This is a genomic window from Asticcacaulis sp. P2_B1, assembly GCF_056404915.1.
Window position 1 is genome coordinate 1 of sequence record NZ_JBFUDD010000002.1, and the last position, 230,686, is coordinate 230,686.

Annotated in this window: 202 protein-coding genes (1 of these 202 cut by a window edge); 107 read left to right on the forward strand and 95 right to left on the reverse strand. The window is 61.5% G+C overall.

Annotated elements, in window-relative coordinates; all coding sequences use genetic code 11:
• The first annotated feature begins 117 nt into the window (after positions 1 to 117).
• Both AC1DX3_RS04440 and AC1DX3_RS04445 read left to right on the forward strand, forming a co-directional pair.
• On the forward strand, positions 118 to 603 hold the full coding sequence (locus tag AC1DX3_RS04440; protein ID WP_476988034.1) for an RrF2 family transcriptional regulator: 486 nt from the start codon (positions 118 to 120) through the stop codon (positions 601 to 603).
• Between the two features lies 1 nt (position 604).
• Entirely contained in the window at positions 605 to 1,240 is a 636-nt protein-coding gene (locus AC1DX3_RS04445) for an FMN-binding negative transcriptional regulator (protein ID WP_476988035.1), read from the forward strand.
• Here AC1DX3_RS04445 and AC1DX3_RS04450 read toward each other — a convergent pair.
• Complete coding sequence (locus tag AC1DX3_RS04450; protein WP_476988036.1) at positions 1,235 to 1,762, reverse strand: helix-turn-helix transcriptional regulator; 528 nt, start codon at positions 1,760 to 1,762, stop codon at positions 1,235 to 1,237. The two genes, AC1DX3_RS04445 and AC1DX3_RS04450, sit on opposite strands and share 6 nt — an antisense overlap.
• Positions 1,763 to 1,773: 11 nt before the next feature.
• The gene (locus AC1DX3_RS04455) at positions 1,774 to 2,670 is read right to left on the reverse strand and encodes a S1C family serine protease (protein WP_476988037.1); all 897 of its coding nucleotides are present in this window, start codon (positions 2,668 to 2,670) and stop codon (positions 1,774 to 1,776) included.
• A gap of 62 nt (positions 2,671 to 2,732) precedes the next feature.
• Here AC1DX3_RS04455 and AC1DX3_RS04460 point away from each other — a divergent pair, with 62 nt between their 5' ends.
• A complete protein-coding gene (locus tag AC1DX3_RS04460; protein WP_476988038.1) occupies positions 2,733 to 3,737 on the forward strand; it encodes a S1C family serine protease in 1,005 nt (334 codons plus the stop codon).
• 19 nt (positions 3,738 to 3,756) lie between these two features.
• Here the strand turns inward: AC1DX3_RS04460 and AC1DX3_RS04465 are convergent, their stop codons facing one another.
• From AC1DX3_RS04465 to AC1DX3_RS04475, 3 genes are all read right to left on the reverse strand, one after another.
• The gene (locus AC1DX3_RS04465) at positions 3,757 to 4,704 is read right to left on the reverse strand and encodes a glucokinase (protein WP_476988039.1); all 948 of its coding nucleotides are present in this window, start codon (positions 4,702 to 4,704) and stop codon (positions 3,757 to 3,759) included.
• Positions 4,705 to 4,788: 84 nt separating this feature from the next.
• Positions 4,789 to 5,748, reverse strand: coding sequence for a glucokinase (locus AC1DX3_RS04470; protein WP_476988040.1), 960 nt, complete (start codon positions 5,746 to 5,748; stop codon positions 4,789 to 4,791).
• Between the two features lie 55 nt (positions 5,749 to 5,803).
• Entirely contained in the window at positions 5,804 to 7,123 is a 1,320-nt protein-coding gene (locus tag AC1DX3_RS04475; protein WP_476988041.1) for a hypothetical protein, read from the reverse strand.
• 204 nt (positions 7,124 to 7,327) lie between these two features.
• On the opposite strand from AC1DX3_RS04475, the gene AC1DX3_RS04480 reads away from it, so the two are divergent.
• Positions 7,328 to 8,188 (forward strand): aldo/keto reductase family oxidoreductase, encoded by an 861-nt coding sequence (locus AC1DX3_RS04480; protein WP_476988042.1) that lies wholly within the window; start codon positions 7,328 to 7,330, stop codon positions 8,186 to 8,188.
• On the opposite strand, the gene AC1DX3_RS04485 is transcribed toward AC1DX3_RS04480, so the two are convergent.
• Positions 8,185 to 8,508: a DUF4031 domain-containing protein gene (locus AC1DX3_RS04485; protein ID WP_476988043.1), complete on the reverse strand. Its 324-nt coding sequence runs from the start codon at positions 8,506 to 8,508 to the stop codon at positions 8,185 to 8,187. The two genes, AC1DX3_RS04480 and AC1DX3_RS04485, sit on opposite strands and share 4 nt — an antisense overlap.
• 31 nt (positions 8,509 to 8,539) lie before the next feature.
• Complete coding sequence (locus tag AC1DX3_RS04490) at positions 8,540 to 9,535, reverse strand: cupin-like domain-containing protein (protein WP_476988044.1); 996 nt, start codon at positions 9,533 to 9,535, stop codon at positions 8,540 to 8,542.
• A 388-nt stretch (positions 9,536 to 9,923) separates the two neighbouring features.
• Between AC1DX3_RS04490 and AC1DX3_RS04495 the strand changes: the two genes are divergently transcribed.
• Entirely contained in the window at positions 9,924 to 12,842 is a 2,919-nt protein-coding gene (locus tag AC1DX3_RS04495; protein ID WP_476988045.1) for a TonB-dependent receptor domain-containing protein, read from the forward strand.
• Between the two features lie 165 nt (positions 12,843 to 13,007).
• On the forward strand, positions 13,008 to 15,713 hold the full coding sequence (locus tag AC1DX3_RS04500) for a glycoside hydrolase family 3 C-terminal domain-containing protein (RefSeq protein ID WP_476988046.1): 2,706 nt from the start codon (positions 13,008 to 13,010) through the stop codon (positions 15,711 to 15,713).
• On the opposite strand, the gene AC1DX3_RS04505 is transcribed toward AC1DX3_RS04500, so the two are convergent.
• The 7 genes from AC1DX3_RS04505 to AC1DX3_RS04535 all read right to left on the reverse strand — a co-directional run bounded on the left by AC1DX3_RS04505 (position 15,714) and on the right by AC1DX3_RS04535 (position 22,640).
• A complete protein-coding gene (locus tag AC1DX3_RS04505) occupies positions 15,714 to 16,118 on the reverse strand; it encodes a nuclear transport factor 2 family protein (RefSeq protein ID WP_476988047.1) in 405 nt (134 codons plus the stop codon).
• A 101-nt stretch (positions 16,119 to 16,219) separates the two neighbouring features.
• Positions 16,220 to 16,477, reverse strand: a complete 258-nt coding sequence (locus tag AC1DX3_RS04510; protein ID WP_476988048.1) for a DUF2171 domain-containing protein — start codon at positions 16,475 to 16,477, stop codon at positions 16,220 to 16,222.
• Positions 16,478 to 16,621: 144 nt separating this feature from the next.
• Entirely contained in the window at positions 16,622 to 17,101 is a 480-nt protein-coding gene (locus tag AC1DX3_RS04515; RefSeq protein WP_476988049.1) for a VOC family protein, read from the reverse strand.
• A 239-nt stretch (positions 17,102 to 17,340) separates the two neighbouring features.
• Positions 17,341 to 18,690, reverse strand: a complete 1,350-nt coding sequence (locus AC1DX3_RS04520) for an alpha-L-fucosidase (RefSeq protein WP_476988050.1) — start codon at positions 18,688 to 18,690, stop codon at positions 17,341 to 17,343.
• Between the two features lie 204 nt (positions 18,691 to 18,894).
• The gene (locus tag AC1DX3_RS04525) at positions 18,895 to 19,203 is read right to left on the reverse strand and encodes a hypothetical protein (protein ID WP_476988051.1); all 309 of its coding nucleotides are present in this window, start codon (positions 19,201 to 19,203) and stop codon (positions 18,895 to 18,897) included.
• Between the two features lie 101 nt (positions 19,204 to 19,304).
• Positions 19,305 to 19,877, reverse strand: a complete 573-nt coding sequence (locus AC1DX3_RS04530) for a hypothetical protein (protein WP_476988052.1) — start codon at positions 19,875 to 19,877, stop codon at positions 19,305 to 19,307.
• 564 nt (positions 19,878 to 20,441) lie between these two features.
• A complete protein-coding gene (locus tag AC1DX3_RS04535; RefSeq protein WP_476988053.1) occupies positions 20,442 to 22,640 on the reverse strand; it encodes a hypothetical protein in 2,199 nt (732 codons plus the stop codon).
• Between the two features lie 421 nt (positions 22,641 to 23,061).
• Here AC1DX3_RS04535 and AC1DX3_RS04540 point away from each other — a divergent pair, with 421 nt between their 5' ends.
• The 3 genes from AC1DX3_RS04540 to AC1DX3_RS04550 all read left to right on the forward strand — a co-directional run bounded on the left by AC1DX3_RS04540 (position 23,062) and on the right by AC1DX3_RS04550 (position 26,134).
• On the forward strand, positions 23,062 to 23,598 hold the full coding sequence (locus AC1DX3_RS04540; protein ID WP_476988054.1) for a hypothetical protein: 537 nt from the start codon (positions 23,062 to 23,064) through the stop codon (positions 23,596 to 23,598).
• A complete protein-coding gene (locus AC1DX3_RS04545; protein ID WP_476988055.1) occupies positions 23,595 to 24,707 on the forward strand; it encodes a hypothetical protein in 1,113 nt (370 codons plus the stop codon). The genes AC1DX3_RS04540 and AC1DX3_RS04545 overlap by 4 nt, the downstream gene beginning before the upstream one ends.
• 590 nt (positions 24,708 to 25,297) lie before the next feature.
• The gene (locus AC1DX3_RS04550; RefSeq protein WP_476988056.1) at positions 25,298 to 26,134 is read left to right on the forward strand and encodes a hypothetical protein; all 837 of its coding nucleotides are present in this window, start codon (positions 25,298 to 25,300) and stop codon (positions 26,132 to 26,134) included.
• Positions 26,135 to 26,293: 159 nt separating this feature from the next.
• Here the strand turns inward: AC1DX3_RS04550 and AC1DX3_RS04555 are convergent, their stop codons facing one another.
• The 5 genes from AC1DX3_RS04555 to AC1DX3_RS04575 form a co-directional block, all read right to left on the reverse strand.
• Positions 26,294 to 26,848 (reverse strand): hypothetical protein, encoded by a 555-nt coding sequence (locus AC1DX3_RS04555; protein WP_476988057.1) that lies wholly within the window; start codon positions 26,846 to 26,848, stop codon positions 26,294 to 26,296.
• 390 nt (positions 26,849 to 27,238) lie between these two features.
• A complete protein-coding gene (gene tuf / locus AC1DX3_RS04560; protein ID WP_476988058.1) occupies positions 27,239 to 28,423 on the reverse strand; it encodes an elongation factor Tu in 1,185 nt (394 codons plus the stop codon).
• A 589-nt stretch (positions 28,424 to 29,012) separates the two neighbouring features.
• Complete coding sequence (locus AC1DX3_RS04565) at positions 29,013 to 29,984, reverse strand: hypothetical protein (protein WP_476988059.1); 972 nt, start codon at positions 29,982 to 29,984, stop codon at positions 29,013 to 29,015.
• Between the two features lie 168 nt (positions 29,985 to 30,152).
• The gene (locus tag AC1DX3_RS04570) at positions 30,153 to 31,634 is read right to left on the reverse strand and encodes a class I SAM-dependent methyltransferase (RefSeq protein WP_476988060.1); all 1,482 of its coding nucleotides are present in this window, start codon (positions 31,632 to 31,634) and stop codon (positions 30,153 to 30,155) included.
• A gap of 114 nt (positions 31,635 to 31,748) precedes the next feature.
• Positions 31,749 to 36,365 carry a beta strand repeat-containing protein gene (locus AC1DX3_RS04575; protein WP_476988061.1) on the reverse strand — a complete coding sequence of 1,539 codons (4,617 nt, stop codon included), beginning with the start codon at positions 36,363 to 36,365 and terminating at the stop codon, positions 31,749 to 31,751.
• A 397-nt stretch (positions 36,366 to 36,762) separates the two neighbouring features.
• On the opposite strand from AC1DX3_RS04575, the gene AC1DX3_RS04580 reads away from it, so the two are divergent.
• The 9 genes from AC1DX3_RS04580 (at position 36,763) to AC1DX3_RS04620 (ending at position 49,733) form a co-directional block, all read left to right on the forward strand.
• Entirely contained in the window at positions 36,763 to 38,055 is a 1,293-nt protein-coding gene (locus AC1DX3_RS04580; RefSeq protein ID WP_476988062.1) for a glycoside hydrolase family 5 protein, read from the forward strand.
• 172 nt (positions 38,056 to 38,227) lie between these two features.
• The gene (locus tag AC1DX3_RS04585; protein ID WP_476988063.1) at positions 38,228 to 39,217 is read left to right on the forward strand and encodes an alpha/beta hydrolase; all 990 of its coding nucleotides are present in this window, start codon (positions 38,228 to 38,230) and stop codon (positions 39,215 to 39,217) included.
• An 82-nt stretch (positions 39,218 to 39,299) separates the two neighbouring features.
• On the forward strand, positions 39,300 to 41,222 hold the full coding sequence (locus AC1DX3_RS04590; RefSeq protein ID WP_476988064.1) for an NPCBM/NEW2 domain-containing protein: 1,923 nt from the start codon (positions 39,300 to 39,302) through the stop codon (positions 41,220 to 41,222).
• A 553-nt stretch (positions 41,223 to 41,775) separates the two neighbouring features.
• Positions 41,776 to 44,064 carry a TonB-dependent receptor domain-containing protein gene (locus AC1DX3_RS04595; RefSeq protein ID WP_476988065.1) on the forward strand — a complete coding sequence of 763 codons (2,289 nt, stop codon included), beginning with the start codon at positions 41,776 to 41,778 and terminating at the stop codon, positions 44,062 to 44,064.
• A gap of 260 nt (positions 44,065 to 44,324) precedes the next feature.
• Complete coding sequence (gene treF, locus AC1DX3_RS04600) at positions 44,325 to 45,866, forward strand: alpha,alpha-trehalase TreF (protein WP_476988066.1); 1,542 nt, start codon at positions 44,325 to 44,327, stop codon at positions 45,864 to 45,866.
• Positions 45,863 to 47,098, forward strand: coding sequence for an MFS transporter (locus AC1DX3_RS04605; RefSeq protein ID WP_476988067.1), 1,236 nt, complete (start codon positions 45,863 to 45,865; stop codon positions 47,096 to 47,098). Before treF ends, AC1DX3_RS04605 begins: the two co-directional genes overlap by 4 nt.
• 47 nt (positions 47,099 to 47,145) lie before the next feature.
• Complete coding sequence (locus tag AC1DX3_RS04610; RefSeq protein WP_476988068.1) at positions 47,146 to 48,126, forward strand: LacI family DNA-binding transcriptional regulator; 981 nt, start codon at positions 47,146 to 47,148, stop codon at positions 48,124 to 48,126.
• 24 nt (positions 48,127 to 48,150) lie between these two features.
• Positions 48,151 to 48,489, forward strand: a complete 339-nt coding sequence (locus AC1DX3_RS04615; protein ID WP_476988069.1) for a hypothetical protein — start codon at positions 48,151 to 48,153, stop codon at positions 48,487 to 48,489.
• A 350-nt stretch (positions 48,490 to 48,839) separates the two neighbouring features.
• The gene (locus tag AC1DX3_RS04620; protein WP_476988070.1) at positions 48,840 to 49,733 is read left to right on the forward strand and encodes an NAD(P)/FAD-dependent oxidoreductase; all 894 of its coding nucleotides are present in this window, start codon (positions 48,840 to 48,842) and stop codon (positions 49,731 to 49,733) included.
• Between the two features lie 58 nt (positions 49,734 to 49,791).
• Here AC1DX3_RS04620 and AC1DX3_RS04625 read toward each other — a convergent pair whose 3' ends face one another.
• Complete coding sequence (locus AC1DX3_RS04625; protein WP_476988071.1) at positions 49,792 to 50,439, reverse strand: TetR/AcrR family transcriptional regulator; 648 nt, start codon at positions 50,437 to 50,439, stop codon at positions 49,792 to 49,794.
• A gap of 89 nt (positions 50,440 to 50,528) precedes the next feature.
• On the opposite strand from AC1DX3_RS04625, the gene AC1DX3_RS04630 reads away from it, so the two are divergent.
• The 3 genes from AC1DX3_RS04630 to AC1DX3_RS04640 are packed head-to-tail and all read left to right on the forward strand — an operon-like array spanning position 50,529 to position 56,024.
• Complete coding sequence (locus tag AC1DX3_RS04630; protein WP_476988072.1) at positions 50,529 to 51,620, forward strand: efflux RND transporter periplasmic adaptor subunit; 1,092 nt, start codon at positions 50,529 to 50,531, stop codon at positions 51,618 to 51,620.
• Positions 51,617 to 54,685 (forward strand): efflux RND transporter permease subunit, encoded by a 3,069-nt coding sequence (locus tag AC1DX3_RS04635; RefSeq protein WP_476988073.1) that lies wholly within the window; start codon positions 51,617 to 51,619, stop codon positions 54,683 to 54,685. The genes AC1DX3_RS04630 and AC1DX3_RS04635 overlap by 4 nt, the downstream gene beginning before the upstream one ends.
• The gene (locus AC1DX3_RS04640) at positions 54,678 to 56,024 is read left to right on the forward strand and encodes an efflux transporter outer membrane subunit (RefSeq protein WP_476988074.1); all 1,347 of its coding nucleotides are present in this window, start codon (positions 54,678 to 54,680) and stop codon (positions 56,022 to 56,024) included. The genes AC1DX3_RS04635 and AC1DX3_RS04640 overlap by 8 nt, the downstream gene beginning before the upstream one ends.
• 91 nt (positions 56,025 to 56,115) lie before the next feature.
• Here the strand turns inward: AC1DX3_RS04640 and AC1DX3_RS04645 are convergent, their stop codons facing one another.
• Positions 56,116 to 56,286, reverse strand: a complete 171-nt coding sequence (locus tag AC1DX3_RS04645; RefSeq protein ID WP_476988075.1) for a hypothetical protein — start codon at positions 56,284 to 56,286, stop codon at positions 56,116 to 56,118.
• A gap of 87 nt (positions 56,287 to 56,373) precedes the next feature.
• Here AC1DX3_RS04645 and AC1DX3_RS04650 point away from each other — a divergent pair, with 87 nt between their 5' ends.
• Complete coding sequence (locus AC1DX3_RS04650; RefSeq protein ID WP_476988076.1) at positions 56,374 to 57,810, forward strand: GH1 family beta-glucosidase; 1,437 nt, start codon at positions 56,374 to 56,376, stop codon at positions 57,808 to 57,810.
• A 4-nt stretch (positions 57,811 to 57,814) separates the two neighbouring features.
• On the opposite strand, the gene AC1DX3_RS04655 is transcribed toward AC1DX3_RS04650, so the two are convergent.
• Complete coding sequence (locus AC1DX3_RS04655; protein WP_476988077.1) at positions 57,815 to 58,732, reverse strand: LysR family transcriptional regulator; 918 nt, start codon at positions 58,730 to 58,732, stop codon at positions 57,815 to 57,817.
• 106 nt (positions 58,733 to 58,838) lie between these two features.
• On the opposite strand from AC1DX3_RS04655, the gene AC1DX3_RS04660 reads away from it, so the two are divergent.
• A complete protein-coding gene (locus tag AC1DX3_RS04660) occupies positions 58,839 to 59,537 on the forward strand; it encodes a pirin family protein (protein WP_476988078.1) in 699 nt (232 codons plus the stop codon).
• A gap of 34 nt (positions 59,538 to 59,571) precedes the next feature.
• The gene (locus AC1DX3_RS04665; RefSeq protein WP_476988079.1) at positions 59,572 to 60,405 is read left to right on the forward strand and encodes an alpha/beta fold hydrolase; all 834 of its coding nucleotides are present in this window, start codon (positions 59,572 to 59,574) and stop codon (positions 60,403 to 60,405) included.
• Positions 60,406 to 60,440: 35 nt separating this feature from the next.
• Here the strand turns inward: AC1DX3_RS04665 and AC1DX3_RS04670 are convergent, their stop codons facing one another.
• The 3 genes from AC1DX3_RS04670 to AC1DX3_RS04680 all read right to left on the reverse strand — a co-directional run bounded on the left by AC1DX3_RS04670 (position 60,441) and on the right by AC1DX3_RS04680 (position 62,322).
• On the reverse strand, positions 60,441 to 60,695 hold the full coding sequence (locus tag AC1DX3_RS04670; RefSeq protein ID WP_476988080.1) for a GlsB/YeaQ/YmgE family stress response membrane protein: 255 nt from the start codon (positions 60,693 to 60,695) through the stop codon (positions 60,441 to 60,443).
• A gap of 179 nt (positions 60,696 to 60,874) precedes the next feature.
• On the reverse strand, positions 60,875 to 61,300 hold the full coding sequence (locus AC1DX3_RS04675; RefSeq protein WP_476988081.1) for a hypothetical protein: 426 nt from the start codon (positions 61,298 to 61,300) through the stop codon (positions 60,875 to 60,877).
• Between the two features lie 23 nt (positions 61,301 to 61,323).
• The gene (locus AC1DX3_RS04680) at positions 61,324 to 62,322 is read right to left on the reverse strand and encodes a YncE family protein (RefSeq protein WP_476988082.1); all 999 of its coding nucleotides are present in this window, start codon (positions 62,320 to 62,322) and stop codon (positions 61,324 to 61,326) included.
• A gap of 217 nt (positions 62,323 to 62,539) precedes the next feature.
• Between AC1DX3_RS04680 and AC1DX3_RS04685 the strand changes: the two genes are divergently transcribed.
• On the forward strand, positions 62,540 to 63,604 hold the full coding sequence (locus tag AC1DX3_RS04685; RefSeq protein WP_476988083.1) for a hypothetical protein: 1,065 nt from the start codon (positions 62,540 to 62,542) through the stop codon (positions 63,602 to 63,604).
• Positions 63,605 to 63,612: 8 nt separating this feature from the next.
• On the opposite strand, the gene AC1DX3_RS04690 is transcribed toward AC1DX3_RS04685, so the two are convergent.
• The gene (locus tag AC1DX3_RS04690) at positions 63,613 to 64,110 is read right to left on the reverse strand and encodes a DUF3617 domain-containing protein (protein WP_476988084.1); all 498 of its coding nucleotides are present in this window, start codon (positions 64,108 to 64,110) and stop codon (positions 63,613 to 63,615) included.
• Between the two features lie 182 nt (positions 64,111 to 64,292).
• Here AC1DX3_RS04690 and AC1DX3_RS04695 point away from each other — a divergent pair, with 182 nt between their 5' ends.
• From AC1DX3_RS04695 to AC1DX3_RS04705, 3 genes are all read left to right on the forward strand, one after another.
• Entirely contained in the window at positions 64,293 to 65,024 is a 732-nt protein-coding gene (locus tag AC1DX3_RS04695) for a proteasome-type protease (RefSeq protein WP_476988085.1), read from the forward strand.
• Between the two features lie 19 nt (positions 65,025 to 65,043).
• On the forward strand, positions 65,044 to 66,984 hold the full coding sequence (locus tag AC1DX3_RS04700; protein WP_476988086.1) for a M61 family metallopeptidase: 1,941 nt from the start codon (positions 65,044 to 65,046) through the stop codon (positions 66,982 to 66,984).
• A gap of 152 nt (positions 66,985 to 67,136) precedes the next feature.
• Positions 67,137 to 69,125, forward strand: coding sequence for a putative bifunctional diguanylate cyclase/phosphodiesterase (locus tag AC1DX3_RS04705; RefSeq protein ID WP_476988087.1), 1,989 nt, complete (start codon positions 67,137 to 67,139; stop codon positions 69,123 to 69,125).
• A 13-nt stretch (positions 69,126 to 69,138) separates the two neighbouring features.
• On the opposite strand, the gene AC1DX3_RS04710 is transcribed toward AC1DX3_RS04705, so the two are convergent.
• Positions 69,139 to 69,519, reverse strand: coding sequence for a hypothetical protein (locus AC1DX3_RS04710; protein ID WP_476988088.1), 381 nt, complete (start codon positions 69,517 to 69,519; stop codon positions 69,139 to 69,141).
• Between the two features lie 136 nt (positions 69,520 to 69,655).
• On the opposite strand from AC1DX3_RS04710, the gene AC1DX3_RS04715 reads away from it, so the two are divergent.
• Together AC1DX3_RS04715 and AC1DX3_RS04720 are read left to right on the forward strand one after the other, a co-directional pair.
• Complete coding sequence (locus tag AC1DX3_RS04715; RefSeq protein ID WP_476988089.1) at positions 69,656 to 69,973, forward strand: autorepressor SdpR family transcription factor; 318 nt, start codon at positions 69,656 to 69,658, stop codon at positions 69,971 to 69,973.
• Positions 69,970 to 70,590, forward strand: coding sequence for a hypothetical protein (locus AC1DX3_RS04720; RefSeq protein WP_476988090.1), 621 nt, complete (start codon positions 69,970 to 69,972; stop codon positions 70,588 to 70,590). The genes AC1DX3_RS04715 and AC1DX3_RS04720 overlap by 4 nt, the downstream gene beginning before the upstream one ends.
• Here the strand turns inward: AC1DX3_RS04720 and AC1DX3_RS04725 are convergent, their stop codons facing one another.
• Positions 70,591 to 70,971 carry a hypothetical protein gene (locus AC1DX3_RS04725; protein ID WP_476988091.1) on the reverse strand — a complete coding sequence of 127 codons (381 nt, stop codon included), beginning with the start codon at positions 70,969 to 70,971 and terminating at the stop codon, positions 70,591 to 70,593.
• A 700-nt stretch (positions 70,972 to 71,671) separates the two neighbouring features.
• Here AC1DX3_RS04725 and AC1DX3_RS04730 point away from each other — a divergent pair.
• The 3 genes from AC1DX3_RS04730 to AC1DX3_RS04740 all read left to right on the forward strand — a co-directional run bounded on the left by AC1DX3_RS04730 (position 71,672) and on the right by AC1DX3_RS04740 (position 72,813).
• On the forward strand, positions 71,672 to 71,923 hold the full coding sequence (locus AC1DX3_RS04730) for a hypothetical protein (RefSeq protein WP_476988092.1): 252 nt from the start codon (positions 71,672 to 71,674) through the stop codon (positions 71,921 to 71,923).
• 10 nt (positions 71,924 to 71,933) lie between these two features.
• Complete coding sequence (locus AC1DX3_RS04735) at positions 71,934 to 72,533, forward strand: TetR/AcrR family transcriptional regulator C-terminal ligand-binding domain-containing protein (RefSeq protein WP_476988093.1); 600 nt, start codon at positions 71,934 to 71,936, stop codon at positions 72,531 to 72,533.
• A gap of 97 nt (positions 72,534 to 72,630) precedes the next feature.
• Positions 72,631 to 72,813, forward strand: a complete 183-nt coding sequence (locus AC1DX3_RS04740) for a hypothetical protein (protein ID WP_476988094.1) — start codon at positions 72,631 to 72,633, stop codon at positions 72,811 to 72,813.
• Here AC1DX3_RS04740 and AC1DX3_RS04745 read toward each other — a convergent pair.
• The 4 genes from AC1DX3_RS04745 to AC1DX3_RS04760 form a co-directional block, all read right to left on the reverse strand.
• Positions 72,804 to 73,790 carry a GlxA family transcriptional regulator gene (locus tag AC1DX3_RS04745; protein ID WP_476988095.1) on the reverse strand — a complete coding sequence of 329 codons (987 nt, stop codon included), beginning with the start codon at positions 73,788 to 73,790 and terminating at the stop codon, positions 72,804 to 72,806. The two genes, AC1DX3_RS04740 and AC1DX3_RS04745, sit on opposite strands and share 10 nt — an antisense overlap.
• Positions 73,787 to 74,353 (reverse strand): isochorismatase family protein, encoded by a 567-nt coding sequence (locus tag AC1DX3_RS04750; RefSeq protein WP_476988096.1) that lies wholly within the window; start codon positions 74,351 to 74,353, stop codon positions 73,787 to 73,789. Before AC1DX3_RS04750 ends, AC1DX3_RS04745 begins: the two co-directional genes overlap by 4 nt.
• 163 nt (positions 74,354 to 74,516) lie before the next feature.
• Entirely contained in the window at positions 74,517 to 75,938 is a 1,422-nt protein-coding gene (locus tag AC1DX3_RS04755) for a DUF6880 family protein (protein WP_476988097.1), read from the reverse strand.
• Between the two features lie 30 nt (positions 75,939 to 75,968).
• Positions 75,969 to 76,445: a MarR family winged helix-turn-helix transcriptional regulator gene (locus AC1DX3_RS04760; RefSeq protein ID WP_476988098.1), complete on the reverse strand. Its 477-nt coding sequence runs from the start codon at positions 76,443 to 76,445 to the stop codon at positions 75,969 to 75,971.
• 150 nt (positions 76,446 to 76,595) lie between these two features.
• Between AC1DX3_RS04760 and AC1DX3_RS04765 the strand changes: the two genes are divergently transcribed.
• Positions 76,596 to 77,021, forward strand: coding sequence for an organic hydroperoxide resistance protein (locus AC1DX3_RS04765; RefSeq protein ID WP_476988099.1), 426 nt, complete (start codon positions 76,596 to 76,598; stop codon positions 77,019 to 77,021).
• Between the two features lie 86 nt (positions 77,022 to 77,107).
• Here the strand turns inward: AC1DX3_RS04765 and AC1DX3_RS04770 are convergent, their stop codons facing one another.
• From AC1DX3_RS04770 to AC1DX3_RS04785, 4 genes are read right to left on the reverse strand one after another with little or no spacing between them, the layout of a single operon-like run.
• A complete protein-coding gene (locus tag AC1DX3_RS04770) occupies positions 77,108 to 79,015 on the reverse strand; it encodes a DUF3604 domain-containing protein (RefSeq protein ID WP_476988100.1) in 1,908 nt (635 codons plus the stop codon).
• Positions 79,016 to 79,029: 14 nt separating this feature from the next.
• Entirely contained in the window at positions 79,030 to 80,031 is a 1,002-nt protein-coding gene (locus AC1DX3_RS04775; protein ID WP_476988101.1) for a HupE/UreJ family protein, read from the reverse strand.
• Positions 80,028 to 80,948, reverse strand: coding sequence for a peptidyl-prolyl cis-trans isomerase (locus tag AC1DX3_RS04780; protein WP_476988102.1), 921 nt, complete (start codon positions 80,946 to 80,948; stop codon positions 80,028 to 80,030). Before AC1DX3_RS04780 ends, AC1DX3_RS04775 begins: the two co-directional genes overlap by 4 nt.
• A gap of 10 nt (positions 80,949 to 80,958) precedes the next feature.
• Complete coding sequence (locus AC1DX3_RS04785) at positions 80,959 to 83,385, reverse strand: TonB-dependent receptor (RefSeq protein WP_476988103.1); 2,427 nt, start codon at positions 83,383 to 83,385, stop codon at positions 80,959 to 80,961.
• Positions 83,386 to 83,689: 304 nt separating this feature from the next.
• On the opposite strand from AC1DX3_RS04785, the gene AC1DX3_RS04790 reads away from it, so the two are divergent.
• Both AC1DX3_RS04790 and AC1DX3_RS04795 read left to right on the forward strand, forming a co-directional pair.
• Positions 83,690 to 85,039: a DUF1254 domain-containing protein gene (locus AC1DX3_RS04790; protein WP_476988104.1), complete on the forward strand. Its 1,350-nt coding sequence runs from the start codon at positions 83,690 to 83,692 to the stop codon at positions 85,037 to 85,039.
• A 26-nt stretch (positions 85,040 to 85,065) separates the two neighbouring features.
• The gene (locus AC1DX3_RS04795) at positions 85,066 to 85,359 is read left to right on the forward strand and encodes a LysR family transcriptional regulator (protein ID WP_476988105.1); all 294 of its coding nucleotides are present in this window, start codon (positions 85,066 to 85,068) and stop codon (positions 85,357 to 85,359) included.
• 9 nt (positions 85,360 to 85,368) lie between these two features.
• Here AC1DX3_RS04795 and AC1DX3_RS04800 read toward each other — a convergent pair whose 3' ends face one another.
• Together AC1DX3_RS04800 and AC1DX3_RS04805 are read right to left on the reverse strand one after the other, a co-directional pair.
• Positions 85,369 to 85,965 carry a response regulator gene (locus tag AC1DX3_RS04800; RefSeq protein WP_476988106.1) on the reverse strand — a complete coding sequence of 199 codons (597 nt, stop codon included), beginning with the start codon at positions 85,963 to 85,965 and terminating at the stop codon, positions 85,369 to 85,371.
• A gap of 152 nt (positions 85,966 to 86,117) precedes the next feature.
• Positions 86,118 to 86,864, reverse strand: coding sequence for an alpha/beta hydrolase (locus AC1DX3_RS04805; protein WP_476988107.1), 747 nt, complete (start codon positions 86,862 to 86,864; stop codon positions 86,118 to 86,120).
• Positions 86,865 to 87,031: 167 nt separating this feature from the next.
• On the opposite strand from AC1DX3_RS04805, the gene AC1DX3_RS04810 reads away from it, so the two are divergent.
• A complete protein-coding gene (locus tag AC1DX3_RS04810; RefSeq protein WP_476988108.1) occupies positions 87,032 to 87,718 on the forward strand; it encodes an SURF1 family protein in 687 nt (228 codons plus the stop codon).
• A gap of 57 nt (positions 87,719 to 87,775) precedes the next feature.
• On the opposite strand, the gene AC1DX3_RS04815 is transcribed toward AC1DX3_RS04810, so the two are convergent.
• Positions 87,776 to 88,219 carry a hypothetical protein gene (locus AC1DX3_RS04815; RefSeq protein WP_476988109.1) on the reverse strand — a complete coding sequence of 148 codons (444 nt, stop codon included), beginning with the start codon at positions 88,217 to 88,219 and terminating at the stop codon, positions 87,776 to 87,778.
• A 317-nt stretch (positions 88,220 to 88,536) separates the two neighbouring features.
• Between AC1DX3_RS04815 and cyoA the strand changes: the two genes are divergently transcribed.
• The 7 genes from cyoA (at position 88,537) to AC1DX3_RS04850 (ending at position 95,647) form a co-directional block, all read left to right on the forward strand.
• Complete coding sequence (cyoA, locus tag AC1DX3_RS04820) at positions 88,537 to 89,622, forward strand: ubiquinol oxidase subunit II (RefSeq protein ID WP_476988110.1); 1,086 nt, start codon at positions 88,537 to 88,539, stop codon at positions 89,620 to 89,622.
• Between the two features lie 5 nt (positions 89,623 to 89,627).
• Positions 89,628 to 91,640, forward strand: coding sequence for a cytochrome o ubiquinol oxidase subunit I (gene cyoB, locus AC1DX3_RS04825; protein ID WP_476988111.1), 2,013 nt, complete (start codon positions 89,628 to 89,630; stop codon positions 91,638 to 91,640).
• Between the two features lie 2 nt (positions 91,641 to 91,642).
• Positions 91,643 to 92,302 (forward strand): cytochrome o ubiquinol oxidase subunit III, encoded by a 660-nt coding sequence (gene cyoC / locus AC1DX3_RS04830; protein ID WP_476988112.1) that lies wholly within the window; start codon positions 91,643 to 91,645, stop codon positions 92,300 to 92,302.
• Positions 92,299 to 92,730, forward strand: a complete 432-nt coding sequence (cyoD, locus tag AC1DX3_RS04835; RefSeq protein WP_476988113.1) for a cytochrome o ubiquinol oxidase subunit IV — start codon at positions 92,299 to 92,301, stop codon at positions 92,728 to 92,730. Before cyoC ends, cyoD begins: the two co-directional genes overlap by 4 nt.
• A 76-nt stretch (positions 92,731 to 92,806) precedes the next feature.
• Positions 92,807 to 93,745 (forward strand): class I SAM-dependent methyltransferase, encoded by a 939-nt coding sequence (locus tag AC1DX3_RS04840; protein WP_476988114.1) that lies wholly within the window; start codon positions 92,807 to 92,809, stop codon positions 93,743 to 93,745.
• 54 nt (positions 93,746 to 93,799) lie between these two features.
• A complete protein-coding gene (locus AC1DX3_RS04845) occupies positions 93,800 to 94,708 on the forward strand; it encodes a hypothetical protein (RefSeq protein WP_476988115.1) in 909 nt (302 codons plus the stop codon).
• Positions 94,709 to 94,762: 54 nt separating this feature from the next.
• On the forward strand, positions 94,763 to 95,647 hold the full coding sequence (locus tag AC1DX3_RS04850; protein ID WP_476988116.1) for a hypothetical protein: 885 nt from the start codon (positions 94,763 to 94,765) through the stop codon (positions 95,645 to 95,647).
• Between the two features lie 9 nt (positions 95,648 to 95,656).
• Here the strand turns inward: AC1DX3_RS04850 and AC1DX3_RS04855 are convergent, their stop codons facing one another.
• Complete coding sequence (locus AC1DX3_RS04855; RefSeq protein WP_476988117.1) at positions 95,657 to 96,139, reverse strand: response regulator; 483 nt, start codon at positions 96,137 to 96,139, stop codon at positions 95,657 to 95,659.
• Between the two features lie 157 nt (positions 96,140 to 96,296).
• Positions 96,297 to 96,608, reverse strand: a complete 312-nt coding sequence (locus tag AC1DX3_RS04860) for a hypothetical protein (RefSeq protein ID WP_476988118.1) — start codon at positions 96,606 to 96,608, stop codon at positions 96,297 to 96,299.
• 350 nt (positions 96,609 to 96,958) lie between these two features.
• Between AC1DX3_RS04860 and AC1DX3_RS04865 the strand changes: the two genes are divergently transcribed.
• Complete coding sequence (locus AC1DX3_RS04865; protein WP_476988119.1) at positions 96,959 to 97,228, forward strand: hypothetical protein; 270 nt, start codon at positions 96,959 to 96,961, stop codon at positions 97,226 to 97,228.
• Here AC1DX3_RS04865 and AC1DX3_RS04870 read toward each other — a convergent pair.
• Positions 97,210 to 98,643: a nitrilase-related carbon-nitrogen hydrolase gene (locus AC1DX3_RS04870; RefSeq protein WP_476988120.1), complete on the reverse strand. Its 1,434-nt coding sequence runs from the start codon at positions 98,641 to 98,643 to the stop codon at positions 97,210 to 97,212. The two genes, AC1DX3_RS04865 and AC1DX3_RS04870, sit on opposite strands and share 19 nt — an antisense overlap.
• Positions 98,644 to 98,769: 126 nt before the next feature.
• On the opposite strand from AC1DX3_RS04870, the gene AC1DX3_RS04875 reads away from it, so the two are divergent.
• Entirely contained in the window at positions 98,770 to 99,558 is a 789-nt protein-coding gene (locus tag AC1DX3_RS04875) for a LytTR family DNA-binding domain-containing protein (RefSeq protein ID WP_476988121.1), read from the forward strand.
• The gene (locus AC1DX3_RS04880) at positions 99,555 to 100,193 is read left to right on the forward strand and encodes a DUF6968 family protein (protein WP_476988122.1); all 639 of its coding nucleotides are present in this window, start codon (positions 99,555 to 99,557) and stop codon (positions 100,191 to 100,193) included. The genes AC1DX3_RS04875 and AC1DX3_RS04880 overlap by 4 nt, the downstream gene beginning before the upstream one ends.
• Here the strand turns inward: AC1DX3_RS04880 and AC1DX3_RS04885 are convergent.
• Together AC1DX3_RS04885 and AC1DX3_RS04890 are read right to left on the reverse strand one after the other, a co-directional pair.
• Complete coding sequence (locus tag AC1DX3_RS04885; protein WP_476988123.1) at positions 100,190 to 102,847, reverse strand: beta-mannosidase; 2,658 nt, start codon at positions 102,845 to 102,847, stop codon at positions 100,190 to 100,192. The two genes, AC1DX3_RS04880 and AC1DX3_RS04885, sit on opposite strands and share 4 nt — an antisense overlap.
• A gap of 184 nt (positions 102,848 to 103,031) precedes the next feature.
• Entirely contained in the window at positions 103,032 to 103,505 is a 474-nt protein-coding gene (locus tag AC1DX3_RS04890) for an OsmC family protein (RefSeq protein ID WP_476988124.1), read from the reverse strand.
• Between the two features lie 135 nt (positions 103,506 to 103,640).
• On the opposite strand from AC1DX3_RS04890, the gene AC1DX3_RS04895 reads away from it, so the two are divergent.
• Positions 103,641 to 105,737: an AsmA family protein gene (locus tag AC1DX3_RS04895; RefSeq protein ID WP_476988125.1), complete on the forward strand. Its 2,097-nt coding sequence runs from the start codon at positions 103,641 to 103,643 to the stop codon at positions 105,735 to 105,737.
• A gap of 99 nt (positions 105,738 to 105,836) precedes the next feature.
• On the opposite strand, the gene AC1DX3_RS04900 is transcribed toward AC1DX3_RS04895, so the two are convergent.
• Positions 105,837 to 107,087, reverse strand: coding sequence for an esterase-like activity of phytase family protein (locus AC1DX3_RS04900; RefSeq protein WP_476988126.1), 1,251 nt, complete (start codon positions 107,085 to 107,087; stop codon positions 105,837 to 105,839).
• A 133-nt stretch (positions 107,088 to 107,220) separates the two neighbouring features.
• On the opposite strand from AC1DX3_RS04900, the gene AC1DX3_RS04905 reads away from it, so the two are divergent.
• From AC1DX3_RS04905 to AC1DX3_RS04940, 8 genes are all read left to right on the forward strand, one after another.
• The gene (locus tag AC1DX3_RS04905) at positions 107,221 to 107,937 is read left to right on the forward strand and encodes a FadR/GntR family transcriptional regulator (RefSeq protein WP_476988945.1); all 717 of its coding nucleotides are present in this window, start codon (positions 107,221 to 107,223) and stop codon (positions 107,935 to 107,937) included.
• An 86-nt stretch (positions 107,938 to 108,023) separates the two neighbouring features.
• Complete coding sequence (locus AC1DX3_RS04910; RefSeq protein ID WP_476988127.1) at positions 108,024 to 109,664, forward strand: serine hydrolase domain-containing protein; 1,641 nt, start codon at positions 108,024 to 108,026, stop codon at positions 109,662 to 109,664.
• 30 nt (positions 109,665 to 109,694) lie between these two features.
• Positions 109,695 to 111,977 (forward strand): serine hydrolase, encoded by a 2,283-nt coding sequence (locus AC1DX3_RS04915; protein ID WP_476988128.1) that lies wholly within the window; start codon positions 109,695 to 109,697, stop codon positions 111,975 to 111,977.
• On the forward strand, positions 111,974 to 113,542 hold the full coding sequence (locus AC1DX3_RS04920) for a serine hydrolase (protein WP_476988129.1): 1,569 nt from the start codon (positions 111,974 to 111,976) through the stop codon (positions 113,540 to 113,542). Before AC1DX3_RS04915 ends, AC1DX3_RS04920 begins: the two co-directional genes overlap by 4 nt.
• A 1,308-nt stretch (positions 113,543 to 114,850) precedes the next feature.
• Positions 114,851 to 118,099, forward strand: coding sequence for a TonB-dependent receptor (locus tag AC1DX3_RS04925; RefSeq protein ID WP_476988130.1), 3,249 nt, complete (start codon positions 114,851 to 114,853; stop codon positions 118,097 to 118,099).
• 87 nt (positions 118,100 to 118,186) lie between these two features.
• Positions 118,187 to 118,915, forward strand: coding sequence for a SapC family protein (locus AC1DX3_RS04930; RefSeq protein WP_476988131.1), 729 nt, complete (start codon positions 118,187 to 118,189; stop codon positions 118,913 to 118,915).
• A 9-nt stretch (positions 118,916 to 118,924) separates the two neighbouring features.
• Positions 118,925 to 119,950 carry a cupin-like domain-containing protein gene (locus AC1DX3_RS04935; RefSeq protein ID WP_476988132.1) on the forward strand — a complete coding sequence of 342 codons (1,026 nt, stop codon included), beginning with the start codon at positions 118,925 to 118,927 and terminating at the stop codon, positions 119,948 to 119,950.
• Positions 119,951 to 119,968: 18 nt separating this feature from the next.
• Positions 119,969 to 121,459, forward strand: coding sequence for a tryptophan halogenase family protein (locus AC1DX3_RS04940; protein WP_476988133.1), 1,491 nt, complete (start codon positions 119,969 to 119,971; stop codon positions 121,457 to 121,459).
• 140 nt (positions 121,460 to 121,599) lie between these two features.
• On the opposite strand, the gene AC1DX3_RS04945 is transcribed toward AC1DX3_RS04940, so the two are convergent.
• Together AC1DX3_RS04945 and AC1DX3_RS04950 are read right to left on the reverse strand one after the other, a co-directional pair.
• Positions 121,600 to 122,751 carry a chitobiase/beta-hexosaminidase C-terminal domain-containing protein gene (locus AC1DX3_RS04945; protein ID WP_476988134.1) on the reverse strand — a complete coding sequence of 384 codons (1,152 nt, stop codon included), beginning with the start codon at positions 122,749 to 122,751 and terminating at the stop codon, positions 121,600 to 121,602.
• Positions 122,752 to 122,936: 185 nt separating this feature from the next.
• Entirely contained in the window at positions 122,937 to 123,941 is a 1,005-nt protein-coding gene (locus AC1DX3_RS04950; RefSeq protein ID WP_476988135.1) for a LacI family DNA-binding transcriptional regulator, read from the reverse strand.
• A 237-nt stretch (positions 123,942 to 124,178) separates the two neighbouring features.
• Between AC1DX3_RS04950 and AC1DX3_RS04955 the strand changes: the two genes are divergently transcribed.
• The gene (locus tag AC1DX3_RS04955) at positions 124,179 to 125,144 is read left to right on the forward strand and encodes a Kelch repeat-containing protein (protein WP_476988136.1); all 966 of its coding nucleotides are present in this window, start codon (positions 124,179 to 124,181) and stop codon (positions 125,142 to 125,144) included.
• A 313-nt stretch (positions 125,145 to 125,457) separates the two neighbouring features.
• Here the strand turns inward: AC1DX3_RS04955 and AC1DX3_RS04960 are convergent, their stop codons facing one another.
• Complete coding sequence (locus AC1DX3_RS04960; protein WP_476988137.1) at positions 125,458 to 126,474, reverse strand: PDDEXK nuclease domain-containing protein; 1,017 nt, start codon at positions 126,472 to 126,474, stop codon at positions 125,458 to 125,460.
• 253 nt (positions 126,475 to 126,727) lie between these two features.
• On the opposite strand from AC1DX3_RS04960, the gene AC1DX3_RS04965 reads away from it, so the two are divergent.
• The 7 genes from AC1DX3_RS04965 (at position 126,728) to AC1DX3_RS04995 (ending at position 134,583) form a co-directional block, all read left to right on the forward strand.
• Entirely contained in the window at positions 126,728 to 127,042 is a 315-nt protein-coding gene (locus AC1DX3_RS04965; protein ID WP_476988138.1) for a DUF2089 family protein, read from the forward strand.
• Positions 127,039 to 127,392, forward strand: a complete 354-nt coding sequence (locus AC1DX3_RS04970) for a hypothetical protein (protein ID WP_476988139.1) — start codon at positions 127,039 to 127,041, stop codon at positions 127,390 to 127,392. The genes AC1DX3_RS04965 and AC1DX3_RS04970 overlap by 4 nt, the downstream gene beginning before the upstream one ends.
• 172 nt (positions 127,393 to 127,564) lie before the next feature.
• Positions 127,565 to 129,307 (forward strand): gamma-glutamyltransferase, encoded by a 1,743-nt coding sequence (locus AC1DX3_RS04975; RefSeq protein ID WP_476988140.1) that lies wholly within the window; start codon positions 127,565 to 127,567, stop codon positions 129,305 to 129,307.
• A gap of 185 nt (positions 129,308 to 129,492) precedes the next feature.
• On the forward strand, positions 129,493 to 130,839 hold the full coding sequence (chrA, locus tag AC1DX3_RS04980) for a chromate efflux transporter (protein ID WP_476988141.1): 1,347 nt from the start codon (positions 129,493 to 129,495) through the stop codon (positions 130,837 to 130,839).
• Between the two features lie 227 nt (positions 130,840 to 131,066).
• The gene (locus AC1DX3_RS04985; protein WP_476988142.1) at positions 131,067 to 132,827 is read left to right on the forward strand and encodes an ABC transporter permease; all 1,761 of its coding nucleotides are present in this window, start codon (positions 131,067 to 131,069) and stop codon (positions 132,825 to 132,827) included.
• A gap of 18 nt (positions 132,828 to 132,845) precedes the next feature.
• Positions 132,846 to 134,150: an ABC transporter ATP-binding protein gene (locus AC1DX3_RS04990; RefSeq protein ID WP_476988143.1), complete on the forward strand. Its 1,305-nt coding sequence runs from the start codon at positions 132,846 to 132,848 to the stop codon at positions 134,148 to 134,150.
• A 136-nt stretch (positions 134,151 to 134,286) separates the two neighbouring features.
• Entirely contained in the window at positions 134,287 to 134,583 is a 297-nt protein-coding gene (locus AC1DX3_RS04995; RefSeq protein WP_476988144.1) for a hypothetical protein, read from the forward strand.
• A gap of 11 nt (positions 134,584 to 134,594) precedes the next feature.
• Here the strand turns inward: AC1DX3_RS04995 and AC1DX3_RS05000 are convergent, their stop codons facing one another.
• Positions 134,595 to 134,942 (reverse strand): hypothetical protein, encoded by a 348-nt coding sequence (locus AC1DX3_RS05000; RefSeq protein WP_476988145.1) that lies wholly within the window; start codon positions 134,940 to 134,942, stop codon positions 134,595 to 134,597.
• Positions 134,943 to 135,196: 254 nt separating this feature from the next.
• On the opposite strand from AC1DX3_RS05000, the gene AC1DX3_RS05005 reads away from it, so the two are divergent.
• Together AC1DX3_RS05005 and AC1DX3_RS05010 are read left to right on the forward strand one after the other, a co-directional pair.
• Positions 135,197 to 135,619, forward strand: a complete 423-nt coding sequence (locus AC1DX3_RS05005) for a response regulator (RefSeq protein ID WP_476988146.1) — start codon at positions 135,197 to 135,199, stop codon at positions 135,617 to 135,619.
• Positions 135,620 to 135,630: 11 nt separating this feature from the next.
• Positions 135,631 to 136,299 (forward strand): protein phosphatase CheZ, encoded by a 669-nt coding sequence (locus tag AC1DX3_RS05010; RefSeq protein ID WP_476988147.1) that lies wholly within the window; start codon positions 135,631 to 135,633, stop codon positions 136,297 to 136,299.
• Here AC1DX3_RS05010 and AC1DX3_RS05015 read toward each other — a convergent pair whose 3' ends face one another.
• Complete coding sequence (locus AC1DX3_RS05015) at positions 136,300 to 137,229, reverse strand: rhamnogalacturonan acetylesterase (RefSeq protein WP_476988148.1); 930 nt, start codon at positions 137,227 to 137,229, stop codon at positions 136,300 to 136,302.
• A 161-nt stretch (positions 137,230 to 137,390) separates the two neighbouring features.
• Here AC1DX3_RS05015 and AC1DX3_RS05020 point away from each other — a divergent pair, with 161 nt between their 5' ends.
• Both AC1DX3_RS05020 and AC1DX3_RS05025 read left to right on the forward strand, forming a co-directional pair.
• The gene (locus AC1DX3_RS05020) at positions 137,391 to 138,533 is read left to right on the forward strand and encodes an acyltransferase family protein (RefSeq protein ID WP_476988149.1); all 1,143 of its coding nucleotides are present in this window, start codon (positions 137,391 to 137,393) and stop codon (positions 138,531 to 138,533) included.
• Positions 138,534 to 138,751: 218 nt separating this feature from the next.
• Positions 138,752 to 141,754, forward strand: coding sequence for a TonB-dependent receptor domain-containing protein (locus AC1DX3_RS05025; RefSeq protein ID WP_476988150.1), 3,003 nt, complete (start codon positions 138,752 to 138,754; stop codon positions 141,752 to 141,754).
• Between the two features lie 21 nt (positions 141,755 to 141,775).
• On the opposite strand, the gene AC1DX3_RS05030 is transcribed toward AC1DX3_RS05025, so the two are convergent.
• A complete protein-coding gene (locus AC1DX3_RS05030; protein WP_476988151.1) occupies positions 141,776 to 142,498 on the reverse strand; it encodes a response regulator in 723 nt (240 codons plus the stop codon).
• 194 nt (positions 142,499 to 142,692) lie between these two features.
• Here AC1DX3_RS05030 and AC1DX3_RS05035 point away from each other — a divergent pair, with 194 nt between their 5' ends.
• The 5 genes from AC1DX3_RS05035 to AC1DX3_RS05055 all read left to right on the forward strand — a co-directional run bounded on the left by AC1DX3_RS05035 (position 142,693) and on the right by AC1DX3_RS05055 (position 148,915).
• Positions 142,693 to 144,594 (forward strand): methyl-accepting chemotaxis protein, encoded by a 1,902-nt coding sequence (locus tag AC1DX3_RS05035; protein ID WP_476988152.1) that lies wholly within the window; start codon positions 142,693 to 142,695, stop codon positions 144,592 to 144,594.
• 99 nt (positions 144,595 to 144,693) lie between these two features.
• Complete coding sequence (locus AC1DX3_RS05040; RefSeq protein ID WP_476988153.1) at positions 144,694 to 147,135, forward strand: PAS domain-containing protein; 2,442 nt, start codon at positions 144,694 to 144,696, stop codon at positions 147,133 to 147,135.
• A gap of 2 nt (positions 147,136 to 147,137) precedes the next feature.
• Entirely contained in the window at positions 147,138 to 147,566 is a 429-nt protein-coding gene (locus AC1DX3_RS05045; protein WP_476988154.1) for a response regulator transcription factor, read from the forward strand.
• A gap of 31 nt (positions 147,567 to 147,597) precedes the next feature.
• Complete coding sequence (locus AC1DX3_RS05050) at positions 147,598 to 147,996, forward strand: helix-turn-helix domain-containing protein (protein ID WP_476988155.1); 399 nt, start codon at positions 147,598 to 147,600, stop codon at positions 147,994 to 147,996.
• Positions 147,997 to 148,486: 490 nt separating this feature from the next.
• Complete coding sequence (locus tag AC1DX3_RS05055) at positions 148,487 to 148,915, forward strand: hypothetical protein (RefSeq protein ID WP_476988156.1); 429 nt, start codon at positions 148,487 to 148,489, stop codon at positions 148,913 to 148,915.
• Positions 148,916 to 149,004: 89 nt separating this feature from the next.
• Here AC1DX3_RS05055 and AC1DX3_RS05060 read toward each other — a convergent pair whose 3' ends face one another.
• On the reverse strand, positions 149,005 to 149,547 hold the full coding sequence (locus AC1DX3_RS05060) for a hypothetical protein (protein WP_476988157.1): 543 nt from the start codon (positions 149,545 to 149,547) through the stop codon (positions 149,005 to 149,007).
• A 223-nt stretch (positions 149,548 to 149,770) separates the two neighbouring features.
• Here AC1DX3_RS05060 and AC1DX3_RS05065 point away from each other — a divergent pair, with 223 nt between their 5' ends.
• Both AC1DX3_RS05065 and AC1DX3_RS05070 read left to right on the forward strand, forming a co-directional pair.
• On the forward strand, positions 149,771 to 154,264 hold the full coding sequence (locus tag AC1DX3_RS05065) for an RHS repeat-associated core domain-containing protein (RefSeq protein WP_476988158.1): 4,494 nt from the start codon (positions 149,771 to 149,773) through the stop codon (positions 154,262 to 154,264).
• Between the two features lie 120 nt (positions 154,265 to 154,384).
• Positions 154,385 to 154,759 carry a hypothetical protein gene (locus AC1DX3_RS05070; RefSeq protein WP_476988159.1) on the forward strand — a complete coding sequence of 125 codons (375 nt, stop codon included), beginning with the start codon at positions 154,385 to 154,387 and terminating at the stop codon, positions 154,757 to 154,759.
• A 53-nt stretch (positions 154,760 to 154,812) separates the two neighbouring features.
• On the opposite strand, the gene AC1DX3_RS05075 is transcribed toward AC1DX3_RS05070, so the two are convergent.
• On the reverse strand, positions 154,813 to 155,436 hold the full coding sequence (locus AC1DX3_RS05075; RefSeq protein WP_476988160.1) for a hypothetical protein: 624 nt from the start codon (positions 155,434 to 155,436) through the stop codon (positions 154,813 to 154,815).
• A 179-nt stretch (positions 155,437 to 155,615) separates the two neighbouring features.
• Positions 155,616 to 156,224 carry a hypothetical protein gene (locus AC1DX3_RS05080; RefSeq protein ID WP_476988161.1) on the reverse strand — a complete coding sequence of 203 codons (609 nt, stop codon included), beginning with the start codon at positions 156,222 to 156,224 and terminating at the stop codon, positions 155,616 to 155,618.
• 312 nt (positions 156,225 to 156,536) lie between these two features.
• On the opposite strand from AC1DX3_RS05080, the gene AC1DX3_RS05085 reads away from it, so the two are divergent.
• Positions 156,537 to 157,226, forward strand: a complete 690-nt coding sequence (locus tag AC1DX3_RS05085) for a LexA family transcriptional regulator (RefSeq protein WP_476988162.1) — start codon at positions 156,537 to 156,539, stop codon at positions 157,224 to 157,226.
• 149 nt (positions 157,227 to 157,375) lie between these two features.
• Here AC1DX3_RS05085 and AC1DX3_RS05090 read toward each other — a convergent pair whose 3' ends face one another.
• Positions 157,376 to 158,323, reverse strand: a complete 948-nt coding sequence (locus tag AC1DX3_RS05090; RefSeq protein WP_476988163.1) for a glucokinase — start codon at positions 158,321 to 158,323, stop codon at positions 157,376 to 157,378.
• A gap of 133 nt (positions 158,324 to 158,456) precedes the next feature.
• On the opposite strand from AC1DX3_RS05090, the gene AC1DX3_RS05095 reads away from it, so the two are divergent.
• On the forward strand, positions 158,457 to 159,053 hold the full coding sequence (locus tag AC1DX3_RS05095) for a hypothetical protein (protein WP_476988164.1): 597 nt from the start codon (positions 158,457 to 158,459) through the stop codon (positions 159,051 to 159,053).
• A 30-nt stretch (positions 159,054 to 159,083) separates the two neighbouring features.
• Entirely contained in the window at positions 159,084 to 159,863 is a 780-nt protein-coding gene (locus AC1DX3_RS05100) for an SDR family NAD(P)-dependent oxidoreductase (protein WP_476988165.1), read from the forward strand.
• 3 nt (positions 159,864 to 159,866) lie between these two features.
• On the opposite strand, the gene AC1DX3_RS05105 is transcribed toward AC1DX3_RS05100, so the two are convergent.
• From AC1DX3_RS05105 to AC1DX3_RS05130, 6 genes are all read right to left on the reverse strand, one after another.
• Complete coding sequence (locus AC1DX3_RS05105) at positions 159,867 to 162,728, reverse strand: MGH1-like glycoside hydrolase domain-containing protein (protein ID WP_476988166.1); 2,862 nt, start codon at positions 162,726 to 162,728, stop codon at positions 159,867 to 159,869.
• A gap of 106 nt (positions 162,729 to 162,834) precedes the next feature.
• A complete protein-coding gene (locus AC1DX3_RS05110; protein WP_476988946.1) occupies positions 162,835 to 163,050 on the reverse strand; it encodes a zinc-binding dehydrogenase in 216 nt (71 codons plus the stop codon).
• Positions 163,051 to 163,066: 16 nt separating this feature from the next.
• Positions 163,067 to 164,692 (reverse strand): tetratricopeptide repeat protein, encoded by a 1,626-nt coding sequence (locus tag AC1DX3_RS05115; protein WP_476988167.1) that lies wholly within the window; start codon positions 164,690 to 164,692, stop codon positions 163,067 to 163,069.
• A 124-nt stretch (positions 164,693 to 164,816) separates the two neighbouring features.
• Positions 164,817 to 165,821: an NADP-dependent oxidoreductase gene (locus AC1DX3_RS05120; RefSeq protein WP_476988168.1), complete on the reverse strand. Its 1,005-nt coding sequence runs from the start codon at positions 165,819 to 165,821 to the stop codon at positions 164,817 to 164,819.
• Positions 165,822 to 165,845: 24 nt separating this feature from the next.
• Positions 165,846 to 166,709, reverse strand: a complete 864-nt coding sequence (locus tag AC1DX3_RS05125; protein WP_476988169.1) for an alpha/beta fold hydrolase — start codon at positions 166,707 to 166,709, stop codon at positions 165,846 to 165,848.
• Between the two features lie 41 nt (positions 166,710 to 166,750).
• Positions 166,751 to 166,876 (reverse strand): hypothetical protein, encoded by a 126-nt coding sequence (locus AC1DX3_RS05130; protein ID WP_476988170.1) that lies wholly within the window; start codon positions 166,874 to 166,876, stop codon positions 166,751 to 166,753.
• A gap of 218 nt (positions 166,877 to 167,094) precedes the next feature.
• Between AC1DX3_RS05130 and AC1DX3_RS05135 the strand changes: the two genes are divergently transcribed.
• The gene (locus tag AC1DX3_RS05135; RefSeq protein ID WP_476988171.1) at positions 167,095 to 167,682 is read left to right on the forward strand and encodes a TetR/AcrR family transcriptional regulator; all 588 of its coding nucleotides are present in this window, start codon (positions 167,095 to 167,097) and stop codon (positions 167,680 to 167,682) included.
• 33 nt (positions 167,683 to 167,715) lie between these two features.
• Here AC1DX3_RS05135 and AC1DX3_RS05140 read toward each other — a convergent pair whose 3' ends face one another.
• From AC1DX3_RS05140 to AC1DX3_RS05150, 3 genes are all read right to left on the reverse strand, one after another.
• A complete protein-coding gene (locus AC1DX3_RS05140; RefSeq protein ID WP_476988172.1) occupies positions 167,716 to 168,192 on the reverse strand; it encodes a hypothetical protein in 477 nt (158 codons plus the stop codon).
• Positions 168,193 to 168,252: 60 nt separating this feature from the next.
• Positions 168,253 to 170,592 (reverse strand): glycoside hydrolase family 31 protein, encoded by a 2,340-nt coding sequence (locus AC1DX3_RS05145; RefSeq protein WP_476988173.1) that lies wholly within the window; start codon positions 170,590 to 170,592, stop codon positions 168,253 to 168,255.
• A 98-nt stretch (positions 170,593 to 170,690) separates the two neighbouring features.
• A complete protein-coding gene (locus AC1DX3_RS05150) occupies positions 170,691 to 171,473 on the reverse strand; it encodes an SDR family oxidoreductase (RefSeq protein ID WP_476988174.1) in 783 nt (260 codons plus the stop codon).
• Positions 171,474 to 171,667: 194 nt separating this feature from the next.
• On the opposite strand from AC1DX3_RS05150, the gene AC1DX3_RS05155 reads away from it, so the two are divergent.
• Together AC1DX3_RS05155 and AC1DX3_RS05160 are read left to right on the forward strand one after the other, a co-directional pair.
• The gene (locus AC1DX3_RS05155; protein ID WP_476988175.1) at positions 171,668 to 171,955 is read left to right on the forward strand and encodes a hypothetical protein; all 288 of its coding nucleotides are present in this window, start codon (positions 171,668 to 171,670) and stop codon (positions 171,953 to 171,955) included.
• On the forward strand, positions 171,948 to 172,340 hold the full coding sequence (locus tag AC1DX3_RS05160) for a response regulator (protein WP_476988176.1): 393 nt from the start codon (positions 171,948 to 171,950) through the stop codon (positions 172,338 to 172,340). Before AC1DX3_RS05155 ends, AC1DX3_RS05160 begins: the two co-directional genes overlap by 8 nt.
• A gap of 33 nt (positions 172,341 to 172,373) precedes the next feature.
• Here AC1DX3_RS05160 and AC1DX3_RS05165 read toward each other — a convergent pair whose 3' ends face one another.
• The 3 genes from AC1DX3_RS05165 to AC1DX3_RS05175 all read right to left on the reverse strand — a co-directional run bounded on the left by AC1DX3_RS05165 (position 172,374) and on the right by AC1DX3_RS05175 (position 173,954).
• On the reverse strand, positions 172,374 to 172,781 hold the full coding sequence (locus AC1DX3_RS05165) for a response regulator (protein WP_476988177.1): 408 nt from the start codon (positions 172,779 to 172,781) through the stop codon (positions 172,374 to 172,376).
• 133 nt (positions 172,782 to 172,914) lie between these two features.
• Positions 172,915 to 173,313: a glyoxalase superfamily protein gene (locus AC1DX3_RS05170; RefSeq protein WP_476988178.1), complete on the reverse strand. Its 399-nt coding sequence runs from the start codon at positions 173,311 to 173,313 to the stop codon at positions 172,915 to 172,917.
• A 113-nt stretch (positions 173,314 to 173,426) separates the two neighbouring features.
• Positions 173,427 to 173,954 carry a DUF4282 domain-containing protein gene (locus AC1DX3_RS05175; protein WP_476988179.1) on the reverse strand — a complete coding sequence of 176 codons (528 nt, stop codon included), beginning with the start codon at positions 173,952 to 173,954 and terminating at the stop codon, positions 173,427 to 173,429.
• Positions 173,955 to 174,094: 140 nt separating this feature from the next.
• Between AC1DX3_RS05175 and AC1DX3_RS05180 the strand changes: the two genes are divergently transcribed.
• Positions 174,095 to 174,469 (forward strand): hypothetical protein, encoded by a 375-nt coding sequence (locus tag AC1DX3_RS05180; RefSeq protein WP_476988180.1) that lies wholly within the window; start codon positions 174,095 to 174,097, stop codon positions 174,467 to 174,469.
• Here AC1DX3_RS05180 and AC1DX3_RS05185 read toward each other — a convergent pair.
• The 6 genes from AC1DX3_RS05185 to AC1DX3_RS05210 form a co-directional block, all read right to left on the reverse strand.
• Positions 174,466 to 175,686 carry a type II toxin-antitoxin system HipA family toxin gene (locus AC1DX3_RS05185; RefSeq protein ID WP_476988181.1) on the reverse strand — a complete coding sequence of 407 codons (1,221 nt, stop codon included), beginning with the start codon at positions 175,684 to 175,686 and terminating at the stop codon, positions 174,466 to 174,468. The two genes, AC1DX3_RS05180 and AC1DX3_RS05185, sit on opposite strands and share 4 nt — an antisense overlap.
• Positions 175,683 to 176,000 carry a helix-turn-helix domain-containing protein gene (locus AC1DX3_RS05190; RefSeq protein WP_476988182.1) on the reverse strand — a complete coding sequence of 106 codons (318 nt, stop codon included), beginning with the start codon at positions 175,998 to 176,000 and terminating at the stop codon, positions 175,683 to 175,685. The genes AC1DX3_RS05185 and AC1DX3_RS05190 overlap by 4 nt, the downstream gene beginning before the upstream one ends.
• A 59-nt stretch (positions 176,001 to 176,059) precedes the next feature.
• Positions 176,060 to 178,132, reverse strand: coding sequence for a flagellar biosynthesis protein FlhA (gene flhA / locus AC1DX3_RS05195; protein ID WP_476988947.1), 2,073 nt, complete (start codon positions 178,130 to 178,132; stop codon positions 176,060 to 176,062).
• Positions 178,133 to 178,261: 129 nt separating this feature from the next.
• Entirely contained in the window at positions 178,262 to 178,735 is a 474-nt protein-coding gene (locus AC1DX3_RS05200; protein ID WP_476988183.1) for an SRPBCC family protein, read from the reverse strand.
• Positions 178,732 to 179,067 (reverse strand): ArsR/SmtB family transcription factor, encoded by a 336-nt coding sequence (locus AC1DX3_RS05205; RefSeq protein ID WP_476988184.1) that lies wholly within the window; start codon positions 179,065 to 179,067, stop codon positions 178,732 to 178,734. The genes AC1DX3_RS05200 and AC1DX3_RS05205 overlap by 4 nt, the downstream gene beginning before the upstream one ends.
• A 105-nt stretch (positions 179,068 to 179,172) precedes the next feature.
• A complete protein-coding gene (locus tag AC1DX3_RS05210; protein ID WP_476988185.1) occupies positions 179,173 to 182,184 on the reverse strand; it encodes a TonB-dependent receptor plug domain-containing protein in 3,012 nt (1,003 codons plus the stop codon).
• Positions 182,185 to 182,372: 188 nt separating this feature from the next.
• On the opposite strand from AC1DX3_RS05210, the gene AC1DX3_RS05215 reads away from it, so the two are divergent.
• From AC1DX3_RS05215 to AC1DX3_RS05235, 5 genes are all read left to right on the forward strand, one after another.
• Positions 182,373 to 182,735 carry a hypothetical protein gene (locus tag AC1DX3_RS05215; RefSeq protein ID WP_476988186.1) on the forward strand — a complete coding sequence of 121 codons (363 nt, stop codon included), beginning with the start codon at positions 182,373 to 182,375 and terminating at the stop codon, positions 182,733 to 182,735.
• A 500-nt stretch (positions 182,736 to 183,235) separates the two neighbouring features.
• On the forward strand, positions 183,236 to 185,914 hold the full coding sequence (locus AC1DX3_RS05220; RefSeq protein ID WP_476988187.1) for a type I restriction endonuclease subunit R: 2,679 nt from the start codon (positions 183,236 to 183,238) through the stop codon (positions 185,912 to 185,914).
• 11 nt (positions 185,915 to 185,925) lie between these two features.
• Positions 185,926 to 187,368, forward strand: a complete 1,443-nt coding sequence (locus tag AC1DX3_RS05225; RefSeq protein WP_476988188.1) for a restriction endonuclease subunit S — start codon at positions 185,926 to 185,928, stop codon at positions 187,366 to 187,368.
• On the forward strand, positions 187,365 to 188,831 hold the full coding sequence (locus tag AC1DX3_RS05230; protein WP_476988189.1) for a class I SAM-dependent DNA methyltransferase: 1,467 nt from the start codon (positions 187,365 to 187,367) through the stop codon (positions 188,829 to 188,831). The genes AC1DX3_RS05225 and AC1DX3_RS05230 overlap by 4 nt, the downstream gene beginning before the upstream one ends.
• 492 nt (positions 188,832 to 189,323) lie before the next feature.
• Positions 189,324 to 189,716, forward strand: a complete 393-nt coding sequence (locus AC1DX3_RS05235) for a ribosomal maturation YjgA family protein (protein WP_476988190.1) — start codon at positions 189,324 to 189,326, stop codon at positions 189,714 to 189,716.
• Here AC1DX3_RS05235 and flbD read toward each other — a convergent pair.
• The 6 genes from flbD to AC1DX3_RS05265 form a co-directional block, all read right to left on the reverse strand.
• Entirely contained in the window at positions 189,676 to 191,046 is a 1,371-nt protein-coding gene (gene flbD / locus AC1DX3_RS05240; RefSeq protein ID WP_476988191.1) for a sigma-54-dependent transcriptional regulator FlbD, read from the reverse strand. The genes AC1DX3_RS05235 and flbD overlap by 41 nt on opposite strands.
• Before the next feature lies 1 nt (position 191,047).
• Positions 191,048 to 191,374 carry a flagellar motor switch protein FliN gene (fliN, locus tag AC1DX3_RS05245; protein WP_476988192.1) on the reverse strand — a complete coding sequence of 109 codons (327 nt, stop codon included), beginning with the start codon at positions 191,372 to 191,374 and terminating at the stop codon, positions 191,048 to 191,050.
• 17 nt (positions 191,375 to 191,391) lie between these two features.
• Positions 191,392 to 192,051, reverse strand: a complete 660-nt coding sequence (locus tag AC1DX3_RS05250; RefSeq protein ID WP_476988193.1) for a FliH/SctL family protein — start codon at positions 192,049 to 192,051, stop codon at positions 191,392 to 191,394.
• 39 nt (positions 192,052 to 192,090) lie between these two features.
• Positions 192,091 to 193,113, reverse strand: a complete 1,023-nt coding sequence (gene fliG / locus AC1DX3_RS05255) for a flagellar motor switch protein FliG (protein WP_476988194.1) — start codon at positions 193,111 to 193,113, stop codon at positions 192,091 to 192,093.
• A gap of 8 nt (positions 193,114 to 193,121) precedes the next feature.
• Positions 193,122 to 194,795, reverse strand: a complete 1,674-nt coding sequence (fliF, locus tag AC1DX3_RS05260; RefSeq protein WP_476988195.1) for a flagellar basal-body MS-ring/collar protein FliF — start codon at positions 194,793 to 194,795, stop codon at positions 193,122 to 193,124.
• A 284-nt stretch (positions 194,796 to 195,079) separates the two neighbouring features.
• On the reverse strand, positions 195,080 to 195,280 hold the full coding sequence (locus AC1DX3_RS05265; RefSeq protein WP_476988196.1) for a hypothetical protein: 201 nt from the start codon (positions 195,278 to 195,280) through the stop codon (positions 195,080 to 195,082).
• Between the two features lie 131 nt (positions 195,281 to 195,411).
• Here AC1DX3_RS05265 and AC1DX3_RS05270 point away from each other — a divergent pair, with 131 nt between their 5' ends.
• Positions 195,412 to 196,977: a M24 family metallopeptidase gene (locus AC1DX3_RS05270; protein ID WP_476988197.1), complete on the forward strand. Its 1,566-nt coding sequence runs from the start codon at positions 195,412 to 195,414 to the stop codon at positions 196,975 to 196,977.
• Positions 196,978 to 197,008: 31 nt separating this feature from the next.
• Here AC1DX3_RS05270 and AC1DX3_RS05275 read toward each other — a convergent pair whose 3' ends face one another.
• The 3 genes from AC1DX3_RS05275 to AC1DX3_RS05285 all read right to left on the reverse strand — a co-directional run bounded on the left by AC1DX3_RS05275 (position 197,009) and on the right by AC1DX3_RS05285 (position 199,506).
• Complete coding sequence (locus AC1DX3_RS05275; protein ID WP_476988198.1) at positions 197,009 to 197,719, reverse strand: peptidylprolyl isomerase; 711 nt, start codon at positions 197,717 to 197,719, stop codon at positions 197,009 to 197,011.
• A gap of 49 nt (positions 197,720 to 197,768) precedes the next feature.
• Positions 197,769 to 198,896: an FAD-dependent oxidoreductase gene (locus AC1DX3_RS05280; RefSeq protein WP_476988199.1), complete on the reverse strand. Its 1,128-nt coding sequence runs from the start codon at positions 198,894 to 198,896 to the stop codon at positions 197,769 to 197,771.
• 70 nt (positions 198,897 to 198,966) lie between these two features.
• Positions 198,967 to 199,506 carry a hypothetical protein gene (locus AC1DX3_RS05285; protein WP_476988200.1) on the reverse strand — a complete coding sequence of 180 codons (540 nt, stop codon included), beginning with the start codon at positions 199,504 to 199,506 and terminating at the stop codon, positions 198,967 to 198,969.
• Between the two features lie 196 nt (positions 199,507 to 199,702).
• Here AC1DX3_RS05285 and greA point away from each other — a divergent pair, with 196 nt between their 5' ends.
• From greA to AC1DX3_RS05300, 3 genes are all read left to right on the forward strand, one after another.
• Positions 199,703 to 200,182 (forward strand): transcription elongation factor GreA, encoded by a 480-nt coding sequence (gene greA / locus AC1DX3_RS05290; protein ID WP_476988201.1) that lies wholly within the window; start codon positions 199,703 to 199,705, stop codon positions 200,180 to 200,182.
• Between the two features lie 119 nt (positions 200,183 to 200,301).
• Positions 200,302 to 200,676, forward strand: coding sequence for a hypothetical protein (locus tag AC1DX3_RS05295; RefSeq protein WP_476988202.1), 375 nt, complete (start codon positions 200,302 to 200,304; stop codon positions 200,674 to 200,676).
• A 77-nt stretch (positions 200,677 to 200,753) separates the two neighbouring features.
• Positions 200,754 to 201,182, forward strand: a complete 429-nt coding sequence (locus AC1DX3_RS05300; protein ID WP_476988203.1) for a hypothetical protein — start codon at positions 200,754 to 200,756, stop codon at positions 201,180 to 201,182.
• On the opposite strand, the gene AC1DX3_RS05305 is transcribed toward AC1DX3_RS05300, so the two are convergent.
• Positions 201,179 to 201,829, reverse strand: a complete 651-nt coding sequence (locus AC1DX3_RS05305) for a DUF6629 family protein (RefSeq protein WP_476988204.1) — start codon at positions 201,827 to 201,829, stop codon at positions 201,179 to 201,181. The two genes, AC1DX3_RS05300 and AC1DX3_RS05305, sit on opposite strands and share 4 nt — an antisense overlap.
• Positions 201,830 to 202,074: 245 nt before the next feature.
• Here AC1DX3_RS05305 and AC1DX3_RS05310 point away from each other — a divergent pair, with 245 nt between their 5' ends.
• Positions 202,075 to 202,791, forward strand: coding sequence for a DUF899 family protein (locus AC1DX3_RS05310; RefSeq protein WP_476988205.1), 717 nt, complete (start codon positions 202,075 to 202,077; stop codon positions 202,789 to 202,791).
• On the opposite strand, the gene AC1DX3_RS05315 is transcribed toward AC1DX3_RS05310, so the two are convergent.
• Complete coding sequence (locus AC1DX3_RS05315; protein ID WP_476988206.1) at positions 202,785 to 204,350, reverse strand: alpha-amylase family glycosyl hydrolase; 1,566 nt, start codon at positions 204,348 to 204,350, stop codon at positions 202,785 to 202,787. The two genes, AC1DX3_RS05310 and AC1DX3_RS05315, sit on opposite strands and share 7 nt — an antisense overlap.
• Positions 204,351 to 204,760: 410 nt before the next feature.
• A complete protein-coding gene (locus tag AC1DX3_RS05320; protein WP_476988207.1) occupies positions 204,761 to 204,922 on the reverse strand; it encodes a hypothetical protein in 162 nt (53 codons plus the stop codon).
• Between the two features lie 163 nt (positions 204,923 to 205,085).
• Here AC1DX3_RS05320 and AC1DX3_RS05325 point away from each other — a divergent pair, with 163 nt between their 5' ends.
• Entirely contained in the window at positions 205,086 to 205,778 is a 693-nt protein-coding gene (locus AC1DX3_RS05325) for a hypothetical protein (RefSeq protein WP_476988208.1), read from the forward strand.
• A 360-nt stretch (positions 205,779 to 206,138) separates the two neighbouring features.
• On the opposite strand, the gene AC1DX3_RS05330 is transcribed toward AC1DX3_RS05325, so the two are convergent.
• The 4 genes from AC1DX3_RS05330 to AC1DX3_RS05345 form a co-directional block, all read right to left on the reverse strand.
• Positions 206,139 to 206,576 (reverse strand): SRPBCC family protein, encoded by a 438-nt coding sequence (locus AC1DX3_RS05330; RefSeq protein WP_476988209.1) that lies wholly within the window; start codon positions 206,574 to 206,576, stop codon positions 206,139 to 206,141.
• Positions 206,577 to 206,977: 401 nt separating this feature from the next.
• Positions 206,978 to 208,630, reverse strand: a complete 1,653-nt coding sequence (gene groL, locus AC1DX3_RS05335) for a chaperonin GroEL (RefSeq protein ID WP_476988210.1) — start codon at positions 208,628 to 208,630, stop codon at positions 206,978 to 206,980.
• A 74-nt stretch (positions 208,631 to 208,704) separates the two neighbouring features.
• Complete coding sequence (gene groES, locus AC1DX3_RS05340; protein ID WP_476988211.1) at positions 208,705 to 208,995, reverse strand: co-chaperone GroES; 291 nt, start codon at positions 208,993 to 208,995, stop codon at positions 208,705 to 208,707.
• A 282-nt stretch (positions 208,996 to 209,277) separates the two neighbouring features.
• Positions 209,278 to 210,654: a serine hydrolase domain-containing protein gene (locus AC1DX3_RS05345; RefSeq protein WP_476988212.1), complete on the reverse strand. Its 1,377-nt coding sequence runs from the start codon at positions 210,652 to 210,654 to the stop codon at positions 209,278 to 209,280.
• Positions 210,655 to 210,816: 162 nt separating this feature from the next.
• Between AC1DX3_RS05345 and AC1DX3_RS05350 the strand changes: the two genes are divergently transcribed.
• The 9 genes from AC1DX3_RS05350 to AC1DX3_RS05390 all read left to right on the forward strand — a co-directional run bounded on the left by AC1DX3_RS05350 (position 210,817) and on the right by AC1DX3_RS05390 (position 217,199).
• Positions 210,817 to 211,362, forward strand: a complete 546-nt coding sequence (locus AC1DX3_RS05350; protein ID WP_476988213.1) for a hemerythrin domain-containing protein — start codon at positions 210,817 to 210,819, stop codon at positions 211,360 to 211,362.
• 93 nt (positions 211,363 to 211,455) lie between these two features.
• On the forward strand, positions 211,456 to 211,755 hold the full coding sequence (locus AC1DX3_RS05355) for a hypothetical protein (RefSeq protein ID WP_476988214.1): 300 nt from the start codon (positions 211,456 to 211,458) through the stop codon (positions 211,753 to 211,755).
• Between the two features lie 190 nt (positions 211,756 to 211,945).
• Positions 211,946 to 212,317 (forward strand): hypothetical protein, encoded by a 372-nt coding sequence (locus AC1DX3_RS05360; RefSeq protein ID WP_476988215.1) that lies wholly within the window; start codon positions 211,946 to 211,948, stop codon positions 212,315 to 212,317.
• 80 nt (positions 212,318 to 212,397) lie between these two features.
• Positions 212,398 to 213,084, forward strand: a complete 687-nt coding sequence (locus AC1DX3_RS05365; RefSeq protein ID WP_476988216.1) for a DUF1349 domain-containing protein — start codon at positions 212,398 to 212,400, stop codon at positions 213,082 to 213,084.
• Positions 213,081 to 214,061, forward strand: a complete 981-nt coding sequence (locus AC1DX3_RS05370) for a DNA polymerase beta superfamily protein (RefSeq protein ID WP_476988217.1) — start codon at positions 213,081 to 213,083, stop codon at positions 214,059 to 214,061. Before AC1DX3_RS05365 ends, AC1DX3_RS05370 begins: the two co-directional genes overlap by 4 nt.
• A gap of 102 nt (positions 214,062 to 214,163) precedes the next feature.
• Positions 214,164 to 214,583: a hypothetical protein gene (locus AC1DX3_RS05375; RefSeq protein WP_476988218.1), complete on the forward strand. Its 420-nt coding sequence runs from the start codon at positions 214,164 to 214,166 to the stop codon at positions 214,581 to 214,583.
• Between the two features lie 108 nt (positions 214,584 to 214,691).
• Positions 214,692 to 215,579: a bifunctional helix-turn-helix transcriptional regulator/GNAT family N-acetyltransferase gene (locus AC1DX3_RS05380; protein WP_476988219.1), complete on the forward strand. Its 888-nt coding sequence runs from the start codon at positions 214,692 to 214,694 to the stop codon at positions 215,577 to 215,579.
• Positions 215,580 to 215,804: 225 nt separating this feature from the next.
• A complete protein-coding gene (locus AC1DX3_RS05385; RefSeq protein WP_476988220.1) occupies positions 215,805 to 216,275 on the forward strand; it encodes a GNAT family N-acetyltransferase in 471 nt (156 codons plus the stop codon).
• A gap of 123 nt (positions 216,276 to 216,398) precedes the next feature.
• Positions 216,399 to 217,199: a PhzF family phenazine biosynthesis protein gene (locus AC1DX3_RS05390; RefSeq protein WP_476988221.1), complete on the forward strand. Its 801-nt coding sequence runs from the start codon at positions 216,399 to 216,401 to the stop codon at positions 217,197 to 217,199.
• A gap of 35 nt (positions 217,200 to 217,234) precedes the next feature.
• Here AC1DX3_RS05390 and AC1DX3_RS05395 read toward each other — a convergent pair whose 3' ends face one another.
• Both AC1DX3_RS05395 and AC1DX3_RS05400 read right to left on the reverse strand, forming a co-directional pair.
• Positions 217,235 to 218,569, reverse strand: coding sequence for a GGDEF domain-containing protein (locus tag AC1DX3_RS05395; RefSeq protein ID WP_476988948.1), 1,335 nt, complete (start codon positions 218,567 to 218,569; stop codon positions 217,235 to 217,237).
• A 192-nt stretch (positions 218,570 to 218,761) separates the two neighbouring features.
• The gene (locus AC1DX3_RS05400) at positions 218,762 to 219,637 is read right to left on the reverse strand and encodes an alpha/beta hydrolase (RefSeq protein ID WP_476988222.1); all 876 of its coding nucleotides are present in this window, start codon (positions 219,635 to 219,637) and stop codon (positions 218,762 to 218,764) included.
• A gap of 418 nt (positions 219,638 to 220,055) precedes the next feature.
• On the opposite strand from AC1DX3_RS05400, the gene AC1DX3_RS05405 reads away from it, so the two are divergent.
• Both AC1DX3_RS05405 and AC1DX3_RS05410 read left to right on the forward strand, forming a co-directional pair.
• Complete coding sequence (locus tag AC1DX3_RS05405) at positions 220,056 to 222,158, forward strand: family 43 glycosylhydrolase (RefSeq protein ID WP_476988223.1); 2,103 nt, start codon at positions 220,056 to 220,058, stop codon at positions 222,156 to 222,158.
• Positions 222,159 to 222,196: 38 nt separating this feature from the next.
• Positions 222,197 to 222,367: a hypothetical protein gene (locus AC1DX3_RS05410; RefSeq protein WP_476988224.1), complete on the forward strand. Its 171-nt coding sequence runs from the start codon at positions 222,197 to 222,199 to the stop codon at positions 222,365 to 222,367.
• Positions 222,368 to 222,506: 139 nt separating this feature from the next.
• Here the strand turns inward: AC1DX3_RS05410 and AC1DX3_RS05415 are convergent, their stop codons facing one another.
• On the reverse strand, positions 222,507 to 225,635 hold the full coding sequence (locus tag AC1DX3_RS05415) for an NACHT domain-containing protein (RefSeq protein ID WP_476988225.1): 3,129 nt from the start codon (positions 225,633 to 225,635) through the stop codon (positions 222,507 to 222,509).
• A 218-nt stretch (positions 225,636 to 225,853) separates the two neighbouring features.
• Here AC1DX3_RS05415 and AC1DX3_RS05420 point away from each other — a divergent pair, with 218 nt between their 5' ends.
• Positions 225,854 to 226,810, forward strand: a complete 957-nt coding sequence (locus tag AC1DX3_RS05420; RefSeq protein WP_476988226.1) for an alpha/beta hydrolase family protein — start codon at positions 225,854 to 225,856, stop codon at positions 226,808 to 226,810.
• Between the two features lie 205 nt (positions 226,811 to 227,015).
• Here AC1DX3_RS05420 and AC1DX3_RS05425 read toward each other — a convergent pair whose 3' ends face one another.
• The 3 genes from AC1DX3_RS05425 to AC1DX3_RS05435 all read right to left on the reverse strand — a co-directional run bounded on the left by AC1DX3_RS05425 (position 227,016) and on the right by AC1DX3_RS05435 (position 228,718).
• A complete protein-coding gene (locus tag AC1DX3_RS05425; RefSeq protein WP_476988227.1) occupies positions 227,016 to 227,312 on the reverse strand; it encodes a hypothetical protein in 297 nt (98 codons plus the stop codon).
• A 92-nt stretch (positions 227,313 to 227,404) separates the two neighbouring features.
• On the reverse strand, positions 227,405 to 227,866 hold the full coding sequence (locus AC1DX3_RS05430; RefSeq protein WP_476988228.1) for a hypothetical protein: 462 nt from the start codon (positions 227,864 to 227,866) through the stop codon (positions 227,405 to 227,407).
• Between the two features lie 48 nt (positions 227,867 to 227,914).
• Positions 227,915 to 228,718, reverse strand: a complete 804-nt coding sequence (locus AC1DX3_RS05435) for a DoxX family membrane protein (RefSeq protein ID WP_476988229.1) — start codon at positions 228,716 to 228,718, stop codon at positions 227,915 to 227,917.
• Between the two features lie 176 nt (positions 228,719 to 228,894).
• Between AC1DX3_RS05435 and pdxR the strand changes: the two genes are divergently transcribed.
• Together pdxR and AC1DX3_RS05445 are read left to right on the forward strand one after the other, a co-directional pair.
• Positions 228,895 to 230,376, forward strand: coding sequence for a MocR-like pyridoxine biosynthesis transcription factor PdxR (gene pdxR, locus AC1DX3_RS05440; RefSeq protein WP_476988230.1), 1,482 nt, complete (start codon positions 228,895 to 228,897; stop codon positions 230,374 to 230,376).
• Positions 230,373 to 230,686 carry the 5' portion of a hypothetical protein gene (locus tag AC1DX3_RS05445; protein WP_476988231.1) on the forward strand. Its footprint extends 298 nt past the window's final position, so 314 of the gene's 612 nt are visible here — the first part of the coding sequence; its start codon is at positions 230,373 to 230,375; its stop codon lies beyond the right edge, outside the window. The genes pdxR and AC1DX3_RS05445 overlap by 4 nt, the downstream gene beginning before the upstream one ends.

Sequence of the window (230,686 nt, forward strand, 5' to 3'; positions counted from 1 at the left end):
CCTCCCCGCTTGCCGGGGAGGGGGACCGCACGACGAAAGCGCAGCTTTCTAGATGCGGTGGTGGGGCGTCTCGTTTCGAACTCGCGTGAGAGGTCCTAGACGTGAAAGGCTTAGGCGATGATTCTACGAAATCAGGTTGAATGGGCGCTGCACTGCTGCTCCATTCTGTCCGGCCTGCCGCCCGAGCGCTATCTGGCGACCAAGACCCTGGCGGAGTTCCATGGCGTGCCCAAGGAATATCTATCCAAAGCCTTACAAGGGCTGTCGACGGCCGGTCTTGTGATCAGTACTTTAGGTCCAAGCGGCGGGTATCGGCTGGCCAAACCGGCCGCGGAGATCAGCTTTCTCGATGTCGTCGAGGCCGTCGAAGGCAAGAGTTCGACCTTTTTTTGCACCAATATCCGCTTCAACAATCCCTGCCTGCCGGCCGGTTATTGCGACGACAAGCCGTGTGGCATCGCCCGCATCATGTGGCAGGCCGACGAAGCCTGGCGCGCCAAGCTGCGCAGCGTAACCCTGGCTGATTTGCACGTTATCCTGACGGAGAACGTCCCGGCGGAGATTTTACAGGACAATTACTCCTGGCTGTTGAACAGGCCCTGACATGTATAACCCAGCCCATTTCCGCGATGATGATGCCAAAACCCTGATGACTGCGGGCGGCCTGTGCAGCTTCGTCACTGCGACGGCCGACGGTCTCGTCGCCAATCCGATACCCATGTACCTGGCGCCCGACGAGGGCGAACACGGCGTCCTTTACGGCCATGTCGCCCGTGCCAATCCGCAATGGCAAAGCCAGCCCACTGCCGAGGCCCTCGCCATTTTTATGGGCCCGGACGCCTATATTTCGCCGTCCTGGTACCCCAACAAGGCCGTCGACGGCAAGGTCGTGCCGACATGGAACTACCTTGCCGTCCATGCGTACGGGCCCGTCGAATATTTCGACGACAGCGAACGCCTGCTCGCGGTCATCACTCGCCTGACGCAGCTTCACGAAGGATCGCGAGCAGAGCCCTGGGCGGTCAGCGACGCGCCGCCGGACTATATTGCCTTGCTACTGCGCCGGATCGTCGGCGTGCGATTGACCATCACCCGTATCGACGCCAAAAAGAAGATGAGCCAAAACCGCAGTCTTGAAGATCGCGACAATGTCGTCAAAGGCTTGCAGGATAGCGACCGAGAAAGCGATCGCGTGGTTGGTCGAATGGTGGCGGACACGGCCGTCACTAAACCCCTATAATCGAACCGTTTGGTTGGCCTGCCGTTTCAGGCCCTTGGCGACGGCCTCGGCGCGAGAATGGGCATCGAGTTTGCGAAAGATGGCCTCGACATAGAATTTGACCGTGTGCAGCGATATGCCGAGCTGGCGCGCGATGGTCTTGTTGCTGCCACCCTGCCCCATGGCCGCCAGAACCTCGACCTCGCGCGGCGTCAGCAGGTCGGCCGTCGTCGGCTCATTCAGCGGGCCGAAGCCTGTGCCGCGGTCGGGCATGTGGACGATCAAACCCGCGGCGGCGGCGCGCAGGGCGGCTTCGATCTGTTCGAGGGCGGCATGGCGCGCCAGTTGCCCGGCGCCGGTCTTGCCGCCCAGGGTCACTACGGGTACATCGCTGCCCGGTAAGCCCTCTGGACCCGCCAACACCACGTCGGCGGCGTCGATCCGTTCGACCACGACCATGTCCGCATCCGCCAACCACGCGCGCACGGCGCCGTCGACATCGGACGTGATATGGACGGCAATCATGCGGGCTGATTGAGACACGGACAGGGGGTTCATTCGGCGGGGCGTTCGGTAACGGTGACGGTGATGGTCTGGACGTTGCCGCCGCGCAGGACGCTGAGTTCCAGCGGTTTGCCGATGCTGTCGGGGCCGAGATGCGAGGCCAGTCGCGCCACGCGCCCAACCGGCTGGCCGGCAAAGGCGACCAGGATATCGCCGGGCACCAGGCCGCCCATGGCCGCCGGCGCACCGTCGCTAACCGACATCACCATAAAGCCGCGCGCCGGTCCTTTTCCGTCCGTTTCCGGAACCGCCACGGGCTGCAAGGCCGCGCCCAGCCAGCCGCGCGCCACCCGGCCGCCCTTTAACAAATCGGGGATAACCCGCTCGATCGTGGCGTGCGGAATGACCATGACCTGGCCACGCGGTCCGAAGGTCGACATGCCGACGATACCGCCATCGGGCGCCACGACCGGGCCGCCCTCTTCCGAATAGGCCATGCCGAGGTCGAGCTTGATATGGGCGTCGATCTTGCCGCCGTGGGAGCTGTGCCAGGCCGGGCCGACCTGATTGACGACGCCGAGGCAGGCCGTCGCCGCGCCATCCTTGCGTGCCCCGACCGCCAGAGCCAGGCCGCCGGTGCGCAGGGTGCCTGCCGCTGGCGTCGTCAGCGCTATCGCGGTCGACAGGCGCAGCAGGGCGATATTGCTGCCGTCGTCGCGACCCAACAGGGTGGCTTCACCTTCGCTGCCATCGCTCAGCACGACCGGGAACGTCTCACGCTGCGGCAGGGCTTGCTCCGAGGCAATGATCAGGTCATCGCGCCATAGGGTGGCGGTCAGGTGACGTCCGTGGCGCATCTGCAAGGCAACGACGCGCGGCGCGGCCAGAGCGACGTTGTCGGCCAGACTATCGGAGAGATCGGCAAAGAGATTGGGGTTCGTGGACATCATAGTGCTCCTTAAGATGGGGATACTTATCGCCTTTGCACGCCCCGCCGGATATCGGCTGTATGGCCGGGTCGCCTACCGGTCAAATGACCGGGTTGTCCTGCACCGCCCGGGTTTTCACCTGTAATGGCATGACCCAGCCCCTTTACGTTCCCGATGATGACCTGCCGCTCGATCCCTATTCCGAGGCCGTATCGCGCGCCTTCGACCGCGTCGGTCCCGCCGTCGCCAAGGTCAATGCCCTGAGCGGCGACGGCCGGCCCATGGGCCACGGTTCCGCCGTTCTGTTCACACCCGACGGCTATCTCATGACCAACAGCCACGTCGTCAGCAAAGCCAAGGCATTGCGTGTGTCGCTAACCGACGGCCGTGATCTCGAAGCTTCTCTGGTCGGCGACGATCCGGAAAGCGACCTGGCCGTGCTGCGCGTCAGCGGCAATGATCTGATCCACGCCGAACTGGGGCGGTCGTCGGCCTTGCGCGTCGGCCAGCTGGCCATCGCCGTCGGCAATCCGCTCGGCTATCAGGCCACCGTCACCGCCGGCATTGTCAGCGCGCTGGGCCGCACCCTGCGATCGCAGTCGGGCCGCCTGATCGACAGCGTCATTCAGACCGACGCCCCGCTTAATCCGGGCAATTCCGGCGGCCCCTTGGTCGACAGCCACGGCCGCGTCATCGGCATCAATACCGCCATGGCCGGCGGCGCCCAGGGCATCTGTTTCGCCATCGGCATCGATACGGCTTTCGATGTCGCCATGCGGCTGATGCGTGACGGCCGGGTGCGGCGGTCGCGACTGGGTATCGCGGCACAGACCATCATGCTGGACCGCCGGGTGCAACGCGCTACCGGTCATCCCCATGCCAGCGCCGTCATGATCAGCGAGGCGGCGCATTCCCTGACCCTGCACGCCGGCGATATCGTGTTGCGCTGGGACGAGACCTATATTTCCGGCGTCGACGCCCTGCATAAACAACTCACCGAGGAAGCGGCTTTACGCGATGCGCACCTGACGCTGATCCGCCGCGGCAAACTCATCGAGGCCAATGTGCGGCCGGTGGTGGCGTGAGAGCGAGCCGTTCACGGTCTCAGCCGAACAGGGTGCTCAAACCGACGATTTCCTCGTCCTCGGCGGTCACCTTGAAGACCGGAATGTCGCGGACAAAGCTGGATACGCGGCCCTTGGCATGGAAACGGTCCGAAAACACGTTGTGATCGAACAGGTCGCCGAGCAGTTCTAGCAAGTCCCCGCTGAGATAGACGCCGCCGCGCGCCCCAGTAATCAGGGCAAAGTCAGATGCCGTGCCAGCGAAGATTTCGGTTTGGACGCGGATCGTCCGCACGGCGCGGTCCTGCTCGGCATAGGCCAGGGCGACGATTTCCTCGGCGCTGAGGTCGTCAACCTCGTCGCCGTCGATCTGCGCCAAACATTGGTAGAGTTCGACGAGGCCGGGGATCGACACGGCGCGTTCACGGGACACATGGCCGTATTTCGCCATCAGTAGCTTGAGGATCTCGACTTCGAGCAGATTACCCGGTGGGAAATCCGCGTGGCCGCCCTCACAGTGCGAGGCCGTCCATCGCCCCATGCCATCGGGCGCCAACAAGGCGCCGCCGAAGCCGACGGTCGGCCCCAATATGACGATGACCTGCTCGGGCTTGGCTTCACCGCCACAGACCTGGACGCGTTCATGCTCACCCAGGGTCGGAATGGCCAGCGCCCGGCCGACGAATTCGTTGACGATATTGACGCGCGACACATTGAGCAGGTCGCGCAGACCACCGCGGCTGAGACGAAAACCGTAGTGAACCAGATCGACTTCGCCGTCGACTTCCCATCCCGAGGTGGAGAAGGCGGCGCCAGTCAGTTTGGGATGATCGTTGTCGTGCAGGAACCGCAGCACCGCCTCGTTGAAATCGCTGAGACTGGTGCAGGCATAGCGGCTGATGGTTTCGGGGCGCTGTCCGGGCTCGGCCAGAGCCAGGCTGACGAAGGTGCCGTTGCTGATGGCACACAGAAGTGCTTTGGTTGTCATAGACGGCCCCGGAAAGACAAGCGGCATTGAGACAATGGGTTTACCATGAAAACCTTTACGAACCGCTTCAGATAGCTGGCGTTTTCAGCCGAACAGAGTACTCAGGCCAACGATTTCTTCCTCCTCGGCGGTCACCTTGAAGACCGGGATGTCGCGGACAAAACTGGATACGCGGCCCTTGGCGTGGAACCGGTCCGAAAACACATTGTGATCGAACAGGTCGCCGAGCAGTTCCAGCAGGTCCCCGCTGAGATAGACTCCGCCGCGCGCCCCAGTAATGAGGGCAAAGTCCGACGCCGTGCCGGCGAAGATTTCGGTTTGGACACGGATCGCCCGCAGGGCGCGGTCCTGCTCGGCATAGGCCAGGGCGACGATTTCCTCGGCGCTAATGTTCGTTACCTCGTCGCCGTCAATCTGGGTCAGGCATTGGTAGAGTTCGACGAGGCCGGGGATGGACACGGCGCGTTCACGCGACACATGACCGTATTTCGCCATCAACAGCTTCAGGATCTCGACTTCGAGCAGGTTGCCGGGTGCGAAATCGGCATGGCCGCCTTCGCAGTGCGACGCCGTCCATCGGCCCATGCCGTCAGGCGCCAGCAGGGCGCCACCGAAGCCGACATTCGGCCCCAGTATGACGATGACCTGCTCGGGCTTGACTTCACCGCCGCAGACCTGGACACGTTCATGGTCGCGGAGGGTCGGAATGGCCAGGGCCCTGGCGACGAACTTATTGACGATATTGGCGCGCGATACGTTGAGCAGGTCGCGCAGACCGCTGCGGCTGACGCGAAAGCCGTAATGGACCAGGTCGACCTCGCCGTCGACCTCCCAACCCGACGTAGCGAAGGCTGCTCCGGTCAGTTCGGGCCGGTCGTGGTCGTCCAGGAATCTGAGCGCGGCTTCGTTGAAATCGGCGAGACCGGTGCAGGCATAACGATTGATGGTCTGCGGGCGCTGCCCGGGTTCGGCCAGGGCCAGGCTGACATAGGCGCCATTGCTGATGGCGCAAAGTAGGGCTTTGGGTTGCGCTTTGGATGTCATGGGCGGTCTCGGAAAGGTAAGCGGTACTAAAAGAATGAGCTTGGCATGCGAGGTTTTACGAACCGCTTCCGGTCGCCAGAAGGGCCGATGTTTTCACGCTGGCATGGCTGACACCGGCCAGACGGGCGACGGCCAGTTGGCGCAGATTATCGAAACCTTGCATCATGCAGGCGCCGGCGGCGGCCTTGGCGGCGGTGCTGAGCTCCTTCAGATGCTCTTGAAGCGCGGCCTGATCGCGCACGACGCCGTCATAGGTCAGGCAAACGCCGGAAAAGCCGGATTGACGCACGGCATCGATCGAGCGCCGGTCAGAGGCGACGTGACCGACAACCGTCATGCAGTAGGGCTTGATCAGCGAAACGATTTCCATGATGCGGTGAGCGGGCACGCCCCCCAGACCGCGGATTTCGTACAGCACCTTCATACCCATTTCGGCGGCGGCTTTCGATACGGCGCCCGTCGCCTGGCTGCGGCCGCGCACCGAGGCCATGGTGGAAAAGGCGACCGGAACGACGATCAGTATCTTGCGCTGACCGGGCGAGCGGGCACGCAACAGGCGCAGGCCCTCCTCGATATTGGCCAGGTCGACCTTTTCGCGATCGACCCAATCCATGCTTTTCAGGGCCTTGCTGTCGAGGTGGACATTACCAGTCCGGTCGATAACCAGCGGTTCCAGCCGGTGGCCGATCATGCTGAGATTTTTGAGTTCGAAGACCGGCTCGACGGCGCAGGCGACCTGGAGGTCACGCCCGGCGATGACGACCGGTGCGCTGGTCATGGTTGGACGCTGGATCGGCGTCATGGTGCCGACGGAGAGGTTGGGGCGCGGGGCCGCCGCCGGCTCGGGCCCGGCGATCTGGGGCCGCACAGCGCTACGGGCACCGAAATCGTCGCCACGATCGTAATAGGTATTCAGGTCGATCAAGCGGAGTTTAAGCCGGTCGGCGGCTTCGACCACGACCTCGAACAGGGGCAGTTCGGCATCGGACAGGTCGCCGACAAAAAACTCGCCGGTTTCTTTCCATATCTCGGCGCATTTCAGCGCGCCGGTGCGGGCGGTGGCCGTGATGGCCACGCCCAGCCAGGCGTTTTCCAGTATCTGGGCGCACCAGTTGGGTTCCTGAAAACGATGGCCGAAATTGGTTTTGAGGTGCTCGCGCACCAGGGCCTGTTTGGCTTCCCAGCGGGGGCCGAGCCGGACAATGATCTGATCGAGATTGAGCAGGAAGGCGCGGCCGAGGACATCACCTTGAGTCTCACGCAGGCGCGCGATGATCTCGATGCCTTCGGATTCGCTGACCGTCAACGTGTGGAAGCCGCTTTTGCCGACCTGCACGATGCCGGATGTAGTCATCTCCTGATCAAGGGCCTGCATGGTCGTCCTACTCAAACGCACGCCACATACGAAGTTGTGCCGCACACTTGACCATAACTACTTTCGATTGAAAATGGGTTAATCCTTGTACACAGTGTTTGTGAACGTGGCGGGGCTTGGGTTGAGTCCGTATTGCGCGGGCAAGGCCTACCGAGCGCCGGCTTCATACCCATATAGAGGATTATCGTCCGCAGGAGCGCCCGCATGACCACAGCCAGCAGCTTTACCCCGGCCGGTACCGGCCTCGATCTCAACCGCATGGGCTACGGTGCCATGCAATTGGCCGGGCCGCATGTCTGGGGCCCGCCGCGCGACCATGCCGCTGCCCTGGCCGTCTTGCGCGAAGCTATCGCACTCGGCATCAATCACATCGACACGTCGGACTTTTACGGTCCACGTGTCACCAACCGGCTCATCAAGGAAGCCCTGCACCCGTATCCCGATGATTTGACGATTGTCACCAAGGTCGGCTTCAAACGCGGCGACGATGCGTCATGGCTGCCGGCGGCCTCGGCCCAAGACCTGACCGCGGCTGTTCACGATAATTTGCGCAATCTCGGTCTCGAGCGGCTCGATGTCGTCAATCTGCGCCTCGGCGGCGCGGCCGGACCGGTCGATACGTCGCTCGAAGCGCCCCTGACCGTCCTGGCCGAGTTGCAACACAGGGGCTTGATCCGTCATATCGGCCTGAGCACCGTAACACCCGGCCAATTTGCCGAAGGCATGAAGATCGCACCAATCGTCTGTGTACAGAACCAGTACAACCTAGCGCATCGTGGCGACGATGCCTTTATCGACGATTTGGCGGTGCAGCAGGTCGCCTATGTTCCCTACTTTCCACTTGGTGGCTTTTCGCCGTTACAGTCCCAGGCCCTGGCCGACGCGGCGACAGCCCTCGGCGCCACGCCCATGCAGGTCGCCCTGGCCTGGCTGCTGCAGCGCTCGCCCAACATCCTGCTTATCCCGGGAACGTCGTCGGTCGCTCACCTGCGCGACAATGTGCGGGCCGCAGACTTGCATCTTCCGGTAGAGATACTGGCTGCGTTCGATACGGTTGACGCCTAAGTCTCTTTGCGCTGCGCCAGCCAGCCGGCATACCAGGCTGACGCTTCTTCCGGTCGGCCGCAGCGGCCTTCGACGATAAGGCGACGGCGCATCATGCCGCATTGGCGATAGGTGATAACGACCGCGCCGACGGCAATGGCCTGATCGCGACGCGTCAGGGGCACATCGTAGTGATCGCCCTGGTACCATTCACGCTTCATGCCGATACGCGCCGCGACGGCGTGCAGTTCGGTCGCGCTGTCGGCGATCATATGCGACATCTGCATGCCGCGAAATTGGCCGATGGCGTAGCGATACATGTCATCGATATAGACGGTCATAGTTTAGGCGTACCAAACCGGGGCCGCGCGCTCAACGACTCAGGGTGCCGATAATCCACTTTTTAAGATTGCCGACGAGACCCGGCGTCAGGGGCCCCAGCCAACCGCGATCCACAGGTTTGAGATGGGCGACCGGATCGCCGTGAGCGCCAAAGATATAATAGTCATAGAGAGAACGCCACAGGCGCCGGTGGTCTTCGGGCATGTCGCGCAGGGCCAAAATGCCGTGGAACAGTGCTTCATAGGGCGGCGTCGTGGCCGGCGCATCGTCCCACCAGTAATTGACCAGGACATTGAAGGGTGACAGCGAATGGACTTGGTGCCACCAGCCATAGGGAATATAGAGGGCATCGCCGGGTTCGAGATCGGCCGTCAGCATGACCTTTTGTGCCTCGGCAAACCGCGGGTAGGCATTGAGATCGGGGTTGTCGGCGTCGACCATGCTGACCGGCACGCCACCGATGGTGCGATCGAACGGGCCGGGATAGAGATTGACCAGTTGTTCAGGCGGAAAGAGCAGGAAGCGCCGGCGGCCGGCGACGACGCAGGCGATGTTGTGATTGAGGTCATAATGGGCGCGGGTGACGGCGGCGTTGCCGATCCATATGCGCGGTTCCACCTTGGCCGGCAAAAGGTCGAGCCGGTTGTCGGCTTTGAACCCCGGCATGTGTTGCGAGATCAGGGTCGACTGGACATAGACGGCATGCGGTTGCGCCGCCTCGCGCTCCTCAAGCAGGCGGTCGAGCGCTTGCGGGATCGGCGCCGGACCATGACGGTAATTGCGGCTGTGGGTGTCGGCACCGTAGAAGAAGCGGCCGGCAATCTCCGGAGGGCCGACATAGACGCCCGCGACCTGGCCATTATCGTGGCCCTTGAGATAGTCGATCAGGGCTTCGTCGGATTGCAGCCCCAGCTTGACCGCCGGCCAAGGAGCCACCGCCCCTTTCAGAACGGCGGGACGGCCGCCGGCGCGGACTTCGGCAAAACGCTCGGCCGTGACCGACTCAACAATCGCAATGACGGGCATGGCTGAACTCAGACAGATAATGGAGACTGTCAGATTATACATTATACGCTAAAATTGCACTTAATTCCGTGACTTATCGCTTTTTTTACGATCAAAACGCATTCATTTGTATATATTATACACATTGCCGTGATCGTTAAACCGACCTTCCCTTCGCGGCAAAATTTCGCTTTTCGGGTATAAAACGCCAAAATAGCCAATGATTTGGCGGGTATTCTCCAAAAATCAGGCTGATAAAAAAGTAACACATCGTTACGAACCGGACACATTGCGACAAAATCGTATAATTTATATTTGACACTAAATGTCCGACATGATGTCCTCCCGCCAGTTGCGTTCGACCACAAAAAAACACCATGGCGATGCCGTGCTCCGGGAAGGATCTCACATGCGTAAGAATTTCAAACGTTTCATCTTTATGTCGGGGGCGGCCAGCGCCGCCTTGATTACAGGTCTGATGACCTGTCAGGCGCAGGCACAAACAGCGCCAGCGCCGGCCGCGGCGGACGACAGTGTCGAGGTTGTTATCACCGGCACGCGCATCCACCGTCCGAACCTGAAGAGCAACAGCCCGATCACCACGATCGATGCGCAGGAAATCAAGCTCCAGGGCGTCAACTCGGTGGAAGCCGTGCTGAACCGCCTGCCGCAATTCGTCGCCGACGCCAATGAAAACGTCTCCAACGGTTCCGACGGCACCGCCAATATCAATTTGCGCGGCCTTGGCTCCAACCGCAATCTCGTCCTGATCGACGGTCAGCGCATGTTGCCGACCCTGGCGGTCGACGTGAACTTCATCCCGTCCTCGATGGTCGACCGCATCGACGTCCTGAGCGGCGGCGCCTCGGCCGTCTACGGCTCCGACGCCATTTCCGGTGTCGTCAACTTCGTCATGCTGAAACACCTGAACGGCATCCGTTTCGACTCGCAGGTCAGTGTTTATCAACACGACAATGACGACGAGAGCTTGCGCGCCGTCCAGGCCGCGAAAGGTTTCCCGTCGGCCAAGTCGCACGTCACCGACGGCACCAAGTACAATTTCAATGTCGCCATCGGCAGCGACCTGGCCGATCATCGCGGCAATGTCTCGGCCTATTTCGGCTTCCGCCGCACCGAGCCGGTGACCCAGGACTCGCGCGATTATTCGGCGTGCGCCCTCAATGAAGACGTCGGCGCCGGCGTCTTCCTCTGCGGCGGTTCGGGCAATCATGCCTATGGCCGCTTCGACCCCCTGGACGGCCCCAGCGCCGGGCTGGACCTGTCTAACGCCAAGGACGGCAGCAAGACCTGGGTGCCCAATGACGCCAGCTTCCAGTACAATTACGCGCCGACCAACTATATCCAGCGCGAAGACAAGCGGATGACCACCGGCGCCTTCTTCAATTACAAGTTCACCGACAACGTCGAAGCCTATGGCAGCTTCATGATGATGGACGACCATACCTTCTCGCAGGCGGCTCCCAGCGCCATCTGGCTCGGCACCAATTTCGCCATCAACTGCGACAACCCGCTGATGAGCGACTCGCAAAAGATGGCCTTGTGCGGCTCGACGACCTCGACCGCCGACGCCCATACCCTGGTCGGTTACCGCGTCGCCAAGGGCGCCCCCCGCCGCGATGACCTGCGTCACACCGATTACCGCTTCCAGGCCGGCCTGCGCGGCAATTTCAACGACCACATCTCGTTCGACGTCAACGCCACCCAGTCGCAGATGGTGTTCGATGAAAACTATCAGAACGACGTCAACCAGGCCGCGGCCGGCAAGGCCATGCAGGTCGTGTCGGTCGGCGGCGTCCCGACCTGTAAATCGGTCGTCGACGGCACGGATGCGGCCTGTAAGCCAATCGATATCTTCAGCTCGAACGGTTTCAGCGCCGAAGGCTACAAATATATCTATCAGAATACCTTCACCCACGGCGAACAGAAGCTGACTCAGGTCACCGGCACGATCAATGCCGATCTCGGCGCCTATGGCGTGACCTCGCCCTGGGCCGATGACGGCCTGGCCGCGGTGGTCGGCTTCGAACACCGGGTCGAGACCTTGCTGTTCAAGGCCGACGCCCTGGCCCAGGCCAACGGCACCAACAATGCCGACGGCTATGTCAAGAGCGAGGAACTGTTCACCGAACTGGATTTCCCCATCGTTCAGGACAAGCCCGGCATCTACGCATTGGGAATCAATGCCGGCTATCGCGCCACGCAATATAGCTCGCATTCCCAGGCGACCACGGGCGACAAGAAGGACTTCTCGACCTTCAAGGTCGACGGCTATTACGCGCCGACTCGGGATATCCGCTTCCGCGCCAGCTATAACGAAGCCGTCCGCGCGCCGAATATTTCGGAACTGTTCGCCAGCCAGGGCCTTGGCAATGTCGCCGCCCAGGATCCGTGCTCGGGCCATACGCCGGTCGCTTCGGCCGCGGCGTGCGCCGTGTCCGGCGTGACGGCGGCCGAATACGGTCACATCACCGAATGCCCGGCCGATGTCTGCGTCCAGCAATATGGCGGCAATCCCGGCCTGGAACCGGAAAAGGCCAAGACCCTGACCCTGGGCTTCGTCGCTACGCCGAGCTTCGTGCATAACCTTCAGGTATCGCTCGACTATTTCAACATCGAGGTCGACGGCTATATCTCGACGGTCGATCCGGCGCTGATCATCGACCAGTGCGTCAGCAACGGCACGCCGTTCTTCTGCTCGCAGTTTCACCGCGACCACACCGCCGGCGGCATCCTGTTCGGGCCAAAGGGCTATATCATCTCGACCAGCGTCAATACCGGCTTCCTCAAGACCAACGGCTACGACCTGAGCGCCAATTACCGCATCGACACCGACAATCACGGCAAGATCGACCTCAGCCTGTTGGGTACCTACCTGACCAAGGCCGAAACCCAGCCCCTGCCCGGCCTGCCCAGCTATGACTGCAAGGGCCTCTACGGTCCGACTTGCGGCCAGCCGCAGCCGAAATGGCGCCATAATGCCCGCGCCACCTGGACGGCAGCGACCCTGCCGATGTCCTTGTCCGTCAACTGGCGCTATTTCGGCGGTGTCGACCTGTCGACCAAGGTCAGCGGTGCCGAAAGCAAGATCACGCCGACGCTCAAGGCCTATAACTATATCGACCTGGCCGGCACCTACGACATCGGCCACGGCATGGTCGTCCGCGCTGGTTTGAACAATGTCTTCGACCTGGCGCCGCCCGCCATCTCCGCCGGCCTGCTCAGCTCGTTCGGCAACGGCAACACCTATCCGGGCATCTACGATCCGATGGGCCGCATGGCCTTCCTCGGCCTATCGGCGAAGTTCTGATAAAACCCGATTTTTCTCCGAGGTGACTTGAGGTGCAGCGGCTTCCCCAGCCGCTGCACCTTTTTTTGTGTTTTGTTGACGAGAGAGCGCTTTCAATGTTACCGCTACCAGGTGAAACCACCGCCAGATGTGGTCCGGCTGATGAAATACCCAGGGAGACTCATAATGAACATTCGTGCACCCCATCGTCTTTCGGCATCCTGCGCCCCATTGGCGTTAATGCTGGCTATTGCCTTCGCGCCCCTGGCAAGCCATGCGGCAACGCCCGTGGCGTGTGGCGATGCGCCCTGCCCCTATCTCGACAAGAGCCTGACGCCTGAAGCGCGCGCGAAGGACCTGGTCGGACGCATGACGCTGGACGAAAAAGCCGCCCAGATGCAGGACAATGCCTCGGCGATTCCGCGGCTGGGGCTTAAGCGCTATGGCTGGTGGAACGAAGTGCTGCACGGCCTGGCGCGCGCCGGCCATGCCACCGTCTATCCCCAGGCGATCGGCCTGGCCGCCACCTGGGATACCGGGCTGATGCAGGATATCGGCGACGCCATCGCCGTCGAAGGCCGCGCCAATTACAACGCGTCCCTCCTGCGCGATCCGACCGGCACCGACCGCTATCACGGCGTCAATTACTGGTCGCCCAATATCAATATCTTCCGCGATCCGCGCTGGGGCCGCGGCCAGGAAACCTATGGCGAGGACCCGTTCCTGACCGGCCATATGGCGGTGGCTTTCATTCACGGCATCCAGGGCGACGATCCGTTATATTATAAGGGTGTCGCCACCCCTAAGCACTTCGTCGTCCATTCCGGTCCGGAGCCGCTGCGTCACGGTTTCAATGTCGACGTCTCGCCTTTCGATCTGGAAGACACCTATACGCCGGCCTTCCGGTCGGCGATCGTTGACGGCAAGGCGGATTCCTTGATGTGCGCCTATAACGCCATCGACGGTTATCCGGCCTGCGGTAGCCCGCTGCTGCGCGACCGGTTGCGCGGCGCCTGGGGCTTCAAGGGCTTCGTCGTCACCGATTGCGACTCGGTCGACGACATGGTCACGGGCCACAAAAAGTATCCAGACGGCGCGGCCGCTTCGGCGGCGGCGGTCAAGGCTGGCGCCGATCTCGACTGCGGCACGACCTATAAGGCCTTGCCAGAGGCGGTGAAGCGCGGCCTGATCAGCGAGAGCGAGATCGATGTGTCGCTGGAGCGCTTGATGGCGGCGCGCATCCGCATGGCCTTGATTGACGGCGGCCAATATGACGCCATCCCGGCCAGCGAGATCGACTCAGCGGCGCACCGGGCCCTGGCGCTAAAGACCGCCGAGGAAGCCATCGTCCTGCTGGCCAACACCAAGAATACCTTGCCGCTCAAGGGCAGTGAGCGCATCGCTGTTATCGGGCCGAACGCGCAACTGCTGCAAAGCCTTGAGGGCAATTATACCGGCGTGCCGGTCGATCCGTCCCTGCCGCTGGATGCCTTGCGCGCCACGTTCGGGGCCGACCATGTCGCCTATGCCGCCGGCGCGCCGTTGACCGAAGGTCTGCGCATGCCGGTGCCGGAGACCTATTTGACGGTCGCCGCGGGCAGTGCGGAGCATGGCCTGAAGGGCGAATATTTCGACAATTTGAGCTTCGCCGGCGCGCCCAAGATGACGCGCACCGACCCGGTGATTAATTTCGATTTTTATCAAAGCGCGCCCGAAGGCTTTCAGCCCAAGGGTTTCAGCGTGCGCTGGACCGGGGTTCTGACGCCGCCGGCGCCTGGTGCCTATCAGATCGGCTTCCGCATGTTGCCGCGGCCGGGCCAGCCTTTGCCCGAGGTCAAGGTGTGGATCGACGATCATCTGGTCGTGACGCCGGACAAGGTCGGTATCGTCGCCAGCGCGGCGTCGTGCGCGCCCGGTAATTGCGAGCAGCCGGGGCACCTTATCCCCATCACCTTTACCGACACGAAACCGCATAGCGTGCGGATCGACTATGTCCGCGCCACCGAGGACCGGGCTTCGTCCTTTGACTGGATCGCGCCGACGCCGGTTTTGATCGACGCTGCCGTTGCCGCCGCCAAACAGAGCGATGTCGTGGTGGCCTTTGTCGGCCTGTCGCCCGATCTCGAAGGCGAGGAAATGAAGGTCGATTTCCCGGGTTTCCTGGGCGGCGACCGCACCAGTTTGGCCTTGCCGGAAGCGCAGCAAAAGATGCTGGAAGCGGTCAAGGCGACGGGCAAGAAGCTTATTGTCGTCTATCTGACCGGCGGGGAGATTTCCGATCCGTGGGTGGTGCAGAATGCCGATGCCGTGGTCCAGGGCTGGTATCCCGGCGAGGCCGGCGGCCAAGCCATCGCCAATGTGCTGACCGGCAACGTCAATCCCGCCGGGCGCCTGCCCTACACGGTCTATCGCGATGTCGCCGACCTGCCGCCGTTCGAAGATTATAGCATGAAGGACCGGACCTACCGCTATTTCAAGGGGCCGGTGCTGTATCCGTTCGGCCATGGCCTGAGCTATACCAGTTTCGCCTATGACGCGCCGGTGTTGTCGGTGGCGACGGTCAAGGCCGGCGACGGCGTGACGGCGACCGTGACTGTGCGCAACAGCGGTGCGCGTGACGGCGATGAGGTCGTGGAGCTCTATCTCGCCAAGCCCGGCGACACAGCGCATCCGGTCCTGGCCGGTTTCCAGCGGGTGCATCTGAAGGCCGGCGAAAGCCAGCCGGTGACGATTGCGCTGGATGCCAGGGCCCTGTCGCAGGTCGATCAGGCCGGTGGCCGCAAGGTCGTGCCGGGGAGCTATATGGTCAATCTGGGCGGCGGCCAGCCGGGGCATGCCGCGACGGTGTCGGCAAGCTTTCAGGTAACCGGCGAGGCCGATGTGCCGGAATAGCTATGTGCGACACGCGGAACCCGTCGGATTGACGATTTCCAACGGATAGGTTCCGTGTCCTTCAACGATCAGGCCGCCGTCGAATTTAAGGACTTCGCTGACGCGGATACCCTTCTGGTTTTTGTAGAGAATGACCAGGTGATCGATGCCGGCAAAGACCTCTTCGACAGTGAAGCGGAGATCGGGAATGGCGCGAATGCCCATCGTCCAATAGTCGCGAATGGCGGCTTTTCCATGCAACTTCCCACCGGTTGCCGGAAGGATTTGGCGGGCGAAGGGCGATGAGAATGTCGCATCGTCGTGGAAGTGGGACAGCACCTTTTCAATGTCGTGGGCGTTCCACGCATCCAGCCATTGGCTGGCAAAGTCTTTGGGATCGGCAAAGTCTTTAGGGTCGATATTCATGGGACGGCCTCGTGTTACGGCTACCGATATTGCCGCACGCGCCCGCAACAGGCAACATGGCGACCGGGCGTGAGGCCGAAACCCCACGCCCGTCGCATGATTTAGACCGTCGTGCTGTTTTCTTCTTCCTCGAAAGTGACCGCGACGTCACCATTGGCCGACAGGCGGACGGTGCCGTCTTCGATATCGGCGACCAGGCCCAGGCTGATATAGTGGTGATGACCCTCGTGCTTGCCTTCGCCACCGTCCGGCTTGGTCAGTTTGATACGGCCGTTTTCGACCGCATCGACCGTGCCGACGTGAACGCCGTCCGCGCCGATGACTTCGGCATGTTCCTTGATGTCTGCTGCGTCTACCATGTCAGTCTCCGTCCATAGGGCTGTGCCGGTCAAAACAGCGCTGCCGCCAGGCACAGGCGGCGGCAGACCGTTGACCGATATGCCGCCGGATCATGTAAAGGAACAATGCGCCCGCCGGGGCGGATTGTTACCGGACGATGTGGATCAGCCGCGGCGGGCGGCCTCGATTTTGGCGACGTCGATCTTGTGCATGGTCATCATGGCATCGAAAGCGCGTTTGGCTTCGGCACCGCCGGCGGCCAGGGCGTCGGTCAGGACGCGCGGGGTGATTTGCCATGACAGGCCCCATTTATCCTTGCACCAGCCGCAGGCGCTTTCCTGGCCGCCATTGCCGACGATGGCGTTCCAGTAAAGATCGGTTTCCGCCTGGTCGTCGGTGGCGATCTGGAAGGAAAAAGCTTCGGTTTGTTTGAACATGGGCCCGCCGTTCAGGCCCAGGCACGGGATGCCGAAAACGGTGAATTCGACGGTCAGGACATCGCCTTCCTTGCCGGACGGGAAGTCTCCGGGGGCCTTATAGACCGCCTTTACAGTACTATCGGGAAATGTAGCGGCATAGAAGTTGGCGGCCGCTTCGGCGTCCTTATCGTACCAGATGCAAATCGTATTTTTGGGGGTGGGCATGAGGTTGTCCTTTTGCTTTTGAAGCCAAGTTGGGCTTGGAGCCCCGTCCCTGCCCGGTCACTCTAGGCGATCAGGGTACGTGTCTCAACCCCAAAACAACCGGTACGAGGCGACGGCAGAATCGGCCGCCTTATGCAGTAGTCAAGGCGCTGCATAAGAACCATGATCACATTGAAAAGATTGCGTTTTCCAGGATTAATGCAGAGGCCGGGCCTAAGGTAATATGTCACCGCAATACCTTATGGCGCGGCCGGCGCCAGCCGTAGTTCGATGACGGTGACGGCGGAGCCGCGCGAGGAAGGCGGCACGGACAGGGTGTGGCCGTCGGCGCCGGCGGTCCAGGTGACAGCCTCGCCCGACAGGTTCCGGGCGTTCACGACCTGTCTGGGCAAGAGCGGCAGCACCAGTTCGTCCGCCGGCCAGCCGACGATATGGACGAAGACGCTGTCGCCGGCGGTGGTCGTGCCGTAGACATTGTCGACCGGCTGAAGCGGTCCCGGGCGCGTGGCGTAGACGGCCCGGCCGTGGCGTTTCAGCCAGAGCCCAACGCCTTTGAGTGTCTCGGTTTGCTTCGGCGGAATGACGCCGTCGCGGTCCGGACCGACATTGGCGATGACATTGCCGTTGCGCACCACGGCGTCGGCCAGCAGGCGCACGACCTGATCGGCGTTCATCACCTGCTCTTCCGGCGTGTAACCCCAGCCGCCGCCATTGAGGGAAAATGCCTTTTCCCACGGACGGGCGCGAATGGGCCCCTTGATCGGCGCGCTGCCTTCTTCTTCTTCGTAATCGCCCTGCCAGCCCGAGCGCGGATTGATGACGATCTCCGGCTGGTAGGTGCGTACCATGCGGTTCAGCTTATCCGGTTGCCAGAACCACGCGGCGTCGGCGTCCGTGCCCTTGTGCGCCAGCCAGCCGCCGTCCCACCACAGGATGTCGATATGGCCGTAGCGGCGCATCAGCTCTTCGACCTGTGCATAGGTTTGCCGCTTGAACAGGGCGGCGTTGTCGGGCAGTTCCTTTGGGTGGAAATAGGCCGGGAAGCGCCAGTCGAGCGGCGAATAATAGAGTCCGACGCGCAGACCCTGACTGCGAACGGCCTTGACGAACGGGGCGACCAGGTCGCGATGCGCCGCCGAATGCATGGCGTCATATTGGCCGTAGCTGGCCGGGCTGTTCCACAAGGCGAAGCCGTCGTGGTGGCGCGCCGTCAACACCATGTAACGGGCGCCGGCGGTTTTCGCCAGCCTGGCCCAACTGTCCGGATCATAGTGGCGGGGATGGAATTCCTTGGCCAGTTTCGCGTAGTCTTCCGGCGAAACCTTTTCGTTGAACATATACCACTCGCCCCGGGCCGGGATGGCGTAAAGCCCCCAGTGGACGAAGACGCCGAACTTGGCGTCGCGCCACCAGGCCATGTCCTTGTCGGGCAGCAGCAGGTCGGGGGCCAGAGTCGGGTCGGTATTGGCGATCTTTTGCGCCGAGCGCTGCTCGTCGGTTAAGGTCTGTGTGGGCAGGGTCTGGGCATGCGGCATGGAAGGGACGAAGGCTGCTGCGGCGGCCCCGAGCAAGAGATGGCGACGATACATGAATTTCCTCCGTTTTTGGGGCCGCTTTTTCTGGGCAGGTTAAGCGGCGCAGAACGAAGTTTCAATAGGAAAAATTTGTTTCACATATGAATGATGATCGCTCCAGATATCAAAACAAAAAGCCCGGCGTCGGGGTGAACCGCGCCGGGCGTTATGGATTTTTGCTCATACACCGGACCGGCGTCCAATTTGACGAGAAATGCTTTAGGCGCCGGCATAGATGATGTGCAGGACGTCCGGATTATTGGAGCTGGCGGCCATGATGAGCCGGTTCATGCCGGCATAGGCGGTGGTGTCGTCGATCTCACCCGACCTCAGGCGCCGGCTCAGGCCCCTGATGAAGGCGCGCAGCGCGGCGCGATCACGCGGTTCAAATCTCAAGGACGTCTCCGCCTCGACACGATCCTGCAGATGGTTTCGCGCCAGCGACAGGTCCGGCACGCCAGCCTTGATCCTCTCGATCTGCTGCGCAATGAATGCGTGGCGCGACAATGAATTCAGCAATCCGGACATAGCCATTCCTCCAAAATCTGCAGGAGGATTGCGCTGAACGCTCCGGATTGGCAAAACACGACGCTTCACATTGCGGGGAGAACCTTCGTGATAGGACGTGACTAGTCGGCGCCTTCGCCCATCTGCTGGAAGACGCGGCCGTCGGCATAGGCGACTAGGTCCATGAACATGGAAATAGCGTCCGGGGAGGTTTTCCCGCTCGCCACCAGAGGCACCGCGAGGGCCGTGATGACGCCAGGATCCGGGGGAGGCCCACTGTAGTCCGCGGTCATTTCCGTCGCGTAGAGAGCCCTGGCTTCGGGGGGCAGACCCGCCCAGATTGCGTCCAGGGTCTCCGGTGCGACGCCATCGACGAGCAGGATATGGCGCTCGGCAAGGATCCGCTGTGAATATCCTTCGAGGGCCCACCGTCCCTCGTTATCAAGCATGAAACCGCATGTCTTATAGTTCGCAGCGATATGCGCGGACGAGGCGGCGTGGAAACCAATGTCGACCGTGCCTTGGGCGACGTAGTTCGACTGATACGCCGCTTGGGTTGCGGCCGGCAGGGCGTCCCACAGGCATTTGCCGCCGCCAGGCGTGGCGGCTTCGGCGGAGGCGCCGGCCGTAAAGGCCGCAGCCAGGATAGCCAGTGCGAAGAGGCGGTCGGCGAGTCGTGGGCGGGCTTTTGACATGGTGAAACTCCCCGGCGCCAATGGGTCTGTTAACGCTGAAGACATCAAACGCATAATAATCCCGCCCATTCAAGCCTGCCGGTTCGGGCCTTTGGGGCGGACGATAAATCGGGTGGTTTCTGCGTGTTTTTGCCATCGCGGTGGCAGTTGGACCTGTAATGGGCGGCTTAACCGGCCTTTGGAGGGCGTTGGCAGGCGCTGAATGGACGGGGGTTTGTTGTCGAGATAGGTAAAATTCGAAACCTAAGCGCGCCTTGGGGAGAAAATCCTATCCAATTCTGTCCAATTATCGGCCATGCCTTTGTGCCTGTCAGGCGTAAGATGTTACCGATTCCAATTCAATTCAACCAAGGGGGCGGTAGCCATATTCCCCGGTCTCGAACGCTTCCCGGTCGCCCGATCGCTCGGAGCGCGCCAGGTAAAAGTCAAGAGGCGGAACTGAAGATCGGTCCGTGCTTGTCCGGCGCCGTGTCGGAAACGTCGGGGAATAGTGCTCCTGTCCCCATATTCTTATCTGTCCCCATATTCTTATCCATATTCTTATATTCTTCTTTCAAATACGGGCTAGTGCCCTTCCGCAGCATCATGATCGCAAACGGTCGCACTCATTTGCTCAGCCATTGCGAGAAACTCTCCAACGTCGTGGCCGTTGGCTTGCGCTTGCCGCAATACATCCGCCGCCATCGAATAACTCCTGGCGCTCTCGGCGAGCATACCTGAATGTGCCGGATGGCCGCCCAGTTGAAACTGTGCGGCCGCCAGCCTCATCAATCCGTTGGCGCGGATTACATGCGCCTGCCCGGTGGGCCAGAATGCTACATAGGCCGTAAAAGCCACCACGGCGATTTCAAGGTGGGGAATAGGATCGTCCTGCGAGGACAGGAGCAGATGGGCCTCACCGAGTTGACGTTTTACTAGCGCGCGAATGCGATGATCTGCCTGTGTCTGGGACGAGGCCTCAACTTCCTCCAGGAGCGCGATTGCCGGCAAGAGTCCCGCCGGATCGCCGCCAAGCTCGACAACGTTGATGCGCGCAGACGCCAGATTCATCGCCACACCGGACCATTCGACGCTACCGTACTCCGATTCCACTAGGTCCAACGCCGCCTCAAAGCTTTCTGCCGCCAGGGCCGCCATCTCGACATCTTCCGTAGCGACTGCCAGTAAGTCATAGGCGCCACCCAACACGTTCTTGACATTGAACACACCTCGGGAATGCCCTTGTAAAGTCCAGACGGCTTCCGCGGCATTCAACTGATCAATGGCTTGGAAGATCTTCGACAGATCACCCGTTTGGGCAGCCAGCGCGGACAGGCATACGGCCATGTTGTAGCGAACGAGGGCGCAATCGTTGTCCATCACGTGGGCCACATACATCTCGAGTGCCAGCCGGTAGTGGTCAAGCGCGTCGTCGAGGTACTCTCGGTTCCTGCGGCAACGGCCCAGCTTTGCAAGCAATACGGCAAGCGAGGTGTGGGTGCGCGCCCAGAAGATCGGTGCCACCTTAGGGGTTCGGTGAATGAGCGCCGCCTCGAACGATGCCGCAGCGAGGTCAAGGCAACTCTCGTCCTCAGTAGCGTCGGCTAGGTCGCTCAGCGCATTGCCGCGATTGTGCAGCGCCTTGCCAAGGAGGATGGGGTCAGCGGGTCCAGGTTCAACGATCAGCCGGTCGAAAAGCGCGATGGATTCGTTGAGAACTTCAGCATTATCGAGGCGGCTGCCCACCATGCCCAGGGCGATCCCCAAGTTGAGTTGGATCGCAAAGGTATCGGCGGCCGTGGCCCCCAGCGCCGGCCGAAGCACCTCAACCGCTGAGAGCAGCAGCTCATTGGAGAGATGGGTCTCGCCCAAATTCATTAGTTCGGCCGCGAGATTGAATCGCACCTGTCCCAGAAGCCTCCGATCCAGGGCACCATGATCGTTCCGCAAAACATCGATCAGATCCTGGGTGACCCGCCGGGTCAGAGAAGCGTCGCCAGACTGGCGGCCGATCGCCGATAGCACCGACCGGTGATGGAGGAAAAGGCTCATGTCTGGCGGAACAGAAGCCTCCAGCAGTCGCCGCAACCGCGGTTCCACCTGGCGCATTTGCGGCAGCAGACACCTGGCGTCGCTGAAGGCCGGCGCGGCCTCAAGGAGAACGCGCGTCGCTAAGACGGCCCTCAACTTCTCGCTGATATCCTTGGGCAGGTCCAAGGCGGGTTCGGCAACCGCGAGTACTTGCTCGCCGTTGCCCGGGTCGAGCGTCCAAAACCGGAGCACGGCCCCCCCGTCGGCACGCACGCGCCCCGAAATCATCAGGTCGCAATTGGTCGCGTTAAGCCAAGCCCGCGCGCGACGCGCTGATGCCGTCTCGATGTCCGCATCTCGGCCATGCCGCAGTTCAAGCCTCTCTGGCCACAGGGACACCTCGATCGCGTCGTCAAGTTCGGCCTTCAGACCTTCGCGAAGGCTTTCGCGCATACTGTCGTTTGAATCGCCAACCAAGCAGGTGACCAGCACAGCGAGGCGGTCTCCGGACGCCCGACGCACCTGCCGCCGCGCACGCCATCGCAGAAGGATGCGAACACTCATACCGACGGCCGCGAGCAGAAGGACTAGTCCGGCCGATGCCACCCAAGTGGGCCACTCGCCCAAGCCGCCCACCTCGCCCTTTTGGGTCAGGCCCAATGCCAGACAAAGAGAGCCGATCACGCTAATGCAGATGGCGGCGGCGATGTTCTGGCCGACACCGGACAAAAAACCCTGAACCGATCTCTCCAAGCCGAATCCTCCATTTAAGCCTTCACGCAGATGTCGCGAAAAGATGGGTTTTGAAACTATCCTGCGCTGTATATATCCGTCTCGGCCTCGCCAAAAAACCACCATGGCGAAAGTGCCCGCAATTTTGAATATTTGTCAACAATCTGCAAAATGAATGGCATTCTGAACCGGGCCCAGGTTCCGTGGACATTTACTCTATCCATAGAACGACAGCTATCGTTGGGACAGCAAGTTAGTTTCGTGCGACTTTTCCCACCGTGTAGCCACCCAGCGGAACTGTTTGAGCCTGTTGAGGTCAGATTCGACAGGGTGTTTCTGCGCACGGAGATGCTGGAGCCAAAAACGTTCAGGTAAATCCAACGGATGAATGGCTGACAACTCGCTATTCACGGTGTACCACGATGTTAGGAGGGGCGTAAAAATGGCGGAATTGCAATTCCATAACCTCAGCGACAGGCACTATGGCTTAACGAAGGCCACTGCTGACGGCCTCACGGAAGCCGCTTGCGTGTGCCTTGATCGTCATCACACCTCATCTGTCAATTTCCAACTGACGGATAATCAGGTTCAATCTGAAGTGACCGTCAGTTGGGAAAAAGCAAGTCCCCGAACCCAAGGTGCATGGAATAATGCGATTGATGCCACGGAGAGCGGTGCATGCGCGTTGGCCTTGGCGGCTATCGACCACTCACGAGGGTTAGTGGCAATAAAACGCGCCGAAACATTAACGGGCGCCGATTATTACATCGACAAAGATGACCGTTCGACCGATGACCTCGAAAACGCTTTGAGGCTCGAAGTTTCTGGCACCGACAGGGGAAATGAATCCGATGTGAAAGGCAGGCTTAAAGCGAAGATATCGCAAGCGGCGGCAGGTCGATCTAGCTTACCAGCAGTTGCTTGCGTGGTCGGATTTTCTACGCTCAAAATAATGCTTGCCGATGTAGGTACGTCATGACTTGGAGCCAGTCGCATGACGTAAGCGAGAAATTGGCGGCCTCCGCCCATGAGGCGTTGAAGAACGGCGAGCTAGAACGCGCCAAGGCTCTTTTTGCGCTCGCGGCAAAAGCTGAAACTGCCGCATTTGAAATCCTGAGCGACGATAAACCCAGGACACTCGGTATTTCCGCCGTTAGCGCTACCGCACTATGGTACAAGGCGCGTAAATTTCAGGAAGCTGAACAAGTTGCTCACAAAGCCCTCGGACGGGACGCTTTACCACTCTTTGCGAGGAACGAACTGCGGACGCTGCTGCAAGCGGTTTGGAACGAGGAAGCCCAAGATGAAGCAGGCATTGGTTTCTTAAGCGGTCAGGTGGTCGTATCGGTTCGCGGCGGCGAAGTCGTAACCGGAGGCGCACCACTGGACCTCATTCTAAGCAAAGTGCAAACCGTCCAAAGCCTGTTTTTTCGTACGGCAGAACTTCTCAAATCTCTCCCGCTTCGTACCAAAGGGCCGCCGTCGAAGGAAATTCAAGAACGATATAAACCCTGGCTATTTCAGTCCGTGCCCGGCAGTTACCAATTTGTGGTCGCCATTCAGAAGCCGGCCCAGCCGGATCTATTCCCTACCGATGAACTTGAGCCAGACGTGCTCACGGACACCTTTCTGTCCATTCTTCGTGCAGCGTCTGAAGATGCGCCCGAAGCAATGGAAGCGGTAGTACCAGAACCTGCATACCGAACGACCTTCCTCAAACTAGCACGTAGCCTCGCTCCAACGGGCAAAACCTTCAGCGAAATGGAAATCCGAGGGACTGGCGACCATAACGCCGTGATTCTATCACCTCAGTCTCGGCGGACAATTTCTGAAACACTGCGCCCACTAACACCCACTGACGACAGTGATAAACTTGGAGAGAAGCGCATCACAGGAACGCTTCGAGCGGTCCACCTTGAAGATGATTGGTTGGAAGTCATCGCCGACGGACAGACCTATAAAATCGTAAATGTCGGAGAGACTGTCGATGACGTAATTGGTCCGATGGTCAATCATCAGGTGAACGTGCGGGCAAAGGTTGGCAAAAACCAAAAATTGATGTTTGTCGATATTGAGCGAGATGAATAGGAATAAAGGGAATATAGGGGACTTGAGCACTATTCCCCCGACGTTTCCGCCACGGCCCTGCAGAAGCACGGGCTGATCCTCAGTTCCGCCTCGCCGCCTTCTTCATGGTGCTCGGCAAGCGCTGGGGCAACCGAAAAGCGTTCGAGACCGGGGGAAAAGTGCTCCTGTCCCCCTAATTCTAGGTTTAACTTCTGGTTTAGTCGCCCGTTCCAAAATGCGGCGAAGGAAGCAGGACAAAGGAGCGCAGATGCCATTCACCCCGGAAGAAATTCAACAATGGCATGAAGAGAAGCGAAGGCGGGAGACCAAGCCGGAGCCGAGTAAGCGGGCTCCGATTGCAACCTGCCTCCATTGTCATCAGCCCTTCGGAATCGGCGAGGGCATTATCGTCGGCGATATTGCCTTATGCGACCGGTGCAACGGCGACTGAGAGTGGCTAAAAGGGGGCAGCGACGTTTTTTGCTACACGGCGGCTGATTGTCCAAGACAGTGCCGGACGGGCGGCTTGCAAAGTCGGTGAGTTCTGCGAAGCTATGCCTACCCTAGGAGACTACGAGTTTGGGGCGCGATTCGACCAAGAGGGGGAAATAATGAGAGCCAAAGTCCTTGCCGGCATTGTACTGATCCTGGCCTTGCCCGTCGGTGCATCAGCGGCTAAAAAGAACCCGACATTCCAGCTTGTCGTAAACTCCGAACAGTTCGACGGCAATGAGACTTACACCGCCAAGTCATACCAGAAACTGGCGGATGTAGAGATCTCACCCAGTTCGGCCGTTCAACTGGATGGCGACGTGCCACTGGAACTTGCGAAGGCTATCGCTATCGATCTGAGAGCCCCGTTGACCGCCGAATCCACGCTGTATGCTACCGGCATCGATCAAACGACTTATTGCGGAACGGGCTGGAGCACCAGGTTTTCGGCACGATTGACGCCTTGTCTGATCGACAGCGACGGCGACGGCAGTTTCGACCATGCAGCCAGAACCCTTCCAATCATAAGCACGCCAGAAATTGCGGTCATCGACGACCAAACCTTAACCGGCAATGTATTCTATCCTCAAGTCGCGCTGCCAGCGCCGATACCGTACCATCTTATTGACAGCACAAAGGTGCGGCGAGTTGCTGGCATAATTGTATGGGAGTCAGATTATGACAGGAGCAAACCGGGCCCGGTTCACTTTGTCTTACGCATTCACACCACTCCCATTGCACAATCGGCACCTCTCTATTCAGGTACCTTTTATTCACAAACGAAAAGCCTGACCTTTGATGGGACACCTACCGACGTCGATTTTTTCGGCGTCAAGGTTACCGTAGTGGGGGTGAACGAGCACGGCGCCCTCATCTATCGTCTGGCAGGTCACATCGACAATGCGACTGTCGGATTTATGATGAAACTTTACCACAAGAGCATCCCTGACTTTTGATGGATCAGCGCAGGATACGATTGCAGGCAAAGACATCTCTGCCTCGTTCCCTGGCCAATAGCGTGCAGTCGCGAGATATCAACCCCAAAAACAAACGCCCGGCGCCGGAGTGAACCGGCGCGGGGCATGCAATAATGGCCGACGGTGTAGGGATGCCGGTCATTCCGGCGACCAGTGGAGAAAACTATACCTTCCTAGGACATCCAGGTACCCGTTGAACAATGTGACGCCAGCACCGGCCACATATAAAATCAGGTAGTTCGGCCGCCTTAAGATCATTCTGAATTCACGACCGGTTATGTGGGAAATTATATCTTTCCTATGCCAAAAATGCTCCGGGTCCGAATATCTGACGACCGCATCGCCGAGGATATGTTGAATATCTACGACCTCCTGGACGTGATGGGTGCCGGCAAATATTGGCGGTGCGGAATCATATATCGTATAGTCGGCGGACAGGTCGTCTTTGCATTCTATGTCGACAACATAGCCGCCGGACAGACATAGTCTAAGCGCTGCGTCGTTGAGCAAGACCTGATCAATTATTCGGCCCTGGCACGCGCTCAGCGGGCCTTGGCTCTGCCTAATATCGCCGGCTCTTACAGTTTCGATAGCTTCATGGGGAGAGTTATAGGAGCGCTCCTTCCAAGGGGCGCTCTTAACAATGATCTCTTGCATTTCATCGGCAAGCTCGATGTGCGAGCCTTGTGCCATGTCACGGCTTTAATGGACGGACGCGATCGGGTCAACCGTGCCGTGCGACTCCGAAGTGGCTCGAAATTTCGAATATATAATTGCTCTGAAATCCGCTCTTGTCCCTTCTTGTCTGTGGACCTCATTCTTGCGTCGGGCGGAGGAAATTGTGCAAGCCTCAGGAAATAATTGTCAGACGTGGGGGTTTCGAACAAGCGACAAGTGCCCCACCACCACGCCGCAAGGGCGGCGCGGTCCCCCTCCCCGGCAAGCGGGGAGGATCAAGATTTGGTCGTCCATCGGTGGATTGACGGCCTTTTAGGATGACACGATTAGCCAGCCTCAGACCCTTTAAATTTGGAATTCAACAAACGCCCGGCGCCGGGGTGAACCGGCGCCGGGCGCTGCGTTTCAGGCGATGACTTCGGTCACCAAACCGGCGCCGACGGTCTTGCCGCCTTCGCGGATGGCGAAGCGCACGCCCTTCTCGATGCCGACCGGCTTCAGAAGTTCGAAGCCGATTTCAGCCTGATCGCCCGGCGACACGATACCGTCGTCGGCGACGGTGATGACGCCGGTGACGTCGGTGACGCCGAAGAAGAATTGCGGCTGGTAACCGCCGGCGAACGGCGTATGCCGGCCGCCTTCTTCCTTGGTCAGGATGAAGACCTGAGCCTTGCCGCGGGTGTGGGCCTTGATGGCGCCGGGCACGGACAGGACCTGACCGCGTTCGACACCGTCACGCTTGAGACCGCGCAGCAGCAGGCCGACATTCATGCCGGCACGGGCTTCCGCGATATCCTTGCGGAAGGCCTGGGCGCCGGTGACCACGACTTCGCGGCCGGCATTGTCGAGGCCGACGATTTCGACCTTGTCGCCGACCTTGATCACCCCGCGTTCGACACGGCCGGACACGACCGTACCGCGGCCTTCGATGGTGTGGACACCTTCGATCGGCATGAGGAACGGACCGGCGAAGTCGCGCACCGGATCGGGGATCGAGCGGTCGAGCGCCGTCACGAGATCGACGATGCCCTGAACGGCGGGATCGGTGAGATCGCCGCGCGTCACCGCTTCCAGCGCTTTCAGGGCGCTGCCGAAGACGAAGGGCGTATTTTCATAGCCTTGCGTTTCGAGAAGCGCCGCGGTTTCGAGCTGGATCAGCGCCATCATGTCTTCGCGTTCGTCCTCGGCCAGGGCATCCAGCTTGTTGACGAAGACGATCATGTGGCGGACGCCGACCTGGCGCGCCAGCAGGATGTGCTCGATCGTCTGTTTGGCGGCGCCCTTGGTGGCGTCGACAAGCAGGATCGCGCCATCCATCTGGGAGGCGCCGGTGATCATGTTTTTCACATAGTCGGCGTGGCCGGGACAGTCGATATGCGCATAGTGGCGCATCTCGGACTCGTACTCGACGTGGGTCGTGTTGATGGTGATGCCGCGGGCCTTTTCTTCGGGCGCGCGGTCGATCTCATCGAACGACAGGCCCTTGCCGCCGAGGCGCGCCGCCTGGACCTGGGTGATGGCCGAGGTCAGGGTGGTCTTGCCGTGGTCGACATGGCCGATGGTACCGACATTCACATGTACCTTGTTCATTTTATCACACTTACTTCTTTCCTTTTTGGAACACCGACGAACCCAGGTGATCAATCCGGGCCCGGCGGCCATTGGCTTTGGCGCGCCAAATCTTGGGTGGACGGTGCCTTAAGTGGCGCGGTCCGAAAACAAAAAACTCGCCGGACGGATCCGGCGAGTTGATGAAGATCAAACTCCGGAGTCCGTCAGGGGCTCCGGGCGAAAGCCGCGGAGCGTCAGGTTGCGATTGCCCACGCGGCATCGGCCACGCGCGGGGCATCCGCTTGCGTGTGTTCCGAAGCGCTGAAGACCTTTGAGGTCAGCATGGTACAAATCCTTTTATTGGCCGGGCCGTTGGGGACCGGGTGTTGTGGGCCGGGCATGAAAAAACCCTGGAGGAAAGACCTGCCAGGGTTCGAATGAACACGTGAGAGGCCTCGCCCCTCGTTGGTACGAGAGACGCTATGTGGTGGTGGTAAACGATTCATAGCTTCTGGTCATGGGCGGGCAGATAACACCGGAGGACGGGAAATGCAAGTGCGGTTGTGGCGGAGCATGGCAGGGCAAGGCGCATGGTACCATCAGGAGGCTTCCCCGAATCCCGGAGCGACTATTGCGGCTTGATATGGCAGGTGGCCGGGTAGCGGGTCGTGTGGTCATCGATGATGGCGCTGATATTGGGATCGGCGCTGGTGTCGTCGAAGGTCAGTTCTATGGTGTAGGGGGTTTCGACAATGCCAAAGGCGAAGGTGTCGCCGGTGACGTCTCCGGGCTGATCGAAGGTCAGCCTCGGGCGACCGTTATTGAGGTCGTCGTGGCCATACCACGTGCGTTTTTGGATGAGCGGACCGTCATCGAAATAGAGCACGGTCGAATTGGTGCCGTGGAAGCGGCCGTCGTCTTCTAACTGATAAGCGATATTCGTCATGACATTGCCGACGATGGCGCCCTGGTCGCCCTTGAGGTAGGTCGAGCCTTCGCAGGTGATCAGTTTCAGCGCCGTCGTCAGAATGAAGCGATGGCCGGTTTCGGCGTCGGTGACCGGCGTGTGGAAGCCTGGGTCGGGAAAGGCGCGCGGCGTCTGCAAATGACAGTCCCAATGGATCGCTTCACCGCTGGTCTGATCGTAGAGCGTACCCTGGAGGCGCGGGGCGTCGCCGGTTTGGGTGAAGGTCAGGGTGCCGAGATCGGTGTGCCATTCCAGCGGCGGAGGCAAGGGCGTGCCGGTGGTGACGGATGACTGGGTCAAGACCAGGGACGGTTGGCCGGCATTGGTTTCTGCCGTGCCGGTGGCCTGCATGACAACGGTATAGGGTTGACCGGCCAGGACAACCGTCGAGGTCTCGACCAATTCGATGCGGTTGCCGTCGGCCGCCGACAGGCGGAAAAACACGGTGGTATCGTAATGGACGTCGCTTTCGACCAGTTGGGCGATGTTTTCCTGGCCCGTGCACAGAAACTCGCGATCCTGGAGATTGCGGAGGTAGAGGTTGCTCTCGGCCGGTGTCATCGCGTGGGCCTGATGGGCGGATACCCCGAGGCAGAAGAGGATGAAAAGGCCTGTCCAGTGGCGGCGCGCCATGGCGACTGCTCCCGTGTGATGGAGGCGCAATGGGTCCAAGGTGGATGGCACCGCGCTGCGGCCCGGCCTTGGTGATTGCGCCCGGAAAGCGGTATGATAGCAGGTTTGACCGCTTGTCATACCGGTCGGCGCAACCTGTCGGTATTTGTAATGGACGGGCGGGAACCGTCAGATGACTTGCAGGGCCTTGAGCACGCCCAGGCCGTTGCGTGTGAAATTCACAGCACGGTTGCGCATGGCGGTTTGGTCGGTGTCGGACTCCGGAGCCAGGGTGGCGGCCAGCGATTCTGGGGCCTCGCCGCGCAGGATGGCGGCAAGGAAGGCCTGTTCGGGACCGGGCAGAGGTATGCCTGTCCCGGTCACGGGTGAGGCCAGGGCGGCGACCGGCCGGCCCGCCGCGGCCGAGTGCAGGGCGGCGGCATTGAAGCGGTCGGTGGCCACCTTGCGCGCGGCATCGCCTTCGGCCGGGAGCGCGGGCTGGACATAGCCCAGCGCGCACAGGACGCTGAGGGCTTGTTCGATATGGCGGGCTTCGAGGGCGGGGAGTTTGACGCACAGGTCGGCCATGGTCGCTGGCCCGGCGATCAGGGCGTCGAGCACGGCGTCGAAGACCTTCGGCGTCAGGTCGAATTCGCCGCCGGGGGCTTTGAATTTAAGAGGGCAGACTTCGCGCAGGCGGGCCAGGGCGAAGCGGCGGCCGGACATCCAGCGCGAGACGTCCTGTGGTGTCAGGGTCGGTGCGCCGCGGCTATAGACGTCACGGCGGAAACGGCGGTCGAGCAGAAAGTCGCGCACCACTTCGGCATTGGATGGCGCGTCGGGAGCGGCCAGCAGGGCGCGTTGTTCGGCCTTGAGATTGAACTGGTCGAAGGCGTCGAGCAGGCGCCCCTGGGCGATGTAGCCGAGCTTGGCCGGGGCCAGGGCGGAGGCGACTTCGTCGTGATAGAAGAGCCACCATTGCTCGTTGAGATATTCGTGGGCGAGATAGGCCGGGTCCTGACCGGCGAGATGGTCGAGGATGGGGGCGATATAGGGGGCGTCGGCGAAGAAGGCTGCGCCGGCGGCGCGCAGGGAGTGGACATAGGCGAGCGCCTGTTCGACGCGGGCGGCGGCCGGGGCCGAAGGGTTGGTGACGCCGAGCTTCATCAGGCGTCGCAAGGGGGCTACGCGCGCCCAGCCCGGCAGGCAATTATAGCTGAGATAGACCAGGCCGCCGGGTTTGAGGCGGCGGCGGATCAGCTCGACGATATAGTGACGGTTCTCGGCGCTGACCCACGACCAGATGCCGTGCAGGACGATGAAGTCGAACTCTGGCAGGTCTGCGTCGGTCAGGTCTTCGAAACTGGCTTCGAGGAAGGTGACATTGGTGGTGCCGGCGGCTTCGGCGGTCGTGCGGGCATTGAGGATGTGGGTGGGATTGAAGTCGTTGGCCCAGAATTGGCCGTGAGGGTTGGCTGCCGCCAGGAGGGCTGTGGAGACGCCGTTGCCGCAGCCAAGTTCGAGATAGGTGAAGGGGGCGTCGGGGTCGGGCGCGCGGCGGCCGGCCTGGGTCGCTGCCATGGCCAGGTTGAGCGGGGCCAGGTCGGGGTAGAAGCCGTGGGTATATTCGACATCGACGACATAGCCGCCGGTCCAGGTTTCATCGGACAAGGTCGCGTGCTTTCTGGCAGAGGATTGAGATTCAAGAAAGAACCCCTCACCCGCCAGGCTGAAGCCTGGCACCCTCTCCCCTTGAAAGGGGAGAAGGGGGAAGAGTGAAAGGCGCTAGGAGAAGACGTCGGGATGCGGGGTGCCGAGGGTGACAACCTGATTGTGGACGAGGTCCCAGCCGAAGGTGGTGGCGACATAGTCCTTGCCGTTGAAGACATAGTGAGCCAGCTGGAATTCATCGAACGCGATGACGAGGTTGTTGTTGACCGAAGTGCCGGCTTCGGCCTGGGCGATAACGGAGGCCGCGTCGAAGAGGTATTCGTCGATAAGGCGCGGGCCGTTCACAGTGTCGACATAGCCCTCGATTTCGACGCGGGCGAGCGGGTGGTCGGTGAAAACGGTCTGCAGCAAGGTCAACAGGGACTGGTCGTTGCCGAGCTCCATGGCGACGGTGGGAAGGCCGCCGGAATCGAAGTTAAAAGCGACGGCGGCTGCCTCAGTGAAGTCATGGCCGCCATCGGTGGCGATCGTCTGGCCGTTTTCATCGACGAAGTGGACATAATAGGTCATATCGCCGGTGGCGCCGCCGGCCGCAGTGGCCAGGTTGTAGGTCCCGGCACTGGTCAGGGTCGTCGTCGTGTGGCCGACCAGGTCCCAGCCGAAGGTCGCGGTGCCGCCCTTGGTGCCGGTATTGTGCGTCGTCTGGAAGTCGGCAAAGCCCACTATGACCTTGCTGTCGGCGCCGTTTTGCCAGACCTGGTCGACGCTGACGTGGGTAAACAGCTGTTGGTCGATCAGTTGGCTGCCGGTGAAGCCGTCGACTTCGAGCCCGAGCGACGTCGCGCCCGTCATGTGGGCACGGGTGAGCGCCAGCATGAGCTGGTCGGAGTTGAATTGCAGCAGGGCCTGGCCACTACTGTCGGATAGGCCTGTGCCATAGTCCGACAGGGCAATCCAGCCGCCTGAGCCGTCGCTGCTCAGAGGTGTGCCCTTGCCGTCGACGAAACGGGCATAGTGGACGACCGGCGCCGGATGATCGACGGCGACGGCCGGCGTGCCGCTGGCGGCATAGTCTCCGCGGTCGGTGAGCGTCGTCGCCTGATGGTGAACGAAATCCCAGCCCAGCGTGCTGTGGTCGGTCAGGACGCCCGTATGGTCATAGAGATTGTGGCTATGGCTATAGGTCTCGGCATTGAGGGCGATGCTGAAGCCACCGCTCGCGTCGGCATTGGACATGGCGCCCGTCGCGCCGCCAAACAGATAGTCGTCGACGAGCTGCAGGCCCGACGATGTCGTACGATAGGCTTCGACGTCGACGCTGACCGCATCGCCACGGACCAGGGCCGCGGTCAGGGCCAGGTTTGACAGATCGTCGGCGACATAGAGCGTAACCTGGCCGATGGACGTCCCGCCGGTGGCGCCGAAGCCCATCGTGCCGGAAACCCAGCCGGTGCCGGCGTCGCTGCTCAGGATGGTTTTGCCGTCGGCGGCGATGAAGCGCATGACATAGGTCAGCGATTCCTCAGGGTTTCCCGTGTGCTGCCCTGCCGTAAAATCGGCGGGGTCCGTCAGGGTGACAGGCGTCCGTGTGTTCTGATCCCAGCCCGTCGTGGCGGTAGAGGTGACGCCGCCATTGGTGTCATGGCCGGTATAGGTGTGGGTAAAAGCGCTTGCCGACAGGACCACGGTACCGGCGCCGGCGGCGGCGACCTGGCCGCCTTCGAACAGGTAGTCGTCGACCAGCCGGTATTGGCCATTGATCATGATCAGGGATTCGACCTGAAAAGAGACATGGCCGTCCAGAACAGCCCCTTGTTCGAGCGCCAGGAAAGCCTTGTCCGAGCCGGTGAGAGACAGGCCGACGACCAGCGGTATGGCGGCGTCGGGTGACCCGAGCGCCGGGAAATTTTCCCGGCCTTCGCTGACGCTGAAACTTTCGAGCGCGACCCAGCCGTTCGTGCCGGAACTGGCGATGACATTGCCCTTGTCGTCGACGAAGCGGCCGACCAGGATTTGGGCGCCGGGCAAGGCGGTGGCGGCGACATCGCTATTGGCGAAACTGCCGGGCGTGGTGGAGAAGCTCGATTTGGTATCGAAGTTCCAGCCTGAGGTCGTGTTGTCGACGATCTTGCCATCGCTATCAAGCGCATTGTGCGACTGCTGGGAGGCACCGAAGGTTATGGCCAGGCTGTCCTTGCCTTCGGATCCGGTCGACCGCTGGGCGATATGGGCGTTGTCGAAGATCAGGTCGTCGACCGTGACCAGGCCCGATGGCGTCGTCTTATAGGCCGCGACTTCGACGCGCAGGGTGGAATCGTGTTCGACGGCATCAGTCGTGACGATCGAGAGGGCGCCGGCATCGAGGGCCACCGTCAGGGACCGCTCATTGAGAATGACCAGACCGTAGGCGTCGCTGTGGATCCAGCCGTTGGTGCCCTCGCTGGCGATGAGTTTGCCGTCAGAATTGAAGAAACGGACGGCGTAGTGCAGGTCATCGGGCTGGCCGCCGGCGACGCTGCCGTCGGCGAGGAAATCGGCATTACCGCTGAGATCCGCCGGCGTACTGGTGGTGAAGTTCCAGCCGAATTCTGTCGGCGCCTGCAAGACGCCTTTGGCGTCGCGGGCCCAATGGTCGTGTTCGAAACTGCCGATGGAAAGCGAGTAGGCGGCCCCGCTGCTGGCGAGGGTGTCGCTGGTCAGGGTGTTGTCGGCGAAAAGGTATTGGTCCACCAGTTGCAGGGCGCCATTGACGGTTTGATAGGCTTCGACTTCGAGCCCGATATTGGCGTTGTGGACGATCGCGTTGAACAGACTGGCGGTGGCGCGATCGTCGCCGAACGCGAAGCTCGCCGAATTGCTGGAGGCGAAGGCGAAGGTGTCGAGGGCCAGCCAGCCATTATTGCCGTCGCTGGCGATGACGTTGCCATTGGCATCGACCAGGCGCGCGACATAGGTCAGGTCCGTGCCCGCGGGGACGCCCGTGCCGAGCGAGGCCTGGCCGACGGCCGTGCGGAGCTGCGCCAGGGCCGTGCCATTGCCGCTGGTGTCGGTGAGGTTGATGGCCTGGGTATGGCCGCCGGCGCCGGGCAAGGTGAAGCGGGCGATGCCGCCTGTGCTGCCGGCGGTGACCGTGTTGCCGGCGGTCGCCAGGATGAACTGGGCGAGTTCGAGATAGGTGTCGATCTGCGTCGTCACGCCGTTGAAACCGACGAAGATCAGCGTGTCGCCGGCGGCGAAGTTGAGGTCGAGAATGCTGTCGGTCTGGGCGGCGAGAAGGCTGTCGGACAGGTTGAAGACGAAGGCATCACCGCTGGAGCCGCCGGTCAGGCTGTCGTCGCCGCCCTTGCCCGACAAGGTGTCGTGGCCGCCGCCGCCATTGATGATGTTCGCCGCATTATTGCCGTTGATGATATTGGCCAGGCTATTGCCAGTGGCGTTGATGGCATTAGTGCCGGTCAGGGTCAGGTTTTCGACAAACTGGCCGGCTAGCGAAAAGGTGACCGAAGCGTTGACGGTGTCGTTGCCGCCGGTGCTGGTCTCGACCACCGTGTCGCCGGCATTATCAACCGTGTAGGTATCGTTGCCGTCGCCGCCGGTCATGGCATCGGCCCCGCCGCCGCCATTGATGAGATTGTTGCCGGAATTGCCGATGATGATGTTGGCCAGGCTGTTGCCGGTGGCGTTGATATTGGCGAAGCCTGTTAGAGTCAGGTTTTCGACCTGCTGACCGGCCAGGGTGAAGGTGACGGATGAGATCACCTTGTCCGTGCCTTCGCCGGCGATTTCGACGACGCTGTCGCCGGCATTGTCGACATAGTAGAGGTCGTCGCCCTTGCCGCCGGTCATGGTGTCGGCGCCGATGCCACCATCGATGATATTGGCGTTGGCGTTGCCGGTCAGGGCGTTGTTGAGCGCATTGCCGGTGGCGTTGAAGGCGGCCGTGCCGTTCAGGCGCAGGGCTTCGAAATTGGCGCCCAGGGTCCAGCTCTTGTCGGAAACGACGGTGTCGTAGCCTTCGCCAGCATTTTCGCTGACGCTGTCGCTGAAATTGTCGAGGATATAGGTGTCGTCGCCGGTGCCGCCGGCCAGGATGTCGGCGCCGAGACCGCCGTCGAGGCGGTCATTGCCGCCCATGCCGGACAGGGTGTCGATCCCTGCCCCGCCGGTCAGGCTATTGGCGCCGCTGTTGCCGGTAATGGTGTTGTTGAGGGAATTGCCGGTGCCGTTGCTGTCGCCCGTGCCGGTCAGGTTGAGGTTTTCGACCTGCTGGCCGGCCAGGGTGAAGGTGACCGAGGCATTGACCGTGTCGGTGCCGCCGCCCGCGCCCTCCTGGACGATATCGGCGAGGTTATCGACAAAGAAGGTGTCGTCGCCGTCGCCGCCCTTCATGGTGTCGGCGCCGGCGCCGCCGTCGATCGTGTCATTGCCGTCGTAACCGGCAAGCGCATTGGCGCCATTGCTGCCGGTGATGATATTGTCGAGATTGTTGCCGGTGCCCTTGAGATCGGCCGAGCCTGTCAGGGTCAGGTTTTCAACATTGGGTCCCAGGGTGTAGTTGATCGTGGAGATCACTAAGTCGACACCGCCGCCTGGCTCTTCGGTGACGAGGTCGTTGACGCTGTTGACATGATAGATGTCGTCACCCAGGCTATGGGTGATGGCGTCGGCGGCGGGCGACAGTTCGGGATCGGCCTGTTTCAGGCTTTCGCGCAAGGCATTGAAACGCAACACGACGAAACCCCCGGAATAGTAAAGACAATCCTAACCATGACAGAATGGCGGTCGTTTCACAAGACACCGTTATGCACGGCATGCCGCTTCAATCGATGGTAGAGGGTTAGGGGCAAGCCGGTCACCATCGAGGCGGCGAGAAGGCTGCTTACAATCGCGGAATGTGGATCTCACCGAAGGCAGGCACAGCGGCAGACGTCTTGTGACAAAGACGCAACGCCAATAAAAAATCATATATAAAATTTAATTTTACAATTGCCGCTCGTGGCAAGGCGGCTTTAATAATCATACAATAAACGCAAGGCTACCGCCTCAGACACCGCGGCTTGAGATGAGTTCGGTACGCTGAATGTCGGCGATGGCAGAAAAATGCAGTCTGTTGGGAGTCCGGATAATCGTGAAATCGTCAAGTGCGTACAATCGCCGCAAGTTTCTTGCCGCCGCGAGCGGCACCCTTTTGCCGCTCGCTCTGCTCGGCTGCGGCGGCTCCGGTGGCGGCTCCAGTAGCGGCGGTGGCGGTGGCGGATCGAGTTCGTCGTCTTCATCTTCCTCATCGTCGTCTTCGTCATCATCGTCGTCTTCGTCATCGAGCAGCGGTCTCTACCCGAGCTATAACACCGACCCGATCGCGGTGGACGCGTCCGGTATGACGCGAACGGCGTCGGAGATTTCCGCGCGCATCCAGTTGGGTTTGAATATCGGCAATACCCTGGAAGCGACCGGCGGCGAGACTGCATGGGGCAATCCCTTGATCACGCAGGACTTTGTCGATACGGCCAAGGCCAAGGGGTTCAACGCCATTCGACTACCCTGTTCATGGAACCAGTATGCCGACGCGACGACGGCGAAAATCAGCGACACCTGGCTCGATCGCGTCAAGGACGTCGTCCAGTACTGCATCAACGCCGATCTGTATGTCGTGCTCAATATCCACTGGGACGGCGGCTGGCTCGAAGGTCACATAACGCCCGCCGATAAGGACGCCGTCGCCGCCAAGCAGAAGGCGTTCTGGGAGCAGATCGCCACGCACCTGCGCAGTTTCGATGAGCGCCTGCTTTTCGCCAGCGCCAACGAGCCCAACGCCGCCGACGCTACCCAGATGGAGGTTTTGCTCGCCTATCACCAGACCTTTATCGATGCGGTCCGTTCCACGGGCGGGCGCAACGCCTATCGCACCCTGGTCCTGCAGGCGCCACAAACCAATATCGACCTGTCGCAAAGCCTGTGGACCAAGATGCCGACGGATAGCGCGACCGATCGCCTGATGGCCGAAGTGCACTATTACGACCCCTCCCAATTCACGATCATTACCGAGGACGCATCCTGGGGGAAGATGTTCTACTATTGGGGCAAGGACTTTCATTCGACCCTCGAACCCGACCGCAACGCGACCTGGGGCGAGGAGGACTGGGTCGACCAGAAGATGACGCTCGCCAAAAGCGTGTTCATCGACAAGGGCATTCCGGTCATGGTCGGCGAGTTCGGCGCCACGCCGCGGACGAATCCGCTGGACCTAGACCTGCACAAGGCGTCGCGGGCGCACTGGATGAAGTATGTCACGCAAAAAGCCCTGGCCAACGGCCTCCGCCCCTTCCTTTGGGACACCGGCGGGCTGATCGATCGTCGCACCCGGGCCGTCCTGGATCAACAGGGCATGGACGCAGTCCTGGAGGGCGCGGGGCTGAAATAACCGGACGCCAAGGTAATCCTGGCTGGCCCGGCAAGGGTCAAGGCCAGGTTCCGCGGAAAAGACTTCATTTTGTAACAACCTGCCTCGGCAACCTCCCCCGGCCATCGGACAAGCTTCGCGCTTTTCCCGCCAGGGCGAGCTCAGGTCGAGCCTAACGGAGGCGTGTTCAGCCATGAGCTTGTCACGACGCGATCTTGTAAAATCACCCCTGGCCCTGGCCGCGGCATCGACGATGGGGTTGGGTGCCGCGACCCCGGTCCGGGCGCAGACCGGCGCTGCGGACGCTCGCGAGACGATCCAATTGTGGCCGCATCCGCCGGCCGGGGCCCTGCATCCCGACATGACCGAGGTTATCGAGCAAACCTCGACGAGTCCGGGCTACAGCAGCCGACGGACAAACGGCATCCTGAAACCGTACATGATCGCGCTGCCGGCGGCTCACCCCAATGGCTCGGCCATGCTGATCATTCCGGGCGGCGGCTTCCAATGGAACTATTTCGACCACGAAGGCTATTCCGTTGCCGACGTCCTGAACCGGGCGGGCATCACCTGTTTCGTGCTGATCTATCGCCTGGCGCAGGACGGGTGGAAAGACCCGGCGAGCGTCGGCCCGGCCGACGCCCAGCGGGCGATGCGGGTCATCCGCGCCAACGCCGCGCGTTTCCAGCTCGACCCCGAGCGCGTCGGCATCCTTGGCTTCAGCGCCGGCGGCTTCCTGACGACGACCCTGGCCACACGGTATTCGGCGCCGCTCTATGCGCCGGTCGACGCTACGGACCAGCTCAGCCCTCGGCCCTTCCTGGCAGCGCCGATCTATCCGGTGCAGAGCGTCGATCCGGCCTATGCCTATGGCGGCGTGGCGCCGTCCTTGTTCGGCGGCCCGCCGACGCCAGCGCAGATCCGCGAGTGGTCGCCGGATCTCAATGTGACACCGGCGGCCGCGCCGACCTTCCTGGTCCATGCCGAGGACGACGGCGCCGTACCTGTGGCGAACTCGGTACGGCTGCGTGACGCCATGGTGGCGGCCAAGGTGACGGTCGAGACCCACCTGTTCGCTCATGGTGGTCACGGTTTTGGGGTAGGAGGCCGGCCGGGCAGTCCCGACGGCCTGTGGCTGCCGTTGTTTCTCAACTTCGCCCGCGAGGAAAAGTTGTTCGTTTAGGCCATCCTGCTACAGTGACCGACATAAGCGTGCCGATCAGACGAAGTCACGCATAACAGATTAAAGAGATATTGGAGGCGTCATGAGGCGGATTGTTCAGGGGTTTATGGCCAGCCTTGCATTTGCATTGCTTTGCAGCGGCGGGGCCAGCGCGGCAACGGATCCGCTGGCGGCAACCGGTCACTGGACGGCCGTGACCACGGGACAGGCGGCCAGGCCTCCCATGGGGTGGAACTCGTGGAACGCCTTCCACACGGACGTTACCGAGGCGAAGGTGCTGGATTCCGCCAAGGCCCTTGTCGACAGCGGACTGGCGGCGAAAGGCTATCGCTATGTCAATATCGATGACGGTTGGTGGCTGAAGCGGCGGACGACCGACGGCCGCATGATCGTGCGCACGTCGATTTTTCCGTCCGCGGCGGTCGGGGGACCTGAAGAGACCAGTTTCAAGCCGTTTACCGACCGTATCCATGCCATGGGCCTGAAAGCCGGCATCTATTCGGATATCGGCGCCAATAACTGTTCCCAAGCCTTCGGCGGCCCGGACACGCCGAACCTGCCCGAAGGCACGGTCGCCGAACGCGAGGTCGGTCTGTACGGCCATACCGACCAGGACATTAAACTCTACTTCGGCGACTGGGCATTCGATTACATAAAGGTCGATGGTTGCGGCATTCGCGCCTTCGGCACGGACAATGCGCGCGTCAAATCCGGTGAATTCCGCGCGCTCAGCCCGTTGATCGACGTGAAGGAAATTCGCCGCACCGACATCCCCGCCGTGCGCCAGCTTTACCAACAGGTCGCCGATGCCCTGCGCCGGACAAATCCCGACGGCGACTATGTCTTCTCGATCTGCGCCTGGGGCTCTGCCGATGTGCGCGCCTGGGCAAAGGATGTCGGCAACCTGTCGCGGACCAGCGACGATATCACACCCAGCTGGACACGGATGCTGGCCAATTTTGACAGCGCGGCCGATCGCGCCCTCTACGCGCATCCGGGCTCATGGAACGACCCGGACATGCTCTTCGTCGGCCACGGCGACTTCGACGAGCATCATCTGACCGAAGCCAGATCGCATTTTGCGCTGTGGTCGATGCTGTCGGCGCCGCTTCTCATCGGTTACGATTTGCGGGAAGCGCCGCAACCACTCATGGATATCCTGGGCAACAGCGATATCATCGCGGTCGATCAGGATCCGGCGGGCAACCAGGCTGTGCCGGCCTACGACACCGACGACGTTCAGATTCTGGTCAAGACGCTGAGCAACGGACACAAGGCGGTGGCGATTTTCAACCGCGGACTGGCGCCGGCTGACGTGACCTTGACCGCCCGGCACCTGAAGTTCAGCGGGACCGCGCCGGTGGCGCTCAGGGACCTGTGGAGCGGAAGCACACTACCTGCCTTCTCCGGAGAAACGAAGCTGCATCTGGAGCCGCGCCAGACGCTTATCTTCGACGCTTCGGGCACGCGCGCCCTGACCGACGGCCTCTACCTGTCGGAAATGCCCGGCCGGGTTAACCCGGCCGTCGATGGCGTGGTTCTCCCCCAACCGGACCCCACCATCCACCGCATGATCAATCCGTGGGGCGCCACGACCGACACCGGCGAACCTCCCGCCTACACCGGCTGGGGCGGCGCCCAGGCCGATGCGACGCCGTATCGTCAGGCGTTACATGTCGACGGCACGATGTTCGATACCGGCCTGGGCGTCCTTGCCAACTCGCGGTTCGAAGTTCGGGCCGACGGCGGATTTCGCCGCTTCGTCGCCGAAGTGGGAGTCGATGATTCGACCTTCGATACGGATGATGTCGTGACCTTCTCCGTCTATGGCGACGGCAACCTGCTGGCGACGTCCAAGCCGACCCGTTTCGGTCAGCCCGTGCAGTCCCTGCAGGCCGACATTGCCGGCGTGCAGGTTGTGGAACTGGTGGCGCGCGGCACGGTGGCGAAGAGCAAGGTGCCGACGGTTGTCACCTGGGGCAATGCGGCTTTGCTCAGGGACTAGAGCGTTGCCCGGCTAAGATGGGCCGGGCTAACACTCTAAGTTTTTGTTTTGTCGCATTTCCTTACGCCAAACCGGCGTCCACTTTGGCGGGAAATGCTCTAGGATACCTGCGAATTCGTATGACCGGACGGCAACGGTCAAAGGTATCTGGCAGGCATGGCGTTGTCCGGCGAATGTGGGATGTGAGTCCGTAGTCGCTGGATAACGGGCGTGCGACCAGATCGTAGGCCCAAGCCAGGCCGTCACATTAATACAACAATCGCCCCCCTCAATACGGCTGCCGCATTTTTCCCTTTGCCTATGGTATCGATGTCATGGTATCGATGTCATAAGACGACAGACGGCATAAATCGCCGCGGCGGAGGACGACAAAAAGGACGGATCCGGAAAAGACAGGCAAGGCACAGGTAGCATCCAAGCTGCTCGCAGTCGTGCATCTGGACCATTCACGTTGTTCAAACTGACAAAGACATGACCGCGTTACCTGTTCTGCTTGGCGGGACGGGATTGAGTACCCGCACACAAAAAAAGCCTCAACAGGAGAGACACATTCATGTCCACGCGTTTTAACCGCCAACTGACCACTATGGCCTCGGTTCTCGCATTGGTCGCCGGATTCGCCGGCCACGCCTATGCCCAGGATGCCGCCGCTCCGGCGCCCGAAGCCGCCGCCCCCGAAGACCAGGCCACCGTCGTTATCGTCGTCGGCACGCCGGGCGGCAAGGGCATCAACAAGCTGAAAGCCTCATATGCCGTCACCAATATCACCGCCAACGACCTGTTGCAGGCCAATCCGAAGGCGTCTTCGGAAGTCCTGACCCTGGTTCCCGGCATCTGGGTCGAAAGCTCGGGCGGGGTCGGCGGCGCCAATATCTTCGTGCGCGGCTTCCCCGGCACGGGCGACGCCCAGTTCGTCACCTTCCAGCTCAACGGCACGCCGATCTATCCGGCGACCTCGCTGTCCTTCCTCGACAATTCGGTGATGTTCCGCACCGACGAGACCATCCAGCGCGTCGAAGCGCTGCGCGGCGGCCCCTCGCCTATCTTCGCTTCAGGGCAGCCGGGCCTCACCACCAACTTCGTGTTGAAGGAAGGCGGCGATGTGACCAAGGGCGACGTCAAGGCGACCTTTACCGATTACGGCACGCGCCGCGTCGACGCCGTGATGAGCGGCAAGCTGGCTGACGATCTCTACTATATGGTCGGCGGCTATGCGACGTCGTCGCCCGGCGTCCGCGACACCCAGTTCAATTCCGAAGTCGGATCGCAGTTCACAGCCAATATCACCAAGAAGTTCGATGGCGGCAAGCTGAACGCTTATATCCGAGCCACCGACGACCACGGCACCTGGTATCTGCCGTTCGCCGTCAATGTGCCGGGTCTCGACAAGGGCACCTATGTCCAGCTGGGCAATTATTCGCGCTTCGCGACGCTTCAGGTCAATGAAGACGGCGACACCGAAAAGTTCGACCTGGGTAATGGTCGCGGCTGGAAGGGCATCGTGTCGGGTGTCAATTTCGACAAGACGTTCGAGAACGGCTGGAGCGTGCGCGATCACTTCGGTTACACCAAGGGCGACGCCGACACCTATGGCCTGGTTCCCGACGGTTCGGCGATCACAGCGGCCGCTTTGGCGACGCAAATCGGCGGCCCGGTCAAGACCGCCGACGGTACGACGCTCGGGTCCGGCGATTATGTGCAGAACTGGGGCGCCTGGGTGGTGCAGAAGCAGCTCAAGTCCCTGGTCAACGATCTCAGCGCGTCGAAGACGATCGGCACGCATGACCTGACCTTCGGCTATTACGCCGCCAGCGTGTCGGCCGACGACTTCTGGACGATCGGCAATTTCAACCCGATGCAGGTCAAGCAGAACGGCAATTATCTCGTCTCGACGATCCATTGTTCGGATCTGGCGGCGGCGGGTTCGGGGTCGGGCTGCTGGCATTACGGCATCCTGTCGGCCGGCGACATGCGTTCCGACGCTCTCTATGTCGCCGATGCCTGGCAGGCGACCGATAAACTGCGCATCGATTTGGGTGCGCGCAGCGAGCAGGTGAAGACGAGCTATGTGCTGGATTCCGGTCCGGGTTATCCCGACGGCACCACCGACCTGGTCGTCGACGATACGCGCAGCAAGTCGTCCTATACGCTGGGCTTCAATTACCAGATCGACCCGCGCATGGGCGTGTTCGGCCGCACCTCGACCGGCTTCATGTATCCGCAGTTCGACGATTTCCGCTCGGGCCTGACCGACACGTCGGAAATCAAGCAGTATGAACTGGGTTACAAGCTGTCGACGCAATATGTCGATCTGTTCGCCACGGCGTTTTACAACAAGTTCGATGGCGCCAAGTTCCACGATGTCGGTGGGGCTTTGGAATCCAATTCCAACGAAGCCAAGGGTCTGGAACTGGACGGCCGTTTGAAGACCGAGTTCGGATTGTCAGTGGCGCTCAACGGCACCTGGCAGAAGACGAAGATCACCAAGTCGTCGGATCCCGCCAATGTCGGCAATTCGGCTCAGCGCCAGCCCGAATGGCAGGTGCGTGTGACGCCGCGTTATGAAACCCATCTCGGGTCCATTCCGACGACCTTCTACGGCACGGTGTTCGCGGTCGGCGATCGTTTCGCGGATAACTCCAATGCGACCGTGTTGAAGAGTTACAACAAGGTCGACGCCGGCATCATCTTCGATCTCGGCAATATCAATGTGCAGCTGTCGGGGGATAATCTCGGCAATGCGCACGGCTATACCGAAGGCGATCCGCGGTCGACGACGGGGGCCAATGCACGGCCGATCTTCGGGCGGTCGTATATGGTCAGCGTCGGGTATAATTTCTAAGCCAAAAGGGGGTCGCTTAAGGAAGTGACCCCTCCGTCGCGGACCGCTCGGGCGGCCCCGTACGCCGCGACACCTCCCCATAAAATGGGGAGGAGAGACGTATACCGGCCGGGGTTTCTCCCTTCCCTGGCCGGACCGGCATCGCCCCTACGGTGCCGGACTTTTTCCCCCTAAACTCTCGCGGGCCGTTCATGGTCATGCACGGCCCGCATCTTTTTTGAATTTTTGGATCCACGCTTTCGCCATGCCAAGCCTCCGCCATGAATGACAGACCCGCATCCCTTCTGACTCCGGCAGCCTATACCGCAAGCCTGAAGACGCCGCACGCGGTCTATGGCGTCCTGTTCGAACGCGTCCAGTTGCTGCGGCTGTTTGCCGACGGCAAGACCTTTGCCGACGCTGTGCCGAAGTCGGCGCCCAAAGCCATCACGGCGGATTTCGCCAAGGCCGATCCTCAAACTGAAGGCGATTTGCGCGCATTTGTGGCGCAGCATTTTGAGGTGCCAGGGCCGTGCGCCGCCGCGGCAACGGCGGGCCCCAAAATGGGTTCAAGGGTCGGGCTCAAGGCCTATATCCAGGGTTTGTGGAGCAAGCTGGAACGCGCACCCCAGGCCATTCCAGAAGGCTCATCGGCCCTGTTTTTGCCCGAGGCCTATGTCGTGCCGGGTGGGCGATTCCGCGAGATCTATTACTGGGACAGCTATTTCACCATGCTGGGTTTGGCGCATGACGGCCGCGACGATCTGGTGGAGTCGATGTTGCGCAATTTCGAGAGCTTGATCGAGCGTTACGGCCATATTCCCAACGGCACGCGCAGCTATTATCTCAGCCGGTCGCAGCCGCCGTTCCTGGCGCTGATGGCTGGTTTGTCGAAGACCGCGGCACGCAGCGAAAAGCTCAGGCAACTGGCGGCGCTGCAAAGCGAGCACAGCTATTGGATGGACGGCCAAAGCGCCGTGCGCATGCCCGACGGCGCCGTGCTCAACCGCTATTGGGACGACCTGGATACGCCGCGCGACGAATCCTATGCCGAGGACGTGGCCACCGCCACGGAGTCCGGCCGGCCGGCGGCGCGGGTTTATCGCGATTTGCGCGCCGGGGCGGCCAGCGGCTGGGATTTCAGTTCACGGTGGTTGGGCGACGCGCGGGATTTCGCCTCGATCCACACCACCGATATCGTGCCGGTCGACCTCAACAGTCTGTTGTGGATGCTGGAAACGACGATCGCCCGGTTCTGCCATGGTTTGGGGCAGGAACAACGGGCGTTGGAGTTCGAGGTCCTGGCCGAACGCCGCGAACAGGCGATCCATAGGCATCTGTGGGTGGCCGGCGAAGGCCGCTTCGGCGACTATGATATCGCGGCCGGGCGGGCGACGCCGGTGTTATCGGCGGCCTCTCTCTATCCTCTATTCGTCGGCTTGGCGTCGCAGGCCCAGGCCGATGCCGTGGCCGAAACGGTGGCCGCCAAGATGCTGGCGCGCGGCGGCTTGCGCACCACGACCAACAACACAGATCAGCAGTGGGACATGCCCAATGGCTGGGCGCCGTTGCAGTGGATTGCGGTCACGGGTTTGGCGCGCTACGGTCATGACGGCCTGGCGCGCGACATCGCCGGGCGCTGGCTCGAGACGGTGGCAACGGCCTATGCGGAGACCGGCAAGCTGCTGGAGAAATACGACATCGAGGCGATGAAGCCTGGCGGCGGCGGTGAATATCCGGTGCAGGACGGTTTCGGTTGGACCAATGGCGTGACGCGGGCCCTCATGGCTATGTATCCGGATTTGCTGCAGGAGACAGTATGACCGTTCCTCTCTCCCGTTTGCGCGCCAGCATCGCCCTGGTCATCGTTTACATGATCTATGGCGTGTTGTTGAACAGCGTCGGCACGGTCATTTTGCAGTCGATCCTGAGCTTCCATATCACCAAGCCGGAAGGCTCGATTTTGGAGGCTTGTAAGGATCTATCGATCGCCCTGGTCAGTTTCACCGTCGCCAGTTTCGTGCCGCGATTGGGCTATCAACGCGCCTTGATCATCGCCTTGTTGGGCGTCGCGGTGGCCTGTCTGGCCATGCGTTTCGTGCCGGGCTTCGACATGGCCAAGGTATTGTTCCTGGTCATCGGGGTGACGTTCGCCTTGGTGAAAGTCGCGGTCTATTCGTCCATCGGCCTGCTGCATACCGACCCCAAGGCCCACGCCAGTTTCACCAGCCTGGTCGAGAGCTTTTTCATGGTCGCGGTGCTGTCGGGGGCATGGCTGTTTTCGTTCTTTATCGACCCCGTGCATCCGGAGTCATTAAGTTGGCTTAATGTTTATATTCTGCTGGGCGGGATAGCCGTGCTGGCGGCGGTATTGTGGATGGTGACGCCCCTGCCGGCGCCGCAGGTGGTCGAAGGCGAGGTGAAGACGCCGTGGTACAACGATTTGAAGGCCATGCCCGAGTTGTTCGTCGCCAAGTTCCTGGTGGCCTTTCTGACCGGCATTTTCCTCTATGTGCTGATCGAACAGAGCCTGGGCAGCTGGCTGCCGACCTATAATCGCGAGGTGCTGAACCTGCCGGCGCAGATGAGCGTCCAGGCCGGCGGCTTGTTCGCCGCGGCCCTGGCGATCGGGCGGATGGTCGGCGGCCTGGTGCTGCGCAAGGTCGATTGGCAGACGGTTCTGTTCGGCTGTGTCATCGGTACCGGGCTGGTCGTCATCGCCTCGATCGTGTTTCCGCCGGTCGGTCATCCGGTCGAAGGCGACTGGCTGCATGCGCCGTTACAGGTGTTTATCCTGCCGGCGGCCGGGTTCTTTTTCGCGCCGATTTATCCGACCCTGAACTCGGTCGTGCTGAGCGCCTTGCCGCAGAAGAAACAGGCGCCGATGACGGGCTTGATCATCGCCTTTTCGGCCCTGGGTGGGACCTTGGGGTCGTTTATCACCGGCCAGATCTTCAGCCATTTCGGCGGGCACAATGCGTTTAGTCTTACTTTGGTGCCAATCGTTCTGCTGGGCTTAAGCTTGGTTATGCTGCGCAAACGTCTGGCGGATTGACAGCGCTGCCCGTTATTTGACAAGGTGATGTAAATAAGGAGCGGGTCTTGGCGGGTTCCAATATCACCATGGACGAACTGGCCAAGCTGGCCGGCGTGTCGAAGATCACCGTGTCGCGGGCGCTGCGCGGCGGGTTCGCCGTCAATGCCGAGACGCGCGACCGCATCTTCGCCCTGGCCAAGGAGCACGGTTACCGCCTCAATCAGGCCGCGCGCAACCTGAAGCTCGACCGCTCACATACGGTCGGGGTGATCGTCGAGATGAACCCGACGCCCGACCGCATGATGTCCGATCCCTATCCGCTGGAATTGCTGGGCGGCATTTCGCAGACCCTGACCTCGCGCGGCTATTCGCTGCTGCTGACCACCATGTCGGGCAAGGAGAGCGTTGCCTTCCAATCGGCCGAGGGCATTATCCTGCTGGGGCAAGGGATCCATGACGAGGCGGTCAAGGCCTTGCAGCCGGTTTTGGCGCCGTTCGTGGTGTGGGGCGCGCCGCACGACGGCGCCGATTACTGTATCGTCGGTTCGGACAATTATCACGGCGGGGCGATCGCGGCCGAGCGGCTGTGCGATTTGGGCCGGCGAAGGCTGGTGTTTTTAGGCGATACGCGCCACGCCGAAGTCGAGGCGCGCTTCAAGGGTTTCCGCGACACGGCCGAGTCCCACGGCGCCCAGGTGGTCGCCAGTCTGCCGTGCCCGTTCACCTTCACCGGCGGGTTGGAGTCGGCCCAGGTTCTGCTGGAGCAAAAGCTGAAATTCGACGGGGTGCTGGGGTCGAACGACCTGCTCACCATGGGGTTCGTGCGCGCCCTGATCGAGGCCAATGTGCGGGTGCCGGAGCAGGTGTCGGTGATCGGCTACGACGATACGCCTTTGGCGGTCACCTTCTCGCCGGCCCTGACCAGCGTGCATCAGAACTGGCGCAATGGCGGGATCCATCTGGCGCAGAAGATTCTGCAGCTGATCAATGGCGAAGAGGCGAAGTCCGAGGTCATGCTAACGTCGTTGAGTGTACGCGAGACGTAAGCTGAATATTGGATTGGGGCTGGCATGAACCAGGATTTGAAAACACGTTTGGGCGGGCTGTTGCTGCTGGCGATCGGCGGCGGGTTCGGCTGGTTTTTTATTGTGAAGCCGCTCGAGGCGGCGCGGCAGCACCTGCCCGAGGTCAGTTATGAGCTCAAGGCGATCCTGCTGGTGCCGGCCTGTTTTATCTTCGGCCTGGCTTTTCTGCTTGGCGGCGCCGGTTTCGCCTATCGCGACAAGGCCCGCAAGACCTTTACACCGGTCGGTTGGGTGCTCATGGCTGTCGTCGCCGTCGTGACGGGGATCGGCTTTTTCTGGATGAAGCAGCAGTTCGCGGCGTTAGGTTATACGGACGGGGTGTGAGGGCGGCTGCATATCGGTGCTCCCCTTGCCCCTGTGAGCGCCTGGATATCTTCGGCTTCCGAGCGACCTCGTCCATGGTGGTCGCCGGGAAATCCAAATTCATGAACTGATCGCCAGCCGCGTCGACAATGGTTTGTCACAGCGCCGCATCGACGGACGGCCGCGCCGGCCCTGGCTGTTTTCGGTCAAGGCAATTTTGGTACTTGACAGTATTCTAATTCTTGCATTACGATACCATGCAGTTTTAGAAATGGGGCAATGTCCGAAATGGGCATGCCAATAGGCAGATTTCAACCAGGTCGCGCCAGACCCAGCCCAACCCCTCCATCCGCAACACGGAGCTTATCACCATGGATGACGTCATCATCATCGGCGGCAGCTTTGCCGGCCTCGCCGCCGCCCTCCAGCTCGGCCGCGCCCGCCGCAAGGTCACCGTTCTCGATACCGGTCTGCCGCGCAACCGCTTCGCCGGCCACTCGCATGGCGTGCTCGGCCACGATCACAAGCCGCCGCTGGACATCCTGGCGGAGGCGCGGCAACAGCTGGCGCGCTATCCCACGGTCAGGCTGGTCAATGCCCGGGCCGACAGCATCTCCGGCGCCATCGACAATTTCTCCGTCCATACTGGCGATGGCGAAAGCCTTGGGGCGCGCCGCCTGATCCTGAGCTATGGCGTCGTCGACCAGATGCCTGATGTCCCAGGCTTTGCCGAAAGCTGGGGCACCTCCATCGTGCCCTGCCCCTATTGCGATGGTTTTGAAGTCGCCGGCCAGCATTGGGGCCTCGTCTGGTCCGGACCGCAGTCGCACAATCAGGTCAGGCTGCTCCACGATTGGACCGAAAGGTTAACGGTCTTCGCCGATGGTCACGCCATTCCGCCCGAAATCCGGGCCGATCTGACGCGCCGCAACACACCTGTCGTCGATGGCCGGATCACCGGGATCGTCCGTCGCGGAGGCCATAACGCTACCGTCAAGCTCGATACCGGCCCCGATGTCGCGGTCGACATCGTGTTCGCCCACCCGCGCAACAGGCCGTCCGCAAGCCTGCATGAATCCCTGGGGCTCGCCACGGTCGACACGCCCCTCGGCATCGTCCTCAAGGTCGACGAGCGCCGCGAAACCAGCATGCCCGGCATCTACGCCGCCGGCGACCTCTCCAACCCGCTCATTCCGTCGGTCACCACGGCATCATGGCAAGGCGCGACGGCAGGAATCTCCGCCCAGCAGTCGATGCTGGTTTGAGAGCACAGACGGCCGGACCGGAGATTGACTTCGACGACAGCGCCGGGCGCCGGGAACGCTATCCGCCGGCGTGATCGTTGACAGCGTGCGCGGCGATGAACATGGCGACGGCCGACCGGCAATAGGATTCGATTTCGTTGTCGTCCATGGCTCTCGCCTCATCGAAGCGCACGATGGTCAGGAGATCGGAGCCTTTGAAAAGCGCGCCAAACAGGCGGGCGGATCGGAGAGGATCGGGCACGTTCAGAACCGCCTTCGCGTGCAACTGGCGCAGCAGGCCCTCGATCTGGGCGACGACACGGGCGGGGCCGGCGTCGTAGTGGAGCTTGCTTAATGTTTTTTGGTCCGTCTTGTCGGCCATGATCATGCTCTCGACGCCGCGCACGTCCGGGCTCAGCAACAGCCTTAGCAGCCCCGAGCCCACGGCCATAAGCTGGTCCTCCGCCGTGCCGGCGACACCTTCGACGAGCGATTGCGGAGCAAACTGCTGACAGCGGGCGGTAATCGCCGCGCTGAACAGGGCTTCCTTGTTCTCGAAATGCCGGTAGATGCTGAGCTTGGATATCCTGGCCCGTTGGGCGACCTTGTCCATGGTCGTCGCCTGGAACCCCAATTCCACAAAGAGCTCACAGGCCGCGTCGACAATGGTTTGGCCAAGCGCCTCGTTGACGGGCCGGCCACGGCGTACCTGGTTTTTTTCAGTCATGATAATAATGATACTTGACAGTATCCAAATTTTGGCGCTTTACGATACTCATAAGTATCAAATACGCCATCCCCTGGATCAAAGTCAACATGTCCTTTCCATCCGCCCTTAAAAAAGGCCCTGCCCTGGCCTCCCTGGCCGCGGCTATGGCCGTTCTGACCGCCTGTCACGCTCCGCCCAAGCCGGAAGCCAATGACCATCCCCGTGTTTTAACCTATCAGGTCGGCGCGTCCACGGCGACGGGAACGGCCTATGCCGGGACCATCCGGTCGCGTGTCGAGCAAAACCTGGCCTTCCGGGTCGCCGGCAAAATCGTTGAGCGCAAGGTCAATCTCGGTGATCGCGTGTCGCCGGGGCAATTGCTGATGCGGCTCGATCCCACCGATTACAGCGATGGCGTCGACGCGGCCACGGCCGCCGTCGCGGCGGCACGGAGCGCCGCTGTCAGGGCCAACGCAAACTATGAGCGGGTGAACAGCCTGGCCGCCAGCGGATCGACCTCCGTCGACATGGTCGAACAGGCGCGCGCGTCCAGGGATTCCGCCGACGCCAACCTGAAGGCCGCGGAAGCGCAGTTGGCGAGCGCCGGACATCAGCGCGGCTATACGGAATTGCGCGCCGATGTCGCGGGCGTGGTCGTCGAACTTCCCGGAGAAGCCGGACAGGTTGCGGCGGCCGGACAGCCCGTGATCAAGATTGCCCAGGCCGGCGCCCCCGAAGCGGTTGTCGGTCTGCCGGAAGCCAATCACGCCATCGGCGAGACGGCTCAAGTCACCGTTTTCGGTGCGGCCGGCGCCGTCTATAGCGGCCGTCTCCGTCAGGTGTCGGCTGCCGCCGATCCGTCCACGCGACTTTTCGAGGCGCGATACGTGCTGGATGCCACCATCGCGCAAGCGCCGCTGGGCTCGACCGTTCAGGTTACCCCCGCGGGCGTGCCGGTGGCTTCGTCGTCGCTGGATATCCCCCTGGCGGCCCTTGCCGACAAAGGCCAGGGCACCCGGGTGTGGATCGTCGATTCCGGAGGAAAGGTCCGGGCGAGGCCTGTCACGGTCTCGCGTCTCAATGAGGAGACGGCGTCGATCTCCGCTGGCCTTTCTCAAGGCGATATCATTGTCGCCGCCGGCGCGCAGTTGCTGCACGAAGGGGAAGTCGTGTCTCCGATTCGCGGAGGTACGCTGTGAGCTTCCCCAATCTGTCAGCGCTTGCGGTCCGTGAACGGGCCGTAACCTTGTTTCTCATCCTGGCGGTTTTGGCAGCCGGAACCTTCGCCTTCATCAAGCTGGGACGGGCCGAAGATCCGCGCTTCACCGTCAAGATCATGACCGTGACCGCCGTTTGGCCCGGCGCCACGGCCAGGGAAATGGACGAAAATGTCGGCGATCCGTTGGAAAAGCGCCTCCAGGAACTCCAGTACTATGACCGTGTCGAAACGACAGCGCAGCCTGGCGTTTTACAGGCCAAGGTCATCCTGAAGGATTCGACGCCGCCGTCGGCCGTTCCGGACCAGTTCTATCAGGCGCGCAAGAAGCTGTCCGACGAGGCGCGCAAATTGCCGAACGGTGTGTACGGTCCTTTTTTCGATGATGAATTCAGCGACGTCTATTTCTCGCTTTATGCGCTGCAGGCCAAGGGATTGCCCAACCGCGACCTGGTCAAACAGGCCGAGGATCTGAGGCAGCAACTCCTGCACGTTCCCGGCGTGCAAAAGGTCAAGATCCTCGGCGAACGTCCTCAGGCCATCTATGTCGACATATCCCAGGCCCGTCTCGCCACCCTTGGCGTCGGCGCACAGGACATCATCGCCGCCCTGCGCGGGCGCAACGATGTCACGCCGTCGGGCTCGATCGACACGGCCGGCCCCCGGCTGCAGCTTCGCCTCGACGGCGGCCTCAAGTCGGTGGACGACGTCCGCAATGTGACGCTGAACGTCCAGGGCAAGCTCCTCAGGATCGGCGACTTTGCCGAGGTCAGCAAAGGCTACGAAGATCCGCCCAGCTTCGAAATCGATCATGCCGGCCAGCCCACGGTCCTGCTCGGCGTCGTCATGGCTCCGCGCTATAACGGCCTGACCCTGGGCAAGGCGCTCGATCATCAGGAAGAGCTGCTGCGTGCGCAACTGCCGCTCGGCGTAACGATCACCAAGATTTCGGACCAGGCCAAGGCCATCCACCACGCGGTCGACGAATTCATGACCAAGTTCGTTATGGCCCTCGGCGTTGTGATGTTGGTGTCCTTTGTCGCGCTGGGTTTCCGCGTCGGTCTGGTCGTCGCCGCCGCCGTGCCCTTGACCCTTGGGATCGTCTTCGTTGTCATGCTGCTCACCGGCCGCGATTTCGACCGCGTGACCCTGGGCGCCCTGATCATTTCGCTGGGGCTTCTGGTCGACGACGCCATCATCGCCATCGAGATGATGGCGGTTAAACTGGAAGAGGGCTATGACCGCATCAAGGCGGCCACCTTCGCCTGGACCACGACCGCCGCGCCCATGCTGTCCGGGACCCTGGTGACCATTCTGGGGTTCATTCCGGTCGGCTTTGCCCAGTCGTCGGCCGGCGAATATGCCGGCAATATTTTCTGGGTGGTCGGCTTTGCCCTGATCGCATCATGGGTGGTGGCCGTAACCTTCACCCCGTACCTGGGCGTCGTCATGCTGCCCAACATCAAGCCGCGCCACGACCACGGCTCGATGTATTCTACGAAGATGTACAACAGGTTCCGCAACCTGGTCCGACTGGCCGTCGATCGCCGCGGCATCACCATCGCCATTACGGTCGGCCTGTTCCTCCTGTCCGGCGCCGGGATGGCCGTCGTCAAAAAACAGTTCTTCCCGAACTCGGACCGCACCGAACTGACGGTCGAAGTCAAGATGCCGGTCGGGTCCGCCTTCGAAGCCACCAAGGCGCTGACGAGCCGGCTTGAAGTGGACCTGCAAAAGCAGCCCGAGGCGACGGACGTGTCGGCCTATATCGGCCAGGGCGCGCCGCGCTTCTTCTTCTCCCTGAACCCTGAACTGCCGAACCCCGCCTATGCCCAGGTCGTTATCCAGACAAAGGATGTCGAGGCGCGCGCCCGGCTCAAGGCCCGAATCCGTCAATGGGTGAGCGACGGCCGCTATCCGCAGGCCCGCGTGCGCGTGACGCAGTTCCTGTTCGGCCCGCCCGTGCCTTATCCCGTGCTTTTCCGCGTCGTTGGACCCGATGAGGCCGGCATCATGAAGGTCGCGGAGCAGGTCCGGGCCGTCATGCAGCAGAACGCCAACGTGCTCGATCCGCATTTGGACTGGGGCGACAAGACCCCCTTCGTTCACTACACGATCGATGATGCCCGCCTGGCGCAACTGAATCTCACCCGGCAATCGGTGGAACTGCAACTGCAAGGCCTGGTGTCGGGCGTTCAGGCGACCCAGATCCGTGACGGCACCCGCACCGTCGATGTCATGTTGCGGACACCAGCAGCGGAAAGGCGCTCGCCGTCCGACCTGGCCGGCATGACGGTGACCAACACCCTGGGCCAGGCCATTCCCTTGAGCGCCGTCGTTCACCCGGCCATCGACAGCGAAGGCCAGCAGATCAAACGCTATGACCGCGACCTGTTCGTCAGCGTGCAAGGCGACGTGGGCGAAGGTGTCCAGCCGCCGGATGTCACGGCGCAACTCTTGCCTAAATTGCAGGCGATCAAGGCGAACCTGCCCGCCGGCTACCGCATCGACACCGGCGGCGCCGTCGAAGAAAGCGCCAAGGCCAATGTCGCGCTCGTGGCCGTCGTGCCGGTGATGATCCTGCTGACCCTGGTCGTGTTGATGATCCAAGTCAGGACCTTCTCCACCATGTGGATGGTCTTTGCGACGGCGCCGCTCGGCCTGGTCGGCGCCGTACCCACCCTACTGATCTTCAACCAGCCCTTCGGCTTCAACGCCATCCTGGCCCTGGTCGGATTGTCCGGCATCCTGATGCGCAACACGCTGATCCTGGTGCAACAGATCAATGACAACAGAGCCCAGGGGGCGACCGACTATGACGCCGTCATCGAGGCCACCGTCCACCGCGCCCGCCCGGTCATACTGACGGCCGTGGCGGCCATGCTGGCCTTCATTCCCCTGACCCATTCGGTTTTCTGGGGGGCACTGGCCTTCGTCCTCATCGGCGGCGTCGGTGTCGGCACCGTGCTGACGCTGGTCTTCCTCCCGGCCCTCTATGCCTTCTGGTTCAAGGTCCGCAAGCCGCAAAGCGAGATCTCCCATGCGTAACCTTCTGATGCTTCTCCCTGCGGTGGCCTGGCTTGCCGCCTGCTCGACGCCGACCGCCCATCTTCCCGCCGCGCCACAGCCGGTGAGCTGGCCCGTGACGAGCGACAGCGCCCAACCCCAGGCGAAGGCCTGGTGGGTGCAAGGCGCCGACCCCGTGCTGCGGGACCTGCTCGACGCTGCCAGCCGCGACAGCCACGACATCAAAATGGCCGAGGCGCGATTGAAGGAAGCCCGCGCCGCTCACGTCACAGCCAGGTCGCTTCTCTTTCCCGATGTCAGCGCTGCGGGTGTCGCGCAGCGCGGCGACGTCGGCCTGACCTACAATTACCAGACGATCGACATCACCCAGGGGCAGCTCAATGCCAGCTACGACCTCGATCTGTTCGGCGGGCTGAAGGCGCGCTCGAAAGCGGCAGGCGCGGTGGCACAGGCCGCAGGCGCCTCTTTGGAAGATGTTCGCGGCGCCGTGCGTCTCGAAATCGTCGCCACCTATATCGGCCTGAGGCAATGCCAGCAGGACCTCGACAGCTTCCGGACGACGGCTTCGGCCGCCCGCGAAATCTCCGCAAGTTATGAGCAGCAGTGGCGGAAGGGGCTGGTCACCGAGGGCCAGTTCCGCGCTTCCGAGATCGAGGCGCGGTCGGCCGATGCGGGCGTCAGCCGCCTCACCGAGGCCTGCGAGCACTATATCGACGCCATCAGCGTCCTGACCGGCGACGACACGATGGCGCTTAGACCGCGGCTTTCGGTGGCAGGCGAGGTGCCGCAACTCCGGCATCCCGACACGACAGATGCGCCGCTCGGTATCTTGCGCCAGCGCCCGGATATGCAGGCGGCAGAGGCGAACCTGACGGCGGCCCGGGCGTTGACGCGATCGGCACAGGCGTCGCTGTTTCCTGACCTGTCGATCGGCGCCTTTTTCGGCACTCAGGACAGCAGCGTCAGGCCGTCCACTGACGTGTGGAATGCTGCGACGACGCTCTATTGGCCGCTGCTGAATTTCGGCCGGATCAAGGGCCAGATCGATGCGGCTTCGGCACGGGAAGTTCAGGCCTACGAAGGCTACCGGCTGACGGCCATCGCCGCGCTCGCCGATGTGCGCACCAAGTTGACCGCCGTCGATGAAGCCGACAACAGGCAGGTCTTGGCCCTGGCCGATTTTGACGCTTCGGCGCGCCGGCACGACGAGGCGTCAAGGCAGTACAAGGCGGGGCTGATCGCCAACACCGCCCTTCTCGCCTCGACCCTGCAACATGAGGCGTCACGCCGCGCGCTCATCGACGCCAATGCCGACCGATCGACAAAGGCCGCCGCCCTTTATCGCGCCGAGGGACGGTGATTGTCGTAACGAGGCGAATCCACGAACCTCGGACGGAGCTTTCAGATGGCAGCTTGGGCAGCGCGGTCAACCCTGTCTAAAATTGAAAATCTCAACCCTTCCGCCTGGCTTGCCCAACCGCCATGCCCACACCCTTCGCCCAGGCCGAACCGGCGATTTTGTCGACCAGAAACGCCATCAGGGCCTGGACCCGCGCCGGGCGGATGGCGCCGGGCGGGGTGACCATATACAAGGCCAGCGACGGCGCCTGCCAATCGGGCATGGCGACTTCCAGACCTCATTGAGTGTGCGCGAGACGTGAGTTAAGCTGCAAACAAAGATCAGTCACACAGGTCACGCGGAGACGACGATGCAAGATTTTTCACGGCGGCAATTTGCCAAGGGCTTGGGGCTGCTGGGAGCCGGGTTGGCGACGGCGGGCGCCACGCAGGCCGGCATCGTGCGCAAGCCGCTCGACCTCAGTTTCCCAAGCGATTTTGTCTGGGGTTGCGCCTCGGCGTCCTATCAGATCGAGGGCGCCGTTAACGAAGATGGCCGCGGTCAGACCAATTGGGACGTCTTCTCGCATACGCCTGGCAAGGTCGCCAACGGCGACACCGGCGACGTCGCCTGTGATTCGTACCATCGCTATGCCGAAGACGCGCAATTGCTGAAAAATCTCGGCGCCAAGGCCTACCGCATGTCTATGGCTTGGTCGCGTATTTTTCCCGACGGCCGCGGGACGCCCAACCAAAAGGGCGTCGACCACTATAAGCGCGTCATCGACAATCTGCGTGAAAACGGCATCGAGCCCTATATCACCCTGTTCCACTGGGACTTGCCGCAAGCCCTGCCGGGTGGCTGGCAAAATCGCGATACGGCCAGCGCCTTTGCCGACTATGCTCACTATATTGGCACCCAGTTTTCGGATCGCGTCAGCCATTTCATGACAACGAACGAAATCCGCTGTTTCACGGATCTTGGCCACCAGGTCGGGATTCACGCGCCCGGCCTCAAACTGCCGGCAAAGGACGTCAATCAGGTCCGCCACCACGGTGTTCTCGCCCATGGCATGGGCGTGCAGGCGCTGCGGGCATCGTCGCGCGCCGGAACCCAGATCGGTCTGGCGGAAAATGCTTCCTTCTTCGTGCCCGTCATTGAGACGCCCGAACATATCGAAGCCGCGAAAAAGGCCACGCGGGCAGAGAATGCGATGTTCCTGACGGCCATCATGGAAGGCAAATACCTCGATTCCTATATCGAAGGCGCCGGCGCCGACGCGCCAAAGGTCGAGGCCGGCGATATGGCCGTGATCGGCAGTCCGCTCGATTTCGTGGCGCTCAACGTCTATCGGCCGGAGTATGCCCGCGCCGATGACGGTCCCAAGGGCTATGTCGCCCTGCCCCACCTGGAGTCGTCGCCGCGCATGGCGTCGCCGTGGCTCTATGTCGGTCCGGAAGTTTTGTACTGGGCTGTACGAACCACCAGCGAGCTGTGGGATCCCAAGAAAATCTACATTTCCGAGAACGGCTGCTCGGCGGACGATCCGATCGTGGACGGCCGGGTCGATGACGGCGACCGCGTGATGTATCTGCGTAATTATGTCACCGAATTGCATCGTGCAGCTGCGGAAGGCTATCCGATCCAGGGTTATTTCCTATGGAGCCTGATCGACAATTTCGAGTGGGCGGACGGCTACGGCAAGCGCTTCGGCATCCATTATGTCGACTTCGCGACGCAAAAGCGCATCCCGAAGCTCAGCGCCGCCTGGTACAAGGAAGTCATAGCGCGCAATCAAGTCGTCTAGGCACCTAACCCCCACCCCTCACCCAGGCCGAACCGGCGATTTTGTCGACCAGAAACGCCATCAGGGCCTGGACCCGCGCCGGGCGGATGGTGCCGGGCGGGGTGACCAGATAGAGGGCCAGGGACGATGCCTGCCAATCCGGCATGGCGACCTCGAGAAGGCCGGAGCGCAGGTCGTCCCACACAAGGAACTCGGGCTGCATGGCGATCCCCGCTCCGCCGATCAGGGCCGGGCGGAGGATGTCGGCATTGTTGACGCGCAGCGGTCCGGGCACCGACACGGCATATTGCCCCTCGGTGGCGTGGTGAAAGCGCCAGACGCCCCTGGCCCGGCCGTTGGTGTAGACCAGGCCGGTATGCTCGCCGAGGTCCTTCGGGTGGGTGGGACGGCCGCGGCGGTCGAAATAGCCGGGCGAGCCGACCAGCAGGATACGCACCGGGCACAACCGCCGCGCCATCAGGCTGGAATCTTCCAGATCCGATATGCGCAAGGCCAGGTCGTAACCCTCCTCGACGATGTCGATAAAATGGTCGGCCAGGGTGAGATCGACCGTCACGTCCGGATAGAGGGCGAAAAATTCCGGCAGCAGGACGCCGAGATGGGCGATGCCGAACGACATCGGCGCCGTCATCCTGACAACGCCGGTGGGCCGTGACGCATGGGCCGAGGCCTCGGCCTCGAGCGCCTCGGCGCCGGCCAGCAGACGCGACGCGCCTTCGAGGGCGGCAATCCCGCTTTCCGAGAGCGAAACACGCCGCGACGTGCGGTGAAAAAGCGTGGCGCCCAGTTTGCGTTCCAATCGCCCGATCGCCTTGGATACCGTCGCCTGCGACAGGCCCAGGTCCTGGGACGCCGCGATAAACGAGCCGGTCTCGGCGACCTTGGCGAAGATGGCCCAGGCTTCGAAATCAGGAAGCTTCATGATGTCATTTTTGGAAATGGTTACTTTCGATCATTTGTATTTCAGGGATCAGGGCAAAAGTCCATAGTGGCTTCAACAGAGACACCTGCACCAAGGAGAGACCACCATGATCGAACGCAGACCTTTCACCAGCCTCGGCGGCGCCAACCACGGTTGGCTGGACGCCAAGCACCATTTTTCCTTCGCCAATTACCGCGACCGCAACCGCGACCAATGGGGCAATCTGCGCGTCTGGAACGACGACACGATCGCGCCGGGTACTGGCTTCCCGCCGCACCCGCACGCCGACATGGAAATCATCACCTATGTCCGCGAAGGCGCCATCACCCACCAGGACAATATGGGCAATAAGGGCCGCACCGAAGCCGGCGACGTACAGGTCATGAGCGCCGGCAGCGGCATCCGCCACTCCGAATACAATCTGGAGCCCGGCACCACCCGCATCTTCCAGATCTGGATCCTGCCCAATGAGAGCGGAAAAGGCCCGGCCTGGGGCGCCAAACCCTTCCCCAAGGGCGAACGTTCGGGTAAATTCGTAGCCCTGGCCAGCGGCTTTGCCAATGACGACGACGCCCTGCCCATCCGTGCCGATGCCCGCGTTTTGGGCGCCACCTTGAAGGCCGGCGAAACCACCGAATACTCCTTAAGCGCCGGCCGCCACGCCTATCTGGTGCCGTCCACCGGTTCGGTCGACGTCAACGGCGTCACACTGGAAACCCGTGACGGCGCCGCCATCCAGGACGAAGCGGTCATCCGCGTCACCGCTCTTGAAGACGCCGAACTTGTACTTGTCGATGCCGCGTAACCCCTCCCCAACCGCAAAAACAGGACCGAAGACCATGACCAACTATGTCACCACGCAAGACGGCACCCAGATCTATTTCAAGGATTGGGGCCCCAAGACCGCGCAAGCCATCGTCTTCCACCACGGCTGGCCGTTGTCGTCGGACGACTGGGATACCCAGATGATCTATTTCCTCAATCAGGGTTTCCGTGTCGTCGCCCACGACCGCCGCGGGCACGGCCGCTCCAGCCAGGTCAGCGACGGCCACGACATGGACACCTATGCCGCCGACGCCCATGCCGTTGTCGAATTTCTGGATTTGAAGAACGCAATCCATACCGGCCACTCGACCGGCGGTGGCGAAGTGGCGCGCTATGTGGCGCGGTACGGCGGCAATGGCCGCGTCGCCAAGGCCATCCTGATCAGCGCCGTGACGCCGATCATGCTCAAGACCGAGGCCTTCCCACTGGGCCTGCCGCGCGACGTGTTCGACGGCCTGCGCGAACAGACCGCCAATAACCGCGCCCAGTTCTACAAGGACCTGCCAGTGCCGTTCTATGGTTTCAACCGCGATGGCGTGAAGCCGGTCGACGGGGTCATCGACAACTGGTGGCGTCAGGGCATGACGGGCAGTGCCAAGGCCCATTATGAAGGCATCAAGGCCTTTTCAGAAACCGACCTGAGCGGTGATTTGAAGGCCATCGACGTGCCGGTCCTGATCATGCACGGCGACGACGACCAGATCGTGCCGATCGCCGCAGCAGCGTTGGAAGCCATCAAGCTGGTGAAAGACGGGACCTTGAAGGTCTATCCCGGCTATCCCCACGGCATGTGCACCACCCATGCCGAGGTCATCAATCCCGACCTGCTGGCCTTTATCAGGGCCTAGATTGTACCTCAGGCGCCGGCGACATGCCGGCGCCGTCAGGCGCGGCGGACCAGGCGTAACAGAAGGAGAAGCACGACAGCGCCCAGGGTCGCGGTCAGGATCGAGGCGATGAGGCCGCCACCGATACGCAGGTGCAGGACGCCGGCCAGCCAGCCGCCGATAAAGGCGCCGATAATGCCGACGACGATATCGCCGACCAATCCGAAACCGCCACCCTTGACCAGGACTCCCGCCAACCAACCGGCAATCGCGCCGACAACCAACCAGATAATAAGGCTTTGAACGTCCATGGGGTATGTTCCTGAGGGCAAGGCGGCGGCATATGCGGCGGCCAGGCAGCGACCATAGCGGTAAGTGTGGCTATTACAAAATACAGGTTCCTTATATGTCGAGGGCGGAGCCAAAGCAGAAAGCGCGGAGGCGTTCACTTCGTGACGCTCACCCCGAAACTCATGACCGGCGATGCCCCTTATTTTCGTTGATAAGAAATCACTCTTTTCATGATCAAGGTGCCGCCAGCTGGACGTTGCCCAGGCTCTTGAACAAATTTTGCCTCAAACACCAAATCATATTTCATGAGTTGAGAATGCCATCCTGTCATAATTTCACGATTTAGCGCGTCGGTGGTCTTGTCTCCAAATATGTCTTCGCCCGCCTTTCCAGGAAAATCGAGGCCATATTTAATCTCAGGACACCTGTCGTCCTTCAGATAGGTTCCTTCCCAATAAGCTGTATAACTGGCGCGGACCCGCACAGTCTCGTTCGCAAACGCTAGCTCGTTCGCCCCAATATCACATAGCGATATCGTTTTAACCGGTCCCGGAATCGGTGGGGTAGAATTGCTGGCGCAACCCATCAAAATACCCAAACCTGCAGTAATAATTAGCTTTTTCATTTTGCAGTTCTACTCACGGGATGTCAGGCGCTGACGCTGTAGCCGCCGGGCTGGTCCAGCAACTGGATCGACGAGGCCGTGCCGAGGTCGGGCGTGTCCCAGGCCTTGAGCGCCCAGACCACTTTCTTGCCGCGGGTGACTTCGAAGACCTGGACCGTATCGGACCATTTGGCCGTGTCCTGAACATCGCCGGCGCACCAGTTACAGATGACGGTGTTGCCATTGGCGAGGCGTTTGACGCCCTGGAATTGATAGCAGGGCGTATCCGGCACATCGGCCTGGGAAAAGCGCCACACCGTTTCACCAGCGGGGGTGACCTCGATCACCTGGGTATGGGTGTCGTCGGTGTAACAGCTGATCAGAGTATTGCCGTTGGCCAGGCGTTGCACACCCCACGGGCGGTTGACGGCGTAGGTCCAGATGGCTTTACCGTCCCCGTCATATTCAACGACCTTATGGTCGTCGAGGTGGCCGGCCAGATAGGTGCCCGACGGCGTGAGGCGGACGCGGCGGAACTGGATATGCGGCTTTTCAGGATGCGGCACGGGCAGGTGCAGCTCTTTCGCGATGACGCCGGTCGAGGTGTCGATGATCATCAGGTGGGCCGGGTCGCCGTTTTCGACCACCAGGATGCGGCTGCCGTCCACCGGTTGCAATGTATGGATTTCGGCGTTGGAACGGGCCGCCAGTTGCCAGACAATTTTGTGGTCTGGCGTCACCAGGGCGGCGCCGGATTTGTAGGCGAACAGGACATTGCCATTGGCCAAAAGCGAGGCGTCGCCCAATTCGTTGCCGCTGCCATCGGGATTGGTCATGGGAACGGAATGACGCCACGCAATCCGGCCGTCGCGCACCAGAAACAGGGTCTGGGTGTCCAGGCGGTGATCCCATTCGCCGCTCAGCAGGAAGGGATGCCGTCCGATTCCGGTGGAAGGCTTTGCCAGGGCGGGCATGGCCATGGCGGCCGCCAGCTGGGTCAGCGCCAGACCGTGAAAACCGCGTCGTGAAAACCGTAGGGTCATGGATGTTCCGTCGCGTAAGGGGCCGAACGAGACTTAGCACGGCCTGACGCAAAGACAAATTGGCTGGGGGCCGGGACAGACCTCCGCGGGACCGCGGCATCCTGAATCAACCCAGGGCGACAATGGTGACCTTGCGGCGCCATGCGCGGAGGCGGTCTCGCCCGCTTCATTCTTCTTAACCCCGGTGTGGTAGGGTTGCTGGATAAAAGAGGGTGACATGTGGGCAGCTCTGGCGCTCGGACTCATCGGGCTGATCATCTTTGTGCAATATGCAGCCGGCGGCGTGCCGTTCCTGCTGGTCGCCGCCATCCTGGCCTGGCGGGCGCGTGCCCGGATTCAACTCGCCGTCTCGGGACTGGGGCACAGGTTCGGGCAGCCGACCGCAGCCCGTCCCGCGCCTGACCTCCGGCCATTGCCTCCGATCACGGCGATGTCTGCCGTTCGCCTCGTCCTGGCGATTGTGGCGAGCCTGGCGGCTCTTATCGGGCTTTACCTGCTGTACGCCGTCGCCGAAGCGGCGATGCACTACAGCCTTTTCAATTGGTCGTATAGCGGCGTCGGCCTGTTGATCGCCGCGGGTTGCGGATGGGCGGCGTGGAGCGTCTGGCGTTTTCGCGACGGCTTGGCGGCGGTGGGCCTGGTCCGGCAGCTGGCGGACGGCGCCGCGCGATTGACGATGGCGGCCCTCGGGGTCTTGACGTTTATCTGGATCTTGTCCTGGGCGCCTGGCGCGGTTGTGGACGACTGGCTGCTGTTCAACAGGACGGCGGCGTGCGTGGCGCTTCCGGGATTCGTCTTTCTGGCGGCCACCGCGCTCGGCTTTGCGCATCGCGACCGGCTGCATCGATTTGCGTTCAACCGTCCGGTGCTACGGGCGGCCCTGTGGGCGGCAGCGGCTTGCGGAATGGTCGCCACCGTGGCGGTGGCTGCAGCCATCTATGTTCATGTCGCGGCGCATCTCACGGATCGCTATCACGACCTGGCGATCGAGGCATGGCCTTGGGGCGCGTGTTGCGGCATGATCGCCGCGGCGACCCTGGCGAATGCCCGCAGCGTCGAGGCGAGTTTTCGCCGCTTCGGCGCCGGATATGGCGGCGCCTTTATCTGCGCCTTGGGCGGCTTGGTACCGGCTATGTGGCTTGAGGCCTTTACTTCCGGGAAAAATCTCGTGGAAGCCTGGAACGTCCTTATTTTTCTGATGCCGATCGTATGTCTTGTCTCGACGGCGGTGGCCGTTGTGGTGATGATCCTGGGGTGGCGCCTGTACCGGAAAGCGTTTTAGCGCGGTCGTCAGGCGCCGGTCAGCGCGCCCATCACGGTCATCCGCCTGGCGTCGGGCGTCGGTCCCTCCTGCTCAGGGAACATGGTCACCAGGATATCGAAGGCCTTGTCCGTATTCGTGCCGGAAAAGATGAAGCCCGTACCCACGGCGACGCCGGTGATCCGGCATCGGCCGGTGGCGGTAAATTCACGGCCGTGGCGGTCGAACCTGTCGACCGTGCAATCGGCCTTGGGCATTTGGGCAAAAGAGGCGTCTGCCGACAGACGTGATTCCAGCACAGGCAGGTATTTTTCCGGCCAGTTCTGCGCCATAGCGGTCGATATGTCGACGGGTGCGTCCGTCGCGTTTTTCAGGACGTTGCCGTAATAAGCGATTTCTATGCGGCGCAGGCTGTAGGTGCCGGCGACCGGCGCGTCCTTATCGGGGGCGACGGGTTCCGGCGTGCATGCCGTAACGACGAAAGCTGTCAGACATAGCCATCCGGCCCGCATAAGACGACGCGTCATTCAAGCCTCTCCATAGGGGCGCACGGTGGCGGCCGGATAAGAATCCATGGCACAGGAAGCTTAATATCCGGCAAAAAGACGCTGGCGCGGGGCCGAGATCGCGACAAGAATGTCTCTGGCAATTAACGGATTCGCGGCTATGGTCTGCGCACTTCGTAAAGCGTGCCGGTGAAGGAGCGATCATGACCTATTGTGTTGGCTTGAAACTCGACAAGGGCCTGATCTTCATGTCCGACACCCGCACCAATGCCGGGGTCGACGATATCTCCCAGGTGCGCAAGATGAACAGCTGGGAGGTGCCGGGAGAGCGGGTCATGACCCTGCTGTCGTCCGGCAATCTGGCCACCACCCAGGCCGTCGTCAGCATCCTGGACGAGCGGGCCCGGGCGCCCGAGCCCGGCAAGCCGTGCATCCTGAAGGCGCCGACCATGTTCCAGGTGGCGAGCATCGTCGGCAACACCCTGCGCGATATCGTCAGGACCTATAGCCCTACCGGGTCCGCCGCCGCGTCGCCGTTCGGCGCGACCCTGATCCTGGGCGGCCAGATCAAGGGTGAGGCGCCGCGGCTGTTCCTGATCTATGCCGAGGGCAATTTTATCGAGGCCGGCGACGACAATCCGTTTTTCCAGACCGGTGAGACCAAGTACGGCCGGCCGATGCTGGTGCGCGCCCTGACCCGCGACATGAGCTTCGAATCGGCGGTCAAGCTGCTGTGCGTGTCGTTTGATTCCACCATCCGCGCCAATGCCGGGGTCGACCTGCCGATCGATCTCCAGGTCCAGGCCGTCGATGCGTTCCAGGTGACCTACAAAAGGCGTTTCGAGCGCGACGATCCGTATTATCTCAACATCTCCCTGGGGTGGAGCCAGGCCTTGCACGAGGCGCTGACCTACCTGCCCGATTTCAGTTTTTAAACCGCGCCGGAGTGTATGCATGTCGAAAACCGCGATTCTGTTGTCGTGCTGTCTGTTGGCCCTGACGGCCGGATCTGCTTTTACCGAGGATGCACCGGCGCCGGTGGCCGCACCGCCCGAAGCCAGCGTACCGGCAGCACAGGATATCGACTATCCCGGCACGATCACGATCGATGTCGACGCCAGCGACACCGTCCACCGCATCATCCGCGTGCATGAGGTCATTCCGGTCGACCGCGCCGGACCGCTCACCCTGCTCATCCCGAAATGGCTGCCCGGGGCCCACGCGCCTGATGGCGAGATGGCGAAAATGGCCGGGTTTGTGTTTACCGCCGACGGCAAGCCGCTCGATTGGCGGCGCGACACGGTCGCGATGAGCGCCCTGCATATCGACGTGCCGGAAGGCGCGCGGACCGTCACAGCGGACTTTCAATTCCTGGCGCCAGTCAATGGTGGGATCGGCCGGGTGGTGATGACGCCCGACATGCTGGACCTGCAATGGACCTATGCCACGATCTATCCGGCTGGTTACTATGTCAGCCGCATGCCGGTGGCGGCGACCTTGAAATTGCCGGCCGGGTGGCAGGCGGGCGGGGCGCTGACGGTGACCAGTACCAGCGCCGCCAATGTGCTCGATTTCGCGCCGGTGAGCTACGAGACCCTGATTGACTCGCCGTTGTTCGCCGGGCGCTATTTCAAGCGCGTCGATCTCGATCCCGGCGCCAGCGCACCGGTGCATATGGACATCGTGGCCGACAAGGCGGCATCGCTGGAGGTTCCCGACGAGGTCTTGACCATCCATCGCAAGCTGGTGCAGCAGGCCTATAAACTGTTCGGCAGCCGGCATTTCGACCATTACGACTTCCTGGTCGCGGCGTCGGACAAGCTGGGCGGGATCGGTCTTGAACATCACCGCAGTTCGGAGAACCGCGTCGCTACCGGCTATTTCACCGACTGGAAGGGCAGCTTCACCGGCCGCGACCTGCTGGCCCACGAATTCACCCATTCCTGGAACGGCAAGTTCCGCCGCCCGGACGATCTGTGGACGCCGGATTACCAGCAGCCGATGCGCAACAGCCTGCTGTGGCTCTATGAGGGCCAGACGCAATATTGGGGCAATGTGCTGGCGGCGCGGTCGGGCCTGTATACGAAGGACCAATATATGGGCCACGTCGCCCAGATGGCGGCCTATTACGACACCCTGGCGGCGCGGCAATGGCGCGATCTCCAGGACACGACCAATGACCCGATCTTTTCGGGGCGCCAGGCCCAATCGTGGTCGAGCTGGCAGGCGGGCGAGGAATATTACGACCAGGGCATGTTGCTTTGGCTCGACGCCGATACCCTGATCCGGGAAAAGACCAGGGGGCGGAAATCGCTGGACGCCTTCGCCAAGGCCTTTTTTGGCGTATATGACGGCGCCTGGGGGACGGTGACCTACGGTTTCGACGATGTGGTGGCGGCGTTGAACGCGGTCTGTCCCTATGACTGGGCTGGGTTCCTGAAGGCGCGGCTGAACGACCACGGCACCAAGCCGCCGTTCGACGGCATCACCCGCGCCGGCTATAAACTGGTCTATACGGATATGCCGACCGACTATTTCAAGGCGCGCGAAACCGACCGTGGCTACACGGATTTCAGCTACGGCCTGGGTTTCCGTGTCGAAAAGGACGGCACGCTAAGCGACGTTTTGTGGCAGGGGCCGGGCTTTGGCGCCGGGCTCAACGTCGGCATGACGATCCTGGCGGTCGATGGCAAGGCCTTCGATATCGACGGGTTAAAAGCAGCGGTGACGGCGGCGGCCAAGCGCGGCCAGACGGCGCCGATCGAGCTGTTGGTCAAGGATGACGACCGGTTCATGACCGTTAAGATCGATTATCACGGCGGCATCCGTTATCCGCGCCTGGAGCGCATCGACGGCACGGCGGACTTGTGGGGCGATATCCTGAAAGCGAAATGAACCGCCGTGTTGCGTTCTGTCTTCATGCCTTCTTAACCAAAAGATTTAGCACGGCGTTCACGGCGCCTTGCTACGTTAAGGACAAGTTTACCCGTCGCTATGGCGGGATGACAGGGTAGTGCCGGCAGTGTGCCGTAGTTGAGTAGCGTAATATGGCTTGGTTCAAAAGTAGCGCGTCGATCGCGCGTCTGGGCGTCTTGCTCCTGCATTTTACAAGAGCTCTGGTGTTCTGGCGGCGCCGTCAACGGCACGATCCGGCCATTGACCCGGCCGTGATGTCGCGCGAGACGGCCATCGCCATACGCCCCATCGTCCATTGCTACCTCGTCGTCGTCGCCGCCTATTATCTCATCAGCGCGCTCTTTTATCGTGTGCCCGGCGATCCGGGCTGGGATCCCGCCGCGGCGGCCGTCACCTCGGTCATCTGCCTGCTGTTGTTCCGCTATACCCATGCGACCCAGTCGATGCAGCGGCTGGAAATCGCCGGCCATGCCGCCAATGTGCTGATCCTGGCCAATTGCGTGCTCGACATCTGGCTGAAATACGACGCGCTGAAGCTGATCTATTTCGCCCTGCTATTACCGATTTTCGCCATTTCGGGCGCCCGGATGCGGGTCATGCTGCCCTGCACCGTCGCATGCATCGGCGCGATCTGTTTCATCACCAGCCAGCGCGAGCCGGAACAGTTCGGCGACTATATGTGGATCGCCTTTACGTCCCTGGCCACAGCGCTCGGCATGAGCAGCGCCATCCGCATGACCGTTATGCGCTCGGTGCGGGCCCGTATCACTGCGGACCGCCATCGCGACGAAGCGCGCACCCTGGCCAATTTCGATGCCTTGACCAGCCTGCCCAACCGGCGCAATTTTTTCAGCACGCTGGACGATCTGCTGGCGACCGGCCGGCGCTTCGACCTGGGCCTGATCGACCTCGATGGCTTCAAACCGATCAACGATATCTATGGGCACGGCGCCGGCGACGCCGTGTTGATCGAGGCGGGCCGGCGGCTGGCCGCGATCTGCGCCGGCCGCGGCGTCGTGGCGCGCCTGGGCGGCGACGAATTCGTCCTTATCCTGCACGACCAGGCCTGCGAACAGGTCAGCGACAGCGACCTGAAGGCCCTGGGCGAGCAGTTTTGCGATGCCCTGTCCGAGCCGTTTCATCTCGGCGTTGCCACGCTCAGCCTGTCGGGTTCGGTCGGCCTGGTGCGTCATATCCCCGGCCTGACCGACAAGCTCAACGGCTCGCAGCTTCTGGAACGCGCCGACTATGCGCTCTATTATGCCAAGGAGAACCGCCGTGGCGCCGCCGTCGTGTTCGATCGCCAGCACGAATCGGACATGCACAAGTTCGGCCGCGTCACCCATGCCCTGCGTTCCAGCCAGCTCGACGACGAAATGTGCCTGGCCTTCCAGCCGCAATACGATCTGGTGGGGAAACGTACGGTCGCCTTCGAGGCCCTGGCGCGGTGGAACAGCCCGCTGCTCGGCAATGTGCCGCCCGATGTCTTTATCCGCGCCGCCGAGCATTCGGGCCTGATCAACGAGATCACGCCGGCCTTGCTGAAAAAGGCGCTGACGGCCGCAGCCGATTGGCCGGACGATATGCGTCTGGCCTTCAATCTATCCGCCCGCGACCTGCATTCGCCGCGCACCGTCGCGCGCATTTGCGAGGCTGTGCGAGCCAGCGGCATCGCGCCCCGGCGGATCGAGTTCGAGATCACCGAGACGGCGATGCTCAACGATTTCGACCAGGCGCTGGCCAGTCTCGGCGAGCTCAAGGCCATGGGCGCGCGCGTCGCTCTGGACGACTTCGGCGCCGGCTATTCGAGCTTCAGCTATATCCACCGCCTGCCGGTCGACGTCATCAAGATCGACCAGTCCTTCGTCGCCGAGTTGTTGAAAAACGTCCAGGCGCGCAAGCTGGTCAAAACCATGATCGACCTGTGCAGCAACCTCAATCTCGACCATGTCATCGAAGGGGTCGAGACCGAGGAACAGCTGCGGCAATTGCTCGAGGTCCAGGCGCGTTACGTCCAGGGTTATCTCTTCGCCAAGCCGATGATGGCGGAGGACGTCCTGTCCTATCTCGAACGGGAAACCAAGGTCGTTCAGCTGCACGCACGCAGTATGGGGATGTAGCGCCGTCCGGCGGTCAGGCGCGGGCGTATTTGGCCAATGAGCCGGTAATCGCGTCGCGCAAAGAACGGAAGACCTTGCGGAAGAGCTGGGGTTCGCGGCGTTTCGGCGATCTTTGCTGTGCAGCACAGTTGACGACACCCTCGCCGACCGGCCACAGCTCGGTCCGCGCACCCGATGCGCTTTCGATGCGGTTGGCAATCAGCAAGGCCGCCGCGGTATTGGGCGCTTCGAAGATATTGACATGGTCCCAACCGCCCGTTGTGACGCTGTCGCTCAGCCACCAGCCGATACCGGCGCGCCGGCGCGTGTCGTCGAGATTGATACCTTCCGCCGGCATCCGGCTGGAAACATGCGAAGCGGCAGCGCGGCGTGTCAGCAGGATAAAGGTGGGCATGGGCACTCTCACGAGACAAAACCAGGGCGTTATCCGGATTTAACCCGTAACGGGGGTGCGACAATTGATCTCAGTCAAGTGAAAGGGCGAGCGATCAGGCCTTGACTCTATTTCGATATTTAGCTAAATACAAATCATGAATCTCGTCTTCAAAGCCTTGTCCGATCCGACCCGACGGCGCGTGCTGGAATTGCTGAAAGTCAGGCCGATGAACGCCGGCGAGCTGGCGGCGGAGTTCAGTGTGTCCAAGCCCACCATGTCGGCACATTTCGCCGTGCTGCGCGAAGCCCGGCTGATCGTTTCCGAAAAGCACGGCAATTCGATTGTCTACCAGATCCAGTTGTCGGTCCTGGAAGAGGCCATGCTGGGGTTCGCCCAGGCCTTCGGATGGGACCTGCAAACGGGGCAAGCCGACACCCAGCCATCGTCAAAGCCAAAGGCGATCCGTCCATGACCGAACCCAAGCGCCTCCCCTACCCCGTCACCACCTTGTCCGTCACGGCCGGCCTCGTCGTGATCGCTGTCGTCGGCCTGGCCGCGGCCGGCAATACCGGCGTCATCGACAATGAATTGGCCAAACGCGCCAGCGGCGTCGCCTGGGGCGTGCTGCTGATGATGCTGGGCAATTTTCTGCCCAAGGTCGCCCGGCCGTTCGGCGCCCCGGGAGGCTCCGCCGGGACAGCGGCGGCGGAGCGCCTGGCCGGGTGGATATTCGTGCTGGCCGGCATGGGCTATATAGCGGCGTGGCTGCTGGCGCCGGAAACCTACGGCATGCTGGTCTCGTCCCTGATCGGGCTTGGGGCGTTCGCCGCCGCTATCCTGGTGTGGCTATGGCTGACGCGCGACGGATCGGATCGCGACGAGGCGGATGCCGGCGGGCCCCGGCCGAAGGGCGCCTTCGCAGCCCGGCGGATTATGTTCGTGATGTTGCACGCCGTCTTCTGGTCCTTCGCCATGTTCCTGGCCGCCAGCCTGTGGCAGGCGAAGATCGTGCCATGGCTGGCGGTCGCCTTTACCCTCGTCAACAGCGGGCTGGCGGTATGCCTGGTCAAGTCCGGCCGCAAGCTTTAGCTATTCGCTGTGGGCCCGCAAATGTTCGAGGCGCTTTGCCAGCTTGGCGGCTACAGCCGGCGGGCTGTGGTCCAGCATGACGGCACTGATCCAGCCGCTGTCGTCGCGGATGCCGACCGTGGAGATCTCGACCTCGTCACCCGACAGCAGCTTCGCTTCGGTCAAAATGAAGTCGCGATGACCGACGCGATGACGGTAGATCAGATTTTGCCGCGGACAGAGGCTGTCGATCATGTCGATCATGCGCGTGACCGCGTCGCGGCCCTGGACGACGCCTTTGAACAGGTTGGAGCGCAAGGTGGCGTCATCGGCCAACTCCGAAAAAAGTAATGCGCCGTCCTGTGCCTTTCGCATCGTGCCCATCTTGGTTGGTTCGTTCATATCGGTTCGCTCACCCATTCTGGATCGCCCCATAAGTGCAGCATGCCACATATGAAATCAACTTTCGATAGGTTTCATGGTTGCTTTACACCGGACTCCGGAGGAAAAAAATATCGTTATGGCGATGGTTGCGGCCAAACGGCTCGACATAAAGCTCGCTGGGTCGTACCGAACTGGTTGGAGCCGCGGCGGTAAAAAAAAACCGGGGCGGGCGGATGGTGAAAGCGGTGTCACGTTACTGTAACCAACGCGTCCGCCGGCCGGTATAATACCTGTCCAGACGGATCCGGCGTCGCGCGGTCAGGTTGTCCGAAGTGTGTCATTCGACAAACCGCGATACCCGCGAACGACCGGAATTGCCCGACAATTGGCCCAAACCAGCGCAAAAACGACCCTCCCCATGCTGGTCAACCCCCGGTATAATGCCCTATCTGTCCGCGCAAATTCCGGTCGATTTCGGCCGTGACGACTGGTCTCCCTTTCGACGGACGTAATACCAAGGCATGCCGTCGAGATTTCGCAGCCGCGACGCCGGTAATTTCCCACCCATTCTCACGCAATGTAAGTCATCTGAAACAGAGATGTGACGTAAAAGGTATACTCATACAATTGACAAACTGAACGTATAGTTTAGTTAACATGATAACGATACCATTAATCTTTCTTTTCTTATAACGCTCCTCTCCCCAGGATTTCATCTATGTCCGCCCAACCCGATATGTCCGGCCGCTTTTATGAATTGGCCGTCGCCAAGGATACCGCGAGCCTGATCGATCTCGACGCCGCCCTCGCCTTGTCGCGTACCTCCATCCGCACCCTGATGGCCCTGTCGCCCCAGGCCAGCACCATGGTGCGCTGCATGGCCCAGGAAGAGATCGACCGCCTGCACATGGAATGCACCGACGAAGCCGAAGGCACGATCGCCATTATCCGCAGCGCGCTCACGCTCTGAGAGCCTGGCCTTGACCGCAACGTTACGCCCCGGTCAGAAAGGCCGCCCCCGCAGCCAGGCCGCCGAGGCCGCCGTCCTCACGGCGGCGACGGAGTTGATGGACGAATTGCGCCCGGCCCAGATCACCGCCGAAGCGATCGCCAAACGCGCCGGCGTCAGCAAAGCCACCCTGTACAAATGGTGGCCGACCAAGACCCACGTCCTGCTCGACGCGGTGCTGCAGCACGCCATCACGCAGATCCCGCTGCCCGATAGCGGCTCGACGCGCCAGGATTTTGTCCTGCTGCTGCGCGGCTTTATCCATTTCCATAAAAGTACGAATTTCGGCGTCACCGTGGCGCACCTGTTCGCCGAAGGCATGAACGATCCGGAAATCCTGGCGATCTATAACGAGCTCTACGCCCTGCCGCGGCGCGCTCAGATACGTACCATCTGGGAACGCGGCGTCGCCCGCGGCGACATCCGCGCCGCCATCGATCCGGAACTGGCGCTCGACATGCTGTACGGCCCGATCATCTATCGCTACCTGGTCCATCACGCGCCGCTTGAGGAAGACTTCGCCGATCGCGTCGTGGCCATGGTGTTCGACGGCGCAGCGGCGGCCGGTTAAGCGTCGGCCTGAAGTCACGCACCGGTTGCTTGACTCTCCACGGCATTGAGAACAAAATAAGAACATAGAGACTTATTGTGCGGAGGCGCGACCTTCAATGTGCTGGAAATCGGAAACCATGCTGCGCGACCTGGCGCCCGACCGGCCCTTGAAGATCGTCATTCCACAGCGGCCGCCGGTCATCACGACGCCACATGAATTGATGCAACAGGGCCGGATGAGCGGCACGCTCTGCCTCGACCAGGTCGAGTTCGCCTTTTCCGGCACCCTTCAGGCATGACGATGGCGATCGCGGCTGGGTGGCGCGTCATGCAGACGATGCCAGGCGCGGCGGAATTGCCGGGCCGAGGCAAAGCCGCTGCGTTCGGCGACGGTTTCGATGTCGAGCCGCGAGCCGCTCAGCAGTTCACGCRCCTGATTGATGCGCATGCGATTGACGAAGTCGGTGACGCTCATGCCGGCATGAGCGTTAAACAGGCGCGACAGGTTGCGCGGGCTGGCCGCCGCGATATCGGCCAGGGCCTCGACCGGCCAGTCGCGCGCCGGGTCGGCGGCGACGGCGTCCTGGACGCGATGGATGGCGGGATGGATGTGGTTGCGGCCTTCCAGCCACGGCGACAATTGTGGATCGGCGCCGCCGCGGCGCAGATAAACCACCAGAAAACGGGCAACGTTCATGGCGGTGACGTGACCGGCGGCTTGGGCCACAATGTGCAGCATCAGGTCGATTCCAGCGGTGATACCGGCGCTGGTCAAACGGTCGCGATCTTCGACGAACAGGCGGTTTTCGCGCACGCGGGCCAGCGGCGCGATGGCGGTCAATTCCGCGACCGTGCCATGATGGGTGGTGCAGTCATAACCGTCGAGCAGACCGGCGCGCGCCGCCAGCAGCGCTCCGGAACAGACCGTCGCGAGACGGATACCCGGGCGGATATGGATCTTCAGCCAGTCGACGATCGCAGTCTCATGGCCAGCGTCCTGCGCACGATCCGAAACCGGGCCACACAACGGCATATCGCTATTTCCGGAAATGACGACCAATGCGTTGTCGGGCAAGGAATCCGGCATCGGCGCCATGCCGGCGATCGCCAGGCCGATGGAGCTGGCGACCTCCGGCACCGGGCCAATATAGCTGACGTCAAAGCGCACTTCCGATTGTTCCGAATTGGCCTTACGCAACACCTCCATCGGTCCCGCCACATCGAGCAGCAGGACACGCGGCGGAATGATGACGAAGACCGGAACGACCTGGGTCACGCGGATTCAAATTGTGAGACGGCGGCCAGGGCCTCGGCGACCGTAGCGATGCGGGCGAAGCGGTCGGCCAGGACCAGTTCGGTGCGGGCACGGATTTCGGCGGCGCTCCATTCGCGGCCGTGAACGTCGGTCATCGGGAAGGTCAGGGTCGCCTCGCCGACATAGTCGACGTCGTAGCCCATGTCCGAGGCATTGCGCGTGGTGGTTTCGCAGCATTGTTCGGTGCGGATGCCGGAAATGATCAGGCGCTGGATGCCGTTTTCGGTCAGCCAGATGCCGAGGCCACTGCCGATCAGGGCGCTGTGGCGGTGCTTTTTGAAGACGACGTCGGCGTCGACCTTGAGCGGCACCATGGCCTTGATGAAACCGGACGCCTCGGAAAAGGCGCCTTCGGGCTCGACGTGGAAGATTTGCACCACCGGAATGCCGCGCGCCTTGGACCCATCGATCAGGGCTTGCTGGTTCTTGAGATAGGCGGCGACGCCCTCTTCACGGTAATAGGGACGATGGCGGAAGGATTCCTGGGCGTCGATGACGATCAGGGCGGTTTTGGCTGCGGACATTTTGGTTGTTTCCATGCGTTGAAGATGGGAACAGTTTATGCCTTTATTTGCAAGGTCGAAACGTCGGTTCAGGACGAAGATGGGACAGTTTACGCCAAATATTGCGGTGCCTCAGCGTGGGGGCGGGCCGTAGGCGTTGGGGCCGGTCTGGCCGGCGAACAGATCAGGTAATCGCGTTCCAGAAGGCCGGCTTGCCGCGGGTGACGCCGCGCAGGCGTTCGACATAGGTGTCGTGGCTTTCGATTCCGCCGTAATGATCGATATGGGCGGCCAGGCGGGCGCACTCGGCCAGGTGATGGCCGGCCTGGATGTAGTTGGCTTCGCGTCCCGAGGCGAGCGCCGCTTCGATCATGCGGCGCAGCAGCATCGTGGCCGCCACGGGATATTTGCCGGCCAGACGTTCGGCGGCGGTGCCGAGCTCGGTTTGACGGCTGCCATCGAGCTCGCGGCCGCGGGTCAGGACCAGGTTGGCGGCGCGCTCGAGGCTAGGCCAGGCGACAAGGAAAGCCAGGGCCGCATGGATGTCGGCGAAATTGTGGACGTCGTCGAGGGCTTCGTCTTCGGCTTCGATATCGTCGAAATCGGGCAGGCGCTTGAGATAGGCGCGCAAAGCGCCGGCATCGAGCGTGCGACGAAAACGATCCAGCCGCGCCGACTGGGCGTCTTCGTGACGACCGAGCGCATCGAGGGCGGCGATGCGGGCAAACTCCCATTCGGCCAGCATCGGAACATAGGGACGCCAGATGACGGCGTCGAGCACGTCCAGGGCGTCCCGAGCCCGACCAGCCTGCAACAGCCGGTTGGCGATGTCGGTGGCGACTTCGGGGGTGCGCGGTTGCGGTTGCAGGGTGATGAAGGCGTCGACATCGCCCTGGGCATCAGCGATCTGCAACAGAGCCAATTGGCAGGTCTGGGCGCGCGAACGGCGGCGGATCGCCAGTTTTTGCAATTTGCGGTCCGTGCGTTTGGCGATCTTGCGCGTGCCCAGGCGGCGAGCAGCATCGGGTGTGGCGGCTTCGGCGACCAGGCGGGCTTTTAAGTCTTCCAGCCCGGCCGGGCCGAGAACCGGCGCCAATAGCGGAATGAGACCGTCGCATTGGCCATAGCCGTTACCGATGACGGCGCGAGCAGTTTGGCCGGCCAGGTCGTCGGACTTTACCGCTCCGGCCAGACGGGCCAGGTCGTCACAGGCGTTTTGGAAAATGGCAATGACGGCGCCGGTCGTGTCGGTCGTGCGTTCCAGGACGCTGTCGCTCAGGGCCAGAAATGTCCACATCAGGTCCAAGGCTTCGGTTGGCGAGACAGCGGCGATATTGTCGGCGATCAGACCGCGCTGGGTTTGCAGGTCGGTTATGAAGGCCTTGACGCTGCGCCAACTGACGAAGGTCGTCGCTACCGCAATGGACGCCAGGCGCTTGCGGATTTCATGGACCAGCTTGTCCGGGCTTTCCTGGCCGGCCAGTTCCAGGCGCAACCGGCGCTTGGCATTGGCGTCGCCGGCGCTGATCTCGACCAGCAACTGGGCGAGGCGCTCGACACCGAGGGCTTCGAGATTGGCGGCGTTCAGGGTTGTCTTGGATGCCATGCTGTCCGCGGGGTTGGATAAGGCAGGAAGCTAGGTAGCTTCGGCCCCGGCCGCAAGGGGGCGTGATTGACTGCGCAAGGCATCACCCAGGCGGCGCACCTGGCGATTCAGCGATTGCAGGCCGGGAATGTCGAGTTCGGTCGCTGCCAGCAGGGCCGGCGGCACACACAGGGCCTGGGTCTTTAGCGAACGGCCGGCGTCGCTCAGGGTGATGCGGACGACACGCTCATCGGCCGTGTCGCGTGTGCGCTGGACATAACCCAGGGCCTCCAGGCGCTTGAGCAAGGGCGTCAGGGTGCCGGAATCGAGAAACAGTTTCTGGCCGATATCGCTGACCGACAGATCGTCACGCTCCCACAGAACCAGCATGACCAGATATTGCGGATAGGTCAGGTTCATTGCCTTCAGCAGCGGCTTATAGGCCTGAGCAAAGGCGTGGGCCGTGGCATGGACGGCGAAACATATCTGGTTATCGAGCAAGAGCTCCGGCGTGTCGGAGTGCGACATGGCTTATTCTCCTTGGATGTCAATGATCTAGCATATTTTTTCCTGAAAATCAATTAAATTGCGCACAATGCAATTGACATTAAATTGTGCACAATCTAATTATAGCCCATCAACAACGCCGGATGCCCCGGCTTTTTCAGGAGAACGATCATGACATCCATTACCCCGGTCTATACCGCCCATGCCAAGGCCACCGGCGGACGCGAAGGCACCGGCGCCTCCGATGACGGCCGCATCAGCGTCAAGCTGTCGACCCCGCGTGAACTGGGCGGCGCCGGCGGCGACGGCACCAATCCGGAGCAGTTGTTCGCGATCGGCTATGCCGCCTGCTTTATCGGCGCGCTGAAGTTCGTCGGCGGCCGCGACAAGGTGGCCGTACCGGCGGATAGCTTTATCGAGTCGAGCGTCGGCATCGGTCAGATCCCGGGCGGTTTCGGCCTGGCCGTGACCTTGAAGATCACCCTGCCGGGCGTCGACGGCGAAGTCGCCGATCGTTTGATCGCCGAAGCCCACAAGGTATGCCCTTATTCCAACGCGACACGTGGCAATATCGATGTGACTCTGGTGCGCGGGTAATATGTGAAAGGCGCCGGTCGGTGACGACCGGCGCCTTTTTTTATTGGAAGAAATTGGCCACGGATGACGGGGATCACCGCCGCGGCTTACCCCTTCGACGGGGTGTACCAGATCGGCGACGACCAGCCGCGTTCCTGGATGGTGGCCGGCACCGAGTCAGGCAAGGGCACGCCGCTCTTGACCGCCAACAAGGTCGACCAGCGCGGCGTCGGGATTTCCAGCACGCGGACATAATAGGCCGCCGGCGCCGAGGCCTTGAACTCCGGATCGCGCCACACCGTCGACAGGGCGACCGAGCCGATGGTGTTGGTATAGGTGGCGGTCTTCAGATCGACCGTCGTGCCGATCGGTTTCAGATGGCCCGAGGCATCGCGCGTGCGGTCGCGGCCGAAGGCGACATCGAAGACCTTTTCCTTTTGAACCCCGTTTTCGACCCAAACCTTGACGATCTGGACGCGGTCGAGATTGGCGCCGTTGGGATCCTTGGACGCCCAGACGACGAAGGACGGCGCCCCTGCCCCGTTCGGCCGTGCCGGCAGATCGCCGCCCATCGGCGCGCCACGGGCATAGGCCTGTTTGACGGCATCCTGCTGTTGATCGAAGCCGGAGGCGAAGTCCCAGCCGCCAAACAACCGCACCTTCAGGCGCGTCCCCGAAGTGGCGAAGGTTTCCTTGCGGCGGAAGGCGTCGTAAATGGCTTCGCGAGTGTTTTGCTCGGCCCAGACACCGGTCAGCGCGCCCGAGCCGGTGATGGTGACATTAAAGCCCTGAGTATCCTTCGGCGTGCTCAGCAATGCGCGAGCCGCTTCGGGTGTCGTCTTGCCGCCACCGACATTGGCGCCGCCGATATTGCCCGCGTAGTCCTGCTCGGACGACACGCTCAGGCCGCCGTGGAAGTCACTGCCGCCGACATAGCCGTCCTTATAGGGATTGGCGCCGATCTTCTCCCCCAGGACAAGGCCCTTGCCGATGGCGTCGCGCAGGTAAGACCCCGAGGGCCGGCTCTTTTGCGGTGAAATCAGCAGGCGGTCGAAGATTTCGAAGTTGGAGAACTCGTCATTGGGCGACAGGCTGGGGTGGGTTTCGGACGTGCCCTTGTTTTGCGAAATTTCGCTCAGCGGCTCGTTCTGCGAGCGCAGGACGGAATAAGCGACATCGATCGGGCGGCCGTCGAGCGTCGTCCAGTCGTACATCAAACCGTTCGAGGCATTGGCATTGTGGGCGATGGCCAGGGCCTCGAAGCCCTTGGTGCGGATTTTCGTCAGCCAGGTCCACAGGTCTTCCGGCTTGGAAGAGTCGGCCGACGTGAAGGGATCCGGCGCGTCATCGCCGCGGAAGATGACATTGCGATGCAGGTTCTGCCCGCTCGGCATCGACGTCCACTCATAGCCGATGAAGGTGGTGAACTTGCCCGGCTGGTAAAAGCGGTTGGCCGAGGCGATCTGGCGCTGCCAGGCCGACGAGGCCAGGGCCTTGGGGTCGACGCCGGCCAGGTTGTCCAGCGGATGGCCCTGCAGCAACTCGGTGATCAGTTTCAGCGCATCGACCGAGCCGTCTTTCTTGGCAGTGAGGTCGAGCGTGCCGGCGGCCTTGGCGGCCAGGATGCGCTGGCCGATCGGGCTCTTCGCCAGGGGGCTGTTGGGATCGTTGAGCTCATTGAAGACGCCGATATTTTCCGAGTGGTCGGTGACCGCCAGGAAGTCGAGCGGTTCGCGGCGGCGGACCCGTTCGCCGAGATAGTCGATCTCGTCGCCACGGGCAAACTGATAGGCCTCGTCGGGCGTCGTCTTGGTACCCATCAGGACATAGGCGTCGAACGAATTGGTCGTGTGCAGGTGGAGGTCGCCGTAATAGGCTTCACGATCCTCGGGCTTCACGGCCGGCGCGGCGGCGGTGGCGGGTTTGACGGGCGCGGGGTTTTGGGTTTGCGCCCAGGTGCCGGCGGTGATGAGCAGGGCCGCGGCGGCAGCGGATAACAGAAGAACTTTTTTCATTGAATAGTTTCCAATCAGAAGATGGCGGCGTGGATACGTTCGAAGAACCAGAAGGTGGCGCAGATGCCGATGGCGTAGGTCGGCACCGGTTGAAGGGCGCGGATGTCGGTGACCTTGATGCGGCGCAGGACGTAGATCACGGCAAGGACGACGCCAACGAAGAGCAGCTGACCGATCTCGACCCCGACATTGAACAGCAGGAGGGCGGCCGGGATATTGTCCCTGGGCAGGCCGATCTCGGCCAGGGCGCCGGCAAAGGCCGAGCCGTGCAACAGGCCGAAGGTGAAGGCGATCAGCCACGGCCAGCGCTGGGTGATGCTGCCGCGGCCGAGCGCCAGATTGCCCAGTTCGACGGCGACGAAGACGATGCTGAGGGCGACCATGGCCTCGATCTGGGCCGGGCGGACATGCATGAAGCCGAGCGCCGTGGCGGCCAGGGTGATGCTGTGAGCGACGGTGAAGGCTGTGACCGTTTTCAGCAGGGTCGGGATGCCGCGAACCAGCAGGACAAGCCCCAGGATAAACATCAGGTGGTCGTAACCGGTCAGGATGTGGTTGATGCCCAAGGTCGCATAGGTCAGGACCGGCATGTTGTTGCCGCGGGCGTCGAGCGACAGCTGGGCCTGCTGCGGGCGCAGGATCTGTTGCAGGTCGTGGCCGTCGGCATAGTGGACGACAACCAGGGCGTCGGTGATCGAGCGGTCGAGGCCGTGAATGGCCACGGTCCGCCCGGCCAGGCCGGTTTTGCCGATCGCGAGACCGCGCCAGATGCGCGTCTGATATCCGAGGCCGCTATCGACCACCGCCGGCTGGGCCGAGAGAAGTCCTCCGGAAATGTCGGGGTCGAGGCGGACGGCCAGGCTGGTCGTGCTCGGCTGTTTGAACAGGACGTCGATCTTGCCGTCGCCGCGTTCGGTGATTTGAAGATAGGCGGGCCGAACCTCGTGAGCCAGGCTCGGACCGGCCAGGCCGGCCATCAGCAGGACGATCAGGGAGAGCCAGAGGTGCCGGATCACTTTGTTCCTCCCTGGACCACGACATTGTACTTGGCGCGCAGGGCGGCATAGGTCTTGGCGTTCAAGCCGCCACGCTGGGCCGCCTTCCAGTCCTCGAGCACCTGGGGCGCGACGGCGTTATAGGGCCGCGACGTCGCCGGTGTTTCCGCCGTCACGCGGATCAGGTGCCAGCCGAAACCGGAGCGGAACGGCCCCGCCCATTGGCCTTCCGGCGCCGTGAAAATGTCGCGGCTGAGGTCGCTGGAGCCGAACAGGCGCTGGGCGTCGGCGGCGTTGAGATCGGCGACGTCGGACGGTCCCGGGAAGGTGTCGCCCTCGCTGGGGGCACGGGTGACGCCGCTGGCGTTCAGACGTTTGAGCTCAGCCTCGGCACGGCGATGGGCGTCGTCGTCGCCGGCGACATCGGGCGAAAAGTAGACGTGGGTGAAGGTGCGCTTGGCCGGCTCGCCATAGTCGGCGGCGTGGGCCGTGTAGAACGCTTTTAGGGTCGCCTGGGACGGGTCGTCGAGGCTTTGCAGGTCCTGCTGCAGGAATTCGTATTTCTGCACCAGGCGGCGGCGGACGATTTCGTCGTCGCGGTCGAGGCCGAGCGCCGTGCTTTCGCGATATTCGATCTCCTCCTTGATATAGTTGTCGACCAGGGTCTTGAGCTGGACCTGCGTCGGCGCCGTACCGAACTGCTGTTCGTAGGTCTCCGCCAATTGCGTGATGCGCTCGGGCGGAATGACGACGCGATACTGCGTCGTATAGTGCTCGACCGTCTCGCTGGCGGCGAAGATGGCGGCGCCCAGCAGGATGAAGTGCAGGAAGGGCTCGCGCGCCGCCTCGCGCAGCCAGGCCCAGCGCGTGGCGCTTTTGGCGGGCGTGGCCGCGGAGGCAACCGCGGCGGGTTTGGTCAGGATGTTGGTGATGGCCACGATTCTCTCCTTAGGCGCCGAACTTGTGACGCAGGGTGACGCCCCAGGTGCGCGGTGATGACGGGATGCCGGTGATCAGGCCCGACGCACCGGCATTGCCGGCGCCGAGGGTTTCGAAATATTTGGTTTCACCGAGATTGCGCGCCCACAGGGACAGGTCGTTGCGGCCATCCTGGCTGCGCACGCCCAGTCGGGCATTCAGGACGCCGAAGCCGTCGACGCGAGAGGACGGGCTGTCATTGACCGAGGCGTAGAAGGCTGACTTCACGTTGTAATCGGCGCCGGCATAGAGCTCGTAGGCGTCATGGCCGGGCAGCGAGTGGGAATATTCACCGCCGAAACTGGCCGACCATTTCGGCGCGCCGGGCAGTTGCCGGCCGGACAGATCGATATAGTTGGCGGTGGCGGGCAAGAGGCCGGTATATTCGACCGGCGGCGGCGCGGTCTTGTAATCGGTATATTCCGCCTCATCGTAGGCGACCGAGGCATAGAGGCTGAGGTCGTTATTGGGGCGGTACCGCAGGTCGGTTTCGACGCCGCGCGACCGCACCAGGCCGATATTGGCGATATAGGTGGTGAACAGCGTCGTGTCGAAAATATTGGTCTGATAGCCGTGGGTATCGGTCGAGAAGGCGGCGACATTGAACGTCAGATCGTGGTCGAGCAGGGTCGATTTGAAGCCCAGCTCGTAATTGTCAATGCGTTCCGGGTCGACCGCCTTGGGCACGCTGGCCGGCAGGTTGGACAGGTTGATACCGCCCGACTTGAAGCCGCGCGAATAGGTGGCATAGACCAGGGCGTCGGGCGAAAAGCTGTAATTGACCGTCAGCAGGCCCGAGACATTGCCTTCGCTGGTCTTCAGGGAATAGGCGTTGGCGACCCCGACCAAACGGCGGATCGAGGCGACATAGGCCTGGTCGGCGGGATCGAAGCTGGCGATATCCGCGCCACCGGTGACGACCTGGTTAAAGACGCCGGTCTTGTCTTCGCGGGTGTAACGCAGGCCGCCGGTCAGCGCCCAATGGCTGTCGATATTCCATGTCGCCTGACCGTACAGCGCGTAGGATTTGGTATCCGGACGCGAATAGGCGGACAGGCGATAGCCGTCGAGGGCGGCCGTCGCTAGGTCGGCCTGGTGCGCCGTCGGATAAAGCACCGGCGGCAGGTTGAACTTCGCGCCGGCAGGGCCGTACCAGAAGGTCGCCTGGCCCGGCACCTTCTGCCAGAAATAATAGGCGCCGGCGACCCAGTCGATCGCCTGATTGCCGCGCGACGCCAGGCGGAACTCCTGCGAGAACTGCTTTTGCCGGTCGATGATACGCGCCTGATAAAGGGCGGTGGCGCCGATACCGTCGGCGTCGTTTTCCGGGATCCAGTCCCAGAAGCGCCCGGCAGTGATCGAGGTGAAGGCCAGCTTTTCGGTCGTGTAGTCGACCTTGGCCGAGAGGCCGCCCGTATACATCTGGGTGCGGACGCGCGCGTCGACATCGACATTGTAGGAGAAGGGGTCGATGGCCGGCAGGGTGTACCCGACGCGGGCGGCGCGGGCATAGATATCGTTGGGCAAGGGCGTGCCGTCGGCGCGCGTCGTCACGACGCCGGTCGCCACCCCGATGCAGCAATCCTGGCGCTGGGTGCCGTAATCGGCGATGACGCGAATCTTCAGCTGGTCGTTCGGCGTCGCCAGTAATTGGGCGCGGGCGGTGAAATTGTCGTAGCCGCCGAGTTCGCGGCCGTCGTGGAGATTATGGATATAGCCGTCGCGGTGCGTGCCGGCTATCGAGGCGCGGAAGGCCAGCTTGCCGTCGATGATCGGACCGGTGATGCTGGCGCGAATCTGCTGGAAACCGAGATTGCCGCCGGTAGCTTCGAAGGTGCCGCCGAAATTGGAGGACGGCTCGCGCGTCGTGATATTGATGGCGCCGGCCGTGGTGTTCTTGCCGAACAAGGTGCCTTGCGGGCCGCGCAGGACCTCGACCTGCTGCAGGTCGACCAGATCGAACTGGGATTGCCCCGGACGGCCGTAATAGACGTCGTCGACATAGAAGCCGACACCCTGCTCCAGCCCGTCATTGGTCAGAGAGACATTGCCGCCCAGGCCGCGGATGCTGACATTGGCGTTGCGCGGGTTGAAGGTCAGGGTCTGGACGCTGGGCACCAGTTGCTTCAGCTGGTCGAGGCGGTAGGCGCCGCTGGCTTCGACCTGGCCGGCGCTCAAGGTCGAGATGGCGATCGGCACGCGCTGGACGTTTTCGGCGCGGCGCCGCGCGGTGACGACGACTTCGGTGACGGCGGAGGCCGAGGCCAGTTGCGTGGCGTTATCCGCTGTGGTTTCGGCATGGGCGTAGGGCGATGCCACGCTGAGCGCCGTGCCGGCGAGCAGGAGGGTGAGATAGGCGCCGCGTTTGAGGCGCGGCAGGTGATTTTGAGAAAGCATCGGGATCCCCGGAACTGAATGAAAAGCCCTCCTGCGCTGGGTGCGGTCCGGTTTGGCGTGGCTTCAGTCTAGGAATGGAGACGCCTTTCGCCCAAATGACGATTTGTCATAAGGCGCTGAATTTCCTAAATTTAGTCGATAAAATCAAAGAATTCAGCAGCTTCTTTGCAGTGCAATAAAATATCGCCGATGGATTTAGAAAAACTCTTTTGACCTAAAACCCAACTAAATTAATGGTGTTTAGGTGCGAAGGCGACGACGCCGCACACTTCCCTGTTTTTGAAAATATAAGGAGCGTCGTCGCATGACATCGCCTGTGCTTTCCCGTCGCCACCTGCTGGGCGCCGCCGCCACGTTCGGCGCTGTCGCCGCCATAGCCCCACGTGTGGCGTTCGCCACCGACAGCGATCTGGCCGCCGTCGCCGAAGAGGCGGCCATCTGGGGCTATCCGCTGGTCCAGACCGGGCGCTATCTCGACCTGTCGCGTCAGAAGAACATCGCCTTCAACCGCTTCTATCTTAACCCGAAGCTGGCGACGCCCAGCCTGAAGGTCGCCGGCCCCAATGTCGACACCATCTATGGCTTCGCCTGGCTCGACCTGGCCAAGGAGCCGATCGTGCTCGACGTGCCCGACACGCAGGATCGCTACTATTCGATCCAGTTGGTCGACGCCTATGAGAATACCTTCGCCTATGTCGGTCGCCGCGAAACCGGAACCCATGCCGGCACCTATGTCATCGCCGCTCCGGGCTGGACCGGCGCCGCTCCCGATGGCGCCCACGTCATCACGGCCCCGACCTCGCTGGTCTTCGCCCTGACCCGGACACTGGTGCGCGGCGACGCCGATGCCCCGGTCGCCGCCGATGTCCAACTGCATTACACCCTGTCGCCGCTGTCGGCCTACCCGGCCGGCGAACAGGCGGGCATTGTCCAGGACGACGTGCTCAACATCTTGCCGGTGCTCAACCTGACGGGAACCGGCGCAGGTTATTTCGACGAGCTCGATCGGCTGGTGCGCGCCTACCCACCGACGGGCCCGGAGGCCGCCGCCTTCGCCCGCTATGCCGCCCTGGGCCTTGGGACGGCGGATTTCGCCGCCGAACGGCCGAGCGATGCGGTGCTGGCGGCGGCCTTTGAACGGGCCTATGGCCGCATCCAGACCGCCAATCCGTCCGAGGTCGTCGACGGCTGGCGCGTCAATTTCCATATCAGCAAGTACATTGCCGATCCCTTGCAACGCGCCGCCATCAACCGCTTCGGTCCCGGCGCCCATATCGCCCAGGAGGCGCTGTACTTCTCCGCCGCAGGCGACGCCCAGGGCGCGCCTCTGTCGGGCCAGAACAGCTACACCCTGACCTTCCCGGCCGGTCAATTGCCCCCGGTCGAGGCCTTCTGGTCGCTGATCCTCTACGGACCGGACTTTTTCCTCGTCGACAATCCGCTCAACCGTTACGCCATCAACGACCGCACGCCGGGCCTGGTCAAGGCGGCTGACGGTTCCCTGACGATCACCATCCAGCATACACCTCCGGCCGATCCGTCGAACTGGCTGCCGGCGCCGGATGGCAAGTTCCAGCTGATCTTGCGCACCTATCAGCCGGGGCCGGCGATTCTCGACCGCAGTTATCAACTGCCGCCCCTGCAAAAAGTCTGAAGTGGGACAGCTGGGGAGCTAAGATCATGAATTTTCAGCAGCTTAAATTCGTCCGCGAGGCGCTGCGCCAGGACTTCAACCTGACCGAAGTCGGCAATGCCCTCTACATGTCGCAGTCGGGCGTCAGCAAGCGCATCAAGGAGCTGGAGGTCGAGCTCGGGATCGACATCTTCGTGCGCCGCGGCAAGCGGGTCACCGGACTGACCGAAGAAGGCCAGGAGGCGGTCGGCATTATCGAGCGCATCCTGGCCGAGACCGACAGTTTGCGCCGCTATGCCGCGCGGTCGCGGGTGGCCTGCGAGATGGCGAGCGACCACTGACCGTGGGTATCAGGTCGACTTATCGCGAATATCGCCGCTTAGGCTGTGAAGCTGTTCCCAGACCCGGGCGAACAGGTCCGGGCTCAAGGGCTCGTCGAGCATCAGGCGCAGGACGTCGTCGATGCGGCCCTGGCAGAGCGACAGAACCTCGTCCTGGGCGCGCAGGGCGTTGCGCAAGGTTTTGGCCTTGGCGCGGATGCGCGCCGCCTCGCGGCTGCCGCGCAGGACATAGGCCAGTTGATGCGAGACGACGCGCCAGTTGACCGGTTTGAGCACGAACGAGGTCGCGCCGGCGGCATAGGCGCCGTCGATCGCCGCCATGTCGTCGCGGCTGGTCGCCACGATGATCGGAATGTGTTTGAGGCGGTTGTCGGCGCGGACTCTGCGGATCAGTTCGAAACCGTCCATGACGGGCATGTCCAGATCGACCAGGGCGATATCGAAACCACCGGCCGTGAGCCGGCGCAGCCCCTCCTCGCCGTTTTCCGCCACCTGCACGCTGATCTTGGGTGTCGCCAGCTTGGCCAGGGCAAACTCGCGCAGGATAGGGTCGTCGTCGACGACGAGAAGCCTGGCAACTTCGGAAGGGACAAAATCGGCTGTCATGGTCTCGCAAATCTTAGCAGCAGAGCATAGGGCGACACGACGGCAGGGCCTAATAAAATTTGCGTTTTTTGCGTTTTACCAAGGCGATACAGGTCCAGAGTGGCATCGATCCGGTGCGATGATCGGGAAGGCGCCGAGGCGACCGATGCCGTCTATAGCGACATCAGCCAATGGCGAAAGGCACGGGTGGCTTCGCTACCGGGATCGAGGAAGTCCATATGCCCCGCTTCCGCGGGTTCGATATAGGTAACATCATCACCCGCCTCCCGGGCACGCTCGGCATAGGCGCGAGACAAGGCCGCCGGCAGAGCCTCGTCGCGCGCACCATGGACGATCAGCTGTTTGACGCCGAGAGGCAAGCGCCGCAGGGGCGAGGCCAGATCGTAACGGGCGGCGCCGTCCGCGGGCGAAGCGCCGAGGAACTCGGCGACGGCACTACGACCAAGCGCCAGGTCATGGGCCGCAGCCAGGTCGGCGACTGGCGCCAGTCCTGCCACGCCATGCGGGCGGACGCGCGGCGCGGGCACACCGGGAAAGCCGTCGCGACGTGCGCTCCACAAGGCCAGATGCCCGCCGGCGGAATGGCCCGCCACCACGACCTTGTCCAGCGGCAGGTCGAGTTCGGCCAGGTGATCGATGCCGGCGGCGATGTCGAGGAAGGTCTCCGGCCAGCCGCCACCGCCACCGAGACGACGATACTCCATATTCCAGACCGCGAAACCGTCTTCGGCCAGGGCCGCCGCCAAAGGCGCCATTTCCGTGCGATCATAGGGCATCCGCCAGAAGCCGCCATGCAACAGGCAGACGACGGCGCGGGCCGGACCTTCCGGCAGGTACAGGTCTCCCGTTTGATAGGCGTCGGAACCATAGGAAGAGGTATGCAAGGTAAAGATTGGCATGGGAGGCGTTCCGTTCGTCGATAGTGTGAGTTACAATCTCACCGGAGGCTTTGTCCAGACTATCGGGATGACGCGGCGGATGGAATTGGGCAGCCGTCCTAAAGCGCAGTTGGGCCGGCAACTGGGATCTGCTATGAGGCACCACGTTTTTGGTTGCGGAACCTTTCATGCGAAATCTCGGCTTCACCATCGCGGTCGGCATAGCCGTCGCCACATTCTGCGGGCTGGGCGCGTGGCAGGTCCAGCGCCTGGCGTGGAAAGAGGCACTGATCAAACGCGTCGATGCCCGGGTGCATGGGCCGGCGGTACCGGCTCCGGCAAATGGGGCGCAGGTAAGGGCCGAACGCGACGAATATCGTCATATTACGGTGCGCGGACATTTTCGCGATGATGCCACGTCTCAGGTCTACGCCCTGACCGATTTCGGCGCCGGCAACTGGGTCATGACGCCGCTGGTCCGCGATGACGGCAGCATCGTCTACATCAACCGCGGTTTCGTGGCGCAAACCGTCACTACGCCGGTGGCGACACCTCTGGATGAGGTCACGGTCACCGGTCTGTTGCGCATGCCGGAAACCAAGGGATGGCTGTTTTCCCAGGCCAATGATCCGGCCCGCGACGCCTGGTACCACCGCGATATCGCCGCCATGGCCCGAAACCACGGTCTAAGCGAGGTCGCGCCCTATTTCATCGATGCCGACGACACCCCCAATCCGGGTGGCTGGCCCCGCGGAGGGTTGACCGTCGTTCGCTTTGCCAACAGCCATCTCATCTATGCCATCACCTGGTTTGCGCTGGCGGCCATGCTGGCGGGCATGTTTATCCGGCTGACCTGGTTTCGCAAACCGGAGTAACCGCCAACAAAAAAGCCGCCCCTAAGGACGGCCTTTCAAAATCCGATGTGGCGGCTATCAAACCTTCTGGTGCGGCAGGGCGTCGACCCAGCGCGTCAGGGTCTCATCGCGATGGCCGAGGACGGCGATGTGCAGCTTTTTGAACGGCTTGCCGGCCAGGGTCAGGAAGATCTGGAACATGCCGAGCGCCGGGGCCGGCGACAGGGCGTCGATGATATCGGCCTTGCGGATCACAGTATCCAGCATCAGGCCGTGATATTCGAGACGATCCTCATAGAGGCACAGACGGCAAGCCCACACCACCGGACCGCCGAACAGGGCCAGCGCGATCGGCACCATGGCCAGCAGGATGCCGCCGAATTGCGCCAGGACGCCGTGCAGATGGGTATAGGCGTAGATGCATCCCCAAACGCCCGTCGCCAGCAAAACGGCGGCGGCGATGATGACCAGGGCCTTGATGATCGGGCCGAAGCTGTAGACTCGCGGTTGGGTCGTTTCCATACTGTTTCCTTCTACGCGGATATTTTTACGCCTGCGTCAATTTAACTCATGCTATCGCCAAATCGCTATTGCGCAAGGGCTTTTTTCACGCAGGCGCCTAATAATATTGCGCTTGCACAGCGGTGCCTGCTTGCCGTAACGCGGTTCTGAAGCGCGAAGAGCGGCGTTTTTTGGCGCGTTTGCGAAAAAATAATCCCGCAGTGCGACATTTTGCCTCTTGCCGTCAAAGCCTTTATCTTGTTCACAGGCTTATAAAATGCCGCAGCCCGGAATGTAACCGCGCGGCCAAACTCCTTTGTTTGTCAGGGTTTTTTGTTGTGCGTAATTCCCTTCGCCCGCGGGCGTCGTCCCTTGTCCATGCCTTGTCCAGCCATGGCCGCCGCGCCGTTAATATGCTGCGCCGCAGCGTAAACCGCGCTTTCCGTGTCGCAACGCCCCTTGCCGGCCTGGTTTTGCTGACCGGCTGTCACATGGCCGTGATGGACCCCAAGGGCCCCGTCGGCATGCAGGAAAAAGACCTGATCATCCTGGCCGTGCTGCTGATGCTGATCCCGGTCGTGCCGGTAATCTTCATGACCCTGTGGTTCGCCTGGCGGTATCGCGCCTCGAACACCAAGGCGACTTACGCCCCGGATTTCGAACATTCCAACCGCATCGAAGCCGTGGTCTGGGCGATTCCCACCCTGATTATCGTCGCGCTGGGCGCCGTCACCTGGGTATCTACCCATCAACTGGATCCGAAGGCCACCGTGCCGGCCGCTGCCGGCCAGGCCGACACCCGGCCTATCGAGGTCGAGGTCGTCTCGCTCGATTGGAAATGGCTGTTCATCTACCCGGAGTATCACATCGCCACGGTCAATGAGATGGCCCTGCCCGTCGGCCGCCCGGTCCATTTCAAGCTGACCTCGGCCACCGTGATGAATTCCTTCTTCATCCCGCAACTTGGCTCGCAAATCTACACCATGACCGGCATGGAAACCCAGTTGAACCTGCGCGCCGACCAGGCCGGCAGCTATGACGGCATATCGGCCAACTATTCCGGCGAAGGCTTTGCCGGCATGAAGTTCCAGGCCGTCGCCACCGACCAGGCCGGCTTCGACGCCTGGGTCGCGAAGGCGCAAAGCTCTCAGGCCGCACTCGACGGCAACGCCTATCTGGCGCTGTCGCAACGCGGCATGACTGCCAAGCCCGTCTATTACGGCACAGTCCAGCCGGAGCTGTTCCACGACATCCTCAATGCCTGCGCCCCTGGTTCGGCTGGCGGCCCGTGCACCGATACAGCCATGAAAATGGCCCAGAACATGGCCATGACGAAACATATCGCCCCGGGCGTCAAGGATTGCGCCCCCAAGACCGAAGCGGTCGCCGCCGCTACGGCACCCGCCACACCCCGCAAGAGCTGAGTATCATGCATCCAGTCACCCTCCATCCCGCCAATTTCCTGACCGGGAAGCTGAACATCGACTCGGTGCCGTGGCACGAGCCGATCATCATGGTCGCCGCCGCCGGCATGGTCGGCGGAGCGATCACCGTCTTCGGCCTGATCACCTATTTCAAGCGGTGGCCCTATCTGTGGAAGGAATGGCTGACCAGCGTCGACCACAAGAAGATCGGCGCCATGTACATCATCCTGGCCCTGATCATGTTGCTGCGCGGTTTCGCCGACGCCCTGATGATGCGGACGCAACAGGCCCTGGCCTCGTCCGGCGGTCACGGCTATTTGCCGCCTGAACATTTCGACCAGATATTCACCGCCCACGGCGTCATCATGATCTTCTTCATGGCCATGCCCTTCGTCATCGGCCTGATGAACGTTGTCATGCCCTTGCAGATCGGCGCCCGCGACGTCGCCTTCCCCTATCTCAACTCGATGAGCTTCTGGCTGACCGCCGCCGGCGCCATCCTGGTCAATATCTCCCTGGTGATCGGCGAATTCGCCCATACCGGCTGGCTGGCCTATCCGCCCTTGTCGGAGATTGCCTATTCGCCGGGCGTCGGGGTCGATTACTATATCTGGGCGTTGCAGATTTCCGGTCTCGGGACCCTGTTGTCGGGCGTCAACCTGATTACCACTATCTTCAAGATGCGCGCCCCGGGCATGACCCTGATGCGCATGCCGGTCTTCACCTGGACGACGCTGTGCGCCAACATGCTGATCGTCGCCGCCTTCCCGATCCTGACTGTGACCCTCGCCCTGCTGGGCGCCGACCGCTATCTCGGCATGCACTTCTTCACCAATGAAGCCGGCGGCAACCCGATGATGTATGTCAACCTCATCTGGGCGTGGGGCCATCCGGAAGTCTATATCCTGATCCTGCCGGCCTTCGGCATCTTCTCGGAGATCGTCGCCACCTTCTCGCGTAAGCGTTTGTTCGGCTATGACGCCATGGTCTACGCCACCATGTGTATCGGCGTGCTGTCCTTTATCGTCTGGCTGCACCACTTCTTCACCATGGGCGCCGGCGCCGACGTCAACGCCTTCTTCGGCATCACCACCATGATTATCTCGATCCCGACCGGGGTGAAGATCTTCAACTGGCTGTTCACCATGTACCGCGGCCGCGTGCGCCTGGAACTGCCCATGCTGTGGACCCTGGGCTTTATCATTACCTTCGTTATCGGCGGCATGACCGGCGTCTTGATGGCCGTGCCGGGCGCCGACTTCGTCCTGCACAACTCGGTGTTTTTGATCGCCCACTTCCACAATGTCATCATCGGCGGCGTCGTCTTCGGTTGTATCGCCGGCCTGAACTACTGGTTCCCCAAGGCCTTCGGCTTCCGGCTGCATGACGGCATCGGCAAGGTATCGTTCTGGTGCTGGCTGGTCGGCTTCTATATCGCCTTCATGCCGCTCTATGCCCTGGGTTTGATGGGCATGACCCGCCGCCTCGACTTCATGAACAATCCGGTGTGGCACACCTATCTGATCGTCGCCTGTGTCGGCGCTTTGCTTATCTTCGTCGGTATCCTGGCCCAGATCCTACAGATCGTCTATTCGATCTGGAAGCGCGACACCTTACGCGACCTGACCGGCGATCCGTGGGACGGCCGGACGCTGGAATGGGCGACCTCGTCGCCGCCGCCCTTCTATAATTTCGCCGTCCTGCCGAAGATCGGCAACCACGACTCGTTCTGGGACGCCAAGCAGACCGGTCAAGCCTGGATCCAGCCGGCCAGCTATGAGCCCATCCATATGCCGCACAATACGCCGACCGGCTTTCTGATCGGCATCGTCAGTGTCGGCCTGGGCTTCGGTCTTGTCTGGCACATCTGGTGGATGGCCGCCGGCGCGCTCCTGGTCATGATCGGCCTGGGCGTCGTCCACAGCTTCAACGAAAACCGCGACTACTACGTGCCGGTCGCCGAGGTAACGGCGATCGAGGACGCGCACTTCGCCAACCTCAAGACGGGAAAGGCCTGACCATGAGCAAGCCCGCCAATCCGGTCGCCGCGGTGGCCGACGAGATCGTCTCCGCCTACGACCATAATCCCAACGACGCCCACCACGCCGGCGATCATCACGACGAAGGCCCGAAAGTCACGCTTGGCTTCTGGATCTATCTGATGAGCGACTGCATCCTGTTCGCCTCCGTCTTCGCTACCTATGGCGTGCTGAAGGACAATATCGCCGGCGGACCCAATGGCCGCGAAATCTTCGACCTGCCCTATGTCGCCGTCGAGACGGCCCTGTTGCTGATCTCGTCCCTGACCTACGGCCTGGCCATGATCAGCATGGAAGCGGGCAAGCTGAAGCCCGTCATCGCCTGGCTGGGCCTGACCGCCCTGTGCGGCCTGGGCTTCATGGGTATGGAAATCCATGAGTTCATGAAGCTGATCTCCGAAGGCAACGGTCCGGACCGTTCGGCCTTCCTGTCGGCCTTCTTCACCCTGGTCGGCACGCACGGCCTGCACGTCACCTCGGGCCTGATCTGGATGGGCGTGATGTTCGTCCACCTGTTCAAGCGCGGCCTGACGCCCGCCAACCGCATCCGTTTGATGGAACTCAGCCTGTTCTGGCACTTCCTCGACATCATCTGGATCGGCGTTTTCACGATCGTTTACCTGATGGGAGCCGCGACATGAGCCGCCTGCCCGAAACCCCGGACACCGCCCAGCCCAAGAAGGCCCACACGCCGCACACCCACCCGGTCGCCATCGACCAGACCCATGCCGAGGCCGCCCACCACGGTGACCACGGCCATGGCTCGGCCAAGTCCTATCTGATTGGCTTTGTGGCGGCCGCCGTGCTGACGGCGATCCCGTTCGCCCTGACCATGCTGCACATCCTGCCGGCCGCGACCCTGGTGCCGGTCATCGTGGGTATCGGCGTGGTTCAGATCCTGGTGCACCTGGTCTTCTTCCTGCACATGAACACGTCGTCGAGCCAGGTGTGGAACAACGCCGCCTTCGTCTTCGCCGTCCTGATCGTCGGTATCCTGATCGTCGGCTCCCTGTGGGTCATGTATCACCTGAACGTCAATATGATGCCCGGGATGATGCCGTCCGATTAGTCGCACGGCATGCTTTTCAACCGGCGGCGACTCGTGCCATCGCTCCTTGATCGGAATTTGACGGGTCGTTTCCTACATGCAGTCGAGCGAAGGTCAGGCAAACCAAGGTCAGGCATGCCCGCTCTGCCGGTCCGGCGAGGCCGGCAAGCTTTACGACATGGGCCAGGCGGAGGGAAAGGCGTTCCAGACCTGCCGCTGCCGCGCCTGCCAGTTCGTCTATCTGTGGCCGCGGCCCAGCGAGGCCTTCCTGCGCGACTATTATAACGACGCCGGCGTGCACAGCTACAATTCCGACGTCGCGGCCGATTACAATAACCAGATCCGCGACAAGATCGCGCTCGTCACCGGCTTCGGGCGCCGTTTTCCGCAGCTGCCGCGCGCCGGCAAGGCTGTCGATTTCGGCGCCGGGCATGGCGCGACCGTCAAGGCCTGGTCCGACGCCGGCTTCGCGGCGACGGGCATGGAAATCAGCGCGCCGGCGCGTCTGGCCGCACACGCCCTGTTCGGCGTCACCGTCGTCGACGGAACGCTTGACGACTTGGCGCCGGGATCGCTCGCCTTGCTGACTATGTTCGACGTCCTCGAACACATGCCGGAACCCGTCGACAGCGTCCGTTCCCTGCACAAGGCTCTCATGGACGGCGGCGCCTGCCTGATGGTTGTGCCGAACTATGATAGCTTCGACAGGATGATCCGCGGCAAGGCCTCGAAGGCGCTGATCTTCCCTGAGCATGTCAACATGTTCACCGCGAAGACCTTGCGTCGGCTGTTCGTCGACCACGGCTTCGACGTCCTCTATGTCGGCTCGCCCCCGCCTTATGGCGTGGCCATCAGCATCGGCCTCCGCCGTAGCCTTATCAAATGGTTCGGCCGCAATCCGTTCGTCCTCGGCATGGGCGCCGCCCTGACCTGGATAAAGCGTTACATCGTCTATCCCCTGCCCAATGCCTTTGTCGAACGCTCCGGCTATCTGGGGCAAAGCCTGCTGATCGTCGCCTCGAAGGCTTCGCGTTGACGACTTTATTGCCGTCGTTCGCCGTACATGGCAGGGTACGCGCCAGGGGGCATCATGCGTAAAATCGTCACCATAGCTTCGGCGCTGACGGCCATCGCCGCCTGTGTTTATGTGGCCTTTTGCGCCTATATCGCCTATGGCGCGCCCCGCCGCGAAGCCGACTATGTCATCCAGCTTCCGTACGTCGGCCCGGTCTGCGAACAGATTCACCAGGCCAGTAACGCTCATCGGGGCGGAGAGTTGGAATGTCAGGAGCTTCTGGATGAGGCGGAGGCGATGCGGCAAAATCCCGGCCTCGCCGCCCGGGACGGTAACAATCTCACCATCTTTTCCCATGGCAAACAGACCGCACGCCTGATCGCGGCCCCACCTGGCAGTGAAGAGTTCGACAGCTTCACCATGCCAAAGGTCCTGCGTCTGCGCGATCCGCAATCTGGTAAGCTGGAAAGCTTCGCCGATATAACCGGCGCCCACGGAGAATTCACCTGGCATTTTATTACCTTGCCGGACGGCGGCCGCTGGTTTGTCGGAGATGCCTCGCCATCACCTGACGGCCGCACGGTCGCTATGGGTTCGAATCACTTTTTGTACACTTATGCCGACGGAGGGCTGACGATCGATGAATGGCCGTCACGCATCACGATCGCGCACTTTACGCCCACCTGCGGCATACCGGTTTGGCAGGACGCCACGCATTTCTCCGCGGTATGCATTACGCGAGTCATGCAATATCCGAAATCGGACAACTGGCCGGACGGGTTGTACATGCCTTTCGACGCCAAGGTCTGGCGCGATCAACATGGTGTCTGGCAAATGCAGGCCACGCGCTGGCTGAAATGGCAGGGTGGCGATGTGACGGCATCCCATCATATCGAATACAAACCGACCTTCTTGCTACTTTGGCTGCCGCATTTCACCGCCGATCGCGGCGGGCAGCCGCAAGATACCGCGATCGGCCGGTGATGACTTTGTTGCYGTCGTTCGCCTTCCGTGGCAAAGTTTGTTCCAGGGGGCATCATGCGCAAATTCATCACCACCGCATCGGCGCTGACGGCCATCGTGGCCTGCGCCTATATGGTGTTTTGTGCCTACATCGCCAATGTGCCGCCACGAAACGAAGCCGACTACCTCCTAAAGCAGTTAGACGTGGCTCCCATTTGCCATAAGATCCCGGTGATCGGAAACGGTTCCAAGGGCGGACGTCTGGAATGTGAGGACCTTCTGGATGAGGCCGCGGAGATGCAGAAAAATCCCGGCCTCGCCACTCGGGATGGCGACAATCTCACCATCTTTTATCACGGCAAACAGACCGCACGCCTGATCGCAGTCCAACAAAGTAGCGAAGAGTTCGACACTTTCACCATGCCGAAGGTCCTGCGCCTGCGCGATTCACTGTCCGGCAAGCTGGATAGTTTCGCCGACATCACCGCCACGCACGGCGAATTTATGTGGCACTTTATCGCGCTGCCGGACGGCGACCGCTGGTTTGTCCGTGATGCCTCGCCCTCACCCGATGGCCGCATGGTCGCCATGGGTTCGAATTTAGATCTTTTGGACGTTAATGCTGGCCACGAACTGACCATTCACGCGTGGCCGTCACGCGCCATGGTCGCGCACTTTACGCCTACCTGTGGTATAGCGACCTGGCAGGATGCCACGCATTTCACGGCGATATGCCTGACGAGGGTTGTGCAGTATCCAAAATCGGACCACTGGCCGGACGGTCTATATATGCCGTTCGACGCCACGGTCTGGCGCGATCCACACGGTGTCTGGCAAATGCAGGCTACGCGCTGGCTGAAATGGCATTCCCCGGGTGAGCCCGCCTCGCATCATCTGGAATACAAACCGACCTTCTCCCTTCTATGGCTGCCCCATTTCACCGCCGATCGCGGCAAATAGCCCGCCCCATCACAGGCGGCGCTCCGGCCCCTTATAGGCGGGATCGTTGCGTTTCCGGCGCCGTTCGGGGCCGACGAACGACTCCGATATGACGAACGGCCGGGGTTGATCGATCACGGCGACCAGTTTGCGGAACAGGTTGATGGCCGTCATCGGCTTGGTGCAGATTTCGTTGATGCCGGAATCGCGGGCCGCCAGCACTCGCGACTTTTCCGTATGAGCGGTGACCATGATGATCGGCAGGAAGCGGATGGAGGCGTCGCTCGAAGCCCGGATCGCCCGCGTGAACTCCGCGCCGTTCATCTTGTCCATCTCGTATTCGATGATGACAATATCGATCGCGTCCAGCCTCAGGCGCCGAAAGGCCTCTTCACAGGTCCGCACATCGACAATCTTGCGCACGCCGAAACCACGCAACAGTGCCCGGATAATCTGCGACATGTGGTCGTTGCGCTCCAGGACCAAAATCTTGACATGCTCGAGGCTTGGCAACCGCTACTCCAGGTGTGACCGGGCCGGCGGGCGCACGGCCGGCGATTCGGAAGCGGTAGAATGTGGCTGCCGCGGCGACCCGTCAAGGTTTATGTGACCGTCTATGCAACCGATTGCTGAGGCACTTGGTCGCATGTCTGCCAGCCTGGCCGGAGCCTTAAGAAAACCGTCCGATCAGCGCCATATAGTCGGCGATCGATGTGGTTTCGGGCGTGAAGCGCGACAGATTCAACAAACGCACCATGGCGCGGTGATCGTCGACCCGGCCGGATCGGTGTTCCAGCAGCACCCAATGCACCGGCTGTTCCAGTCCGTCCGTTTCAGCGCGATTGAACAGGGCGAGCAGCCGGCGGCCGGCCTCGGCCAGGCCCAGCTTTGCATCCCGATGGCGCCGCAGAATATCGGCGATCGCAGCTTCGGTGGAAAGGGTTCGGTTGTCTTGGGTCGTGGCGGTACAGGAGTCGGTCATCTTGGTATATCTGAAACGGAGTCTTTCCGGCCTGTCTAACCGGTTTTCGTCACCTCATGATGACAGCGGCATAGGAAATCGATGTGGAAAATGCGCGGCCGGCATTTTTCCCGAATCCGCGCTTCGACAGGCCATACCACGAAGATTTCGGGGCGAAAAATCTTAAATACTGAAAACAATCAGCTTATAAGCCATCATTTATCAGTATACAGAAGGTTCCCTGACGCCTCCGGCCGGCCGGTTGCACAATGTGAAGTAAAAACTACCCAATTGTGACAGAATCGATTCGCCATAGTGGTTAATAGACTTCATAGTCCCGTCCCGTGATGGCGAAAGCAAAGGACACGGTCATGGCGTTAAATCCCGATTTCATGTTCGAAAAAGCGTATATTACCCAGCCGCTGATGCGGGCCCTGGGTTTGCCGGACGATGTCTGGTATGTCGTGCTCAACGACAGTCTCGACAGCGCCTACTACATGGATACCCGCTTCCGCGTCCATAACAAGGCGATCAAGCCGGAAGCCCGGCCCGTCGTCGAGCTGGCTTCGCAGCGGCGGCGTGAAGCCGTAGCCAGCCTGCCGGCCACGGCCTCGTATCGTCGTCAATTGGCCGACGCCTGACCGCCCGTACCGCGCCGGATCCACAACCAGACTTGCAGTGCGACGGTCATCAGCAGGCATAGCCAACCGAAAGCGTTGCCGATGTAGCTGTAGACCGTATCGCGGCGTTCGGTCGGCACGGCGCCGGTGACCACCGTCATGCCGTCGCTCGACCGGCTTTCGGCAAGAATCCGTCCGGTGGCGTCATAGGCGCCCAGCAGGCCGTTACGGCTGCTGCGGGCGATGGCATAACCGCCTTCGATGCCGCGCATCATCGTCATGCGCGCCCCCATCCAGCCATCCCGGCCGAAGTCCCAGGCCGGCACCGCCATGACCGCGGCTGTACCGGCATATTCGCGGCCGATCGACGGGATGTGCATGTCCTTGCAGATGGCGACACCGAGACGGGCTTTGGCAACATCGATGAACAACGGCGTCTTACCCGGCACGTCGCGGTCTTCGAAGACCGGCACCATGCGCTGCTTGTCGTACCAGGCTATGCCGCCATCCGGCCCCGCGATAAGCGCACGATTGCGATAGATACCGCCGTCATGGACCTCGACACCGACGACAAGGGTGGCATGGGCTGCCATGGCGGCCGAACTGACATCCCGGGCCACCTGCGCGGCGCCGGCGCCGTCGACCAGGGCGATCTTTTCCGGCAGGACGACGAGGCCGCCAGAGCGCGCATTGGCGGCGACAGCGGGGCTGTAGACCGTCCAGACCTTGGACCAATCCTCTGGAATGCCCGGGAAGCGGTCGCTGGCGACCATCGTCACGGGCAGGGTGGCGGCGGGAGCGTTGTCGAGGCGCACGACAGTAAAGGCGGCTAATCCAGCGGCCAGGGCCAGGAAGGTCATGCCGGCGGCCAATAGCGGCCGCAACGCCGGGCGGCGGGTCAGCCAGATGCCGAGGAACGAGCCCAGCAACAGGATCATGAACACCACCGCCGGTGGGCCGCCGAGTGAGGCGATCTGCACCAGGGCCGGCATGTCCATCTGGCTATAGGCCAGGCTGCCGGCGGCGCCATGCGGCGACAAGGTCAAGGTCAGGGCTTCGAACCCGGCTATGATGGCCGGCAGGACCAGCATGGCCAGGGCGGGAGTCAGGCGTTGCGCCGCCATATGGCTGAGACGCGCGGCGAACAACCAGGAACCGGCGCGCAGGATGACGAACAGGCTGGTGAGCACCCAACCGGTCATGTCACTGTAATAGCCGAGAAGGCCGGTCATAGCGATGGCGCCCGCAATACCGCCGGCCAGGCGCGCCTGGTTCGGCGAGCCGGAGCCGGCGACAATCAGCACCAGCGGCGCCAGCCACGGCGCCCACCACTGCGGATGCAGGGCATAGCCCGCCGTCAGCAGCAGGCCGGCAACAATGGCGAGGCCAAGGCGGATGGGAAGTGAAAGTTTAAGTACAGGATCGGTTTGGGTCATAAGGCAGCTCCATGAAACTGCCTCCGGTCTGTCACGGCGTTTTCGCCCTCGCCAGCGCCGCTTCGTGAACGGGCGAACGGGTACGTGGCTCGGTGAATGGTCTGGCGGTTGTGCCGGGCGGCAAATGTGGCTAGCATCCTCGCCATGCGAATTCAGGATTGGAAAGGCGAGTCCGGCGACGCTGGATGGTGGGTGCGGACGCTGGCCTTTGCCGTCGTGGCCGGTATCGTCTTCGGCGTTTTCGGGCCGTTCGGCAGCTTCCTCAACGGCGACATCGTCCTGCGCATTTTCAGCTGGACCGGCAACCTGGTCGGCGGCACGCTCATCGTCGGCCTTCTGTTGCCGCCTATCACGCGTCTTGCCATGCGGCTGGGCCTGCCCATGCCGGCGGGCCTGGCCATCGCCATCCTGGTGACAGCGGGCCTCGGCAGCCTCTTCGCCGACATCTATGGCCATTGGCTGTGGCCCGATGCCATCGCCCGCGTCCGGCCGGTCGACTGGTATAGCCAAAGCCTGATGGTCGAGGTCTGTCTGATCGGCCTGTGGGTGGTGATCGAACTGGCCCGTCAATCATTGACAAAGCCGGTGCAAAAGCCCACGGAACCCTCGGTCAACCTGAAAGAGCCCGTCCTGTGTCTGCAGATGGAGGACCACTATGTCCGCATCCACCGTGCCTCGGGCTCGACGCTCGAACTGATGCCGCTGCACGAGGCGATCGCGCGTTATGGCACGCCCGGCGGCTTGCAGGTCCACCGCAGTTGGTGGGTCGCCGGCACCGCCGTGGCCGAGGCCGACCGCGACGTGCGCAACTGGCGCCTCAAACTGAGCAACGGGCTATTCGTGCCGGTGGCGCGCAACCGCATCGTCGATGTCCGCGCCCGCGGCTGGATCGCCGACGACAAGGTACCCCAATGATGACAGCAGAACAGACGCCCGTTCCGGATATCAAGGACGCCATACTGACGCGCCAATTCGACCTCAAGGGTGGCGGCCACGTCAAATTCTATGTCTGGCAGCCGACGCCGTTTGCACCGTACGACGACTATGCATGCCGATATTTGATCACGGGGCTGTGGGATGAGCCAAAAGTGCATCGTTGCCACGGGATCGACGGTGTTCAAGCCCTCGAACTGACCTTACAGACGATCGGCGTCAGACTGTATTTTTCCGATGTCTACAAGAACCAGGAGCTGACCTTTCTCGGTAGTCGCGACCTTAGTTTACCTCTTTTTCCCGGAGAAAAAGCAGGCTCGTCGGAGTACAAGCAGGCAGACCTGCTGACCTTCGCCAGCCAGTCATCGGTCGTCGTCATGCCCGATCAGAAATTTCCTTATATCGCCTATCCCGGTGAGCGTTTGAAGGGTCTGATTGATGGGTTAACAAAGATCGCCGTGACACTCAGAACAGGCGATCCAAAGGCACGCAAGTCCATGACTCGCATGATCAAGGGCCTGACCAAAGAACAGAAATATTATGAGGCCGTTTGCAAACGCGCAGGCCTGCATCCGTCCTATATTGTGACTGAGGTAGATAAGTCTGACGAGACCTAAGCCGCCGGCACGACCGCGTCCGAGATATCCGCCATGTGGAGCTGTTTCAAACGGGCATCCAGCGCCTTCGGGCCCAAGGCCGATTTGACCCGCACCTTAACGGTCTCTCCCGGCAGGATGTCGAAATAGTTGTCGCTGAAGACACCGTCGGCCGCTTCCAGGCTGAGATAGAGATTCTTGACCAAAGCGTCCGGGGTCAGGGTGAGTACGACCCCCTCCCCATCCTGCCGGAAGGTCATCTGGATCACCGGCTTCGGCAGGACCAAATCCTTGACCGGCTTGAAATAGACGATGTTGTCGGCCAGGACCTGTCCGCCCTGCATGACACGCGTCGACAACAGCACCTTGCCCGGATCCGCACCGGCCAGGACCGCGGCGACATCCTTGCTCAGGACCTTGACGCCGGTATTGGCCTTCACCACCAGCGGCATCTCCGTATGCGACAACACCTTGCCGGCAAAGTCGATGACACGCAGGCTCAAGGTCGCCGGCTGGTCTTTCAGACGATCGCTGACGACATAAACGCTCAAGGTCGCATCGTCGATCTGCGGTGAGATCAGCACGTCGGCAAACGCCTTGACGGCGAAATATTGCTGGGCCTTCCAGCGGCCGTAATAGTCGATACTACTCCACGACGCGACCGGCCAGCAATCATTGATTTGCCAAAACAGCGACCCCATGCAGTAGGGCATGCGGCTGCGGTGGGCCTCCATCGCCGTCTTGATGCCCTCGGCCTGCAGGACCTGGCCGACATAGAGGAACTGCTCGAAATCCGCCGGCACGACATAGTCGCGCTGCATATAGTTCTTGATCGTGCCGTTGCCGATCGAGGAGCGCTGGTGCGCCTGCATGACCTCGGAAAAAATGTCGTAATCGCCGGGCGCCGCATAGGTCTTGACGGTGTTGAATTCCGGGAAGGACTGGAAGCCGTATTCGCTCATGAAGCGGCCGATATGGGTGCGGTATTCGGCGAAGGGCTTCTGGCCCCACCACACGTCCCAGTAATGGATGTCGCCGGTCTGCAGCGGGCGGCTGACGTCGGCATGCTGGCCGTTGCCGGCAAACGGCGACGACGGCCAATACAGGCGCTGCGGGTCCTCGGCCGCGACGACTTCGGGCAGGATATGGTTGAAAATGGCGTCGTACCCCGCCCAGATCTTGGCGCGCTGTTCCGGCGTATAGGTCTGTTTCCAGCCCCAGCCACCGTTGGGCACGTCGTTCTGCCACGCCGAATCGATCTCATTATTGCCGACCCAGATGGCCAGACACGGATGGTTGCGCAGGCGCCGCACGTTCTGGATCGCTTCCTGGCGGACATTGTCGAGGAAGGCATCGTCGTTCGGATACATCGAGCAGGCGAACATAAAGTCCTGCCACACCAGGATACCGTTCCGGTCGCACAGGTCGTAGAAATAGTCGTCTTCATAGACCCCGCCGCCCCAGACACGCAGCATGTTCATATGGGTGGCGACGGCCGAGCCCACGACCTTGTCATAGACCTCGTGTGTCACCCGCGTCAGGAAGCTGTCATTGGGAATATAGTTGGCGCCCTTCATAAAGACCGGCACGCCGTTCAGCTCGATATAGAAGCTGGCGCCCTTGTCGTCGGGCTTTTGCACGACGCGCAGGGTGCGGACGCCGAGATTGACCTGGCGGGAATCGATTTCGCCGGTTTCGGCGGCCAGATCGACGTTGATAGGATAGAGGTGTGCCTCACCGAGCCCRTTCGACCACCACAGCTTCGGATTCTTGATGGTGAAGGCCAATTCGACACGGTTCTCGCCCGGTGTCAGCTTGACTTCGGCGCGCGCGGAGATGGCGTGATCATCTCGACATTTGAGCATCACGGCAGCGGTGCCGGCAGTGGCCGCGGTTACCGTCACCACCGCGGTCACATTGGCCAACTCGGCCGTCACGCTGTCCTGGACCAATTGCACATCGGCGATACGGGCAGTATCCCACGCGCGCAGGTAAAGCGGCCGCCATACGCCCGAGGTGACGAAGCGCGGCCCCCAGTCCCAGCCATAGGCGTAGCCGGCCTTGCGTGTGAAGACGCTGACCTTGTCGACACCCAGGCCGCCGCTTTCGCTCTGGTCGTTGCTGGCCGGCAGGTTGAAGCCGTATTCGGCCAGCTTCTTCAGCCCGACGGTAACCGGCGAATGGAAATAGACGCGCAGATCGTTGTCGCCGGCCTTGGCCACGGCCTTGATATCGGCCGTCCATTCGCGGAACATGTTGTCGGCGCTGAGAACGAGCTTATCGTTGACATAAACGTCGGCATAGGTGTCGAGGCCGGCGAAAACGAGGGCGATGTGTTGACAGGCGAGCGTGTCGGCGTCGATGGCGAAGGTGGTGCGGTATTCCCAGTCCTTCTTGTCGATCCATTGCAGGTCGCGTTCATTGGTGCGGTAAAACGGGTCGGCGATCTTTTTATTGGCCAAAAGGTCGGTATGGACCGTGCCAGGTACAGTTGCGGCCAGCCAATCGGCCGTATTGGCCTGACGGAACTGCCATTGGCCTGAAACCGGCGTATCGGTGACCAGATGCAACGGTCCGGTCGGGGCGCGCCGGGCCAGGACCGGCGTAGCCGTCAGCACCAGCGCCGCGCCGGACATCTTCAACAGGTCGCGGCGTTTGGGGTTGGAAATATCCATTTGGCTTCTTCTCCACCAGAGCAAAATGACTTTAGATAAAATAGTCATTTGCTCTGTTTTTTGTTTTGACGCGCAATCTATCCAAAAAATGGGAGTCATTTTTTGGATTGCGCTCAGGTGGCGCTTCATTGACGCCTTGCGGAGACCATAGCCCGGACAGGGCCGCCGTGGCAATCGATCAGGTTTACCCGCCGATCTCGACATAGGTCGCAGCATATTCGACCGGGAAATTGACCGACCGTGCGATGAAGCAATAGTCGTGGACCTCATGGTGGATGGCATCGGCCTTGGCCAGGTCCGCGCCTTTTTCGACCGTGATCGTCGGCCGCAAGGTCGCCGAAACGAAGCGCCCGGCGCCATTGGCCAAGGTCTCGCCGATACCGAGCGGCGCATCCTCATAGGCGCGGACGACGATACCAGCCTTGCTGGCCAGGTGCAGATACCAAAGCATATGGCACGACGCCAGGGCTGACAACAGCAGGTCTTCGGGATTGGGCTTGGACGGGTCACCGCCCAGTTCCGGATCGTTGGAACACGCGATGACAGCCTTGCCCGGCGTTTCGATATTCCATGTCCGGTCATAGCCGCGATAGGTCCGCGTGCCGTCACCGCGGTCGCCGGTCCAACGAATGACCGAGGTAAAGTCCGAATGTTTCATGGCGCGCCTCCTCTGTCGGTTTTGCGGTCTCTCTAAACCGTCCAACATAGGCTCGCAACATCAGCCATGCCTTTTTCGCATCGCTTTCTAACGCCCGCCGGTCCTACCCTGCCCCCTCGCTGAAGGAAGACAATCGTGGTCAAGAAAGCCCATCTCAGCCATGTTCATAACCTGGCCGGCACGCTGACCGAGCTCAAGGACGAGACCGTCCTGTGGGCGCAACAGGCATGGGCGTGGCTGAAAAACCTGGGGATCGGCGTGTGGACCCGCATCCGCGCCCTGCCTAGGGCGACCCAGATCATCATCGGTGCGGTGATCGTCATCATCGTCGCCGTCATCCTCTTCCTCGCCAATCCCAACTGGGACTGGGCCCGCGGCATAGCCAGCTCGATCATATCCGGCCGCGTCCACCGAACGGCCCGTATCGACGGCCATCTGCGCGTTCACCTGTTCAGCTTCACGCCCGACGCTACGGTGGGAGGGCTGGTGATCGGCGAACCCGCTTGGGCCCCTAAGCAAAATCTGGCCGAGATCGGCGCCGTCCATGTCACCGCCGAACTGATGCCCCTGTTCATCGGCCGCATCGTCCTGCCGCGCCTGCAGGTCGACCGTCCCGTCGTCTACCTCTATGCCGACAAGACCGGCCGCGCCAATTGGGACTTCAGCGACGGCAAGGATACCGGCAAACCGACCAAACTGCCGCCGATCAAAAACTTCATCATCAATGACGGCCAGCTGACCGTCATCAACCTCCAGCGCGAATTGCAGTTTACCGGCACGATCAATGCTCACGAACGCGGCGATTCCGGCCGCTCCGCTTTCGCCCTGACCGGCGACGGCACGCTGAACGGCAAAAAGTTCGAGATGCTGGCGACCGGCGGCCCCCTGCTCAATGTCCGCACCTCCGTGCCCTACCCGTTCGACATGAAGGTCCTGGCCGGCAACACCACGATCACGGCGAAGGGCCGCGTCCTCCACCCCTTTAACCTGGGCCAAGTCGACGCCGCCATGTCGCTCGCCGGCAACAATCTCGGCGACCTCTATTATCTTACCGGCCTCGCCCTGCCCGACACGCCGCCCTATCGTCTGACGGCCCAGGTGACGCGCAACGGCATGGTCTATGATGTCGACCGTCTCAACGGCCGCGTCGGCGGCAGCGACCTGGCCGGCAAGCTGAAGGTCGATATCAGCAATCACGGCCGGCCCAACCTGACCGGCGATCTCAGCTCGCGCCGCCTCGACTTTAAGGACCTCGGCACCCTGTTCGGCGCCACCGACGCCAATGCCCCGACGGGCGCCACGGTCAGCGCCGACCCGATGGCGGCGCAGGCCGCCCACCGCATGCTGCCCGACGTGCCGCTCGATGTCGACCGCGTCCGCGGCATGGACGCCAAGGTCCATTACCGCGCCCTGTCGGTCCATACCTCCAACGGCATGCCGCTGAACCAGGTCAGTCTCGGCGTTACTCTCGATCACGGCCTGCTGACGCTCGACCCGATCGATTTCCAGTTTCCGCGCGGCCACCTGACCGGCACGGCCCGCATCGATGCGCGCAATGCCGTGCAGCAAGACGCCATCGACATGCGCCTGACCGGTTTGGCCGTCCAGGATTTTGCCCCGAAATTCGCCGGCTCGGCGCCGATCGAAGGCGTCATGGACGCCCGGGTTCAGGCCTCAGGCACCGGCAATACGGTGCACAAGGCGGCGTCCTCGGCCAATGGCCGGCTGACCATCGTCATGCCCGGCGGCACGGTCCGCCAGAGCCTGGCCGAGCTGATGGGCGTCAACGCCACCAAGGGCCTGTTCCAGTTGCTGACCAAGGACAAGCACGAAACCGAGGTCCGCTGCGGCATCGCCGATTTCAGCATCAAATCCGGCGTCATGCAGGCCCAGAACGTCGTCTTCGACACCGCCGTGGTCCAGGTCAAGGGCTCCGGCACGGTGAACCTGAACGACGAGCGCCTGGACCTCAAGCTTCAGGGCAAACCGAAAAAGTTCCGCCTGGTCCATGTCGACGCGCCCATCCTGATCGGCGGCCACTTGTCAGCGCCCAAGATCGGCGTGTCGCCAACCAAGGCGATCGCGCAAGGCGGGCTGGCCCTGGTCTTCCACACCATCCTGCCGTTTATCGGCGTCGACTATGCCAAGAACGCCAACTGCTCGGCCCTGATGTCCCAGGCCCAGGCGCAAGGCGCCCCCACGACGGCCAAGATGTCGGTGCATGGAAAATAATTCCAAGCCGCGATGACACTGACTCATCGCGCTTGGCAAGGGCGACCGCCCGTCCGAGCTTATGCGAGGAGCCATGCGGCGCTTGAGCTTAAAAAATGCCTAAAGATCGGCCCCCAATTCGACCCTCCAAAACGCCGTCCGGACACCGGCGACGCCGAAGTCATTGTCATTGACCAACAGCAGGGTGCGCGGCCCCAGGATGGCAGCGCCTTCCAGGTCGGCATCGATCTGCGGATAATCGTCGGTCGACAACACCAGGCGTTTGGCCAACTCCGGCGCCACACCGCCAAGATTCTCCCCGCTGAGCTCTTCCACGGTCGGCCGTGCCGCCACATCGAGGTGCCGGCGGTCGATCGCACAGTCGTCATCCAGGGCCACGACATAAAGCTTGGCCGTAGCGGAACCGCGCTCCAGGACCAGCAGCCGATCCTCCGCGATCGTGGTGATCTCGCTGACCTTCAGATCCGACCGGTGCATCTCGCCCAGCGCCGCGTCGCGCCGAAAACTCGACGGCTTGTCGAGGGGATAAAGGAACTGGCCCGCCACTTCGCCGGTCGCACTGTTCAGCTTCCAGATACGGATATGGCGGCCATGACGATGGGCCTCCTCATCGGGATGGGCCAACGGGCTTTGGAAAGCGACATAGAGCCAGGCATCGTCCGGCGACAGGGCGACGGCTTCGAAGCCGCGGTTGAACTGACGCCGTGTAGAGATCGCCGGCAGGACGTCGGCAACAGGATAGCCGGCGCCGGCAAAGGCGGACGCCGTCCCCTCTGGCACCCAACGCTTCACGACCCGACCATCGCCGCCGACATGCAGCAGCGACGGACCATATTCGTCAGACACCCAGAACGTACCGTCGGCCGCGGCGGCCAAACCCTCGCTGTCGGCGCCGGACGGATCGGGCGCCAGGATGCGGCCGGCCATGTCGATAGCTGTCTCCCCCATGCCGTCATGAATCGGCAGGCCCGAGATCGCCCGGCCGCCGCTATCGGTCAGGGCCAGGGTGCGAACGCGCACGACCCGGTCGCCTTCGAGCCGCAGCTCCGAAATCGCCGGGCCGATGGCCGGGCCATCCGAGAAGGCCATGACCTTGACGCCGTCGATCTTGCGGAACGGTTTGAGGTGATCCAGGCCGTAATGGTCGATGGCGAAGGGCGCCTTGACGTTCGGACCGCGGTCGCCGACGGCCCACAACCGGTCCGCGGGATCGCCCGGACGCCGCGCCAGACCCGACCCCAGGCCACGCGTGATCGTCAAAGCGCCCTTCGGCGTGACCACATGCGCCAGGATCTCGTCGTCATAGTCCAGGCGCTGGAGACGAACCAACGGACCGGTAACATGTGTCATGCAAATCTCCTCGGATAACGCTCACCGTTAAGGCCTTTGGGCCGGCTTGCAAAGCCTCTTCCTGCCCGGCGGCAAGGCGCGTATGATCGTCGGTCTTTGGTTCGTGAAATGACGGGAGCGGTTCTTGGCCGATATGAGCGACAGCAGCGCCACCCATGCCGACGGTTTGGTGGCCCGCACCGTAGCCGGCATCATTGCCTTGATCCGGGCGGAGAACCTGCATATCGGCGACAGCCTGCCCAGCGAAAACGCCCTGACCGAGCGCCTCGGCGTCTCCCGCGTCATCGTGCGCGAAGCCAACCGCTCCTTGTCCGCTCTCGGTGTTCTCGACATCGGCAATGGCCGCGCCGCCCGCGTTTCCGTGCCCGACTACGCCGTCTTCGGCATGATGTTCGACCACGTCGTCTACACCAACCACGTCTCGGTTCAGCAGGTCCTGGCCGTCCGCCGCTCGATCGAAATCAGCACCGCGGCCCTGGCCGCCCTGCACCGGACCGAGGCGGAGGCCGACGCCATCCTGGCCCACGCCGCCGGCATGCGCCGCGATTTCGCCCAGCCGTCCGCCGTCATGGAGCACGACCTGAAACTGCATGTCGCTATCGCCGAAGCGGCGCGCAACCCCATGTTCACCACCATGGTCAGGGCCTTCGAATCGGTCACCCGGGCCAACTGGTCGATCGGATGGCAAAGCCGCGCCGGCGAATCCGGGCGCTGGAAAATGATCGAGGTCCACGAAGCCATAGCCCGTGCCGTGGCGGACCGCGATGTCCTTGCCGCCCAGGACGCCATGTCGGCCCATTTCGACGACACTGTCCAGGCGCTGAAAGAGGCCGGCACCGCCAACCTATAACATAGGTATTGAATAACCTATGTTATAGGTGTAAACAGATGCCTGTATGTCCAGGCTTCGAGGTTTTCATGATCAGACGCGCCTTTTTGCTGACCTCGGCCGCCTGCCTTGTCGGCCCGCGCATGGCCTCGGCGGCGGGAGCAACCGCGGCCGATCCGGCCAAGCAAATAGACAATCTGCTGAAGCCGTTCGATCGCAATGATGCCCCGGGCGTCAGCGTGTCTGTGATCAAGGAGGGACAAGTCGTCTACAAACGGGCATTGGGCCTAGCAGTGCTGGACAATCCGGTACCGCTCACCAATCAGACCAATTTTCGCCTGGCGTCGCTCAGCAAGGCATTTACCGCCATGGCGGTCCTGATCCTCGTCAACCGCGGAAGGCTGCGCCTGGACAGTACGCTTACCGATATTTTTCCCGACTTCCCGGCCTATGGTGCAGCAGTTACCGTCAGGCAGTTGCTCAACCACACGTCCGGACTCCTCGACTTCGCGGAATTGCTGGACCCCAACCGGAAAACTCAGGTCCAGAACGCGGAAGTGTTCGCCATCCTCAAGGGACAGACTCGCACGGCCTTCATCCCCGGTTCGCAATTCGAATACAGCAATTCAGGTTACATTATGCTGGCCTGGATCGTGCAGACCCTGGCCGGCGTCACCTTCGCCGCATTCCTCAAAGCAAATATCTTCGACGTCCTCGGGATGTCCCATACCGTGGCTTATGAGGCGGGGGTATCCAGCATTGCCAACCGTGCCCTCGGTTATTCGCCCGCGGGCAACGGCTTCTCCTTGAGCGACCAAAGCCTTACCAGCGCGACCTTGGGCGACGGAGGAATCTATGCGTCGACGGACGATCTCTTCGCCTGGGATCAGGCTCTTTACAGCGACAAGCTGATTAACGCGAATCTGCTGAGCGAAGCTTTCACGCCGGGATCCTACGGCGACCAGCATGATCCCGAGAGTGGCTACGGTTTCGGCTGGTTTATCGACCGGATCAAAGGCCATCGCCGTCTGTGGCACGGTGGCGGAACGGCTGGGTTTCATAACCATATCGTTCGCTTTCCCGATGACCGGCTGACGATCATTGTCCTTATGAACAATGACGCAGGACAGCCCGAGGCCATCGCCAGCCAAATTTCCCGGATACTTCTGCCGGGACTGGCCCCCGACGAGCCGCGGGTCATCGACGTGCCGGCGGCGACACTCCAGACCTTCAGCGGCTATTACGATTTCCGCGGTTCCCTGACATGGATCGAAGCGGTCACCGGGCGCCTGATCTGGACGGGCGTGGGGCCCGATCCGGTCGTGCTTCTGCCCATGGCGCCGGCCACCTTCTTCTATGCCGACGCTAAGATCAATCCGGACCGTAACTGGTTGCTACGCTTTGAAGCGAATATCGATGGCACGCTCAATCGCGTCGCTTATCTGGTTGACGTCAAGCCCGTCTTTTACCTGGCTGCGCTGGGTCCTCTTAGTCGTGACATCGCACCACAAGCCGACCCAAACGAGGCCTTTACGCAAACAATTGCGTCACGTCTTGCTGAGACGGAAAGACCGTCTCTGGCCTTCCTGCAATGTCTGAATGTGGAAGGCAAGGGGGTCGACCGCGACCAAAAGCCAATCGACCGCATCGTCAAATACCGATTTAATTCCATAGGCGTGACGCGTTACCTGCTGGTTTTCGCCACAAGCGATCTCACCATTTGTCACATGGATACTGTCGATGTTTGACGCTCGCCCAACGTTTCGCCGGAGTCGTTCATGAAAGCCGCCTATCTCATCGCTGTCGTCGCAACGGCCGCGCTGCCTACCGTCTGCGCGTCGGCCGACAATCCCGCGGCTCAGGATAGCGCCGTCGCGGCGGCTACCGAGGCCTTCTTCAAGGATCCCTGCCATGTCGGCCTGTCCATGGCCGTCAATATTCGCGGTGACACCCGCTTCTACAATTACGGCACCACCTCGAAAAGCCACACCAACTTGCCGACGCAACGGACCCTCTACGAAATCGGCTCGGTCACCAAGACCTTCACCGGCGTATTGGCGTCCAAAGCGATTCTCGACGGCAAGATGACCCTTGACGGCGATTTCCGCGCCTATCTCCCCGCCCCCTATCCGAACCTGGAGCTCGACGGCCGGCCGATCACCCTGCGCACCCTGACGGCCCATTCCTCCGGCATGCCGCGCGATATTCCGGACAATAGCGATCTGTTCAAGAACCCGGATTTCACCACCTTGCCGGCCAAACTGGTCGCCCGTGAACGCGGCTATGACCGGGCGCGCTACCTGCGCGAATTGCATGAGGTCCGGCTGGCCTCCGTACCGGGCACCACCGTCAGCTACTCGAATATCGGCATGAAGCTGGTCGGTTTCGGCCTGGAACAGGTCTATGGCGACAGCTACGCCCACCTGCTCAAGCGCTATATCACCGGGCCGCTGGATATGCGGCATACCATGCTTGACGTCGGCCTCGCCGATCGCCGCCGCCTGGCCCAGGGCTACGGCGTCTCCGGCCTGACCGTGCCCTATCACCTGGCCAATGCCGGCGCCGCGGGCGGTCTCTATTCCGACACCGAGGACATGATCAAATACGCCATCTGGCATCTCGACGAAAGCGATCCGGTGATCGCGCAGTCCCATACCCTCGTCGCCGGCACGCTGACCGACTATGGCCGCGGTATGAACTGGGACATGGCGACCACACCGCAAGGCGAGCGCAAGATTTGGCAGAGCGGCGGCGTCTTCGGCATGTCGAGCCAGACCCTCCTCTTCCCGGACAGCCGGGAGGCCTATGTCCTGCTGGCCAATGACGGTTGTTTCAACACCCAGAGCGAGCTTGAGGCCATCGCCCTGACGGTCCATGCCGCCCTGAAACCCGCCCCCGCGCTCGCCATCTGGCCGTCGCAACCGCCAGCGGACACACCCTTCGCGGCCTCGGCGGACCTGACCGGCATCGCCTTCACCGGCCGCCACGCCGAATATACCACGGCCGACACCTGGTATCCGTCATGGGCGGCAGATGGGAAAATGTATTCGCCATGGACCGACGGCATGGTCAACGGCATCGGTTCGGGTTCCTACAAAGGCACCGAAGCGACGACCGGTTACGCCACGATCGCCGGCGACGATCCGCTGCATCTTACCATCACCGACGCCGGCACGGTCATGGCCAGTGCGGCGCCCTATGGCGGGCGCTATCCGGCCGGCAGCCTGGCCTATCACGGCGTCTGGTATTACGGGACCTACAGCCTCAATCAATCGCCCGACAAGAAGCTCAACTGGGACATATTGGGCCCGTTCACCGGATTTCGCTATTCGCAGGACAATGGCAAGACCTGGCAAGAAACCCGGCATACGCCCGACCATCCGCTGTTTCCCGAACCCGCCCGCTTCGGCGGCAAGATCAGGATGGGCGCCCCGCATTTCGTCGATTTCGGCCGCGACATGCAATATTCCCCCGACGGCAAGGCCTATCTGGTGGCGCATGGCGCCTCCGATCCCGACCCTATGGACCGCGACGCCAATCTGAGCTGGGTCACGGCGGATGAGGTCTATCTGGCGCGCGTCACCCCGACGCCGGCCAATATGGACGATGCGTCGCAATACGAATTCTTCGCCGGCAACGACGCCGCGGGCAAACCCGTCTGGACCCACGACTTTGCCGCCATGAAGCCGCTGGTGAAGTGGAACAACAATATGGGCTCGGTCACCATGACCTATGACGCGCCCTTGAAAAAATACCTGATGGCGGTGACCGACGGCACCAATACGGTCGGGAAATTCAATACCTACATCCTGGAATCGCCCCAGATGACCGGCCCGTGGAAACTGGTCTCCTATATGAAGGATTTCGGCGAGCAGGCCTATTTCGTCAACTTCCCTTCGAAGTTCATCAGCCCCGACGGCAAGACCGCCTGGCTGTCCTATTCGGCCAACTTCTCCAATCTGTTCATGGGCACGCACTTCGCCGCCAATCCTCCGGGCAGCGGCTATCAGTGGGTGCTTCAAGAAGTGCATTTACTCGGTCCGGACGATGTAGCGCCATGACGCATAAAGCCTCAACCTCGCTCCGCCTTGCCGGCCTGTTGGCCGTGACGGCCCTGGCCATGCCGGCCGGCCAGGCCTTTGCCGCGAAACCCGCCCCCTCCTCAAACGCCTCAGTCGCCTTCGAACACCAGGTTACCGAGGCCATGCCCGGTCTTCTCAGCAAGTTTTCCGTCCCGGGCGCCGCCGTGGCCCTGATACGCGACGGCAAGGTCGTGTGGATGCACGGTTACGGCATGGCCGACGTCGCCGGGGCACGACCCGTGACCCTTGAGACAGAATTCAATGTCGGCTCGATCTCGAAAACGCCGACCGCCTGGGCCGTCATGCACCTGGTCGAACAAGGCAAGGTCGACCTCGACGCACCGGTCGACCGCTATCTCAAGCGCTGGCATCTGCCGCCGTCGGCCTTCGATAACAACCAGGTGACGGTCAGGCGGGTCCTCAGCCACACCTCTGGTATTTCCGAGCACGATTTTCACGGCTGGGATCCCGCGTCGCCGCTGCCGCCGATCGAAGACGTGCTGTCCGGCAAGACGGGCACAGGTCAGGTCCAGGTGATCGCCCAGCCGGGCGCCGCCTTCCGCTATTCCGGTGCCAATTACCTGATCCTCGCCCTGCTGATCGAAGACGTCTCGGGTCAACCGTTCCAGGCCTATATGAAGTCGAATATCCTGCGACCGCTCCACATGTCGCAAAGCCAGTACGGCCTGCCGGATGCCTATGCGACGACCATGGCGACCGGCTACGATGCCCTGGGAAAGCCCTTGCCGACCCTGCGCTACAACGAACTGGCCGCAGCCGGGCTGACGACCGATCTGCGCGACCTCGCCGCGTTCGCCGAGGCCGCCCTGGCACGCAAACACGGCCGGAAAACCGGGCGCGGCGTGCTGACGCCCGAAACCGTCGCCCTGATGGCACAGGCTCAGCCGAATTCGCGCTGGGCCGATAAGGACCCTTACGGCCCGGATCCGCAATATGGCCTGGGTTACACCGTGCGCCCCGAACAACTGGCCGGACAAACCGGCATCGGCCATGGCGGATCGAACAGCGGCTGGGAGAGCCTGTTCCAGGTCGTGCCTGCGACCGGCGACGGTATCGTCATCATGACCAACAGCTCGAACGGCAGCGCCGTCATCGCCAATGTCCTGTGTGCGTGGCGGCATTGGCAGGCCGGACCGGACCGCACTGTGGCCTGTCCGACCGTCGACATCGCCATCCCCTTGTGGAGCGCCTATCGGCGCGGCGGCGCGGCCGCGGCGGTCGCCCAGTACCATCAGCTTCGCCGCGACGAACCGGACGGCTACGATGTCTCGATCCGCCAGCTCAATGCCATGGGTTACCAGGTCATGCGCATGGGCGACGTACCGGGCGCCATCGCCCTGTTCCAGTTGAATGTCGAGGCCTATCCGGCCGAATGGAACGTCTACGATTCTCTCGGCGAGGCCTGTCTGAAGGCCGGCGACACCGAAAACGCCATCAGGAACTACCGCATGTCGCTCAAACTCAACCCGGGCAACGACAGCGGCCGTCGGGCGTTAAAAAGCATGGGCGCCGCCACCGAATAGGCGGACGGGCGATAATTTCCGAATGTCCAGCAGGCAATCACGGCTCCGCGCAATTTTGTTTGGCCATTGTCGGGAATGCCGCCTTTTTTCGGCACGAAATGGTTGTGGTCGCGCTTGAAAAAACTTTTCAGGCCGGCCGGCGATGGCCGTTCCGGCACTTTCACGGGCACCCTTTTCGCAGCTGCGTACGAACTTCGCGAGCAATGCGGTTACAGCGGCAAGACACGCCTGCGCAAGACTCTCCGCCACAAATTTGCCAAATTTAGGCCGGACGGAGCCATGGTTTCCAGATACCGCACCGGAAGACGAATTCCCCAGGCGCGCGATTTATTTGGCGACGGCAACAAAACTTTAAGTCGCTGCAACATAACGAAAAAACCACTTTTGAGCGCATGGCTGTTTTTCAGAAAGGCTCGCCATTTTGGCGGCGGCACGCCTCAAATGCCAAGTTGTCCGCCCCCTGCCAATTCAGTATTTGGGTGCACTGCAAACCGAACGACAAGTTGTCGCCACGACTGTACCAATATTCATTCATATGACAATTAAACCAATCGTATGATAATTAAATAAATTGTGGCGTTGAGGTAACACGGGTGGTTTTTGTCTGTAAAAGTTTGGGCAGCCCACTGTTGACCGTTGACATACCTGACATTTCACCTTAACTCTAGGCTATCGATGGTAGCGCTATCAAGCGTTCGCTACCAGTGAAAGCGGGTCGCACGAAGATGCGGTCTTTGTAAAAATTAGTTGAGGACACCACATGGACATTTTTCGAACACGAGGTCGCCAGACGACCTGATCACGGCCCTTCGCATTGGCCGGCCCGGCCATTGACACCGCCATCTCCATGAGATGGCGGTGGCGCCGCACCGTTTGTGCGACGCGCGACGAGTCGTTCAATGACCCGCGGACCCGGACACATAGCCCAAAGACAGATCTGAATCAGGCGTGCCCTTGAGCACCGGCGCATATACCCCCATAGATTGTGGATTATGTGCCGCCTTACACGGTTTCTTCCCAAACTGTGCGGGGGCCGCCCTCCCAAAAGGGGCGGCCCCATCTTTTTCAGATCCAGGCCTTGTGACGGCACTGCCGGCAAGATGCGCGGTCGCCAAAATGATCTTTTCGGTCGTCGGACTTTAAGACTTTCGCACTTTCGGGGGCGAATACTACCGGCAGCGCGGGCATCATGCAGTTACCCCCGCCCCGGACTTAAGACTGCCACCTCGTCCTAACTTTTAGCCGCATTCTCGGGCGGAAAAAGGAGACAGAGGCCGGCTCGGTATCATAATAACCAGGGAGAAGGCTATGAAAAATAGACTGTCACACAAGCCCGTCGGCAAGTTGTTGCGGACGGCATTCCTCGGCGGCGTATCCACGCTCGCCCTCGGCGCCATGACGGCGCCGGCGTTCGCACAGGACGCAGCGGCGCCTGCCGCCGCCGTCGACGACACCACCGTCGTCGTCGTCACCGGTATCCGCGGTTCGCTGCAGCGTTCCATGAATATCAAAAAGAACGCGACCGGCGTCGTCGACGCGATTACCGCCGAAGACATCGGCAAGTATCCGGACACCAACCTGGCCGAGTCGGTCCAGCGTATTCCAGGCGTCTCGATCGACCGCGTCAATGGTGAAGGTTCCAAGGTCACGGTCCGCGGCTTCGGTCCCGGCTTCAACCTCGTCACCCTCAACGGCCGCGTCATGCCGACGGCCAGCATCGACCTGATCGGTACCGGCAACACCTTCGCCGGCGGCGGTTCGCGTAACTTCGACTTCTCGAACATCGCTGCCGACAGCATTTCGGGCTTCGAAGTCTACAAGACCGGCAAGGCCAATGTCGCTTCCGGCGGTATCGGCGCCACGCTGAATATCAAGACCCTGCGTCCGATCAACAAGGCCGGCTCGACCGGCTCGCTGAGCCTCAAGGCCCTGCATGGCGACAACATTGTCGACGGCAAGGAATGGACTCCCGAGCTCACCGGCGCCTACAGCTGGACCAACGACTCCAAGACCTTCGGCCTCGCCCTGTTCGGTCAATATACCGAGCGTGACGCCACCACCCGTCAGGCCACGCAGAATAACTGGAACCTGGACACCTATAGCCAGTTCTTCGACCCGAACAGCGGCCGTCTGCGCTACGCCACGGATCCGAACACCAACGCCAAGACCCTGCAAACCAGCATCAAGGGCGACATGCCATCGGCCGGCGCCCTGATCGCCTATCCGAACGACAGCCGCTATGCCCTGTCGCAAACGCACAACCAGCGCACCAACCTGGGCGCCACCGTCCAGTTCCGCCCGTCGGAAAACTGGCTGTTCACCGCTGACGCCCTGTATGTCGAAAACATCGGCAACGAACAGCGCGCCGAGCAAACCAACTGGTTCAACCGTCCGTTCGACAACATCACCTTCCAAAAGGGCGAGTCCGGCATCTACAATGCCCTCTACCTGCAGGAAAATGAAAACGGCACGAAGGACATCGGCTTCGAGCAACAGCTCCTCAGCCAGAAGAATACGCTGAAATCCGCGGGCTTGAATGCGCGCTGGGATATCAACGACCGCGCCACCATGACCTTCGACGTGCACAGCGCCGAAGGCAAGGCCAGCCCGAACAACCCGAACGGCACCAGCTCGGTCATGATCTCGATCGGCGCCCCCGTCGTCAAGGATCACTCCGTCGACTTCACCGGCGAAATTCCGGTACAGAAGTACACCGTTTGGGACGGCAATCCGGTCTATCAGACCGACTCCAACGGCAATGTCGTCAAGGACGGCAACGGCAATCCGATCATCATCGGCTACCGTGGCAACAACAACGGCAAGCTGGATGCGGGCGATCTGGGTTCCCAGGTGGCGCGTATGGCGACCAACAGCCAGGAACACAAGATCGACGAAGCACGGGCGGATTTCACCTATGACTTCGGCGACAGCCGCTTCGACGCCGGTGTCGACTTCATCAAGTCGAAGATGACGACCACGACGGGCAGCACCTATCAGGCGCTGGGCGACTGGGGTATCGGCAATCCGGGTGACGTCGCCCAGTATGCGCCGGGCATGATCACCACCTATTGCCTCGGCTGCCTCTTCGACGACTTCACGCCGGGTCAATCCGATATCGCGTTCCGCGGTAACGCCCTCGACATCTACAAGGCCCTGGCCAAGTCGTCCTTGTACAACAAGGACATCCCGACCGCCGCCCTGACGTCCAACTCCGTCGAGGAAGACATCAAGGCCGCCTACGGCCAGTTCACCATGAAGGGCGACTTCCTCGGCCGTCAGGCAACTGTCGTCGCCGGCCTGCGCTACGAAAAGACCGACGTCAAGGCGATCGCTGAGCAAAGCACGCCGGTGGCCATCCGCTGGACCGCCGACAACGACTTCACGCTCGACAGCAGCTCGGCCACGGTTCACCAGCAGTACAAGTCGAACTACGATAACTGGCTGCCGAACCTCGACATCTCGTGGAACGTCCGTGACGACCTGATCGCCCGCGCCTCGTTCTCGAAGACGATCGCCCGCGCCGCCTACGGCAATCTCTACGCCACGACGACCGTCGGCACACCGCCACGTCCGACCGCCAACGGCACCAATCCGACGGCCGCCCGCGGCAACCCCGGCCTGCTGCCGCTGGAATCGTCCAACGTCGATTTCTCGGTCGAATGGTACTACGCCACGGACAGCTATGTGTCCCTGGGCTTCTATAACAAGGACGTCAACAACTTCGTCGGTACGGGCCGCATCCAGACCAATCCGTTTGGCCTGCGTGACCCGTCGTCGGGTGCTGCCGGTTCCCGTTCGGGCGTCGCCAAGGATCTCTTGGGTTCGATCAATCAATCGACGACGGATGTGAACCTGTTCACCATGACGGCGTTGTACGACCACTACCTCAACACCGCGGATCCGGGCAACCCGGGTCACAACTACACCGCTTCCGGGGCGCAGGCCAAGGCCAAGTCGGATTACCAAAATAATCTGGACGGCAACGGCAACCTGCAACAGACCTATGTCGACCAGGTGCTCAAAGCCTACGACCTGACGGCCGACCCCAATGACCCGCTGTTCGTGTTCGACACCAATATCCCGGTGAACAACAAGACCGCCAACCTGCACGGCTTCGAATTTGCCTTCCAGCACTTCTTCGGCGACACCGGCTTCGGTGTGTCGGGCAGCTTGACGACCGTCAACGGCGACATCGAGTTCGACAACTCGGCCCCTCCGGGCACCCAGCAGTTCCCGCTGCTCGGCCTGTCGAACACCTTCAACGTCACCGCCATCTACGACAAGGGTGACTGGTCGGGCCGCGTTTCCTACAACTGGCGCGACAAGTTCATCTCCGCGACCAATGTCGGCGCCCAAGGCGACCCCCTGTACACCGAAGCCTTTGGCACGGTCGATGCGGCACTCAACTATCGTGTGACTCCGTCGATCCAGATCACCCTGGAAGGCCTCAACCTGAACAAGGCGCATATCCGCCAATACGGTCGCGACAAGACCAACCTGTACTTTGCGCAGGAACTTGACTCGCGTTACCAACTTGGCGTGCGCTACAAGTTCTAATATGACAGCATAACCGTCACGGTAAGGCCGCGGTTCGCCGCGGCCTTATTGCTTTTTGTACAACCCTGAAATTCCGGTAGTGTGGTCATGGCGCAACCTGTTCTCCTCGATAACGTCGAGCATCACGATCTGAGGATCATCACCCGCCACGGCCCGGAATACGGCGACGCGACCAATCAGACCCTGGTCGTGCCGACGGAGTACGAAGCGCTCCAGAGGGAATATCCCATCTTCTTCCGCCAGAACCGCGAAGGCGGCTTCGAATCCTTTGTGCTGCTCGGCTTCGACAACAACGAAAATCTCTTTCTCGACGGCGATGTCTGGCAAGCACGTTATATTCCGGCCATCCTGACCCGCGGTCCTTTCATGATCGGCTTCCGCGGCGATGCAGCCGACAGCGACGGCCGCCGCGAACCCGTCATCCATGTCGACCTCGACCATCCGCGCGTCAGCCACAGCGAAGGCGAGCCCCTGTTCCTGACCCACGGCGGCAATGCGCCGGCCCTGGAGCGCACCGCCAATGCCCTGCGCGCGCTTCACGTCGGCGCCGAGATGAGCGCCGCCATGTTCGCGGCCTTTATCGCGGCCGGCCTGATCGCGCCGGTCGACATCAAGATCCGGCTCGACGAACGCACGGAATACGACCTGCCGGGCCTGTTTTCGATCAGCGCCGAAGCCCTCGCCGGTCTCGACGGCCCCGCGCTGGCGAAATTGCACGCCGAAGGCTTTCTCGCCCTGGCCTTTCATGTCGTCAGCTCGACAGGTAACATCAACCGTCTGATCGAGATCAAAACCCGCCGCCGCGCGCTGGCGTAAGAGACCAGCATGACCCCAATTTTCACCAAAACCGACGTCATCACCGGGGTAAACGCCGCCGGATTGCCGTTCGAGCGCTTGCTGGCCGACCAGCGGCCGGTGATCTTCAAAGGGGCGGCGCGCGACTGGCCGCTGGTCCGCGCCGGTTTGGCTTCGGCCCAAGCCGCCGCAGATTATCTCAAAGGCTTCTACGCCGGCAAACCCGTCACCGCCTATACCGGCGCCCCCGCGATCAAGGGCCGCTTCTTCTACAATGACGACGTCAACGGCATGAACTTCCAGGCCGACCGCGTGCCGCTCGGCGATGTCCTCGACCGCATCCTGGCCCATCTCGACGACGCCGGCGCGCCGTCCTTCTATATCGGGTCGACCGATCTCGACCAATATCTGCCGGGTCTGGGCCGCGACAACGGCCTCGCCCTCGACCATCCGATGTTCGAGCGCCATTTGGCCAGCATCTGGATCGGCAACCGCACCACCGCCACCGCTCATTTCGACATGTCGCACAACCTGGCGGTCTGCGCCGCCGGCCACCGCAGATTCACCCTGTTTCCGCCGGAGCAGGTCGAAAACCTCTATCCCGGCCCGCTGGAGCCCACCCCCGGCGGCCAGGTCGTCAGCATGGTCGACTTCACCGCCCCGGACTTCAACCGTTACCCCCGTTTCGAACAGGCCCTGGCGGCGGCCCAGGTCGCCGACCTCGAACCCGGCGACGTGCTGTTTTACCCGGCCATGTGGTGGCATCATGTCGAAGCCCTCGACCCGTTCAACATCCTGGTCAATTACTGGTGGAACACGTCGCCGGCCTTCATGGATACGCCGATGACCACCCTGCTGCACGCCCTGCTGTCCTTGCGCGACCGCCCCGACAGTGAAAAACAGGCCTGGCGCAATCTCTTCGACTATTACGTCTTCGGCCCGGCCGAACGGGCGGGCGAACACCTGCCCGAACACGCCCGCGGCCCCCTGGGCCCGCTCGACGACATGAAGGCCCGGCGCCTGCGCGCACAAGTGCTCAACAAACTCAACCGCTGAAAACAAGAGAAGAACGCCATGGAACAGGTCGTGAAGAAGGTGGTCATTGCCGGCGGCGGCACAGCCGGCTGGTGCGCGGCCGCAGGCCTCAGCCGCCTGCTCGGCCCCCTGCTCGACATCACCCTGGTCGAATCCGAGGACATCGGCACGGTCGGCGTCGGCGAATCGACCATCCCGACCGTGCGCAACTTCCACCATCTGCTCGGCATCGACGAGCGCGCCTTCCTGCGCGCCACCAATGCCACCTTCAAGCTCGGCATCGGCTTCGAGGACTGGGCGCGCCTCGGCGACCGCTATACCCACTCCTTCGGTGTGATCGGCAAATCGACCTGGATGGCGCCCTTCCACCACATGTGGCTGCAGGCCCGCGCCGAGGGCTGGGGCGGCGAATTGCGCGACTATTGCTTCGAGCTCCAGGCGGCGGAGGCCGGCAAGTTCGAGACCGGGGAAAACGCCCGCATCAACTATGCCTATCATCTCGACGCCAGCCTCTACGGCCAATTCCTGCGCAAGATGAGCGAAGCCGCCGGCGTCAAACGCGTCGAAGGCAAGATCAAGACCGTCGAACAGGATGCCGGAACCGGCTTCATCACGGCGCTCGCCATGGACAACGGCACGCGCGTCAAAGGCGACCTGTTCATCGACTGTACCGGCTTCCGCGGCCTGCTGATCGAACAAACCCTCAAGACCGGCTATGAGGACTGGGGCCAGTGGCTGCCGACCGACCGGGCCCTGGCCGTCCAGACCGAGTCCGCCGGCCCTCTCATGCCCTATACCCGCGCCGCCGCCCACGACGCCGGCTGGCGCTGGCGCATCCCCCTGCGTAACCGCGTCGGCAACGGCCTGGTCTATTGCAGCGCCAACCTGTCCGACGACGAGGCCCACAGCCGCCTGCTCGGCGCCCTCGACGCCAAACCGATCATCGAGCCGCGCCTGATCGGCTACAAGACCGGCCGCCGGCTAAAGGCCTGGAACAAGAACTGCGTCGCCTTCGGTCTGTCGAGCGGCTTTGTCGAGCCGCTGGAATCGACCAGCATCCACCTCTTCCAGATCGGCATTACCCGCCTGGTTCAGCTCTTCCCCTTCGGCGGCGTTACCGACGCCGTCGTCGACCATTATAACGACATGTCGCGCAAGGAACTGGAAGGCGTGCGCGACTTCGTTGTCCTGCACTATAAGGCGACCGAACGCAGCGACAGCGCCTTCTGGCGCGACCGCGCCGCCATGGCCATTCCCGACAGCCTGGCCCAGCGCATCGACCTGTTCACCCAAAGCGGCCAGGCCTATCAGGAGGCGACCGACCTGTTTCGCGTCGATTCCTGGGTCCAGGTCCTGCTGGGCCAGCGCCAGGAACCGCGCAGCTGGCACCTGCTCGGCAAGTTCATGGACGGCGGCCAGCTACAGACGGCGCTCACCGGCCTGAAAGGCAGTATTGCCGCCGCCGTCAACCGCATGCCGACCCACGAACAGTTCCTCGACAGCTATTGCGGACTGATGGCGGCGGAGTAACCGTCGCTGCAGCTTTAAACTACGGGGAATGCCTTTCACCTCCCCCTCGCCCCTTTCAAGGGGAGAGGGTGGCAGGCTTCAGCCTGCCGGGTGAGGGGTTCTTTCTTAAGGCTGCCGATTCAATCTGAAGACATCTCGCTCTAATTATTCGTATATAACCTCACATAATCGACCTGCATCTCCGACGGAAACGGTGTCGTGCCGTCGGGCGATCCCGGCCAGTCACCACCGACCGCCAGGTTCATGATCAGGAACATGCTCTGGCCGTTGTCGAAAGGCCAGACCGCCCCGGCATGACCGGTCAGATCCGTCGTCGCGATCGTGGTATAGGGGTGCGCTGCGTCGTCGACATAATAGGCGACGCTGCCCGGCTTCCAGATCATGCCATAGGTATGCCAGCCGGCGGCCGTCTCGCCCGCCGGGAAATTATAGGTGGCGCCAATGTCGTTGCCGGTAAAGCCCGTGCCGTGGACCGACCCCTTGTTCCAATCGGGCGTCAGCGCGCCGTTGACGCGCTCCAGGATGTCCTGCTCGCCCGAAGCCGGCCACCCGGCGGTGTTGATATTGTTCCCCAGCGCCCAGACGGCCGGCCACAGGCCTTGCGCTTCCGGCGCGCGGGCGCGCACTTCCAGGCGGCCGTACTGGAAGCTGAACAAGCCTTGCGTCTTCATCCGCGCCGAGGTGTAAACACCGGCGCTCGGCTGGCGCGCGACGATGTGCAGGCTGCCGTCGGTGCCGACAAAGGCATTCGGATTGGCCGCATCGCACGGCGCCGCCGACGATGTCGCCGTGCAATAGGTCTCCAGCTCGTGATTGCCGAAGCCGGAATTGCCGGTGTCATAGCCCCAGATGACGGCATTGGGCGCCACCGGCGCGCCGCTGGCGTTGTCGAATTCATCGGCCCAAACCAGTGTGCCGGCGGCGATATTGGGGGCGAAATCCTGCGACGTCACGGCGCTGGTGGTCGTGCCGGCCGCCGTGGCGATCGCCTTGACCGTGACATTGGCCGCCACCAGGAACGGTCCTTCATATTTCGTCGAAGCCGCGGTCGGCGCCGTGCCGTCGACCGTGTAATAGATGGCCGCCCCGGCCGTCGCCGACGTCAAACTGACAATCGCCGCGCCATTCTGCTGGGCCGAGGTAGCGACCGCCGGCGCTGCCGCCTGGGGCGTCGCGGGCGGTGTGGGTGTCGTACCTCCCGCGCTACCACCACCGCCGCCCCCGCAGCCGGCTACGAACACGACAAGACCCAAGACCAGGCCCGGACGGGCCTTGGCAAAAACTGAACGCATGCGACGTCTCCCTAAATTTGTTCATCCGGAACCGGGATCGAGCCCGGACCGGTCCGCGACGGCGAGGTCGCGACGGCCTAAATCTGTGGCATATTGTCAGGAGCGTCAAGAATAAATGTCATCGATGTCATTTTTCGCCACGCGTGTGACTTGCGGATGTGGCTGCCAAGCCGCCGAGGGGGACATCAGGTCGTTTCGCGGGCGATCAGTTCATGCGGGATGATATGGCGGACCTGGGTATCGCTGGCGGTCAAAACCTCGCCGGCAGTGTTGAGAATGGCGACACTGCGCCGGGCCATCTCCAGATAGGGCTGCCTGACCGTCGTCAGGGTCGGCCAGATGGCGGACGAAATCGGTGCGTCGTCGAAACCGACGATGGCGATGTCCTCAGGGATGCGCAAACCCATCTTGTGCGCCACCGAACAGGCCGCCGCCGCCATTTCGTCATTGCAGGCAAAGATAGCCGTCGGCCGGTCGGGCAGGCTCAGCAGACGTTCGGCGGCCTCGAACCCCGAGCGGAACGAAAACGAACCCTGGGCGACATAGTCCTGGGGCGGGCGTGGCGCGGCGATGGCGTCGAACGCCTCCTGATAGCCCAGCCGGCGCAGGATCGAGGCGGCGTGGTCGGGATGGCCGGCGATATGGGCGATCCGGGTATGGCCCAGGCCGAACAGATATTCCGTGACGTCGCGCGCCGCCTTGCGATCGTCCATGGCCACCGAGGCATAGTGGCTGTCCGGCGCTGACGGCGAGATCAGGACGCAATTGATGCCGCGCTGTTTCAGGAAGGATTTCAACGGTCCGAAGTCGCACAGGGTCGGCAGCAGGATCATGTCCTTGATGCCGGCATCGGTGATGAACCGGTCGAGATAGGCCTGCCAATCGGCCCGCCCCGGCTCATACAGCTCGACCGACAGATATTTCGACGATTCCATGCAGGCGGTCAGCATGGCGGAATGAAACCGCCCCTGATAGCCGCTCGTCGGATCCTCCAGCAATAGGCCGATCGAGGCGCGCGTACCCTTGCGCAACTGCCGCGCCTGCATGTTCGGCCGGTAATCGAGGCTCGCCATGACCTCCAGCACCCGCTCGCGCGTCCTGGCCTTGACCGCCGGGTCGTCATTGACCACGCGCGACACGGTCTTGGCCGAAACCCCGGCTTTTTCAGCTACATCGTAAATTGTCGCCATCGGTAAAGAAGCGCCCCGTATTGCGCCTTGGGCCCGGCGCCATTCCACTCACACGCCGACTTTGAACTTGTGCCGCCGCCGGAGCAACTGATTTATTGACCCATGGCGGGCCTCCAGCTCCCTCCGGCGGACCGATTGGCCACCTTGAAGCACGCGGCGAGCCCGGCACGCTATCTACGAAGCTTTTCGTTGATTCTACGAAAACCTTCGTATAAGATCATGACAAGGAGCCCCGCCATGATCTTGTCCAACACCGTCCGTCCTCTTCTTGCCCTGTTGACCGCCTTGGTCTGCGTCGGCGCAACCCAGGCCCAACCGGTCGATGTCGCGCTTCACCCGCAGCCGCGCGCCCACCACGCCGGCGCCTATGATACGGCGACCGGCGAGCTGATCATCTATGGCGGCTTCACCTATGACAACGGCGTCAAACGCCTGGGCGATATCTGGGCGTGGAATGGACAGGGCTGGCGCTATATCGGCGACAGCGGTGTGCCGAAGATCGTGCCGGCCATGGCCTATGACGCCAGGCGCGACCGCATCCTGACCTTCGGCGGCACGGGCGACGGCGATCGCAATGACGACAAGCTCAGCGTGCTGGACGGCGACCATTGGCAAACACTCAGCGAAGAGCCGACCATGGCACGCGTCGGCGCCGCCATGGTCTACGATACGCAACGCGACCAGATGGTCATGTTCGGCGGCCGTAATGGCCAGGTCGAACTGGCCGACACCTGGACCTTCGACGGAACCTGGAACCAGACCTGGCTGGCCGGCCCGTCCCTGCGCGATCCGACCGCCATGGCCTACGATTCCGACCGCGGCGTCACCGTGCTCTATGGCGGCTTCCGCCCGCTGGCGGGCCTCGGCGACACCTGGGAATGGGACGGCAAGGGTTGGAGCATGACGACGGACCAGGGTCCCGGCCCGCGCGCCTGGCCCGGCCTCGCCTATGACAGCAAACGCCACCGCATGGTTCTGTTCAGCGGCGAGGACGCAGCCGGCCATTTCTACGGCGACACCTGGGCCTATGACGGCAAGACCTGGACACGCGTCGCCACGGACGGCCCGCCGGCCCGCATCCAGTTCGTCATGGCCTATGACACCAAACGCGACCGGGTGGTGCTGTTTGGCGGCATGGACGCCAACGGCCACTATGTCGACGATGTCTGGGAGTTCGATGGCCAAACCTGGTCCAAAAGATAACCGCCAATAGGCTCTTCCGCCCCCCGTCTAAATGGGTGGAATTGGGTGAACGAACGCCGATAAGCTTTTTCGCCTCCCGCTAAATGGGTGGAAATGGGTGAATGAGGCGCGCGTTCCACCTATAAGAATTTGTGAAACTCCGTACTCCCCACCCCCGGCCTGCGAAATTACCCCCGAAATCCGCAACCTCGCCACCGCCATCGCCCCGTTTAAGGGCGCCCGGCGGGCCATTAGCCACCTCTAAACCGCCGCGAGCACGTAGTCATGCGCCCTATAACGCCGGCGATGTCATGACCAAGCACGACAAGGACACCTATTCCAACCCACCGTCGCCGTGTTCACCCACGGTCAGCTGGTAAAACTCATGCAGCTTGGCGCGCAGCAACGCCTTATCCGGAAGCTGGGTTTGATACTGCGCCACCAGGGCCGGGGATAGGCTGCGGCTGAGGGCATATTCCACCACCTCGTCATCGGTGCTGGCGCATAACAGCAGGCCTATCGCTGGACTTTCGTGGGCCTTGCGCACGTCGCGATCCAGAGCCTCGAGATAGAAGCTGAGCTTGCCCAGATGCTCCGGTTCGAAACGGCCGATCTTCAGCTCGATCGCCACCAACGCATTCAGACCGCGGTGAAAGAACAGCAGGTCGAGCGCGAAGTCGCGGCCGCCGACCTGGAGCGGATATTCCGAGCCGACAAAACAAAAATCGCCGCCCAGCTCGACCAGAAAATTTTTCAGAGTCGCCAGCAGGCCCTTATGCAGATCGGCCTCAAGATGCGTATCCGGAAGCCCAAGAAATTCAACCATATAGGCGTCTTTAAAAACGCTCGTGGCGGTCGGGAACAATTGTCTCGCCACTGCTGAGACTTTTGGCGGGTGCAGAACCGTACGCTCGAATAGGGCGGTCTTCATTTGCCGCTCGAGTTCGCGTTTGCTCCACTTCTCGGCTATAGCCTGACACACATAGAATTGGCGCTCTTCCGGACGCTGACTCTGGCTCATGATGATCAGATGATGAGTCCATGGCAATTGTGACACCACTGGTGACACAAATTCATCGCCACTATAAGTCTCGTGGAATTGCCGCATGCGATAGAGGTTGCGCGCCGTAAATCCGCGCAAACCGGGATAGGCCACAGCGATGTGCTGTGCCAGTTGCGGCACGACGCCTTCGCCCCATTCGGCGGCGGCAATCTTGCGGCTCAAGGTTTCGCCGATCTGCCAATATAGCTCGATCAAGGTGGTATTGACCGCCGCATAAGCCCTATGCCGCGCGGCCTCGATCAGCGAGGTGACCACCGCGAAGTCTTCATTGGCAACCGGAAGGCTCATAAACCGGCTCCATTCTTGCGCGGCTCAGCAGCGGACGAAAAAAAGCAGGACAAAATTTGACGGCTCACGTTCTTGGACCCCGGACTGTTCGGCCATACGACCACGTGGCGCATACCGACACAACCGGCAAAATGAACAGACAAACCGAAACAAAGCCGGCCCTGCAAATATATCAACAAAATTGATGTTGACTTTAATTTTGTTTATGTTGATAATATTAAAGTCGATTTTAATTTTATGTAAGTCCCCGCCCATGACCACACCTCCATCCGCCGTCCCGACCTGGGTAGCCGACTTGCCGTCGGAAGACCTGGAATTCATACGGCGCCTCGTCTTGGCCTCCGGCTCCCTGAAAGATCTGGCCCAACAATACGGGATTTCCTATCCGACCATCCGTCTCCGCCTCGACCGCGTCATTGCCCGCCTGAAATCCAGCGAAAGCGTCCAGGACAGCGATCCGATGACGCGCAAAATTCGCAGCCTGCTGGCGGACGGCAGCATCGATCCCGCCGTCGGCAAACAACTCCTCGACATCTATACGAACCTTAGCAAAGGAACGAAGTCATGATCGCACAAGCGCCCTGGTTTGCATTGGACAACCTGATCTGGCTCGGCCCCGCGGCAGGCGTGGTATGCGCTGTTTGGGGTTTCACGGTCGGTGTCCTCGGCCACTATTTCATCCGACACGGCCGCGGCCACGCCTGGGTCTACGGCCATGTCTATGCCGGCCTGGCATTCGGCCTTGCCTTGACCATAGCCGGCGTGATCGCCGTCGTGGTCAAGCAGCCCATGCCCATCTATGCGGTGCTCCTCGGCGTTGGCTGCCCGTTCTCGATCGGAGTCATCGTCACCCTCTTCAGTATTCGCTACGCTTACCGCGCCACCGAATTGCAACGGATGCACGCCCTGGAGCAGTAACCAACAACCGACGAGCTTGACTCGTCGGCTGTTGGCAGCGGGCAAGCGCCCGCCCGAGCTGATGCGAGGAGCCATGCGGCGATTGAGCTGAAAGAATACTCCACACCGCCTGCCCTACATCTCACAACAACCCCTTTTCAACACCGGGAGTCCGCGACTCCGGGGAGGACCCATGACGCGCCTGCATACCCTGAAATCCCTTTCGGCGGCGATGGCCGTCCTCGTCATGGCCTCCGGCTCCACCGCCTTCAGCCAGGAGGCGCCCAAACCGTCAACCTTCTGGGGCACGGAGACCGCCGAAGCGGCACAACTCACCCAACAATACGCCGCCAAAAAAGGCACAATGGGTCAGGCGCAACACGCCATGATCGCCGCCTGCCACAGCCGCTCGGTCGATATCGGGCTCGACATACTGCGACAAGGCGGCAATGCGACCGACGCCTTTATCGCCGTCACATTTGCCGATTACGTCCAATCCCCCGGCGCCAGCAGCCTGGGCGGCCCCCTGGGCGTCCTGGTCTATCGCGCCGAGGATCATAAGGTCGACAGCCTCGTGGCGCCGCTCAAGACCGTGCAAAGCCCGACCGGTCAGTGGCGTTCGGGAGACACCGCGCCCGGCAAACAGGTGTTGATACCCGGCGCGCTCGCCGGCCTCGAAGCCCTGCATACCAAATATGGCAAATTGCCGTGGCGCGACCTTGTCACGCCGGCGGCCAACCTGGCGCGCGACGGCTTTACGGTGGACTATCTGTATTCGGCGATCGTCGCAGCCTATGCCGCCACCATCAAACATTCGCCCTATGGCGCCGCCACCTATTTTCACGCCGACGGCACACCGGTCACGGCCGGTGAAACCTTGAAACTGCCGGTCATGGCCGACACGCTCGACGCCATAGCGGACAAGGGCGCGGCCTATATGTACACGGGTCCATGGGCGGTGGAAGCCGTGCGAAGCCTCAGGGCCGAAGGCGGCGAGATGAGCCTGAAAGATCTGGCCGATTACAAGCCCGAATGGTCACAACCCCTGCATATCGTCTATCGCGGTCGCGACATCTACGCCTTGGGCGGCCACAATAGCGGCGGGGCGCGCCTGTTGCTGGCGCTCGAGGTTTTGCAGCACGCCGACATCGCGGCCATGGGACATTATTCCGAATCCCTCGACGGCCTTGAGACCATGATCCGCATCAGCCGCGCCATCAGTACTGAACCATCGTTAGGCGCGCAGAGCTTTTTTGACGACCCCCAAGCCTTGCAAGCCCTGCTGGATGGCGATCGCGCCGATGCCCTGTGGCAGGACGTCACCAGCAAGACGGATCGCACCTATCTCCCGCAACTGGGCTCGCACAGCTATAGCGTGGTCGTCGCCGATGCCGACGGCAACACGGTGACAGGAACCCACACGATCGAATCCCTGCCCTTCGGCAGCGGTATCTTCGTCGGCGGCGTGCCGCTGAACAATACGGCGACCCTGCACCCCTTTGTCGAAGGCCTGGCCTACAGCACGCCCCCGGCCAGCTATATTATTGAGCCCCTGTCGGCGACCCTGGCCTTCGATAAGGGCCAACTCCGGCTGGCGGCCAGCACGTTTTCCGCTTCGCTGTGGCCTGCCGATTTCGAGTTGACGACCAGTGCGCTCGACTTCGACTGGAGCCCGGAGCGCATCGCCCTGACGCCGCGCTTTGGCGGTTACGCCCTCGATCTGAGCAAGATGACGGCCGATATGTCGAGCAACGCGCTCGACAAGCGCTATAGTCCGAGCGTCGTCGCCGAGATGCAAAAGCGCGGCCTGAAGCTGTCCCAGGCCGGCTATATCGATACCGGCATGCTGGTCTTGATAGAGCGCGACCCGGCGACGGGCACCATGACCGGTTTTACCCCGGAACAGCTGATCGACGGCAAGGCGGCAGGCTATTGACCGGCCAGCCCTATACGGTAATATATTATTTTACAGCCCACGCATTCCTGCGGCAAAAACACTAATCTTTTCAATAAAACTTGCCCGCGAATGCGTGCCTTGTCTACTCATTCGCGGCATCGCAATATCGGTCGCCGCTATAAAACCTTTTGCCGCCTGTCACACATTCGCATTAAGCTCCCGTCATGACCGACGCCGACGCCGCACCGCCCGCCCCCGTGACTCTCAGCCAGGCCTTCGGCTTCTGGCTCAAACTCGGCTTCATCAGCTTCGGCGGACCGGCCGGCCAGATCGCCATCATGCACCAGGAACTGGTCGAGCGCCGGCGCTGGATCTCGGAAAGGCGCTTCCTCCATGCCCTCAACTACTGCATGGTCCTGCCCGGCCCCGAAGCCCAGCAACTGGCCACCTATATCGGCTGGCTGATGCACAAGACGCGTGGCGGCATCATCGCCGGCGGGCTGTTCGTCCTGCCGTCCCTGGTCATCCTGATAGCCCTGTCCTGGGTCTATGTCGCCTTCGGTCACGTCCCCCTGGTCGCCGGCCTGTTCCATGGCATCAAGCCCGCCGTCACGGCCATCGTCGTCCAGGCCGTCCACCGCATCGGTGGGCGCGCCCTGAAAAACCCCGTCCTGTGGGCTATCGCCGCGGCCGCCTTTGTCGCCATCTTCGCCTTCCATACGCCGTTTCCGCTCATCGTCGCCGCCGCCGCCGTCATTGGCCTGATCGGCGGCAAGGTCGCCCCAAACCTCTTCAAGACCGGCGGCGGCCACGGCGCCCATGATAAATCCTATGGCGCCGCCCTGATCGACGACGACACCCCCACCCCGCCCCACGCCCGCTTCACCTGGCCGCGCCTCTCCGGCGTCGTCCTGGCCGGCCTCGCCCTGTGGCTCCTGCCCATAGCCGCCCTCGGCTTCGGCCTCGGCTGGAACCATCCGCTCAGCGAGATGGGCGTCTTCTTTTCCCAGGCGGCGCTCCTGACCTTCGGCGGCGCCTATGCCGTCCTGCCCTATGTCTACCAAGGCGCGGTGACCCATTATGGCTGGCTCACCGGCCCCCAGATGATCGACGGCCTGGCGCTCGGCGAAACCACGCCCGGGCCGCTGATCATGGTCGTCACCTTCGTCGGTTTCGTCGGCGGCTACGGCAAGGGCTACTTCGGGCCGGACCATCTCTGGCTGGCCGGCGCGGCCGCCGCCTGCGTCGTCACCTGGTTCACCTTCCTGCCGTCCTTCATCTTCATCTTCGCCGGCGGACCGCTGATCGAGACCACCCACAACAATCTCAAATTCACCGCGCCGCTCACCGCCATCACCGCCGCCGTGGTCGGCGTCATCCTCAATCTCGCCCTGTTCTTTGCCTATCACGTCCTGTGGCCACAAGGCTTTGGTGGGCATTTCGACTGGATATCGGCCGTGATCGCCGTCGCCGCCGGTGTCGCCCTGATCCGCTTCAAGGCGAATGTCCTGGCCGTCATCGCCGTCTGCGCCGCCATCGGCCTAGCCCTGTCGTTCCTGCCTAGCCTGTGACAAAATGCGCTTTGTTTTTACCCCGGCTTGACAGCGCAATCGGCCGGGACTATGGGGCGCGTCAGCCGGATATTGCAACGCACCAATCCGGATAAATTCACGGAACTCAACCCTATGCCCAGCGACAGTAGTCGATCTAATCCGCCGCACCGGACACGCTGACAGCCTTGGGGTTTCAAGGCTCGCCGGTAGTGGCCGAATGCGGCCTCTGACACCAAAGGTGAGCCATGGTCTTCTTTTTCGAAGATGCCAAAGGCGCCCGGCCGCCTGTGCGCATGCTGCGCCGCGGCAGCGGGTTGCCGTGGTCTGATTTTGCGGCCTTCATCCTCCTGGCCGGCCTGACCGTCCTGGTCATCCATGGCGCGGAGCAGATGGAAGCGCCACTGGCGCAATTGCAGGCCTCGCCCGTGACCCTGGATGTGGCGCGCCTGCCGGAATACGCCCTGCGCACGACCTTGCGCATGTTCGCCGCCCTGTTCGCCTCGCTGATCTTCACCTTCACGGTCGCCACGCTGGCCGCCAAGAGCAAAAAGGCGGAAATGATCACCGTGCCGGCGCTCGACATCCTGCAATCCGTTCCGGTCCTGGGTTTCCTGACCTTCACCGTCACGATGTTCATGGGCCTGTTTCCCGGCAGCCAGCTGGGTGTCGAATGCGCCGCCATCTTCGCCATCTTCACCGCCCAGGCCTGGAACATGGCGTTCAGCTTCTATCAATCCCTACGCACCTTGCCGTCCGACCTTGACGAGGTGACGCGCCAGTTCGGCTTCTCGCCGTGGCGGCGGTTTATCCGGCTTGAACTGCCCTATGCCATACCCAGCCTCGTATGGAACATGATGATGTCGATGTCGGGCAGCTGGTTCTTCGTCGTGGCCTCCGAAGCGATCACGGTCGGACGCACGACGGTGACTTTGCCGGGCATAGGGTCATGGCTGTCCATTGCCATCTCCCATGAAGATTTCAAGGCGGTGTGGATCGGGGTTGCCGCCATGGCGATCGTCATCGTGATCTATGACCAGTTCGTATTCCGGCCGGTCGTCGCGTGGGCGGACAAGTTCCGTTTCGAACAGACCGCTTCTCAGGAAGCGCCTCAATCGTGGCTCTACGACATGGTGCGCCGGACGAAGCTGCTGCGCCAGGGCGTCCATGTGCTGTTGTGGCCGCTGCACAGGCTGGCGGCGGTGGAATGGTCGAAACTGCCAGCAGTGCCGCAGGTGCGCGTCACGGTCGGCCAAAGAACCGGCAAGGCACTGGATGCCCTGTGGATCGGCGGCGTGATCGTCGCCTGCACAGGCGCCCTGTGGCTGCTGGCCGACTTCATCGCCCGTCACCTCACCTGGACCGATGTCCTTTCCACCTTCGGTCTGGGGATGGCGACCATGATCCGGGTGGCCGTACTGATCGTCCTGGCCAGCCTGATCTGGGTGCCGGTCGGCGTGGGGATCGGCCTGCGTCCGGCATGGGCGGAACGGCTGCAGCCCATCGCCCAGTTCCTGGCTGCCTTTCCGGCCAATGTGCTGTTTCCCTTCGCGGTGATGGCGATCGTGGCGCTCAGGCTGGATCCCAACATCTGGCTGTCGCCGCTGATGATCATGGGGACGCAATGGTACATCCTGTTCAATGTCATTGCCGGGGCCAGCGCCATTCCCGGCGACATGAAGGAGGTCGCCGGCATCTTCGGGATCAAACGGTGGCAGTGGTGGAGGCAAATCGTCCTGCCGGCCATCTTCCCCTACTATGTCACCGGCGCCCTGACGGCGTCGGGCGGCTGCTGGAACGCCAGTATCGTCGCCGAGGTCGTCACCTGGGGCAACCGTCATCTCGAGGCGACCGGCCTGGGCGCCTTTATCGCCAAGGCGACGGCGGCCGGGGACTATCCGCGCGTTGCACTCGGCATCGCTGTCATGAGCGTCTTCGTCATCGCTTTCAATCGCTCGGTCTGGCGGCCCATGTACCGCTTCGCCGAACGCCGCCTTCGCATCAATTAAAGTCAGGGGAGCCGCAACATGGCCCTCGTTCAAACCCATTCCCTCGTCGAAGTCCGCGATGTCCGTCACGTCTATGGCAAGTCCGGCGGCTCCGGCCTGCTGGTGCTCGACAATGTCGACCTGACGCTCAAGGACAATGAAATCGTCGGTCTCCTCGGCCGCTCGGGCTCGGGCAAATCCACCCTGCTGCGCTCCATCGCCGGCCTGATAAAGCCGACCGAAGGCACGGTGGCCTTTCCGAAAGTCCCGGATTGCGGCCCCACCACCGTCAGCATGGTGTTCCAGAGCTTTGCCCTGTTCCCGTGGCTGACCGTGCTCGAAAATGTCGAGGTCGGCCTCGAAGCCAAGCGCGTCGCCCCGGAAGAGCGCCGCCGCCGCGCCCTGGCCGCCATCGACCTGATCGGCCTCGACGGTTTCGAAACGGCCTATCCCAAGGAGCTGTCCGGCGGTATGCGCCAGCGTGTCGGCCTGGCGCGGGCCCTGGTCGTCGACCCGTCGATCCTGCTGATGGACGAGCCGTTTTCGGCGCTCGACGTCCTGACCGCCGAGACCCTGCGCACCGACCTGCTCGACCTGTGGTACGAAGGCCGGATGCCGATCAAGTCGATCCTGATGGTGACGCACAATATCGAGGAAGCCGTGCTGATGTGCGACCGCATCCTGGTCTTCTCATCCAATCCCGGCCGGGTCGTCGCCGAAATCAAGGTCAACCTGACCCAGCCGCGTAACCGCCAGGCTCCGGCCTTCCGCGCCCTGGTCGAGGACATCTATGCCCGCATGACCCAGCGCACCACGCCCGACCAACAACGCGACGGGCTGTTCCCCGGCATGGGTATTGGCATGGCCCTGCCGCGCGTTTCGACCAACACCCTGGCCGGCCTGATGGAGGCCATCGCCGCTGCCCCCTACAACGGCAGCGCCGAACTGGCCAAACTGGCGCATGAGCTGCAATACGAAGCCGACGAACTGTTCCCGATCGCCGAAGTGTTGCAATTGCTGCGTTTCGCCGAACTGGAAGGCGGCGCCCTGACCCTGCTGCCGGCGGCGCGGCGCTACGTCGAGTCGGAGGTCGACCAGCGCAAGCAATTGTTCGCGCAGCACCTGCTGAACTACGTGCCTTTGGCGGCGCATATCCGACGCGTATTGGATGACCGGCCGAGCCGCAAGGCGCCCGCCCGCCGCTTTCGCGACGAATTGGAAGACCTGATGTCGGAGGATTATGCCGATGAAACGCTCAAGGTTGTCATTCAATGGGGCCGATATGCGGAAGCCTTCGCCTATGACGAAGGCGCGGATCAGTTCAGCCTGGAGAATCCGCAGTAATTAGGGTTGTTCGGGCAGTTCCGCGGTCGATAAAACGCTCTTTTCGCGAAACCTCGAATTGAATTTTTACACCCGTCGCGGCAACCCTCAGTCAAGCCGCAGCGTTTCTTGCCGGCCGCAACAGGGAGTATCCCGCATGAACCATTACACAAAAACCGGAACGGCCACGATCGCCCCCGGCATGACTTTGAGCGTGCGCGGCGGCGCCCTGCATATCGGCGACAGCCTCGACCTCAATACGCCCGACGACAGCCGCCACCAGGTCCTGATCCAGGATATCGGCGCCGAATGCCTTATCTTTCTGATCGAGGGTAAACGCGCCATCTGCCGCCCGTGGCGCGCCGGCGATCCCGGCCTCTATCGCCTGCCGGGCACCAGTTCGAACTGGGTGGTCGAACGCATGGACGAAAACGCCCTGACCGGCGCGGATTAAGCGATAGGCACCTAAACGTCGTCCTGCTCGGCTGACGGCAGGGTATCATGACCGAGATAGTCGCGCAGACTGTCGCCCTGCGGCTCAACATCGACCCCATCTTCCGAGGTGGTCTCGTCGCCTGGTTCAAGGACCGCTTCCCCTTCACCCGGCTCGTCCTCGTGCTCGTGCTCGACCATCATCGGATCGCCGCCGCCGACGATCAGGAAGAAATCCTCATCGTCGGTCGCCGCTGCGATCACGGCGTGCTTGAGATCGCCGATTGCCGCGTCGACATCGCCGTCGACCGCGGTCTGGATGACCTTACGCAAATATTGATCCAGAAAAGCCGTTACAGTGTCGTCGATCTGCAATGCCAAGTCAGTTATCTCACAAAATAAAATGCGCCGAATCGCCACTGTGCGATTCGTCGCGAGACGAGCACCCATGCATATCGCGCCCCGCATTGACAACCTCATGCCACCTCCGGCTGTCATTGGTGGCGGACTGTTACATCGTTACTATACCAAATATCGATTATGAGACTGAGCTTTGACCGCTTTTAACGCCTCCCTAACCATATATTAAGCGTTACTCGCCTTCATAGAGACTAGACTCATGTGCGGGACATATCATGGCGAGAACGGTTCTGATCCTGGAGGATAGCCGGACCCAGGCGATCATCATCAGCAAGATGTTCCAGCGCGCGGGTTACCAGGCGATCTGTGTCACCGAGGATGCCGGCGCTCTTGAACAACTCCGGTCGCAAAGTTTCGATCTATTGGTGCTCGATGTTTTTGTCGAAAGCCACAACACGCTCGACGATATCGAGATCTATCGCGATCTGGCGCCGCATGTGCCGATCGCCATCATGACCGCCGGCCAAATCGACAATCCCGATGCCGGCGCCTCCGCGCTCAACAAGGCGCGCCGCGCCCGGGTCAACTTCCTGTTGCCCAAGCCGTTCTATTATGACGACGTGAAACAGGTGTGCGAGGATGTCGATGCCTACTGGTCGAAGACCGACCGCGCCGATTCCGTCGCCGTTGCGCAATAATCGCGCACATCATGTCCCATACCCAGCCGCTTAGCCTTCCCGACGCGGATCAGCCCGAACTGTTGAATCTTGTCCAGCAGTCCGAAACCCTGGTCGAGCTGATGGGCGGCTTCTTCACAAGGCTCGACACCCGCCGTTCCCAGGACTTCGAAGCCATTATCGGCTATATCGCCGAGGCCAAGGCCGAAATCCGCGACCTGCGCCCTCAGGCCATATCGCAAAGCGGCCTGCCGACCGCCGGCGCCGAGCTTCATGCCATCAGCCGGGACACCGAAAATGCCACCAATGTCATTATGTCGGCCGCTGAGGCCATGCTGGACATGGACGTGTCGACGCCCGGCCTGAAGGATCGCGTCGACGACGAGGTCATGAAGATTTTCGAGGCCTGTTCGTTCCAGGACATTACCGGCCAGCGCGTCTCGAAAATCATCAAGGTGCTGACCCAGATCGATGCCCTGATCAGCCGCCTAGCCGACGCCGTCGGTGCGGTCGATACAGCGACCGCGGCGCCATTGACCGCCGCCGAACAGCGCGCCCGCGACCTGCTGCTCAACGGCCCGGCCATCGGCGGTCCGGAAACCCGGCAGGCGGATATCGACGACCTGTTCGCCACGCCGTCGACGCCCGAAGGCCCGAACCTGCCCAATTCGCAAGACGATATCGACGCCCTGTTTGCCTGATCACGGCACTAGGTCGGCGCGCAGATCGGGTACCGCCTTGGCCAGTTCATTTGTGACCTCAGTGGCGAACAGATCCGCGCCCTTTGGCCCGAGATGGGTATAGTCGAACACCACCGTAGGATGGGCTTGCGGCAGGACATTGACCTCCGTCCCTGTTGCCGCACCCGCGGCCGGATCCGGCTTGGGCGCCGCAATCGTCGTGCCGGTATCGGCCGCCGCCAGCACGTCGGCCGGGGGCGGCGTTTCGGCGAGGTCGATGGCGGCGCGCGCGCCCATGGCCTGCACGGCGGCGACTGAGGTGGCATGCAGATCGACCAGCGGTACATTCAGGGTCTGCGCCACCTGCCGTACACTGGCGGCCCACGGTTCCAGATCGTCTTGCAGCGAGCCGTTTTTGAACGTCCGGCGCGTCAATGGCGTCACCAGTACCGGAATGGCGCCGGTGGCGCGCACCTCGTCGACATAACGCACCAGGTTGGCGGGAAACTCCGTGGCGAGATCGGTCGAGCGTCCCGGCTTACCCGGCTGATCGTTATGACCGAACTGGATCAGAACATAGGTTTGGGCAAAACCGCCCGTTTTCATTTCAGCGAGCGCCAGGTCCCACGAGCCTTCGGCGCGATAGCTGAAGGTCGAGCGCCCGCCACGCCCCAGATTGACGCAGGCGATGAACGAGGTGACGTGCTTGGCGCAAAAACTGCCGCCCCAGCCGCTGCCGACCTGGGTAGTTGAATCGCCGACCAGGATGATCTTCTTGGCGACGATCTTCAGGGTTCGTGATCGGGCCTCGGCATCGCCGACCGCCGCGGAGACAGCCGTCACCGGCGCCGGTATAACGGTCGGAGCGATTTGCGCCGCGGCGGCGATGGGCATGGTAAATCCATACACACCTGCCAACCACAAACTCATCGTCATACGATCGATCTTCATGCGCGCTCCCGTCCTGCACCGTCTTCATTCGCGGCGAATTTACCACCGCCACTCCGTCAGACAAGTCCGCCAGAAATAAACACCCTAATCCCACCCCGATCACCTGTTCGAATCACGGATTCGCAGGCAGATTTCGGTCTTGTCAAGAAGGGGCGAAGGCCATGGACATCACGAAGGCAGGACGCGATATCGGCCCCGATGTGCTGCGGGCACTCGCCATTCTTCTGGTCATGGCCTGGCATATGCCGGGCGACAATCTGCCACCGGCTTTCACGACCTATTGGGGACAATTCGGCTGGTTGGGCGTCGACGTCTTCTTCGTCCTCAGCGGCTATCTGATCGGCACCGAGCTGCTGAAACCCGTCCATAGGGGTGATGCGCCCAACCTTGTCGTTTTCTATATCAAGCGCTTCTTCCGCATCCTGCCGGCCTACTGGCTGATCCTCGCCATCTATGTCCTGATACCCGGCTGGCGCGAAGGACCGACCATGGCGCCGGCGTGGAAGTTCCTTACCTTCACCATGAGCTTCGGCCTCGATGTCAGCACCCAACGCGCCTTCAGCCATGCCTGGTCGCTGTGCGCCGAGGAGCACTTCTATCTCGTCCTGCCGGCCCTGGTCCTGCTCCAGCGCAAACTGGGGCGGCCGTGGCTGCCGATCGCGCTCGGCCTTGCCTTGATCGCGGGCGGCATGGTCCTGCGCCATACTCTGTGGATCGACTGGAAGACCCATACTGGGGGCGAAACGGTGCTGTTCATGAAGGCCATCTATTACCCGAGCTATACGCGCTTCGACGGCTTGATCATGGGAGTCGGCCTGGCGGCGCTCCGGTTATGGTATCCGCAAGCGTGGGTGCGATTCGCCAGGCCGCTCTTCACCTTGCCCCTGGCGGCTCTATGCCTGGGGGCAACCCTCTATATGAACGTCGTCAACGGCTTCGTCCTGACCGAACTGGGCTCGGTGATCTTCTATCCTCTGTTCGGCCTGGGCGTCGCCCTGTTGCTGGCGGCCATTCTGAAGCTGGAGCCCTATCTGCAACCCTTGCGCCGGACCGGTCTCGGCTTTATCGCGGCGATTTCCTACAGCCTCTATCTGTCGCAAAAGCTGGTTTTCCACGCCGACCTGGCCCTTCTGCCAACCAGTTGGTTGCAAGGCTGGACTGCTGCCGTCATCTATTATGTCACGGCGATCGCCGTGGCTGCCGTGATGCATTGGGCTGTGGAACGCACATCGCTGATACTACGGAACCGGGTGTTGGCGAGACTGTCGGGACACCCGGCGGCGCCGGTGGCCGAAATGGCTTGATCCACGACCAGCGCGGCAAAAAACCCGCAGCCATCATATTTTCGCCGCAATACAACGCCGGCAAGCCATTGCGACGCCATAACCGGCTGATTTCAAATCGTCTTTTATTTCGATCACGATCCCTTGATTATTTCCTGGTTGACAAATCTCACCGTCCAAATATTTTGAACCGTATATAGTATACTAACTATGGTATACGCTTTGCGCGGGAGCGGATGATGACGAAATACGGTACGATTTTAGGCTGCGTCAGCACAATCGCATTGGTCCTCGCCGGAACCGGCGCAGGCTCGGCTTTCGCGCAGGAGACCGCGACATCGGCGGACACCGCCAAACAAGCCGACGATAAAACTGGCGAAGACAAGGCTGCCGATGAAATCACCGTCGTGGTGACCGGCAGCCGTATTCGCCACAAGGGCGCGGCCAGCGCCACCCCGACGACCGTCATCACCTCCGACACCATCCGCAAGTCCGGCGCGCGCCAGGTGGCCGACCTGGTCAACCAGATGCCCGCCCTCGTCATCAGTCAGAGCGACCAGACGTCCAACGCCAACCGCGACAAGGATTCGATGGACACCGGCCATCCGGGCCTCAACGCGCTGGACCTGCGCGGCCTCGGCACCAAGCGCACCCTGGTCCTGGTCAACGGCCGCCGCCACGTGCCGGGCGCGCCGGGCACCTCGGCCGTCGACATCAGCACCATTCCGTCGGGTCTGGTCGACCGGGTCGAAATCATCTCGGGCGGCGCCTCGGCTCTGTACGGCGCCGACGCCGTGGCGGGTGTCGCCAACTTCGTACTGAAGAAAAACTATGACGGCCTGGTAGGCAATCTGCGTTACGGCAATGCGACCTATGGCGACATGCCGAGTTATGACGCCGACGTGCTTTGGGGCAAGAACTTCGCCGGCGGCAAGGCGAATGTCACCCTGTACGGCTATTATGGCCAGTCCAACGGCGTCGTCGGTGGCCAGGATCGCCCGTCGACGGCCTATGGCAATCCATGGTGGGGGCCTCCGGTCAACGGCGTGATGTCGATCATCGACGACCGCCACAGCCTCAGCTATTCGCCGCGCGCTGTCGTCCTGCTCGGCTCCAAGCCCTATGTCTTCAACGATGACGGCACCATGCGCGCGCCCAAGCTCGGCACGGCGGGTCTGTTGCCCACCACCGCCAACCTGGCGCTCAATTCCAGCGTCACCTCGCTGGAAACCAACAGCGGTTCGGAGTTCGGTGGCCGCTACGACAACTGGTTGCTGTCCGTGCCCAATGACCGCTTTGTCACCCACGGCACCTTCGGCTATCAGCTGAGCGAGAACGTCCGCTACTTCCTGGAACTCGACTACGCCACCAACAAGTCGCACGGCGAATACGGTCTGTGGTACGAAGGCGGCGGCAACAAGCTTTGGGACGGCAATCCGTTCATCACGCCGGAGATCACCGCGGCCAATGGCGGCCAGCCCTTCGGTGGCGACGGCCTGACCTTCGTGCGTCAGTTCCCGGAATTCGGCAAGGCCAAGTCCTACTACAAGCGTGACCTTTACCAGGCCGTCACCGGCTTCGAAGGCGAACTGCCGGCGCTGTTCCGCGGTCACGACTGGTCGTGGCAGGCCTACGCCTCCTACGGCAAGACCACGGAAACGATCCAGGACAAGAATAACACTTCGAACGACCGCTATCTGCGTGCGCTCGACGCCGTCATGGGGCCAGGCGGCACGCCGGTGTGCTCGGTCAATGCCGACGCCGACCCGGACAATAACGATCCGGCCTGCGTGCCGCTCAATCCCTTCAAGACGGTGCCGCAGAACGTCATCGACTATCTGCAGTTCGATTCCAGCGAATCATCGACCTCGCTCGAGCAGTATGTCCTGTCGGGCTACATGACCGGCGGCGTCCTCACCCTGCCGGCGGGCGACGTCCAGGTCGTGCTGGGCGGCGAATATCGCCGGGAAGCCAATAATATCGGCGCGCGCGCGGAATACGATCCCAACAACCCGGCTTTCGTCGCCGATTACGGCATCATCGAAAACCCGCTCAAGGGCGAGTTCGACGTCAAGGAAACCTTCGCCGAGCTCAGCGTGCCGATCCTCAAGGACCTGCCTTTCGCCTACCGTCTGTCGTTCGACAGCGCCGTACGTTTCGCCGACTATTCCACCGCCGGCAAGACGACGACCGAAAAGTACGGGCTGCAATGGGCGCCGATCAAGGATATCCGCTTCCGCTCCACTTACGGCAAGGCCGTGCGCGCGCCGAACATCAGCGAGGTCTTCACCGCTTCGTCGATCAGCGGCCAATGGCTGAGCGATCCGTGCAACTATTACAACTTACCCAACCGCGTCGATAAGACTCAGTACACCGCGGCCAATTGTGCCGCCGTCATGCCGGCCAACCACAACGACTACTGGCTGTGGCTGGACGTCATCAAGAAGGGCAATGCAAACCTTAAGGTCGAAACCGCCAAGACGCTGACCGTGGGTGTCGTCCTGCAGCCGCGCTTCATGCGAAATTTCTCGGCCACGATCGACTATTACGACATCGACATGAGCAATGTCATTTCGGCGATCGAGCCGCAGACCATCATCAACAAATGCATGGATGCGCCGACCCTCGACAACACCTATTGCGGCCTGGTCGAGCGCGATCCGGTGACGCATAACCTCGTCTCCGTCGTCAAGCAGAACATCAACCTGGCCCGCCGCAAAACCAGCGGCATCGACACCGAGTTCGACTATTTCGTCGACCTGTCGTCGTGGGGCTGGGGCGCCAATGCCGGCCGCCTGTCGGTCAACAGCATCTGGACGCGTTTGTTCGAGAACAAGTACACCGCCGATCCCGACCATCCGGAGGTCATTACCGATACGGCCGGCATTTTCGGCTTCCCGAAACTGAAGGGCCGCACCGCCTTCAGCTACAGCCGCGACAAGCTGTCGATTGGGTGGACATCGCGTTTCTATTCCGGCATGCGCCAGACGGTGACCATTACGCCGGACAAGTACACCCCATACAAGACCAAGCCGATCCAGTATGACGACTTCTATGTGTCGTATCAGCTCAGCCCGCACCTGACGATCGACGCTGGCCTGAGCAACGCCCTCAATAAGCGGCCGCCGCGTTATCCTGGGGCGGAGGCCGGCGGCGCCTATTTCGGCGACGAAGGCTGGCAGGCGGGCGTTTACGACGTTATCGGCCGCACCGGTTGGATCAACTTCCGCTTCACGCGCTAAAAAGTGCGGCCGACCGTTAGCTCACGCATCCGCCGGCCGCAGCATATAACCGACGCCGTAAACAGTACGGATCAGGTCTTCGCCCGTCTCGGGATGGAGATAGGCCAGCTTGCGCCTCAGCCGTGACACGATCGTGTCCAGGGCACGCGGGGTCGAGTCCTCGTGCAACTCGGCCATCCGGCCCAGTATGACCTCGCGCCTTAGCGGCCGGTCGGGCTGGTCCAGCAAGACACGCAGCACGGCATATTCCGCCGTCGACAGAACCAGATATTTGCCATCAGGACAGGTCAGCCGGCGCGTTCGCGCGTCCAGACTCCAGCCGAAGAAATGATCCCGCGTCCCTTCGTTCAATTGTGCCGTCGTCCGCTCGGACCGGCGCAAGACGACCTTGATACGCGCCACCAGCTCCTTGGGGTGGAACGGCTTGGCCATATAGTCCTCGGCGCCGACATCCAGCCCCTTAATACGGTCGATGTCTTCGCCGCGTGCGCTCAGCATGATGATGGGTGGCGACGGACGCTGTTGCAGCCGATGGCAGATCGACAGGCCGTCCTCGCCCGGCATCATGGTGTCGAGCACGATGAGATCGACGGCTTCGCGTGCCAGGATCGCATCCATCTCCTCGCCGCCGGAGGCCGTGAGAACGCGAAAGCCGTCCCGCGTTAAAATGACGGAGACCAATTCGCAGATGTCAGGCGTATCGTCCACGACCAGGATGGTGGCCGTGCCTTCGGAGTCGGGCATGTCAGTTCGTCGGTGCCAGTATGAGGTCGAACGCAATTCGGATCGTCGGCAACTATCATTAACCGCAAATCTCGCCTCAAGACAAGCCCGGACAACACGCAACGCAAACGATTGCCACAAAGTCGTAACAATCCTTTAGCGTAGGTTTAAACACGTTCCTCCATCTTGCCCTAAAGGTAAACCGGGGATTACGTATGAGCAGACTCAGCCAAACTCTTGATGTTGTCAATGCCCGCTTCAGCATTGGCACACGCATGCGCACCTCGATTGTGCTGATGCTTTTGCCTGCACTCATCACCGGATTTCTGCTGTTTCGCTCCCATGCCGCCGTCATGGACGCGACGCAGGCTGAGATCGCAGGCACACAATATGACGCCGCCATCTGGCAGGCTCAGGTCGCCGGCGCGCGGGGGCAGTCGCTGGATGCCAGGCAGATATCCGAGCTGGAAGGGCAGGCCCAAAAGAACAAGTCGATCATGCCCGAAGTGGGGATACTTGCAGCCGCCAAACTTTCGGGCTCTGAATTGCTTGAAGCCATCCACCCGTTGATGGACGAAGTGACCGACGTTTCAGGCTTGATCCTCGATACCGATCTCGACAGTTTCTACGTCATGAAGGTGATCGACACCAACATGCCAGACGCCTTCATGTCAGCGCACGCCTATTACAATTCACGCGCCCTGGATCCTGCGAGTGCACAATATCGGTTGAACCAGGAGAGCTTCAAGCAGGCGCAGGAGGCCACGGACGAGTCTATGTCCCGTTTCGTTACCTATGTCGGCGGCAAGCCTCTGACGGGAAACCTCAAAAATGCCTATGGGAGCTATGTCGCTGCCAGCAAGGCCCTGGCCTTGGCGCCAACCGACGCAAATTACGCCGCTTACGTCGAAACTGCCGATGGACTCTACACAGCAGGCAATAGCGATCTGCAGTTGCTGCTCAACCAGCGTGTCACAAGGTCGGTAACCATCGCCGCTACCGAGCTGGGTTCGGCCGCCCTGATCTTGCTGCTGGCCGTCAGTTTTACGCAACTGATCAGTTCGGGCCTGACAAACCGCCTGCGCACCCTGACCGGCATCATGACCGATCTGATCAAGGGGGCGAAAGTCGGCGCCCTGCCGTTCAGGAACGATCGCCATGAGACCGGCGTCATCGTTGAAACTCTTGCCGCCTTCCAGGCCAACCTGCAGGCGTCGGACGAGCTGCGGCTGGCACAGCGCCTCCTGGAGGAGACTAATATCACAGAACGCCGTGAGGCCATGTTGAGCCTGGCCGATGAGTTCGAAACATCACTGCTCAGCATTGTAGAAGACCTCGGCCAAGCGGCGGAAACCCTCGGCAAGTCGGCCGAGGACCTGAATACCGACGCGGCTACTACGTCGGAGCGCACCAACCTGGTTGTCCGTTCCATGGACACGACCAGCGCCAATATTCAATCGGTCGCCGGCGCTACAGAAGAAATGGCGGCCTCATCGCACGCCATCGCTGACCAGGCTGAGCGCGCCGCCTATGCCGCGGACAAGGCCGCGGACAAAGCGCGGGAAACCACGGACGTCGTCAAGGAAATGCAAACGGCCGCCGACAGCATTGGCACCGCCATCGACATGATCACCAAGATCACGTCACAAACCAATTTGCTCGCGCTGAACGCCACGATCGAGGCGGCACGTGCCGGGGAAGCCGGTCGCGGATTTTCCGTCGTGGCGTCCGAAGTCAAGGTCCTCGCGCAGCAAACAGCACGCGCCACCGACGAGATCGGCAAGCAGGTCAGAGGCGTACAACAGGCTACGGCACAAGCCATTACGTCGATTACGTCTATCGCCGGCATGGTCATGAACCTGCGTGAAATTTCGCTCGCCATCTCGGAATCGGTATCGCAGCAAACCCTGGCCGTCAGCGAGATTTCCCGGTCGACCGCGGAAGTCGCCTCCTCGACCGCCTCCATCAGCGAGTCGGTCGCCGAGGTTAGTCAAACGGCCGGTCATACCGGTACACGAGCCCGCTCGGCCCTGTCCGAAGCTCGGCGCCTGTCCGATCGGTCGCGCTCGCTCAAGCTCACTGCCGAGGGCTTTTTACAAGGCATTCGTGCCGGTTAACACCACCTGGTATCAATTGCGACAAGGCTGTGACAATTGCTTCGGGCCTTGTTAGGAATTGAGTCATACCGTCGTTAAGGTAGCATTGGAAACTTTATCGTGTCAGCGGAAGTACTCGAAAATACCAGGCTTGACGCGTTCGGTGCCACCGAAAGTCGCGACGTAGTGCCGGAACCTGCGGTCGACCGGCTGACTCAGCTGGCTGCTGACATATTTAAAGCACCGATCGCTCTGATTGCGTTGATGGATAGCGATAGCCGTGGGCTCAAGTCCTACGCGGGCCTGGATATGGCCAGCGCCGTCCGTCACATGACCTTCTGCGACATCGCCATGGGCCAGGACGAGGTCGTGATTGTCGCCGACACGGCTGAGGATTCCCGTTTTGCCGCCGACCCGCATATCCGCTTTTACGCCGGCGCCCCCATCCATGACGGCAGTATCGCAGTCGGCGCGCTTTGTATCTTTGATCGCGTGCTGCGTCCGGACTTCGACGCAGGCGCAGCGAAGATGCTGCAAAACCTGGCGGCAACCGTGTCGGAGCTCCTGACCGTGCGCCGGGACGCCGCCGATGCCGCAACATCGCGGGCGCGCAACGAGGCCCGCCAGACCGTCGAACTGATGGAGGATGTCGCGGGCGTCGGACGGTGGAGCTATGATGTCGCCAGCGGCATCGTCACCTGGTCGGATCAGGTTTTCCGCATCCTCGGCCTTCCCATCGCCGGGCAAGCCCCGCCCTTTGCCGAGATTATGTCGTATTACCACCCGGACGACCGGCCGATCCTGGCCGACCTGGTCGAGCGCGCTGCCAACACGGGCCAGGGTTTCGACCGGGAAGCCCGCATACGCCGGGCCGACGGCCAGTGGCGCAGCGTCCAGGCCAAGGCATTTTGCCTGTGCGATTCCGATGGCAAGGTCACGACGGTCAGCGGCGTCTTTCAGGACATCACCGACTACCGCAATACCAGCGTCAAGCTGGAGGCCAGCGAGCGCCGGTACCGGCTGCTGGCCGAAAACATGCCGGGCATGATCGGTTACTGGGATCGCGACATGCGCTGCCGATTTGCCAATAACGCCTATCTCGAATGGTTCGGACGCCCGCCTGAAGACCTGATCGGCATCTCGATGAAAGACCTCATGGGCGAGGATCTGTTCGCGCTCAATGAGATCCACATCAAGGGCGCATTGGCCGGTGAAAAGCAGATTTTCGAGCGCGCCTTGACCAAGCCTTCGGGCCAGGTCGGGTACACCCTGGCGCAATATGTTCCCGACCATGACGAGCGTGGCCGGGTACGCGGCTTCTATGTGCTGGTCACCGACATCACCAACCTGAAACTCAAGGAACTGGCGCTCGCCGACAGCAATATTCAACTGATCGCGGCGCGTCAGCAAGCCGAAGCCGCCGGCGAGATCAAGTCGCAGTTCCTGGCCACGATGAGCCACGAGATCCGCACGCCCCTGACCACCATATTGGGCTATGCCAACCTGCTCAGCGATACCGAGAACCTGCCTGACGAAGCGGGCGCGTTCGTCAAGCGCATCGGCAAGGCCGGCCGCGCCCTGCTCGACCTGGTCAACGACGTACTCGACGTGTCGCGACTGGAATCGGGGCAGGTGGCGCTGAATCCGCAGGCGACCCACGTCCGTAACCTCACACAGGACATTATCGACCAGTTCCAGCCGGCCGCGAAGGCGCGCGGCTTACAGCTGTCGCTCGACTACGACGCTCAGTTGCCCGACTGGCTCACCGTCGACGAAACGCGTCTGACCCAGGTGCTCAACAATCTTATCGGCAATGCCTGCAAGTTCACCGTCCAGGGCGGCGTAACGGTGACGCTGCGCGCCGCCGGAGCGGCCGGCGCCGAACAGTTGAGCGTGGAAGTTACCGACACCGGTCCGGGTCTCAGCGAAGAGCAGAGCGCCCAGCTGTTCCAGCGCTTCCATCAGGTCGACCGCGGCATCAACCGCAAGCACGGCGGCACCGGACTGGGCCTGGCCATCTGCAGCGAGATCGTCAAATTGATGCACGGTCGCATCGGCGTGCGTTCGCAACCGGGCAGCGGCAGCACCTTCTGGTTCGATATACCGCTGGCCGTCGCGGCACCCAGTGCGCCTGAAAACGACCTGCGCCCGGCCGACGCCGGCGACCACGCCTGGAACGTCCTTCTGGTCGACGATCACGCCGCCAACCGCCGCATGATCAAGGCGCTGATCCTGCCCTTCGCGGCCCATGTCGAGCAGGCGGTCAACGGCGCCGAAGCCATAGCCGCCTGCATGAAAAGGCGCTTCGACCTGGTCATCATGGATATCCAGATGCCGGACATGGACGGCGTCACGACGACCCGCACCCTGCGTGCCCAATGCCCGCTCAACGCCGATACGCCGGTCATAGCGCTGACCGCCACCAACAAGAACCGCCTTCTCGATGACGGTGCCGAAGGTCTGTTCGCCCAGATCCTGGCCAAGCCGATCGACCCGCGAAAACTCTATTCGGCGCTGGCCACCGTGGTCCGCGACGACAATCCAGTCCGTCAGGGAGACTGACCATGTCCACGCCCACATCCCAGGCCCGCAAGCACAGGGTGCTGATTGTCGAGGACGATCTCGATATTCAGGTCCTGCTGCGCGTCCTTCTCACCCGTCAAGGCCTTGAGGTATCGTCCGCCGACAGCGGCGTAACCGCCCTGGCCGCGCTGGCCGAATCCCTGCCCGACCTCATCCTGCTCGACATGGCCATGCCCGATATGGACGGCCTGACCTTCCTGCAGCGCCGCAGCCAGATCCTGGCCTATCGCGACATCCCGGTCATCGTCGTCTCGGCGCGCGACCGCAATACCGATGTCATGGCGGCGCTGGAAATGGGCGCCGACCACTACGTCACCAAGCCGTTCGACAACGCCAAGCTTCTGGCCAGCATCCTGCGGCTCCTGCCGCCCAACCAACCCAGCACCGCCTCCGCCCGCCAATCCGGCTAATCTCCCTTATCCCCTTAGAACGAGTGTACCCATGCCCAATATCGGCAATACCCTGCATCCCGTGGATACCCACGTCGGCGGCCGCGTCCGCGTTCGCCGCAAGTTCCTGCGCCTCAGCCAGGACGACCTGGCCCGCCAGATCGGACTGACCTTTCAGCAGGTGCAGAAATACGAGCGCGGCACAAACCGCATCAGCGCGTCCAAACTGTTCCAGATCTCCCGCGTCCTGAATACGCCGATCGACTATTTCTTCGACGGCATCGACGACGACAAGGGGCTGAGTCCCTATGAAAGCCGCGCTGGACATGCAGCCGACACCTTTCTGACCATGCCCGAGGGCATAGAAATGGCTGAAACCTTTCCGCGCGTCTTGTCGGAGCAAAAGCGCCGCAGCGTTCTGGAATTGGTGCGCGCCCTGGCAGAGGATTGATGCGCGGGTCGCCAGGCACGCTCCATTATTTACAGTCATTGAGCCATATATCAGCCTGAATCGAGGATAAGCCACGGCCCGGAATCTCAAGGGTCGCGTCATCGTGAAATGTGTCAGCAAGAAACATCTCTGACTGCGCCAGTATATTTCCTGGGTTGCAGCCAGGTCAGTATGCGCAGGTGCTGACGGACAGAGGCGAACGCTCATTTGGGCCGGTTTTCGCCGCCAAGGCGGGTGTAATCGGAAGGCTTATTGAAGCCGCCGTCATCTTATTCACCCATTTATTGGCTCAGGCGTCTTGCGTGTTTCCCGTTATTGGCACCTTAACGCGCCGTTTTTTGACGTTCCGGAATCGCCGCGGACGTACCTACCTGGAGCCTGGCTTTCGCAATAGTGACTCTGAATCTTTGGCTTGTGACGCGTTCGAGGTTGTCGTGCGAATTCATCATATGGTAGTTCCCTTACTTCCTGACAGCGAGGAGGGACATCGATGAAAGTCGGATATGGCATGGGCATCGGTGCGATGCTGGTTGCAGTATTGACCCTCTCCGGCTGCGGTGGGTCGAAGGCTGTGGTCGGCTATGCCGGCAAGGCCAACGGACAGCCTGTTTTTTGTTTAGCGAAAAAGGCCGACTGCGCACAGCCCGGTGCGTCGGTGCCGGCGCTGGAGGTCGATGCGGTCGACCCGGACGGTCAACTGGCGCGGGTCATGTGGCGGATCGAGGCACCCAATGGCGGCGATTTGGACGCCTATGACAAGATCGCCTACGGCACCGCGCCGATCGGCTGGACGGTAACCGCGCCGGCACAAGCCTTAAGGTCGGGCGAACATTACCGGGTCAATAGCCAGTTCTATTTCTCGATTACAGCGAACGGCTTGATCCTGACGGAAAATCACGACGTCCCGGCACGATCCTGATCTGCGGTACAGAATAGTTGCAACTTTAGGCGGCCTTCCCCTACTAAGCCGACCCAGTTTTTGCAATCGCAATTTACGCAAATCAGAAGTCACTTTCGGACTAGCGCTCCGGCTTTCCGATCGAACACAGATCTCACGTCAATGACTCTCACATTCGGGCTTCGTATATTATTTAACAGGGCTAAATCGATCTCCGGGATATGGCCGGCAACACGTTTTGTGAGGTGAGCATAATCAAGTTCTGAAGGTCTTCGCCACGGCCACGTTTTCGCACTATACCAGGGAAAAAATGCCGATCGTCCGCCGAGCGAATAATAAAGTTCAAAGCTATGAACAGAAAAAGCGGTTATCGCGGAGATACGTCGACCATACCATTCGACGCCCTCCATCGGCATAGTCCCAAAATCAATTCTGAATGACCTACGACGATACTTTTCGAGTTGAATTTGAATTTGGTCGATCCCGTCCTCGCGAACTCTTTGGAATACGCTGGGGAAAATTTGCTTGGAAAGCTTCTGCGGCGAACGTGATTCTTCTGAGTAGGTCCGTTCTGAGAACCCAAGCTTTAAGATCGGCGGCACCAAGTCTTTCTCGATACCATCCCTTAGCCATTTGCTTTCATGGTTAGCCAAACATTTCTCCTAATGGCAGCCATAGCTGCGGCTCCAGCCCCTTAACCGCACCGTGATCGTGACCAGCGGCAGTACTCGGTCCTTCAAATTTCATGCCACCTAGGGCTGTCACGAAAAGTTCATTCCAAAACCACCCAAAGTTTAATTCGTTATCTTGTAACCCCACAATTCGCTGGTATCATTTACCCGCGGCAGATCGCCGTTATATTTGATGGGGGTTGCCTTGGCTGAGTCAAAGTTTGCCGTTCGCGGCGATGTCGCCGGTTTCGTTGGGAAATTGCTGGCCGTGCTGGCATTGATGTTCCTGCCAGCATCCTTGCCTGGGGTGGCACGCGCGGATGTGGTGTGGGCGGATGCGCCGACAGGAGTGGCCGGATTGTGTTACAGCGGAGGCCCCCACGCGGGCTGCTATTCCGATTCGGACACGGCCTGTAAAGCCGAAATGGCCGACAATGGCGGGACGACTTATGATGGCAGCTATCCGACGGAATTGTCTTTCCAGGAGCAGTGCGAATGGCATGGCGGCACGACCATTCTTCCAAGTGTGACGGTTTTCCACTGTGCCTCGGGATACAGCATCTACGGGCCGGAACGGTGTTCAGTTGAAAATTTCAAGAGCGGAAAATGTCCGACAACCGCCCATCCGATCAACATATTGAGCGGCGCCAAGATTTTCCGCGACAATGATTTTACGAATACAGACGGGACTTTTTCGTTCGATCGCACCTTTGTCAGCCGTCCCTATGGCGGTTTGAAATCTACTGCCTACTACATGAATTTACCATCGCTCGCGAACTGGACGTCGTTCTTCGATATCAGTCTGCATATTGGGTACGATTGGAGTGACGGATCACAGAGAATCGTCACCGTCGAATATCCCGATGGCACCGCGCAGATGTTCCAACGCCAGAGCGACGGCTCGATGGCGCCCTATGCTTCATCCGACCAACCCATACCCGACAAGGACGCCACCGTGGCTTTCGTCGGCGTATGGCCTACCGATCTCAATTCGGTTCGAACGGCTAGCAGCCAATGGACAGTACGCGACAAGGAGGGCAGCCTGTGGACACTGCAAACCTGGAACGCTCCCAATATTGGCTACAGCGTCGCGCGGCCGATTTCGGTGCAACGCCGCGATGGGACAACTCTGACCTTCACCTATGACAGCAACAATGCGCTGACCACCATCACCGACCAGAATGCCAAGGCGGTGACCTTAACGTGGAACATGCAGAGCTTCACGGTGCGTGATAGTTCTGGAACCCCTATAACAACCTACAACGTTCCCGGAAATCTGGCGCAAGTGACCTTGCCTGGCGGTTACAAGGTCAAGTACAGCTATCAGGACAGCACCGGCGCGGCCAGCCTTCTTTTCGCCCGCCGCCTGGTCAAGGTCGAATATCTCGATGCCGCAGGCGTCGTACAAGACAGCCGCAGCTACGATTACGGCAATGTCCATTTCCCCACCTACATCACCGGTATCCGCGACAAAGACGGCACCTTGCGCTGGCAGGTGACCTATGACGACGTCGGACGCGCCACCGTCAGCCAGGGACCCAATGGCGAATTGTCGGATACCATCAGCTACAGTGGCTCCGGCACAACCTTTTCGCGCACGCAGACCGACGCCCTGGGGCGTCAAACCGTCTATAATTTTTCACGTGGCAGTGGTGACTTTGCCGCCAAACTGACAGGCATAAACGGGCTGATCACCACCCACTGTCCAGCCTCGTCGACGGCCAATACCTTCGACAGCAATGCCTATCTCGCCACGGCCACCGACGAAGAGGGGCGGGTTACCCAATATACCAACGACACGGTTGGACGGCCAACTTCTGTCACCGAAGCTTACGGCACGGCGGCGGCACGCACGACCGGCATCACGTGGAATGCCAACTTCTACGACCTTCCGGACCAGGTCACCGCACCCGGCCTGACCACCAACTACACCTACGACAGCTATGGCCGCGTGCTGACGAAGACCTTGACCGACACCACGACGATTACCGTGCCCTACGCCACCAACGGCCGCACGCATATCTGGGCCTATACCTACGGTACGACCGGCGGCGCGTTGGGGAAGTTGGTCAGCATCGACGGGCCGATGGCTGGCACGGGCGACCTGAAGAGCTATAGCTATACTGCTTCGGGTTACCTGCAGACCATGACCGACGATATCGGTAAGGTCTATACCATTACAGCATGGGACTGGCGCGGCGCACCGGCGACGGTTGTCGATCCGAACGGCGTGTCGACCACCCTGACTTACGATATTCGCGGCCGCGTGCTGACGACGACGATCGATCCCGGCGCCAATCAGTCGCAATACACTTTCACCTATAACGCCATGGGTGACGTTACGAAAATAAGGCTGCCGCAGGGCGGTTTCCTTTCCTACACCTATGACGCAGCCCGTCGTCTAACGGCCGTCGGGAATGAAAAGGGTGAGAGCATTGCACTGGTTCCCGATATGGCCGGCAATGCGACACGTTTCATTGTGAAAGACGCTGCAAAGGTCTCTACGCTGCGGCAATCGATAGTCTTTGATGAACTGGGCCGGATGATTCAGATTCTGGGCGCCGCCAGCACGACGCCGACCAATATGGCCTATGACAAGGTCGACAATCTGGCTTCGTTCACCGATGGTCGCGGGAAGACTTCGACCCTGGGCGTCGACGCGCTCGACCGGGTGATCACGGCGACCAATCCCGATAGCCAAAGCACGCAATATGCCTATGCGGCCAATGACGCCCTGACCAGCCACAAGGACGGCCGCGGTATCGAGACAACGCGCGTCGTAGACGGGTTCGGCCAGACCATTATGGAGACCAGCCAGGATCGCGGCATCAATAAATATTGGTACAATAATGCCGGTCAGCTGACCAAGAAGATCGATGGCGATGTCGTGGAAAGCGACTATGCCTATTACGGTGACGGTCGCCTGCATACGGTCACCTTCCCGGCTTCGGCTGGCGAGACTATGACCTATAACTATGACGACGTGACCGGTGGCAATAAGGGCGTTGGACGCTTGACCAGCGTGTCGGAGGCTTCGGGGACAAGCGCCCTGACCTATAACAATTCCGGCCGGATCATCAAGGATATCAAGGTCATCCAGGGCAAAACCTATACCCTCAACTATACTTACGACAGCAATCGTGCCTTGGCTTCGCAAACCCTCCCCAGCGGTCGGGTCGTAACGTTTACGCGCAACAGTGAAGGCCGGATGACAGCGATCACTACTCAACCTACCGCGACCGGAACGGCCTCGAACGTGGCGACAGCCATCGCGTATCAGCCCTTCGGCCCGCTGGCTTCCCTGACCTATGGCAACGGCCTGGCCCTGACGCGCACCTATAATCTCAACGGCTGGCTGACGCGTATCGAGGTCAAGGCGACGGGCGTGACCACGCTCGACCTTGGTTACACCTATTACGACGACGGACGTCTCGGTGAAATCGACGATAATGCGGCCACCGGACGGACCGTCTATATCACTCTTAGTAATTCGGGCCGGCTGACCTATGCAGGCGGGCCATGGGGCAACGAAACCTTCACCTATGATGCGGCGGGCAACCGGAGCGGTGATTTCCTGACAGTTGGTGGCACGACAACCACGACCAATGCCATTATCAATACCGCTCGAAACCGCGTGATCAAGACGACAAATGCCAGCGGGGCTATCCAGCGCACTCTGACCTACGGGTTCGGCGGCAGCCTCACGACCGATGCCCAAACGGCCGGATCGACCTATGATTATACCTATAACACGCGCCAGCGGTTAGTGGCCGTCAAGAAGGACGGCACGACGGTTTCCAACTACGCTTACGATTTCCGCAATCAGCGTGTGGCGCGGACCTTGATTACGGGCGGGGCGTCTACCTATATCCATTATGTCTATGACGAAACCGGGCATATGGTCGGCGAGTATGACGGTGCGACCGGCAACGTGTTGCGGGAATATATCTGGTTGGACGACATGCCGTTGGCGGTGGTCGACTCCACCTCCGGGACAGCGACCACCTACTATATCCATGGCGGCCATCTCGGTGAACCGCAGGTCATGACCGACGCGTCCAAGGCCAAGGTATGGGATGCCTATGTCAACCCGTTCGGCAAGGCGACGACCTTCAGTTCGCCCACCGTCAACAGTGATATCCGTCTTCCAGGACAATGGTATCAGGCCGAGGCGGCAGTGCAGGGATTGAACCAAAATCGCTTCCGCGACTACGATCCGACCTTGGGCCGCTATATCGAGGTCGACCCCATGGGCATCGAGGGAGGGCAAAACCCGTATGCTTATGTCGACGGTCGGCCCTACGATGCCACCGACCCATATGGATTGTGGAAATTTACCGTTCAAGCCGGCGATGGGGCCGCTTCCAGGACAACCATCGGTTATAACTGTGGCCAATGGAGCTTCGGTGAATATATCGGGGTAGGTGAAGGCCTTAGCGCGTCGTTGGATCTCACGGAAACCGACGCCACCGAAACAAGCGTGGACTTTGGTATTGCCGGCAACACCACTATCCCTGGTGTAAAAATACCATATGTTAAGGATCTGGACTTCGACTACGATTTTGGATCGAATGATCTGTCGGTCTCCGGTCCAGGCGTTGGTCCCGTCGGCGTGTCACTTTCAAAGAATGGTCTGGCACCTACTTTATCAGCTGGAGAATCTGTTTTTGTTGGAGTTGGTGGGACAGTTAATTTTTGACCCCCGGTAGCGCCGGTAGAGGCCATGAATGACGGGTAAAACCGGGCGGGCACGGCGGGCCTTTCCAGATGGAAGGCTCGTCGACGGATGCAGGGCAAGGGATAGGAAAGTAAGAGAACTGTGCCACGCAATCCTTTGATGGGCCTTATTGCCTTTATCGTTGCGGCACTTGTGCCTGCCCTGATCACATCAGCGTCCAGTCTTGTCATGGGTCGGTTGACTCTTGAGGGCTTGATATTCGGGACGGCGGGTTTGTTTGGCTTTTCAGCTGCCACGATGCTGATCATTGGCGGTCCAACCTTTGCACTCCTCCTGCTATGGAAGCGTGCCAATTGGCTGACCATGCTCCTATTGGGCCTTTTCGACGGAATGGTCGTGGTTTTGTTGTTTATGCTGATCGGCTGGCAAGTCGAGCCTTGGGCTTTCCTGTACTTCGGCATTGAAGGTGGGATATCCGCACTGGTATTCTGGCTGATAGGGAAGCGCGCGTTTTAGGGGCCGGCGGCCTTGTCGCGGAGCGCTGCTCCGCCATCGTCACGGTGTATGTTCTAACGCCCCGTGGCGGATGCGCCAGCTCCCTGGGCCGAGGTCAGGGCGGAGAAGTCGGGCACCAGCTTGAATTGACCGGCCTTGTGATCCGGCACGATATACGGCCCGCATTGGAGGGCCGCCTGGATGACGCTGTTGGCCGCGCGGATGTCGGCGGGGCTGGCGGTATCGAGGTCGATTTCCATGCGCGGAACGGCACTCAATACGCCCTTGTCGTCCAGGTTCAAATCTAGGAAAGCCGTCGTCAGGGCGGGATGGACATCGGGCGGCAGGCAGCGCGCCAGTTGGGCCAGCAAGGTCTGGTCACCTGTACCGCCATCGGCGGGTTTCGGCCCCTGGATATCGGCCCTGTCCTCAGACTTTGTGGCTTGAGGCCGGGCCGTCTGGGGTTGGAGTGGCGCGGGCAGTGACGGTACAGGCGGGACCGGAGGCTTTGGCGGCGCCGTTTCCGGCACGCCGGTCACCAGCCAGATCTCCACCTGATCGGCGTCGTCCTTACCCACGGTTTTACCGCCGACCGAATAGCCGGTTTGCAGGCTGTGGCCGTCGAAGCGCTGTGACGGAAAGAGCAACAGCAAGATCAGCAGGTGGAGGCCGCAGGACACAACGATCCCGGCCGCCATCCGCCCACGCCGCGACATCCGGCGTCGGTCCGGCCAGACTCGAACGAACCGGGCGCGAAGACCTTCGACAAGATCGTTTTTCAAGGCGGAAAGGGTCACAGCGTCACGACCGTAAGGGCAAGCGGTTACTCTACATGAATCGGCGGCGCCCACAACGTCCGGATGCCGGCGGCGCACCCCTACTCCACTTTCGCCCGCAAGGCGCCGGTTTCGATCTCGATGCGCACATTCTCGCACGCCGCGGTGACGAAGGCGCTCAGCTTGTTGGCGTCCCTGACCGGGTAGACGCTACGCACCGCCGTTTGCCAGTCGCGGCCGGTATCGAGCAGCCAGTCTTCGGCCAGCGCCGTCAGGAGTGCGGCATTGGCCCGACCGACGCGGTCCATGATCAGGTTGTAGCGTTTGCCCGCGGCGATCATGCCGTCATTGACCAGTTCGGCGACCGATTGGCTGGTGTCGATATAGCCTTCCTGCTTGGCGCCGCGACCGGCCAGGCCTTTCCAGCGCGCCCACAGGTCGGTCATGGCGTGGCCGGCCGCGGCCTGGGCGTGGCTGAGCGTGCCCTTGCGCAGGAGGGCGTCGAAAACCATGCAGCGCGAGATCAGGTTGGGCCGGATAGCGACGTCGCGGTAGCGATCGCTGGCGAGCTGTTCGGCGTTCGGGCCCCATTTGGCCGGGTCGCGGGCATCGAGGCGGGCCTGTTCGCGCGCCTGGGCGGCCTTGAGATCGCGCTCTTCCTGGGTGACGAAGCGTTGCGGCTTGGAGGGGCGTTTTCTGTGGCGGGTCATGGGCGAGTGCCTTTGGATTTAGCGTTGCGTTTTGGTTTTTTGCGCTGGTTTTGCCGGCGATAGGCCCGGTCGTGGTCCATGCGTACGGCATGTTGGCTGCAACCGCGTATGGCAGCCGCGTTCTGCCATTGGCGGGCGGCGACGCAGCGGTCGTAAACGGCGCCCAAGAGGGCGTGGAGAGGTGGCTCGGTCATGTTTGGATCTGCTGAAATGAGAACATTTGCAGAACATACGCGCCATAATTACGAATTGCAAGATAAATTACGAAACTTAGATGTACGAAATTTCGTAAGTTCTGCCATAAAGGCGGACATGACCGAATCCAGCTTTACCCCCCGCCAGCTCGCTTTCGAGAAATGGCGCACCATGAACGGCCTCACCTTCATGCAGGTGGCCGACAAATCCGGCATTCCCTATTCCAGTCTGAAATCCTTTACCTCCAAGCCGGGCCAGGGGATGATCGATCGCAATGTCGACAAGATCGCCAGCGCTTTCGGCGTTTCGGCCGAGGATATTTTCATCCATCCGGCCCTGATCGGCGAGGACGACGGCTCGGGCAACCGGCTGATGAGCGTCGCCAAGGACAGTGTCGTCGAGATCCCGGAATACGATATCAAGCTGTCGGCCGGCGGCGGCTACCTGGTCGACCGCGAGGACGTGAAGGCCAAGTGGTCGTTCGGCCGCGACTATATTACCGGCGAATTGCGGCTCAATCCGTCGACCCTGTCCATGGTCGAGATTGTCGGCGACAGCATGACGCCGACCCTCTATCCAGGCGATCGCGTCCTGGTCAATCACGACGACACCAATGTCTACCGCGAAGGCATTTTCGCCGTGTGGAACGGTTATGCCACGGTCGCCAAGCGCGTCGAGGTCATGACCGGGTCGGTACCGCCGCGCCTGATGCTGATTTCGGACAATAAGAGCCACAACCAGTACGAAGTCAGCGCCGACGAGATCAATGTCATCGGCCGTATCGTCTGGTTCGCCCGGCGGATGTAGGGCGGACGCCTAGGCTTATACCAATAGCGGATGATTTTGACTCATCCGCTATTGGCAGCAGGCAAGCGCCCGCCCGAGCCGTTGCGAGGAGCCATGCGGCGTCTGAGCTAAAAAACTAATATCAACGTCATTCTTCATGACCGTTGATATTAGTCGTACAAGGTCGCCAGGCCGCGGATTTCCATCTCGTTGGCCAGGGTACGAAAGACCGGAATGTCGCGGACATAGTCGCTGAGCGGGCCCTTGTCGGCGTAACGGGCCGCGAACTTGCCGGCGTCGAAGACATCGCCCATCATGTCGAGCAGGGCGCCGGTCAGATAAACACCGCCTCCGGATCCATAAACCAGGGCCATGTCGGACGCCATGGCCGCCAGCCAGGCCGTCATCACGTCGATGGCTTCGATGGCGCGGGGATGTCCCGTCCTGGCCGCGGCTATGATCTGGGGCGAGGTCATGGCCGGCGTCTCTTCCCCGGCGATGGCGTGTAAGGCGTACCAGATGTCCATCAGGCCGGCGACGGAAATGCCCGATTCGCGCGACACATAGCCGTTCTTGGCGCGAATGGCCTCGATCAACCGCCATTCATATTCGTTGGCCGCCGGCAAATCGGCGTGGCCACCCTCGCCGTGCAGGGCCGTCCAGCCGCCGACGCCATCGGAAACCAGGCCGGCCAGACCGAGGCCGTGGTGCGGTCCCATGACGGCGATGGCGTGATCGTCGCCCGCGTCACCACCGGTAATTTTCACCTTTTCGTCGCGGCGCAGCCCCGGCACGGCCAGGGCGCGGGCGACGAAATTATTGACGAAATTGACGCGCTGAACGTCCAGCAGGCCGCGCATGTCGTCGCGATCGATGCTGAACCCCAGGCCGTAGAGATGCAGTTCGCCCTTATGCTCCCATCCCCGCGCCGCCAGACCCGCGCCCAGCAGATGCGGCCGACCGGCATCGGCAAGGAAGCGGCGGACTTCCACGTCGAAGGCTTCGCGCGATGTGCAATTGAAACGCATCACCTTATCAGGACGCCGCCCTGGCGCCGTCAAGGCCAGGCCGATATCGGGGGCCAGCGACAAATCGCACAACAGGACCTGATCACTCATACCTATTCCCTCTGCGCGTCGTTTCGCACGCTTTAGATCAGCATCCCGCAAATTCGGTAACAAAACGAAAACGCAGGCGGCCTTTACAGCGCCGCCGCACCGCCCTAACCATGGCCATGGGCATGGACGCAGCATGTCATCGGAAGGATGGGGGCGAGATATGAAAAGACGGGCGTTTCTTGTTGGAGGCTTGTCGGTGGCAGCCATTCCCGGCTTAGGTCGGACGATGGCCACGGACAATTTTCCGCCCCTCCCCGCCTGGAAACCGTCTTTTTCACAGCCCTTGGAGCGTATCGCGGAACGGTTCAGCTATTATACGGATGGGCAGCGGGATTTCGTCGTCCTCCAATGTGGGACCTGCGTTCTGGTTGACGACGGTTTGTCCGACGCGGCTGCCTATACGGCGGCTCGCAGCGTGTTGGACAGCATCGTCAATTTTCATCCCGATATGAACCCGGCTCATATGGACGATGGCAATGTGATGGTCAGGTACAACCACCCTGCTTTCAATGTCGTATTGACCGATATCGCCAAGGCCAATTGGCAGGAAATAGAGGCGCGGCACAAGGATGGACTGACCAAGGACGAGGTTCTCATTACGCCGTTAGGGCCAAATATTTTCGATGATTTCGGCAAGATGGCGCTGCTGGGGCGATCCTATATGTTTATGGACGCTCTTGATCCGAAATTTGTCGAGATCAGGCGCCACGGATCGCCCGCCAATACGTAACTCCCTCAACTGATGGTAGAGACACGCACCATGACCCAACCCAAAACAGCCGTCGTCACCGCCGGCGGCGGCCATATCGGCTCCGCCATCGCCGCAGGCCTGGCAGCCGACGGTTGGGACATCGTGGTCAGCTATCTCGACAGCGAAGCAGAATGCGCCGGTGTGATCGCTGCGGTCACAGCCTTGGGACGCAAGATCACGGCGCTGCGTTGCGACGCCGGCAGCAAGGCCGATGTCGAGCGCTTCTACAACGCCATCGGCCCCGCACCCGGCCTTCTGGTCAACAATGCCGGCGTCCAGACCTGGTCGTCCCTGCTCGACCTGCGCGAAGAGGACTGGGACCGCGTCATCCGCACCAATCTCAAGGGCTGTTTCCTCAATACCCAGGCCGTGGCGCGCCGCCTGGTCGCCGAACAGCGCCCCGGCCGGATCGTCAATATCGGGTCGGGCTGTAATTTCACGCCGTTCGCCAACCTGGTCGACTATACGGCGTCGAAGGGCGGTATCGACATGCTGACCAAGGTGGCGGCGGTGGAGCTCGGGCCTTACGGCATCACGGTCAATTGCGTGGCGCCGGGTTCGATCGAAACGGAACGGACGCGCCAGGAATCGCCGGACTACGCCCGCGACTGGTCGCCGATCACGCCCTTGCGCCGGGTCGGCACGCCGCAGGAGGTGGCCGGCGCGGTCTGCTTCCTGGCGGGCGACAAGGCAGGCTTTATCACCGGCCAGACCCTGGTGGTCGACGGCGGGGTGTTCACCCAGAGCAACTGGCCGACCGCGGCCTATAGTCAAAAGGATCAGGCGTAAGGATCAGGAGAGTTCGAGCTCCCCGCGGCCGGGTTCAAGACGCATTTCCACGCAGGTGTCGCCGCGCGCGACCATCTCGAGCGGACGGCCGCGCCATGTCGCCTTGGCGGGTGTCTGGGCCAAGACGGCAAGGACAGTGACCGGCCGCGCACCGGAAATGTCCAGGCTGGCCCTGACCGATCGGCTGCCGTCCCAGACCTGACGGACGATGCGGGTGTTGAGGCCGACCGTAAGGGAGCCGGGCTGGCAACAGGCTTCGAACCAGTTGCGCACCGGGCTGGACAGGGCGCCGAAGGGATGCCAGGCGCTGCCGATACCGGTATCGGCGTCGAAGTTTTCGTAGGTCCGGCCGCTGCGGGCAATTTCAGCGCTGTAGACGTCAAGCGCCGTCGTGGCGATCTGCCACGCCTTGTCGCCTTCGCCGTAATCGAGCAGCGCCTTCCACATGAACCATTGATGCGGCATCCATACGGTGCCGTTCCAATAAYCGGATTTGTTGTAATAGGAGGCGCGCCGGTCGACGGCCGTAATCCCCGACGGCGTCCACAGGCGGCCGGGCGTCATCAGGTTGTCGATCATGCGTTGGGTCTGGGCTGGCGAACAGATGTCGGCGACCAAAGGACTGACGCCATCCAGGCCCATATTGAAGTTTTCGCCGGCGGGCGAGCGCCACTGGCCGACGGGTTGCCGGGCATCGTCGTGCTCGACATAGGCGAAATAGCCCGACGCCTCGTCCCAGCTCCAGGTCTGYAGGGCGCTGCCGAGCGACTCGATATCGGCGCGCCATTCCTTCAGGTCCTGGGTCGCACCGATGGCGCCGGCGACCTGGCAGAGGATTTTCGCGCAGCGGATGGCATGGGCCGAGGAGATGACGGGCGCTATGCGGTCGGCCTTTTTTTGGCTGTGCACGGCCATCTGCGCCGGATAGTCGTCCATGCCGCCGGTATTGTAAAAATAGTCGTAGGTGCGGATAAGCCCGGACTTCAGGTCTCGGCAGGTCGAACCGGTTTCGCGGCCGAGCAGAAAACGCAGGTAACACGCCAGCCTGGGGTAGCGGGCGCGGGCGAAGTTCAGGTCGCCATTGCGGTTCCACAGCTCCTGAAACTGGTAAAACTGCGTCGGCAACGGCGTGCCGTGGTGCAGGAAGGCGGCCTGGTCGTCGTCGACGGGGCTGAGATAGGTGTCGAGCAGGGCCGTCGACAGGCGCGGACTGCTGCGCGCCAGCCCAAGGCCGGTAAAGCCGGAATCCCACGTATAGACGGACGACCATTCCCGGCCCGGGCAGTAGTTGCGGATCCACTGGCCGCCCGTCCAGATGGGGAAGAGCATATTGGTCGCGATGGTGGCCAAAAGCCGCTCGGCGCCTTCTTGATGCTTTTGCGCCATGGCGCCGGGAACGCTGACAAAGGCATCGCGCGCGGCATCAAGACGACTGTCGTAATCCATGGCGCGCAATTGGCGAAGCGTCTCCGCCACCCCCTGTCCGTCGCCCACCGTCACGAAGGCGTCACGCACGACGGTTTCGCCGCCGCGGAGATAGATTGGGTCCGGCGCGGCTATGGTGACGTGACCTGGGCCATCGCCCTGAGGGACGCGGTTCATGTCGAACAGGCTGGGGTCGTTCAGCGCGCCATCGAGGCTGCGCAGATCGTCGGTGCGCGCCGAATGGATAAAGGCCGTGCCGCCGCTCCAGCCCAGGGCATAGGCCCGGCCGGTCTCATCGGGGAAGGTCATGACGGTCTGGCCGGCCACCGCGTCGTCCTGGCGTTGCGCGTCGAGCTGCCAGACATGCAGGCTGAAGCTGACGGCGGCGAGGTCATCCGCCTCGGCCACGACGAAGCCGTTGAGCTCGATAGGCTGACCGCCAAGCGCCGTCAGCGAGATCACCTGTTCCCCGGCCGCCACGGCGCCGACGGCGACGTCCAGGGTTTGAAACGCCGTTTCGGCGCCGTCATTATGGGTAAAGGTCACCTGGCCCTTGACCAGCCCGCCCCCCCGGAACACGCAGACACCGGCCGCCATGCGGTAGCGGAAGCGCACGACAGCGGCCTTCAGGGCGCGCGGCGTGTCGAAGCGCCACTGGACCTGGTCGGCGGCGGTCTTGCCGAAACCCTGGCCGATGCCGCCATAGCCGGCGAAACCGTCTTCGAAGATCTCGCCGCGGCGCCGGCCGTCGGTGACCAGATGGTCGTCGAAACGCCCCTCGCCCCAGGTAAAACGCTCATAATGAAGGGCATTCACCCACATGGCCGAGGCCGGCAGGGTGACGTCGGCCGGGTTGGCCGCGCTGCCCTTGACCGCGCGGTGGACGATGCCCGAGGCCTCATCGTTGCGGGTGCGTGGCGGGTTCGACGGCGGCGCCAGGCGGGCCACCCAGTTCAGGACCACCGGCCAGGTGGTGGTCGAGCGGTTGTGCACCGTCGCCCGCAACATGCCGCCCGAGGCGTCGAGGGACAACCATTCCAGCCGGACGCCAACGCCGCTGACCAGATCGCAATCCCAGGCGATGTAGCCGAGGTTCGGATCGGCGCGCACCGGCTGCATGGCCAGACCCATCTCGGCATAGGGCACCAGGGTCTCCCGGCGCAGTATGGCCGGCGCCAGAGCGAAATCCATGCGCAGGCCGCGCTCGGCATCGGTGATGTGGGAAATACCGTTCAAATGATCGCTATAGGGGCCCCAGTCGGGGAGCGGCAGGTCCCGGTGCGCCGGCCGCCGCCAGACAACCTGGTCTCTGTCTGGTAAGAGCACGGACGGTTTTTGCAGAGCTTCGAAGCCCAAAACCGGTCCGGCCGCCACGCCTGCCACCACGGGTGTTGCCCCTTGCAGGAGACGGCGACGGGAAAGCCTGAGCGCTGGGGCCATGATGGATGCGTCTTCCTGCTAATAGCGACGGTCATAAAGCATGCTCGTCGATATTAGCCCGTTTTTGGCGCAAACGGCTAGACACGCCGCATTGGCTCGGCCAGGCCTATTCCGTCACGGTGACAACCACCTTGCCGCGGGCGCGGCCGCTTTCGACATAGGCCAGGGCGTCTCCGGTTTTCTCGAACGGGAAGACCTTGTCGACGACCGGCCGGATCACGCCGGATTCGATAAGCGAGGTGATCTCGGTCAACTGTTGGCCGTCCGCGCGCATGAATATACCCAGAGCAACTGGCCGACGGCGGCCTATGCCCGACAGGATGAGTCGTAGATGATGGCTATTCCGCGACGGTCCAGTTGATCGTGATCGCCGACCACTTGCCGTGGCTGAGCGCGGTCCAGCCTCCCGTCGGCTGCACCTTCAGACGCTGATGCTGCAAGCGGCGGGCGATCGTGCGTCCGATCCGGGAATAGGACGGCGTGTCCTCCATCGCGTCGCAGGCCGCTATCTCGCCGTCCTCGCCCCAATTGCACAGCAGTATGATTTGGCCCGAGGCGTAGGCCTCGAGCACGTCGTTGTCGAATTCACTGGTGGCCGCAACCTGCGCGGCCAGGCCTGCCGCGAGCGGCATCTGAACCGGTGATCCCTGCGGCCCCGGCGCCAGGATCGTATAGCCGGCCGGCAATTGGTTGAGATCCAGTTCGTGCGTCGTCACGGCCGCGGCGATATCGCCGTGCAGCGCCATCCACGCCTTCGCATCCGGCCAGCCTTCGCCGGCGGCCAGCCAAAACTGCTGAGCCGCCAATTGTTGTTGCGCCGGCGTGCCGCGCTCGCTCGCGGCGAAGCGGCCGACGTAATCCGTGGCCCGCCGGCCGCCGCGCCACATCACCTCGCTCAGCGCCGGCAAGGCCTGAGCGTCGTCGGCCATGGCGATCGCCGCATCTTCCTGCTTGGCGATCTCCGCTGAGTCCAGCCGCCAGCACGCCAGACGAGCGCGGACGAAGTGATCCGGCACAGTATCGTCGGGGTGTCTGCACATAACGATCAGGGACGGCCTGTCATAGGCCTTGGTGGCGCGCTCATACCAATCGAACGACGTGTCCTTGTCATGGACTTCGGGCGCCGTGGCATAGATTTCCGCCAGGCGGCGCATGTCGTAACCATTGGGGAAGCTCGTCGTATCGTTGGCGCGCGCTTCATGCCATGCGATGGCGCGGGCAATATTGCGGTACGGCCCGTCGGCCTCATAGATATGCGCAAGGCGGCTCTGGGAGTAAGAGTCGCCCAGGGCGGCGCCGCGTTCGTACCAGTAGATGGCCTTGTCCATGTCGGCGAAGGGTTTATCCGGCTGCGCCGTTCCAGGTTCGTAAAGACCGGCCAGGGTGATCATGGCATTGACGCTGCCGCCATCGGCCGCCTTGCCGTACCAGTACAGCATCTTGTCGACATCGGGCGCGATCCCCGGATAACCGACCTCATAGTCGATGGCGAGCACGGTCTGCGCCCAGGTGTCGCCGGTTTCGGCCATCTTGATGCGCCATTGGCGGGCGAGAAGCGGGCTGTAATCCGGGCCGTCGTCCTGTTGGTAAATGCGGATCAACTCGTCCTCGGCCGGCTGGAACCCTTGTTCGGCGGCCCGGCTCAGCCATTTCAGCCCGCGCCGGCGTCCGGCAGGATCGTTCTTGCCATCGCTTGCCACAAGATATTGTTCGCGGCCGAAATTGAACTGGTCCTCGGCCCTGCCGCTGTTCGCCGCGCGACGCAGGTCGCTCAAAACCTTCGGATCATGCTTCGGCAAGGCGTCCACGACGGTAGTCGTCGTCGTATGGACGCCGCAATCGGCACAACGTGGTGTCAGGCTGGCCGCCACGGGCGTCAACTGGATGACCAAGGGCGCGGCATAACTCGTCGCCGGCGCCGCGGCGGCAACCAGCAACGACAGGACAAGGCAGGATGCGCGCATGAAATCCCCCGGTTTTACGCCACTCTACTGCAAACCTTCCGGCAAGGCCAGATGACGGCCAGCAGGTCGCGATCGCCGGCAAGCTTCGATCCGTCGTCACACGTGGTTGGCCGGGAGAACAGACCTATTCCGCCACGGAGATGACGACCTTGCCCCTGGCGCGGCCGCTTTCGACATAGGCCAGGGCGTCTCCGGTTTTCTCGAACGGAAAGACCTTGTCGACGACCGGTCGGATCACGCCGGATTCGATAAGTGCGGTGATTTCCCGCAGTTGAAGACCGTCCGCCCGCATGAACAGGAAGGCGTAACGGAGCCTGAGTTTACGCGCCTGCTTGCGGACCTTCCCGCTCAGCAAGCCGATAACGAACTTCAAGATCGGATTCAGTCCCATGCCTCGGGCAAAGGCAGGATCGGGCGGACCGGAAATCGAGATGGCCAGGCCACCCGGTTTCAATACGCGCAGCGATTTTTCGAGGGTGGCGGGATCCTGGCTGTTGAGGACGAGATCATAGCCCGACAGCACCGTCTCGAAATCCTGCGTTTTATAGTCGATGACCACATCGGCGCCCAAGCTCTTGACGAGGTCGATATTCTTCGCGCTCGTCGTCGTCGCCACGGTGGCCCCCAGATGTTTGGCCAGTTGAATGGCGAAGGTGCCGACTCCGCCGGAGCCGGCCTGGATGAAGACCTTCTGGCCGGGCTTGATCTTGCCCACCTCAACCAGGGCCTGCCAGGCGGTCAGCCCGACCAGCGGGATGGAGGCCGCCTCTTCCATGCTGAGGTTTTTGGGTTTCGGCGCCAGGTCGGCCTCGTTCACGGCGATGAATTCGGCGAAGGTGCCGATCCGGTGATCGCGCGCCCGGGCATAGACCTCGTCGCCTGCCTTGAATCGCCTGACCTTGGGACCGACCCGGACGACGATGCCGGCCAAGTCGTGGCCAAGGACGAAGGACGGACGATAGGGCAGAAAGGCTTTGAATTCGCCGTCCCTGATCTTGGAATCGATCAGGTTAACGCCGGCCGCGCGCACACTGACCAGGACGTCGTCGTCCCGCAGGGCCGGTTCCGGCACGTCGGCCAGACGCAAGGCGCCGTTCTTTTCGTATTTATCGACAACAAAAGCCTTCATGGCTGTCTCCGGTTGAAATCTATATCACGCGTCGAGGAAGGACAGGGCCTTCGTCACAAAGTCGGCGTGGTTCTGAAAAATCCCGCCATGGCCGGCGTCGTCGTAGATCACCAGCTGAGCATTGGGGATACGGCGCGCCATGTCGGCGCTGTTGTGGGTCGGCACCATGATGTCGTTGTCGCCATTGGCAATCAGCACCGGGATGCGTATACTGCCGAGATCCTGCGGCGCTTGTTTGCCCCAGGCGGTGATCGCCTTGAGCTGGCGCAGGAAGGCCGAATTGGTGAGCGACTTGTCGCGGCCGGTCTTACGCTCTTTCAGCCGCTGCAGAAAGGCTTTCGCGGCCTGGCGGCCATTGGCTGTCGAGGTGAAGAACAGGTAGAATTTAGGGTCGCGGAAGGTCAGCAAGCCCTTGAAGATCAAAGGCCAGGATACCGGTCCGACCTGATCGATACCCTTGCCGCCGGCGGGACCGGTGCCGGCCAGGATGAGCTTGCGCACCAGGTCCGGAGCTTTCAAGGCGATATCCTGCGCCACCATGCCGCCAAGGGAAAAGCCGAACAGATCGACCTTATCAAATCCGAGCGCCCGGATCAGGGCGATCGCATCGCGCGCCATCTCGTCGATGGTCACCGGCGCCGTGCCGCCTGAGCCACCGATCCCGCGATAGTTGGTGGCGATGATGTTGTGCCGGCCGGCAAGGCCGTCAACGATCCGCGGGTCGAAATTGTCGAGTACGGCGCCCCAATGGTTGAGAAGAACGACGGGCACGCCGCCGCGAGTGCCGAGTTCACGATAAGCGAACCTCGTCCCTGCGACATCGATCGACCGGTTCGGCGCATCGATGTAGCGTGTAACCGATGCGGGGGAAGTGGCGGATTGGGTCATTATTGGCCTCCATGACCAAGCGACTGAGATGGTTTTGCGGGTTACCGCAGGCGGAATGGCTTGCGTAAGGTCTTGGCCAGCGCCAGGGCGGCGGCCTTGCCGATACCGCTCGACGCCCCGGTGATAAACGCGGTCTTGCCGCTCGCCTTCGACTTCAAGTTGGCCATTCGTCTTGCCTTTTCACGATGCGGCGTTGCCCCAGAGGCCGAAACGCCAGGTTTTCTGCGCTGCATATTATTGATGACGATCATCATCATATGTGATAGATGATTGACATCATCAATAATGTCAAGTCAGATTCGACGAAAAAGAGCGACGGACGCCCCTCACTGGAAGTATCACTTACGGCTACGGGTCGTTTCGGCGACAAACGGAGTAAGCAAATATGAGAGTATCGCGGGAAAAGAAGGCGGAGAATCACGACCAGGTCATCGCGACCGCGGCGCGCCTGCTGCGTGAGCATGGCCTCGACGGCATCGGCGTGGCCGACATCATGAAGGCCGCCGGCCTGACCCATGGCGGCTTCTATCGCCACTTCGAGTCCAAGGACGACCTGGCGGTCAAGGCCAGCGAACGCGCCATCGCGGACACGATAGCCTTGCTGAAAGACGGATTGGCGCAACAGCCGGAAGATCCGTTTCGCACCTTTATCGAAGCTTATGTGTCGTCAGCCCACCGCGACGATCCGGGTACCGGTTGCATCCTGCCGGCCCTGGCCGCCGACGCGTCGCGCAGTCGTGATCCCGCCCTTCGCGCCGTTTTTACCAAGGCGATTCAGTACTATATCGATCAGATTGCGGTCTTGTCGTCCGCCCGCCCCGCGGCGAACAGCACCCGGCACCCGGCCGCTATCCTGTCGGAAATCGTTGGGGCTGTTCTGTTGTCCCGTGCAGTCGCGGACAGCGCCATGGCGGATTCGTTGATGGCGGCCGTCGTAACGGATCTTACCGGACCTGGCCCGGAAAACCGATAGAGGCAGGCCAAAGGGGGTGCAGTAACAACCGGTTCACGCCAGGAACAACAAGAACGCCATTAGCACTATAGCGATCACCATAACTATCGGCGAAATGAGGCGCTTGCGGACGCACGCCGCCAGTGTCTGCGCCAGATAGGGTTCGATATAAAACAGGCCATAGTCGGAGGCACAGTAGGTGACCTCGACCTCTTGTCCTATGCGCAATTTGGCGCGGTTGAAGAACGGCACGCCGTAACCGACGCTGCGAAACACGGCCCGACCCTCGCGTGTTGTGTAGTGGATGCGGGGCTCGGGCCACCCGCGTCCGCCGCGGGTAGGTACGATCTTGCCTGCGACGGTGACGCTGTCATCGGGCCGACGGAGCAACCAGGCATATGTCGCATGCATCTGAACATAGTTGCCCAGTTCCATCAGGCCGTAAACGGCCAGCAGGGCGCAGGGGATAGCCCAATGCAGACTGGCCGGATGCAGTCGCAACGATTCGACATAATTCAAAATGGAATCCATGCCCTCCCCCCGGCCTTCCTGCACTCTATCCCAACTGGCACCTTGGGGAAAGGCCACCCTCTATCGGCAGTCCTTCAGATCGAGGGTCGCCGCCTTGCCGCTATAAACAAGGTCGTGGCCCGCCGAGGTGGGAGCCGCGCCGCAGGTGACGCGGAACTTCGCCGTCGTCGCCATACCGGGATATTGCCCTTGACGGTCGCCGATCGTCAGTTGGTGGTCGGCGTCGTTCCAGCTCAGAGCGATCGTGGCATATTGCCGGTGGCGATAGCCATCGCCGTCACCGGCATCGTCATAAAGCTCGAAGGTTCCGTCCACGCCGGGATAGACGCGCAGTTCCGTCGCCTCGGCGCTCTTTTCGTCGGCATATTGCACCACCGGCCCCAGCGGCAGGATGCTGCCGGCGCGGACGAACAGCGGGATGGTGGCGATATCGGCCTTGGCGGCGGCGACCTGGCCGCCGTCAGTCCGCGCGCCGGTCCAGAAATCGTACCAGGCCTGTTTGCCCGGCAGATAGACGCTGCGCGTACTGGCCGAGGGCTGGATGACGGGACTGACCAGGAGGGACGGCCCGAACATATATTGATCGGTCACGTCCAGCGCCCCACGGTCATCGCGGAAATCCATAGCCAGCGGCCGCATCATGGTGCCCGATTGGCTGGTCACCTGCCACGAGGTCGCATAGATATAGGGCAGCAACCGGTAACGCAGGCGGTCGTAATCCGTCAAAACCTGTTGCGTCTTATCGTCGAAGGCCCAGATCTCCTTGCCCTCGCCCGTGCCGTGAACGCGGAACATGGGATTGAACACGGCGAACTGATACCAGCGGGTGAAGAGCTCGGCATAGGCCGGATCCTTGGGGCTGCCGCCGAAAAAGCCGCCGATATCGGCCGACCAATAGGGAATGCCACTCACCGAGAAATTCAGCGCCGCCGGGATCTGGCGCTGGAAGACGTCCCAGGTGCCGACCGTATCCCCCGACCAGGTAATGGCGGCATTTCTCTGCTGACCGGCATAGGCCGAGCGCGTCAGGATGAAGGCGCGTTTGTCCGGCACGTCGCGCGACGCGCCGGCATAGACCGCCGTGGTGTGCAGCAGCGGCGATGCATTATAAACCTCGGCGCCCGGACCGGCCGCGGTGGTGACATCGCGCATCTGGCCCCATTGTCCGCCCAGTTCGGCTTCCGAGCCATCGAGCCACCATCCGTCGAAGCCCAGCGTGCCGAGATGGCCCATGATCTGCTTCCAGTAGATGTCGCGGCCGACGGGCGAGAAGGCGTCGTACCAGCGGCCGACACCGGCGGGATAGACATTGTTGTAGACCGTGGGATAGACGGCGCCGGCCTTGTCGAGCTCGTTAAGATTGTCGAGGCCGAGATCGAAGCGTTGCCATACCGAGATGATGGTATGGACGTGTTCGTCGTGCAGGGTTTTGACCATCGCCGCCGGATCGGGATAGCGGGCCGGATCGAAGACATGGCTGCCCCACTGACCCTTTTGCCAATATTGCCAGTCCTGGACGACCGCGTCGAAAGGCACCTTCATGGCGCGGTAACGCGCCGCGATCGACAGCAGTTCGTCCTGGGTCTGGTAACGTTCCTTGGATTGCCACAAACCCCAGGTCCAGCGCGCCATCATCGGCGCATCCCCCGTCAGGTCGCGGTAGCCGGCGATGACCGTGTCGAGGTCGGGCCCCATGATGAAGTCGTAATCGACCCCGCCGCCCGCTTCGCTGCGGAAGATGAGCTGACCGGAGGTTTGCGGCAGGGCAACATCGACCTGGGTGACCGAGGCATTGTTCCACAAAATGCCGAAGCCGCGCGACGACACCGCCATCGGCACGGCGACATCGCTATTGGCCTGCTGCATGCGGATGCTGAGGCCGCGATTGTTCAGACGCCCGGTTTGGTGTTGCCCGAGACCATAGATGGCATCCTCCGACCCGATGCCGAACGACTGTGTCGTGGCCGGATTCGAAGCCGCCGCCCAGCCTTCATCCGTAAGGGGGGCGCCGGCGGCGTCGAGATAGGACAGGAAGCCGCTGTCGAGGTTGACGCGCACGGTCACGGCGGAGGTCGACAACAGGACGCTGTCGGGCTGTTCGACGATCTTGAACGCCACCTTTTCCGGCTTGGCGATGACCGCCGGATTGTAATTGCCGGCCCAATCGGCCGTCTTGCCGCGGCGGACATGGATGATGCGATCCGACCAGGGTTCGACCACCACCGTCCCGTTGGACGTCGTCACCGCCAGACCGGTGGCGATGCGCGTGACCTTGACGTTCGGCTGGGCCGCGGCGGTGGCGTCTTGAGCAGCGGCGGTTTGCGCCATGCCGGCGGCGCTCAGGAGCGCGATCGCTGACAATGTCGCGGCCAGGCAGGTTTTGAAAGCGGATGCGGACATGACTTCCCCAACAGTTATGGTTTTGCGCTATTTTGACCGTCGGGGCGTGAATTGCAAGTGAATTGTCTGAGTTATTCCGACGCGGCCTCAAAGCCCCCTTAGATCACCGCCAGCAGCCCGCCGTCGACATAGAGGATCTGTCCGTTGACGAAGTCCGATGCCCCCGACGCCAGAAAGACCGCCGCGCCATGCAGGTCCTCGACCCGGCCCCAGCGTCCGGCCGGGGTGCGCTTTTTCAGCCAGGCGTCGAACTCGGGATCGTCGATCAGAGCCTGGTTCAGCGGCGTGGCATAATAGCCCGGCCCGATGGCGTTGATCTGCAAACCGTGTTTGGCCCAGTCGGCGCACATGCCCTTGGTCAGGTTCTTGACCGCGCCCTTCGACGCCGTGTAGGGCGCGATGGTAGGCCGCGCCAGTTCCGCCTGGACGCTGGCTATATTGATGATCTTGCCGCGGCCGCGGGCGATCATGTGGCGCGCCACTGCCTGGCTGACATAGAAGACGCTGCCGATATTGGTCGCCAGGATATCCTGCCAATCGCCGTGGTCGAAGTCCTCGAGCGGCCGGCGGCGCTGGATGCCTGCGTTATTGACCAGGATATCGATCGCCCCGTCGGCCTCTATGGCCTCCACCGCGGCCTTGACAGCCTGAGGATCGGTGACGTCGAAGACAGCGATCCCGGCCCGGGCGCCGTTGTCGCGCAGGGTCTGCGCCGCCACGTTCAGCGTGGCTTCGGTGCGGCCGTTGAGGATAACGCGGGCGCCGGCCTGGGCCAGGCCCGTGGCAATGGCCAGGCCGATGCCCTGGGCCGAGCCGGTGATCAGGGCTGTCTTGCCGGTCAAATCGAAGAGAGAGGCCCTGGGCGGTGGTGAAATATCCATAACGCGTCTCCTGGGCATGCCTCTCGGGCGGCTGACTCTGCGACAACAAACACGATTTGCCTTCCATGCCAAATGGTTAGGGCGCCCTGCCCCGACATGACATCATTACAAACATGCGCGTCAAGCGCACTGCAATCCTACTTGGATAAGCCTAGGTTGCACGGCGTAGTTTCATGCTTTCAAGGAATCCCGACATGCTCCCCTCCCCCAAAACCGAAGAAGATGTTCGCGCCGCCGACGGGCCGACCATCGCCGAGATGATCCGTCACGAGGTCGATCACGTCACCCACGGCCTGTCCCGCCGTCTCCACGCGGCTGAAGACTATCTGCAAGACCACGCCCTTAACGCACAATATAACGCCAAGATGGCCAGCCGGCGCGCCGTCTCGGCCGTCCGCGCCAATCCCCTCCCGACCGGCCTGCTCGCCCTGGGCGTCGGCCTGATCCTGGCCGCTATCGTGGTCCCGAAACGTCATGCCTAGTTCCCGTGATCATCCCACGCGCATCCTGGTGGTCGATGACAACTATCCCTCGGCCATGACTCTGACCTGGGCCATGGAACAGAATGGCCACGACGTCCGGACCGCCTATAACGGCGCCGAGGCGGTCGAGGTCGCCAAGGTCTTTCATCCCGAAGTCGTGCTTCTGGATGTCGGCATGCCGGTGATGAACGGCCTGGAAGCCTGCAAGGCGATGCGCCAACAGCCCGACATGGACGACGCCCTGATCATCGCCCAGACAGCCTGGGGCGACGACGCCATGCGCGGCAAGACCTTGGACGCCGGTTTCGACGCCCATCTGGTTAAGCCGGTTGACCTCGCCGAGGTCGAGCGCCTGGTCGCCAGCGTCCAAGACACGGAGGACTGATCCGTCAGGTATCTAAGCGGCCCGGGCTGTAAACTAATTCAACCTGGCGCCGCACGCCGCCTTCACCTTTTCTTCCAGCTGGACCATCAGGAACGGCTTGGTCAGGACGTCATTCATGCCGGCGCGCTGACACAACAGATGCGTGCCCCGGTCGGTGTGGCCGGTGATGCCAAGGATGGGAACGGCGGGCGTCAGGTCGGCCTGTTCGCGCAGACGTATCGCCTCGGCCGCAGCCAGGCCGTCCATTACCGGCATTTCGATATCCATCAGGATCAGGGTATAGGCATTGGCGGCCGCCATCTCGACCGCGGTCCGCCCGTCACGCGCCACGGCGACCTCGAAACCGAGAAAATCCAGCATGTCCTCGATGACCGTGCTCATTTCTTCGTTGTCATCCGCCAGGAGGACCAGCTGTGTTGTCAAGGTGCCGTCTTCGGACATGCCGGACTCCTTCTGTCGCTTGATAGAGACAAGCCTGATATCGGACGGATTGCAAGTGGAAGGGGAGTTTATAAACAGAAGAAGATAAGTAATCAGTAGGAGCTACGGTCCGGCTGCGAAAAAGCACGACACCCTAACGTGTGGTACGCTCCCCGACATCGATCCGGTTGCCGTCGGGATCGGCGAAGACAAAGGCGCGCTGGCCATAATCCTGGTCTTTCAACGACTTGATGATTCGCACCCCGGCCGCCTGGCAGGCCGCGTGGACGGCGGCGACATCGTCGACGAACAGGTGGGCGACATTGACGGTGGAGGCGACATGGTCGCGCTTGAGATTGAGATGGATCTCGGCCTGGTCCTTGATCAACACCATGAAGCCCACGGGCGTGCCGTTTTCGAAGACCTTTTCGAAACCCAGAATGCCCGAATAGAAGGCCAGCGCCGTCTGGATATCGCGGACGCAGATGCCGGGCGCGATACGCCCGAAGGTGACGGAAGCCAAGGGTTTCGGGGTAAGGGATTGTGCAGTCATGTTCCGGTTTCCGGGTGAGCAGAGGCGGCGGTGCGCGTGTTCGGTTGCGGAACGGTGTCCATGACCAAGGCTGCATGATGATGCAAAGCCTGTCAATAACGAGGTTTAGATCCCTATTCCCGGGTTTCGAAACGCGGGCGGAAGAACGGGTCATCCAGAATACTGCTCTCGGTCGTCGGCGCCGTCTCGTCTTGTGCAGGTTCCGGGGCGGGATCGAAAGCGGTCGGCTCGGCGAAGGATGCAACCGCGGCAGGCGCCGGCGCAGGTTGAGCGGGCGCGGGGGCCGGCTGTTCCAGCTTTTCCTGATATTGCCGCAGATGGCGCAGGTCATCGGCTATGCTCATGACCGCCAGGTAGAATTCGCACACCGACCGCCACGCCAGAACCCCGATCAGGATGGCCAGCCAGCCGACGACGGTCAGGCCGAACGACAGCAGGATGCCCCAGACCGTGCCGTCCTTGATCGCCGTGCCGACCATGACGCCGCCGACCGCGAACGCGGCAATGGTGAACAGGCCGAGACCCGCCCAGTAGACGATATGGACGACCGGCTTGGTGACCAGACGGTCGAAGGTCAGCATGTCGTGCCAGATGTCGCGAGGCCGCGTCGTGCCGAAGACCTGTCTGATGATGCGATTCATCGCGCGTTCCCCAAAGAGACGAATATCGTCTGTGTCGGACAAGTGTAAAAGGCGTTTGGCCCTATGTTGTCAAGGGCTTGCTGCAAAGCCCTTGCGGGCGGCGGCGAGCCATGCGTCTATAGGGACGTGGGGGAACAGCCATGGCAGGACTTAATGGCCGAAATATAGCGCGCAATGTTGCGGGGCATGGCTTGACCATGGCGGCATTGACGGCCTTGATCTGGCTGATAGAACATGTCGACGGCTGGTTCGACCGCCATGGCGGGCTGCCGCTCAAGACCATGGTGTATGTTGTGCCGGTCGGGTTGGCGATCATCCTGGTGGCGCACTTCATCATTCCGAAAAAGGACATCCACGCCAATAGCGGCAAGGTCTACGACCGGATCACCTACAGCCACGACGACCCCTGTCATGTTTTGTGGCCGTCGCGCGTGGCCGGCGTGGCAGTGGTGCTAGCCATGGCTTATCTGTGGGGCGACGTCCTTATCGCCCTCCTGGCAAGGTTGGCGGTTTAAACCCCTATCTGGCTGGCGATCAAACGCGCCGAGCCGCGACCCAATCCGGCGGCGTCGGCAAATTCCGGCCATCGTGCCACAGCGGCTGTTACGCCATCCAGAACGGTTTCGACCACAACCGGCTTCAGCCCCGCCTTGTGTCCGAGTTGCCGCAAATGTACCGCTGTCGGATTGCGGCCTTCGCCCATAATGGTGGTGCTGTGCTCACCCTGTGGACCGGCGGAAAAGGTCAGATCGTAGGCTGGCGCCAACCGCCAAAGGCCATTCGCACCCATAAGGAATGCGAAGTTTTTGCCGTGATCGTCACGGTTCCGCGCCAGGACGTTGAAACAGGCCAGAGCGAAAGCTTTTTCCACCTGCTGCGTATCGCGTGTCAGACCGGCCGTCACGCGCATCAGCATGTCGTAATCCAGGCTCGGCACACGATGATCGGCATGCAGAAGCCCGCTCAAGGAATGCATGTGCAACCGATCCTTCCCGTCGCGATCGAAACGCCGCGCGCCAAAATAGGCGCCGGCGGGCGTTTCGAACAGGTGCGTTTCCGGCATGTCGAGACCGGCGGCACGCGCCATCAGACTATAGGCATATTCGACCCGGCCGATATCAGGCTCGTCGCTGCGGGCGGCAAACTTGATCAGCAACGGATCGAAACCGCCCCCCTCCTCACCCGACCGGATGACCGTCCTGTCGATATTGACACCCACCATGATCTTCGGCCGCGCGCCTTGCGACGAGGCGTTCAGCGCCAGCAATTGCGTTAATACGGCATCCGCTTCGCCTTCAAGAACAGCGACAGTCTCGTGCGCCAGGGCATCGAGATCGAGCGGCGACGGCGGATCGTGCTCGGCGCGGTCGGGTTCATAGACCAGGGCGCCCATGCCGCCGCGGCCGACACAGGCCAGGCGGTCCAGAGCACTCAAGGCGTTCGGATCGACACCTTGCCGGCGCGCTTGCCGGTCGAGCAACAACCGTCCCCAACCATCAGGCAGACTGTCGTTGAATAAACCGGGCAGGCCTTCGAAGACGACAGGATCCCCGCGCTGCGCACCTGATCGCAACGGCAGGCGAAACGGCGACAGATCAAGCCCCCGCGCCAGGAAGTCCGCATCGTATTCGAACAGAAGCTGCCGGTCTTGCAGGCCCAACCGTCCGACCGGGATGGTATCGCCGGCGAAATCGAGCCCGACCTTCAGACGTGACAGGGCGGCAAAATTCATGTCCGCCGTCCTCGTTTCGGTCTGACCGGTGGCGGCAGGTCGTCCAGGCTCAAGCGCTCGGGCGGAGTGAGCGATCGCGCAAAGCGATAAAAGTCCTCGATCCTTCCCAGCGCCATGGCGAGCCGAAGCAGGCTGTCGAAGCTGATCTCGCCCGTCCTCTCGAACCGTTTGACCGAACCCAGACTGACGCCGGAGCGCAAGGCAAGCCCTTGCTGCGTCAAATTCTGATCGAGACGCAGGGCCTTGAACCGGGTTTGGATTTCGACCGCGACATCGTGTGGAAGATAGAGCGATACAGCCAATATATTATCCATTAAGGGATATTTTAACCCATAACAGATAACATATTATCCCTTAAATAGCAATCACCACCTTAGACCTGACCGACCGTCTTCAGCCGCACCTTCGGGTGAATTTCGTTCTGGCTCATCACCACCGTATTGGCACGGAAGCGCTCGATGATCGAGCGCACGAACGGCCGGATATTGGGTGAGGTCAGGAGCACAGCCACCTCGCCATTCATCGACACACGCTCAAAGACGTCGCGCACCGAGCGGATAAACTCCTGCAAGGCCGACGGCGCCATGGTCAGCTGACGATCCTCGCCCTGACCGACCAGCGAGCTCGAAAAGGCGTTTTCCCAATCGTGCGACAGGGTGACGATCGGCAAGGCGCCGTCGTCGCTACGGTTCTGCCAGCACAGTTGCCGGGCCAGGCGGGCGCGGACATGCTCGACCATCTGGGTGATCGACTTGGTGTGGGCGGCGGCCTCGCCCAGCGCTTCGAGAATCGCCGGCAGGTCGCGGATCGACACGCGCTCTTTCAACAAGGCCTGCAACACGCGCTGCAACGTCGCCGTCGACACCACCTGCGGGATCAGGTCGTCGACCAGCTTCTTTTCGTCGGCCGGGATGTCGCGCAACAGCTTGGTCAGTTCCGAATAGGACAGCAAGTCGGCCATATTGTCCTTGAGGATTTCCGTCAGATGCGTGGTGATGACGGTCGCCGGATCGACAATCGTATAACCCATGAAGGTCGCTTCTTCACGCAGCGCCCCATCGATCCAGGTCGCCGGCAGACCGAAGGCCGGCTCCTTCATGTGCTCGCCCGGCAGTTCGACCTGGCGCCCGCTCGGATCCATGGCCATCAACGAACCGATGCGGACCTCGCCGGTGCCGGCCTCCATCTCCTTGATGCGCACGCAATAGCCCTGATTGGCCAGGCGCATATTGTCGAGGATGCGCACGCTCGGCATGACGAAGCCGTACTCCTGGGCCAAAGTCCGGCGCAGCGCCTTGATCTGGTCGGTCAGCTTGCGGCCGTCGAGGTCGTTGATCAGGCCGAGCAACCCCAGGCCCAGCTCGATCTTGACGTCGTCAATAGCCAGCGCCGCCGAGATCGGCTCTTCCTCGGGCGGCAGGTTGCGTTGCGCCGCGGCCTCGATCTCGGCCGGAGTCGGGCCTACGGGCGTGCGTCCGAGGCGCCAGGCCAGCGCACCGGTGGCGAGCGCGATGGCGCCGAAGAAGATGATCGGCATACCGGGGATCAGGCCGATGGCGCCCGAAGCCGCCGACACGACGCCCAACGCGACCGGATTCTTGGCCAATTGGATGACGATGGCCTTGTCGGCCGAGCCGTCGACGCCGGCCTTGGAAACGAGAAAACCGGCGGCGATCGAGATGATCAGCGCCGGGATCTGGGTGACCAGGCCGTCGCCTATGGTCAGCAGGATATAGGTCTTGGCGGCCGTGCCGGGATCCATGCCGTGGCTGAAAATGCCGATCAGCATCCCGCCGACGATATTGACCAGGGTGATGACGATACCGGCGACGGCGTCGCCGCGGACGAATTTCGAGGCACCGTCCATGGCGCCGAAGAAGCCCGATTCCTGTTCGACTTCCTTGCGCCGGCGCTTGGCTTCGTCGGAATCGATCAGGCCCGACGACAGGTCGGCGTCGATGGCCATCTGCTTACCGGGCATGGAATCGAGGGTGAAACGCGCCGCGACTTCAGCGATACGGCCGGAACCTTTGGTGATGACGACGAAATTGACCAACACCAGGATCGAGAACAGGATCAACCCGATGATGAAATTTCCCTGGGTCATCATCATGCCGAAGGCCTTGATGACCTGGCCGGCCGATTCCTCGCCGTCCTGACCGTGGGTCAGGATGATGCGCATCGAGGTGATGTTGAGCGCCAGGCGGAACAGGGTGGTGACCAGCAGCACCGTCGGGAAGGACGAGAATTCCAGCGGCTTTTTGATGAACAGGCCGGTCATCAGGATCAGGATGGCCGAGGTGATCGACAGGGCCAGCAGGATGTCGAGAATAAAACTCGGCATCGGCACGATCAGAATGACGATGATGGCGATAACGCCGACCGCCATGATGACTTCGCCGCGCTTCAGCCACCCGCCGATTTCGGAGAGTTTAAAGGCCGGCATAGCCAGGGCGGGAGCGTTAGCCAACACGGCCTCCAAGTTACAAAACGCAAAACCGTGTCGGTTGGGTTCCGCGCCAACGGAACTCGGCAAAAATTACCCTGTGCGTAGTGAACAAGTGGTTAAGAGCGGTTAAGTCTTTTGCTCCACGAAGGCCGCCAATTGCGCGATGCAGGTACCCCAGCCGTCGAAAAAGCCCATCTCTTCGTGGGTGTCGCGGTCGGCTTGATTCTTGTGCATGGCATGGGCGGCATAGTCGGTGCCGTCGGCATGGTCGGTCATGGTGATGACCGCCGTCATGAACCCGTGCTCGGCCGGTCGCCAGCCGCCCAGCAGCGAATTGGTAAAGACAATGCGATGGCCCTGCTCGACGGCCAGGAAACAGCCGTTGACGTGGGGGACGAAGGCGCCGCCGTCATCGCTCATCTGGGTGACAAAGGCGCCGCCGGGCCGCATGTCCATCTCCACTACCCGGCACAGGGTCGGCGCCGGAATCCACCATTGCTCGAAACTGCGCGGATTGGCCCAGGCGTCCCAGATGGCGGCGCGCGGCGCCTTGATAATCCGCGAAATGGTCAGGTCGAGTTTCGGATCGATGGCGGTCATGGTGTGTCCTTGGTGCGGGTAACAAATTGCTCAAGCCGGTCGGTGCGGCCTTCCCACAGGGCGCGCTGGGCCGACAACCAGGTTTCGGCCGCGCTCAGGGCCTGGGTTTCGAGGACGCAGGTGCGCACCCGGCCGACCTTGCGCGTGCGGATAAGCCCCGTGCCCTCCAGCATACGGATATGTTTCATGAAGGACGGCAGAGCCATGTCGAACGGCCGCGCCAGCTCGCCGATACTGGCCGGCCCCTCGCCCAACCGCCCGAGAACGGCCCGCCGCGTCGGATCGGCGAGAGCCTGAAAAACGCCGCTCAGCTGTTCGGAATAGTGTTCCATAAGGCTAAGTATCATAAAGGAATACTAAGCACAATGGCTAAGTATACAGCGCAAAAAAAGCGGCGCCGAAACGGCGCCGCCTTCTCATTCTAACGCGCCTATTCGTTAGAATGTAACCTTGCCGGTGAGTTTCCAGTAACGGCCCATCATGCCGCTGCTGGTGAAGGCAGGGTTATACAACGAAATGCCGTAGGTGCCGGACGGATCGTAAGGCGCCCTGGTGGCGAATGCATTCAGGACGTCCAGCATGATCGTGTAATTTTCGGTCAGCTTATACGAGCCATGCAGATCCATGGCGGCAAAGCCGGCGACGTTACAATTAACGACCGTTGCACCGTCGCGATATTTGACCGCCGTGCTACCCGCGGCACAGGTGCCGTAGTAGTCGTCGCCATTGTCGGTGGCGATCGCCTTATAACCACTGGTGTAGTAGATGGTGGCGGCGAGGGTGGCCTTGCCGAAGTCGAAGCTGTTGGTCCAGTTGCCCTTGAGCTTGGGCGTACCCGAACCCGAGGTAATCTGATTGTTGCCCAGCGTGCCGTCGTAACGTTGCGTGGTGCCGTCTTCATAGGACTGCGTGTAGTACTGGATATAGCTGGCGTCGAGCGATGACGTCCACTTGACCGAACCGAGATTGAAGCGGCCAAACACCGAGGCATCCATGCCGGCGATGTCCTGAGAGTTCAGATTGACCAGGCCGTATTGCACGAAGCCTGGCGTGGCCAGCAGGGTCGGGTTGAGCGGATCGACCACGCCGGGCGTGACGGTAAAGCCCTCGGGAATGGCCGTGCCGGCAAAATAGGCTGCGATGGCATGGGTATAGTCGCCGCCGGCAATAACGCCCTTCTTGTGGATCTTGAAGTAGTCGACCGTGAAGGCGATGTTCTTGGTCGCCTGCCAGACGAAGCCAAGCGTGGTGCCGTCGGAGGTTTCCGGCTTCAGATCCTTGGCGGCAACGGTGGTCAAGCCCAGCGAATAGCTGGCGCCGTAACCGTTATTGCCATGGGCTTCCTGGAAGCTGGTCGGGGCCTGGAGCGTGACGAAGCCGGTCGACGGATCGGAGTTGTTTTCGGCGATCGACGGTGCGCGGAAGCCCTTCGAGAATGTGCCGCGGAGGGTCAAAGTGTCGAAAACCTTCCAGGAACTGGAGATCTTCGGCGAGAAATTGCTGAAGCCGGTCGAATAGTCGTCGTAACGGCCGCCAAGATTGACATCCCAGGTCGGTGTGAACGGCGCATCGATTTCGAAATAGGCCGAGGTGACGTGGCGGAAGCCGACGGCGCCAAAGGGGTTCGACGCATTGCTGTAGCGATCATAGGGGTTGGCGCCGGGCCGATCGGGGTTGATGCTGGGATTGTTGACGCGTTCATAGCGGAACGAAGTTCCCAAACCGAGCTGGAGCGGACCGCCGGCCAGGCTCATCAAGTCGCGCGAAGCCGATGCCTGGAGCTGGACAAGTTCCGAATCGGAGTGCTGGTGCACCTTAGGCGCCACATAGTCGCGGACCGCCTGGCTGTTCTGGGAGGGATCCATAAAATTGTAGGAACCGTCAGCGACGACGTCCCTGATATGTTGAAGATTCGGCACCCCGGTCTTGTCATAATCGAGCTCGGATTTGTCGGCCGTGAAATCGACATTATATTTCCAGTCAAACGCCGTGCCGCTCAAGCCGGTGGCGAGGCGATAGGTCCGGGAATCGGTCGAAATCATGTAGGGCAGATCGCCGAACAGATAGTTGATACGGGCAACCTGACCCAGGCCGGCGAACGGATTTTGTGCGTTGAGCGTACCGTTGGAGGCCGTACAGGCAACCGTCGTGCCGCGCGGGCAAACATAAACCGGCAAGGCAATGCCGGCAAGGCTGACCGATGTACCGGCGGCGCCTGGCGTCGTCACGGACTGGATGGTGCGAGGACCACCGCGGCCGCCGTAAGCAACTTCGTTTTGATAGAGGTTGACTTCGACATAGCCTTGCGTCGTGTCGCTGAAGTTCTTGGTGAAGCGGGCCGAGAGGCTCTTGCGGGTGTCTTCAGGCTGGACGACATTGTACTTGTTGGTGGCGTCGAGCTGGCAGAGCGTAGTGCCCACGGCCGTGCCGGCGATGGTTTGGCCGGCAGCCAGGGTAATCGGCGTGAGATCGCCGCAGCCCAGAGCCGGGTTCAGCAGTTGCCAGTTGCCCATGGCCGTCGAATTGGTGGCGTCGAAAGGACGAACGGTCGCGACGGTGGTCGAACCGACACTGGCGAGGGCGCCGGTGAATTGCAGGCCGTTGACAATACCGTTGGTGCGGCAGGTATAGCCCGCGGCATTGACCCCTGAGTGGTGCGGATCGGTTTCACGATAGACGCTGGGCGCGCAAACCGAGCTTTGATTGGCGGTGTTATAGGGGAAGCCGGCGTCGGCGGCGCGCAGGGCTTCGTCCTTTTGGAATTCAGCGCTGACATAGAAGTTATAACCGTCGGCGGACAGGTCGCCCTTGCCCCAGATGCCCGAGATGGCGGCAACACCGGCGCCCTTATGCTCGGCCGAGCCGACCGTGGCCTTGCCGCTGAAGCCGGTGAACTGCTTCTTGGTGATGACGTTGACGACGCCGGCGATGGCATCGGCACCGTAGGTCGAGGACGCGCCGTCCTGCAGAACTTCGATACGGTCGATAATGGCGTCGGGAATGGTGTTGAGATCGACGAAGTTCCGCGTGGCGTCGTCGGCCAGCGGATAGTAGGTCAGGCGCATGCCGTCGACCAGAACCAGGGTCGAGTTGGTGGTCAGGCCGCGCAACGAAATGCCCGAAGCACCCGCCGCGAAACCACCGGCTGAGGACCAATTGTTGTTCATCGCGCCACCGTTGTTCCCGGCAAGGTTTTGCACGGCGCTTTCAATGGTGGTGACACCGCGCTTTTCCAGGTCGGCGGAGCCGAGAACGGTCAGCGGCGAGATCGAGGTCAGATTCTTTTTGCGCAGAATCGAGCCGGTAACGATAACTTCCGTAGGTGCGGCGTCCGCCGCCGGCGCGGCATCCTGGGCCGAAGCCATCGCCGGCACCATGGCTGCAGCGCCGATGACCGCGCAAAAAGTCGTGGTGGCCAGAAGCCCAGCACGTAAGGGTCGTCTCTTCATTTCATTCTCCGAAGTCGCTATTGGCCAAGCCAAATTACCAGCACTTAAGGGCTGTCGAACCAGAGTTAGGCTTCTGTTGAAATTTTGGTCAAGATTTCGTCGCATTTTTAACCGTTTCATTTGCACATGTATCAATTAAGTCACTTTTGCGACAACTTCCGCCATTTTCGGGCAATTTGTTTTACTTCATGATTTTAAAAGTTCAAAATTACGGTGAAATTATTATGATTATTCAATATATTATCGAGTTACCGTCAGCGCTTTACAATCGATTCGCAGTTGAAATATTTTCAACATTTCCCAAAATAACGCAATATTTTGCCGCCGCCTCTCTTTACGCCGGATCGCGCTCTGCAAAGCCGTGGAGCGCCAATTTGATACACAGAGCGTCATCCCTGTCCGATTCGCGCAAGGCGCGGCGGTCGTTTGCGCTTGCAAACGAAGTCCGCAATGGCCTGTCGCCCGAAGCCTTGGCGAAGGGGGAAGGGGGTCTGCTGACCGTAGAAACTGCGCAAGGCCGCCGGTGTGGGCTAGCCAAATTAAATGGATGAAAATGGATGAACTTTTTCCCGGTTTGGCCCGCAAAACACCATTTCACCCCGCCCCTGTTCGAAATTACCCTGCAATTCCGAACACAATTACCGCCTTTGATGCATCCAAAGGCGCCTGGAGAGCCTCAAAACCGCTCCCAAAGCCCGTTTATCCGCCTCAAAACACCCCGCAATCGCCGCCGGACTACCGCCTCGCCCGCCCGGCCCACGTCGGCGCCTGGCACAAACCGAGACGAACGTCCGTGGCCGCTCCCCTTCTCCTCCCTTGTGAGCACGCAGTGCGAAACGGGGGAGGTGTCAGTGCGAAGTCACTGACGGAGGGGGCCGGCTGACGGTTGAATATGTGTTTGCCGCCGGCATTATCCTGCGCAATCGCCGTCGCCGCATAAAATGACTGCGGTTGCATTTCACCGACATGCCGTACATAGTCCGTGCTTATGGCCACGCCTGAAGAAAAAGCCCGCCGACTCATAGACTTCCAGCTGCAGGCGGCAGGATGGGTGATCCAGGATCGTGACGAAATGAACCTCGGGGCCGGTCTAGGCGTTGCGGTTCGTGAATACCCGCTGTCTACCGGTCCGTGCGATTATCTTTTGTTTGTCGACCGCAAGGCGTGCGGGGTCATCGAGGCTAAACCAGAAGGCACGACCCTGTCGGGCGTCGCCGAACAATCTAAGGGCTATCAACAACGACTGCCGAGCCATCTCGCTAACTGGGGCGATCCCCTGCGCTTTGATTACGAAGCCAGCGGCTCGGAGACCCAATTCAGCGACCGCGACGACCCGGAACAACGCTCGCGCCGTATTTTCAGTTTTCCGCGCCCGGACAGCCTGCAAGGCCTGCTGCTGGGTGGAGCCCCCTTGCGCGACCGCCTGACCCACATGCCGCCGTTGGTGACGGACGGGCTGCGCGATTGCCAGATCGAGGCTATCGCCGCCTTGGAGGAATCCCTGGCCGCCGGCCGGCCCAAGGCGCTGATCCAGATGACCATGGGCGCCGGCAAGACCTTCACGGCCGCCACGACGGCCTATCGCCTGCTGGCCCACGCCAATGCCAAACGCGTGCTGTTCCTTGTCGACCGTAACAATCTCGGACGCCAGACCCTGAAGGAATTCCAGGCCTACCGTCCGCCCGGCACCGGTCACCTGTTTACCGAACTCTACAACGTTCAGCGTCTGGGTCCCGCCGGCCTCGATACCGACGCCAAGGTCGTTATCTCGACCATCCAGCGTGTGTTCTCGCAACTGACCGGCCGCGAGCTGTCGGAAGAAGACGAAGAAATCAGCGCCTTCGAGAGCGAAACGAACGGCGCGCCGGAAGAGGTGGTTTACAATGCGCGCATGCCGCCGGAAACCTTCGACATCGTCATTATCGACGAATGCCACAGGTCGATCTATGGCCGCTGGCGCCAGATCCTCGACTATTTCGACGCCTTCCAGATCGGTCTGACCGCTACACCTTCGGCCCACACCCTGGGCTATTTCCAGCGCAATATGGTCGCTGAATATCCCTATGAACGTTCGGTCATCGACAAGGTCAATGTCCCCTTCGAAGTCTTCCGTATTCGCACCCAGATCGGCGAGCGCGGCAGTCGTGTGCCGGCGGGCTTTGTCGTGCCGAAACGCGACCGCCATACCCGGCGTCAGCGCTATGAAGAATTGATGGACGATCTGGTCTACGCGCCGGTCGAACTGGACCGGTCGGTCGTGTCGACCAACCAGATCCGCACCGTGTTGGAAACCTTCCGCGATACCTTGCCGACCGAACTCTTTCCCGGCCGCAGCGAAGTCCCCAAGACCTTGATCTTCGCCAAGGACGATCACCATGCTGAGGAAATCGTCCACATTGCCCGTGAAGTCTTTGACAAGGGCAATGAGTTCGCCAAGAAGATCACCTATCGCGTCACCGGTGTATCGCCCGAAGACCTGATCTCGGAATTCCGCAATCAGTACAATCCGCGTATCGCCGTCACCGTCGACATGATCGCCACCGGCACCGATATCAAGCCGGTGGAGGTGCTGATCTTCATGCGCGACGTCCGTTCGGCGCTCTATTTCGAGCAGATGAAGGGGCGCGGCGTGCGTACCGTCAATCCGGCCGACCTGATGAATGTCACGCCCGACGCCCGTACCAAGGACAAGTTCATCCTGATCGACGCTGTCGGCGTCTCGGAAAGCGCCAAGACCATTTCCGCGCCGCTGGAAAAGCAGCGCACGGTGGCCTTCGACAAGCTGCTGCAACATGCCGCCAGCGGCCGCCACGATCCGGACCTGGTTTCGACCCTGGCCGTACGTTTGTCGATACTGGACCGCCATCTCGGCGCCCCGGATCAGGCGCTGGTCGTCGACAAGGCCAACGGCCTGACCCTGGCCGATATAGCCGCCGGCCTGCTGGCCAGTCTCGACAATGACCGCATAGAAGAGGCGGCGGCGCGCGAACATACGCCGCCGGTCAGCGATGCCCAATTCGACGCCACAGCCGCCCGTATGCGCGCCGAGGCCCTGCGCCCGCTCAGCGACAATCCCAGCCTGCGCAAGCTGCTAATCGAACTGAAGACGCAAAGCGAGGTCGTCATCGACGACTATAGCCGCGACGCGGTGATCTCGCATGTCTTCGACGAACGCGCCGCCCGCGCCATGACCGAAAGGTTCGAAAACTTCCTGGCCGAAAACCAGGACGAAATCACCGCCCTGTCGATCCTCTATGCCAAGCCGCACGCGCAAAAACGCCTGACCTATGACAGCCTCGAAGACCTGCGCCGCGCCATGGCGCGTCCGCCGTGGCTGCTCGAGCCCATCGCCGTGTGGGGCGCCTATAAACGGCTGTCGGGCGGCATGATCAAAAGCGATCCCGGCCGCGTCCTGACCGATGTCGTCGCCCTGGTGCGCTTTGCCCTGCATCAACAGGACAGTCTCACCCCAATGTCGGCCGACATGGCCGGCCGCTTCAATCTGTGGCTGGGACGTGAAGCCAAGGCCGGCAGGACCTATAGCCCGGGTCAGCTCGCCTGGCTCGACGCCGTGCGCGATCATTTGGCGGCAAATATTGACATCTCGCTCGCCGACCTGCAGGACCAGCCGGCGTTTTCCGATCTTGGCGGCGTCGTGGCGGCCCGTCAGGCGTTCGGCGACCGGTTGCCGCAACTGATCGACGATCTGACCGGAGCTTTGGTGGCTTAAGGGGATAGCGAGTGGCAATAAAAAAACGCACGGTCGCGGCGTCGGCGGAGCCTGTGGAAGGGCCTTGGGACCTGCCGGAAGGCTGGCGCTGGGAGCGATTGGGGGATATCGCAGAAATTAACCCGCGAACCGATTTTTCGCATCTTTCGCCCGAAACGCCTGTGTCGTTCATTCCGATGGCTGCCGTCTCTGAGGAAAGCGGAAGCGTAAGGCTGACCGAAATGCGGCCAATGTCCCAGGTTTCAAAAGGCTTTACGCGGTTTCAGCCTGACGACGTTATATTCGCCAAGATTACACCTTGCATGGAAAACGGTAAGGTGGCGATTGTCCCGCCGGTGGCGGGAAATGCAGCAGCCGGTTCAACCGAATTTCACGTTATTCGTTCCGAACAACTTTGCCCCGAATACATTTTTTACTACCTTGTCCGTCGTGCATTGCGTGAGGAAGCAAGGCGTAACATGTCAGGCAGCGCTGGACAAATGCGTGTCCCGACTGAATTTTTGCGGTCACTCGCTATCCCAGTCCCGCCGCGAGACGTTCAAGAAGCGCTCGTTAAGCGCATTATTGATCTCTTCGCAGAAATTGACGACGGTGAAGTCGCACTCGGGGGCGCACGATCCGGCGTTGAGACCTATCGCCAGGCATTGTTGAAGGCGGCGGTTACAGGCGAACTGACCGTCGGTTGGCGACGCGAAAATCCTCATGCTGAAACCGGACAAGACCTCCTCGGTCACATTATGGCCGATCGTCGAAAGCAGTGGGAAGAGGATCCGAAGAACCGTAAGAAAAAATACATTAGCACCCCTGATCTAGACACTAGTGATCTTCCTGAATTACCAGCGGGCTGGGTTTGGACAACGACGGAGATTTTGACGAACGGAGGCCGCGGTCAGATCGTAATTGGCCCCTTCGGAAGTGATCTTAAGGTTTCGGATTACCAAGAGTCTGGCGTTCCTCTTATCTTCGTCCGTCATATCAGGACAAAGGACTTCAAAGGTACACGTCCGCAATTTGTGAGCCCAGAGAAAGCTAAACAGTTGTGCGCCCATACGGCTTTGCCTGGCGATATCCTCGTTACCAAGATGGGTGACCCACCCGGCGATGTCGCAAAATATCCAGACCTTGCCCCTGCGATTATCACCGCTGACTGTATCCGTTGGCGGCACCATCCTTACGCCAGTGCTGATTTCCTTGAAGCGTGGATCAACTCTTTTTGGGGGAAAGCATGGATCAAGAGTAAGACAAAAGGGGTCGCTCAGCAAAAAATTACGCTTGAATTGTTTAGGCAAATGCCAGTGGCGCTTCCTGGTGCATCTGAACAGCATCAGATCGTAGATTTAATCAATGCTGGGTTTCAGTTTGCGGGTGCGACGGAGCCATTGACTGACATTAAGCCGCTAAATGACCTCCGCCAATCCATCCTGTCCGCCGCCTTCCGAGGAAAACTGATATGAACGAAGCCACCCTCGTTTCCAAGGTCTGGAACTATGCCCATGTGCTGCGCGATCAGGGCATCAGTTATGGCGACTATGTCGGTCAGATAAGCTATCTCCTGTTCCTCAAGATGGACGAGGAGCGCACCACGCTTTTGGGCGAGCCGTCGATGATCCCGGCGGAATATCAGTGGTCGACCCTGCGCGCCCGCTCCGGCGAGGCGCTGGAAAGCCATTACAAGGACGCGCTCACCACCCTGTCCAAACGCAGCGACATTGTCGGCACCCTGTTTCTCAAGGCCGAAAGTAAGATCAACGACCCGGCCAAGCTGCAACGCCTGGTCAGCTTGATCGACGGCGAAACCTGGATGGGGATTAATGTCGATACCAAGGGCGCCATCTATGAAGGCCTGTTGGAGCGCAATGCCGGCGAGGTCAAGAGCGGCGCCGGCCAGTATTTCACCCCGCGCGCCCTGATCCATGCCATGGTCGACGCCGTCGATCCGCAACCCGGTCAGACGGTGTGCGATCCGGCCTGCGGCACGGGCGGCTTTTTGCTGGCCGCCTACGAGCATATGAAGGTCAAGCCGGCAGCCCAGGACCGTCGTATTTCCCAGGAGATGCGCCAGAACGGTTTCAAGGGCTATGATATCGTTGCCGAGGTCGTGCGCCTGTGCGCCATGAACCTGTATCTGCACGGCATCGGCGGCGCCACCTCACCGGTCGAGGCGCGCGACGCCTTGTTGTCGGATACCGGCGAGCGCTTCGATATGGTCCTGGCCAACCCGCCGTTCGGCAAGCGCCAGTCTTTCCGCATCGTCAATAATGAAGGCGATATCGAAACCGAGCGCGAAGACTATGTTCGTGAGGATTTCACCGTCACCACCGGCAACAAGCAGCTCAACTTCCTCCAGCATATCATGACCATCTTGAAGCCCGGCGGCACGGCGGCGGTGGTCTTGCCCGACAATGTATTGTTCGAAGGCGGCGCCGGCGAGGCCTTGCGTAAGCGGTTGCTGCGCGATTTCAACTTTCACACCCTGTTGCGCCTGCCGACCGGTATCTTCTACAAGCAGGGCGTCAAGGCCAATGTGCTGTTCTTTGACAAGGTCGCCGGTGGCGAGCATGTCGCGACTAAGGATTTATGGGTCTACGATCTGCGCACCAATTCCCGGTTTACCTTGCGCGAACGGCCGCTGAAGCGTGACGACCTGAACGACTTCGTCGCGTCCTATGAGCCCGCCCATCGCCGCCATCTGCGCCAGGAAACCGAGCGCTTTCATCGCTATAGTTATGACGACCTGGCGGCGCGCGACAAGTTCAATCTCGACATCTTCTGGCTGAAGGACGACGGCCATGTCGATCCCGACAGCCTGCCGCCACCCGAAGAGGTGGCTCTGGAGATCGTCGAGAACCTGGAACTGGCCCTGGCCAAGTTCCGCAAGGTGGCCATGGAACTGGCCAAGACGACGGGGGTATTATGACAGACGCTGTGCCCGACTACCAGGCGGTCATGCTGCCCTTGCTGCGTCATTGACGGCCAGCGCCTGACCGAATTGATGGTGCATTACAAGGTCGGCGTCCTGGTCTGCGATGTCGTCGCACTCAAGCCATTCCACGAGGCCTTCATTTCGGAGTGCCGGCCGTTCGGAGCGTGGCCCGTGCGCGGCAACCGCCGCCGTCAACAATCGCCCCAAAAATCCCAGTTTCCCCGAAAAGAACAGGCTTTGGCACAGTTTTAAGAGTATTATATTACCACTCAAACAATACACTGAGAGGCCACATCTGACATTCGGAGCGCGGCCTTTCCTGAAAACCCGCCCAGGCCACTCCGAATCTCCCCGGCCATGCCGCTTCAGGCCTTGCTGGCCTTGGCTTTCACCATTCGGAGCGAAAATTTTGACCGGGCCTAAGGACCGCGGCGCTCCGAAACGAGGCCGATTGTCAAACCCTCGTGAGCGCCCTAGGTTGCCGGGATGCAAAACCGTCTGTTTTACGCCCTGGCCGGCGCTGTCATCTTCACCATCGAAGTGCTGATCGCCCTGTTCGTCCACGACGATCTGGTCCGGCCCTATATCGGCGATGTCCTGGCGGTGGTGCTGGTCTATCTCGGTTTGCGTGCCGTCACGCCCCTGCCCGTCTTGCCGGCCGTGATCATCACCTTGGGCGTAGCCGCCGCCATCGAGTTCGCGCAACTATTCCATATGCTCGATGCATTGGGCTTAAGTCACAGCCGCCTGGCGCGCGTCGTGCTTGGCGGGGTCTTCGATCTGAAAGACCTCGCCTGTTATGCGGTCGGCGCCCTGGTGGTACTCGTCGTCGAAAACCTCAGGCCGCGCTGGCGCCCGATTGCGGCGCCGGGACGCTGATCCCCGCAGCCGAATATTCGTTCAATTTATTGCGCAGCGTCCGGATCGAGATGCCGAGGATATTGGCGGCATGGGTCCGGTTGCCGAAGCAATGGTTGAGCGTGTCGATGATCAGCTTTTGCTCGACCTCGGCGACCGTCGATCCGACAAAGCTCCGCGCCGCCGACTCGGCAGCCAGCGAGATGCGGCCGACATAGTCCGAGCCGATCGGCGCCACCGGATTCAACGGTTGACCGTCCGGTAAGCGGATAGCGTCAGCGTCGATTTCGGAGCCGGACGACAACAGAACGGCGCGGTGCATCGCGTTTTCGAGCTCACGCACATTACCGGGCCAGGCATGGGCCTGCAGCCGGCGCTTGGCTTCCAGCCCGATCGGCTTCAATGGAATGGCATTGGCTTCGGAATATTTCTTGGCGAAGAATTCCGACAGGGCCAGGATATCGGCCGGGCGTTCGCGCAACGGCGGAATGGCCAGGTTGATGACATTCAGGCGATAGAGCAGGTCTTCGCGGAACGACCCGTCCTTGACGGCGGCGACCAGGTTGCGGTTGGACGTCGCCAGGACGCGGATATTGACCGGCACGGGCTTGGCGCCACCGACGCGGTCGATGATACGCTCCTGCAGGGCGCGCAGCAGCTTGGCCTGCAAACGCGTGTCCATTTCGGAGATTTCGTCGAGCAGAAGGGTGCCGCCGTCAGCCTCTTCGAACTTGCCGATGCGCCGCGCCATGGCGCCGGTGAAGGCGCCCTTTTCGTGGCCGAACAGCTCGGATTCCAACAGGTTATCGGGAATGGCGGCGCAGTTGACCGAAATGAACGGACGCTGGGCGCGCCGGCTCTTTTCGTGCAGGTAGCGCGCCATGACCTCCTTGCCGACGCCGCTTTCGCCGGTGATCAGGATCGAGGCGTCGGACGCCGCCACCTGATCGGCCAGTTTCAGCACAGCCAGCATGGACGGGTCATTGGTGACCAAAGGCCTTGAGTCATCGGTGACGGCGGCCAGGACGGCGGCGATCAGCTCGGCATCGGGCGGCAGCGGGATGAATTCCTTGGCGCCGGCCGAGATGGCGAAAGCCGCCTTGCGCGGGTCCGGATTGACGCCGCACGCCACCACCGTGACGAAGATGTGCTCGCGCTCATTGGCTTCGATCAGCGACTTGATATCGAGCTCGTAATCGACCATCAGCAGGTCGGCGCCCTGGCCCTTGCGCAGGGCTTCGGTGGCCGCCGTGCAGGTATCGACATGGGCGACCTTCGCGCCTGTGTCCATGGCCATCTTGACGGCGACGGACAACTGACCGCTCAATTTTCCAACAACCAAAAGTCTCATCTTAACTGCTCGCGTCTTCGGATTTGATGATTTCCGTCATGGTCACACCCAGCCGGTCGTCGACAACGACGACCTCGCCACGCGCCACCAGGCGGTTATTGACATAGATATCGATGGCTTCGCCGACCTTGCGGTCCAGTTCCAGGACGCTGCCCTGGCCCAGCTTCAACAGCTGCGACACCGACATATAGGATTTGCCCAGCACCGCCGAGATGTTGACGGGCACATCGAAGACAGGCGCCAGATCGGCCGCCGCCTTGTCGCCGTCGTCTTCGGGACCCGAGATCGGGCCGCCTTCTGCGAAATCTTCCAAGCCCAGATCGGCCATGGCGTTACTTTCTATACCTAAACTTCAGGCGCGTCATGACGCGTCCGGTTCTGATGATAGACCTCGGCCTCCATGGCCTCGGTCAGGGCGTGTTCGAGCGCGTCGAACACCTGTTGCGGATTGAATTCAGCGCGGCCGTCGCTCCAGGCGACCTCGAAAGCGCCTTTCGGCAGGGACGGCTTGTCGCGGAACGTGATGTGACCGCCGAAGCCCGACAGGGCGGACGCTTCCAGGGCGGCGGCTTTCAGCTCCTCGGACGGGTCGGCGGCATAGAGGACCAGACGCGAGGCCAGCTCGATTTCCTGGCCGAGGGCTTCGAGGGCGGCCGTCATCGGCGCCTCCGGGAAGCGGTCGAGAGCTTCGCAGGCGATCTTCTGGGCACAGGCCAGCGCCAGCTTGACCGCCGCCTCCTTGTGGGCGTGGATGGCGTCGGTCAGGCCGTGCAGGCCTTGTTGCGCCGCATTGGCCAGGTCCTGAACGGCGGCGGCCTGAGCCATTTGCGCGCGTGCCAGGGCCGAGTTCTCGCCCTGGGCCAGGGCCTGTTTGCGGACGGCCTCGACCTCTTCGGGGGTGAAGAACTTCTTTTCGCGCGGCGCCGGCGTCGACACGACGCGCCCGCCATCGCCGAAGACGGTGCCGAACTCGAATTTCTTGTGTTCCTGGGTATTGATGGTCATGCCACGGCCTTCCCGAAGATAATGAGAGCGCCGGAGACGTTAATAAATAAGTTCATCATCGCCTCCCTGACCGGCCAGCATGATTTCGCCCTTGGCGGCGAGATCCTTGGCGACCTGGACCATGGCCATCTGGGCGGCGTCGACGTCCTTCAGACGCACCGGGCCCATCGATTCCATATCGTCGCGCATGATCTTGGCGGCGCGTTCGGACATGTTGGACATGAACATGTCGCGCAAGCTGTCCGACGAGCCCTTGAGCGCCAGGGCCAGCTGATCCTTTTCGACAGCGCGCAGCAGGGTTTGCACCCCGCCCGGATCGAGCTTGGACAGGTCTTCGAAGACGAACATCAGGGCGCGGATGCGTTCGGCGGATTCGCGGTTGCGTTCTTCCAGGGCGGCAACGAAGCGGCTTTCGGTCTGACGGTCGAAATTGTTGAAGATTTCGGCCATCAGTTCGTGCGAGTCGCGCTTGGAGGTGCGCGCCAGGTTCGACATGAATTCGACACGCAGGGTCTGTTCGATCTTGTCGAGGATTTCCCGCTGGACCGGCTCCATGCGCAACATGCGCTGGACGCATTCGAGCGCAAAATCTTCCGGCAAGGACGACAGGACGCGCGCGGCGTGGTCGGCCTTGATCTTCGACAGCACGACGGCGACGGTTTGCGGGTATTCGTTCTTGAGGTAGTTGGCCAGCACCGCTTCGTTGACGTTGCCCAGCTTGTCCCACATGGTGCGGCCGGCCGGACCGCGGATTTCTTCCATCAGGGCTTCGACTTTTTCCGGCGGCAGGAAGGAGCCCAACAGACGCTGGGTCTGTTCGAACGAGCCCATAATGGTGCCGGAATTGCTCATGCCCGATACGAATTCGACCAGGAGCTCTTCGACGACATTGGCTGCGACCGTGCCGAGCGACGACATGGCCTGGGAGATCTCCTTGATCTCTTCTTCGTCGAGCGCCTGCCATAGGGCGACGTGGTCCTCGCCGAGCGACAGCAGGACGACGGCGGCCTTCTCGACCCCGCTTAATCGTTTTGCATCATCAATCAGATTCTTCCGGGCCATCGCCATCTCTAGCTTTCGTGCAGCCAGGCCCGGAGAATCGATACCGATTCATCAGGGTGGCGGTCCACAAACTCGGATACCTTCTTGACCGAAGACGCCTTGACCTGGCCTTCGATGCGCGCGATGTCGATGCGTTGTTCCTGTTCCTGAGAGGGCACGAGGCCCGTTGCGGCAATGTTTTCAGCCGGCGTGAAGGCGAGAGACGGACCGGATACCCCGCCGGCCATGGCCAGTTGGCCGCCAGGACCGGACAGGGCGCCGCCATTGGCCTGGGCGAGGAAGTTGGTGCCGTTGCCGCCGATGAACTTCAGCAACGGGCGGGCGACCAGGAAGATAGTCAGCAGGGCGACGATGAACAGGACGGCCATTTCGGCGGCGCGCATGATGTCGTTCTTGTCGAAATCGAACATCGACGATTTCGCCGAGGTGCCCGCGCCGTCGAGGGCGGCGTGGCTGAAGCGGACATTGAGAACCTGGAGCTGGTCGCCGCGCTGGGCGTCGATACCGACCGCGGCCGAGACCAGGTCGCGGATCTTCTGCATGTCCTCGACGGAACGCGGGGCATAGGTGTCGGGGCCCTTGCCGTCCTTGGCGGGGGTGGAGATGCCGTCAACCACGACCGCGACGGCCAGTTTGCGCAGTTCGCCCGGCGCCGTGACGGTGGTCGTCTTGGTGGTCGATATCTCGAAATTGGTAACTTCCGAATCCTGGGTGCTCTTGCTGGCGGCGATGGTCGAAATCGTCGGCGCGATCTGGGTGTTCGGAATATTGGCCGAAGCCGTGGTTTGACCGCCACCATTGGGGTCGGGAGAGGTGTCGGCGGTCGAATTGGTGCTGGTCGAACGCACGACCTGACCGTCGGGATCGTATTGCACCTGTTCCTTGGTCGTCGAGGTCGGGTCGAGGTCGGCGGTGACGGTCACGCGGGCGGCGCCCGGCCCGACGACGCCTTCGACGATGTCCATGATACGCTTGCGCATCGTATCCTCGACCTCGTTCTTGTGCGCCGCGCCGGCGCCGCTCAGCAGTCCGTCGTCGCCCGGCGCCGCCAGCAAGTGGTTGCGGTCGTCGACAACGGTAACATTGTCGGCCTTGAGATTGGGCACGGCGCCTGCGATCAGGTTGCGGATGGCGGCGACCTGGTCACCGTTCAAGTCGGAACCGGAAAGGCCCAGCACGACCGAAGCCGTCGGCTGTTCGGCCTCGTCGCTGAACAGCTCGCGCTTGGGCATGACCAGGTGGACGCGCGCCGACGAAATACCGCGCAAGGTGCCGATGGTACGTGCCAGCTCGCCTTCGAGGGCGCGCTGATTATCGAGGTTCTGGACGAATTCGGTCTGGCCCAATGCCGGGGCGTTATCGAAGATTTCATAGCCGACGCTGGCGGCCGTCGGCAGGCCTTTCGAGGCCAGCATCATGCGCGCCTTGGCGACATCGTCGCGGGCGACCATGATCACCGACCCATCGCCCTTGGCCTCGTATTTGATGCCGGCCTGGGAGAGGTTGGTGGTGATTTCCGACGCTTCCTTGAGATCGAGATTCGAATAGAGCAGGGATTGCGGCTGGGCGCTGACATTGAGGATGATAGCCGCCATCACAGCGGCAACGCCGGCCGCAGCACCCAGAATCGCGGTCAGCCGGCCGATGCCGAATTGACGCAAACTATTAAAGAATGACTCCACGTGGTCTCTGCCCTATCACCATGGCTGGACAGGACGATTGCGCCGTCATGCCTCTGCTACTAGGCAGTAATTTCCCAGTGGTGGGTTAATTTGGGATTAAGGGGCGGCGACGAAAGCCGAATTTCCGATAAATAACCGCGAATTAGCGGGAAAGGCGAATATCGGCGTTCTCTATGATATCACAAACACGACCAGTGTAACAGCGCAGGTTTGTGCGCAGCTGAATTCACCAATCGGGCAGCGGACGACGCATAGCCATACGAACGGTAACTAGAGTCGGTGCGTCAAGAACCGGGGAAAAAATCGCGGCGGATCGAGGCCCAGATATAGTCGAGCACCAGGTAATAGAAAACCGATTTGACCAGTTTCGCGGTTTCGATACCGGTATAATACTGGAAGCATATGGCCAGGAAGAGCGTAGCGATCATCACCCAACCGGCGATCATCAGCTTCTTCGGCATCAGCAGCTTTTCAACAAAAGACATGTACGCGTCTCGACAAAATAAAGAACTGATAAGTTTTTAGCTGTAGCAAATTGCTAAAAGATTAACAACCCGGTCACGAAGGTTAACAGCCGGCCCTTGCGGGTTTGCCTCCCGCGGGTTAGCGTCCGGCCATGAGCCGTGAGACCGTCAATACCCTGTGTGCTACCCTGCCCGGCGCCGAAGTTTCCGACCCGTGGGGCGGCGGCCACGATGCCTGGAAGGTCGGCGGCAAGATGTTTGCCCTGACCGGCGCCATGTCCCTAGGCGTGTCCGTCAAGACGCGCGATATCGAAACGGCCCAGATGTTGATCGACGTGGGCATTGCCGAACGTGCGCCCTATCTGCATCGGTCGTGGGTCCGCCTGAAATGGGACATATCACGACGAATTGCGTGCCCGGATCGTGGAATCCTATCGCCTTATTCGCGGCAGTTTGACGAAGAAGGCGCAGGCGGCCCTGGGGGAGATGCCATGATAACCAAGCGCCTGTTTTTGGCCGGTGTGGCGGCGACAGCCGTCGCGACGCGCGTTTCGGCGGCACCGGCTCTGAGCTCCATGAGTACCGGCGCTGTCGCCATTACCGTTGCTGAACGCCTGGCGCGGATTGCCAAGCTGCAGGGCCTGATGCAGGCCCAGGGCGTCGGCGCCCTGATCGTCGAAAGCGGCCCGACGCTCGACTATTTCACCGGCGTGCAGTGGTGGCGGTCCGAGCGCGTCACCGCGGCGATTCTACCGGCGGACGGCGATCCGATCATCGTCACTCCGGCTTTCGAAGAGCCATCGGTGCGCGAAAGTCTGGCCATTCCTGCTGACGTCCGGCCATGGAACGAGGACGAAGATCCGACAGTCTTCCTGGCGCGGGGCCTCAGCGATCGCAAGCTGAGCGAGGGTAAGCTGGCCTTCGAGGCGACGACGCGTCTGTTTATCGTCGATGGCTTACGCCGCGCCAATCCCGGCCTCACCGTCGTGTCCGGTGTCGCCCTGGTCAATGCCTGCCGCCAGATCAAGTCGCCGGCCGAGCTGGCCCTGATGCAGGTGGCCAATGACATCACCCTGGCGGCGCTGCGCTATGTCCATGGCCAGGTCAAAACGGGCGTGACGACCCATGATATCGCCGACCTGATGGACAAGACGACGGGATTGCTGGGCGGTCCGTCGGAGTTTTCGCTGGTTCTGCTGAATGAGGCCAGCGCCTATCCGCATGGTTCAAAACAGCCGCAGACCGTGCGCGACGGCTCTGTCATCCTGATGGACTGCGGCTGCACCGTGCATGGCTATCAATCCGACATGTCGCGCAGCTGGGTCTTCGGCACGCCCAGCGCCAAGCAGCGCAAGGTGTGGGAGACGGTCCGCCGCGGCCAGGATGTGGCGCTGGAAACCGCCAAGATCGGCGTGCCGGTGGGGGCGATCGACGACGCGGTGCGCGCCTTTTATGAAAAGGAAGGCTGGGGACCGGGCTATCACCTGCCCGGCCTGCCGCACAGGACCGGCCACGGTATCGGGCTGGAAGGCCATGAATCGCCGTATCTGGTCCACGGCGACATGACGCCCTTGCAAGCGGGGATGTGTTTCTCCGACGAACCGGGTTTGTATATCCCAGGCGAATTCGGTATCCGGCTGGAAGACTGCTGGCATATGACCGAGAGTGGGCCGAAGCTGTTCTCGCCGCTGGCGGAGTCCTTCGACAACCCGGTTTAAGAAATAGGTCGATCTGCGGATCAATCCTTACTTAACTCGACGCGACCGCGGAGGCCGCCTCGACAGCGACCGGCGCCGGAGCAACGCGGGTCGCCGACTGGATAATGACCGGCTTTTTCAGCATCTGGCCCGACCAGCCGCCTTCACGTGTATGGCTGTCGATGCGGCCGGCCAGGATGCTGCGCACCACGCCCATACCCTTGACGACATGGCCGAAGGCGGCGTAGCCCAGATGGTCGTCGGAGCCGTTGCGGCCAAAGTCCATATAGGTATTGTCGCCGACACAGATGACGAAGTCGGCCGTCGCCGTGCCTGGGGCGAAGCGCGACATCGAGACGGCGCCGCTGGTGTGGGACAGGCCGGTGACCTTGGTCGATTCGTGGGCGATTGGCGGGAAGGTCGGGCCCTTCATCGTCGCCTGGATAAAACCTGACTCGCCCGAGTGAGCCGCCCGCCAGAACGGAGCGCCGACCAGTTTGCCGGCATCGACATATTTGAGGAAGTTGGCGACCGTAATCGGCGCCTTCTTGGCTTCGAGCAGGAGGACGATCTCGCCCTTGTCGGTTTGCAGGCTGACGGTCACCGTATCGGGTTCCGGCGGAGGCGGCGGTGGCGGCGCCGGGGGTGCTGGCGGAGGCGCTTCGTCCACGGGCGCCTCCGGCTCGGCCGGCTTATGGCACGCGGCCAGTGTCGTTGCGATCACGGCCGCGCCAGCAGCAATAAGGTCCCGTCTTTTCATCATATAATCTCCACCGCGTCACTTATCGACATTTGCCGGCGATTGGCAAGTCTCAGACAGGTGAGTAAATGGTCTTGAGCTTCTCCAGCGCCGCCTGGGCTGCCACCGGATCGGCCGTCTCATTGTCGTCGTTCCAGCCGAAATTTTCGTCCGGACCGGTTTCCTGGACGACGATGCCGTCGCGGCGTCCGACAATGTTCAGACCGTTATAATAGACGGTATAGTGGACGTCGTCCTGGGGCGTCAGCCAGACGATCTGGCCGCGCACCGGCACGATGGTTTCGTCCTTGAACAAGGCGCGGGCGCCATAGCCGGTGCAGTTGATCAGGACCTTTTCCTTGACGTGCGACAGGTCGGCCGGCGTCTGGAAGTCGGCATGTTCGATGCGGCCGCCGGCGATGAGGAAATCGGTCTCGAGCTGATGGCTGTAATCGGCGACATTGAAGGCCATGGTCTGGCCGCGGCGGATGTCGGTCACCGAAAACGGCAAGCCGGCGGGATCCACGGCGGCGTAATGCGGCATGGTGGGGCGAATACGGTCGGTCAGGTAGATAAAGCCCGGATCTACGCCCTCGGGTTCCGCGGTTGGTGCCGGCGGATCGCGCAAGAGATAGGAATCGATCCATTCGACCGGATTGCCGGCCTGGCCGATAAAGGATTGGTGCATGGTGAGCGCCGTACGCGCCATGCGCTCCCAACGGTCGGGGAAATCGGCGGCGACCGAGGCCGTCTTGGCGACGCGCGAATCCGGCGTCCAGGTGCCGGTGGCGCGGGCCGAGCGCACAAAGGGAAAGCGTTCGCGGGCATAGATGGTGACTTCGGTGCCGGCGCGTTGGGCGGTGATGGCGGCGGTCAGGCCGAGGGCACCGGCGCCGATGACGGCGATCTTTTTTGGCGAGTTTTGCATGGCCAGCCGGACGGCTTCGGCGGCCGAGCCCCAGGACAACGACCAACCGCTGCCGCCGTGGCCGTAATTATGGATGACGGTCTTGCGGCCAACCTGTTCGGCTTCGATGCGCGGCCCCATGGCACGGAACGGGCGCAGACAGACCGTGGTGCGGAAAAGCTCGGGCGGGGACAGGCGAATGCGGCCGACGGTTTCGCCCGCCCGCGCCAGACGCGGTAAAGCCGCCAGGGTGCCGGCCGCCAGGCCTGCGCGCAAAAGATGCCGTCTGTCCATACTGGTCCCCTGTCGAATACCGCGGAAACTTATCCGACAAGTCCGGCATGTGCGCAAGAGAGGGACGGCTTTAGCTGGGGATGTTCTCGCCGGCCGAAACCCCTCTCAGAGATTCGTAGGGTATAGGGGCGTCGGGGAGCGCTTCGGACGGGGCATAAACCGCGTTGACGGGCGCGTCGGCGGCCGGAGCATCATCGTCGCTCGGGCCGCCCATCAGGGCGGCGAACTCACCATCGTCAAAACGGGTTTCCGCCTTCAACTGAACGGCAGAAGCCGGCATGGCGGGGACATCGTACACAGCCGGCACGACGGGCGCTTCGCTGGCATTATAGTCGCTGGGCGGTGTGAAGGTGACCAGTTTCGAAGTCGGCGTGGCGTAATCGCCGGCGATGTCCGCATAGGCCGCGACTTGGGGGGTGCCGCCGGATACGTCGATATCCGGCATGTGGCTCCATGCCGACACGACGGAGGCGCCACTTAAGGAAAATACCACCGCGGCGACGCCCAGGGTCACCCAAAGCGTAACAGGGCGCTGCGGCTTTTCCGGTTGCGGCCAATGGATATAGGCGGGGATTTCGATAGCCGGATCGGCATAGGCAAGGCTGGACATGGCACGGACTCGGATTGTGACTCGGATGGCTGACGGGCCATATCTACGCCTTCCGCCCGTAAATTTTCGCGACAAACCTTGGCTGGGATCATCATGATCCGGCGTGGCGCCCTGCCCTATCGGCGCTTCGCAACCCAGTCCTAAAAAACTACCGGGTTCTTATTTTTCTTCATCGCGATTGTGCTAAGACGTTGAGATGAGTGTAGCTTTTACCCGCGATGAAGATCACGAGGCCGCCGCCGCCAACCTGCCCGACCGGCCAGTCTCTTCCCATCCTAACCTGGTCACGCCCGAAGGCCTGGCCCGGTTGGAAGCTGACTTCGCCCTGGCCAAGGCCGCCTATAGCGCCGCCCAAACGTCGGGCAGTGTCAGCGACGATCGCACCGCCATGGCGCGGGCGACACGCGATCTGCGTTATTTTACGGCGCGTTTGGGCTCAGCTCAGCGCATCGAGCCGGTGGTGGCGCCGGAACGCGTGGTGTTCGGCTGCACCGTGACGATTGCGCGCGACGACGGCCGCGAACAGGTCTTTCGCATTGTCGGCGAAGACGAGGCCGATCCTGCTGCCGGCAGCGTGTCCTATGTATCGCCCCTGGCGCGCGCCCTGTTGGGCAAGGAGACCGGCGACGAGGTCCAGGTGGCGGGCGCCACAGTCGAGATCATTCGCATCCAATAAATAAAAGGTTAACAGCCGATTGAGCTTATCTTTTCACGGTTTGCAAGTCTTGCGATCTTAGATTGTTTCGGCGGTCCAGCGTTTTCCGGACGCTTGTACATGAACGAGAAAGTTCACCCATGTCTCAAGAGACAAAGATCAATGTCGCCAAGGCGCTGACCATGCAGCTTCACGTCACCGAGGAAGCCATCGACACGGCGCTCAGCGAGGCCGCTCATCTGATCGAAACCTACATCAGTTCGCGCCGCGCCGTCCGCATGTCGGCCATGATCTCAGGCGATGTCCATGAAAGCACGCTGAAGGCCATGATGGCGCTCAACGCCGCCCAGCAGCACATGACCGATGCCCATCGCGGACTCAGCCTGGTGCAGCAACAGGTCGGCATCCGCGCCGGCGCCATTATTCCGCCCGTTGACAAGCCCGACCCCCGCGATCCTGGCAATGGCGGGGTGACCAGTGATCCACCGCTACAGCGCCGCCAGGTTGCATATTAATACTCGCAATCACTTGCCAAGTCCGCTCCCTGCGATATGGTCATTAGTCTAGAGGCCAAGTCAGGGGACGGGCGGGCATGTTACAATCTTTGGTGACCCAGATCGGGGCGGCGGCGGTCGTCATCGTCTGCCTGTACGCCCTTGTCGTCGGAACGTGGCGGGAGCGCTTCGGCGCCTTTATCTACTTGGCCGCCTATTTGCTGACCATTGGCTTCGTCCTGATTGAGCGCGAGCATTTCACCCTCTATCTGCTGCTAAGCGATATGGTCTGCCTGCAGGCCTTTTTGTTCCTATGTTGGAAGACGCCGCATCCGTGGCCGAAATGGGCGGTGCTGGGGCAACTGACCTGTGTGGCGGCCGAGCTTGCCGCCCTGATGAAGCTGGGTTTGCATAGTTTTAATTTCCTGACCATCGAAACCGCCGCCGGCTGGGCCGTCCTGCTGTCCCTGCTGATCGGGGCGATCGCCGCCAGCCGGGCCAAGCGCGCGGCAAAAAACCTGGCTTAGGCCGGCACCGTCTCCACCGCTCGCGCCCTGCGGAAATGGTAATAGATCAGCGCGCTGACGATGGCGGCGAAGAAGCACCACACCGACGGCCAGTTGAGGTGATAGAAGCTGTACGCGACGCCGAAGCCGATGAAGTTGGCGATGCCGATCCACAATACCGTCTTGTGCGACGAGACAAAATAGGCAGCACAGGTGGCGATGAGATAGGCCGAGCGCACCAGCAGTCCGCCGGCCACCGGATTGGTATAGACCAGGCAGGCATTGACGACGTGGACCGAGACGCCGTAGCGCAAGATGATGAGGAAGGTCGAGACCGCAACCACCACGCCGACCGCCAGCACGACCTGCATGATCCGCTTGCGCACCCGGTCGGGCTCGATCAGCATAATGCCGAACGGGATGATCATCGGCCAGACGACACCGATGAAGAAGGCATAGATCTGAACCAGGGCGTGGGTTGCCTGTTCGGTGCCGCCCTGGGGCAGGAGTAGCCACAGCACGCCTTCGATAAATTGCTGGGTGGCGAACAGCAGGGGCACGCTGGCGAAGGGCTTATCGCGGATCTGCGGCGCCTGACCCAGGGCGAGCACCCCGGCGCCGGCGACAAAAGCACTGGCGGCAAAACTGACCGGCGCCGAAAAACACATGAATAACCCCCGTGGCATCTTTTTGAGCTCAAGCGCCGCATGGCTCCTCGCATAAGCTCGGACGGGCGGTCGCCCTTGCCAAGCGCGAAGAGTCATTGTCATCGCAGCTTGGAATAATGGGATTTCAGCTTAGGGTGTTCGCCGGCAATGTAAACAGGTCACCGAGACGTTACCCGGCGTGTGTTGCCACGGGCGGTATCGCAGCTATCTTGCCCGCGGGCTGAAACACACACGGAGATGCTTCCATGGCCGACATGATCGACACCCAGGCACCCTTGGCGCCCGCAGAGGATTTGGCGCGCGACAATCCTATCCGTATCCGAAACGAAAGCGACGAGTACCGCGCCGCCCGGACGGCCCTGCTGGCCGAGGAGATCGAGCTGCGCCGTCATATCGAACGGGTCGCCGCCCAGCGCCGCGCCTTGCCGCCGGGCGGTCCGGTCCAGGGTGATTACGCCTTTGAAGGTGAGGACGGCACCACCGATATCGTCGGCCTGTTCGGCGACAAGCTGACGCTTGGGGTCTACAGCTTCATGTTCGGCCCGCAGCGCGAACGGCCCTGCCCCATGTGCGTCAATCTGCTCGGCGCCTTGGAAGGCAATGCCAACGACCTGGATCAAAAGATGTCTCTGGTCGTTGTGGCGCGGTCACCGATCGAGCGCCTGATCGCGTGGAAGAAGGAACGCGGCTGGAAGAACCTGCGGCTCTATAGCGATCTCAACGACAACTATTCGCGCGACTATTTCGGCGTGACGCCCGATGGCTCGGACATTCCGGCCTTCAATGTCTTTACACGCCGCAGCGGCACGATCCGCCACTTCTGGTCCGGCGAAATGTCCGGCTCGACAGCGGACCCCGGCCAGGATCCGCGCGGCGCCCCGGACCTGGCGCCATTGTGGAATGTGCTCGACATGACGCCCGAAGGCCGCGCTCCGGATTGGTACCCCAAGCTCAATTACTGAGACTTGACGAGCACGGCTGTGGTTTTAGGCGGCAGGTGAACCGCGGCCTGGCCGCTTAAACGTGGACCGTTCGCCAGCGCGTCGATCAGCCCGGTGCCGGCGTCCAAGCTGTAGTCCTGAGCCTTGTCCGACAGGTTGATCACGATGGTTGCGGCATCGTGATCGTTAGAGCGCGTGAACGCGAGAACTGGGTTGCCGGCCTTTGACAACAGCTTGAAATTCCCGTCGCTGATCACCGGATGGGCCAGGCGCACGTGATAGAGGGCGCGGTAATATTCGAGCAGAGACGATGGATCGCCGGCTTCGGCCGCGACATTGTGGGTGGCGACATTGATCGCCAGATTGCGATAGGGCTTGGCGGTGGTGAAGCCGGCGGTTTGCTTGACTGCGGTCCAGCTCATGGGCGAGCGGATGCCGGGGTCGGTAAATGTCCCGCCATTGCTCATGCCGATTTCTTCGCCGTAATAGGTGAAGGGCGTGCGCGAGGCCAGGATCGAGATGGCCGCCATGACGCGGTAATCGGCTTCGTCATTGACACCCAGTTGGTTGGTCAGGCGGTCGCCGACATACCAGTCATGGCTTTGCAGGACGAGCGGCATGCGGTCGTGGTCAGCGTAGGACAGTTGCTCGATCAGGCCGGGTTCGGCGGTGCCTTTCAGCGCGCTGTTGCGGATATCGTCCATCGACTTGAAGGCAAAGCTGTTGCGGCAGGATTGGGTATAGTAGCGCGGTGCGAAATTGGCCTCGCAGACGAGATAGCGGTTGTCGTAGGCGTCGAGGACGTCGCTGAGTTTCTGGACGACGGCGAGGTTTTCCGGCTGGTCGCGAAAGGCGTCGGGACCGTTTTCGATCAGTTGCGTTACGGCGTCGACACGGAAGCCATCGACGCCGCGGTTGAGCCAGAAGCGCATGCTGTCTGAGAGATAGGCGACGACCTTCGGGTTGCGCAGGTTCCAGTCGGGCATGATGTCGTCGGAAATGCCGTAATAATAACCGGTCCCCGATTTGCGCCACCACGGATAGGGCCATTGGGCATTGGTGTCGCGATCCTGGAAAAGGAACCAGTCGCGGTAGGCACTGGTCTTTGAGGCGACGGCGTCCTGGAAGATCGGATTGTCGCTGCCTGCGTGGTTGGGCACGAGATCGAGGACGACGCCGATGCCGCGTTTATGGGCTTCGGCGACCAGGCGGTCGAAATCGGCCAGGGTGCCATAGTCGGGATTGACGGCGCGGTAGTCATTGACGGCGTAGCCGTGATCGCCGTCGGTGCTGGGGTTGATCGGCATCAGCCAGATGCCGGTAATGCCGAGATCCTTGAGATAGTCGAGGCGGCTGGTCAGGCCGTTGAAATCGCCGATGCCGTCGCCGTCGCTGTCCTGATAGGAGCGGACGAAGATCTCCATAAAGGCGGCTGTGCGGTTCCAATTGGCCGGCAAGGCAGAGGTCGGGTTGGCCGGCGCGACGGTTCTCATATCGACGGCCGGCGTGGCCAGAACAGGTGCTGCCAGGGCGAGTGCCGATGTCAGGCAAAGGGCGGCCCGCGAAAGGTGAAAGCGCATGTTTGTCCCCGTATGGTGTGCATCCGGCCTGTTGGCCCTGGCGTCAAAGGGCATGTGTCGCGGGCGGACGCTATCGGTATACGTATGCAGAGTAAGGGAATACGTATGCAGGCCTCGGCGGGTTTGGGGCGATTCGGAGTAGAGTCGGGCCGTTTGCTGGCACCCCGAAAACCGGCGCTCCGAAGGGATTGGCGGGCGGAAAGGGCGTTATTTCTTAAGGGGTTGGGTGGGTGGAGGTTGTTACGAAATAAGGGTTTTCCGCACTCCGAATGGCCGCGCTCCGAATAGCCACGCTCCGAATGGCCACGCTCCGAATGGCCACGCTCCGAATGGCCACGCTCCGAATGGCCACGCTCCGAATGGCCACGCTCCGAATGCCTTCAGTCAATCATTGATTATGCAAATGTCAACTAAGGCCTGCTGCGAATATAGTCTTCGGCATCGACCTCATAGACGGCGGCAGGATTTTGCCGATACAGGTCTTCCAAGGTGACGCCTGCGCCCTGCCAGGTGTCTTCTTGTGTGACGGGGTGCCAGTCGTCGCTGTCGGGCGAGGGGCCGGTAAAATACACCAGATGGGGACTTCGGCCGAGGCCATCGAATTGTACCAGGCTTCTGCCAGGGTAAAATGCCAGTTGAAATCCATGCCGATCGCCATGGCCGAACGAGCGTCGTAAGGGTTGCGCCTTTTTTCCACCTATGCATAATTTTGTCATCTATCGGCGGAGGGGTGTTATGCGTCTGGTTTGGGGTCTGTTGGCGGCGCTCGTGGTTTTGCTGGCCGGGTTTTGGCCCAGCTTTTTCTCCAATCCCGGACAGCTCGATGCGCTGCATATCCTGCACGGCATATTCGCCACCGGCTGGATGCTGATACTGATCCTGCAAGCCTGGCTGATGGCCAGCGGCAAGCTCACCCTTCATCACTGGATCGGGCGATTGTCGCCGATTTGGGTGGCGGGGTTGCTGTTCACAGCCGTCAGGATCATGATGTACAGTCTCGGTTCGACGGCGCGGCATGCCTTGCCGATGCCCGTGCGGCCGATCCTGATCTTTTTCGATATTCCGTCGTTGATCACCTTCGCCGGCTTTTATGCCGCGGCCATCTATTTCGCTTTCAAGCGCGTGATCGACCTGCATTATCGTCTGCTGGTCTCGACGGTGATTATCGTGATGCTGCCGGCGGTCTTTCGCGCCTTGCAGTACCTGCCGATTTTCGACTCGCTAGGCGCGATTATCGCGCCGAGTTTCTGGATCATGGAGGCGACCTGTATCGGCCTGATCGTTTACGACTATGTCGTCCACAAGAAGACCTTCGCGCCCTATTGGCTGACCCTGGCCTTGTTTGTCGTCCTGCAGGTCAGCTATCCGTATGTGACCGGCTTTGCGCCCTATATGGCGCTGATCCGCGTCATGGGTTATCCGGGGTAGCGGCCTCGCAAAGAGCCTTGATGATGGGCAGGGTGCCGCCCCAATAGAGATGGGCGTGGGGCGCTATGGACGGTTCGGCGAAGTCGCTCAGGGTGACGATTGCGACGTGTTTGAAGGCGGATAAACGGGCTTTGGGACGGGTTTGAGGCTCTTCAGGCGCCTTTGTAGCCATCAAAGGCGGCGAAAATGGCCAGAATTGCGGGGGGTAATTTTGAACAAGGGCGGGTCGAACATGGTGTTTTGCAGCCCAAGTCGGAAAAAGTTCATCCAATTCTGTCCAATTATTTGGCCAATTAATTGGGCGGCTTTGCGCAGTTTCTGCTGTCAGTCATACCCATCCGTCATCGACCGCACGGACAACTAATGCTCGCACAAGGCCTTGATGATGGGCAGGGTGCCACCCCAATAGAGGTTGGCATGGGGCGCTATGGAGGGTTCGGGGAAATCGCTCAGGGTGACGGCCAGGAGGGTGGTTTCGGCTTGCGGTGTCAGGTCGAAGCGGACCGTGGTGTAGTTTTCCGGCAGGTCGGCGAGGCGCGAGGCTGAGAGTGTGCTCCAGTAGGCGTATTGGAAGGTTTTGTCGGCGTCGAAGATTTGGATGATGCCGTGGTTTTCGAAGTCGAGACCGTGAAGCGTGCCGCGCATCAGGATGGGGGCTCCGGGTTGCCAGTCGGAGATGATGGTCAGGGGTTCGTCAGACATCCAGCGGGTGATGAGGTCGGGCGTGGTGAGGACGGCCCAGATGCGGGACGGCCGGGCGTTGATGGGGATGGATTTGGTGATTGCGTCGTGTGTCATGGCTTTTAAATGACCCCTCCGTCACGGACTTTGCGCGAAGACGCGCAAGCGCCGCGCTACCTCCCCACGCAAGCGTAGGGAGGAGAAGGTAGGATGATTCCAGATCTCTTACTAAGATCAAGGGCGCGTTGTGACGCTTAAGTGGCCCCCTCCGTCGCGGACTTCGCCCGAAGGCGGGCGAGCGCCGCGCCACCTCCCCCGTTTCGCACTGCGTGCTCACAAGGGAGGAGAAGGTAGAATGATTCCTGGTGTCGCAAGCAAAAAGAGCGGGTCTTGCGACCCGCTCTTCCTGATAATATGCGGAGATTTTTGCAGGGCTTTGCCCGAAAAAATCATCTCGATATGGAAACTTGGGGAAAAGTACACTGAGGCCAAAGGCCGAAGGACTTTTCCCCAAAGAACTAGAAGTCCATACCGCCCATGCCGCCCATGCCGCCACCGTGGCCGCCGCCCATGGCTTGGGGAGCGTCCTTCTTGGGGGCTTCGGCGACAGCGGCTTCCGTCGTGATCAGGATGCCGGCGACCGAAGCGGCGTCTTGCAGCGCGGTGCGGACAACCTTGGCCGGATCGATGACGCCGTCGGCGACCAGATCGACATATTGTTCGGTCTGGGCGTTGAAGCCGAAAGTGGCCGATTCGTTGGCCAGGACGGCGTTGACGACGACCGAACCTTCGACGCCGGAGTTTTCAGCGATCTGACGCAGCGGCGCCTGGATGGCGCGGCGAACGATGTTGATGCCGGCGGTTTGGTCGGGGTTGGCGCCTTCGAGACCGGCCAGGGCCTTGGTGGCCTTCAGCAGGGCCGTACCGCCGCCCGGGACGATGCCTTCTTCGACGGCAGCGCGCGTGGCGTTGAGCGCGTCGTCGACACGGTCCTTCTTTTCCTTGACTTCGACTTCGGTCGAGCCGCCGACGCGGATGACGGCAACGCCGCCGGCCAGCTTGGCCAGACGTTCTTGCAGCTTTTCCTTGTCGTAGTCCGACGTGGTTTCTTCGATCTGCTTCTTGATCTGACCGATACGCGATTCGATGTCGGCCTTGTCGCCGGCGCCGTCGACGATGGTGGTGTTTTCCTTGGTGATGGTGACCTTCTTGGCGTGGCCGAGCATTTCCAGGGTAACGGTTTCCAGCTTGATGCCGAGGTCTTCGGAGATCACTTCGCCCTTGGTCAGGACGGCGATGTCTTCCAGCATGGCCTTGCGGCGATCGCCGAAGCCAGGGGCCTTGACGGCAGCGACGCGCAGGCCGCCACGCAGGCGGTTGACGACGAGCGTGGCCAGGGCCTCGCCTTCGACGTCTTCAGCGATGATCAGGAGCGGACGGCCCGATTGGACGACGGCTTCGAGGATCGGCAGCATGGGTTGCAGGCTGGAGATCTTCTTGTCGAAGACCAGGATGTAAGGGTCTTCGAGGACCGCTTCCATCTTGTCCGGGTTGGTGATGAAGTAGGGCGACAGGTAGCCGCGGTCGAACTGCATGCCTTCGACGACGTCGAGTTCGGTTTCGGCGGTCTTGGCTTCTTCAACCGTGATGACGCCTTCATTGCCGACCTTTTCCATGGCCTTGGCGATCATTTCACCGACTTCGGTGTCGCCGTTGGCGGAAATGGTGCCGACCTGGGCGATTTCGGCGTTGGTCGTGACCTTCTTGGAGGTCGCCTTGATTTCGGCGACGACGGCGTGGACAGCCTTGTCGATGCCGCGCTTCAGGTCCATCGGGTTCATGCCGGCAGCAACCGACTTCATGCCTTCCTGGACGATGGCCTGGGCCAGGACCGTGGCGGTCGTGGTGCCGTCACCGGCCTTGTCATTGGTCTTGGAGGCGACTTCGCGGATCATCTGCGCGCCCATGTTTTCGAACTTGTCTTCCAGTTCGATTTCCTTGGCGACGGAGACGCCGTCCTTGGTCGAGCGCGGGGCGCCGAAGGACTTGTCGAGGACGACGTTACGACCCTTGGGGCCCAGCGTTACCTTGACGGCATTGGCGAGGATGTTCACGCCGCGCAGCATTTTTTCGCGCGCGTCGGAACCGAACAGAACTTGTTTGGCAGCCATGATATGGATTTCCTAGAATTTCAAATTGTTGAGAGTGGGGTCGCGAAGGCCTGCTTCGCCAAGACGCCCAATTCTTACTTGGTCAGAACGCCAAGCACGTCGGATTCCTTCAGGATCAACAGGTCTTCGCCGTCGATCTTGACTTCCGTGCCGCCCCACTTGCCGAACAGGATGCGGTCGCCGGCCTTGACGTCGAGAGCGACTTGTTCGCCCTTTTCGTTACGGGCGCCGGGGCCGACGGCGACGACTTCGCCTTCCTGCGGCTTTTCCTTGGCGGTGTCGGGGATGATGATGCCACCCTTGGTCTTGGATTCTTCTTCGACTCTCTTGACCAGAACGCGGTCGCCTAACGGGCGAAAGCTCATTGGGTTTTCTCCATTTTGTTTTGAACAGGTGTTGTTAGCACTCAGCAGCAGCGAGTGCTAACGTGCGCCGGAGATAGGCTCGGCGGCCGTCAGAGTCAAGGGAGGGGGTGTCTAAAAAACCGCGAAGCGGCATCATTAGAGGGAAATCCGCCGTCGTTGGCAGCGGCCATGATTTTTCGTGTTTTTCGTGCTTTTCGTGGTCAAAGCCTTTGCGCCGGTGCGGTAGCCCACCAAGTCAAGATTTGGCCACGAAAAGCACGAAAAACACGAAAATTAAGGGTTTTAACGTGGGGAGACGAGGAACTGTTCGATCTTGCCGTCGCTGGTCAGATAGACATTGAGCGCCAGGGTCTTGCCGCCGGCGGTCAGGCGGTAGGTGCGGTGTTCCATGCCGCCGCGGTTGCCGCTGCGGTTGAGGGCGAAGGTTGACGGCGCGCCGAGCGGCCCCAGGCTGTCCTTGAAATCGGCGATCGTCTGCGGCGTCAGATAGGCGTTGAAGTTATCGGTAAAGTCGGCGCGATCGACATTGCCGGCCTGGAGGCCTTCGAAGACAGTTTGCAGGCGGGCGTCGACGCCTTGCGACGGCATCATCAGAAAGGCGATGCGGTCGGCGGCGTCGAAGGCGGCGCTGCCTGACATGGAGTTGGTCAAGACCACGATGGCCAGGCCGTCGTCGGGATAGATGCGGTTCTCGCTGATATAGCCGGCGCCCTCGCCGTCGTGTTCAATGAGCGTGTGGCCGTTGGTCTTGCTGACGAACAGGCCCATGGCATAGCCGGTATCGCGACCGCTGTTGAGCTTGATCGTGTCGAACTCGGTCTTGTACGAGTCGGGCTTGAGCAGGGATTGTTTCAGCAGGCTGATATCCCATTTGGCGACGTCTGCCGCGGTGAGCCCCAGGAAGGCCGAGCCGTAAAGCCAGCCCTTGCCGGCTTCGGGGGTCAGGCGATTGGCGGCGAGCGCGCGGCGTTCGTAGCCCAGAGCATCGGGCGCCACCAGATCCTCAGCCGAGATATCGACGGCGTCGCTGATACCGACGGGTTTCAGGATGCGGTCGTTGACGAAATCGAACAGAGGACGGCCGCTGACCTTTTCGATGATCAGGCCGGCGACGATGTAACCGGTATTGGAATATTGCCAGTCGTCTCCCGGCTGGTAATCGAGCGGCGCACCGGCATAGCGCGCCATGACGGCCTGCGGCGTCGTCGGTTGCGTCATGGGCAACATGACGTAGTCCTGCGGCCAAAAGTCGGAATAGCCCGAAGTGTGGCTGAGCAATTGGCGGACGGTGATCTTGTCGGCCGAGGTCAGTTCGGGGAACCATTTCGAGACGTGGTCGTCGAGCGATAGCTTGCCGTCTTCCACGAGAAGAAGTGCCGCCGCGGCGGTGAACTCCTTGGACACCGAAGCGATCTGGTAACGCGTCGCCGGGGTGGCGGCCAAAGCGCTCGACATGTCCGCCTGGCCGAAGGCTTTGGCGTAGACGATTTCGCCGTCTTTCACCACGGCGACCGAGGCCGACGGCGCGCCACTGGCGGCAATCGCAGCCTGCACGGCGGCGTCGATTTTCGCGCTTTGGGTGGCGTCAAGGGGCGCGGCATGCGCGGCCGTGGTCAGGGAAAAGGCGGCGAGGCCGGCGACGACGAGCTTGAGACGCATGAGGATCCTCGTAAGAGCGGTGACGTGGTCTAGCATGGCGCCGGCGGCCGAGAAAGGGCTCACGACCTATCGAAAAATTACAAATTAGCAACTGAATCGCACGGCAATGCGATAACGAAGCCGGTACCTTCAGCTCCAACCAGTTGTTCAAGGGAGCCAGTCATGGGCAAGTCCGACGCCATCGCGATTTTGAAAGAAGACCACCGCCGGGTGAAGGGGCTGTTCGGTGATTTCGAAAAGGCCGAAACCCAGCGCGAAAAGGCGAAGATCGCCGCGGAAGCCATCATGGAATTGAAAATCCATACCGAGATCGAGGAAAAGATCTTCTATCCCGTGGCCCGCAAGGCGCTCAACAAAGCCCTGGGCAAGAAGGATTCAACCGATATGATGAATGAGGCCGACGAGGAGCACCACGTCGCCAAGCTGTTGATCGCCGAGCTCGACACCATGAAGCCCGGCGACGACCATTGGGAAGCCAAGTTCACCGTCTTGTCCGAGAACATCCTGCACCACGTCAAGGAAGAGGAGGGTGAAATGTTTCCGGAAGTGAAGAAGCTCGACCTTGATCTTGACGCCCTGGGCGCCCAAATGTTGGAGCGTAAGGAAGAGTTGAAGTCTTCCGGCGTACCGACCTTCGCCGAGCAGACCCTGATTGCCGACCACGGCATCGCCGATTCCCCGGCCGACGCCACCCGCGAACTGGCCTGATGCGGAATTCCGGCCCCACCTGTTGATCCGAGTCAAATCCGAGTTCGCGTTATTTCCTTAATCTGAGCCACATTCATCTGAGAGGACACCCCCATGTTATCGACCAAAGCCAAGGCCGCCGCCGACAAGATCAAGTCGTTCAGCGAAGAAGACGCCGCCTCGCTGGCGGAAACCATCAAACACGAAGTCCAGCACGCTACCCACGTGCTGACCGAACGGGCCAAGGAAGCCGAAGCCAAGGTGCGTGCCTTTGCCGACCACGCCGGCGACGATATCAGCCGTTACAGCGGCAAGGCCAAGGCCAAGATCGAGGAAAACCCGGTCCCCGCCACCTTGATCGCGCTCGGTGTCGGCTTCGTCCTGGGCGCCCTGCTGATCCGCGGCCGCGACTAAGCCTCTTACACATCCCGGTAAAGCAAAATGCGTGCAAAGAGCCTTTGCGCGCATTTTGTGTTGCAGGCTGCAAAATCGCGCTCGCAAATATGTCATTTGTGCGTCGAGAAATGTCTGCTACAGTTACGGTTAAGACGGTGCTACCGCGGCTAGGCTGTAGCGCAACCTTATGTGCAGGGCGCGTACGACTATGGAAAGACTTCGAATCTCGCAACTGATCGGGTTGGGCGTTATGCTCAGTCTGGTCGCCGTGCAGATGACGGCGGATGTCGCCAAGCTGAGTGCCGAGATCGCGTCGGCGGTGCGCTTCCTGTTTACGGCCATGACCATGATCATGGTATTCCGCCGCCACCCCAAGGCCCGCGCCGCCATCGAAGCCACGGGCTGGGTCGTTATCGGCAGTATCGGCCTCGATTTTTACCTGCACCACCCAATTCCGCGCGTCGAATTCGCCCAATGTGCCCTGGGCACCCTGCTCCTGCTGTCATCCTTCATGATGCGCCCCGTGCGCCGCCAGCGCTGCGATGTCGGGCAAAAGCCGACCATGACCGGCGGGGCATAAGCCCTCTCGACACCTCCTCTCAATCCATGCCACTTAGCGGCTTGCCGGCGTGCCTGTTTGCGCTGTGAGGAGGATCGTCGATGGGTAAGATGTTGGCCGGACTGGCCATGGTGGCCGCTTTCGGCCTGGCGCCACCGGTTATGGCGGCCGATACTGTTACCTATCCCGCCAACAGTTTGAAGGCCATCGCCCAACCTCTGCAGGGGCGTCTGGCGCTCGGCCGCGCCGATATGACGCCGGACAGTCTGACCATCACCGCACTCAAGGGCAGCGACTTCTACACGCCGGGCGATGGCAGCGCCGCCAGTCTGTCGGCGCCGCTCGTGCTCTTTCCTGTCCACGGCGATTTTATCTTCTCGGCGCGCGTTACCATTGCGCTCGGCGCCGATTTCGACGGCGCGGCCCTGATGGTCTACGCCGACGAGACGCACTGGGGGAAGCTGCTGCTGGAACGCTCGCAACCCGGCATAGACGGCGTGACCTCGACCATCACGGCGCCGCACGGCGACGATGCTTATCACGTCATGCTGGCGCCCGGTCAGCAGGCCATCTATCTCAAGATCACGCGCCAGGGCGACACCTTCGCCTTCTATACGTCCAACGACGGCAGCGCGTGGAGCGTCGCCCGCGACTTTACCCTGGATACAGCCCTGCCGGTCATGGCCGGGTTCGAAGCGCAGTCGCCGCTGGGCAATACGGCCACTGCGCGTTTCGACCAGATCCGGCTTGAGTCCAAAACCCCGACCGATTTCTGGCACGGGGAATGAAAACCATTGTCCGCATGACGTTTGGCTCGCACCTATACGGTACGGCGACGCCTCAATCCGACCTCGACGTCAAGGCCGTCTACCTGCCCGAGGCGCGCGACATCCTGTTGCAGCGGGTCAAGGCGGCCGTCACCGGTCAGCGCGACAAGGCCAGGGGTGAGAAAAACACCGCTGACGATGTCGACTTCGAAGCCTATTCGCCGGCCAAGTTCCTTGAGCTGCTGTCGGAAGGCCAGACCGTGGCGCTCGACATGCTGTTCGCCCCGCCGCAGATGATGTTGGATCCGCCGCACGCCGTGTGGGGCGAGATCAAGGCCCTGGCGCCGCGCCTGTTCAGCCGCAAGACCACGGCCTTTGTCGGCTATTGCCGGCAACAGGCGCGCAAATACGGCGTGAAGGGCGAACGGCTGGCGGCGGTGCGGATGGCGCTGGACGGCCTGATGGCGATCGAGGCGCAATACGGCGCCCAGACCAAGCTGGAGGTGGCTGCCGACGCGGTCGACGCCCTGGCCGCCCGTCACGATCTGTTGGCCGTCGTGCATTTGCCGGAGGGCTCAGGCCACATCGCCACCTATTTCGATATCGCCGGCAAGAAGGCCATCTTTTCGGCCTCGATCAAGAGTGCGCGGGCCATGGTGGAGAACCTTTATAACGAGTTCGGTGCTCGCACCCGCGCCGCCGAGGCCAATGACGGCGTCGACTGGAAGGCCATGTCGCATGCCGTCCGTATTGCCCGTCAGGCGGTGGAGTTCCTGGAAACCGGCGCCGTGACCCTGCCACGGCCAGAAGCGACGCATCTGCTGGCGATCAAGAACGGCGCCCTGCCCTATCAGGCCGTCGGCGAGGAGATCGAAACCTTGTTGGATGCGGTCGAGGCGGCGGCCCTGACGTGCGGTTTGCCGGAGGCACCAGAGCTAGGCGCGGCGGATGATTTTATCGCCGATCTGTATGGCCGCATCGTGCGGGGGCAGTTATGATATTGCAAAGATGGAGCGCTCTTTTGAAGAAAGTCAGTCAGGACATCCGAACCTACAGCGATGAGCCGTTAAGGCTTGGAACTCCAGATTGAGGAAAGTGCCATGATCATCATTTCAGGTCATTTTCATGGGCCCGAATTGAAAGGTTCGCGAATTGACCGCGCCATTTCTACCGCGATGAAGGTGATGAAGCAGGTTCGTGAACCCGAGTTCGGCGGAACGCTAGGTAAGATTCCGCACGTAAATGCTGTCTTTGAGGTCGAGGGCTCTTTAGGGGCGCCCAAATTCAGGGTGGTGGACCTTGGGCCATACAGCCGGAAGGATCAATGCGTGCAAGTTAGAATTGCCGTGACGGCTGCCGATGCCGGTGAAAGAAACCTCAGGGATGTTCTCGTGCTCGGTTTGCGAGGGGCCAATGCCGCAGCGTTCCATTTCTTTGACGACAAAGGAATGAACTTTCCACTGCGCGAGGCGGAGGCGTTGGTAACGCGCGTGGGAGAGAAATTGGAAGACTTCACTTAAGGCGGCTGTCGCAGAGAGTGAATTAGGAACAAAGCAAGGAAATAAAAACCCAGGGGTATACGCCGTGAACCGCTTGCGTCCGATAAATTATCTGACTAAAGTCAGGCAATGGACGCGACACCCATTCAACAGATCCGCCGCTTCAATCGCCTGGTCACCCAGAGGGTCGGCGCGCTTCAGGACAGCTATCTCGGCCGGGGACGGCCCCTGGGTGAGGCGCGGCTGTTGTTCGAGATCGGCGCCGAGGGGGCGGATGTTCGGGCCTTGCGGCAACGGCTGGACCTCGATTCCGGCTATCTCAGCCGGCTGTTGCGGGCGTTGGAAAAGCAGGGCCTGCTGACAGTCGAGACATCGCCACAGGACGGCCGCGTGCGGTTGGCGAAGCTGAGCGAGATGGGCCGCGCCGAGGTTGAGACCTATGACCGGCTGTCGGACGATCTGGCGCAGTCCCTGATCGATCCGCTCGACGACGGCCAGCGCCAACGCCTGGTTGCCGCCATGGCCGAGGTCGAACGGTTGCTGCGCGCCTCGGCCGTCAGCGTGAACATCGAGCCGCCGGACAGCGCCGACGCGCAATGGTGCGTCGGGCAATATCGCCGTGAACTGGATGAGCGCATGAACACCGGCTACGACCCGGCCAAGGCCCAGCCGACCAGCGACGCGGAATTTACCCCGCCGCGCGGCTATTTCGTCATTGCCCGGCTGGAGGGCCGGCCTGTCGCCTGCGGCGCGCTGAAGCGACCGGACCCGACGACCGGCGAGATCAAGCGCGTGTGGACCGATCCGTCGACGCGCGGATTGGGCATTGGCCGCAAGGTGCTCGGCACCCTGGAGAACTTGGCGCGCGAGGCCGGGATGACCAGCGTACGGTTGGACTCTAACCGCGTGTTGACCGAGGCCATGGCCCTGTACACCCGGGCAGGATATGTCGAGGTGCCGGCCTTTAACGACGATCCCTATGCCCAAATCTGGCTGGCCAAAGCGTTGCGCGACTGACGGTACCGTTTGGCCGGTCGGACAGGGTTGCCATCCCGGCGCCGGACTGATATCCATGGCGCCATCTGATAGGAGAATGCCTTTGTTTGCCGTCGCAAAGATCCAGAACTCACCGGCTGCGGCGGTAGAGACGAAGGCGCTTGGCATGATGACCGAGGCCTGAGCCTCCCTATCGCCCGGCCTTAGCGCGCCCGATACCGGCGCACGACTAATGTCGAGACCCACATGATTATCGAACTGAATGCTACTGATTACGACGCGATCCTGAAAGGTATCGCGCCTGGCGATCTGCGCCTTGTCCCCGACAGCGCGATCGCACCTCCGGAGGTTCTGGAGATGTTGGCCGGCCTCGCGGCCACCATCCGCGCCGAATTTTCCCCCTCGGCCTGGATGATGGTGGAGGACGGCGAAATCGTCGGACTTTGCTCCATCGTCAGGCCGCCCCAAGGCGGAGACATCCATATCGGCTATGGCGTTGCACCGACGCGCCAGGGTCGCGGATACACCACGCGGGCCATAGGGCAGGTTCTGGAATGGGGGCGAAACGACCCCCGTGTGGCCCTTATCTCCGCGGAAACCGGGGTCGAAAACATCGCCTCCCAGCGTGTTCTCGAACACAACGGCTTTGTCCGCACGGGTGAGCGGATCGATGCCGAAGACGGGCCAGTGATCTGCTGGCAATCCGTGACGGTTTAAGGCATTGGGTCGAGCCCCAAGGCCATGCGCCTTGGGGCTCGGTCAACCGACAACAAGAGTTTTGACAAGCGTGCCCTGCCGCCGTAATGCCGGATGAAACCACCCACAGCGAGGCATCATTCCATGCGCATGTACCAGGTCGACGCCTTCACCGATCGTCTTTTCAGCGGGAATCCCGCCGCGGTTCTGGTGCTGGACGCCTGGCTGCCGGATCCCCTGATGCTGGCGATCGCGCAGGAGAACAATCTGGCCGAGACGGCTTTTGTCAAGGCGCGCCCCGACGGAGCCTGGGATTTACGTTGGTTCGCCCCGGCGATCGAGGTCGATTTCTGCGGCCATGCGACCCTGGCGACGGCGCATATCCTGTTCACTACAACCGGGGCCGCCTCGCCGCTTATCTTTCATACGCGCGTCGGGGAGTTGCGCGTATCGCAGCAACCGGGCGGGTACCGGCTCGACCTTCCCTGCCTGCCGCCGGAGGTCCTCGACGCCCTGCCGCAGGAGATAGCCGGTGTCTTTACGGCGCCGCCGGTCCATATTTTCCGCAATTTCGAGAACATCTTTGCCGATCTCGGCAGCGCCGATGCCGTGCGCGGTTTCGTCCCCGACCTGGCGGCGATCGCTCGCCTGGGCTCTGTCGGTTTGGTGGTGACCGGCCGGGAAACGGAAGGCGCCAAGGCGGATTTCGTGTCACGCTACTTCGTGCCCGGCGCGGGCATTCCGGAAGATCCGGTGACGGGGTCGATCCATGCCACGCTTGTGCCCTATTGGGCGGCGCGGTTGGGCCGCGACACGCTCACGGCCTATCAGGCGTCGCCACGTGGCGGCTGGCTGGCTTGTGAGTTGAGCCAAGATCGGGTGCTTCTGGGCGGGAATGCCGTGACCTTTATGGAGGCCACGATCAACCTGCCAGAGGCGATTTGACAAAATTGGCCCCTGAGATCGGGTAGGCGGTGGAATCAGGCCGCGCGCATGACCGCGCGATAAAGCCGGCAGCAATTGCGTCCATCGGCCTTGGCGGCGTAAAGGGCGCGGTCGGCCAGGGCGACGAGCGGCGCCAGTTCGGCGTCGGCCGTATAGGTCCAGTGGACGCCGAAACTGGCGGTGACCGGGCCGCATTCGCCGAAATCGAAGTTTTCGATGCAGTCACGCAGCTTCTCGGCGATCTTTTGCGCGCCACGCCGGTCGATATCGGCGCAGACGACGATGAATTCTTCGCCACCCCAGCGCGCGACCATGTCGACGGTGCGCATATTGCGGGCGATAACCGTGGCGAAATCCGCCAGGACCCGGTCTCCGGCGTCGTGGCCATGGGTGTCGTTCAACACCTTGAAATGGTCGATATCGATCAGGATGACGGTCAGGGAATAGGGATTGCGGCGCTCCTTGACCAGGGCGTCGAAGCGTTCGGTCAGGCCGCGGCGATTGAGCAGGCCGGTCAGCGGATCGCGGCGCGCGGCTTCCTGGGCATCATGCAGGGCCAGGGCTGCCAGGGTCTGGCGTTCGCGCAGGGCACGGCGCAGATTGCCGAGACGGTAGCCGAGATAGAGGACGATCATGACGATCCATGTGCCGAGCAGCAGGGAATACCATTGGGCGTCGCTGAGGATCGACTTCACCACCACGATTTCGCGAACGTCGAATTCATGATGGCCAAGCGGTGCTTCAGAGCCCGTTTCGACGATCAGGGAGGTGATGTCGTCGAATTGCGGGCGGCCAAAGGCCGGCGGCAGCTTACGTTTGCGCAGCCACCAGTCGGCAACACCGAAATCGACAGGCACGAACTCGGTGCGTTGCAACTTGCCCGGCGTGGTATCGGCTTCGACGCGCAGGTATTTCGGCGACTCGTCGTCGGCGCGGACGCTGTAATGCGGATCGAAATTCTTGAGGTGGACCCGGAAGGAGGTCGCCGCGCCGCGGTACATCATGGTGATGGCGAAGGAGCGCATATTGGTGAGGTTAAGGCCGCGGGAGCCTTTGTTACGGTCGAGGAACAGCTCGTAACCGCAATAGGGATAAGCATTTCCGCTGCCCAGCTCGCAGCTCCAGTGCAGGGGACCCAGACTCGTGATACGGGTGCCGCCGCCGATATCGCCGTCCGAGAAGACGAGATAATCGCTTTGGGCGGTGGAGGCCGGGGTCAGGCGGATCGTACGTTCGAGAAGCGGCTTTTGCCACAGGACGGCGCCGGCGGTGAGCAACAGCAGGCACAGCAGCACCATTTCGAACTTGATGTTGGCCATCAAGCGCAGGCTGGCGCCGGCAAACGCGGCGATACGGTTATGAAGACCCATTATACGCAAGGCGGTTACTCACCTAACTGACTGCCAAAAAAGCAGGCATGACGGGCTATCATAGGCGAGAAACTTAAGCGGGCCGTGAAGGATTAGCGTTAACGGAAAGTAGCGGTATGGGGCACGATCCCGGCCGGGTGTTGCGTTGCCGCGAATGCGTAACATCAATAGCAATATAATGCCCATCAGGCGCTATGGCTGCGAAAAGAACCTGTCGATTGCATCGGTCGCCTCCCCGATCAGGCGCGGGTCGTCGTAAAAGTCGATCTGACCCCTCGAGGTCAGCCAGAGCTCGGCTTTCGGACCGGGAAGCCGGGCGTAAAAGGCTTCGGCCAGGGCCGGCGCCAGGGCGTTTTTGGAATGGACGACAAGGGATGGCAGGGCCATGTCGGGCGCCAGGATCTGGACGTCGAAATCCAGGGTATAGAGCCGCGACTGGACGGCGAAGCCATTAACGTAATTGGGCACCTGACCGCGCGGCGTGCCGTAATAGTCATAGGCCTCGCGCAGGGGCATGGCGACGTCGCCGAGATCGGCCGCGACGGCCGGAATCGTCTCGGCTTCGCCCGTGGCGTTGAAACGGTCCAGCGCGGCCTGGGCGCGCGCCTTGGCGGCAGTATAGCCCACCCCGAGCCAGGCGCGTGTCTGTTCGCGGTCGCTATAGACGCCCGCGACGCCGGCAAAGCCGCTGAATCGTGGGTCGTGGGCGACAGCCTGGGCCATGTAGCCGCCGCCGGCGCATACGCCCACGCCATAGATCTTGAGCCCGGCAAGGCCGTCCTGTTGCGTGAGGGCGGTGACCGCCGCGGCGATGTCGTCGGCCTTGGCATAGGGGTTCTCGAATTGGCGCGGCAATCCGCCGCTTTCGCCGAAGGTGCGATGGTCGAAGGCCAGGGCGGTATAGCCGCGTTCCGCCATGGCCCGGGCGTAGACACCGGCGGCCTGCTCCTTGACGGAGGTCAGGGGACCGGTGGTCACCACCAGGCCCTTAGAGGCCGATAGGGGCGTGTAGAGATCGCCGACCAGCTCCACGTCGTGGCTGAGAAAAGTAAAACGCGACCGGTTCATGGGGTCTCTCCGCAGTGTCTGTTGGACGTGAATTTGGTGGGCCAGGGACTATTGTTCAAATGGATATTTCGGATTTTACAAGGCTCCCTTATTGGAGGGCGATGGCAATGGCCGCCGGCGGGCTGTTATTCAGGGGTTATGCGGACGCGGCGAGGACCAATGGATGGCAAAATGGCCCGGTTTGGCCGCGACATGCGCGACCTCCAAGGCTCTTATCCCGCCGTGGGTCGGCTTATTCACCCATTTACACCCATTTAGCCGGGTGCGCTGCTCACGTGTAGGGTCTTGAATGGGGCCTGTTGAAGAGCGACTTTGGTTGAGAATTCGCAGTCGCGGCGTCAATTGTCTGAGTTATTTTTGGCGGCCGTCTTGTCGACGCCGTCTCAGCTGTGGTACCAAGCCGTATAGGGAGAAACACATGCAGCAGGGATCGAAATCGCCCGGATTTGTCATTTCCGGACTGGCGTCATGCGTGGCCTTGATGCTGATTTCAGGTGCGGTGCCGGCATTTGCGCTGACTCAGGACGATCCCGTGGGTGGCGCGTCCAAGGGCCTCTCGACCGCGACCTGGACGCCGGACAACGGCAACGGCACCTTCACCAATCCTTTGTTTTATGACGAATTTTCAGATCCGGACCTGATCCGTGTCGGTGACTGGTTCTACCTGACCGGCACCACCATGCACACCATGCCGGGCCTGCCGATCCTGCGTTCGAAGGACCTGGTCAACTGGGAATTCGTCGCCTACGCCATGGACAAGCTCGACCTCGGCCCGGCGTACCGGCTGGAAGACGGCCAAAATATCTACGGCCAGGGTATCTGGGCGCCGTGCTTCCGCTACCATAACGGCAAGTTCTACATCTTCTCGAACGTCAACCACCAGATGACCCAGATGTTCACCGCCACCGATCCGAAGGGGCCATGGACGCGCACGCCGATGAAGCGCAGCTTTCACGACCTGTCCGTCCTGTTCGATGACGATGGCAAGGCCTATGTCGTCTGGGATCACCAGACGATGCACGTGGCCCAACTTACGGACGACCTGACCGACATCGTGCCTGGCACCGAGCGCGTCTTGTTCACTGCCGACGCGGGGATGGGCGAGGGCGCGCATTTCTACAAGATCGACGGCAAGTACTACATCATCAGCGCCGAATATGCCGGCGGCTTTCGCATGCCGGCGGCGCGAGCGGATAACGTACTGGGGCCCTATGAGGTCAATCGATCGATCAGCCTGCATGAGGACTTCGGCATGGCGTCGAGCACGCGCACGGGTGCGCCCAAGCCGCCGTTCACTTTCTGGGGGCCCGACCCCGCCGCCAAACATAGCCTGGCGATGCACCAGGGGGGCATTATCCAAACGCCTGAGGGCGAATGGTGGGGCTTTTCCATGATGGATTTCAATTCTGTCGGCCGCCTGACATCCTTGTCGCCGGTCACCTGGAAGGACGGCTGGCCTTATTTCGGCCTGCCGGGCAATTTGACGCGCACGCCGCGGACCTGGGTGAAACCAAAGACCGCCGCGCCGCAGCCGGTGAGCGTGCCCTATCGCCGCAGCGATGATTTTTCGGCGCCGCAGCTCCAGCCCCTATGGCAGTGGAACCATGTCCCGGTCGACGGCAAGTGGTCGTTGTCGGAGCGGCCGGGCTTCCTGCGGCTTCATGCCCTGCCGGCCACCACCTTCTATGACGCGCGCAATACCCTGACCCAGCGGGCGATCGGGCCGATGTCGATGCCGACCGTCCTGCTGGATGCATCGAACCTGAAGCCAGGCGACACGGCCGGCCTGGGGCTGCTCAATCTGCCCTACGCGACTTTAGGCGTCGAGAAGAGCACCGACGGACTCGAGGTCGTCCTTTATGATCAGCTCCCCGACAAGACGGTGCGGGTGAAGATGACCGGGACGCGCATCTGGCTTCGGGCCGACTGCAATTTTCTCACCGAACGCGCGCGCTTCAGCTATTCGTTCGACGGCGCCACCTTTACCCCGATCGGCGACGAGGTCGCGTTGTACTACCAGACCTTCACCTTCCAGGGCGTTCGCTATGGACTGTTCAACTACAATACTGCCGGCGCCGAGGGCGGTTTTGCCGATTTCGACAGTATCGACATCTATCAGCCGCATACCCACGGCCTGATGCGGCCCATTCCCTATGGCCGGTCGATCCAACTGGCGTCGTACCATGCGACAACGGGTCTGGCAGTCGCCCCCTCGGGCCTGACTTCGGCTGTCCCGACGCGGTTCGAGATCGTCGACCGCAAGTTGGGACGGGTTGCCCTGCGATCGGGCGGGCGCTATGTCACGGTCGGTGCGGATGGAGCGGTGACACTTGTGGCCGGAAAGTCCGGCACGGCGCAGGATTTCCAGTGGATTGAAACGCCGACGGGCGAACTGGTGCTAATGTCATTGGCCACCAACCGCTTTCTGCGCATCGATCCGCAGACCGGGGATATTCGGGCGGACAGTCCCGGGCCCATGCCGGACGATAGCGACGGGACTTGGTTTATCTGGTCGGAATAAGTAGGGCGGATCACGCTGGAACGGGTGGATGTGGCGCCATGGCCTCCGATTATGCCGCCCAGCGCGTGCAATCGTCAACCCTGGATTGGCTGGAGGTCGCTCTGGAGGAACGCGCGCAGCCCATCATCGCGCTCGGTGTGGACCCCGCGTTTCAAGACCTCAGCCGCGAACCGCGGTTTCGCGCCCTGCTGCGCCGGCTCAGGCGTTAAAGCCTGGAGATTACGGCAGCGGTGACATAGAGTAATCCTGTATGTGCTTCCGTGACCGGCGGGTGAGCGATGGCGTAGTGGCGTGGGTGGACGTCCGGCCAATTTAAACGGTTATGAAGGCCTACGGAATAGCCAAAGGTCATTTTACAGGCTTCGAAACGTCGAAGACGACAATCTCGACGGATGACTGCAGGGCGGGCGTCAGGTCGTTTAGCAGCATCATCTGCATGTCTTGCGCGGTTGTTGGTTTGGGCCTTCCATCACGCCTAGCTGGCGCCGCCGATACAGACGTACCGAACCAAATGACGAGATAAATCCCCAACCCACCAGCATCAAGATCAGCGGAATAACCTTGCAACTGAGTTGCCGCTGCCGTCCATACTTCCGGGTGGTAATGCCGCTTCACCTCGATTGGCAGGTTTTTGCCGGCGTGACTGAGCACAAGCATGTCAACCCTTGTGCTGTTCGCGCGCTGAGCTTCGGGAAGCGCTGCCACTACATTGTATTTTTTCAGTCTGTCCCGAAGACGTTCAAGCACGTAATCTCGGCATTCATTTTCAATGAGTGGTTTGGTTGGTGAGCCACATGAATCAGAATTCCAAAAGCGCTTCCATGGAGAGGTGTCAGATGTTCGCAGTTCGGCGTTTAAACGGTTCAACTCTTCTACGACCACTGCGCTAAGATCAGCGGCATTAAGCGGTGGTCCATTTTTCAGTGCTTCGTTCGTCGCCGCTGGCGTCGGATGTTTGAAATCCGCATCTCTTTTGATTCGACTTTTCACAGCCTGCGCATGTCGAATGTAGTTACGCCATCCTGAAAATATTGGATTTTCAACAAGCTGGTCAAGGTACCCGGCTGCCCGTGCACTGGGGTTTTGACCTAAGTCGTCAAGGAGGCGCTGCATCTTCATGGTCGCTCCCATGTTATCGTCACCATCACCGGACGGTACTCCCAATGCCATAGCGTAAAAGTGGCCAAAGGCTAGTCTCGCTGACCTTTTTAATTCTTGCAGCTGCCAAGCCGGAAATTTAGAATAGGTTAGTTTTTTAACAAGTGCTTTGGTTCCGGAAACGCCTAATAAAACGTCGTACACTTGCCAGTAAAGATCGCCGTCACAAGTTCTTGACATAGCGAGGTTGGCCGAAATCTCCAAGGCGGTACGCTTGTCCGCCTTTCCATTAGCAGTCCGTGCTCGGGCAAGAAAATAACGCGTCACGATTGCGGGCGGGGCAGCCCCGGCGATAAGGAAATACTGACTGCTCGCTCTAGTTATATCTTCATCAACTTCACGCCTATCGAGAATAAGATTAAATAATGCGATGCACCGAAAGTGGTCGGCATCCAACCAATCTTTGATGGCCGTCGCTGTCTCCTTCTCGACTCGGCTGTAACGACTTCCGCGTGCATTGGAGATCCATCGGTAAAGTCGTTCCGGTTCTAAATCTGACGACGTCCTTATGGTGCTGGCCAGAGCGTCATCCAGAAATGACGTCATTTCGAATCCGTTGTAGCGCCCCTCATTTTTGTTTCGCCAATCTTTTATGGGTTTATCAAAAAGTTCAGGTCGTGGATTGTTCTCCAAGTTTTTTTGCAACGAATCAAGCCGGCCGACCGTTCTGTCGTCACCGCGCCTTTCAAAGTCTCGCAAGACGTCTTTCAATTCATCCGTTGAAATTTGTTCTGGTTTCAGCCGCGACACGACATCCAACAGTAGCGCCACTCTCGAAAGAGACGCGCTTTCGTTTCTCAATTCCTCAAATACCTCGCGCAACTCTGCTTGGGCGTCGGGAGAGCCATTGAGCCAAGCTTCCAACGCTTTCGACCTTTCCCAATCACCTCGCTGGGGATCAAGCATCAGTCGACGAAGTATGGGACGCAGAGACGGAATCGGGCCACCCTGAATCAATGCCTCAAACACGGTCCATTTTCTGTGACTTGAATCATCTTTTTGAAGAAGGATGAATTTTAAATCATCAGCAAGGTCCTCCTGAGCCAAGCCACCAAATGACGTGGTGCCGCCTTGCGTTGATCTAAAATAGGGATCATCACGCCCCAGGCCTGTAAGAATTTCACGCCTGCAGTCAGGGTTGAAAGCAGAGGCGTCGCCATAAGCCAGCACTGTGAATGCATCATTTTCAATAAGCTTCAATGCACCTGACATATCGCCAAGCTTTGCCAAATGAACTGCAAACCAAGCGTAGAAACCTCTCAGTTCGGTTGGTGGCGCACCATCTGATCCGCTGATTAGGGCCAAGCCACGCGAAAACGGAATCGCGCTACCACTTGCCCCAATGACAAGTTTCGCTAGCGCTCTGCCGGCAAGAAATTCTGCCACCACTTTATGTAGGGGCTCGAAGGTCTCGCCTTCGCCTCGGAAAAGTGGAGTATCCAAAGTATCCCGCAAAACCTTGGATTCTAACTTTAAATCATGAGCGTTAAGGTAGGCAATGCGACCGCCATCACCTTCAGGCGGTATAGCATTTGAGCGAAGTATTGCCGAAGCCCCCGTCATAAGCTGCCGTAGACAGATTTGCTCCGCAGCATCCAGAATCACAGCTGGGGCGGTTCTATAATGGTCGCTTCTGTGCTCGGGGTTTTCCTCATAGGCCAATTCCCGAATGGCACTTTCAAAAAGAGAAAAACGCGAAGTAGGCCAGACGCCCGACTTTGAAACAGCTTTGTGCAATAGTTTGAGAATGAGCGGATTTTCAGTGAAGGCTTCCGCACCCAGCAATCTTGCTTTCTTCAAAAACTGTTTCGGATCAGCTTCGCCGAAACTCGCGAGTAAGAGTTTTGCCTCGTCATATTCGAGCGGCAACAGCTGAATAACAAGAATGTATTGGCCGCCTGTTGTGTCGCTGATGGCAGATATATCGGCCGCTTTTCGCCAATCCTCAGCCCGACAGGAGAGCCGCCAACTGTGCACGGAAGCAGCTTTCATTCCGCTCGCGAGTTTGTGAGCTTTGTCCGCGGCCGCGCCATCCATCCGGTACTCATCGAGCGCATCGATTATAAGAGGCGTCTTTTGAACTTGAGCCTCTTCAGAAACCCTTCGGGCCGTCAGACAATCAACACCGGCGAGCTGAGCCTCATGGAAGAGAACTGATGACTTTCCCATGCCAGGTTCGCCCAGCAAAACATAAAAAGGAACGTCGCGAACATCGCTAATGTGACGGTATACCGCCCGCTGTTCATCGGAACCGTTTATGACCTCGATCCGCCGATCAAGCACAGTAGAAGACGAGCCGACGGCTACCATTTTATCCATTATTTTAGTCTGCCTGTCCGAATCTCCAGTGTTGGAACTTTACGACAAAGATGTACTGACGAACATCACAATCCATGGCCGTGCCCATCGTCCAAGTATTTTTTGTTCACAGTGCTGTTTTTTTTTCGCACGAACATCAAATAAATGCTGGCTTTGGAGAGCAGCTTGTCAATCTCCTCAAGGCTGAATAGCTTAACGGGGATTCAGGGGGGACCATCATGATCAGTCGCAGGCATTTTTCGATCGCCGCCATACTGGCTTGCGCCGGGTGCGGGGCGAGGACGGAGGCGCAAAATACGCCGGCGCAGGCCGCGCCCCTGACCCTGGCCGCGGCGCGAGCGGGATTTCGGACCACTGTAAAGTATGACTCGTCTTTCGGCATTGTCATGCCGCCGGCACCAAAGAATATTTTCAGCACGGTCAGCTATACATCGCCGGTCGGTGAGCTGGGGGCCTATCTGACGCCCGATCCGAAGGACGGAAAACGCCATCCGGCGATCATCTGGCTGAGCGGCAGCGAGAGCAACACCATCGACGAAATGTGGACGCCGCGCGACCGCGGTAACGACCAGTCGGCTGCTGCCTACCGCAAGGCCGGCATTATCATGATGTTGCCGTCCTTGCGCGGCGGCAATAAAAATCCCGGCAAGATCGAAGCCATGTATGGCGAGGTCGACGATATATTGGCGGCGGCGGACTATCTGAGTGCCCTGCCCTATGTCGATCCCAAGCGCATCTTTTTGGGCGGCCACAGCACCGGCGGGACCCTGGTGGCGCTGACGGCGGAGGTGAAGGGGGCGCGGTTTCGGGCGGTGATCGCTTCGGGCGCCGTGGAGGATGTCGCGCTTTATCCGCCGCAGATCATGCCGGTTGATTTTACCAAGCTGCCGCGCGAGGAGCGGGTTTTGCGCGCGCCCATCGCCTGGTTGCCGTCGGTCGAGTGTCATCTGTTTATGGTCGAAGGCGATGGCGGCAATATCGAGTCTTTGCGCGCCATGCGGAAGGTCAACACCAATCCGAATGTTACGTTCGTGGAGGTGCCGAATGCCACGCACTTTACCGTGCTGGCGCCGCTTAATGAGGTGATGGCGCGGAAGATCCTCGCCGATAGTGGTGAAGGCCCGGTGTTCAGTCTTTCGGCTGAGGAGATTACCGCGCAGATGGCGAAGGGTTAGGGGAGACGCCAGCAAGGCACCCCACCACCAACGCGCAAGGGCGCGTTGGTTCCGTTGCTGAGAACGCTGTACGTTCGCGACGCTCCGCCCCGGGCCTCGGCGGCAGCCAAAGCGGGAAGGATCAAGAAAAAACGCTACTCGGCTAAGATGTGTGACTCCGATAGCCGGCAGCCGGGAGGCAGAAGAAAATGGGACACGGTCAGGCTTAAACCAAGCCTGCGCCTGTTGCGATGGCGAGAGCCACACAATGCTTGCAGAACAATTTTTGCCTCGGCGCACATGTGCTGGTCCAGGTTAGGGCGTCGCCGGACATGCGCAACTCTGTTGTCCGCACCTGTGCGCCGGCTTTGGGATTGCCGACCCGGCCACGGATATGAAACTGGCCAAGTTCGAGCAGCTCTACGCCTTTTGCGTCGACGATGTCCCGGCCGAGCCGCAGATTGGATGGCGTTGCCAACCGCTTGATCTGCTCGGGGGATATGAGATTTTGTACGGAAGCCATGGCTCACCTTAATCGACGGCGGAACAGCCTTACCTCACGTCTTTCCAAAAGCTGGCAGTGGTGGGCCTTGTAACGACCGCCAGATCACCCAGTCATCGTTCGCCATTCGCGAGGAAGTGCCTGGCGATGTGAGCGATCGGCGCGCCGACAAACATACAGTGTGCCAGAAGTCCGCTGACGATACCCCAGCCCTCCGGCAGCTTCCAGCTAGCGACAGCCGAGTGCGGCACAATGAGGAAGTTCATGGCGACATAGGCCAGGACTCCGAAGCCGCAGCCGAACAACCAGGGACGCGCAAGCGCCACCGGCACCTTTGTGGCGAAGACGACGAAAACGGCCGCCATGGCCGTGGTGAGGCCGAAATGCACGATCAGGCCCAGAGCCACGGTCGCTGTGCCGCCCGTGAAGGCGGCCTTGCCGATGAGACCGCTGGCGATGAATTGCAATATGCCGGGAACCGTCGCTCCGTGGGGCACGAAGGTCGCAAAGGCAGACAAGATATCGAGGCTGCCAGCCGTCAAACCACCCAACAGGATTGCCCAGAAGACGCGCATTGTCGTTCACTCCCAAAATTGTCAATGACTAGTCATGGTCCCCCGGTTTTATCCGGCAGCGGCCGTACGCCAGGCGCGCCAGGCCTGGCGCGGGAGGGTTTCGGCCATGACCCAGGCGACGCCGACCAGGGCCAGGTTGGTGGCGTTTTCGCCCCACTCGAAGTGGCTGGCGGGGTCGGCCAACAGCATGGGTATATGGACCAGGGGCTGGAAGGCGGCAAACATGATGGTCAGCAGGATCGCGGCCAGGCGCGCCTGAAAACCCGTCAGGATGGCAATGCCGGCCAGGATATGGGCGACGCCTGTGGCGCAGGCCCAGAAGGTCTGGGACGGCGGCAGCCAGGCGGGAACAAAGGGCGTGGTCAGGGTGAGATAGACGAAATGGGCGCCGCCGAAAACGAGCGCGCAGACTCCGAAGGTCAGTTGCGTGATGCGGGTCAGGCGCGCTGCCAGGGCGGCATCTATGGCTGCGTTGGCGGCGAAGACGATCAGGGCGCCGCAAGCGATGGCGAGCTGGATGGCGACGCCTTCGTAGACGCCGTAGACTTTGAATTGAGCGATCAGTCCCGGGCCGTCCATCAGGATCACGATAATGACGGCGAAATAGGCGGCGATGGCGGCGGCGCCCCAGGCCGTGGTTCGGCGCCACAGGATGGCTGCGGCGGAGATGAAGATAAAGGCGCCGGCCAGGTAGGCGAGTATGGTTCTGTACGGCAAGGTGGCGGGGACAGGTTGGCCGTTGACGAAATCGCCCCAGGTCAGAGTCAGGGCTCCGAGCGCCATGACCCCCAGGGCGAGGACGTATTTGCCGTAGGCTGTGGGCGTTGCGCGGGTGGCGTTTTCGGTGCTCATCTTGTTAGTCCCCTGAGTTCGCTGACAGAAAGACGCCCCACCACCGCATCTAGAAAGCTACGCTTTCGTCGTGCGGTCCCCCTCCCCGGCAAGCGGGGAGGATCAAGATTGGGGTGTTAAATATGCGATCTTAGGGCTATTGGTGGTTCTCAAAAGATCCAATAATATGGATATTTATGGAACCACTGCTGCAGATCCTGTCAGGTCTCGATGACGCGCCGCCGCGGCGGCTGGCGCATACCCTGTACAGCCTGGTGGTGCAGGCGGTTGTGGATGGGCGGCTGGCTCAGGGTTTGCGGCTGCCGTCGTCGCGGGAACTGGCGCACGGCCTCGGCGTGTCGCGCAACACGGTGATCGATGTCTATGACCGCCTGGCCAATGAGGGCTATGCAGTGGCACGGCAAGGTCGCGGCTTTTTCATTACCCACGCCGGGCAAAATCCCCGGCCGCGGAGTGCGGTGATGGCCGGCGTGCGTTATGGGCGCCATGTCGTTGAGAGATGGCAGGGGGTCGAACAGCAGGACCTGTCGCGGGACGGCGTCGTTTTCGATCTTTTCCCCGGTGTGCCGGATACGCGCTCCTTTCCGGCGGAGGTATGGCGCCGGTTGTGCGCGCGGGCGGCACGAAACCATCGCTTCGGCGAAGAGGCCTATGCCGAGACTCAAGGGCGCGAAGGCCTGCGCCGGGCGATCGCCAAGCATGTGTCGCTGACGCGGGCGGTGTCGTGCGCGGCGGCCGATGTGGTGGTCACCGCGGGGACGCAAGGGGCGATCGACCTGCTGTGCCGCGTCCTGGTCACGCCCGGTGAAACGACGGTGGCGATCGAGGAACCGGGCTATGTCTTTGCGCGGCAGGCCTTTGAGATGGCGGGGGCGAAGGTCGTGCCGGTACCGGTCGATGCAGAGGGCTTGGTGGTCGCGCGCATTCCCGATGAGGTCGACCTGATTTTCGTGGCGCCATCGCATCAGTTCCCGCTGGGTCATGTCATGTCGCCGGCGCGGCGGCGGGAGTTGATCGCGTTTGCAGCGGCCAGGGGCGCGCTCATCCTGGAAGACGATTACCAGGCGGAGTTTCCGGTCGACGGCAAGCCGGCGGACGCCTTGCAGTCGCTGGATGGCGATGAAACGGTGTTTTACATCGGCACCTTCTCCAAGTGCATGTTCCCGGAGTTGCGGCTGGGCTTTATTGTGCCGCCGCGATGGGCGCTGGCGCCGCTGCTCGCTGCCAAGCAGTTGAGCTTGCATGAGAACCCGTGGCTGGAACAGGACGCGTTGGCGGCCTTTATCAGCGAGGGGCATCTGGCGCGGCATATCCGCAAGATGCGCGATGTCTATTCTGCCAAACGCGACGCCATGGTGCGCGCCCTGCGGCGGTCGTGCGGACCGTGGATCGGCGATATTACGGTCGATGGCGTCGCTTATCTGACGGTGCGGCTGCGGGCGGATAAGAACGCGAGGACCGTGGCGGGTGCGTGCCGGGCTAGGGGGCTGCGGATCATGCCACTGAGCGTGCATTATGCCGGCAAGGCCGATATCAACGGCTTTGTCATCGGGTTGGGGCGGATTGCGTCCGGCCACATCGATGCGGCGGTCGCAGTTTTGGCGGCTTGCCTGGCGGAGCAAGACATAGCGGACAGACGGATAGAGATGCGGGGATGAGCGCGGAAAGGCACGTTGGGCTTGGGCTGCGCGGGCAAAAGGGCGGAGCGGTGGTGGTGGCCGTGGCAGTCGAGAATGGCCAGCCGCGGGTGGTGTTGTCGCGGTGGCTGGCGACCCATGCGGAGGGCGATCGGTTGACTTTGGAACCCTATGGCGTGGCGGCCGAGATGGTGACGGCGGAAGGTGAAGACGCGGCCGCGCTTGTGGCTGAAGGGCGCCGGCGCCAGGATCAGCTGGCGGCGCAGGGTTTGAAGAGTATCGTCGGGGAGCTCTCGGCGTTTGGTCCGGTTGTCGCGGGCTTGCTGGTCAA

Bases quoted from the DNA above. Each gene is read 5' to 3' on its own strand.
- AC1DX3_RS04890 (WP_476988124.1), bottom strand. From the start codon at position 103,505: ATGAAACATTCGGACTTTACCTCGGTCATTCGTTGGACCGGCGACCGC.
- AC1DX3_RS04815 (WP_476988109.1), bottom strand. From the start codon at position 88,219: ATGGAAACGACCCAACCGCGAGTCTACAGCTTCGGCCCGATCATCAAG.
- AC1DX3_RS04615 (WP_476988069.1), top strand. From the start codon at position 48,151: ATGAACCAGGATTTGAAAACACGTTTGGGCGGGCTGTTGCTGCTGGCG.
- AC1DX3_RS04470 (WP_476988040.1), bottom strand. From the start codon at position 5,748: ATGACATCCAAAGCGCAACCCAAAGCCCTACTTTGCGCCATCAGCAAT.
- AC1DX3_RS05265 (WP_476988196.1), bottom strand. From the start codon at position 195,280: ATGTCTTTTGTTGAAAAGCTGCTGATGCCGAAGAAGCTGATGATCGCC.
- AC1DX3_RS04605 (WP_476988067.1), top strand. From the start codon at position 45,863: ATGACCGTTCCTCTCTCCCGTTTGCGCGCCAGCATCGCCCTGGTCATC.
- AC1DX3_RS05385 (WP_476988220.1), top strand. From the start codon at position 215,805: ATGATTATCGAACTGAATGCTACTGATTACGACGCGATCCTGAAAGGT.
- fliN (WP_476988192.1), bottom strand. From the start codon at position 191,374: ATGGCCGATCTGGGCTTGGAAGATTTCGCAGAAGGCGGCCCGATCTCG.
- AC1DX3_RS05120 (WP_476988168.1), bottom strand. From the start codon at position 165,821: ATGAAGGCTTTTGTTGTCGATAAATACGAAAAGAACGGCGCCTTGCGT.
- AC1DX3_RS05170 (WP_476988178.1), bottom strand. From the start codon at position 173,313: ATGACTGCACAATCCCTTACCCCGAAACCCTTGGCTTCCGTCACCTTC.
- AC1DX3_RS04585 (WP_476988063.1), top strand. From the start codon at position 38,228: ATGAGCTTGTCACGACGCGATCTTGTAAAATCACCCCTGGCCCTGGCC.
- AC1DX3_RS05400 (WP_476988222.1), bottom strand. From the start codon at position 219,637: ATGAACCGGTCGCGTTTTACTTTTCTCAGCCACGACGTGGAGCTGGTC.
- AC1DX3_RS05215 (WP_476988186.1), top strand. From the start codon at position 182,373: ATGATTTTAAAAGTTCAAAATTACGGTGAAATTATTATGATTATTCAA.
- AC1DX3_RS04715 (WP_476988089.1), top strand. From the start codon at position 69,656: ATGAATCTCGTCTTCAAAGCCTTGTCCGATCCGACCCGACGGCGCGTG.
- AC1DX3_RS05135 (WP_476988171.1), top strand. From the start codon at position 167,095: ATGAGAGTATCGCGGGAAAAGAAGGCGGAGAATCACGACCAGGTCATC.
- AC1DX3_RS05075 (WP_476988160.1), bottom strand. From the start codon at position 155,436: ATGGCGGCCGGGATCGTTGTGTCCTGCGGCCTCCACCTGCTGATCTTG.
- AC1DX3_RS05035 (WP_476988152.1), top strand. From the start codon at position 142,693: ATGAGCAGACTCAGCCAAACTCTTGATGTTGTCAATGCCCGCTTCAGC.
- AC1DX3_RS04700 (WP_476988086.1), top strand. From the start codon at position 65,044: ATGTCGAAAACCGCGATTCTGTTGTCGTGCTGTCTGTTGGCCCTGACG.
- AC1DX3_RS05285 (WP_476988200.1), bottom strand. From the start codon at position 199,506: ATGTCCAGCCTTGCCTATGCCGATCCGGCTATCGAAATCCCCGCCTAT.
- AC1DX3_RS05175 (WP_476988179.1), bottom strand. From the start codon at position 173,954: ATGAATCGCATCATCAGACAGGTCTTCGGCACGACGCGGCCTCGCGAC.
- AC1DX3_RS04850 (WP_476988116.1), top strand. From the start codon at position 94,763: ATGCGCAAATTCATCACCACCGCATCGGCGCTGACGGCCATCGTGGCC.
- AC1DX3_RS05150 (WP_476988174.1), bottom strand. From the start codon at position 171,473: ATGGATATTTCACCACCGCCCAGGGCCTCTCTCTTCGATTTGACCGGC.
- AC1DX3_RS04765 (WP_476988099.1), top strand. From the start codon at position 76,596: ATGACATCCATTACCCCGGTCTATACCGCCCATGCCAAGGCCACCGGC.
- AC1DX3_RS04680 (WP_476988082.1), bottom strand. From the start codon at position 62,322: ATGACCCTACGGTTTTCACGACGCGGTTTTCACGGTCTGGCGCTGACC.
- AC1DX3_RS04550 (WP_476988056.1), top strand. From the start codon at position 25,298: ATGAGAGCCAAAGTCCTTGCCGGCATTGTACTGATCCTGGCCTTGCCC.
- AC1DX3_RS04940 (WP_476988133.1), top strand. From the start codon at position 119,969: ATGGAACAGGTCGTGAAGAAGGTGGTCATTGCCGGCGGCGGCACAGCC.
- AC1DX3_RS04730 (WP_476988092.1), top strand. From the start codon at position 71,672: ATGTCCGCCCAACCCGATATGTCCGGCCGCTTTTATGAATTGGCCGTC.
- AC1DX3_RS05370 (WP_476988217.1), top strand. From the start codon at position 213,081: ATGAAAACCATTGTCCGCATGACGTTTGGCTCGCACCTATACGGTACG.
- AC1DX3_RS05270 (WP_476988197.1), top strand. From the start codon at position 195,412: ATGAGCCGTGAGACCGTCAATACCCTGTGTGCTACCCTGCCCGGCGCC.
- AC1DX3_RS04925 (WP_476988130.1), top strand. From the start codon at position 114,851: ATGAAAAATAGACTGTCACACAAGCCCGTCGGCAAGTTGTTGCGGACG.
- AC1DX3_RS04540 (WP_476988054.1), top strand. From the start codon at position 23,062: ATGGCGGAATTGCAATTCCATAACCTCAGCGACAGGCACTATGGCTTA.
- AC1DX3_RS05350 (WP_476988213.1), top strand. From the start codon at position 210,817: ATGGGCAAGTCCGACGCCATCGCGATTTTGAAAGAAGACCACCGCCGG.
- greA (WP_476988201.1), top strand. From the start codon at position 199,703: ATGAGTGTAGCTTTTACCCGCGATGAAGATCACGAGGCCGCCGCCGCC.
- AC1DX3_RS05095 (WP_476988164.1), top strand. From the start codon at position 158,457: ATGTCATCGGAAGGATGGGGGCGAGATATGAAAAGACGGGCGTTTCTT.
- AC1DX3_RS04785 (WP_476988103.1), bottom strand. From the start codon at position 83,385: ATGCTTTCTCAAAATCACCTGCCGCGCCTCAAACGCGGCGCCTATCTC.
- AC1DX3_RS05310 (WP_476988205.1), top strand. From the start codon at position 202,075: ATGGCCGACATGATCGACACCCAGGCACCCTTGGCGCCCGCAGAGGAT.
- AC1DX3_RS04500 (WP_476988046.1), top strand. From the start codon at position 13,008: ATGAACATTCGTGCACCCCATCGTCTTTCGGCATCCTGCGCCCCATTG.
- AC1DX3_RS04985 (WP_476988142.1), top strand. From the start codon at position 131,067: ATGGTCTTCTTTTTCGAAGATGCCAAAGGCGCCCGGCCGCCTGTGCGC.
- AC1DX3_RS05420 (WP_476988226.1), top strand. From the start codon at position 225,854: ATGATCAGTCGCAGGCATTTTTCGATCGCCGCCATACTGGCTTGCGCC.
- AC1DX3_RS04935 (WP_476988132.1), top strand. From the start codon at position 118,925: ATGACCCCAATTTTCACCAAAACCGACGTCATCACCGGGGTAAACGCC.
- AC1DX3_RS04905 (WP_476988945.1), top strand. From the start codon at position 107,221: ATGAGCGACAGCAGCGCCACCCATGCCGACGGTTTGGTGGCCCGCACC.
- AC1DX3_RS05025 (WP_476988150.1), top strand. From the start codon at position 138,752: ATGACGAAATACGGTACGATTTTAGGCTGCGTCAGCACAATCGCATTG.
- AC1DX3_RS04590 (WP_476988064.1), top strand. From the start codon at position 39,300: ATGAGGCGGATTGTTCAGGGGTTTATGGCCAGCCTTGCATTTGCATTG.
- AC1DX3_RS05115 (WP_476988167.1), bottom strand. From the start codon at position 164,692: ATGCGCGCATCCTGCCTTGTCCTGTCGTTGCTGGTTGCCGCCGCGGCG.
- AC1DX3_RS04695 (WP_476988085.1), top strand. From the start codon at position 64,293: ATGACCTATTGTGTTGGCTTGAAACTCGACAAGGGCCTGATCTTCATG.
- AC1DX3_RS04770 (WP_476988100.1), bottom strand. From the start codon at position 79,015: ATGAAAAAAGTTCTTCTGTTATCCGCTGCCGCCGCGGCCCTGCTCATC.
- AC1DX3_RS04510 (WP_476988048.1), bottom strand. From the start codon at position 16,477: ATGGTAGACGCAGCAGACATCAAGGAACATGCCGAAGTCATCGGCGCG.
- AC1DX3_RS05280 (WP_476988199.1), bottom strand. From the start codon at position 198,896: ATGGACAGACGGCATCTTTTGCGCGCAGGCCTGGCGGCCGGCACCCTG.
- AC1DX3_RS04840 (WP_476988114.1), top strand. From the start codon at position 92,807: ATGCAGTCGAGCGAAGGTCAGGCAAACCAAGGTCAGGCATGCCCGCTC.
- AC1DX3_RS04555 (WP_476988057.1), bottom strand. From the start codon at position 26,848: ATGGCACAAGGCTCGCACATCGAGCTTGCCGATGAAATGCAAGAGATC.
- AC1DX3_RS04960 (WP_476988137.1), bottom strand. From the start codon at position 126,474: ATGAGCCTTCCGGTTGCCAATGAAGACTTCGCGGTGGTCACCTCGCTG.
- treF (WP_476988066.1), top strand. From the start codon at position 44,325: ATGAATGACAGACCCGCATCCCTTCTGACTCCGGCAGCCTATACCGCA.
- AC1DX3_RS04440 (WP_476988034.1), top strand. From the start codon at position 118: ATGATTCTACGAAATCAGGTTGAATGGGCGCTGCACTGCTGCTCCATT.
- AC1DX3_RS04625 (WP_476988071.1), bottom strand. From the start codon at position 50,439: ATGACTGAAAAAAACCAGGTACGCCGTGGCCGGCCCGTCAACGAGGCG.
- AC1DX3_RS04445 (WP_476988035.1), top strand. From the start codon at position 605: ATGTATAACCCAGCCCATTTCCGCGATGATGATGCCAAAACCCTGATG.
- AC1DX3_RS04965 (WP_476988138.1), top strand. From the start codon at position 126,728: ATGACCACACCTCCATCCGCCGTCCCGACCTGGGTAGCCGACTTGCCG.
- AC1DX3_RS04795 (WP_476988105.1), top strand. From the start codon at position 85,066: ATGAATTTTCAGCAGCTTAAATTCGTCCGCGAGGCGCTGCGCCAGGAC.
- AC1DX3_RS05325 (WP_476988208.1), top strand. From the start codon at position 205,086: ATGCGTCTGGTTTGGGGTCTGTTGGCGGCGCTCGTGGTTTTGCTGGCC.
- AC1DX3_RS04475 (WP_476988041.1), bottom strand. From the start codon at position 7,123: ATGCAGGCCCTTGATCAGGAGATGACTACATCCGGCATCGTGCAGGTC.
- AC1DX3_RS05275 (WP_476988198.1), bottom strand. From the start codon at position 197,719: ATGATGAAAAGACGGGACCTTATTGCTGCTGGCGCGGCCGTGATCGCA.
- AC1DX3_RS04725 (WP_476988091.1), bottom strand. From the start codon at position 70,971: ATGAACGAACCAACCAAGATGGGCACGATGCGAAAGGCACAGGACGGC.
- AC1DX3_RS05375 (WP_476988218.1), top strand. From the start codon at position 214,164: ATGATCATCATTTCAGGTCATTTTCATGGGCCCGAATTGAAAGGTTCG.
- AC1DX3_RS04665 (WP_476988079.1), top strand. From the start codon at position 59,572: ATGACCAACTATGTCACCACGCAAGACGGCACCCAGATCTATTTCAAG.
- flbD (WP_476988191.1), bottom strand. From the start codon at position 191,046: ATGAGACTTTTGGTTGTTGGAAAATTGAGCGGTCAGTTGTCCGTCGCC.
- cyoB (WP_476988111.1), top strand. From the start codon at position 89,628: ATGCATCCAGTCACCCTCCATCCCGCCAATTTCCTGACCGGGAAGCTG.
- AC1DX3_RS05235 (WP_476988190.1), top strand. From the start codon at position 189,324: ATGCAAAACCGTCTGTTTTACGCCCTGGCCGGCGCTGTCATCTTCACC.
- AC1DX3_RS05200 (WP_476988183.1), bottom strand. From the start codon at position 178,735: ATGACCGCCATCGATCCGAAACTCGACCTGACCATTTCGCGGATTATC.
- AC1DX3_RS04880 (WP_476988122.1), top strand. From the start codon at position 99,555: ATGATGACAGCAGAACAGACGCCCGTTCCGGATATCAAGGACGCCATA.
- AC1DX3_RS04970 (WP_476988139.1), top strand. From the start codon at position 127,039: ATGATCGCACAAGCGCCCTGGTTTGCATTGGACAACCTGATCTGGCTC.
- AC1DX3_RS05415 (WP_476988225.1), bottom strand. From the start codon at position 225,635: ATGGATAAAATGGTAGCCGTCGGCTCGTCTTCTACTGTGCTTGATCGG.
- AC1DX3_RS05410 (WP_476988224.1), top strand. From the start codon at position 222,197: ATGGCCTCCGATTATGCCGCCCAGCGCGTGCAATCGTCAACCCTGGAT.
- AC1DX3_RS04755 (WP_476988097.1), bottom strand. From the start codon at position 75,938: ATGGCATCCAAGACAACCCTGAACGCCGCCAATCTCGAAGCCCTCGGT.
- AC1DX3_RS05190 (WP_476988182.1), bottom strand. From the start codon at position 176,000: ATGGATAATATATTGGCTGTATCGCTCTATCTTCCACACGATGTCGCG.
- AC1DX3_RS05160 (WP_476988176.1), top strand. From the start codon at position 171,948: ATGCCTAGTTCCCGTGATCATCCCACGCGCATCCTGGTGGTCGATGAC.
- AC1DX3_RS05380 (WP_476988219.1), top strand. From the start codon at position 214,692: ATGGACGCGACACCCATTCAACAGATCCGCCGCTTCAATCGCCTGGTC.
- AC1DX3_RS04465 (WP_476988039.1), bottom strand. From the start codon at position 4,704: ATGACAACCAAAGCACTTCTGTGTGCCATCAGCAACGGCACCTTCGTC.
- AC1DX3_RS04650 (WP_476988076.1), top strand. From the start codon at position 56,374: ATGCAAGATTTTTCACGGCGGCAATTTGCCAAGGGCTTGGGGCTGCTG.
- AC1DX3_RS05155 (WP_476988175.1), top strand. From the start codon at position 171,668: ATGCTCCCCTCCCCCAAAACCGAAGAAGATGTTCGCGCCGCCGACGGG.
- AC1DX3_RS04705 (WP_476988087.1), top strand. From the start codon at position 67,137: ATGGCTTGGTTCAAAAGTAGCGCGTCGATCGCGCGTCTGGGCGTCTTG.
- AC1DX3_RS04870 (WP_476988120.1), bottom strand. From the start codon at position 98,643: ATGACCCAAACCGATCCTGTACTTAAACTTTCACTTCCCATCCGCCTT.
- AC1DX3_RS05015 (WP_476988148.1), bottom strand. From the start codon at position 137,229: ATGAAGATCGATCGTATGACGATGAGTTTGTGGTTGGCAGGTGTGTAT.
- AC1DX3_RS04805 (WP_476988107.1), bottom strand. From the start codon at position 86,864: ATGCCAATCTTTACCTTGCATACCTCTTCCTATGGTTCCGACGCCTAT.
- AC1DX3_RS04720 (WP_476988090.1), top strand. From the start codon at position 69,970: ATGACCGAACCCAAGCGCCTCCCCTACCCCGTCACCACCTTGTCCGTC.
- AC1DX3_RS04595 (WP_476988065.1), top strand. From the start codon at position 41,776: ATGTCCACGCGTTTTAACCGCCAACTGACCACTATGGCCTCGGTTCTC.
- AC1DX3_RS04740 (WP_476988094.1), top strand. From the start codon at position 72,631: ATGTGCTGGAAATCGGAAACCATGCTGCGCGACCTGGCGCCCGACCGG.
- AC1DX3_RS04670 (WP_476988080.1), bottom strand. From the start codon at position 60,695: ATGGACGTTCAAAGCCTTATTATCTGGTTGGTTGTCGGCGCGATTGCC.
- AC1DX3_RS05345 (WP_476988212.1), bottom strand. From the start codon at position 210,654: ATGCGTCTCAAGCTCGTCGTCGCCGGCCTCGCCGCCTTTTCCCTGACC.
- cyoD (WP_476988113.1), top strand. From the start codon at position 92,299: ATGAGCCGCCTGCCCGAAACCCCGGACACCGCCCAGCCCAAGAAGGCC.
- AC1DX3_RS04750 (WP_476988096.1), bottom strand. From the start codon at position 74,353: ATGTCCGCAGCCAAAACCGCCCTGATCGTCATCGACGCCCAGGAATCC.
- AC1DX3_RS05030 (WP_476988151.1), bottom strand. From the start codon at position 142,498: ATGCCCGACTCCGAAGGCACGGCCACCATCCTGGTCGTGGACGATACG.
- AC1DX3_RS04955 (WP_476988136.1), top strand. From the start codon at position 124,179: ATGATCTTGTCCAACACCGTCCGTCCTCTTCTTGCCCTGTTGACCGCC.
- AC1DX3_RS04495 (WP_476988045.1), top strand. From the start codon at position 9,924: ATGCGTAAGAATTTCAAACGTTTCATCTTTATGTCGGGGGCGGCCAGC.
- AC1DX3_RS05390 (WP_476988221.1), top strand. From the start codon at position 216,399: ATGCGCATGTACCAGGTCGACGCCTTCACCGATCGTCTTTTCAGCGGG.
- AC1DX3_RS04545 (WP_476988055.1), top strand. From the start codon at position 23,595: ATGACTTGGAGCCAGTCGCATGACGTAAGCGAGAAATTGGCGGCCTCC.
- AC1DX3_RS05250 (WP_476988193.1), bottom strand. From the start codon at position 192,051: ATGACCATCAATACCCAGGAACACAAGAAATTCGAGTTCGGCACCGTC.
- AC1DX3_RS05080 (WP_476988161.1), bottom strand. From the start codon at position 156,224: ATGACCCGCCACAGAAAACGCCCCTCCAAGCCGCAACGCTTCGTCACC.
- AC1DX3_RS05355 (WP_476988214.1), top strand. From the start codon at position 211,456: ATGTTATCGACCAAAGCCAAGGCCGCCGCCGACAAGATCAAGTCGTTC.
- AC1DX3_RS04800 (WP_476988106.1), bottom strand. From the start codon at position 85,965: ATGACAGCCGATTTTGTCCCTTCCGAAGTTGCCAGGCTTCTCGTCGTC.
- AC1DX3_RS04860 (WP_476988118.1), bottom strand. From the start codon at position 96,608: ATGACCGACTCCTGTACCGCCACGACCCAAGACAACCGAACCCTTTCC.
- pdxR (WP_476988230.1), top strand. From the start codon at position 228,895: ATGGAACCACTGCTGCAGATCCTGTCAGGTCTCGATGACGCGCCGCCG.
- AC1DX3_RS04515 (WP_476988049.1), bottom strand. From the start codon at position 17,101: ATGCCCACCCCCAAAAATACGATTTGCATCTGGTACGATAAGGACGCC.
- AC1DX3_RS05145 (WP_476988173.1), bottom strand. From the start codon at position 170,592: ATGTCCGCATCCGCTTTCAAAACCTGCCTGGCCGCGACATTGTCAGCG.
- AC1DX3_RS04480 (WP_476988042.1), top strand. From the start codon at position 7,328: ATGACCACAGCCAGCAGCTTTACCCCGGCCGGTACCGGCCTCGATCTC.
- AC1DX3_RS04975 (WP_476988140.1), top strand. From the start codon at position 127,565: ATGACGCGCCTGCATACCCTGAAATCCCTTTCGGCGGCGATGGCCGTC.
- AC1DX3_RS04930 (WP_476988131.1), top strand. From the start codon at position 118,187: ATGGCGCAACCTGTTCTCCTCGATAACGTCGAGCATCACGATCTGAGG.
- AC1DX3_RS04620 (WP_476988070.1), top strand. From the start codon at position 48,840: ATGGATGACGTCATCATCATCGGCGGCAGCTTTGCCGGCCTCGCCGCC.
- AC1DX3_RS04505 (WP_476988047.1), bottom strand. From the start codon at position 16,118: ATGAATATCGACCCTAAAGACTTTGCCGATCCCAAAGACTTTGCCAGC.
- AC1DX3_RS04485 (WP_476988043.1), bottom strand. From the start codon at position 8,508: ATGACCGTCTATATCGATGACATGTATCGCTACGCCATCGGCCAATTT.
- AC1DX3_RS04675 (WP_476988081.1), bottom strand. From the start codon at position 61,300: ATGAAAAAGCTAATTATTACTGCAGGTTTGGGTATTTTGATGGGTTGC.
- AC1DX3_RS05045 (WP_476988154.1), top strand. From the start codon at position 147,138: ATGTCCACGCCCACATCCCAGGCCCGCAAGCACAGGGTGCTGATTGTC.
- AC1DX3_RS05305 (WP_476988204.1), bottom strand. From the start codon at position 201,829: ATGTGTTTTTCGGCGCCGGTCAGTTTTGCCGCCAGTGCTTTTGTCGCC.
- AC1DX3_RS04640 (WP_476988074.1), top strand. From the start codon at position 54,678: ATGCGTAACCTTCTGATGCTTCTCCCTGCGGTGGCCTGGCTTGCCGCC.
- AC1DX3_RS04845 (WP_476988115.1), top strand. From the start codon at position 93,800: ATGCGTAAAATCGTCACCATAGCTTCGGCGCTGACGGCCATCGCCGCC.
- AC1DX3_RS04530 (WP_476988052.1), bottom strand. From the start codon at position 19,877: ATGTCAAAAGCCCGCCCACGACTCGCCGACCGCCTCTTCGCACTGGCT.
- AC1DX3_RS05405 (WP_476988223.1), top strand. From the start codon at position 220,056: ATGCAGCAGGGATCGAAATCGCCCGGATTTGTCATTTCCGGACTGGCG.
- AC1DX3_RS04900 (WP_476988126.1), bottom strand. From the start codon at position 107,087: ATGACACATGTTACCGGTCCGTTGGTTCGTCTCCAGCGCCTGGACTAT.
- AC1DX3_RS04565 (WP_476988059.1), bottom strand. From the start codon at position 29,984: ATGGCGCGCCGCCACTGGACAGGCCTTTTCATCCTCTTCTGCCTCGGG.
- AC1DX3_RS05425 (WP_476988227.1), bottom strand. From the start codon at position 227,312: ATGGCTTCCGTACAAAATCTCATATCCCCCGAGCAGATCAAGCGGTTG.
- AC1DX3_RS04865 (WP_476988119.1), top strand. From the start codon at position 96,959: ATGGCGTTAAATCCCGATTTCATGTTCGAAAAAGCGTATATTACCCAG.
- AC1DX3_RS04760 (WP_476988098.1), bottom strand. From the start codon at position 76,445: ATGTCGCACTCCGACACGCCGGAGCTCTTGCTCGATAACCAGATATGT.
- AC1DX3_RS04655 (WP_476988077.1), bottom strand. From the start codon at position 58,732: ATGAAGCTTCCTGATTTCGAAGCCTGGGCCATCTTCGCCAAGGTCGCC.
- AC1DX3_RS04460 (WP_476988038.1), top strand. From the start codon at position 2,733: ATGGCCGGGTCGCCTACCGGTCAAATGACCGGGTTGTCCTGCACCGCC.
- AC1DX3_RS05180 (WP_476988180.1), top strand. From the start codon at position 174,095: ATGGCAGGACTTAATGGCCGAAATATAGCGCGCAATGTTGCGGGGCAT.
- AC1DX3_RS05430 (WP_476988228.1), bottom strand. From the start codon at position 227,866: ATGCGCGTCTTCTGGGCAATCCTGTTGGGTGGTTTGACGGCTGGCAGC.
- AC1DX3_RS05230 (WP_476988189.1), top strand. From the start codon at position 187,365: ATGAACGAAGCCACCCTCGTTTCCAAGGTCTGGAACTATGCCCATGTG.
- AC1DX3_RS04945 (WP_476988134.1), bottom strand. From the start codon at position 122,751: ATGCGTTCAGTTTTTGCCAAGGCCCGTCCGGGCCTGGTCTTGGGTCTT.
- AC1DX3_RS05100 (WP_476988165.1), top strand. From the start codon at position 159,084: ATGACCCAACCCAAAACAGCCGTCGTCACCGCCGGCGGCGGCCATATC.
- AC1DX3_RS05210 (WP_476988185.1), bottom strand. From the start codon at position 182,184: ATGAAGAGACGACCCTTACGTGCTGGGCTTCTGGCCACCACGACTTTT.
- AC1DX3_RS05090 (WP_476988163.1), bottom strand. From the start codon at position 158,323: ATGAGTGATCAGGTCCTGTTGTGCGATTTGTCGCTGGCCCCCGATATC.
- AC1DX3_RS05125 (WP_476988169.1), bottom strand. From the start codon at position 166,709: ATGACCCAATCCGCCACTTCCCCCGCATCGGTTACACGCTACATCGAT.
- AC1DX3_RS05020 (WP_476988149.1), top strand. From the start codon at position 137,391: ATGGACATCACGAAGGCAGGACGCGATATCGGCCCCGATGTGCTGCGG.
- AC1DX3_RS05360 (WP_476988215.1), top strand. From the start codon at position 211,946: ATGGAAAGACTTCGAATCTCGCAACTGATCGGGTTGGGCGTTATGCTC.
- fliG (WP_476988194.1), bottom strand. From the start codon at position 193,113: ATGGCCCGGAAGAATCTGATTGATGATGCAAAACGATTAAGCGGGGTC.
- AC1DX3_RS05085 (WP_476988162.1), top strand. From the start codon at position 156,537: ATGACCGAATCCAGCTTTACCCCCCGCCAGCTCGCTTTCGAGAAATGG.
- AC1DX3_RS04710 (WP_476988088.1), bottom strand. From the start codon at position 69,519: ATGCCCACCTTTATCCTGCTGACACGCCGCGCTGCCGCTTCGCATGTT.
- AC1DX3_RS05185 (WP_476988181.1), bottom strand. From the start codon at position 175,686: ATGAATTTTGCCGCCCTGTCACGTCTGAAGGTCGGGCTCGATTTCGCC.
- AC1DX3_RS04915 (WP_476988128.1), top strand. From the start codon at position 109,695: ATGAAAGCCGCCTATCTCATCGCTGTCGTCGCAACGGCCGCGCTGCCT.
- tuf (WP_476988058.1), bottom strand. From the start codon at position 28,423: ATGAACAAGGTACATGTGAATGTCGGTACCATCGGCCATGTCGACCAC.
- AC1DX3_RS05005 (WP_476988146.1), top strand. From the start codon at position 135,197: ATGGCGAGAACGGTTCTGATCCTGGAGGATAGCCGGACCCAGGCGATC.
- AC1DX3_RS04455 (WP_476988037.1), bottom strand. From the start codon at position 2,670: ATGTCCACGAACCCCAATCTCTTTGCCGATCTCTCCGATAGTCTGGCC.
- AC1DX3_RS04630 (WP_476988072.1), top strand. From the start codon at position 50,529: ATGTCCTTTCCATCCGCCCTTAAAAAAGGCCCTGCCCTGGCCTCCCTG.
- AC1DX3_RS04920 (WP_476988129.1), top strand. From the start codon at position 111,974: ATGACGCATAAAGCCTCAACCTCGCTCCGCCTTGCCGGCCTGTTGGCC.
- AC1DX3_RS04525 (WP_476988051.1), bottom strand. From the start codon at position 19,203: ATGTCCGGATTGCTGAATTCATTGTCGCGCCACGCATTCATTGCGCAG.
- flhA (WP_476988947.1), bottom strand. From the start codon at position 178,132: ATGCCGGCCTTTAAACTCTCCGAAATCGGCGGGTGGCTGAAGCGCGGC.
- AC1DX3_RS04790 (WP_476988104.1), top strand. From the start codon at position 83,690: ATGACATCGCCTGTGCTTTCCCGTCGCCACCTGCTGGGCGCCGCCGCC.
- AC1DX3_RS05010 (WP_476988147.1), top strand. From the start codon at position 135,631: ATGTCCCATACCCAGCCGCTTAGCCTTCCCGACGCGGATCAGCCCGAA.
- AC1DX3_RS05295 (WP_476988202.1), top strand. From the start codon at position 200,302: ATGTCTCAAGAGACAAAGATCAATGTCGCCAAGGCGCTGACCATGCAG.
- AC1DX3_RS05165 (WP_476988177.1), bottom strand. From the start codon at position 172,781: ATGTCCGAAGACGGCACCTTGACAACACAGCTGGTCCTCCTGGCGGAT.
- AC1DX3_RS05050 (WP_476988155.1), top strand. From the start codon at position 147,598: ATGCCCAATATCGGCAATACCCTGCATCCCGTGGATACCCACGTCGGC.
- AC1DX3_RS05315 (WP_476988206.1), bottom strand. From the start codon at position 204,350: ATGCGCTTTCACCTTTCGCGGGCCGCCCTTTGCCTGACATCGGCACTC.
- AC1DX3_RS05365 (WP_476988216.1), top strand. From the start codon at position 212,398: ATGGGTAAGATGTTGGCCGGACTGGCCATGGTGGCCGCTTTCGGCCTG.
- AC1DX3_RS04950 (WP_476988135.1), bottom strand. From the start codon at position 123,941: ATGGCGACAATTTACGATGTAGCTGAAAAAGCCGGGGTTTCGGCCAAG.
- AC1DX3_RS04690 (WP_476988084.1), bottom strand. From the start codon at position 64,110: ATGACGCGTCGTCTTATGCGGGCCGGATGGCTATGTCTGACAGCTTTC.
- AC1DX3_RS05300 (WP_476988203.1), top strand. From the start codon at position 200,754: ATGTTACAATCTTTGGTGACCCAGATCGGGGCGGCGGCGGTCGTCATC.
- AC1DX3_RS05140 (WP_476988172.1), bottom strand. From the start codon at position 168,192: ATGGATTCCATTTTGAATTATGTCGAATCGTTGCGACTGCATCCGGCC.
- AC1DX3_RS04660 (WP_476988078.1), top strand. From the start codon at position 58,839: ATGATCGAACGCAGACCTTTCACCAGCCTCGGCGGCGCCAACCACGGT.
- AC1DX3_RS05395 (WP_476988948.1), bottom strand. From the start codon at position 218,569: ATGGGTCTTCATAACCGTATCGCCGCGTTTGCCGGCGCCAGCCTGCGC.
- groES (WP_476988211.1), bottom strand. From the start codon at position 208,995: ATGAGCTTTCGCCCGTTAGGCGACCGCGTTCTGGTCAAGAGAGTCGAA.
- chrA (WP_476988141.1), top strand. From the start codon at position 129,493: ATGACCGACGCCGACGCCGCACCGCCCGCCCCCGTGACTCTCAGCCAG.
- AC1DX3_RS04990 (WP_476988143.1), top strand. From the start codon at position 132,846: ATGGCCCTCGTTCAAACCCATTCCCTCGTCGAAGTCCGCGATGTCCGT.
- AC1DX3_RS05435 (WP_476988229.1), bottom strand. From the start codon at position 228,718: ATGAGCACCGAAAACGCCACCCGCGCAACGCCCACAGCCTACGGCAAA.
- cyoC (WP_476988112.1), top strand. From the start codon at position 91,643: ATGAGCAAGCCCGCCAATCCGGTCGCCGCGGTGGCCGACGAGATCGTC.
- AC1DX3_RS04490 (WP_476988044.1), bottom strand. From the start codon at position 9,535: ATGCCCGTCATTGCGATTGTTGAGTCGGTCACGGCCGAGCGTTTTGCC.
- AC1DX3_RS05055 (WP_476988156.1), top strand. From the start codon at position 148,487: ATGAAAGTCGGATATGGCATGGGCATCGGTGCGATGCTGGTTGCAGTA.
- AC1DX3_RS05330 (WP_476988209.1), bottom strand. From the start codon at position 206,576: ATGACACACGACGCAATCACCAAATCCATCCCCATCAACGCCCGGCCG.
- groL (WP_476988210.1), bottom strand. From the start codon at position 208,630: ATGGCTGCCAAACAAGTTCTGTTCGGTTCCGACGCGCGCGAAAAAATG.
- AC1DX3_RS05130 (WP_476988170.1), bottom strand. From the start codon at position 166,876: ATGGCCAACTTGAAGTCGAAGGCGAGCGGCAAGACCGCGTTTATCACC.
- AC1DX3_RS04995 (WP_476988144.1), top strand. From the start codon at position 134,287: ATGAACCATTACACAAAAACCGGAACGGCCACGATCGCCCCCGGCATG.
- AC1DX3_RS04810 (WP_476988108.1), top strand. From the start codon at position 87,032: ATGCGAAATCTCGGCTTCACCATCGCGGTCGGCATAGCCGTCGCCACA.
- AC1DX3_RS05205 (WP_476988184.1), bottom strand. From the start codon at position 179,067: ATGGAACACTATTCCGAACAGCTGAGCGGCGTTTTTCAGGCTCTCGCC.
- AC1DX3_RS04520 (WP_476988050.1), bottom strand. From the start codon at position 18,690: ATGTATCGTCGCCATCTCTTGCTCGGGGCCGCCGCAGCAGCCTTCGTC.
- AC1DX3_RS04685 (WP_476988083.1), top strand. From the start codon at position 62,540: ATGTGGGCAGCTCTGGCGCTCGGACTCATCGGGCTGATCATCTTTGTG.
- AC1DX3_RS04645 (WP_476988075.1), bottom strand. From the start codon at position 56,286: ATGCCCGATTGGCAGGCGCCGTCGCTGGCCTTGTATATGGTCACCCCG.